Origin of the sequence: Pseudomonas sp. TREG-RG-20F-10-E-6-01 (assembly GCF_022662455.1) — a bacterium.
GTDB lineage: Bacteria > Pseudomonadota > Gammaproteobacteria > Pseudomonadales > Pseudomonadaceae > Aquipseudomonas.
Genome location: NZ_JAKNQP010000001.1, coordinates 854,618 through 1,085,303 on the forward strand (window position 1 = coordinate 854,618; position 230,686 = coordinate 1,085,303).

The 230,686-nt window shown below is 61.1% G+C and carries 207 protein-coding genes, 1 other RNA gene, 2 pseudogenes and 1 riboswitch (2 of these 211 cut by a window edge); of the genes and pseudogenes, 92 read left to right on the forward strand and 118 right to left on the reverse strand.

What is annotated here, in order from left to right:
- The 3 genes from L8K08_RS04085 to L8K08_RS04095 form a co-directional block, all read right to left on the reverse strand.
- A protein-coding gene (locus tag L8K08_RS04085) for a hypothetical protein (protein WP_242194468.1) crosses the window boundary here: on the reverse strand, positions 1-458 show its 5' portion. It extends 787 nt beyond the left edge of the window; 458 of the gene's 1,245 nt are visible here — the first part of the coding sequence; the start codon lies at positions 456-458; the stop codon falls past the left edge of the window.
- A gap of 31 nt (positions 459-489) precedes the next feature.
- Positions 490-3,009, reverse strand: a complete 2,520-nt coding sequence (locus L8K08_RS04090; RefSeq protein WP_242194470.1) for a CS1-pili formation C-terminal domain-containing protein — start codon at positions 3,007-3,009, stop codon at positions 490-492.
- A 120-nt stretch (positions 3,010-3,129) separates the two neighbouring features.
- A complete protein-coding gene (locus L8K08_RS04095; RefSeq protein WP_106579440.1) occupies positions 3,130-3,621 on the reverse strand; it encodes a CS1 type fimbrial major subunit in 492 nt (163 codons plus the stop codon).
- Between the two features lie 475 nt (positions 3,622-4,096).
- On the opposite strand from L8K08_RS04095, the gene L8K08_RS04100 reads away from it, so the two are divergent.
- On the forward strand, positions 4,097-4,669 hold the full coding sequence (locus L8K08_RS04100) for a PadR family transcriptional regulator (RefSeq protein ID WP_145161452.1): 573 nt from the start codon (positions 4,097-4,099) through the stop codon (positions 4,667-4,669).
- Positions 4,666-5,433, forward strand: a complete 768-nt coding sequence (locus tag L8K08_RS04105) for a siderophore-interacting protein (protein WP_242194474.1) — start codon at positions 4,666-4,668, stop codon at positions 5,431-5,433. The genes L8K08_RS04100 and L8K08_RS04105 overlap by 4 nt, the downstream gene beginning before the upstream one ends.
- Positions 5,434-5,479: 46 nt before the next feature.
- On the opposite strand, the gene L8K08_RS04110 is transcribed toward L8K08_RS04105, so the two are convergent.
- Together L8K08_RS04110 and L8K08_RS04115 are read right to left on the reverse strand one after the other, a co-directional pair.
- Complete coding sequence (locus L8K08_RS04110) at positions 5,480-6,106, reverse strand: Pr6Pr family membrane protein (protein ID WP_145161446.1); 627 nt, start codon at positions 6,104-6,106, stop codon at positions 5,480-5,482.
- 4 nt (positions 6,107-6,110) lie between these two features.
- On the reverse strand, positions 6,111-6,344 hold the full coding sequence (locus L8K08_RS04115) for a VF530 family protein (RefSeq protein WP_048720273.1): 234 nt from the start codon (positions 6,342-6,344) through the stop codon (positions 6,111-6,113).
- A gap of 213 nt (positions 6,345-6,557) precedes the next feature.
- On the opposite strand from L8K08_RS04115, the gene L8K08_RS04120 reads away from it, so the two are divergent.
- Positions 6,558-8,576 carry a TonB-dependent receptor gene (locus L8K08_RS04120; protein WP_242194477.1) on the forward strand — a complete coding sequence of 673 codons (2,019 nt, stop codon included), beginning with the start codon at positions 6,558-6,560 and terminating at the stop codon, positions 8,574-8,576.
- A 563-nt stretch (positions 8,577-9,139) separates the two neighbouring features.
- Positions 9,140-11,557 carry a glucose/quinate/shikimate family membrane-bound PQQ-dependent dehydrogenase gene (locus L8K08_RS04125; RefSeq protein ID WP_242194479.1) on the forward strand — a complete coding sequence of 806 codons (2,418 nt, stop codon included), beginning with the start codon at positions 9,140-9,142 and terminating at the stop codon, positions 11,555-11,557.
- Between the two features lie 189 nt (positions 11,558-11,746).
- On the opposite strand, the gene L8K08_RS04130 is transcribed toward L8K08_RS04125, so the two are convergent.
- The 9 genes from L8K08_RS04130 to L8K08_RS04170 form a co-directional block, all read right to left on the reverse strand.
- Complete coding sequence (locus tag L8K08_RS04130; protein WP_242194481.1) at positions 11,747-14,083, reverse strand: EAL domain-containing protein; 2,337 nt, start codon at positions 14,081-14,083, stop codon at positions 11,747-11,749.
- 255 nt (positions 14,084-14,338) lie between these two features.
- Positions 14,339-15,511, reverse strand: coding sequence for a PotD/PotF family extracellular solute-binding protein (locus tag L8K08_RS04135; RefSeq protein WP_145161435.1), 1,173 nt, complete (start codon positions 15,509-15,511; stop codon positions 14,339-14,341).
- On the reverse strand, positions 15,508-16,482 hold the full coding sequence (locus L8K08_RS04140; RefSeq protein WP_242194483.1) for a GTP-binding protein: 975 nt from the start codon (positions 16,480-16,482) through the stop codon (positions 15,508-15,510). Before L8K08_RS04140 ends, L8K08_RS04135 begins: the two co-directional genes overlap by 4 nt.
- Entirely contained in the window at positions 16,479-16,775 is a 297-nt protein-coding gene (locus tag L8K08_RS04145) for a hypothetical protein (RefSeq protein ID WP_145161429.1), read from the reverse strand. Before L8K08_RS04145 ends, L8K08_RS04140 begins: the two co-directional genes overlap by 4 nt.
- Positions 16,776-16,788: 13 nt before the next feature.
- The gene (locus L8K08_RS04150; RefSeq protein ID WP_242194485.1) at positions 16,789-17,538 is read right to left on the reverse strand and encodes an SDR family NAD(P)-dependent oxidoreductase; all 750 of its coding nucleotides are present in this window, start codon (positions 17,536-17,538) and stop codon (positions 16,789-16,791) included.
- 137 nt (positions 17,539-17,675) lie between these two features.
- The gene (locus tag L8K08_RS04155; protein WP_145161424.1) at positions 17,676-18,437 is read right to left on the reverse strand and encodes an SDR family NAD(P)-dependent oxidoreductase; all 762 of its coding nucleotides are present in this window, start codon (positions 18,435-18,437) and stop codon (positions 17,676-17,678) included.
- Between the two features lie 10 nt (positions 18,438-18,447).
- Positions 18,448-19,788, reverse strand: a complete 1,341-nt coding sequence (locus L8K08_RS04160) for an MFS transporter (protein WP_242194487.1) — start codon at positions 19,786-19,788, stop codon at positions 18,448-18,450.
- Positions 19,789-19,818: 30 nt separating this feature from the next.
- On the reverse strand, positions 19,819-20,697 hold the full coding sequence (locus L8K08_RS04165) for a polysaccharide deacetylase (protein WP_053254585.1): 879 nt from the start codon (positions 20,695-20,697) through the stop codon (positions 19,819-19,821).
- Positions 20,698-20,708: 11 nt separating this feature from the next.
- Positions 20,709-22,040 carry an amidase gene (locus L8K08_RS04170; protein ID WP_242194490.1) on the reverse strand — a complete coding sequence of 444 codons (1,332 nt, stop codon included), beginning with the start codon at positions 22,038-22,040 and terminating at the stop codon, positions 20,709-20,711.
- A gap of 348 nt (positions 22,041-22,388) precedes the next feature.
- On the opposite strand from L8K08_RS04170, the gene L8K08_RS04175 reads away from it, so the two are divergent.
- The 6 genes from L8K08_RS04175 to cmoB all read left to right on the forward strand — a co-directional run bounded on the left by L8K08_RS04175 (position 22,389) and on the right by cmoB (position 28,947).
- Positions 22,389-23,378 carry a GntR family transcriptional regulator gene (locus L8K08_RS04175; protein ID WP_145161414.1) on the forward strand — a complete coding sequence of 330 codons (990 nt, stop codon included), beginning with the start codon at positions 22,389-22,391 and terminating at the stop codon, positions 23,376-23,378.
- Between the two features lie 161 nt (positions 23,379-23,539).
- A complete protein-coding gene (lon, locus tag L8K08_RS04180) occupies positions 23,540-25,963 on the forward strand; it encodes an endopeptidase La (RefSeq protein WP_242194493.1) in 2,424 nt (807 codons plus the stop codon).
- Between the two features lie 203 nt (positions 25,964-26,166).
- Positions 26,167-26,556 (forward strand): protease inhibitor I42 family protein, encoded by a 390-nt coding sequence (locus L8K08_RS04185; protein WP_106579457.1) that lies wholly within the window; start codon positions 26,167-26,169, stop codon positions 26,554-26,556.
- A 1-nt stretch (position 26,557) separates the two neighbouring features.
- Positions 26,558-27,214, forward strand: a complete 657-nt coding sequence (locus L8K08_RS04190) for a lysoplasmalogenase (RefSeq protein ID WP_242194496.1) — start codon at positions 26,558-26,560, stop codon at positions 27,212-27,214.
- A gap of 36 nt (positions 27,215-27,250) precedes the next feature.
- On the forward strand, positions 27,251-27,994 hold the full coding sequence (gene cmoA / locus L8K08_RS04195) for a carboxy-S-adenosyl-L-methionine synthase CmoA (RefSeq protein WP_242194499.1): 744 nt from the start codon (positions 27,251-27,253) through the stop codon (positions 27,992-27,994).
- Positions 27,991-28,947 carry a tRNA 5-methoxyuridine(34)/uridine 5-oxyacetic acid(34) synthase CmoB gene (gene cmoB, locus L8K08_RS04200; RefSeq protein WP_242194502.1) on the forward strand — a complete coding sequence of 319 codons (957 nt, stop codon included), beginning with the start codon at positions 27,991-27,993 and terminating at the stop codon, positions 28,945-28,947. Before cmoA ends, cmoB begins: the two co-directional genes overlap by 4 nt.
- Positions 28,948-29,086: 139 nt before the next feature.
- Here cmoB and tadA read toward each other — a convergent pair whose 3' ends face one another.
- From tadA to lptF, 10 genes are all read right to left on the reverse strand, one after another.
- Positions 29,087-29,584, reverse strand: a complete 498-nt coding sequence (gene tadA / locus L8K08_RS04205) for a tRNA adenosine(34) deaminase TadA (protein ID WP_242194505.1) — start codon at positions 29,582-29,584, stop codon at positions 29,087-29,089.
- Positions 29,584-30,960 (reverse strand): multicopper oxidase family protein, encoded by a 1,377-nt coding sequence (locus tag L8K08_RS04210; protein ID WP_242194507.1) that lies wholly within the window; start codon positions 30,958-30,960, stop codon positions 29,584-29,586. The genes tadA and L8K08_RS04210 overlap by 1 nt, the downstream gene beginning before the upstream one ends.
- A 271-nt stretch (positions 30,961-31,231) precedes the next feature.
- Positions 31,232-31,978 carry a pyridoxine 5'-phosphate synthase gene (gene pdxJ / locus L8K08_RS04215; protein WP_242194509.1) on the reverse strand — a complete coding sequence of 249 codons (747 nt, stop codon included), beginning with the start codon at positions 31,976-31,978 and terminating at the stop codon, positions 31,232-31,234.
- A 51-nt stretch (positions 31,979-32,029) separates the two neighbouring features.
- The gene (recO, locus tag L8K08_RS04220) at positions 32,030-32,713 is read right to left on the reverse strand and encodes a DNA repair protein RecO (protein ID WP_242194512.1); all 684 of its coding nucleotides are present in this window, start codon (positions 32,711-32,713) and stop codon (positions 32,030-32,032) included.
- 163 nt (positions 32,714-32,876) lie between these two features.
- On the reverse strand, positions 32,877-33,779 hold the full coding sequence (gene era, locus L8K08_RS04225) for a GTPase Era (protein WP_003234112.1): 903 nt from the start codon (positions 33,777-33,779) through the stop codon (positions 32,877-32,879).
- Positions 33,772-34,461 (reverse strand): ribonuclease III, encoded by a 690-nt coding sequence (gene rnc, locus L8K08_RS04230; RefSeq protein ID WP_094951369.1) that lies wholly within the window; start codon positions 34,459-34,461, stop codon positions 33,772-33,774. The genes era and rnc overlap by 8 nt, the downstream gene beginning before the upstream one ends.
- A gap of 152 nt (positions 34,462-34,613) precedes the next feature.
- Entirely contained in the window at positions 34,614-35,468 is an 855-nt protein-coding gene (gene lepB, locus L8K08_RS04235; protein WP_106579465.1) for a signal peptidase I, read from the reverse strand.
- A gap of 5 nt (positions 35,469-35,473) precedes the next feature.
- Positions 35,474-37,273, reverse strand: coding sequence for a translation elongation factor 4 (gene lepA / locus L8K08_RS04240; protein ID WP_003210439.1), 1,800 nt, complete (start codon positions 37,271-37,273; stop codon positions 35,474-35,476).
- A gap of 151 nt (positions 37,274-37,424) precedes the next feature.
- The gene (gene lptG, locus L8K08_RS04245; RefSeq protein WP_106579467.1) at positions 37,425-38,504 is read right to left on the reverse strand and encodes an LPS export ABC transporter permease LptG; all 1,080 of its coding nucleotides are present in this window, start codon (positions 38,502-38,504) and stop codon (positions 37,425-37,427) included.
- Positions 38,497-39,615, reverse strand: coding sequence for an LPS export ABC transporter permease LptF (lptF, locus tag L8K08_RS04250; RefSeq protein WP_145161384.1), 1,119 nt, complete (start codon positions 39,613-39,615; stop codon positions 38,497-38,499). Before lptF ends, lptG begins: the two co-directional genes overlap by 8 nt.
- 282 nt (positions 39,616-39,897) lie before the next feature.
- Here lptF and L8K08_RS04255 point away from each other — a divergent pair, with 282 nt between their 5' ends.
- The 5 genes from L8K08_RS04255 to rlmF all read left to right on the forward strand — a co-directional run bounded on the left by L8K08_RS04255 (position 39,898) and on the right by rlmF (position 46,578).
- A complete protein-coding gene (locus L8K08_RS04255) occupies positions 39,898-41,388 on the forward strand; it encodes a leucyl aminopeptidase (protein WP_145161381.1) in 1,491 nt (496 codons plus the stop codon).
- A 51-nt stretch (positions 41,389-41,439) separates the two neighbouring features.
- The gene (locus tag L8K08_RS04260) at positions 41,440-41,868 is read left to right on the forward strand and encodes a DNA polymerase III subunit chi (protein WP_242194515.1); all 429 of its coding nucleotides are present in this window, start codon (positions 41,440-41,442) and stop codon (positions 41,866-41,868) included.
- A gap of 7 nt (positions 41,869-41,875) precedes the next feature.
- Entirely contained in the window at positions 41,876-42,262 is a 387-nt protein-coding gene (locus tag L8K08_RS04265; RefSeq protein WP_242195060.1) for a DNA polymerase III subunit chi, read from the forward strand.
- A gap of 212 nt (positions 42,263-42,474) precedes the next feature.
- A complete protein-coding gene (locus L8K08_RS04270; protein WP_145161373.1) occupies positions 42,475-45,321 on the forward strand; it encodes a valine--tRNA ligase in 2,847 nt (948 codons plus the stop codon).
- A 237-nt stretch (positions 45,322-45,558) separates the two neighbouring features.
- Entirely contained in the window at positions 45,559-46,578 is a 1,020-nt protein-coding gene (rlmF, locus tag L8K08_RS04275) for a 23S rRNA (adenine(1618)-N(6))-methyltransferase RlmF (protein ID WP_169368288.1), read from the forward strand.
- Positions 46,579-46,694: 116 nt separating this feature from the next.
- On the opposite strand, the gene L8K08_RS04280 is transcribed toward rlmF, so the two are convergent.
- Entirely contained in the window at positions 46,695-46,976 is a 282-nt protein-coding gene (locus L8K08_RS04280; protein WP_003188840.1) for an HU family DNA-binding protein, read from the reverse strand.
- Between the two features lie 394 nt (positions 46,977-47,370).
- Between L8K08_RS04280 and yejK the strand changes: the two genes are divergently transcribed.
- Together yejK and L8K08_RS04290 are read left to right on the forward strand one after the other, a co-directional pair.
- Positions 47,371-48,375 (forward strand): nucleoid-associated protein YejK, encoded by a 1,005-nt coding sequence (gene yejK / locus L8K08_RS04285; RefSeq protein WP_106579474.1) that lies wholly within the window; start codon positions 47,371-47,373, stop codon positions 48,373-48,375.
- Complete coding sequence (locus L8K08_RS04290) at positions 48,375-48,725, forward strand: glutaredoxin family protein (RefSeq protein ID WP_242194518.1); 351 nt, start codon at positions 48,375-48,377, stop codon at positions 48,723-48,725. The genes yejK and L8K08_RS04290 overlap by 1 nt, the downstream gene beginning before the upstream one ends.
- Positions 48,726-48,864: 139 nt before the next feature.
- Here the strand turns inward: L8K08_RS04290 and L8K08_RS04295 are convergent, their stop codons facing one another.
- The 6 genes from L8K08_RS04295 to L8K08_RS04320 all read right to left on the reverse strand — a co-directional run bounded on the left by L8K08_RS04295 (position 48,865) and on the right by L8K08_RS04320 (position 55,151).
- On the reverse strand, positions 48,865-51,105 hold the full coding sequence (locus tag L8K08_RS04295) for a TonB-dependent receptor (protein ID WP_242194522.1): 2,241 nt from the start codon (positions 51,103-51,105) through the stop codon (positions 48,865-48,867).
- Positions 51,106-51,390: 285 nt separating this feature from the next.
- Positions 51,391-52,368, reverse strand: coding sequence for a FecR family protein (locus L8K08_RS04300; protein WP_242194524.1), 978 nt, complete (start codon positions 52,366-52,368; stop codon positions 51,391-51,393).
- A complete protein-coding gene (locus tag L8K08_RS04305; RefSeq protein ID WP_242194526.1) occupies positions 52,365-52,943 on the reverse strand; it encodes an RNA polymerase sigma factor in 579 nt (192 codons plus the stop codon). The genes L8K08_RS04300 and L8K08_RS04305 overlap by 4 nt, the downstream gene beginning before the upstream one ends.
- 7 nt (positions 52,944-52,950) lie before the next feature.
- Entirely contained in the window at positions 52,951-53,277 is a 327-nt protein-coding gene (locus L8K08_RS04310; RefSeq protein WP_242194527.1) for a DUF3325 domain-containing protein, read from the reverse strand.
- Positions 53,278-54,852, reverse strand: a complete 1,575-nt coding sequence (locus tag L8K08_RS04315; RefSeq protein ID WP_242194530.1) for a PepSY-associated TM helix domain-containing protein — start codon at positions 54,850-54,852, stop codon at positions 53,278-53,280.
- On the reverse strand, positions 54,849-55,151 hold the full coding sequence (locus L8K08_RS04320; RefSeq protein ID WP_145161357.1) for a DUF3649 domain-containing protein: 303 nt from the start codon (positions 55,149-55,151) through the stop codon (positions 54,849-54,851). Before L8K08_RS04320 ends, L8K08_RS04315 begins: the two co-directional genes overlap by 4 nt.
- A gap of 170 nt (positions 55,152-55,321) precedes the next feature.
- Between L8K08_RS04320 and L8K08_RS04325 the strand changes: the two genes are divergently transcribed.
- The 3 genes from L8K08_RS04325 (at position 55,322) to fecA (ending at position 59,174) form a co-directional block, all read left to right on the forward strand.
- On the forward strand, positions 55,322-55,810 hold the full coding sequence (locus L8K08_RS04325) for a sigma-70 family RNA polymerase sigma factor (RefSeq protein ID WP_242194532.1): 489 nt from the start codon (positions 55,322-55,324) through the stop codon (positions 55,808-55,810).
- The gene (locus tag L8K08_RS04330) at positions 55,807-56,748 is read left to right on the forward strand and encodes a FecR family protein (protein ID WP_242194534.1); all 942 of its coding nucleotides are present in this window, start codon (positions 55,807-55,809) and stop codon (positions 56,746-56,748) included. Before L8K08_RS04325 ends, L8K08_RS04330 begins: the two co-directional genes overlap by 4 nt.
- A gap of 89 nt (positions 56,749-56,837) precedes the next feature.
- Positions 56,838-59,174 carry a TonB-dependent Fe(3+) dicitrate receptor FecA gene (fecA, locus tag L8K08_RS04335; RefSeq protein WP_242194536.1) on the forward strand — a complete coding sequence of 779 codons (2,337 nt, stop codon included), beginning with the start codon at positions 56,838-56,840 and terminating at the stop codon, positions 59,172-59,174.
- Positions 59,175-59,941: 767 nt separating this feature from the next.
- Here fecA and L8K08_RS04340 read toward each other — a convergent pair.
- Complete coding sequence (locus tag L8K08_RS04340; protein WP_242194538.1) at positions 59,942-60,814, reverse strand: LysR family transcriptional regulator; 873 nt, start codon at positions 60,812-60,814, stop codon at positions 59,942-59,944.
- Positions 60,815-60,920: 106 nt separating this feature from the next.
- Between L8K08_RS04340 and L8K08_RS04345 the strand changes: the two genes are divergently transcribed.
- On the forward strand, positions 60,921-62,432 hold the full coding sequence (locus L8K08_RS04345; RefSeq protein ID WP_242194540.1) for an MFS transporter: 1,512 nt from the start codon (positions 60,921-60,923) through the stop codon (positions 62,430-62,432).
- 58 nt (positions 62,433-62,490) lie between these two features.
- Here the strand turns inward: L8K08_RS04345 and L8K08_RS04350 are convergent, their stop codons facing one another.
- Both L8K08_RS04350 and L8K08_RS04355 read right to left on the reverse strand, forming a co-directional pair.
- The gene (locus L8K08_RS04350; RefSeq protein ID WP_106579487.1) at positions 62,491-62,901 is read right to left on the reverse strand and encodes an HPF/RaiA family ribosome-associated protein; all 411 of its coding nucleotides are present in this window, start codon (positions 62,899-62,901) and stop codon (positions 62,491-62,493) included.
- 213 nt (positions 62,902-63,114) lie between these two features.
- Complete coding sequence (locus tag L8K08_RS04355) at positions 63,115-64,062, reverse strand: LysR substrate-binding domain-containing protein (RefSeq protein WP_145161345.1); 948 nt, start codon at positions 64,060-64,062, stop codon at positions 63,115-63,117.
- A gap of 137 nt (positions 64,063-64,199) precedes the next feature.
- On the opposite strand from L8K08_RS04355, the gene L8K08_RS04360 reads away from it, so the two are divergent.
- From L8K08_RS04360 to L8K08_RS04370, 3 genes are all read left to right on the forward strand, one after another.
- On the forward strand, positions 64,200-65,576 hold the full coding sequence (locus L8K08_RS04360; RefSeq protein ID WP_242194542.1) for an L-serine ammonia-lyase: 1,377 nt from the start codon (positions 64,200-64,202) through the stop codon (positions 65,574-65,576).
- Between the two features lie 62 nt (positions 65,577-65,638).
- The gene (locus L8K08_RS04365) at positions 65,639-66,925 is read left to right on the forward strand and encodes an HAAAP family serine/threonine permease (RefSeq protein WP_242194544.1); all 1,287 of its coding nucleotides are present in this window, start codon (positions 65,639-65,641) and stop codon (positions 66,923-66,925) included.
- 300 nt (positions 66,926-67,225) lie between these two features.
- Positions 67,226-67,540: a DUF3509 domain-containing protein gene (locus L8K08_RS04370; protein WP_242194545.1), complete on the forward strand. Its 315-nt coding sequence runs from the start codon at positions 67,226-67,228 to the stop codon at positions 67,538-67,540.
- Here the strand turns inward: L8K08_RS04370 and L8K08_RS04375 are convergent.
- Positions 67,537-68,025 (reverse strand): phosphate-starvation-inducible PsiE family protein, encoded by a 489-nt coding sequence (locus L8K08_RS04375; protein ID WP_106579492.1) that lies wholly within the window; start codon positions 68,023-68,025, stop codon positions 67,537-67,539. The genes L8K08_RS04370 and L8K08_RS04375 overlap by 4 nt on opposite strands.
- 302 nt (positions 68,026-68,327) lie before the next feature.
- Between L8K08_RS04375 and L8K08_RS04380 the strand changes: the two genes are divergently transcribed.
- Positions 68,328-68,588, forward strand: a complete 261-nt coding sequence (locus L8K08_RS04380) for a YebG family protein (RefSeq protein WP_016974596.1) — start codon at positions 68,328-68,330, stop codon at positions 68,586-68,588.
- A gap of 54 nt (positions 68,589-68,642) precedes the next feature.
- On the opposite strand, the gene L8K08_RS04385 is transcribed toward L8K08_RS04380, so the two are convergent.
- Entirely contained in the window at positions 68,643-69,662 is a 1,020-nt protein-coding gene (locus L8K08_RS04385) for a Glu/Leu/Phe/Val dehydrogenase dimerization domain-containing protein (protein WP_145161336.1), read from the reverse strand.
- A gap of 187 nt (positions 69,663-69,849) precedes the next feature.
- On the opposite strand from L8K08_RS04385, the gene L8K08_RS04390 reads away from it, so the two are divergent.
- Positions 69,850-70,653, forward strand: a complete 804-nt coding sequence (locus L8K08_RS04390; RefSeq protein WP_242194548.1) for a tetratricopeptide repeat protein — start codon at positions 69,850-69,852, stop codon at positions 70,651-70,653.
- Positions 70,654-70,887: 234 nt separating this feature from the next.
- Here the strand turns inward: L8K08_RS04390 and L8K08_RS04395 are convergent, their stop codons facing one another.
- The 4 genes from L8K08_RS04395 to hmgA all read right to left on the reverse strand — a co-directional run bounded on the left by L8K08_RS04395 (position 70,888) and on the right by hmgA (position 75,626).
- A complete protein-coding gene (locus tag L8K08_RS04395) occupies positions 70,888-72,258 on the reverse strand; it encodes an aromatic acid/H+ symport family MFS transporter (protein WP_242194550.1) in 1,371 nt (456 codons plus the stop codon).
- Positions 72,259-72,394: 136 nt separating this feature from the next.
- Positions 72,395-73,039, reverse strand: a complete 645-nt coding sequence (gene maiA / locus L8K08_RS04400; protein ID WP_242194552.1) for a maleylacetoacetate isomerase — start codon at positions 73,037-73,039, stop codon at positions 72,395-72,397.
- A gap of 13 nt (positions 73,040-73,052) precedes the next feature.
- The gene (fahA, locus tag L8K08_RS04405; protein ID WP_242194554.1) at positions 73,053-74,339 is read right to left on the reverse strand and encodes a fumarylacetoacetase; all 1,287 of its coding nucleotides are present in this window, start codon (positions 74,337-74,339) and stop codon (positions 73,053-73,055) included.
- Between the two features lie 3 nt (positions 74,340-74,342).
- Positions 74,343-75,626 (reverse strand): homogentisate 1,2-dioxygenase, encoded by a 1,284-nt coding sequence (gene hmgA, locus L8K08_RS04410; protein WP_242194556.1) that lies wholly within the window; start codon positions 75,624-75,626, stop codon positions 74,343-74,345.
- A 121-nt stretch (positions 75,627-75,747) separates the two neighbouring features.
- On the opposite strand from hmgA, the gene L8K08_RS04415 reads away from it, so the two are divergent.
- Positions 75,748-76,527, forward strand: coding sequence for an IclR family transcriptional regulator (locus L8K08_RS04415; protein WP_242194558.1), 780 nt, complete (start codon positions 75,748-75,750; stop codon positions 76,525-76,527).
- Between the two features lies 1 nt (position 76,528).
- Here L8K08_RS04415 and dacB read toward each other — a convergent pair whose 3' ends face one another.
- The 7 genes from dacB to L8K08_RS04450 all read right to left on the reverse strand — a co-directional run bounded on the left by dacB (position 76,529) and on the right by L8K08_RS04450 (position 84,230).
- Positions 76,529-77,980 carry a D-alanyl-D-alanine carboxypeptidase/D-alanyl-D-alanine-endopeptidase gene (dacB, locus tag L8K08_RS04420; protein ID WP_242194559.1) on the reverse strand — a complete coding sequence of 484 codons (1,452 nt, stop codon included), beginning with the start codon at positions 77,978-77,980 and terminating at the stop codon, positions 76,529-76,531.
- A gap of 213 nt (positions 77,981-78,193) precedes the next feature.
- Complete coding sequence (locus tag L8K08_RS04425; RefSeq protein WP_242194561.1) at positions 78,194-80,614, reverse strand: TonB-dependent receptor; 2,421 nt, start codon at positions 80,612-80,614, stop codon at positions 78,194-78,196.
- A gap of 109 nt (positions 80,615-80,723) precedes the next feature.
- On the reverse strand, positions 80,724-81,659 hold the full coding sequence (locus L8K08_RS04430) for a glutathione S-transferase family protein (protein WP_145161319.1): 936 nt from the start codon (positions 81,657-81,659) through the stop codon (positions 80,724-80,726).
- A gap of 76 nt (positions 81,660-81,735) precedes the next feature.
- A complete protein-coding gene (locus tag L8K08_RS04435; RefSeq protein ID WP_025855645.1) occupies positions 81,736-82,011 on the reverse strand; it encodes a GIY-YIG nuclease family protein in 276 nt (91 codons plus the stop codon).
- A 36-nt stretch (positions 82,012-82,047) separates the two neighbouring features.
- Positions 82,048-82,518 (reverse strand): nuclear transport factor 2 family protein, encoded by a 471-nt coding sequence (locus L8K08_RS04440; protein WP_242194563.1) that lies wholly within the window; start codon positions 82,516-82,518, stop codon positions 82,048-82,050.
- 91 nt (positions 82,519-82,609) lie between these two features.
- Positions 82,610-83,245, reverse strand: coding sequence for a response regulator transcription factor (locus L8K08_RS04445; protein ID WP_145161315.1), 636 nt, complete (start codon positions 83,243-83,245; stop codon positions 82,610-82,612).
- 205 nt (positions 83,246-83,450) lie between these two features.
- On the reverse strand, positions 83,451-84,230 hold the full coding sequence (locus L8K08_RS04450) for a response regulator (RefSeq protein ID WP_242194565.1): 780 nt from the start codon (positions 84,228-84,230) through the stop codon (positions 83,451-83,453).
- Positions 84,231-84,680: 450 nt separating this feature from the next.
- On the opposite strand from L8K08_RS04450, the gene L8K08_RS04455 reads away from it, so the two are divergent.
- From L8K08_RS04455 to L8K08_RS04490, 8 genes are all read left to right on the forward strand, one after another.
- On the forward strand, positions 84,681-85,310 hold the full coding sequence (locus L8K08_RS04455) for a DUF1120 domain-containing protein (protein ID WP_145161312.1): 630 nt from the start codon (positions 84,681-84,683) through the stop codon (positions 85,308-85,310).
- Between the two features lie 73 nt (positions 85,311-85,383).
- Entirely contained in the window at positions 85,384-86,007 is a 624-nt protein-coding gene (locus tag L8K08_RS04460; protein WP_242194567.1) for a DUF1120 domain-containing protein, read from the forward strand.
- Between the two features lie 140 nt (positions 86,008-86,147).
- Positions 86,148-86,774: a DUF1120 domain-containing protein gene (locus L8K08_RS04465; protein ID WP_242194570.1), complete on the forward strand. Its 627-nt coding sequence runs from the start codon at positions 86,148-86,150 to the stop codon at positions 86,772-86,774.
- A gap of 22 nt (positions 86,775-86,796) precedes the next feature.
- Positions 86,797-87,501, forward strand: coding sequence for a fimbria/pilus chaperone family protein (locus L8K08_RS04470; protein WP_242194572.1), 705 nt, complete (start codon positions 86,797-86,799; stop codon positions 87,499-87,501).
- A gap of 126 nt (positions 87,502-87,627) precedes the next feature.
- On the forward strand, positions 87,628-90,075 hold the full coding sequence (locus L8K08_RS04475; protein WP_242194576.1) for a fimbria/pilus outer membrane usher protein: 2,448 nt from the start codon (positions 87,628-87,630) through the stop codon (positions 90,073-90,075).
- Positions 90,076-90,083: 8 nt separating this feature from the next.
- Positions 90,084-91,205 (forward strand): DUF1120 domain-containing protein, encoded by a 1,122-nt coding sequence (locus L8K08_RS04480; protein ID WP_242194579.1) that lies wholly within the window; start codon positions 90,084-90,086, stop codon positions 91,203-91,205.
- Between the two features lie 17 nt (positions 91,206-91,222).
- Positions 91,223-91,867, forward strand: coding sequence for a DUF1120 domain-containing protein (locus tag L8K08_RS04485; RefSeq protein WP_242194581.1), 645 nt, complete (start codon positions 91,223-91,225; stop codon positions 91,865-91,867).
- 34 nt (positions 91,868-91,901) lie between these two features.
- Complete coding sequence (locus tag L8K08_RS04490) at positions 91,902-92,522, forward strand: DUF1120 domain-containing protein (protein WP_242194583.1); 621 nt, start codon at positions 91,902-91,904, stop codon at positions 92,520-92,522.
- 83 nt (positions 92,523-92,605) lie between these two features.
- Here L8K08_RS04490 and L8K08_RS04495 read toward each other — a convergent pair whose 3' ends face one another.
- Entirely contained in the window at positions 92,606-93,871 is a 1,266-nt protein-coding gene (locus tag L8K08_RS04495; RefSeq protein WP_242194585.1) for a CynX/NimT family MFS transporter, read from the reverse strand.
- Entirely contained in the window at positions 93,861-94,520 is a 660-nt protein-coding gene (locus tag L8K08_RS04500; protein ID WP_242194587.1) for a FadR/GntR family transcriptional regulator, read from the reverse strand. The genes L8K08_RS04495 and L8K08_RS04500 overlap by 11 nt, the downstream gene beginning before the upstream one ends.
- A 159-nt stretch (positions 94,521-94,679) precedes the next feature.
- On the opposite strand from L8K08_RS04500, the gene L8K08_RS04505 reads away from it, so the two are divergent.
- The gene (locus L8K08_RS04505) at positions 94,680-94,991 is read left to right on the forward strand and encodes a type II toxin-antitoxin system MqsR family toxin (RefSeq protein ID WP_145161294.1); all 312 of its coding nucleotides are present in this window, start codon (positions 94,680-94,682) and stop codon (positions 94,989-94,991) included.
- Positions 94,988-95,476 (forward strand): type II toxin-antitoxin system MqsA family antitoxin, encoded by a 489-nt coding sequence (locus L8K08_RS04510; protein WP_242194589.1) that lies wholly within the window; start codon positions 94,988-94,990, stop codon positions 95,474-95,476. The genes L8K08_RS04505 and L8K08_RS04510 overlap by 4 nt, the downstream gene beginning before the upstream one ends.
- A 52-nt stretch (positions 95,477-95,528) precedes the next feature.
- Here L8K08_RS04510 and L8K08_RS04515 read toward each other — a convergent pair whose 3' ends face one another.
- The 4 genes from L8K08_RS04515 to L8K08_RS04530 form a co-directional block, all read right to left on the reverse strand.
- A complete protein-coding gene (locus L8K08_RS04515) occupies positions 95,529-96,293 on the reverse strand; it encodes an amino acid ABC transporter ATP-binding protein (RefSeq protein WP_003171943.1) in 765 nt (254 codons plus the stop codon).
- A gap of 11 nt (positions 96,294-96,304) precedes the next feature.
- On the reverse strand, positions 96,305-97,402 hold the full coding sequence (locus tag L8K08_RS04520) for an amino acid ABC transporter permease (RefSeq protein WP_145161290.1): 1,098 nt from the start codon (positions 97,400-97,402) through the stop codon (positions 96,305-96,307).
- A gap of 10 nt (positions 97,403-97,412) precedes the next feature.
- Entirely contained in the window at positions 97,413-98,594 is a 1,182-nt protein-coding gene (locus tag L8K08_RS04525; RefSeq protein WP_145161289.1) for an amino acid ABC transporter permease, read from the reverse strand.
- Positions 98,595-98,666: 72 nt separating this feature from the next.
- A complete protein-coding gene (locus L8K08_RS04530; RefSeq protein ID WP_106579519.1) occupies positions 98,667-99,698 on the reverse strand; it encodes an amino acid ABC transporter substrate-binding protein in 1,032 nt (343 codons plus the stop codon).
- 347 nt (positions 99,699-100,045) lie between these two features.
- Between L8K08_RS04530 and L8K08_RS04535 the strand changes: the two genes are divergently transcribed.
- Together L8K08_RS04535 and rhlB are read left to right on the forward strand one after the other, a co-directional pair.
- Positions 100,046-100,702, forward strand: a complete 657-nt coding sequence (locus L8K08_RS04535) for an alpha/beta hydrolase (protein WP_145161287.1) — start codon at positions 100,046-100,048, stop codon at positions 100,700-100,702.
- A 96-nt stretch (positions 100,703-100,798) separates the two neighbouring features.
- Entirely contained in the window at positions 100,799-102,268 is a 1,470-nt protein-coding gene (gene rhlB, locus L8K08_RS04540; RefSeq protein ID WP_242194590.1) for an ATP-dependent RNA helicase RhlB, read from the forward strand.
- A 168-nt stretch (positions 102,269-102,436) separates the two neighbouring features.
- Here rhlB and moaE read toward each other — a convergent pair whose 3' ends face one another.
- From moaE to L8K08_RS04570, 6 genes are all read right to left on the reverse strand, one after another.
- A complete protein-coding gene (gene moaE / locus L8K08_RS04545) occupies positions 102,437-102,886 on the reverse strand; it encodes a molybdopterin synthase catalytic subunit MoaE (RefSeq protein ID WP_242194592.1) in 450 nt (149 codons plus the stop codon).
- A gap of 2 nt (positions 102,887-102,888) precedes the next feature.
- Positions 102,889-103,131, reverse strand: coding sequence for a molybdopterin converting factor subunit 1 (gene moaD / locus L8K08_RS04550; RefSeq protein ID WP_242194594.1), 243 nt, complete (start codon positions 103,129-103,131; stop codon positions 102,889-102,891).
- Entirely contained in the window at positions 103,128-103,601 is a 474-nt protein-coding gene (gene moaC, locus L8K08_RS04555) for a cyclic pyranopterin monophosphate synthase MoaC (protein ID WP_056858942.1), read from the reverse strand. Before moaC ends, moaD begins: the two co-directional genes overlap by 4 nt.
- 116 nt (positions 103,602-103,717) lie before the next feature.
- Complete coding sequence (locus L8K08_RS04560; protein ID WP_242194596.1) at positions 103,718-107,449, reverse strand: autotransporter serine protease; 3,732 nt, start codon at positions 107,447-107,449, stop codon at positions 103,718-103,720.
- A 314-nt stretch (positions 107,450-107,763) separates the two neighbouring features.
- Positions 107,764-109,158, reverse strand: coding sequence for a PhoH family protein (locus L8K08_RS04565; protein WP_053254513.1), 1,395 nt, complete (start codon positions 109,156-109,158; stop codon positions 107,764-107,766).
- Positions 109,159-109,506: 348 nt separating this feature from the next.
- A complete protein-coding gene (locus tag L8K08_RS04570) occupies positions 109,507-110,631 on the reverse strand; it encodes a polysaccharide deacetylase family protein (RefSeq protein WP_242194598.1) in 1,125 nt (374 codons plus the stop codon).
- Positions 110,632-111,102: 471 nt separating this feature from the next.
- On the opposite strand from L8K08_RS04570, the gene yaaA reads away from it, so the two are divergent.
- The 15 genes from yaaA (at position 111,103) to L8K08_RS04645 (ending at position 130,820) form a co-directional block, all read left to right on the forward strand.
- Positions 111,103-111,882, forward strand: a complete 780-nt coding sequence (gene yaaA / locus L8K08_RS04575; RefSeq protein WP_145161274.1) for a peroxide stress protein YaaA — start codon at positions 111,103-111,105, stop codon at positions 111,880-111,882.
- 901 nt (positions 111,883-112,783) lie between these two features.
- Positions 112,784-114,100, forward strand: coding sequence for a nucleotide sugar dehydrogenase (locus L8K08_RS04580; RefSeq protein WP_106579580.1), 1,317 nt, complete (start codon positions 112,784-112,786; stop codon positions 114,098-114,100).
- An 83-nt stretch (positions 114,101-114,183) separates the two neighbouring features.
- Complete coding sequence (gene alg8 / locus L8K08_RS04585; RefSeq protein ID WP_178119688.1) at positions 114,184-115,665, forward strand: mannuronan synthase; 1,482 nt, start codon at positions 114,184-114,186, stop codon at positions 115,663-115,665.
- A gap of 36 nt (positions 115,666-115,701) precedes the next feature.
- Positions 115,702-116,868 carry an alginate biosynthesis protein Alg44 gene (locus L8K08_RS04590; RefSeq protein ID WP_145161270.1) on the forward strand — a complete coding sequence of 389 codons (1,167 nt, stop codon included), beginning with the start codon at positions 115,702-115,704 and terminating at the stop codon, positions 116,866-116,868.
- A gap of 92 nt (positions 116,869-116,960) precedes the next feature.
- Positions 116,961-118,400, forward strand: a complete 1,440-nt coding sequence (gene algK, locus L8K08_RS04595; protein ID WP_242194601.1) for an alginate biosynthesis TPR repeat lipoprotein AlgK — start codon at positions 116,961-116,963, stop codon at positions 118,398-118,400.
- Entirely contained in the window at positions 118,397-119,884 is a 1,488-nt protein-coding gene (locus L8K08_RS04600; RefSeq protein ID WP_145161268.1) for an alginate export family protein, read from the forward strand. The genes algK and L8K08_RS04600 overlap by 4 nt, the downstream gene beginning before the upstream one ends.
- Positions 119,884-121,458 carry a mannuronan 5-epimerase AlgG gene (algG, locus tag L8K08_RS04605; protein WP_242194603.1) on the forward strand — a complete coding sequence of 525 codons (1,575 nt, stop codon included), beginning with the start codon at positions 119,884-119,886 and terminating at the stop codon, positions 121,456-121,458. Before L8K08_RS04600 ends, algG begins: the two co-directional genes overlap by 1 nt.
- 11 nt (positions 121,459-121,469) lie before the next feature.
- Positions 121,470-122,918 (forward strand): alginate O-acetyltransferase, encoded by a 1,449-nt coding sequence (locus tag L8K08_RS04610; protein WP_242195063.1) that lies wholly within the window; start codon positions 121,470-121,472, stop codon positions 122,916-122,918.
- Between the two features lie 8 nt (positions 122,919-122,926).
- Positions 122,927-124,036, forward strand: coding sequence for a mannuronate-specific alginate lyase (locus tag L8K08_RS04615; RefSeq protein WP_242194605.1), 1,110 nt, complete (start codon positions 122,927-122,929; stop codon positions 124,034-124,036).
- A gap of 153 nt (positions 124,037-124,189) precedes the next feature.
- Positions 124,190-125,722 carry an MBOAT family protein gene (locus L8K08_RS04620; protein ID WP_242194607.1) on the forward strand — a complete coding sequence of 511 codons (1,533 nt, stop codon included), beginning with the start codon at positions 124,190-124,192 and terminating at the stop codon, positions 125,720-125,722.
- Between the two features lie 12 nt (positions 125,723-125,734).
- On the forward strand, positions 125,735-126,919 hold the full coding sequence (locus tag L8K08_RS04625; protein WP_242194608.1) for an alginate O-acetyltransferase: 1,185 nt from the start codon (positions 125,735-125,737) through the stop codon (positions 126,917-126,919).
- A gap of 16 nt (positions 126,920-126,935) precedes the next feature.
- Positions 126,936-127,592, forward strand: a complete 657-nt coding sequence (locus L8K08_RS04630; RefSeq protein ID WP_053254501.1) for an alginate O-acetyltransferase AlgF — start codon at positions 126,936-126,938, stop codon at positions 127,590-127,592.
- Positions 127,593-127,800: 208 nt separating this feature from the next.
- Entirely contained in the window at positions 127,801-129,252 is a 1,452-nt protein-coding gene (locus tag L8K08_RS04635) for a mannose-1-phosphate guanylyltransferase/mannose-6-phosphate isomerase (protein WP_119738428.1), read from the forward strand.
- Positions 129,253-129,528: 276 nt separating this feature from the next.
- On the forward strand, positions 129,529-129,993 hold the full coding sequence (locus L8K08_RS04640; RefSeq protein ID WP_106579538.1) for a multidrug transporter: 465 nt from the start codon (positions 129,529-129,531) through the stop codon (positions 129,991-129,993).
- A gap of 14 nt (positions 129,994-130,007) precedes the next feature.
- A complete protein-coding gene (locus tag L8K08_RS04645) occupies positions 130,008-130,820 on the forward strand; it encodes an SDR family oxidoreductase (protein WP_242194610.1) in 813 nt (270 codons plus the stop codon).
- Here the strand turns inward: L8K08_RS04645 and L8K08_RS04650 are convergent.
- Positions 130,817-131,674, reverse strand: a complete 858-nt coding sequence (locus L8K08_RS04650) for a LysR family transcriptional regulator (protein WP_145161257.1) — start codon at positions 131,672-131,674, stop codon at positions 130,817-130,819. The two genes, L8K08_RS04645 and L8K08_RS04650, sit on opposite strands and share 4 nt — an antisense overlap.
- 111 nt (positions 131,675-131,785) lie before the next feature.
- Between L8K08_RS04650 and L8K08_RS04655 the strand changes: the two genes are divergently transcribed.
- Together L8K08_RS04655 and L8K08_RS04660 are read left to right on the forward strand one after the other, a co-directional pair.
- Positions 131,786-132,973, forward strand: coding sequence for an MFS transporter (locus L8K08_RS04655; protein WP_242194613.1), 1,188 nt, complete (start codon positions 131,786-131,788; stop codon positions 132,971-132,973).
- Positions 132,966-133,367 carry a DUF4440 domain-containing protein gene (locus tag L8K08_RS04660; RefSeq protein ID WP_242194614.1) on the forward strand — a complete coding sequence of 134 codons (402 nt, stop codon included), beginning with the start codon at positions 132,966-132,968 and terminating at the stop codon, positions 133,365-133,367. The genes L8K08_RS04655 and L8K08_RS04660 overlap by 8 nt, the downstream gene beginning before the upstream one ends.
- A gap of 118 nt (positions 133,368-133,485) precedes the next feature.
- On the opposite strand, the gene L8K08_RS04665 is transcribed toward L8K08_RS04660, so the two are convergent.
- Genes L8K08_RS04665 through L8K08_RS04680 form a run of 4 tightly spaced genes read right to left on the reverse strand, consistent with a single transcriptional unit; the run spans position 133,486 to position 138,246 of the window.
- Entirely contained in the window at positions 133,486-134,346 is an 861-nt protein-coding gene (locus L8K08_RS04665; protein ID WP_145161251.1) for an HlyD family secretion protein, read from the reverse strand.
- 10 nt (positions 134,347-134,356) lie between these two features.
- Positions 134,357-134,557 carry a DUF1656 domain-containing protein gene (locus L8K08_RS04670; RefSeq protein ID WP_119738415.1) on the reverse strand — a complete coding sequence of 67 codons (201 nt, stop codon included), beginning with the start codon at positions 134,555-134,557 and terminating at the stop codon, positions 134,357-134,359.
- Positions 134,547-136,724, reverse strand: coding sequence for an FUSC family protein (locus L8K08_RS04675; protein WP_242194616.1), 2,178 nt, complete (start codon positions 136,722-136,724; stop codon positions 134,547-134,549). Before L8K08_RS04675 ends, L8K08_RS04670 begins: the two co-directional genes overlap by 11 nt.
- Before the next feature lie 10 nt (positions 136,725-136,734).
- A complete protein-coding gene (locus tag L8K08_RS04680) occupies positions 136,735-138,246 on the reverse strand; it encodes an efflux transporter outer membrane subunit (protein WP_242194618.1) in 1,512 nt (503 codons plus the stop codon).
- Positions 138,247-138,428: 182 nt separating this feature from the next.
- Here L8K08_RS04680 and L8K08_RS04685 point away from each other — a divergent pair, with 182 nt between their 5' ends.
- The 5 genes and pseudogenes from L8K08_RS04685 to L8K08_RS04705 form a co-directional block, all read left to right on the forward strand.
- A complete protein-coding gene (locus L8K08_RS04685; RefSeq protein ID WP_122719937.1) occupies positions 138,429-139,397 on the forward strand; it encodes a LysR family transcriptional regulator in 969 nt (322 codons plus the stop codon).
- 1,036 nt (positions 139,398-140,433) lie between these two features.
- Positions 140,434-141,408, forward strand: coding sequence for a D-glycerate dehydrogenase (locus tag L8K08_RS04690; protein ID WP_242194620.1), 975 nt, complete (start codon positions 140,434-140,436; stop codon positions 141,406-141,408).
- 131 nt (positions 141,409-141,539) lie between these two features.
- Positions 141,540-142,442, forward strand: a complete 903-nt coding sequence (locus L8K08_RS04695; RefSeq protein ID WP_145166225.1) for a chemotaxis protein — start codon at positions 141,540-141,542, stop codon at positions 142,440-142,442.
- 3 nt (positions 142,443-142,445) lie between these two features.
- Positions 142,446-142,928, forward strand: coding sequence for a GNAT family N-acetyltransferase (locus L8K08_RS04700; protein WP_145166226.1), 483 nt, complete (start codon positions 142,446-142,448; stop codon positions 142,926-142,928).
- Positions 142,929-142,966: 38 nt separating this feature from the next.
- A pseudogene (locus tag L8K08_RS04705) lies at positions 142,967-143,059 on the forward strand (YkgJ family cysteine cluster protein); the annotation flags it as partial.
- A 90-nt stretch (positions 143,060-143,149) separates the two neighbouring features.
- On the opposite strand, the gene L8K08_RS04710 reads toward L8K08_RS04705, so the two are convergent.
- The 4 genes and pseudogenes from L8K08_RS04710 to L8K08_RS04725 all read right to left on the reverse strand — a co-directional run bounded on the left by L8K08_RS04710 (position 143,150) and on the right by L8K08_RS04725 (position 146,032).
- Entirely contained in the window at positions 143,150-144,313 is a 1,164-nt protein-coding gene (locus tag L8K08_RS04710; protein WP_242194630.1) for a transporter substrate-binding domain-containing protein, read from the reverse strand.
- A 159-nt stretch (positions 144,314-144,472) separates the two neighbouring features.
- Positions 144,473-144,657 (reverse strand): annotated as a pseudogene (locus tag L8K08_RS04715) (hypothetical protein); the annotation flags it as partial.
- A gap of 185 nt (positions 144,658-144,842) precedes the next feature.
- Positions 144,843-145,634, reverse strand: a complete 792-nt coding sequence (locus L8K08_RS04720) for a transporter substrate-binding domain-containing protein (RefSeq protein ID WP_145166228.1) — start codon at positions 145,632-145,634, stop codon at positions 144,843-144,845.
- A 164-nt stretch (positions 145,635-145,798) separates the two neighbouring features.
- Positions 145,799-146,032, reverse strand: a complete 234-nt coding sequence (locus tag L8K08_RS04725) for a hypothetical protein (RefSeq protein ID WP_242194632.1) — start codon at positions 146,030-146,032, stop codon at positions 145,799-145,801.
- A 219-nt stretch (positions 146,033-146,251) separates the two neighbouring features.
- On the opposite strand from L8K08_RS04725, the gene L8K08_RS04730 reads away from it, so the two are divergent.
- The 7 genes from L8K08_RS04730 (at position 146,252) to L8K08_RS04760 (ending at position 158,200) form a co-directional block, all read left to right on the forward strand.
- Positions 146,252-147,418: an efflux RND transporter periplasmic adaptor subunit gene (locus L8K08_RS04730; RefSeq protein WP_145166229.1), complete on the forward strand. Its 1,167-nt coding sequence runs from the start codon at positions 146,252-146,254 to the stop codon at positions 147,416-147,418.
- Positions 147,415-150,510, forward strand: coding sequence for a multidrug efflux RND transporter permease subunit (locus L8K08_RS04735; protein WP_106579554.1), 3,096 nt, complete (start codon positions 147,415-147,417; stop codon positions 150,508-150,510). Before L8K08_RS04730 ends, L8K08_RS04735 begins: the two co-directional genes overlap by 4 nt.
- Before the next feature lie 10 nt (positions 150,511-150,520).
- Positions 150,521-151,198, forward strand: coding sequence for a heavy metal response regulator transcription factor (locus L8K08_RS04740; protein ID WP_053254480.1), 678 nt, complete (start codon positions 150,521-150,523; stop codon positions 151,196-151,198).
- On the forward strand, positions 151,188-152,552 hold the full coding sequence (locus L8K08_RS04745) for a heavy metal sensor histidine kinase (RefSeq protein ID WP_242194634.1): 1,365 nt from the start codon (positions 151,188-151,190) through the stop codon (positions 152,550-152,552). The genes L8K08_RS04740 and L8K08_RS04745 overlap by 11 nt, the downstream gene beginning before the upstream one ends.
- A 1,190-nt stretch (positions 152,553-153,742) precedes the next feature.
- Positions 153,743-155,065 carry an OprD family porin gene (locus L8K08_RS04750; protein WP_242194637.1) on the forward strand — a complete coding sequence of 441 codons (1,323 nt, stop codon included), beginning with the start codon at positions 153,743-153,745 and terminating at the stop codon, positions 155,063-155,065.
- A gap of 87 nt (positions 155,066-155,152) precedes the next feature.
- On the forward strand, positions 155,153-156,646 hold the full coding sequence (locus L8K08_RS04755; protein WP_242194640.1) for a sensor domain-containing diguanylate cyclase: 1,494 nt from the start codon (positions 155,153-155,155) through the stop codon (positions 156,644-156,646).
- A gap of 60 nt (positions 156,647-156,706) precedes the next feature.
- The gene (locus L8K08_RS04760; protein ID WP_242194643.1) at positions 156,707-158,200 is read left to right on the forward strand and encodes a sensor domain-containing diguanylate cyclase; all 1,494 of its coding nucleotides are present in this window, start codon (positions 156,707-156,709) and stop codon (positions 158,198-158,200) included.
- A gap of 145 nt (positions 158,201-158,345) precedes the next feature.
- Here L8K08_RS04760 and L8K08_RS04765 read toward each other — a convergent pair whose 3' ends face one another.
- The 19 genes from L8K08_RS04765 to rsmI all read right to left on the reverse strand — a co-directional run bounded on the left by L8K08_RS04765 (position 158,346) and on the right by rsmI (position 179,124).
- Positions 158,346-159,344, reverse strand: coding sequence for a hypothetical protein (locus L8K08_RS04765; protein ID WP_242194646.1), 999 nt, complete (start codon positions 159,342-159,344; stop codon positions 158,346-158,348).
- 260 nt (positions 159,345-159,604) lie between these two features.
- On the reverse strand, positions 159,605-160,516 hold the full coding sequence (gene lpxC, locus L8K08_RS04770) for a UDP-3-O-acyl-N-acetylglucosamine deacetylase (RefSeq protein ID WP_003216227.1): 912 nt from the start codon (positions 160,514-160,516) through the stop codon (positions 159,605-159,607).
- Positions 160,517-160,628: 112 nt separating this feature from the next.
- A complete protein-coding gene (gene ftsZ / locus L8K08_RS04775) occupies positions 160,629-161,834 on the reverse strand; it encodes a cell division protein FtsZ (protein ID WP_017138180.1) in 1,206 nt (401 codons plus the stop codon).
- A gap of 66 nt (positions 161,835-161,900) precedes the next feature.
- Positions 161,901-163,166, reverse strand: a complete 1,266-nt coding sequence (gene ftsA / locus L8K08_RS04780; protein ID WP_017138181.1) for a cell division protein FtsA — start codon at positions 163,164-163,166, stop codon at positions 161,901-161,903.
- Between the two features lie 15 nt (positions 163,167-163,181).
- Entirely contained in the window at positions 163,182-164,051 is an 870-nt protein-coding gene (locus L8K08_RS04785; protein ID WP_106579561.1) for a cell division protein FtsQ/DivIB, read from the reverse strand.
- A gap of 4 nt (positions 164,052-164,055) precedes the next feature.
- Positions 164,056-165,012, reverse strand: a complete 957-nt coding sequence (locus L8K08_RS04790) for a D-alanine--D-alanine ligase (RefSeq protein ID WP_145166181.1) — start codon at positions 165,010-165,012, stop codon at positions 164,056-164,058.
- Complete coding sequence (gene murC, locus L8K08_RS04795; RefSeq protein WP_242194648.1) at positions 165,009-166,454, reverse strand: UDP-N-acetylmuramate--L-alanine ligase; 1,446 nt, start codon at positions 166,452-166,454, stop codon at positions 165,009-165,011. The genes L8K08_RS04790 and murC overlap by 4 nt, the downstream gene beginning before the upstream one ends.
- Entirely contained in the window at positions 166,447-167,517 is a 1,071-nt protein-coding gene (gene murG, locus L8K08_RS04800; protein ID WP_145166179.1) for an undecaprenyldiphospho-muramoylpentapeptide beta-N-acetylglucosaminyltransferase, read from the reverse strand. The genes murC and murG overlap by 8 nt, the downstream gene beginning before the upstream one ends.
- Entirely contained in the window at positions 167,507-168,724 is a 1,218-nt protein-coding gene (gene ftsW / locus L8K08_RS04805; RefSeq protein WP_106579565.1) for a putative lipid II flippase FtsW, read from the reverse strand. The genes murG and ftsW overlap by 11 nt, the downstream gene beginning before the upstream one ends.
- Positions 168,721-170,067: a UDP-N-acetylmuramoyl-L-alanine--D-glutamate ligase gene (gene murD, locus L8K08_RS04810; RefSeq protein WP_242194650.1), complete on the reverse strand. Its 1,347-nt coding sequence runs from the start codon at positions 170,065-170,067 to the stop codon at positions 168,721-168,723. The genes ftsW and murD overlap by 4 nt, the downstream gene beginning before the upstream one ends.
- Before the next feature lie 6 nt (positions 170,068-170,073).
- Positions 170,074-171,156, reverse strand: coding sequence for a phospho-N-acetylmuramoyl-pentapeptide-transferase (gene mraY / locus L8K08_RS04815; RefSeq protein WP_003171875.1), 1,083 nt, complete (start codon positions 171,154-171,156; stop codon positions 170,074-170,076).
- A complete protein-coding gene (gene murF / locus L8K08_RS04820) occupies positions 171,156-172,526 on the reverse strand; it encodes a UDP-N-acetylmuramoyl-tripeptide--D-alanyl-D-alanine ligase (protein WP_145166177.1) in 1,371 nt (456 codons plus the stop codon). Before murF ends, mraY begins: the two co-directional genes overlap by 1 nt.
- Complete coding sequence (locus L8K08_RS04825; protein ID WP_242194652.1) at positions 172,519-173,982, reverse strand: UDP-N-acetylmuramoyl-L-alanyl-D-glutamate--2,6-diaminopimelate ligase; 1,464 nt, start codon at positions 173,980-173,982, stop codon at positions 172,519-172,521. Before L8K08_RS04825 ends, murF begins: the two co-directional genes overlap by 8 nt.
- The gene (locus tag L8K08_RS04830; RefSeq protein WP_164487968.1) at positions 173,982-175,724 is read right to left on the reverse strand and encodes a penicillin-binding protein 2; all 1,743 of its coding nucleotides are present in this window, start codon (positions 175,722-175,724) and stop codon (positions 173,982-173,984) included. Before L8K08_RS04830 ends, L8K08_RS04825 begins: the two co-directional genes overlap by 1 nt.
- Positions 175,724-176,017 (reverse strand): cell division protein FtsL, encoded by a 294-nt coding sequence (gene ftsL, locus L8K08_RS04835; RefSeq protein WP_016974244.1) that lies wholly within the window; start codon positions 176,015-176,017, stop codon positions 175,724-175,726. The genes L8K08_RS04830 and ftsL overlap by 1 nt, the downstream gene beginning before the upstream one ends.
- The gene (rsmH, locus tag L8K08_RS04840; RefSeq protein WP_085983643.1) at positions 176,014-176,955 is read right to left on the reverse strand and encodes a 16S rRNA (cytosine(1402)-N(4))-methyltransferase RsmH; all 942 of its coding nucleotides are present in this window, start codon (positions 176,953-176,955) and stop codon (positions 176,014-176,016) included. Before rsmH ends, ftsL begins: the two co-directional genes overlap by 4 nt.
- Positions 176,956-176,957: 2 nt before the next feature.
- On the reverse strand, positions 176,958-177,413 hold the full coding sequence (mraZ, locus tag L8K08_RS04845; protein WP_003171868.1) for a division/cell wall cluster transcriptional repressor MraZ: 456 nt from the start codon (positions 177,411-177,413) through the stop codon (positions 176,958-176,960).
- A 355-nt stretch (positions 177,414-177,768) separates the two neighbouring features.
- Positions 177,769-178,122: RNase P RNA component class A (gene rnpB / locus L8K08_RS04850), an RNA gene on the reverse strand.
- Between the two features lie 96 nt (positions 178,123-178,218).
- Positions 178,219-179,124 carry a 16S rRNA (cytidine(1402)-2'-O)-methyltransferase gene (rsmI, locus tag L8K08_RS04855; RefSeq protein WP_242194654.1) on the reverse strand — a complete coding sequence of 302 codons (906 nt, stop codon included), beginning with the start codon at positions 179,122-179,124 and terminating at the stop codon, positions 178,219-178,221.
- 165 nt (positions 179,125-179,289) lie between these two features.
- On the opposite strand from rsmI, the gene L8K08_RS04860 reads away from it, so the two are divergent.
- From L8K08_RS04860 to L8K08_RS04875, 4 genes are all read left to right on the forward strand, one after another.
- Entirely contained in the window at positions 179,290-181,101 is a 1,812-nt protein-coding gene (locus tag L8K08_RS04860; RefSeq protein WP_242194656.1) for a penicillin-binding protein activator, read from the forward strand.
- Positions 181,101-181,472, forward strand: coding sequence for a YraN family protein (locus L8K08_RS04865; protein ID WP_145166209.1), 372 nt, complete (start codon positions 181,101-181,103; stop codon positions 181,470-181,472). The genes L8K08_RS04860 and L8K08_RS04865 overlap by 1 nt, the downstream gene beginning before the upstream one ends.
- Positions 181,473-181,564: 92 nt before the next feature.
- Complete coding sequence (locus L8K08_RS04870; RefSeq protein ID WP_003216190.1) at positions 181,565-182,158, forward strand: phosphoheptose isomerase; 594 nt, start codon at positions 181,565-181,567, stop codon at positions 182,156-182,158.
- The gene (locus L8K08_RS04875) at positions 182,155-182,736 is read left to right on the forward strand and encodes a BON domain-containing protein (RefSeq protein ID WP_106579572.1); all 582 of its coding nucleotides are present in this window, start codon (positions 182,155-182,157) and stop codon (positions 182,734-182,736) included. Before L8K08_RS04870 ends, L8K08_RS04875 begins: the two co-directional genes overlap by 4 nt.
- Before the next feature lie 68 nt (positions 182,737-182,804).
- Here the strand turns inward: L8K08_RS04875 and L8K08_RS04880 are convergent, their stop codons facing one another.
- The 7 genes from L8K08_RS04880 to L8K08_RS04910 form a co-directional block, all read right to left on the reverse strand.
- Positions 182,805-183,590, reverse strand: a complete 786-nt coding sequence (locus L8K08_RS04880) for an OmpA family protein (RefSeq protein WP_242194658.1) — start codon at positions 183,588-183,590, stop codon at positions 182,805-182,807.
- Positions 183,591-183,812: 222 nt separating this feature from the next.
- Positions 183,813-184,454 carry an MBL fold metallo-hydrolase gene (locus tag L8K08_RS04885; RefSeq protein ID WP_242194660.1) on the reverse strand — a complete coding sequence of 214 codons (642 nt, stop codon included), beginning with the start codon at positions 184,452-184,454 and terminating at the stop codon, positions 183,813-183,815.
- Positions 184,455-184,509: 55 nt separating this feature from the next.
- Entirely contained in the window at positions 184,510-187,239 is a 2,730-nt protein-coding gene (locus tag L8K08_RS04890; protein WP_242194664.1) for a LuxR C-terminal-related transcriptional regulator, read from the reverse strand.
- 284 nt (positions 187,240-187,523) lie between these two features.
- Positions 187,524-188,888, reverse strand: a complete 1,365-nt coding sequence (locus tag L8K08_RS04895; protein WP_242194667.1) for a DUF1329 domain-containing protein — start codon at positions 188,886-188,888, stop codon at positions 187,524-187,526.
- Between the two features lie 43 nt (positions 188,889-188,931).
- A complete protein-coding gene (locus L8K08_RS04900; protein ID WP_106579576.1) occupies positions 188,932-190,791 on the reverse strand; it encodes a DUF1302 domain-containing protein in 1,860 nt (619 codons plus the stop codon).
- Positions 190,792-191,124: 333 nt separating this feature from the next.
- A complete protein-coding gene (locus L8K08_RS04905) occupies positions 191,125-192,807 on the reverse strand; it encodes a fatty acid--CoA ligase (protein WP_242194669.1) in 1,683 nt (560 codons plus the stop codon).
- Positions 192,808-193,967: 1,160 nt separating this feature from the next.
- Positions 193,968-194,600, reverse strand: a complete 633-nt coding sequence (locus L8K08_RS04910; protein ID WP_145165138.1) for a LysE family transporter — start codon at positions 194,598-194,600, stop codon at positions 193,968-193,970.
- An 84-nt stretch (positions 194,601-194,684) separates the two neighbouring features.
- Between L8K08_RS04910 and L8K08_RS04915 the strand changes: the two genes are divergently transcribed.
- From L8K08_RS04915 to L8K08_RS04925, 3 genes are all read left to right on the forward strand, one after another.
- Positions 194,685-195,650 (forward strand): 2-hydroxyacid dehydrogenase, encoded by a 966-nt coding sequence (locus L8K08_RS04915; RefSeq protein ID WP_242194670.1) that lies wholly within the window; start codon positions 194,685-194,687, stop codon positions 195,648-195,650.
- 30 nt (positions 195,651-195,680) lie between these two features.
- A complete protein-coding gene (locus tag L8K08_RS04920) occupies positions 195,681-196,679 on the forward strand; it encodes a class I SAM-dependent methyltransferase (protein WP_242194672.1) in 999 nt (332 codons plus the stop codon).
- Positions 196,680-196,730: 51 nt separating this feature from the next.
- Positions 196,731-196,850: riboswitch (yybP-ykoY riboswitch) on the forward strand.
- Positions 196,851-196,939: 89 nt separating this feature from the next.
- Positions 196,940-197,524: a TMEM165/GDT1 family protein gene (locus tag L8K08_RS04925; protein ID WP_016974259.1), complete on the forward strand. Its 585-nt coding sequence runs from the start codon at positions 196,940-196,942 to the stop codon at positions 197,522-197,524.
- A 121-nt stretch (positions 197,525-197,645) separates the two neighbouring features.
- On the opposite strand, the gene L8K08_RS04930 is transcribed toward L8K08_RS04925, so the two are convergent.
- A complete protein-coding gene (locus L8K08_RS04930) occupies positions 197,646-198,464 on the reverse strand; it encodes a M48 family metallopeptidase (RefSeq protein WP_145165144.1) in 819 nt (272 codons plus the stop codon).
- Positions 198,465-198,692: 228 nt separating this feature from the next.
- Between L8K08_RS04930 and L8K08_RS04935 the strand changes: the two genes are divergently transcribed.
- Positions 198,693-200,831 (forward strand): methyl-accepting chemotaxis protein, encoded by a 2,139-nt coding sequence (locus L8K08_RS04935; RefSeq protein ID WP_242194675.1) that lies wholly within the window; start codon positions 198,693-198,695, stop codon positions 200,829-200,831.
- A 116-nt stretch (positions 200,832-200,947) separates the two neighbouring features.
- On the opposite strand, the gene L8K08_RS04940 is transcribed toward L8K08_RS04935, so the two are convergent.
- Genes L8K08_RS04940 through L8K08_RS04950 form a run of 3 tightly spaced genes read right to left on the reverse strand, consistent with a single transcriptional unit; the run spans position 200,948 to position 202,059 of the window.
- Entirely contained in the window at positions 200,948-201,568 is a 621-nt protein-coding gene (locus L8K08_RS04940; protein ID WP_242194677.1) for an SOS response-associated peptidase, read from the reverse strand.
- A gap of 36 nt (positions 201,569-201,604) precedes the next feature.
- A complete protein-coding gene (locus tag L8K08_RS04945) occupies positions 201,605-201,865 on the reverse strand; it encodes a DUF2007 domain-containing protein (RefSeq protein WP_106578701.1) in 261 nt (86 codons plus the stop codon).
- An 11-nt stretch (positions 201,866-201,876) separates the two neighbouring features.
- Complete coding sequence (locus tag L8K08_RS04950) at positions 201,877-202,059, reverse strand: CPXCG motif-containing cysteine-rich protein (RefSeq protein WP_145165150.1); 183 nt, start codon at positions 202,057-202,059, stop codon at positions 201,877-201,879.
- A 131-nt stretch (positions 202,060-202,190) separates the two neighbouring features.
- Between L8K08_RS04950 and L8K08_RS04955 the strand changes: the two genes are divergently transcribed.
- Positions 202,191-203,354, forward strand: a complete 1,164-nt coding sequence (locus L8K08_RS04955) for a 1-acyl-sn-glycerol-3-phosphate acyltransferase (RefSeq protein ID WP_178119739.1) — start codon at positions 202,191-202,193, stop codon at positions 203,352-203,354.
- A gap of 121 nt (positions 203,355-203,475) precedes the next feature.
- Here L8K08_RS04955 and L8K08_RS04960 read toward each other — a convergent pair whose 3' ends face one another.
- Positions 203,476-203,733: a hypothetical protein gene (locus L8K08_RS04960; RefSeq protein ID WP_242194679.1), complete on the reverse strand. Its 258-nt coding sequence runs from the start codon at positions 203,731-203,733 to the stop codon at positions 203,476-203,478.
- 183 nt (positions 203,734-203,916) lie between these two features.
- Between L8K08_RS04960 and L8K08_RS04965 the strand changes: the two genes are divergently transcribed.
- Positions 203,917-204,126 carry a hypothetical protein gene (locus tag L8K08_RS04965; RefSeq protein WP_106578697.1) on the forward strand — a complete coding sequence of 70 codons (210 nt, stop codon included), beginning with the start codon at positions 203,917-203,919 and terminating at the stop codon, positions 204,124-204,126.
- Positions 204,127-204,183: 57 nt separating this feature from the next.
- On the opposite strand, the gene L8K08_RS04970 is transcribed toward L8K08_RS04965, so the two are convergent.
- Positions 204,184-204,768, reverse strand: a complete 585-nt coding sequence (locus tag L8K08_RS04970) for a YajG family lipoprotein (RefSeq protein WP_064450736.1) — start codon at positions 204,766-204,768, stop codon at positions 204,184-204,186.
- A gap of 182 nt (positions 204,769-204,950) precedes the next feature.
- On the opposite strand from L8K08_RS04970, the gene L8K08_RS04975 reads away from it, so the two are divergent.
- Positions 204,951-205,184 carry a hypothetical protein gene (locus L8K08_RS04975; RefSeq protein ID WP_145165156.1) on the forward strand — a complete coding sequence of 78 codons (234 nt, stop codon included), beginning with the start codon at positions 204,951-204,953 and terminating at the stop codon, positions 205,182-205,184.
- Between the two features lie 724 nt (positions 205,185-205,908).
- Positions 205,909-207,417, forward strand: a complete 1,509-nt coding sequence (mqo, locus tag L8K08_RS04980) for a malate dehydrogenase (quinone) (RefSeq protein ID WP_106578695.1) — start codon at positions 205,909-205,911, stop codon at positions 207,415-207,417.
- Between the two features lie 69 nt (positions 207,418-207,486).
- Here the strand turns inward: mqo and L8K08_RS04985 are convergent, their stop codons facing one another.
- The 4 genes from L8K08_RS04985 to L8K08_RS05000 form a co-directional block, all read right to left on the reverse strand.
- Positions 207,487-207,774, reverse strand: coding sequence for a PA4642 family protein (locus L8K08_RS04985; protein ID WP_145165158.1), 288 nt, complete (start codon positions 207,772-207,774; stop codon positions 207,487-207,489).
- A gap of 266 nt (positions 207,775-208,040) precedes the next feature.
- On the reverse strand, positions 208,041-208,526 hold the full coding sequence (locus L8K08_RS04990; protein WP_242194681.1) for a hypothetical protein: 486 nt from the start codon (positions 208,524-208,526) through the stop codon (positions 208,041-208,043).
- A 35-nt stretch (positions 208,527-208,561) separates the two neighbouring features.
- On the reverse strand, positions 208,562-209,029 hold the full coding sequence (locus tag L8K08_RS04995) for a WbuC family cupin fold metalloprotein (protein WP_242194683.1): 468 nt from the start codon (positions 209,027-209,029) through the stop codon (positions 208,562-208,564).
- Between the two features lie 3 nt (positions 209,030-209,032).
- Complete coding sequence (locus tag L8K08_RS05000) at positions 209,033-209,590, reverse strand: hypoxanthine-guanine phosphoribosyltransferase (RefSeq protein ID WP_025856323.1); 558 nt, start codon at positions 209,588-209,590, stop codon at positions 209,033-209,035.
- Positions 209,591-209,754: 164 nt separating this feature from the next.
- On the opposite strand from L8K08_RS05000, the gene upp reads away from it, so the two are divergent.
- Together upp and L8K08_RS05010 are read left to right on the forward strand one after the other, a co-directional pair.
- The gene (gene upp / locus L8K08_RS05005) at positions 209,755-210,393 is read left to right on the forward strand and encodes a uracil phosphoribosyltransferase (RefSeq protein ID WP_017138223.1); all 639 of its coding nucleotides are present in this window, start codon (positions 209,755-209,757) and stop codon (positions 210,391-210,393) included.
- Positions 210,394-210,395: 2 nt separating this feature from the next.
- Complete coding sequence (locus tag L8K08_RS05010) at positions 210,396-211,670, forward strand: uracil-xanthine permease family protein (RefSeq protein ID WP_106578691.1); 1,275 nt, start codon at positions 210,396-210,398, stop codon at positions 211,668-211,670.
- A gap of 128 nt (positions 211,671-211,798) precedes the next feature.
- On the opposite strand, the gene hisC is transcribed toward L8K08_RS05010, so the two are convergent.
- The 10 genes from hisC to L8K08_RS05060 all read right to left on the reverse strand — a co-directional run bounded on the left by hisC (position 211,799) and on the right by L8K08_RS05060 (position 219,880).
- On the reverse strand, positions 211,799-212,851 hold the full coding sequence (gene hisC / locus L8K08_RS05015) for a histidinol-phosphate transaminase (protein WP_242194686.1): 1,053 nt from the start codon (positions 212,849-212,851) through the stop codon (positions 211,799-211,801).
- 3 nt (positions 212,852-212,854) lie between these two features.
- Positions 212,855-214,180: a histidinol dehydrogenase gene (hisD, locus tag L8K08_RS05020; protein WP_145165169.1), complete on the reverse strand. Its 1,326-nt coding sequence runs from the start codon at positions 214,178-214,180 to the stop codon at positions 212,855-212,857.
- A gap of 127 nt (positions 214,181-214,307) precedes the next feature.
- Entirely contained in the window at positions 214,308-214,943 is a 636-nt protein-coding gene (gene hisG / locus L8K08_RS05025) for an ATP phosphoribosyltransferase (protein ID WP_003188599.1), read from the reverse strand.
- A 256-nt stretch (positions 214,944-215,199) separates the two neighbouring features.
- Positions 215,200-216,465 (reverse strand): UDP-N-acetylglucosamine 1-carboxyvinyltransferase, encoded by a 1,266-nt coding sequence (gene murA, locus L8K08_RS05030; RefSeq protein ID WP_106578687.1) that lies wholly within the window; start codon positions 216,463-216,465, stop codon positions 215,200-215,202.
- Positions 216,466-216,488: 23 nt separating this feature from the next.
- A complete protein-coding gene (locus L8K08_RS05035; RefSeq protein ID WP_008434291.1) occupies positions 216,489-216,728 on the reverse strand; it encodes a BolA family protein in 240 nt (79 codons plus the stop codon).
- A 114-nt stretch (positions 216,729-216,842) separates the two neighbouring features.
- Positions 216,843-217,148, reverse strand: coding sequence for an STAS domain-containing protein (locus tag L8K08_RS05040; protein ID WP_106578686.1), 306 nt, complete (start codon positions 217,146-217,148; stop codon positions 216,843-216,845).
- Positions 217,145-217,795, reverse strand: a complete 651-nt coding sequence (locus L8K08_RS05045) for an ABC transporter substrate-binding protein (protein WP_119736621.1) — start codon at positions 217,793-217,795, stop codon at positions 217,145-217,147. The genes L8K08_RS05040 and L8K08_RS05045 overlap by 4 nt, the downstream gene beginning before the upstream one ends.
- An 11-nt stretch (positions 217,796-217,806) precedes the next feature.
- The gene (mlaD, locus tag L8K08_RS05050; RefSeq protein WP_005784855.1) at positions 217,807-218,274 is read right to left on the reverse strand and encodes an outer membrane lipid asymmetry maintenance protein MlaD; all 468 of its coding nucleotides are present in this window, start codon (positions 218,272-218,274) and stop codon (positions 217,807-217,809) included.
- Positions 218,274-219,071, reverse strand: coding sequence for a lipid asymmetry maintenance ABC transporter permease subunit MlaE (gene mlaE, locus L8K08_RS05055; protein WP_106578684.1), 798 nt, complete (start codon positions 219,069-219,071; stop codon positions 218,274-218,276). The genes mlaD and mlaE overlap by 1 nt, the downstream gene beginning before the upstream one ends.
- Complete coding sequence (locus tag L8K08_RS05060) at positions 219,071-219,880, reverse strand: ATP-binding cassette domain-containing protein (RefSeq protein ID WP_003171811.1); 810 nt, start codon at positions 219,878-219,880, stop codon at positions 219,071-219,073. Before L8K08_RS05060 ends, mlaE begins: the two co-directional genes overlap by 1 nt.
- 319 nt (positions 219,881-220,199) lie before the next feature.
- Between L8K08_RS05060 and L8K08_RS05065 the strand changes: the two genes are divergently transcribed.
- The 10 genes from L8K08_RS05065 to L8K08_RS05110 all read left to right on the forward strand — a co-directional run bounded on the left by L8K08_RS05065 (position 220,200) and on the right by L8K08_RS05110 (position 227,248).
- On the forward strand, positions 220,200-221,174 hold the full coding sequence (locus L8K08_RS05065) for a KpsF/GutQ family sugar-phosphate isomerase (protein ID WP_106578683.1): 975 nt from the start codon (positions 220,200-220,202) through the stop codon (positions 221,172-221,174).
- On the forward strand, positions 221,175-221,699 hold the full coding sequence (locus L8K08_RS05070) for an HAD family hydrolase (RefSeq protein ID WP_145165171.1): 525 nt from the start codon (positions 221,175-221,177) through the stop codon (positions 221,697-221,699).
- A gap of 8 nt (positions 221,700-221,707) precedes the next feature.
- Positions 221,708-222,280: an LPS export ABC transporter periplasmic protein LptC gene (lptC, locus tag L8K08_RS05075; RefSeq protein WP_242194688.1), complete on the forward strand. Its 573-nt coding sequence runs from the start codon at positions 221,708-221,710 to the stop codon at positions 222,278-222,280.
- Positions 222,267-222,842, forward strand: a complete 576-nt coding sequence (gene lptA / locus L8K08_RS05080) for a lipopolysaccharide transport periplasmic protein LptA (protein WP_145165175.1) — start codon at positions 222,267-222,269, stop codon at positions 222,840-222,842. Before lptC ends, lptA begins: the two co-directional genes overlap by 14 nt.
- Positions 222,842-223,567: an LPS export ABC transporter ATP-binding protein gene (lptB, locus tag L8K08_RS05085; RefSeq protein ID WP_016974288.1), complete on the forward strand. Its 726-nt coding sequence runs from the start codon at positions 222,842-222,844 to the stop codon at positions 223,565-223,567. Before lptA ends, lptB begins: the two co-directional genes overlap by 1 nt.
- 184 nt (positions 223,568-223,751) lie before the next feature.
- Positions 223,752-225,245 (forward strand): RNA polymerase factor sigma-54, encoded by a 1,494-nt coding sequence (locus L8K08_RS05090; protein ID WP_145165177.1) that lies wholly within the window; start codon positions 223,752-223,754, stop codon positions 225,243-225,245.
- A 74-nt stretch (positions 225,246-225,319) separates the two neighbouring features.
- Positions 225,320-225,625 carry a ribosome-associated translation inhibitor RaiA gene (gene raiA, locus L8K08_RS05095; protein WP_106578678.1) on the forward strand — a complete coding sequence of 102 codons (306 nt, stop codon included), beginning with the start codon at positions 225,320-225,322 and terminating at the stop codon, positions 225,623-225,625.
- Between the two features lie 9 nt (positions 225,626-225,634).
- The gene (gene ptsN, locus L8K08_RS05100) at positions 225,635-226,099 is read left to right on the forward strand and encodes a PTS IIA-like nitrogen regulatory protein PtsN (protein WP_242194690.1); all 465 of its coding nucleotides are present in this window, start codon (positions 225,635-225,637) and stop codon (positions 226,097-226,099) included.
- A 2-nt stretch (positions 226,100-226,101) separates the two neighbouring features.
- A complete protein-coding gene (gene rapZ / locus L8K08_RS05105) occupies positions 226,102-226,959 on the forward strand; it encodes an RNase adapter RapZ (protein ID WP_145165179.1) in 858 nt (285 codons plus the stop codon).
- Between the two features lie 16 nt (positions 226,960-226,975).
- Positions 226,976-227,248, forward strand: a complete 273-nt coding sequence (locus L8K08_RS05110) for an HPr family phosphocarrier protein (RefSeq protein ID WP_049709983.1) — start codon at positions 226,976-226,978, stop codon at positions 227,246-227,248.
- 102 nt (positions 227,249-227,350) lie between these two features.
- Here L8K08_RS05110 and L8K08_RS05115 read toward each other — a convergent pair whose 3' ends face one another.
- The 4 genes in view from L8K08_RS05115 to L8K08_RS05130 are tightly spaced (at most 32 nt apart) and all read right to left on the reverse strand, a layout consistent with a single transcriptional unit that may run on beyond the window.
- Positions 227,351-228,244: a ZIP family metal transporter gene (locus tag L8K08_RS05115; protein ID WP_145165181.1), complete on the reverse strand. Its 894-nt coding sequence runs from the start codon at positions 228,242-228,244 to the stop codon at positions 227,351-227,353.
- Positions 228,245-228,276: 32 nt separating this feature from the next.
- Positions 228,277-228,888 carry a superoxide dismutase gene (locus tag L8K08_RS05120; protein ID WP_242194692.1) on the reverse strand — a complete coding sequence of 204 codons (612 nt, stop codon included), beginning with the start codon at positions 228,886-228,888 and terminating at the stop codon, positions 228,277-228,279.
- A 1-nt stretch (position 228,889) separates the two neighbouring features.
- Positions 228,890-229,333 carry a hypothetical protein gene (locus L8K08_RS05125; protein ID WP_119736611.1) on the reverse strand — a complete coding sequence of 148 codons (444 nt, stop codon included), beginning with the start codon at positions 229,331-229,333 and terminating at the stop codon, positions 228,890-228,892.
- Positions 229,334-229,360: 27 nt separating this feature from the next.
- Positions 229,361-230,686, reverse strand: partial view of a class II fumarate hydratase gene (locus L8K08_RS05130; protein WP_242194695.1) — the 3' portion only. It continues 51 nt past the right edge of the window; 1,326 of the gene's 1,377 nt are visible here — the last part of the coding sequence; its start codon lies beyond the right edge, outside the window; the stop codon is at positions 229,361-229,363.

A 230,686-nucleotide genomic window follows, 5' to 3' on the forward strand; every position in this document is an offset into this window, starting at 1 on the left:
CACTGAGGCATGCCTGTCGTCGCCCAGCCACTGACTCCCGGTGGGTAGGTGACATCCCAGCGCGCGCCCACACCGGCAATACGCATCTGGACCGTCTCGGTTTCACCGGTCGCCTGGTGGGTGACCTGCAGGTCTCGCCAGGCCGAGGGCACTTTGAAATAAGCGCCTTTGCGCGGCTCGGCATAAGCCAGGACGGGCCCGCTTGACGCCGCCGAGAAGGGCCTGCGAATGGTGAAAATATTCATCTCCTTGCACCGCGCGGGAATATGCCCGGGGCAAATCCCGCTTTCCGGCGTGGTGTTCTCGAATTTGTTGACCATCGGGTTGCCCGGGTCGGGACGGAACACGGCGGTAATTTCCTCGACAAACGCCTGCGCCGGTGTGCTGAACAAACCCATGATCAGGGCCAGCGCACGGCACGACCCCAAGGCGCTTCTGGTTGCAGCGACTGACTTCATACATTCTCCGGTTCAAAAGTGCGGGCAGCCATCAGCCGGCGGTTTCCACGTTGAAGTTGGCTTCGGCCAGCGTGTCGGGGGTGCAACGCAGGTCGCCGATCATCAGCACATCGTTTTCATTCGGGGCGTTGGCCGGGTCGAGGCGGAACTGGCAAAGCAACTGGTTCTGGTAGCGCACTTGCAGGGTGGGTGAGCTGGCGCTCATTTCCATCGAGAAGAACCCGTCCACCTCGCTGACCCCACGGCTGGCGTGGTTGATCACGTGATGCCCCTTGAGCGGCCGACCCTGGGCATCGAGCAGACGCCCCAGCACCGACACGGTTTTCAGCACGGTGACCTTGCGGTAGTCCACCCCGCCCTTGTTCAAGTGATACGTAGTGCGCGCCGGCTGGATGTTGGCGGCGGGCGGGTGATTGCCGTCGAAATCGAAGTTGACGCTGCTGCTTTTGTAGGCGGCCAGCGGCACAAAATTGCGACCGGGGCGCAAGACCGCGCCACCGCCACTGAAGTCATCGGCGCGCAGGGTGATGGCCTCGAGGTCAGTCTCGACATCGATGATCATGCCCGCGCCCGTGCCGTGGTACTGGCTGGTGAGCAACGCCTTGTCGGCGCCGGCCACGAACGTGCTGTTGAGGTTCAGGCCGCCAGTGAATTTGTTGTTGAACGAGCTGCGCTGCAGGAAGCCGTCGCCGCTGACCGTGTCGGTACTGAAGCTGGCCGTGCCCGACAGGCCAACGCCATAAGTGTCGGTGATGGCAGTGGCCGAAACGCTTTGCAGCAGGTGGTCGGTGAGGTCCTGGCGAAAGGTGACCGAGGCATTGTTGTCACGGCCGCCATCACGCGCCGTGCGAGTGCCGACACTGCCGGACACTTGGCGGCCGTCGGTGCCCAGCGCCAGGCTCAAGGTGACGTCGATGCCACGGTTGCGCTGATCGTCAGTGCCGTTGGTGCCCGGCCGGTCGAACGCCGAGAAGCGCCAGTTGGCGTCGCTGCCCATCAAGGTGCTGCGCCGGTTCCAGCCCAGGTCCAGGCCGGCGCCCACGACATTGCCCTGGCTGTGGGACAGGCGCACGTTCCAGGAGTTGAGCGCATCGACACGGTGGTTGACCGACAACGCGGTGTTGCTGGTTTCGCCGACGAAGGTATTGCGCCGCAACCGCGTGCCGTCGGGCAGCGTGTCATAGGTGTCGCGGGTGTCGAGCCAGCTGCGGTTGTGGCTGAACACCAGGTTGGTGGTGCCCAGCGTATAAAGCGCCTGCAGGTCCATCCCGGTGCCGTGTTCCTGGGTCTCATACACGTTGGCGTAGACGCTGGTGTTGTTGGCGACGGTCCAGTCCACCGAACCGCCGTATTGCAATTGCTCACGCACTTCACGTGCCGACAACCCGAGAATCACCCGCGGGTGCAACAGGTAGTTGACGGAAGCGCCGGTGGTGATGGCGCCGGAGGCCTGGTCGTCCCAGTTGCTGAATAATTTGGTTTCCCTGCCGGCAAACACGTTGTAGCGCCAGCGGTCGTCGGCGTTGCGCCAGTTGCTCGGTTTGTACACCAGCTCCTGAGAGGTACTGACCGTCATGCCGTCTTCCACCAGGCGCACTTCCACCTCATAGATACCGCCGGGCAGTGGGCGGGTGTCGAGCGTCTGCAGGCCGGCCGCCACTGACTGGCTATTGAGCAGCAAGCCATTGCGGTAGATCTCCACGGACGCCTGACGGTTGGCCGTGACGTAGATCGGATAGACGCTGGCCTTGGCGTTGTTGATCGCCAACGTGTCGGAGCTGCCGTACATCACGCCCAGGGCCGTGTCGGGGCTGGCGCCAAAACTGCGCAGCTGTCGGGTCAGGCCATCGGAGTTGGGCGTGAAATGGCCCAGGCGCAGAAAACGCCCTTCGAGCTCGCGCTGGGTATACAGCTCGTGGATCGCGTGGCGCAGGTGCTCTTCGTCGCCGCTCTGGCGGGCCAGCTGCAGGTTGAACACCTGGCTCCAATTGCCCAGGCTGGCGCTCGCCTGCAAACCGTAACGCCCGCCCAGGTCTTCGTCCTGGCCGCCGTTGAGGTTCAGTTGATTGTTGACGATCAAGCCACGGCTGCCGCCTTCCGGCTGCGCGTAGTAGCGCGGGGCGTCATCGGCGCGTTCGACGTTTTGCGTGATGATCGAAAGCTGCGAGCTCTCGAGGCTGTAGTGGGTAGACAGCATCTGCGCAGGGCACGCCTGGCTGCACGCGCCCAGCGCCACACCCTTTTCAAGGATGGCCTGCCAGGTGTCGCGGGTCGCCAGTGGGACTTTGCTGTCGCCCACGTCGGTAAATTCGAGCAGGGTTACGCGGTCATCCCGGGACAACACGATTAACGCCTCGCCGAGTAACTGCTGGTCAAGGTCGACCCGCACGGCCAGCGGTACATCGAAGAAGTGATCACTGAACCCGGTGGGCAAGCCTTGGGCCTGAGCGATCAGACTGCCAGGATTTTCAACACCGGAATTCGGCGCCGCCAGGGCACCCATACAAAAAAAAAGCGCAAGCGCCGCCGCGATGGGAGTCATCGGGAACATGAACACATACTCTGAATGCCAAATGACAAGAATGAAAATCAGGCCGGCGGCCCCTGAACAACCGGCCGGCCTGCTGACGCGATGCCCACGAGCGCGAGGCTCAAGGGGCACTCATTGACGTCAAAGAGCTGGCAGCACCGCGTCAAATACCAGCGGCATAACGCTGGTGTAATTGCCACGCTGATTCGCCGAAGGTTTGGCGGCGTCGATACGCAGTACGGCGCCCAGGCCCGGTGTGGAATCAGCTTCGTTGACAACTTCCTGAGGCGTGCCGCTGAGCACTACACCGTTCAAGGTGGCGGTCAGCGGAATGTTTTGCGTGGCATCACCGTTGAACAGCACTGCCGGGCCGCCGTCGATATAGGCGTGAATAGACCCGTTGGTGTTGCGCATGTCGTAGACCGCGGACAACGACGCCAACTCACCATTGGCCAGGTTATACGACATGGCCTCGTCACGGCCCCAGTTAGGGTCGCGCGGCTGCACGTGGAACACGGTGGTCGGGATGCTCGCCTTGATATTGACAGTGTGATTGGCCTCACCGGCCGCGAACGCCATGGAGGACAGCGCCATGGCAGCCAAAGGGGCAGCAATTGCGAACTTCTTGAACATAGTCGACACCTGTTATTTGCATTGAGTTATATCGCTGAACGTTGAACACAAGACACTGCACAACGTGCGAAGGGCATTACGCGCTCATCAATGTTTGAAAAGCACGGTAATGATCAAGCAATTCAAATAACCAGGATGCCCGCTATTTCTTATAGAGCTGTGGCTTTAATTAGTAAGGCTTGAGGGAAAAAGATGGCACATTGCCAAAACTTTTAATTGATCTGTAAGAACAGGACTACACATCTATATTCGAAACTTTGCTGTGGAATAAAGTCCGTCAGAACAGTACCACAACAGTAACTTTCCGGATAAACATCGGCGCAAAAAAGTTGAGCATTAACTCCAAATAATTCACACATTTGAATGCTGTCTTGAAGAGACCAAACGGCTGTTCACCGACCGTTGGTCGCCTCGGCCTTTCGCCGGATAAAGATATATCTTAAGTTCTATCTTAACCCAAACGGAGAAAGCGAAAATGAGAGAGCATCCCCACCAACGCAACCACGGTGATGGCCGTGATGGTTTTGAAAAACGCCCCGGCCGTGAACGCGGCGGCCGTGGTCCACGCGTGTTTGCCCCCGGCGACCTGAAATTACTGCTGCTGGCGTTGATCGGCGAACAGCCGTGCCACGGCTACGACCTTATCCGCCAGATCGAAGGCCTGTTCGACGGCGCCTACAGCCCCAGCCCCGGCGTGATCTACCCGACCCTGACCTTTCTGGAAGAAAGCGAACTGGTAACCGGCGATACCGAAGGCGGAAAAAAACGCTACACAATCACCGACGCCGGTCGTCTTTCCTTAAGTGAGCAGGCGATTGCCCTGGAAGGCGTGCGCATGCGCATCGACGTCAGCAAACGCTCGCTGCGTGGCCATGATCGCCCGCCCGAAATCCATGAGGCGGTGCACAACCTGCGCCATGCCTTGCAGCTGCACCACGGGCGCTGGAGCCCGGAAGAAATCGCGCGTGTCGCGGCCCTGCTCAACAGCACCGCCCAAGCCATTGTCGACGGCCCGGCCGTTCAACCAGTCCATGGGAAAGCTCAATGAATACGCAAGCCATCCACCGCGTCACCCACGAGATCAAGCGCCGCCGCCTGGAAGTGTTGCGCGTGACCGACATCACCCCGCGCATGCGCCGCATCACCCTGGGTGGGCCCGAGCTGGCAGGTTTTATCAGCCTGGGCAGCGACGACCACATCAAGCTGCTGTTCCCGCAGAACGCCGCCGAACAGGCCGCGCTGGAAAGCCCGAACTTCAGCATCAAGGGCGAGGGCCCACAACCGGCCATGCGCGACTACACGCCACGGCGTTTCGACCTGAACACCGGTGAACTGGACATCGACTTCGTGCTGCACGGCGATGGCCCTGCCTCCACCTGGGCCGAGCAGGTGCAGGTCGGCCAGCACCTGTATATCGGTGGGCCACGCGGTTCGATGATCGTGCCGGATATGTTCGACAGTTACCTGCTGATCGGCGATGAAACCGCCCTGCCCGCCATTGGCCGGCGCCTGGAAGAATTACCGGCGGGTCGCAAGGTGCTGGCGGTGATTGAAATCGCCAATGCCGCAGAACAGCAGACGCTGAACAGTGCCGCGGATGTGCAGGTGATCTGGGTGATACGCGGCCAGGACGACCTGCTTGAAACCGTTCGCACACTGACGCTGCCGAGCGGCTTGCTGTACAGCTTCGTGGCGACAGAAACCAAGCTGTCGCGCCAAGTGCGCCGCGTGCTGCTGGACACCCATCAGGTCAATGAAGCGTTCCTCAAGGCTGTGGGTTACTGGCGTGCAGAAGGCAGCGAAGAAGAGTAAGCCGATCGAAGTCGACAATGTGGCAGCGGGCTCGCCGCTGCCACATTTAGTTTCGCGGTGGCTTTAAGCACTTATCCAGGCCCACCACTGCCAACGCAATCCCGATAAACCCCGCCAGAATTCCCCCGGCATTCACAAACACTTGTGGATAACCAAGCGTGTCCACATCAATGAACGGGTACTGATACTGCCCGAGCAAATGCCCGCGCAGCAGTACATAGCCGAAGTACACCAACGGGTAGATCACCCAGGCGCCGATGTGGTTGAAACGCAACGTGCCCTTGGGCACACACCGCCACCAATAAATCACAAACAGCACCGGCATGACGTCGTGCAGCAATTCATCGGCGACGAACTGAAAGCCCGTGGGGCTCCACAAATGCCGCAACAGCAGGTTGTACGCCAGGCTCACCACGACGATGCTCGCAGCGATCGCGCTACTGACCCTGGGCGCCAGGAAAAACCGCTTGGCGGCTGAATCCCGACTGATCAGCGCGTAGCTGAGCACCACCACCACCAGGGTGTTGGTCAGCACCGTGAAGAAACTGAAAAAGTTGATCAACCCGCCCAGCAGGCTGGCGCCCGCCGTCCAGCGCGAATCGAAAATCAGGTATTGCTGAATCGCCAACCCTGCCCAGCCGGCCAGTGCCGCAGCCGCGATGAAACGCTTCATGGGCTCAGTCCAGTGGGCGTTTGGTACGCATCAGCTTCACGTACAACCCTTCGACTTTTTCCCGCGCCCATGGGGTTTTGCGCAGGAACGTCAGGCTCGACTTGATGCTCGGATCGCTCTTGAAGCAGCGCACATCAATGCGTTCGGCCAGGCCTGCCCATTCGTAGTGTTCCACCAGGGTGGTGAGGACGTGTTGCAGGGTCACACCGTGGAGCGGGTCGTTGCTTGTCGCGGTCATGCCGGGCCTTTTGCAATAAGAGGAAACACAGCCGCGCACCTTAGCCGACGGGGCGTACAGGTGGAAGCACTGCATTGAATATAGACCCTGAAGAAAAGTTCCCCTTTTCAGCGAAAAAAGAGATGTTATATTGTAACTATAAATATCAAAAGTAACTGACCCGATACCGTTTCAGCCTTCTCTTTTTTGTGCCGTTTTGCCAAGGAATGTTCGATGTCCCTCTCTTCTCTCTGGCGCTTGACCCCGCTTGCCGCCGCTCTGCTGATCTGCTCCGAAGCCCACGCCCTGGAACTGCAACCCCAAGTCATCACCGGCAATCCACTGGGCAGCGAACAGCTCGCCTCACCGACCACCGTGCTGGAAGGTGATGCCCTGACCCTGCAACAAAAAGGCAGCCTCGGCGAAACCCTGAACAAGCAGCCGGGCGTGTCCTCGTCCTACTTCGGTCCGGGTGCCAGCCGACCGATCATTCGTGGCCAGGATGGCGACCGCATTCGCCTCCTGCGCAACGGCGTGGGCGCGTTGGATGCATCGTCGCTGTCTTACGACCATGCCGTGCCGCTGGACCCGGTCAACATCGAGCGCATTGAAATCGTACGCGGCCCGGCCGCCTTGCTGTACGGCGGCAGCGCCATTGGCGGCGTGGTCAACACCTTCGACAACCGCATCCCCACCGAAGCCATCGAAGGCATCCACGGTGCCGGTGAATTGCGCTACGGCGGCGCCGACACCACCCGCAGCAGCGCCGGCAAACTGGAGGCCGGCAACGGCACCTTCGCCTTGCACCTGGACGCGAACGCGCGGGAATTCAACGACCTGAAAATCCCCGGTTTTGCGCGCAGCCGCCACGCCCCGGACACCGAAGATGGCCCCGGCAAAAACGGCCGCCTGGGCAACAGCGACGGGCGCCAGGACGGTGGCGCGGTGGGCGGCTCCTACACCTGGGACGACGGTTACGCCGGCCTGTCCTACAGCAACTACGATGCAAACTACGGCTCACCTGCCGAGCAGGACGTGCGCATCCGCATGAAGCAGGATCACTACGCCTTTGCCTCCGAGATCCGCAACCTGCAGGGCCCGTTCACCTCGGTAAAACTCGACGCGGGCTACACCGACTACCAACACCGCGAAATCGAAAGCGGCGAAACCGGCACGGTGTTCAAGAACAAGGGTTACGAGGCGCGCGTAGAAGCTCGCCATCAGCCGATTGGCCCATTCGATGGCGTGGTCGGCGCGCAGGTGACCCGCAACGAATTCTCGGCCCTTGGCGAAGAAGCCTTCGTGCCGCAGACCGACACCAACGCCGGCGCCCTGTTTATCCTCGAAGAAATGCAGGCCACCGAGCGCCTCAAGCTCAGCCTCGGCGCTCGCCTGGAACACACCAGCGTCGACCCGGACGCCAAGGGCAATGCGCGCTTCGCCAATGCCGACAAAACCAATGACTTCACCGCCGGCAGCCTTTCGTCCGGCGCGGTGTACAGCCTCACGCCGGTCTGGTCCCTGGCCGCGACCTTGGGCTACACCGAGCGCGCGCCGACCTTCTACGAGCTGTACGCCAACGGTGCCCACGTCGCCACCGGCACTTATGAGTTGGGCGATGCCAACCTGAAGAAAGAAAAAGCCGTGTCCAGCGACTTGGCGCTGCGTTTCGACAATGGCACCCACAAGGGCAGCTTCGGGGTGTTCTACAGCCGCTTCTCCAATTACATCGGGTTGTTGGGCACCGGTCGTACGCTGAACGATGACGGCGAAGAGGACGCGGGCGGCATCCCTGAGTACAGGTACTCGGGCGTGCGTGCACGTTTCGCCGGCTTCGAAGCCCAGGATCACTGGAAACTCGGCGAAGGTGCCTACGGCAAGTTTGCGCTGGAGCTGTCGGGCGATTACACCCGCGCGACCAACCTGGACACCGGCGAAGCCTTGCCGCGCATCGCACCGCTGCGCGTAAACAGCGGTTTGCTGTGGGAACTGGACCGCTGGCAGGCGCGGATCGACGTCGAGCATGCGGCGGGCCAGGGGCGTGTGCCGAGTAACGAGCGCGGCACCGATGGCTACACCACCCTGGGCGCGAGTGCGGGTTATCACTTCAACGTTGGCGCCAGCCAGTGGCTGGCGTTCGTCAATGGCGAAAACCTGACCAACCAGACCGTGCGGTATGCCAGCTCGATCCTGCGCGATATCGCGCCGGCGCCGGGGCGCAGTGTGCAATTGGGTGTACGTACCACCTTCTAACGCCCGCCTTTGGAATCAGTTTTTTGTAGCAAAAGTACTTCCTGTGGCGAGCGGGCTTGCCCCGCGTTGGGCCGCGAAGCGGCCCTGAAATCAGTCAATGAGCTGTACCTGATACACCGCATTTCTCATTGATCAGGGCCGCTTCGCGCCCCAACGCGGGGCAAGCCCGCTCGCCACGACAAACCAACTGACCACCACACCCTCAATCCACCTTGGGAATCGGGTTTCCACAGACATTTTTGCAGCGACGTTCTGTCACTGTTACCAGAACTGAAATGATGCATCTCTCGATTTAGTCTTTCTCAATACGAGCAGGCGCTTTATCCTTGCCGCAACAAACTGAAACGTTTCATGCCTGCGGTCGATCCCACCTTGCCAAACTTACCCCTCTTCAGAGACAGCGCTGTCTTCTACCGACCTGCGCACGGGAATAAATCGCCCGCCTGTGGATAACCCTCTTATCCCCAGAAAAACCGAATTAACGCTGAACCAAGCCCGCGCCGAATCGTCATCTACAGTGAAGCACGGGGTTACATAATTCCAACGTCACGGAGAAACACACTATGAGCACTGATGGTGCTTCAAGCTCAAGCCGCCTGCTGCCCAGGTTGCTGGGGATCTTGCTGCTGATCATGGGGCTGGCCTTGCTGGCCGGCGGCGTCAAGCTGAGCATGCTCGGCGGGTCGCTGTACTACCTGCTGGCCGGTATTGGCATCGCCCTCACCGGCGTTTTGCTCCTGGCCACCCGCCGCGCCGCGCTGGGTCTGTACGCACTGGTGCTGTTCGCCAGCACCGTGTGGGCACTGTGGGAAGTCGGCCTGGATTGGTGGCAGCTGGTGCCGCGCCTGGCCCTGCTGTTCGCCTTGGGCATCGTCTTGCTGCTGCCGTGGTTTCGCCGTCCGTTATTGCGCGGCCAGCCTGCGCCGCTGGGCACTGGCGCGCTGAGCGTGGCCGTGGTGCTGGCGGGCGCTGCCGCCCTGGCCAGCCAATTCACCAACCCGGGTGAAATGGTCAAGACCGGTCAGCTCGACCGCGACGCCGTGCCTGGCATGGCCAGCGCTGCACCGGCCCAGGCCGATGGCGACTGGAACTCCTACGGTCGTTCGGCCTTCGGTGATCGTTACTCGCCACTGGCGCAGATCACTCCGGAAAACGCCCACAAGCTGGTGCCTGCCTGGACCTTCCGCACCGGCGACATTCCTGGCCCAGGCGATCCCGGTGAAACCACCGCGGAAAACACCCCGCTGAAAGTCAACGGCATGCTCTACGTGTGCACGCCGCACAGCCAGGTAATTGCCCTGGACCCGGACACCGGCAAGGAAATCTGGCGTTTCGACCCGAAGATCAGCACCGAAGGTGCGGCGAACTTCAAAGGTTGGGCGCACATGACCTGCCGTGGCGTGTCGTATCACGATGACGCGGTGTACGCCTCCGAGCAGAGCCCTACCGGCAGTGCCAGCACCGCTCCGGTCAGCACCGTCTGCCCGAAACGCATTTTTGTACCGACTGCCGACACCCGTCTGATCGCCCTGGATGCCGACACCGGCAAAATGTGTGAAGACTTCGGTGACAAAGGCCAGGTCGACCTGCGTGCCAATATCGGCAGCTTCGCCCCAGGCGGTTACTACTCCACCTCGCCACCGGCCGTGACCAAGAACCTGGTCGTGATCGGCGGTCACGTGACCGACAACGTTTCCACCGACGAGCCTAGCGGCGTGATCCGCGCGTTCGACGTGCACACCGGCAAGCTGGTGTGGAACTGGGACAGCGGCAACCCGGACGACACCACCCCGTTGGCCGAGGGCAAGACCTACACCCGCAACTCGCCGAACATGTGGTCCATGTTCAGCGTCGATGAAAAACTCGGCATGCTCTACCTGCCGATGGGCAACCAGATGCCTGACCAATACGGCGGCGACCGTACCGAAGATTCGGAAAAATACAGCGCCGGCCTGACTGCTCTGGACATCGACAGCGGCCACGTGAAGTGGACCTTCCAGTTCACTCACCACGACCTGTGGGACATGGACGTGGGCGGCCAGCCTAGCCTGATCGACATCAAGACCGCACAGGGCGTCAAGCAAGCGGTGATGGCGTCGACCAAGCAAGGCAGCATCTACGTGCTGGACCGCACCAACGGTCAGCCTGTGGTGCCGATCAACGAAATCCCTGTACCGCAAGGCGCAGTGGCCGGTGATCACACCTCCCCGACCCAACCCAAATCCGACCTGAACTTCATGCCGCCGCCGTTGAAAGAACGCGACATGTGGGGCGTGACACCGTTTGACCAGATGCTGTGCCGGATCGATTTCAAATCCATGCGCTACGACGGCCCGTTCACCCCGCCATCGCTGCAAGGTTCGATCGTTTACCCAGGTAACTTCGGCGTGTTCGACTGGGGCGGCATTTCCGTCGACCCGGTTCGCCAGATTGCCTTCGTGAACCCGAGCTACATGGCGTTCAAATCGAAACTGATCCCGGCGGCCGACATTGCCAAGCAAGGTCCGCGCGTCAGCGAAACCGAAGGCGTACAGCCAAACAAAGGCGCGCCGTACGGCGTGATCCTCGAAGCGCTGCTGTCGCCTCTGGGCCTGCCGTGCCAGGCACCGGCGTGGGGTTATGTGGCGGCGGTCGACCTGACCAACCACCAGACCATCTGGATGCACAAGAACGGCACCGTGCGCGACAGCTCGCCGGTTCCGGTCCCGCTGACCATGGGCGTGCCTAGCCTGGGCGGGACATTCACCACCGCCGGTGGCGTGTCCTTCCTCAGCGGCACCCTCGACCAGTACCTGCGTGCCTATGACGTGAAAAACGGCAAGCAGCTGTGGGAAGGCCGCCTGCCAGCAGGCGCGCAAACCACACCGATGACCTACACCGGCAAGGACGGCAAGCAGTACGTGCTGGTCATGGCTGGCGGTCACGGCTCGCTGGGCACCAAGCAGGGTGACTATGTGATGGCGTTCAAACTGCCGGACTAAGTGTTAACCGGCGGTAAAACAAAGGCGGCTACCTGATGGGTAGCCGCCTTTTTTGTGCCCGTGTTCACTCAATGTGGGAGCTGGCTTGCCTGAGAGGGCGGTGCAACAGAAACAGATTCTTTGACGGCCACACGGCCATCGCGAGCAAGCCCGCTCCCACAGGGTTTAGGGGTGTTCAGGCGAGAGGGTTTACAGGGCAACCCGCGCGCGGCGCATCCACATCTCAAACGCCATGGCGTTCAACGGCCGGCTGATCAGGTGACCCTGCGCCGTGTCGCACTTCCATTGCCTGAGCAACTTCAGGCTGGGCTCGAACTCCACACCCTCAGCCACCACCTTGAGCCCCAGGTTGTGGCTCATTTCGATGGTCGAACGCACAATCACGCCGTCTCCGCTGGCGCTGTCGAGGTTGCGGATGAACGACTGGTCGATCTTCAATTCCTGTACCGGCAAACGCTGCAACTGCGCCAGGGATGAATAGCCGGTGCCGAAGTCGTCCACCGACAGGCTGATGCCACAGCCGCGCAATTGCTCCAGCACGCTGAGCGCCTGTTGCGGGTTGTGCATGATCGCGCTCTCGGTGATCTCGAAGGTCAGTTGCTGCGCCGCGACAGCGTATTGCATCAGCAAGGCGGTGACGCGAATGGCCAGGTCGTCATCGGCCAGGTCGTCCACCGAAATGTTGACCGACAGTTGAATGTGCAAACCGCGCCCTGCCCACTCGGCGATCTGCCGGATCGCTTCCTCGATCACCCACAGCGTCATGCTGCGCATGCTGCCGGTGCGTTCGGCCAAGGGAATGAATTCGGCGGGCGACACCTGGCCCAGCGTCGGATGCTGCCAGCGCAGCAAGGCTTCCGCCTGGCGTACGTGACCATGCATGAGGTCGAGTTTGGGCTGGTAGCACAGGAACAATTCGCCTTCGACGACCGCGCGGCGCAGGTCGCGGATCAACGTGATCTGGCGCTGGTGCGCGAGGTCACGGTCTTGTTGATAGATCTGCAGGTGCCCGGGCAGGCTCGCCGCATCATGCCGGGCAATGGCGGCGCGGCTGATCAGTTCTTCGACCTGCTGGCCGTCGGCCGGGTAGGCGGCAATGCCGATGCTGACTTCATGCCGCACTTCGTCGTTGCCGATGCGCTGGGGCTCGGTGAGCAGCCCATACAGGCGGTCGGCGCGGGCTACCGCGCGGTCGATCTCGGTGTTTTCCAGCAACAGCAAAAACTCGCTGCCGGCGATACGCGCAGCGGTGTCACTGGCCAACAGGCACATGGACAGGCACCGGCTGGCTTCACGCAACATTTCTTCGACGCCCTGTGGCCCGAAGCCTTCGTTGATCACCCGGTAGTTTTCGATCCCCAGGTACAGCAACACCACCGGGCGCTGCGCACTGATCGCACTGCCCAGGCGTTCCATGGCCAACGCGCGATTGGGCAAGCCGGTGAGCGGATCATGCAACGCGTTATGGGCCAGCTGCCGCTCGCGCACGGCGATGCCGCTTTGCATTGCATTAAAGGCCCGGGCCAGCAAGCCGAATTCATCGTGGCTGCGCACCCGCACCGGGGTTCGATAATCACCGGCACCAATCCGCTCGGCCGCCTCCACCAGGGCGTTGAGCGGGCGTGACACGCGGCGCGCCAGCAACAACGCGGCGGCCAGCGACACCAACAACACCGCCAGGGCGATCCCGAGGAACTGCCGGTCCAGCGGCGCAAAAGACTCAAGCGCATGGTCCAGCGGGCTTTGCAGCAACACGCGCACCTCATCACCCTCGCCGGTGTTGGCCAGCGGCAGCACCTGGCTGAGCACGCGTTGCCCGTAGAACAGGTTGATCTGCGCATCAGGGTTGAGTTGCGCCTGGTGCAGCGTATCGATGATGGTGGCCCGGTAGGCCTCAGGCTGGGTGCTGAACAACTCGCCGACCTGGCCGTTCTGCACGCTGAGGAACGACACTTCAAGGTTGCTCATGGAACGCAGTTCGTTGGCGAACTGCCTGTCCATGGGGAAGCCCATCACCACGCGGGCAATGGGCTGCGGGTCGAGGACGACATCCTGCACAAGCAGATAGGGCTGGCTGTCCATCGCGACGATAAGCATCTGCAAGCCGCTGCGTCGCGCATGCCGCAAGGCCTCGTCGTACGGGAAGGGCTGGCCGTGCGTCAGTACCGGCAAGGTACTGACCATCACCTTGCCATCCAGGCCCAACACAAACACTTCACTGGAACGCAGGCCGGTGCCATGCCGTCGCAGCGCGGCCATTACCGTTTCGGGGTTGCCCTCGGCCACCGCCTGTTTGAAGGGGCCGTCGGCGGTGAGCCAATCCAACCCGTATTGCAGCCGACGCCCGCGCAGGTCGAGCAAACGTTCGAACACTTGGCTGCCGGTGCTGAGCTGAACCTGGGCCTGTTTCTCCACGGCGCGGGTGGTGGCGGCCTTGACGGCGAAGTAGGTCGCAGCCACCACCACCAGCAGCAATAGCGCCAACACCCCGGCAATGCGGGTCTGAAATGTGTGGCGCCACTTCATTGCCGTGGCCTCTGGCAGCACGCGCCTCTCTGTGCCGATCCGTCCCTTTGTCATACGCATTCCTGGCGGCTGCTGACCTGGCGTCAAAAAAACATTCGTTTTTAACGAATGGTTGGTTCAACCAGATTAGCTGGGGGCTGGGATATGTACACCCAATAGGGACGGGGATGTGTCTGTCAGTTTATTGGCGGCAAACGCTTGGCTCGGAGGGCTGTTGGGGCATAGCCCCAAGCTGGGTGACGGGGACGTACGCAATCACACGCGCGCGCGCATGAAATCCCCCCACCGCCGCACCAGGTAATTGTGCTCATCCATCACCGAGTTCCACACCGCAATGTGGCCCATGCGCTGCTCATAGGAGCCACCATCACGCACCTCGCCGACGTCGATCAACGGCAAGCCATCACTGCCGAGCAGCTCTTCACGGGCGGGCTTGCCGGCATACCAGTAATCCCACTCGGCGCTGCTCAAATGATCGCGGGTGCGCGCCGGGTTACCGATGTAATAGCCCTGACGCGCCATCACCGCCCCCGGCCAGCCGGATAACCACCAATTCAGATAAGCATAAGCCGCATCCAGCACCGGCCCCTGGGCATGGCGCGACAGCGACAACCCACCAAACCATCCGCGGTACCCTTCACGGGGCACCGCCAGCCGATATTTCACGCCTGCCCGGTGCAAGCGCATCAGGGTCGGTGACCACAGACTCTGGATATCGATGCTGGGGCTCAGCATCAACTGCGCGGCTTCTTCATCATCCGACCAGAACGCCGCAAAGTGCCCCTCCTTCTGCTTGCGCACCAGAATGTCAGCCAGTACATCGATCTCTTCGATGCTCATATTGCCGATGTCCTTGAACTGCGCCAGCCCCGCGCCCTGCACCGCCAACGCGGCATCCAGCGCGCCAATCGCGGCATCGCTTTGCAGCGCAGTGCGCGCGCTCCAGGCCGGGTCGAGCAGCCAGCCCCAGCTTTCATTGCCGTGGCTGAAGCCTTCGGGCAAACGCTCCGGGCGGTAGGCAAAACTGTCGGCGTTATGGGTCAACGGCAGCATGCTGATGCGCTCGGTGACGCTGCTGCCAAGGCTGCCGTCGTGCTGCACGAACAGGCGCTCACTGGGCACGCTGCCGCCACCCAACCGGTCGTTGGCCGATAAGCGACCACGCTTGGGCAAATCATTGATCTCGTGCCACAAGGCGATGCGCCGTGTGTCGATGGGCTGGATCGCCCGCGCCGGCCAGACGAAATCAACGTTGTGAAACCATTGGTCGTAGAGGTCGTAGCTGTCGGGCTGCATCACGGCGATGCGCTGGGCCTGCGCCACGTCGTGCACCTGATAGACCAGGCGAATACCCAGCTCTTTTTCGGCGCGAACGCGCAAGCACTCCAGCAGGGTCACGGACGTACCGAGCACACGTAATGTGATCATGCTGCGAAGCGCCGTGAGAACACCTCGAAGGAGCGCCGCAGCAGCGCCGGGTCGAGGCCGCGCAGGATAAACACCAGACGCGACTGGCGGTCGGTGCCGGGCCACGCGGGCAAATGCACCGGGGCATGCAGGCAGTGCTGCACGCCATGAATGACGATGGGGGCCGAGCTTGCGTTCACGTTGAGCAGTCCTTTGACGCGAAGGATTCGTTCGCCGTGGCATCTTAACAGCATCGACAACCAGACCCCGAAGCCGACCCAGTCCAGCGGTTGGTCGAAGCTCAGGCAGCACACTTGCACGGCGCCGTGGGTGGCGGTGGTGGTCTGATGCAGTTGCCAGCGGCTGACTTCAACGGCCGGTTCGGCGCTGCGCAAGCCTTCGCCAAGCAGCAACTGATCGCCGCTGTGAACCTCATGGGTGTCGAGAATCGGCGTCCCCGCATTGAGTGCCCGCAAGTGCGCGCGCAGCGCTTCACAGTCGCCGACCAAGTCGGTCTTGCTCAGCAGCAAGCGGTCGGCCGCCGCAACCTGGGCCAGCCATTCCGGGTGCAGGCGCTCTTGCAACGTGGCGTGACTGGCATCGACCAGCGTGATCACCAGGCCGATATGAAAACGCCCGCGCAGTTGCACATCGTTGTTCAGCGTGGCCAGGATCGGCGCCGGATCGGCCAGCCCGGTGGTCTCCAGGATCACCCGCTTGAACGCCGGAATTTCACCGCGCTCGCGCCGTTGCAACAGGGCGAGCAACGCCTCCTTGAGCTCGCCGCGAATCGAACAGCACACGCAACCGCTGGGCAGCAGCACGGTGTCCGGCGCAACTTCTTCCACCAGCAGATGATCGATGCCGACATCGCCGAACTCATTGATCAGCAACGCCGTGTCACCCAGGCTTTCACCTTGCAGCAGGCGCTTGAGCAAGGTGGTCTTGCCGCTGCCGAGGAAACCGGTGATGACGTTGAGGGCAATGCTCATGATGACTCCAGGTGATCAAGCAAGCGGGGGTCCAGCGGATCCAGCGGGCGGCCGAGCATGTTTTCAGCCGCTTGCCAGAGTTGATCCAGGCCACTGGCCAATGCCTGCTTGCCGGTGGCGCCCAACAACAGGTAGGACGCGCCCTGAAAGTCTTCGACCTTGAGCCGGAACACCGCCAGCACCTGGTTGATCGCGGCGATCCGGCGCAGGCGTTCGCGGCGCCGGGGCAGTTCATCGCCCAAGGGGTCGCTCCAGTGCAGGTCTTCGCCGAGTAATCCGCAGAGTCCGCACATGGTTACACCTCACTCATGGCATGACATCGCCGGAGTTCGGGCCCAGCGTCTGGCCGACAAACAGGTTGCCACCCGGCTCACTGGCCAGCAGCACAGCGGTGGGCGCGACTTCATCGGCCAGGCCGAAACGGCCCAGGGGCAATTCGGCGGCCTTGGCGCGCTTCCAGTCGTCGCTGATGCCGCCCACCAGCGGCGTTTCGATAGGGCCCGGCGCGATAGCGTTGACCAGCACATTGTCCTTGGCCACTTCCAGCGCCAGCGATTTGGTGAAGCCGATCACGCCAGCCTTGGCGGCGGCGTAATGGGTCAGCTCGGCGCCGCCCTTGATGCCCAATTGCGAGGCCACATTGATGATGCGCCCCCAACGTTGCGCCAGCATGTGCGGCAAAGCGCGCTGGCTGGCGACGAACACGCTGGTGAGGTCGACGCGCAACATGTCGTTCCACATGTCGATGGAGAGGTCGACGCAGCGCGCCTGGGTGAGCATGCCGGCATTGTTGACCAGAATGTCGATGCCGCCGAAGTGCTCGACGCAGCGGTCGACACTGGCCTGGGCGCCTTCGACAGTGCCGACGTCAGCCAGGCATTCGAACACTTCGGCGCCGAGGTTGCGGCAGGTGATGGCGGTTTCGGCAAGGCTGGCAGCATTGCGGTCAGCCAGCAGCAGCCGCGCGCCCTCGGCGGCGTAGGCGCGGGCAATGGCGGCACCGATGCCGCTGCCGGCGCCGGTGATGACGGCGCGGCGGTTATTCAGTTGAGGCATACAAAATCTCCTAAAACAAACACGGTCCCTGTGGGAGCTGGCTTGCCTGCGAAAGCGGTGGATCAGTCAGTACATGTGGGGCTGAAACTCCGCTATCGCAGGCAAGCCAGCTCCCACATTTTTTGCACCGCGTACAGTCAGTCAGGCCAGCGCACAGTCAAGCCGCCGTCGATGACGATGCTCTGCCCGGTCAGATAACTGGATGCCTCACTGGTCAAAAACTGCACCAACGAGGCCACCTCATCCGCCCGCCCTACCCGGCCCAGCGGAATCGCCCGCGCCGCCTTCGCCAACCCTTCAGGCCCCAGCGAATTCTTCGCATCCAGCGACTGCGGCGTCTCGATCAAGCCCGGAATCACCGCGTTGCAACGGATGCCCAAGGGCGCCAACTCCACCGCCAGCGACCGGCACAACCCCGGCACGCCGGCCTTGGCCGCCGCGTAATGGCTGTGCTCCTGCCAGCCATACACGCCGCCGGCAATCGACGAAATCGCTACCAGCGCGCCGCCCTCGCCCATATGCCGGGTGGCCGCGCGGAAGGTGCGCATCACCCCCGTCAGGTCGACATTGAGCATCTCGTTCCACAACGCATCGGTCATGTCCAACAACGGTGCGCGACGCAGCAAACCGGCATTGGCCACTGCGTAATCCAGGCGGCCGAAATGCTGCACGGCCTGCGCGGCCAGCGCGTCCACCGAGGCGGTGTCGCCCACGTCCAGCGGTAGCATCAGGCACTCACCACCGGCTTCTTCCACCAGCGCCACGGTGGTATGCGGGTCGTGCGGATCGGCCGGGTAATACCCGCCCACCACCGCCACGCCATTGCGCGCATAGGCCACGGCCAGGGCTTGGCCGATGCCGCTGGCGGCACCGGTAATCAGGGCAACTTTACGGCTCATCTCACACTCCTCACTGAACGGTTTCCGGGCGCACATGGCGAGCGGCAAACATCAGCGCACCGGACAAAAAGCATGGCAGCGCGCCGAACCACAGCGCGGCGGTCTGCCAGTCGCTGCCGGCGGACAACACTTGGGTGGCGCCAAAACCGGCCACCACCGCCCCAATCGGGCCCATGGCATGAATGATCGCGCCACCGGTGGCGCGGATGCTGGTGGGGAAACTCTCGCTGATAAAAAACAGCGCCGCCGAGTACGGCCCGATCAGGAAGAACAGGCCCAGGCTGTAGAGCCCCACCACCATCGCCATATTGCTTGGCCCAAACAGCATCCCGGCAAACGCCAGGCCGCCGAGCATCCAGCCCAGACCGATGACATTGCGACGGCCGATTTTGTCGCCCATCCAGCCATGAGTCAGGTAACCGCAGTACCCCACCAGGTTCGATAGCACGAGGATGATCAGCGAATTCTCGAACGAGATATGGTGCACGCTGACGATCACCGAAGTCCCCAGCACGCTGAACACCTGGATGGCCGCCCAGTTGAGCAACAGCGCGGCGCCGATCACCAGCGTGGCGCGGCGGGCCGGGCCACGGAAGGCGGCTTTGAGGCCGGCCTTGCTGTGTTCGTCATAGTCCACGCCGTAGGTCACGGCGACGTTCTGCGCCTCTTTCACCGCGCCACTTTTACGCAGTTCGCTGATGCGCTGGTGAATCTGGAACTGCGGGCTCTCCTTGAGCTTGCGCGCCATGATCGCAATCACGATGGCCGGGATCGCGGCAAAGATGAAGCAACCCTGCCAGCCGATGATCGGCAACAGCAGCGCGGTCAACCCGGCGGCGATCAACGCACCGACCGGCCAGCCGCCCTGCACCAGGCTGTAGATAAACCCGCGCCGCTTGGTCAGGCGCGGGTCTTCAGAGGCGCCATACAGCTCGCTCAGATACGTGGCGTTGACGGTTTCCTCGGCATAGCCCAGGCCACCCAACGAGCGGATCAGAATCAGCGGCGACTTGCCCCACGCCCCGCCAATCGCGGTGAGTGCCGAGCACAGCGCGGAGCCGGCCACGGTAAAAATAATGCCTTTGCGCCGCCCCAACTTATCCACGACCGGGCCAATGGCAAAGGCAACCACTGCCGTGCCCACCGCCACCCAGGTCGCGATTTCAGCTTGCTCCACTTCTCCCCAGCCAAAGTGCCGGCCGATCTCCGGCAGCAAGGTGCCAAAGAGGATGAAGTCATACACCGCAAACACCCAGGCGAAAAACGCGATCCAAGTGGCGAAGCGCACTTCCTGGGACGTCAGTTGCCGGGGTTTCCAGCCAGTCAGGTCAAGCTTGTTGTAGATGGACATAAATCGCGCCTCGGGGGTGTGGGCTAAGGGTCAGGAACGCGGTTGGCGGCGAATAAAGTCATCGGCGATTTCGTCGAAAGTGACGAAGCGCACACCGGCATGGCTCTGGATGTGTTCGATCAGGCGCTCAAGCATCAGCAGCACTTGCGGGCGACCGGACACGTCGGGGTGAATGGTCATGGTGAACACTGCGTGTTCGTGTTCGCGGTAAACCCAGTCGAACTGGTCGCGCCACATTTCTTCCAGGTGGCGCGGGTTGACGAAGCCGTGGCTGTTGGGGGCTTTTTTGATGAACATCATTGGCGGCAGGTCGTCGAGGTACCAGTTGGCCGGGATCTCCACCAGGTCGGTTTCTTCGCCGCGCACCAGCGGTTTCATCCAGGTGTCGGGGTGCTGGCTGTAGTCGATCTTGGTCCAGCTGTCACCCTTGCGCACGTAGTAGGGGTGGAAGTCGTTGTGCATAAGGCTGTGGTCATACTTGATACCTTTTTTCAGCAGCAGCTCGTTGGTGACCTTGCTGAATTCCCACCACGGCGCGACGTAGCCGGTCGGGCGTTTGCCGGTGACCTGGGTGATCAGCTCGATGGATTTATCCAGGACGATTTCTTCCTGTTCGGCCGTCATCGCAATCGGGTTTTCATGGCTGTAGCCGTGCACGCCGATTTCGTGACCGGCGTCGGCCACCGCCTTCATCTGCTCGGGGAAGGTTTCCATCGAGTGGCCGGGAATAAACCAGGTGGTGCGCAGGCCATAGCGTTCGAACAATTTGAGCAAGCGCGGCGCGCCGATTTCACCGGCGAACAGGCCGCGCGAGATGTCGTCCGGCGAGTCTTCACCGCCGTAGGAACCGAGCCAGCCGGCGACGGCGTCAACGTCGACGCCAAATGCACAGAGAATGTCTTTAGCCATGATGTGTCTCCTTAAATAGTCATTACGGATTCGACGGACAACGCCACGCGCAACAGGCGTGCGTCTTCCCCCGACGGGGCGCTGAGCAGCAGCCCGGTGGGCAGGCCCAGGGCATCGCGGCCGCTGGGCAGGCTGACGCCTGGCATGTCGAGCAGACTGCCGGGCATGGTCAGGCGCAGGGTGGCGAGGTTGGTTTTCACGAACAGCTCGTCGTCGGCTTCCAGCGGGGCCAACGGGGGTGCGACATGGGCAACGGTCGGGGTAATCAGCACGGCGCCGTCGAGCTCGTCGACCAGTTGGCACTGCAGGCGACGGCGTGCGTCGATCAGGTGCAGCAACTGACTGGCGGGCAATGAACGTGCAGCTTCCAGGCGGCGGCGTACGCGCGGGTCGAGCAGGTCGGCGTCGCGGCTGTCGAGCAAGGCCTCGTGCAGCGCGAAGGCTTCGAATGAGCCGAGCCAGCCGTCCTGCTTGATCAGGTTGAGCGCGGCCTGGAAGGTGGCAGACGGGCGCACCTCGATCAGCGCGCCTGCGGCCTTGATGAGGTCCATGGCGCGCAGCAGGTTATTGCGTACGGCCGGTTCGATGTCTTCCAGCGCGCCTTGCTCGAGCACAAAGCGTTGCCCCTTGAGGCTGCGGGCAACATGGGTTTGCGCGCGGCCATTGAGCAGGTCGTCGATCACCAGGGCATCGCGCACGCTGCGGGTCAGCGGGCCGAGGCTGTCGAGGGTGTGCGCCAGCGGGAATACCCCGTCGCGGCTGTAGCGTCGACTGCTGCTGCGGTAGCCCACCACGCCATTGAGCGCGGCCGGAATGCGGATGGAGCCGGCGGTGTCGGTGCCCATGGCGATTGGCACAATGCCGCCGGCCACGGCGACGGCCGAACCGGATGACGAGCCACCGGGAATACGCGGTTGATCGCTGCCGTTCGGGTTATACGGCGTGCCGAAATGCGGGTTCAGGCCCAAGCCGGAATAGGCCAGTTCGCTGAGGTTGGTCTTGCCGAGACTGACCATCCCGGCGCGGCACAACAGGCCCACGCTCGGCGCATCGAGCAACGCCGCTGGCGCCTCGCGACGGTAAGCGGCGCCGGCGGTCGTGATGCTGCCGGCGACATCAAACAGGTCCTTCCAGGCCAGCGGCACACCATCGAACACGCTCAACGGTTGCCCGGCACGCCAACGGGCTGCGGCGGCTTCGGCTTCGCGACGGGCGCGCTCGGCCGTCAGGGAAATAAACACGGTGGGCGCCATGCTCGCGTGCAGCAGCGCCTGTTCGAGGACTTGCACCGGGTCGCTGCGACCGCTGGCGAACGCTTCGGCCATTGATGTGGCGTCTGACATCAAGATGCACCTCATAAAACGTACATATTAATAAAATGTACATTTTACAAAGGCAGCTTTCGTGCCAGTCTTTGCTGCCGCCATTTTTGCACGAGCGCGTTTCTGCCCTTGAGCTACGGGCTAGATGGTTTTGTAGGAAACAAAAAGATTGGCAAAGGTGTGGGCACGGGCCTTGAATGAAATAATGTATCTTTTATTAATAAGTACATTTTGGTGCAGAAAAGTAACAGGGTGACGGCCAAGGCCCCAAAAAAGTGCCAGCAGCGTGGCGCAGAGTGACAGGGTAACTATGAGAGAATCCCCGACCACTTTCCTACAAGCCCTTCAACTCTTTACCTAGAGAAGCAGATGAAAGCAGTGTCCGCCTCGGCCTCCCGTTACGCGATGATTCACACGCTATTGCGTGATGCGATCGTCAACGGCACCGCCCGCCATGGGCTGGTCTTGCTGGAAGCGCCGCTGGCCGAGTTGTTCGGCACCAGCCGCGTGCCGGTGCGCAAGGCGCTGGACCTGCTGCACGACGAAGGCCTGATCTGCCGCTTCAATGGCCGCGGGTACCTGATCAACCCCGAAGGCCTGGCCATGGAGCCGCTGCGCCTGCCCTTGAGCCCTGCGCACCTGGGCCTCAACGGCGATGACGAGTTGGTAGACACCCGCCCGCTCGGCGAGCGGATCGTCGAGGAAATCGGCGCGGCGTTGTCCACCTGCATTGCTTTCGGCCATTACCGCCTGGATGAGCAAGCCGCCGCCGACCATTACGGCGTCAGCCGCGCCGTGGTGCGTGAAGCACTGATGCGCTTGCGCGACCGTGGCCTGGTGGAAAAAGAGCCCTACTCCCAATGGCTGGCCGGGCCGCTGACCGCGCGCGAGGTGACCGAAGACTACGAACTGCGGGCCTGCCTGGAACCCGAAGCCCTGCGCCAGAGCGCGCCGAACCTCGACCGCGACATGCTCGAAGCCATGTTGCAGCGCGTGCTGGCGGCTCAAGAAAGCCCACAGTGCAGCCTGCAAGCCATTGAGCAGATCGAAGAGGACTTGCACCAGCGCTGCCTCGCCGGCCTGCAAAACCGCAAGATCGCCGCGCTGATTCGCCAGGGCCAGAGCCCGATGATCATCAGCCGGATTTTCTACCGTTTACTGGGGATCGGCGCCGATCCCGCCATGCTCGCCGAACACCGCTTGATTCTGGAACTGCTGCTGCACGGTGCATATGACGCCGCGGCGCTGAATTTGCGTGAGCATTTGCAGCGAGCACGCCAGCGGATGCTGCAACGCTTGAAGGTGTTGTCGGTGCTGCCGGAACAGCCATTGCCGGCTTATCTCCATAAAATCAGCTGACGGCGCTCGGTACACAATGTGAGAGCTGGCTTTGCCTGCTCCCACAGGGGAAGGCGGCACTCCTGAATATATTATGCAATTTGTTGCTAACTGCGCCCCGCCATTGAAACCACCGCTGCCCCGCCCCATCTAAGCTGCATACTTCCTTATGCAGGTGCCCCATGAGCGACCAGCAAGAATTCCCGGACATCGACCTGAACGATTACGCCGACCCCGAAAACGCTGAACACCAAGCTTCGTCCAACACCGGCCTGGCCCTGCCTGGGCAAAACCTGCCGGACAAGGTCTACATCATCCCGATCCACAATCGGCCGTTCTTCCCGGCGCAAGTGCTGCCGGTCATCGTCAACGAAGAACCGTGGGCCGAGACCCTGGAGCTGGTGAGCAAATCCGACCACCACTCCCTTGCGCTGTTTTTCATGGACACCCCGCCAGAAGACCCGCGCCATTTCGATACCTCCAGCCTGCCGCTGTACGGCACGCTGGTGAAGGTGCACCACGCCAGTCGCGAAAACGGCAAGCTGCAATTCGTCGCCCAGGGCCTGACCCGCGTGCGCATCAAAACCTGGCTCAAGCATCACCGCCCGCCGTACCTGGTGGAAGTCGAATACCCGCACCAGCCGACCGAGCCGACCGACGAGGTCAAGGCCTACGGCATGGCGCTGATCAATGCGATCAAGGAACTGCTGCCGCTCAACCCGCTGTACAGCGAAGAGTTGAAGAACTACCTCAACCGCTTCAGCCCCAACGACCCGTCGCCGCTCACCGACTTCGCCGCCGCGTTGACCTCGGCCACCGGCAACGAGCTGCAGGAAGTGCTGGACTGTGTGCCCATGCTCAAGCGCATGGAAAAAGTCCTGCCGATGCTGCGCAAGGAAGTTGAAGTCGCGCGCCTGCAAAAGGAAATCTCCGCCGAGGTGAACCGCAAGATCGGCGAGCACCAGCGCGAGTTCTTCCTCAAGGAACAGCTCAAGGTCATCCAGCAGGAGCTGGGCCTGACCAAGGACGACCGCAGCGCGGATGTCGAGCAGTTCGAACAACGCCTGATGGGCAAAGTACTGCCGACCCAGGCGCAAAAACGCATCAGCGAAGAAATGAACAAACTGTCGATCCTGGAAACGGGTTCGCCGGAATACGCCGTTACGCGCAACTACCTGGACTGGGCCACCTCGGTGCCGTGGGGCGTGTACGGCGAAGACAAGCTCGACCTGAAACACGCCCGCAAGGTGCTGGACAAGCACCATGCGGGCCTGGATGACATCAAGAGCCGCATCCTCGAGTTTCTCGCGGTGGGCGCCTATAAAGGTGAAGTCGCCGGTTCCATCGTGCTGCTGGTCGGCCCGCCGGGCGTGGGCAAGACCAGCGTGGGTAAATCCATCGCCGAGTCCCTGGGCCGGCCGTTCTATCGCTTCAGTGTCGGCGGCATGCGCGACGAGGCCGAGATCAAAGGCCATCGCCGTACCTACATCGGCGCCCTGCCGGGCAAGCTGGTGCAGGCGCTCAAAGATGTGGAGGTGATGAACCCGGTGATCATGCTCGATGAGATCGACAAGATGGGCCAGAGCTTCCAGGGCGACCCGGCGTCGGCCTTGCTGGAAACCCTCGACCCGGAACAGAACGTCGAATTCCTCGATCACTACCTGGACCTGCGCCTGGACCTGTCCAAGGTGTTGTTCGTCTGCACGGCGAACACGCTTGATTCGATCCCGGGCCCATTGCTGGACCGGATGGAAGTGATTCGCCTGTCGGGCTATATCACCGAAGAAAAGGTTGCCATCGCCAAGCGCCACCTGTGGCCAAAACAGTTGGAAAAGGCCGGGGTGTCGAAAAACACCCTGACCATCAGCGACGGCGCCCTGCGCGCGCTGATCGACGGCTACGCACGCGAAGCCGGGGTGCGCCAGTTGGAAAAACAGCTGGGCAAACTGGTGCGCAAGGCCGTGGTCAAGCTGCTGGACGAGCCGGACTCGGTGATCAAGATCGGCAACAAGGATTTGGAAAGCTCCTTGGGCATGCCGGTGTTTCGCAATGAGCAAGTGCTGTCCGGTACCGGCGTGATCACAGGCCTGGCCTGGACCAGCATGGGCGGCGCGACCCTGCCGATCGAGGCGACGCGCATCCACACGCTCAATCGTGGCTTCAAGCTCACCGGGCAACTGGGTGAGGTGATGAAAGAGTCCGCCGAGATTGCCTACAGCTACATCAGCTCCAACCTCAAGTCGTTTGGCGGCGATCCGAAGTTCTTCGACGAAGCCTTCGTGCACTTGCACGTGCCGGAAGGTGCTACGCCCAAAGATGGCCCAAGCGCCGGCGTGACCATGGCCAGTGCGTTGCTGTCGCTGGCGCGCAACCAGCCACCGAAAAAAGGCGTGGCGATGACCGGCGAGCTGACGCTGACCGGGCATGTACTGCCGATTGGCGGGGTGCGTGAGAAAGTGATTGCGGCGCGGCGCCAGAAGATTCACGAGTTGATCCTGCCGGAGCCCAACCGTGGCAGCTTTGAAGAGCTGCCGGAGTACCTGAAAGAAGGCATGACGGTGCACTTTGCCAAGCGCTTTGCCGATGTGGCGAAGGTGTTGTTCTGACCATTGTGTAGTGCCTGAACTGGCCTCATCGGGGCAAGCCCCCTCCCACCATTTGACTGCACTCCAAAGGATGTACTCGGTCAACTGTAGGAGGGGGGCTTGCCCCCGATCAGGCCAGCCCTGCCAACACAAAAGCCCGCCTTGTCACACCTTGTCTCATCTTCGGTTATGCTCGCCCTTCGTCGTCAAACAACGGAGCCCCCATGACCGCTGCCCGCCTGCTTCTCCCCTTGAGCCTTGCCCTGCTGGCCGCCTGCGCCAGTGCCCCCAAGCAAAACGTCACCGTGGAAAACCAGAGCGCCTGCCCGCTCCAGCTTAAAACCGGGCAAAACCTGATCCTCACCTTGCCGAGCAACCCCACCACCGGCTATCGCTGGGCCATCCAGGATTCCGCCGGTGGCGTGCTGCGTGCACTCAGCCCTGAGGTTTACAGCAGCACCGAGTCCGGTGTGATCGGCGGTGGCGGCCAATCCACTTGGCGTTTCCAGGCCTTCGCGGCCGGCCAGGGCCGTTTGCGCCTGACCTCCCAGCAACCTTGGGAACCGGAAGCCGAGCCTGCCGAAACCTTCGACTGCGCCATCACGGTGAACTGATATGCCTTGGCTGATTCTTGCGTTGATGGGCGCCGGCACCTTTGTCTACGGTTTGAGCACCCACGCGGCGTTATTGTGCCTGCTGGTCAAACCGTTACCGGTGCTGGCGTTGCTGGGCTGGCTGCATGACGCGCCGCCCACCGACTATCGACGCTGGATCAGCCTGGGGCTGATTTTTTCCCTGGTGGGCGACGTGTTGCTCGCGTGGCCAGGCGACCTGTTTATCTTCGGGCTGGGCGCCTTCCTGTTTGCGCATTTGGCGTATCTGAAAGCCTATTTCAGCGATTGCCGGCGCCTGGCGTTGTTGCCGCTGATATTGGCACTGGGCGTGGGCGCGATTCTGCTGAGCATTCTGATTGCCCATGGCCTGGGCGAGTTGCTGATTCCGGTGGTGGTGTATGCGCTGGTGATCAGCGCCATGCTCTGGCGTGCGTTGGCGCGACTGGGCAGTGAGGTGCCCAAGCGCTCGGCCCTGCTGGCGGCGGCGGGCGCGGTGTCGTTTGTGTTTTCCGACACGCTGATTGGTATCAATCGGTTCGTGGTCGCCTTTGAGGCGGCGCCGTATTTATTGATCAGCACGTATTGGCTGGGTCAGTGGGGCATCACCGCCTCGGCTTTCCATCAGACTACCCGCGCACACGAGGGCCAATTTGGCTAAAATGCCGGCCTTTCCCCCCTCGTCGCCGGAACAACCGTGAGCAAAGAACCCGATCGCCTATTCGCCCAGCCCCTGCCCCAGGTGCCGGACTTCGCCTTTAACGAGGACGTGGTGCGGGTGTTCCCGGACATGATCAAGCGCTCGGTGCCCGGTTACCCGACCATCGTCGAGAACCTCGGCGTACTGGCCGCGCAGTTTGCGCAACCCAACAGCGTGCTCTACGACCTGGGCTCGTCCCTCGGCGCGGTCACCCAGGCGCTGCGCCGCCATGTGCGCACCGACGGATGCAGGGTAATCGCCGTGGATAACTCGGCGGCGATGGTCGAGCGCTGCCGCGAATACCTCAATGGCCAGGACTCGATGTTCCAGGAGTTGCTGCCGGTTGAGGTGATCGAGGGCGATATCCTCGCGCTGCAATTCCAACCGGCCTCGGTGGTGGCGCTGAATTTCACCCTGCAATTTATCGCCCCCGATCAACGCCTGGCGTTGCTCGCGCGCATCCGCCAGTCGCTGCTGCCGGGCGGCGCGTTGATCCTCTCGGAAAAGCTGCGGTTCAACGACCCCGAAGAGCACGCATTGCTCACCGACCTGCACATCGCGTTCAAACGCGCCAACGGCTACAGCGAACTGGAAATCGCCCAGAAGCGCAGCGCCATCGAAAACGTCATGAAGCCCGACAGCCTCGAAGAACACCGCGAACGCCTGTTGGCGGCCGGGTTCTCGAAAGTCGTGCCGTGGTTCCAGTGTCTTAACTTTGCCTCGTTGATTGCCTTGCCATGATTGATCTCTCTCCCCTCGCCCGCCACCTGGTCGGTACTCCGTTGGCCGTATGGGCCCAAGGCCTGCAAGCGCAACTCGACAGCAAGATGGAAAAGGGTCATGGCGACCTGGAGCGTTGGCAGAGTGCGCTGGATGCGCTGCCGCAGATCCAGCCCAGCGAAGTCGATTTGCTCAATGGCCTGACCCTTGATACCGATTGCGACGACGCCACCCGCGCACAGATGCGCACCGCGCTGATGGGCCTGAGCCCGTGGCGCAAAGGCCCGTTCAACCTGTTTGGCGTGCATGTGGACACCGAATGGCGTTCGGACTGGAAGTGGTCGCGGGTTGCCCCGCACCTGAATTTGAACGGCAAGCGCATCCTCGACGTGGGTTGCGGCAACGGCTACTACATGTGGCGCATGCTCGGCGCGGGTGCCGACAGCGTGATTGGCGTGGACCCGAACTGGCTGTTTTTCTGCCAGTTCCAGGCGGTGCAGCGCTACCTGAACGAGCCGAAGGCCTGGCACTTGCCGTTCCCGTTTGAAGACCTGCCGCCGAACCTGGAAGGCTTCGACACGGTGTTTTCCATGGGCGTGTTCTATCACCGCCGTTCGCCGATCGAGCACTTGCTGGCACTGAAAGACTGCCTGGTCAAAGGCGGCGAGTTGGTGCTGGAAACGCTGGTGGTCGAAGGCGATCAGCAGCAAGTGCTAGTGCCGGAAGACCGCTATGCGCAGATGCGTAATGTGTGGTTCCTGCCCTCGGTGCCGGCCTTGATGCTGTGGCTACGGCGCGCCGGGTTCAGCGACGTGCGCTGCGTGGATGTGAGCGTGACCACGGTCGAGGAACAGCGCGGCACGGAGTGGATGAAGTACCAGTCGCTGAGCGACTTCCTGGACCCGGATGATCACAGCAAGACCCTTGAAGGGCTGCCGGCGCCGATGCGCGCGGTGATCATCGCCAAGAAATAACCTGCAATCTCCCTGAATAAATGGAGATCAAACTGTGGGAGCTGGCTTGCCTGCGATAGCGATCTGTCAGTCAATTGATCAGTGACTGATGTACCGCTATCGCAGGCAAGCCAGCTCCCACATTGGTTTTCAGTGTTCTTTAGAGTGTGGGCTTGGCTCTTCTGGCCTTGAAGAACTCACTCAACACTGTCCCGCATTCCTCAGCCAACACCCCGCCTTCAAACAGCACCCGATGGTTGAGAAACCCTTGGGTAAAAAACTGCCCCTGGCTTTGCACGATCCCCGCCTTGGGCTCCAGCGCGCCGTACACCACCCGCGCGATGCGCGAATGCACAATCAGGCCCGCGCACATGCTGCACGGTTCCAGCGTCACATACAGCGTGCTGCCGACCAGGCGGTAGTTGCTGATCGCCTGCGCGGCGGCGCGGATGGCGACCATTTCGGCATGGGCGCTGGGGTCATTGCCGCTGATCGGGCAATTGAAACCCCGACCGATGATTTCACCGTCCTGCACCAGCACGGCGCCCACGGGCACTTCGCCAAGGGCGGCGCCTTGGGCGGCGAGGGCCAGGGCTTCGCGCATGAAGTCCTGGTCGCGGCTGCGGTCGATAATCGCCGTGGGGCGAAGCTGGCGCATCACGCCACCTCGATGGCGGCCATCAGGCCGGTTTCCATGTGATCGATCACGTGGCAATGGAACATCCACACCCCCGGGTTATCCGCCACCAACGCCACGCGCGCGCGCTCGTTCTTGCCCAGCAAGTAAGTGTCGGTGAAGTACGGGATCACCTTGTGGCGGTTCGAGGCGATTACCTTGAAACTCATGCCATGCAGGTGGATAGGGTGCTGGTACTGGGTCATGTTCTTCAATTCGAAAATGTAGCTCTTGCCCTTCTCAAGCTTGGCAATCGGGCGATCGGCACAGGTCTTGTCGGTGATGTCCCAGGCCTTGCCGTTGATTTGCCACAGGCTCGGCGGTTTGCCGTCATCGACCGACACGGTACCGACCCACTCGAAATTGAAGTTGAGTTTCTCGGCATTCGCCAGGTCCGGCTCGGCGATCGGGTTGGCGGGCAGCGCCGGTGGCCATTCGGTGGGCGCATCGGTATTGGCGACGGAGCGAAAAGTGCCCAGGCGCACCGGACCGTTGCGGATGGAGAGCTCTTCACCGGCAGGCGGCGCCTTGATCGCCAGACAAATACGCATGCCCGGGCCCAGCCAGTATTCCTTGCCCAATGGGCGCGGCTCGACGGGGTTGCCGTCCAGCGCGTAGATCTGCGCGTCGACGTCGGGAATGTTGATGCGATAGGTCAGCGTGTTGTCGAGGTTCAGCAAGCGCACGCGGGTGATTTGCCCGGCCGGCAAATCGATCACCGCCTGGGACACGCCATTGATCGTCGACAACCGCCCGGCCGTGCCGCCACGCGCGGCTTCACGGGGTACGCTGAAGGCCACGAAGGCGCCCTCTTCGTCCACGTGCCAGCTTTTCAGGCTCAGGGTGCGCTCGTGTTTGAAACCGGTGGGCTCGCGCTCTTCGATGATCAGCGGGCCCACCAGGCCACGGCCGAGTTCTTCGCTGCTGTTCACGTGCGGGTGATACCAGTAGCTGCCGGCGTCCGGCACGCGGAATTTGTAATCGAAGTATTCGCCGGGCAATACCGGCAACTGCGAGACGTAAGGGACGCCGTCCATTTCCAGCGGCAGGCGGATGCCGTGCCAATGAATGGTGGTGGCGACCGGCAAGTGGTTGATAAAGCGCACCCGCAGCCACTCACCCTGGCGCACACGCAACTCGGTGCCCGGCGCCGAGTGGCCAAATGCCCAGGCTTCGGTTTTGTGGCCCGGCACCAGTTCCACGTCCAGCGGTGCGGCGATCAGTTCGTAGTCGTGCCCGGCTTCGGCCTCGGCAACTTTCCCCAGCCAGTAGCGATAGCCGCCACCGGCACCGACGCCCACTACGGCCAGGCCTGCGAGACCACCCAGGATTTGTCGACGGGAAAAGGATCGGGACACAACAACCTCACGTATCTGCCACAGGCCAGAGGCCCGCAAAGGGCAGATACGATACACCTGACCCGGCTAAACAGTAAGGCTTCGCATTGCCGCATGGTTGAATTCAATGGGTTTGGCTGGGTAACTACACCTCTGGATACACCGAAAATCATTGTGGGAGGGGGCTTGCCCCCGATTGCAGTGGGTCAGCTACAGATAGGCTGACTGACACACCGCTACCGGGGGCAAGCCCCCTCCCACATTTTGATCTTCAGTGATTTTTAGACTGTGCTCACTTGGAGCTGGCAGCCGCCAGGATCAGGGCTTTCATCTCGGCCACTGCGCCTTTGAAACCGACGAACAGCGCGTGCGCCACCAGCGCGTGGCCGATGTTGAGTTCGTTGATGCCCTTGATCGCAGCCACGGCTTCGACGTTGTGGTAGTGCAAACCATGGCCGGCGTTGACGATCAGGCCTTCACTGAGGCCGCACTGTACGCCGTCGATAATGCGCTGCAGTTCGTCAGCGACTTCGGTGGGCGTGGTGGCATCGGCATAGCGGCCAGTGTGCAGTTCGATGGCCGGCGCGCCGACACGGCGCGAGGCTTCAATCTGACGCTCGTCGGCGTCGATGAACAGCGAGACTTCGCTGCCGATCTTCGACAGACGCTCGACCGCAGCCTTGATTCGCGCTTCCTGGCCCGCGACGTCGAGGCCGCCTTCGGTGGTGAGCTCCTGGCGCGTTTCCGGCACCAGGCAGATGTGCGCCGGGCGAATGCGTTCGGCGAACGCCATCATTTCTTCGGTGACGCCCATTTCGAAGTTCATGCGGGTTTGCAGCACGTCCTTGAGCAGCAACACGTCGCGCTCCTGAATGTGGCGGCGGTCTTCGCGCAGGTGCACGGTGATGCCGTCGGCGCCCGCTTCTTCGGCGTCCAGCGCGGCCTTGACCGGATCAGGGTAACGGGTGCCCCGGGCCTGGCGCAGGGTAGCGACGTGGTCGATGTTGACGCCAAGAAGAATGCGATTGCTGGTGCTCACGGAAGCGCTCCTGAAAAGGGAAAGAAACGCCGCACAGCATACACGGGGTTGTCAGGGCTTTCGAAACAACTCGCGACTGACCAGCGGCCGCCCGCCCAAGTGCACGGCGAGCGCCTGGCGCATCAAGCGCTTGGCCGCGGACAAGGCGCCCGGGGCAGTCCAGTCGGCTTCGCTCATGGCCAGCAACTCGGTGCCCTGGAACAGGCCGGGTTGCAGCAGGTAAACGCGTTCCAGGCCGGCGTCGACTTGCAGGCGGTACATGCCGTCTGCGGCGATGGGGTCGCCGTGCAGGTCGTTGCTCAGTTCAAAGCCGTAGCCCAGGTCGTCGAGCAGTCGCCATTCAAAGGCGCGCAGCAGCGGTTCCAGCGGGCGGCCTTCGGCCAGTGCAATGAGCGTCGCGGCGTAGTGATCGAAGACCGCAGGGTGCGGGTCTTCGGCGGGCAGCAGGCGGATCAGCAGCTCGTTGAGGTACAGGCCGCTGAACAGGGCTTCACCGTTGAGCCAGGCGGAATTGCCGACGCTTTCCAGGCGGCCGACGTTTTTCAGCTCGCCCTTGCCACGAAACTCCACGTCCAGGGCCACGAACGGCCGGGCCAGCGTGCCGGCCTTGCCTCGGGCGCTGCGCAAGACCGCACGCAGGCGGCCTTGGGGCGTGAGGAAGTCCACCAGGGCGCTGGTCTCGCGGTAAGCGCGGCTGTGCAGGACGTAGGCGAGTTGGCTGGTGGGTTGGGACATGGATGCTCACTGCTGGAATGCATTTTTGAAAACTGCACAAACCTAACGTGGGAGGGGGCTGGCCCCCGATGGCAGTGTGTCAGTCACTTATCTGTTAACTGACCCACCGCTATCGGGGGCGAGCCCCCTTCCACATTTTCAGCCCTGTGGTGTATTCAAGACCCTACAGGTCGCCGTAGCCCAGGGAGCGCAGTGCGCGCTCGTCATCGGACCAACCACCCTTAACCTTCACCCACAGATTGAGCATGATCTTGGAATCAAACAGCAATTCCATGTCCTTGCGCGCTTCGGTGCCGATGCGCTTGATGCGCTCGCCCTTGTCGCCAATGATGATTTTCTTCTGGCCGTCACGCTCGACGAGGATCAGCGCATGAATATGCAGGGTTTTGCCCTGCTGCTTGAACTCTTCGATTTCGACGGTGATCTGGTAAGGCAGCTCGGCGCCCATCTGGCGCATGATTTTCTCGCGCACCAGTTCAGCGGCGAGGAAGCGGCTGCTGCGGTCAGTGATCTGATCTTCCGGGAAGAAGTGCTCGTTCTCGGGCAAGTAACCCGCGATCACGCGCTCCAGGGCCTCAAGGTTGTGACCGTGCTGGGCCGAGATCGGCATGATCTGGGCGTTCGGCAGTTGCTCCTGCAGCCAGGTCAGGTGCGGCATCAGCTCGGCTTTGTCTTCGATGCGATCGGTCTTGTTCAGCGCGACGATCAACGGGCCGGTGACGTACTGCACGCGCTCAAGAACCATCTGGTCTTCGTCGGTCCACTTGGTGCGGTCAACCACGAAGATCACCACGTCGACGTCTTTCAACGCCGCCGAAGCGGTTTTGTTCATGTAGCGGTTAAGTGCCTTCTCGCCACCTTTGTGCATGCCCGGGGTGTCGACGTAGACGGCTTGGACGCTGCCTTCGGTCTTGATGCCCAGCATGTTGTGGCGGGTGGTCTGCGGCTTGCGCGAGGTGATCGCGAGCTTCTGGCCCAGGATGTGGTTCAGCAGCGTGGACTTGCCCACGTTCGGGCGGCCGACGATGGCAACATAGCCACAGCGTGTTGCGGTTGAATCAGTCATGGCCATTCTCCACGCCCAGGGCAATCAGTGCTGCAGCGGCCGCTACCTGTTCGGCAATACGACGGCTCACACCCTGACCTCGGCTTTTTTCATTCAATAAGGTGATTTCACATTCCACGAAGAACACGCGGCAATGCGGCTCACCCTGGATATCCACCACTTCGTAGCGTGGCAGTTCACAACCGCGCGACTGCAGGAATTCCTGCAGGCGGGTCTTGGGATCTTTGTTGGTGTCGACCAGCGTCAGGCTCTCGATCTCCGAAGCCAGCCAGGCCACCACGCGCTCCTTGGCCGTCTCCATGCCTGCATCCAGGTAGATCGCACCGATCAACGCTTCGAGGGCATCAGCCAGGATCGACTCACGACGAAAGCCACCGCTTTTCAGTTCACCGGACCCCAGGCGCAAGTATTCGCCCAGGCCGAAACCGCGGGCCAGCACGGCCAGGGTCTCGCCTTTCACCAGCCGTGCACGCAGGCGTGACAGCTGGCCTTCGCGCGCTTGCGGGAAACGCTCGAACAGCGCCTCACCGGCGGCAAAGTTGAGGATGGCGTCACCGAGAAATTCCAGGCGTTCGTTATTACGCCCTGCAAAACTGCGGTGTGTGAGGGCAAGGACCATCAATTCCTGGTCCTTGAAGGTGTAGCCGAGCTGACGCTCGAGACGACTTAGAGAAACGGTCACGGTTTATCCATATCTAGTTGGTGGCACCGGCGGCCATCGACGATTGACGCAGTGTTCAAATTCAAATCCTGGTTGGTGCCGCATGAGGCCGGACGACGCATTGTCCGAACCCCAGAAAAGCATTCGGCGCTGTGTTCACAGCGCCGCCTGTATTACTTGATCAGCCCGACCCGCGAGAAGTTCGGCAGGTGGCTGAGTTTGGGTTCCGGCCAACTCATCCAGACCGCAAAGGCCTTGCCGACGATGTTCTCGTCGGGAACCATGCCCAGCAGGTCCTTGGGAATATTGGGGTCATCCCAGTAACGGCTGTCGTTGGAGTTGTCGCGGTTGTCGCCCATCATGAAGTAGTGCCCGGCAGGCACTTTCCACTCGCCATCAGGCATCGCACGGTAGCGGCTCATTTCCTTACGGATTTCGTGCTCTACCGCGCCGAGTTTTTCCTGATACAGCTCGGCGCTGCCCAAGGTGTTCGGTTCGGCGCCGATCAGTTTCTCGGCCACCGACTCACCATTGATGAACAGACGCTTGTCGCTGGTGTAGCGAATCACGTCGCCCGGCAGCCCGACTACGCGCTTGATGTAGTTGACGTTCGGGTCGCTTGGGTAGCGAAACACCATCACATCGCCGCGCTGCGGGTCACCGACCGGAATGACTTTCTTGTCGAGCACCGGCAGGCGGATCCCGTAGGAAAACTTGTTCACCAGGATGAAGTCGCCCACGTCCAGGGTCGGTTTCATCGACCCCGAAGGGATCTGAAACGGCTCCACCAGGAACGAACGCAGCACCAGCACGATGAACAACACCGGGAAGAACGACTTGCCGTATTCAACCAGCAGAGGCTCTTTGTTCAGCTTCTCGACCACCACCGCATCGGGCTGGCTGACGCTGCCCTGATAGGAAGCGATAGCCGCCCGCCGACGCGGGGCGAAGAACACCAGATCGAGCAACGCCAGGAGACCGCAAACGGCAACGGCGATGACCAGCAACAGCGGGAAATTTAGTGACATAGGACCTAACTATCCAACCTGAGCACCGCAAGGAAGGCTTCTTGTGGAATTTCCACGTTGCCCACTTGCTTCATGCGTTTTTTACCGGCCTTTTGCTTCTCAAGCAGCTTGCGCTTACGGCTTACGTCACCGCCGTAGCATTTGGCCAGTACGTTCTTTCTGAGAGCCTTGACGGAGGTCCGTGCAATGATCTGCCCGCCAATGGCGGCCTGGATCGCGACGTCGAACATCTGACGCGGAATCAGTTCTTTCATCTTTTCGGTCAACTGCCGACCTTTGTAGTGCGCGTTGTCCTTGTGCACGATCAGCGCCAGTGCATCTACCTTGTCGCCGTTGATCAGCACATCCAGTTTCACCAGATTAGCCGATTGGTAACGATCGAAATGGTAATCCAGCGAAGCATAGCCGCGGCTGGTGGATTTGAGACGGTCGAAGAAGTCCAGGACCACTTCGTTCATCGGCAGATCGTAGGTCACTTGCACCTGGGTACCGAGGAACAACATGTCGTGTTGTACGCCACGTTTTTCGATACACAGGGTAATGACGTTGCCCAGGTGTTCCTGCGGCACAAGAATATTAGCCCGCACGATCGGCTCGCGCATGTCCTCGATGGAGGACAGATCCGGAAGCTTGGACGGGTTGTCGACGTAAATCGTTTCACCGGTTTTCAGCGCCAGCTCAAAAATAACCGTTGGCGCGGTGGTGATCAGGTCCAGGTCGTATTCGCGCTCAAGGCGCTCCTGGATGATCTCCATGTGCAGCATGCCCAGGAACCCGCAGCGGAAGCCGAAGCCCAGCGCGTCGGAGCTTTCCGGGGTGTACTGCAACGACGAGTCGTTGAGGGTCAGCTTCTGCAAGGCTTCGCGGAAGTCTTCGAAGTCGTCGGAGCTGACCGGGAACAGGCCGGCGTAAACCTGCGGCTGGATGCGTTTGAAACCCGGCAGCACGTCTACATCAGGGGTGGAGCTCAAGGTCAGGGTGTCACCGACCGGTGCACCGTGAATGTCCTTGATGCCGGCAATGATGAAGCCCACTTCACCGGCTTTCAGGTCGGTGGTGGCGGTGTGTTTCGGGTTGAACACGCCGACGCTGTCCACCAGGTGGATCTTGCCGGTGGACTTGACCAGGATCTTGTCGCCCTTCTTCACACGGCCGTGGCGTACGCGTACCAGGGAAACAACGCCCAGGTAGTTGTCGAACCAGGAGTCGATGATCAACGCTTGCAGCGGATCTTCGTAGTTGCCGGTAGGTGCGGGAATGGTCTTGACCAGGCGCTCGAGCACTTCGTCGACGCCCAGGCCGGTCTTGGCGCTGCACTCGACGGCGTCGGTGGCGTCAATGCCGATGATCTTCTCGATCTCTTCTTTGACACGGTCCGGATCGGCCTGAGGCAGGTCGATCTTGTTCAGTACGGGCATGACCTCAAGGCCTTGCTCGATGGCGGTGTAGCAGTTGGCCACGGACTGGGCTTCGACGCCCTGGCCCGCGTCCACGACCAGCAACGCACCTTCACAGGCCGCCAGGGAACGGCTGACTTCATAGGTGAAGTCAACGTGGCCCGGGGTGTCAATGAAGTTGAGCTGGTACTTGATACCGTCTTTGGCGGTGTAGTACAGGGTAACGCTGTGCGCCTTGATGGTGATCCCGCGCTCGCGCTCGAGGTCCATGGAGTCCAGTACCTGGGCCTCCATTTCACGCTCGGCAAGGCCGCCGCACATCTGGATGAATCGATCGGCCAGCGTCGACTTACCATGGTCAATGTGGGCGATGATGGAGAAATTGCGGATATGACTCAAATCACTCACGGATCAACACTCAAAAAGGCTGCAGGCAGATTGCCCGCTGAAAAATAGCCGGGAATTGTACCTGATGCTCAGGCCAGACGTCATCTTTGCTGACCAGAACAAAAATGCCCCGATCTCTCGAACGGGGCATTTTTTGTTCATAAGCGCAGTATCAACCCGCGCGGCGCAACAGCCAGAACCCGGCCAGGGCGCAGATAGCTGTCGGCACCAGCACCGCAAACAGCGGCGAGAAACCGAACACCAGGCTCGACGGACCGAGCAAGTCCTGGGCGATACGGAAGGTAAAGCCCACCAGTACGCCGGTGAACACCCGCTGACCGAGGGTCACGGAACGCAACGGGCCGAAGATGAACGAGATCGCCATCAATACCAGCGCGGCGGTGACCACCGGCTGCAGCACCTTGACCCAGAACGCCAGCCAGTAGCGGCCATTATTCAGGCCCTGATCCTTGAGGTAGTGGATATAGCTCCACAAACCGGTAATCGGCAGGCTCTCCGGGATCATCACCACCGTGTTGAGCAGTTCCGGCTTCAGGGCGATATCCCATTGCTCGCTCGGCACATTGATCACTTCGGTGCTGGCCTTGGTGCCCTGCCCGACATTGCGGAAGTACGTAGTGGTGACGTCACTGAGCGTCCATTTCTCGGCATCGTATTGCGCGCGCCTGGCGAAACTGGAGGTCAGCATGTGCCGTTCCTTGTCGAACGTATAACGCGTCACACCCACCAACAAACCGCCCGGCTGCACGGCGTTGATGTGGATGAACTCATCACCCTGACGGTGCCACAGGCCGTGCTTGGCGCTTTGCGCATCCCCCGAGCCCTGGGCCAGGGCGCGATTGGCCTGAGCGGTGGCCTCGGCCGGTGGCGCCACGTACTCGCCGATCAGCACGCTGCACGCCATCAGCAGGAGCATGGGTTTCATTACCGCCCAGACAATGCGCCCGATGGATACACCGGCGGCGCGCATGATGGTCAGTTCGCTGCTGCTTGCCAGGCTGCCCAGCCCGATCAGGCAACCGATCAGCGCGGCCATCGGCATCATGTCGTAGAGCCGGCGCGGTGCGGTCAGCGCCACGTAACTCAACACATCCATGACGGTGTAGGTGTCGGTGACGTTGCCCACTTCGTCAATAAAGGCGAACAACGAGGCCAGGCCGAGAATAATGCCCAATACCGCCAGAATGGCGATCAGTACGCTGCTACCAATGTAGCGATCGAGCTTAGCCACGAGCCAACTCCTTCAGGCCACGACGGCTCTTCATTTTCAAACGGATAGGTTCCCAGTAGAGCAGCCCCAGGCCGATCAACAGGAAGATCCCGTGCACGCCCCACAGGCCGAGGACCGGCGACAACTTGCCTTTCTCCATGGAACCACGGGCGGAAATCAGCAGGGTCAGGTAGGCCATGTACAACAAAATTGCCGGCAACAGCTTGAGGAAGCGACCCTGACGCGGGTTGACGCGCGACAGCGGCACGGCCATCAACGTCACGATAAATACAAGCAGCGGCAGCGACAGCCGCCATTGCAGCTCGGCGACGGAGCGCAGTTCCTTATTGTTGAACAGCGACGATGTCGGCAGCGCATCGCGGTCAGTGACCTCTTCGCTGATGTCCGGCTTGGCCAGCATTACGCCATAAGTGTCGTACTTGATCGCCCGATAATCGGCGAGGCCAGGGCTGCCGTCGTAACGGTAGCCATTTTCCAGGATCAGGTAACGGCTGCCATCAGGACGCACTTCCTGGCGACCACTGTTGGCCACCAGAATCGAGATGCCACGGTCTTTCTGGTTCTGCCCGAGATTTTTCTGCGAAATAAACACGCCGCCCAGGTTGGCACGGTCATCCGTCATGGTCTCGGTGTAAGTCACCCGCGTGCCATCGTTCAGCGCTTGAAAGCGCCCAGGCTCAAGGGTGTCGAACTCAGTCATCGCATCCTGCTTGTTCAGCAGCAGCTGGAACTGCATGGCGCCCTGAGGCGCCAGGCTCATGCTCAACCATGCCACCACCAGGGCAACGCCGGTGGCCGGCACCATGGTCATGGCCAGCAGACGCTGCTGGCTCATGCCGGTGGCCGACAGCACGGTCATTTCACTTTCGAGGTACAGCCGGCCATAGGCCAGCAAAATGCCGAGAAACAGGCCAAGTGGCAGGATCAGTTGCAAAAAGCCTGGCAGGCGAAAGCCCATGATCAGGAACAGCGAGCCCGGATCCAGAGCGCCCGAAGCGGCCTGAGCCAGGAATTTGACGAAACGACCACTCATGGTGATGACCAGCAATACCGCACTCACGGCACTCAGGGTCAACAGGACTTCGCGGGACAGATAACGGAAGACGATCAAACCAGACACTCCAGGGTTGTCAGGCTAAGGCGGCCAAACAAGCAAGCATACCGAGTCGACCCGTTTGCACGGGCCGGCTAAAAAGATGGCGCATTATCCTGTGATTGACCGCGCCTGTCACGGTGCTTGCTCATACGCGTGCACAAAGCACGCGGCAAGGGTTGTCAGGCTCCGCCGGCGAGGTTCAAACTGCGGCCTTTGTCGCTGGCGGTTTACAGAGCTGCCACGCTTTAAAGCCTGGGTACAGACTCAGGCTCACAGACCTTTATAAGGGACCCGAAAATGGAATTGGTTGTAAAAAGCGTTAGCCCCGAAACGTTGAAAACCGCCACCCTCGTGGTCGCTGTCGGCGAAGGCCGCAAGCTCGGCGTCGCCGCCAAGCAACTGGATGAACTCAGCGGTGGTGCCATCAGCGCCGTGCTCAAGCGCGGCGACCTGGCCGGCAAAGTCGGCCAAAGCCTGCTGCTGCAGAGCCTGCCCAACCTTAAAGCCGACCGCGTATTGCTGGTGGGCGTGGGCAAGGACGCCGAACTGGGCGACCGTCCGTTCCGCAAGATCATCAGCGGCATTCTCAACACCCTCAAGGGCCTGGGCGGCAGCGATGCAGCACTGGCCCTGGATGAAATCGTCGTAAAAGGCCGTGACAGCTACGGCAAGACCCGCCTGCTGGCCGAAAGCCTGGTGGATGGCACTTACGTCTTCGACCAGTTCAAGAGCCAGAAAGCCGAACCGCGCGCCCTGAAAAAAATCACCCTGCTGACCATCAAGGCCGCCCAGGCTGAAGTCGAGCGCGCCGTGACCCACGCCCAGGCCATCGCCGCCGGCATGTCGTTCACCCGCGACCTGGGCAACCTGCCGCCGAACATCTGCCACCCGACTTACCTGGGCGAACAGGCCAAGGCGCTGGGCAAAGAATTCAAGGGCCTGAAGGTTGAGGTGCTGGACGAGAAAAAAATCAAGGACCTGGGCATGGGCTCCTTCTATGCCGTGGGCCAGGGCAGCGACCAGCCGCCACGCCTGATCGTGATGCAATACAACGGCGGCAAGAAGTCCGAGAAGCCTTACGCGCTGGTCGGCAAAGGCATCACCTTCGACACCGGCGGCATCAGCCTCAAGCCGGGCGCAGGCATGGATGAGATGAAGTACGACATGGGCGGCGCCGCCAGCGTGTTCGGCACTCTGCGTGCCGTGCTGGAACTCAAGCTGCCGATCAACCTGGTGTGCATCCTGGCGTGTGCCGAGAACATGCCGAGCGGCGGCGCGACCCGTCCGGGCGATATCGTCACTACCCTGAGCGGCCAGACCGTCGAAATCCTCAACACCGACGCCGAAGGCCGTCTGGTGCTGTGCGATGCGCTGACCTACGCCGAACGCTTCAAGCCACAGGCCGTGATCGACATCGCCACCCTGACCGGTGCCTGTGTGGTTGCCCTGGGCGCCCACACGTCGGGCCTGCTGGGCAACAACGACGAGTTGATCGAGCAACTGCTCAGCGCCGGCAAGGCTGCCGACGACCGCGCCTGGCAACTGCCGCTGTTCGATGAATATCAAGAGCAGCTGGACAGCCCGTTCGCCGACATCGCCAATATCGGCGGCCCGAAAGCCGGCACCATTACCGCAGCCTGCTTCCTGTCGCGCTTTGCCAAGAACCTCAACTGGGCTCACCTGGACATCGCCGGCACGGCCTGGACCAGCGGCGGCAAGGACAAGGGCGCCACTGGCCGTCCGGTGCCACTGCTGACCCAGTACCTGCTGGATCGCGCCAAAGCCTGAAACTGAAGATTCCGGGGCGGCCCTCTTGCCGCCCTGGTCTCAGGAACCGCAATGACCCAAGTCGACTTCTATATATTGCCCAGCGCCGATCCTTCCGCGCGCCTGGACTTTGCCTGCAAGCTCACCGAAAAAGCCTGGCGCATGGGCCACCGCATCTACCTGCATTGCAGCGATGCTGCCCAACGTGACGACCTCGACGCTCGCTTATGGCGCTTCAAGGGCGAAAGCTTCGTGCCGCACGGCCCTGCCGAGTCCGAACCCGAAGGCCTGGTTGTGCTGGGTCTGGGTGACAGCTGCGGCGATCACAACGACCTGTTGGTCAACCTGGACCTGAAAGTACCCGCCTTCGCCAAGGCATTTGCCCGTGTGGCAGAAGTGGTGGTGGAAGATCCGGCTATTCGTCAGGCCGCGCGGGAGAGTTTCCGTTTCTACCGCGAACAGGGCTATTCTCTGCAGGATCACCGGCTACAACGACTTTGAGTACATGATGGACACGCCAAACCCTATAAAAAAAGACGACCACCTGCTGGACGACCTCGAGTCGATCCGTCAGTTGCTCGGTGATGATGGCTTGCAACCGCCGCTGCTGACCGAAACGGTCGACGCCGAGGTACAGATTCCGCTGCTGTTCGACATGGTCAGTGGCAAGCCTGTTGCACCCGAGCCTGTCGCTGCCGCTCCCGTGGCAGAAGCCCAACCCGCCGCAGAAAAAGCGCCCGACGCCCTGCTGCTGCATCTGGACAACGAGTTGCGCGCCGCTGCGCAGTTAATCATGCAGGATGTGATCGACGACTTTGCTCCGCATATCGAAGCCGAAATCAAACGGCGAATGGATGCGCGCATGGAGCGGTTGCTCAGCCAATATCAGTCCTGAGCCACACCTGGATCTACTGTGGGAGGGGGCTTGCCCCCGATAGCGCTGGGTCAGTCAGCTTATCAGTCACTGACCTACTGCCATCGGGGGCAAGCCCCCTCCCACATTTGCACTGCGTACGTCTCTAGCCTGTCTTCGCCTCGCCCTGCGCCCTATCCCCCGTTATACTTGCCGGCTTTCCTGAATTAATGCCAACTAGGGTCCCGCCGCGCATGGATAAGACCTACCAGCCGCACGCTATTGAAACTTCCTGGTACGAGACCTGGGAGTCCGAGAATTATTTCGCTCCGCAAGGCGCGGGTGATGCCTACACCATCATGATTCCGCCACCGAACGTCACTGGCAGCCTGCACATGGGCCATGGCTTCAACAATGCGATCATGGATGCGTTGATCCGTTTCCGCCGCATGCAGGGCCGCAACACCCTGTGGCAACCGGGCACCGACCACGCCGGTATCGCCACCCAGATGCTGGTGGAACGCCAACTCGAAGCCACCGGCCAGAACCGTCATGACCTGGGTCGCGAGAAATTCCTGGAGAAGATCTGGGAATGGAAAGACCAGTCCGGCGGCAACATCAGCCGTCAGATCCGTCGCCTGGGCTCGTCCGTAGACTGGAGCCGTGAGCGCTTCACCATGGACGACGGCCTGTCGGAAGCCGTGAAAGAAGCCTTCGTGCGCCTGCACGAAGACGGCCTGATCTACCGCGGCAAGCGTCTGGTCAACTGGGATACCAAGCTGCACACGGCGATTTCCGACCTCGAAGTGGAAAACCACGACGAGAAGGGCTTCCTGTGGAACCTCAAGTACCCGCTGGCCGACGGCGCCAAGACCGCTGAGGGCAACGACTACCTGATCGTCGCCACGACGCGTCCGGAAACCATGCTCGGCGATGCCGCCGTGGCCGTTAACCCGAACGATGAACGCTACCAGGCGCTGATCGGCAAGTTCGTTGAGCTGCCGTTGGTTGGCCGTCGTATTCCGATCATCGCTGACGACTACTGCGACCCTGAATTCGGCACCGGCTGCGTGAAAATCACCCCGGCTCACGATTTCAACGACTACGAAGTCGGCAAGCGCCACAATCTGCCGCTGCTGAACATCTTCGACAAGAACGCCGCCGTGCTGCCGGCGTGCCAGGTGTTCAACCTCGACGGTACGCTGAACGAGAGCATCGACGGCAAGATCCCGGCCGAATACGCCGGCCTCGACCGTTTTGAAGCGCGCAAGCAGATCGTGGCGGCGTTCGACGCTGCCGGTTTGCTGGTGAGCGTTGACGACCACGCACTGAAAGTGCCGAAAGGCGACCGCTCCGGCACCGTCATCGAGCCGTGGCTGACCGACCAGTGGTACGTGTCCACCAAGCCGTTGGCTGAACCTGCGATTGCCGCCGTGGAAGACGGCCGCATCCAGTTCGTGCCTAAACAGTACGAAAATATGTACTTCTCGTGGATGCGTGACATTCAGGATTGGTGCATCAGCCGTCAGCTGTGGTGGGGCCACCGGATTCCGGCCTGGTACGACGAGTCGGGCAAAGTCTACGTTGGCCGCGATGAAGCCGAAGTACGCGCCAAGCACAACCTCGGCCCGGACGTGGCGCTGCAACAGGACAACGACGTACTGGACACCTGGTTCAGCTCGGGCCTGTGGACATTCTCCACGCTCGGCTGGCCGCAACAGACTGAGTTCCTGAAAAAATTCCACTCCACCGACGTGCTGGTCACCGGCTTCGACATCATTTTCTTCTGGGTTGCCCGGATGATCATGCTCACCATGCATTTGGTGAAGAACGAAGACGGCACGCCGCAAGTGCCGTTCAAGACCGTGTACGTGCACGGTCTGGTGCGTGATGGCCAGGGCCAGAAGATGTCCAAGTCCAAGGGCAACGTCCTGGACCCGCTGGACATCATCGACGGCATCGACCTGGAAACCCTGGTGCAAAAACGCACCTCGGGCCTGATGCAGCCGAAACTGGCGAAGAAGATCGAGAAGCAAACCCGCGACGAGTTCGCCGACGGCATTGCCAGCTATGGCACTGACGCCCTGCGCTTCACCTTCTGCTCGCTGGCGTCCACCGGCCGCGACATCAAGTTCGACATGGGCCGCGTCGAAGGCTATCGCAACTTCTGCAACAAGATCTGGAACGCCGCGCGTTACGTGCTGGATAAAGGCGAAGACTGCGGCCAGAACGGCGAAGCCTATGAGCTGAGCCTGGCTGATCGCTGGATCATCTCGCAGCTGCAGCGCACTGAAGCCGAAGTGACCCGCCAACTCGACCAGTTCCGTTTCGACCTGGCCGCGCAAGCCTTGTACGAGTTCATCTGGAACCAGTATTGCGACTGGTACCTGGAACTGTCCAAGCCTGTGCTGTGGGACGAAAACGCGCCGGTCGAACGTCAGCGTGGCACCCGCCGCACCCTGGTGCGCGTGCTGGAAGTGGCCCTGCGCCTGGCGCACCCGTTCATGCCGTTCATCACCGAAGAAATCTGGCAGCGCCTCGCGCCGCTGGCCGGTATCGAAGGCAAGACCATCATGCTGCAGCCTTGGCCGGTGGCCAACGAAGCGCGCATTGATGAAGCAGCCGAAAGCGATATCGAATGGCTCAAGACCTTGATGCTCGGCACGCGCAACATCCGCGCCGAAATGAACATCGGGCCGGGCAAGCCATTGGCGGTGTTCGTGAAGAATGCCAGCGCCGAAGATCAGCGTCGCCTCACCGAGAACGACGCCCTGCTCAAGAAGCTGGCAAAACTGGAGTCGATCACCGTGTTGGCTGACGGCGCCGAAGCACCGCTGTCCGCGACTGCGTTGGTCGGCGACATGGAAGTGCTGGTGCCGATGGCTGGCCTGATCGACAAGGGCGCGGAACTGGCCCGTCTCGACAAGGAAATTGCCCGCCTGCAAGGCGAAGTGCAGCGAGTGGGCGGCAAGCTGTCCAACGCGGCGTTCGTCGACAAGGCGCCGGCTGAAGTGATCGACAAAGAACGCGCCAAGCTGGCCGAGGCTGAACAGGCCTTGGGCAAGCTGGCGGAGCAACATGCGCGGATTTCCAGCCTGTAAGGTGAACCCCGTGTAAGAAAGAGGCCTTCGGGCCTCTTTTTTTTGCCCTGGAATTTTCCAATCCTTGCTGGCAATCCAGTCAATGTGGCAGGGGGCTTGCCCCCGATGGCGGTGTATCAGTCTGCATATTTTTGCCCCTCACACCGCAATCGGGGGCAAGCCACCTCCCACATTTGCCCGAGAGGGTCTCAGGATGTGTGACAATGCCCACCACTTTGAGCCAACACCAGAATCAACATGACCGCCCCCAGCACACCTAAACCTCCGCGCAAGAAGCCTAAATCCGCCGCCCCGGCCAAGCCCGTGGCACCGCGCAAAGAGGCAACCCTGCACCCGCGCAACCGCCACACAGGCCGTTACGACTTCCCGGCGCTGATCAAGACCACGCCGGAACTGGCGCAATTTGTGATCATCAACCCGTATGGCAAAGAGAGCATCGACTTTGCCAGCCCGGACGCAGTGCGGGTGTTCAACCGGGCGCTGTTGAAGGCGTTCTATGGCATCCAGCATTGGGATATTCCGGCGGACTACCTGTGCCCGCCGGTGCCGGGGCGTGCCGATTACGTGCATTTTCTTGCCGACCTGCTGGCCAGCGTCAACGACGGCAAGATCCCGCGCGGTTCAATCGTCAAGGTGCTGGACATCGGCATGGGCGCCAACTGCGTCTACCCGCTGATTGGCTACATGGAGTACCGCTGGAACTTCCTCGGCTCGGAGGTCGACCCTATCGCGGTGTCCGCCGCCAAGGCCATCGTACAGTCCAACGACCTGAGCAAAGTTATCCAACTGCGTCAGCAACCCAACCCCAAGCAGATCCTGCTGGGCTTGCTGGAGCCGGGCGAACGCTTTGACCTGACCATGTGCAACCCGCCGTTCCATGCGTCCATGGAAGAGGCCACCAAGGGCAGCGAGCGTAAGTGGCGCGCTCTGGGCAAGGCCGATCCCAAGCGCAAGTTGCCGGTCCTGAACTTTGGTGGCCAGTCGGCGGAGCTGTGGTGTGAGGGCGGTGAAGCGCGCTTCGTCACGCAGCTTATCGCCGAAAGTGCGCACTTTGCCCACAAGGTGTTGTGGTTCAGCACCCTGGTGTCAAAAGCGTCGAACTTGCCCGCGATCCAGACAGCCCTCAAAAAAGCCGGCGTACTTGAGAGCCAAGTGGTGGAAATGTCCCAGGGTCAGAAGCAAAGCCGCTTCGTGGCCTGGACCTTCCAGACCAAGAACGAGCAGCAGATCTGGCGTCAGCGCTGGGTGCGCGACTGAAACGGTGGCGAGGGCGTTTGCTCCCTCGCCACGGTTGAGCCGCCACTGCAGTCAAATCGCAGGCAACAAAAAACCGTGCCCGGATTGCTCCGGAGCACGGTTTTTTTTGCTGCGTCTTACTTGTTAACAGCGTCGGTCAGGCCTTTGGCCACAACCAGCTTGATAACTTTCTTGGCAGCGATTTCGATGGCAGCGCCAGTCGAAGGGTTACGGCCAGTACGGGCTGGACGCTCAGTCACTTTCAGTTTGCCAACGCCTGGCAGAGTGATTTCGCCGCCGTTTTCCAGCTGATCAGCAACAACTTGGCTCAGTTGGTCCAGCAGAGCGCGCACGGTAGTTTTCGGTGCGTCTACTGCTTCAGCCAGGTCAGCGATCAGTTGGTCTTTAGTAATAGCCATTGTGGTGTTCCTTCCCTATCAAATTCATATGGATTGCAGAGTGCAGTGTCAGCCGTCGAGCCTGACCGTCAAGGCCTGGCACCCCCGGCCATAACCACGGGATCGGGGTTATAGATGCTTGAAACGGGGATTGGTTCGACCTGACAGATGCTGAATGCACGCTTAACGCCGAGTCTTGGCGTAAGACGGGGCAAAACTAGCACAGAGACGGGGAAATATCCGCCTCAACATACCCATTTGGTCAGCTTTATCGCTCTAAACCGCGAAAAAAAGGCATATAGCCCGTGGGAGGTCGCCCAAAACAGTCTTCCAAGCGCGTCATGGCCAATGGGTGCGGTACACTGGCGACTTTTTGGGGAGGCTTTCCGCTCCCCTTCAACCAGCCGAGAAGCCTATGCCGATCCGTCACTGCATCGTCCACCTGATCGACAAAAAACCCGACGGCACACCCGCAGTTCTACATGCCCGCGATTCGGAGCTTGCCGAGTCGGCCGCCATCGAGAACATGCTTGCCGACCTCAACGAGAGCTACAACGCCAAACAAGGCAAGGCCTGGGGTTTCTTCCACGCCGAGTCCGGCGCGCACCCGTTCAGCGGCTGGTTGAAGGAATATTTCGACGGCAGTCAGGATTTCACCCGCTTCAGCCGCACGGCGGTCGAGCACCTGCAAAAGCTGATGGAGGAGTCCAACCTGTCCACCGGCGGCCACGTGTTGTTTGCCCACTACCAGCAAGGCATGACCGACTACCTGGCGATCGCCCTGCTGCACCACAGCGAAGGCGTGGCAGTGACCGATGAGCTGGACGTGACGCCCTCGCGCCATCTGGACCTGGGCCAACTGCACCTGGCGGCGCGGATCAACGTGTCCGAGTGGCAGAACAACAAGCAATCCAAGCAGTACATCTCGTTTATCAAAGGCAAGAACGGCAAGAAGGTCTCGGAATACTTCCGCGACTTTATCGGCTGCCAGGAAGGCGTCGACGGCCCGGGTGAAACCCGTACCCTGCTCAAGGCGTTCAGCGACTTTGTCGAGAGCGAAGACCTGCCCGACGAATCTGCCCGCGAAAAGACCAAAACCCTGGTGGACTACGCCAGCAGCCAGGCCAAACTCGGCGAGCCCATGGGCCTGGAAGAGTTGTCGGGGTTGATCGATGAAGACCGGCCAAAAGCGTTCTACGACCATATCCGCAACAAGGATTACGGCCTGTCGCCGGAAATCCCGGCCGACAAACGCACCCTCAACCAGTTCCGCCGCTTCACCGGTCGCGCCGAAGGCTTGTCCATCAGTTTTGAAGCGCACCTGTTGGGCGACAAGATCGAATACGACGAAGCCGCTGGCACTTTGATCATCAAAGGCCTGCCGACCCAACTGACTGACCAGCTCAAGCGCCGCAACTGATGCTCGGCGGGGTCTTCAAGAAAGTCCTGTTGGTGTTGCTGGTCGTGGTGGTGATCCAGAACTGGGGCAAGATCGAGCGGCTGTTCAACCCCTCGCAGGTGGTTTCGGAGCAAGTACGCACATCGGCGCGCGTGGTGCTCTATGCCACCGAGTGGTGTGGCTACTGCAAGCAGATCCGACGTTTTCTGGACCAGAAAGGCATTCCGTACCAGGCGCTGGACATTGAGAAGGATGCCAAGGCGCGCAAAGCCTATGAGGCATTGGGCGGCGGCGGGATTCCGTTTGTGGACGTGAACGGCACGCTGATTCGCGAGTTCAACCCGGATGCGATCATGGCCGCGTTGAAATAGCTAATCTGCAAAACACTGCAGAACTAATGTGGGAGCGGGCTTGCTCGCGAAAGCGCAGTGTCAGTTGCTACAGGCATTGACTGATCCACCGCCTTCGCGAGTAAGCCCGCTCCCACATTTTGCTCTGCGCCAGCCTTAGTTAGAAGTTGGCTTCCAGCGACACCATCGCCGTGCGCTCTTCCCCCACGTTGTAATACGCCGTACTCGGCGCCAGGCCATTCACCGGTGCCGAGTTGAACGCCACGGTGCGCGCCGAGCTCAGGTATTGCTTGTCGAACACGTTAAGCATCGAGAAGCGCAACGCTGCCGATTTGATGACTTTCTTGTCCACCGGCAAGTAAATACCGGCGTTCAGGTCGAACACCGTGCGGCCTTCGATTTTTTCCTTGTTGGTCAGATCGCCATAGAAGCTGCCGACGTACTTGCCCGCGATGTTGCCGTAGAAGCGCGCGTCGTCATACCCGAACACCAGGTTGAACATGTTTTCCGGCACGTTGGCCAGTTGCTTGCCCGCCGTCGGCAACAGCACATTCTTGCTGAGCAAATCGTCTTGCTGCTCGGACTTTGTGTAGGTGTACGAGGCGTAGTAGTTGAAGTGATGCGGCAACAAACCGCTCCACTCCAGTTCCAGGCCTTTGTTATCAACGCTGCCGACGTTGAGCACCATGTAGTCGCCGGCAGAATCGGTGGTCGACACCTGGCGATCCTTGAAGCTGATGTAGAACAGGGTCGCGCTCAACGCCATGTCGTCTTCGGTGTAGCGCCAGCCCAGCTCCTGGTTCCAGCTCAACTCAGACTTCAGGCTGACCGAGTCGCCCTTGTTGTACAGCACATAGTTGGGCGGCGTGCGCATGTTGCGGGTGACGTTGTAGAAGGTCTGGTTGCTTTCGTCGACCTGGTACTTGGCGCTGAAACTCGGCAGGAACTGGTGATAACGGGTGTTACGTTTTTCTGGCTTGTCGTACAGGCTGCCCAGGTTGTTGCCGTCACGCTCGACGTATTGGTACGCCACGCCGCCGACAAAACTCAGGTCCGGCGTGGCCTGCCAGCTGTCCTGCACCCAGAGTTTCTGCGACGGGGTAACGGTGTAGTAGTGGCGGCCCTGGACAGTCGCGCCGTTCTTGTCGACGACCTGCCCGCCGCTGTTGTAATCGCCCCACACATTATCGGGCGCGCCTTCGCCGTTGATGCCGATAAACGGCTGGGTCTGGCGCTGGCGCGCGCGTTCATACCAGTAGCCATAGTCCAGGCTGTGTTCTTCGTTGATGTCCCATTTCATTTTCGCGGTGACCCCAGGGCGCCAGGTTTCGGTCCACGATGGCCGGTAATAGTTGGCCGATTGCAGGTTGCTCAGGTTGTAGTTGCCGGCTTTATCAGACTTCGGCCCCAGGTTGGATGCGGTCTGGCCGCTGAAGCTGCCACCGTTGGCCCAGTAGTAATAGGGCGTGACCGTCAGCGCCAGGTTGTCCTGCAACTGCCAGCGCTGGGTGAGCGTGGCGTTGACGCTTTCGAACGGGTTGCGATTGAGCTTGTAGGACGACGACAGCAAACCCGACTTGTACACCGCCGTTTCCGAGTAGTCCTTGCGGCGCCCATCGGTCTCGAACTGCGACTTGCTCAGGGTGTTGTAGTTGTAATTTTCCTGGTTGTTGTATTTCACCGTGGCCAGGGTGGAGTTGCCGTTGCCGTCTTCAAACAGGCTGCTCCACTCGACTTTGTCACTGCGCAGCGTGCCTTTGCCGCGCCACTTGTCACCCTCAAGGTGAGAGGCCGACACCCAGCTCTTGAGGCCACCAAAATCGCCCGTGTTCACCCGCACGAACGTCTTGCGCAGGTCATTGGCACCGACGATCTGTTTGGCGAACAGCCCGGACTCTTTGGTCGGGCGAATCGTGATCATGCCGATGTTGCCGCCACTGGAGCCGATGTGCGGGCCGTCCGCCTCGGAGGAGCCCTGGGTGGCAAACACTTCGGCGAGGTTTTCCGGGTCGCCGAGTTGGTTTGAATACACGCTGTAGTTGCCCGAGTCGTTGATCGGCACGCCGTCGACAGACACCCCGACCTGGTCCGAACTCATGCCCCGCATGGTGAAGTTGGTGCCGCTGGTGCCGCTGGCGTCGTCGCTGGATACGTTGATACCCGGCGTGTATTTAAGCTTGTCGATGGCGTTGGCGGTCGCGGACATTTCGTCCATGGCTTCCTTGGTTACCGTCGACCGCGCCTTGGCACTTTCTTCGCGAATCATGTGCCCATTGCCCAGGGTTTGTTTGCCGGCAACATTCACCGAACCGACATCCTGAGTGGTGTCTGCCAAAACCAGCGGCGCAAAGCTACCTAGGCCCGATGCTAAAAGCAGGGCAGAGAGTGTGTTGATCTTCACGAGTAGATCCCTTACGTGCATCTATCTGTTGTTATGGAGGGAGGTACTGGCTGTCAAAACCGGGTGAACGGCGACGCCAATCTTCCTGACCACCTGCTCAGGAATCCGGGGATCATCCTTGGCCCGTGTAACGGTTTGGTGACAGGTTTTGGCAATTGGGATGAAGGTTAAATGAACGCTCTACAGGCACCGGGATACCTGGCCTACAGCGCCATGTAAAAAACCGGCAAGGGGAAATTTTTGAAAGAATCGCCACGCTGAAAGTGACGATCGAAGCATTCGTGTCTAGCGCAATACAATCATGCGACCCAGCACAGCGTGTTGTTCAAAACCCAGAACGGCCTGCAAGGCACTCAAAACTGCCAAGGGATCCTTGCTTGGAAAACTGCCACTGACGCGCTTGGCGCCCATCTCGTCGTTGATCAGCAGGATCCGGCCCGGGTAGTAACGGCCAAGGTCCCTGACTACATCCGCCAACGGCACCTTGTAGTAGTTGAGCCAGCCATCGCGCCATGCCAGACGTGATTCGCTGTCGACCGCGTGCAGAGTATCGGCCACACCGTCGGCGTAGGCCACTTGCTGGCCTGCCGTAAGAATTTGCTGTTGGCCCTGGCCTGACGGCGTGACACCCACGCGGCCGGACAGCACCGTCACCTGAGCGCCGGCCGGTTGCAGGCGCACTTCAAACTGCGTACCGAGCACTCGCGCTTCGCCACTGCCAGCCGCCACCACAAAGGGCTGGCCGGTGTGGGTCACGCTGAAAAAACCCGCCCCGCGGCGCAACTGAATGTGGCGCTCGCCGTGGCTGAAGTCCACGGCAATGGCGCTGTCGGCATCCAGCGTGACTTGGGATTGATCGGCCAGGGTCACGGTCTGCACTTGCCCCGGCGCCGTCACGTAATCAGCACCGAAGTCATCGACCCAGCGCGACGGCTGCCAGCCGGCGCCCATCGACACCATCACCAGCAGGCACGCGGCCACGGCCAGGGCGCCGGACCAGCGCACCGCACGCGAGCGCTTCGAGGTGTTCATCGCGTTGAGGTAGCCCTGCAAGGCCAAGGCGTCTTCGTCCGCCAGTTTGCGTGCCGGCACCTCGCTCAATTCCCACAACACCTGGGCCTGAGCATAGGCCTCGACGTGCGCGGGATCGGCACGCAACCAACGGCTGAACGTGGCCTGGTCACCGCTGCTGGGCTGGTCATGCAACAAGCTCAACCATTCGAGTGCGGCCTGCTCCTGGGCAGGCGTGGGGGTGACGTTCACGGTGCTTTCCCTGGCGTGCGTGGGGACGAGGGTTCGCGGAGGCTGGCTTTGCAGGCTTCGAGGGCACGCATCATATGTTTTTCCACGGCACTTTGGGACAGCCCCATGGCCTGGGCAATTTGCGCATATTTGCGGCCGTGGATGCGGTTGAGCAGGAAAATCTGCCGAGTGCGCTCCGGCAGGCTGCGCAGGGCGGCTTCGACATGGCGCAGGTCATTGCCTGCTTCAAACGCCGCCTGGGGCTCGGAACCCTGGTTGTCCTGCTGCTCCGGCAACCAGCCCTCACTGCTGCGCACCCGGGCGCCTTCGCTGCGCAAGTGATCAATGGCGATGTTGCCGGCGCAGCGCAACAAGTAGGTGCTGAGTTCTTCGACCTGCACCAGCGGCCGCCGCCAGAAGCGCAGGAACAGGTCCTGCACCAGGTCGGCCGCCGTCGCCCGGCAGCCTACGCGTCGGCTGACCAGCGCTTCCATCTGCGAGCGCTGCGACAAAAACACCTGCAGGAAATGCGCACGCCCACCGGCCGCATCGGCGTGCTGGCTGTCCTGGGATTCGGGTGGGGTGCTGATCATCATGGGAAGCTCAGAGTAAGGCGAACGCCGCAACAGGACTGGCCAGCAGGCCGACGCCCGCCAGAATCAAGGCCAGCCTTGGCCGATACGGCAACAGCAACACCAGCAGCAGTGCGCTGAGCATCAATACGGCGCACCACTCCACCAACCCCTGCGCCCAATTCGAGGCCGCCACGGCCGGCCACATCGACAGCACCAGCAGCAGCCAACCGGCCACACGCAACGTGAGGCGTCGCGGTGGTGAGGGTTTGCTGTGCAGCAGTTCACCGTGATGGCGGTCGGTGGACAGGCACAGCGCGGTAAACCCGGCGTAGCACATCAACAGGGCGAGCAGCATTCAGTTCGCCTCCTGCTTGAGCTTCAATGCGCGTGCGCGTTCGGCCTTGGGCTGCGGCGCCGCGCGGCGCTGCATCTTCCAGGCCGCCCAGGTCAGGAACAGGCCGCTGGCCAGGCACGTCAGGTCAAAACCGGCCATGGCCCAATCACCGCTGGCCAGTGACACGCCCAAGTGCTGCGAGGTGGTCAATGCGTTGAGCAGTGGAATGGCCACAAACAGCAAGGCGCCGAGGCTCAGTTGCTCAACCCAGCCCTGGCAGCCTCGACGCAGCACGGCATGCAACAGGCTCAGGCCCCAGGCAATGAAGAAGGCCTGCACTTCCCAGTCGGACCGCTCGGCGAAGCTCACCGGCAACAACCGGTTGGCCCAGAAAAACGCCGCGATGGCGATCATCAGCCCGGCCATACTGGCCATGTTCAGCACTTCAACCAGCCGCAATTCAAACGGCATCACAGCGGTTTTGGCGTGCTTGAGCTGACGCTTGCCGAGCCAAATCACAAGGCCCGTGCCGATCATCGCCGTGCCCGCCAGGCCGCAGATAAAGTACAACCACCGCAGCACCGGGCCGGCGAAATGGCCCATGTGCAAGCCGTAGAAACTGCCGCCAATCGCCGCCGGCAACGACTGTTCACCGCTGACCCGCAACAACTCGCCGGTGGTGCCGTTGAACGACACACTGCTGCCGAAATCGTGCACCACGCGGTCGGCACCTGCGCGGACCACATTGACCGAGGCGTTCACATCGCCAGGGTTGTTGACCACCAGACGGCCAACATGCCCACCCGCCCATTGCTGGCGCGCTTGCTCGTACATCGGCCCTAACGGCAGCAATGCACCCGGCTGGCCGAGCGCCGGCGCGTTATTGGTATTGGGGAACACGTCGTTGAAAAACGCACGGCTGTCGTCGCCGTAGGAAGCCACGATCGGCGCGGGCATCACCATGCTCATGAAGATCACCAGACTGCTGTAGGTGATCATCAAGTGAAACGGCAGCACCAGCACGCCCACCGCGTTATGCCCGTCGAGCCAGGAGCGCTGGCCTTTGCGTGGGCGGAAGGTGAAGAAGTCCTTGAAGATTTTCTTGTGGGTGATGATGCCGGTGATCAGTGCCACAAACATCACCATCGCGGCGATGGTCGACAGCCAGCGCCCCCACGGGTAAGGCATCTGCAGCTGAAAGTGGAAGCGATAGAAGAACTCGCCGCCCATACTTTCACGCGCCTGCACGGGCTGGCGGGTGACGGGATCGAGGACTTTCTGGATGAAGTTGCCGCGTTTGCCGGGGTCGACTTTGTCTTGCCACATCACCGACAGGCCAGGATCGCGGCTGTCCGGCAGGGTGATAAACCAGCGCGCGGCGTTGGGCGCCTGTTGCTGCAGATAGGTTTGGGCGGCGGCGAGGCTACGCGCGTCATCCAACGGATAAGCCTGCACTTCGGGCTGCATCCAGTGGGTAATTTCGTCCTTGAAATAGGACAAGGTCCCTGTCAGGAAAATCGCAAACAGCAGCCAGCCAAAGATCAGTCCAGCCCAGGTGTGCAACCAGGCCATCGCCTGGCGAAAGCCCTCTTTCATGTGCGCGTCATCCACAAACCGATGCCCGCCAGCGTGGCAAACATCGCACTCGGCAGCATCACGCCAAACCAGGCTCGCCCTGCCGTACGGCAGGCAAAACACCAGATTACCGCCAACAGGTAGAACACAAACGAACTCATCATCCCGGTGATCACCGCGTCGGCCCGGGACACGGGCATCCACAACGCCAGGCAGACGGCCGCCAGGGACGCCATCAGGTATCCGCCGACCACGGCAGCCAGCACGCGCGAGGTTACGGCGAGGCGATAGGCAACGGGAAGTGAGGGTTTGCTTTTCATACGGGAGGCGCCAGGGTCATCAGCGCGCAATATTAATGATAAATATTCTCATAAGCAAAAGAGAACGGATGAATCACCGGTCCTGGCGGATTGCCGAACCCCGTCACGCGCCCTACAATGCGAACAATTCTTGTTCTCTAAAGCATGCCGATGCTTATGGAGTGATCGCGTTGCAGCCGTCCACCCCCGTTGAAGTTCTGTACAACGACCATTACCACTGGCTCACCGGCTGGTTGCGACGCAAGCTCGGCTGCCCGGAGAGCGCGGCCGACCTGGCCCAGGACACCTTCATCCGTGTGCTCACCGCGCGGGAAGCGCCAACGCTGATCGAACCCCGCGCGTTCCTCACCACCGTGGCCAAGCGCGTGCTGTTCAACTTCTACCGTCGTCAGGACCTGGAACGCGCCTACCTCGACGCACTGGCGCAAATGCCCGAACACGTGGCGCCGTCGGAAGAAGAACGCGCAATCATCCTGCAGACCTTGCTGGAGCTCGACCAACTGCTCGACGGCCTGCCCGTTCAGGTCAAACGCGCCTTCCTGCTGGCCCAGCTCGACGGCCTGACCTACGCGCAAATCGGCGCCGAGCTGGGTATTTCCATCGCCACCGTCAAACGCCATTTGAATAAAGCCGCCATGCGCTGCTACTTCGCCCTATGAACTTCTCCACGCAAGTCGCCGAACAAGCCGTGCACTGGCTGATGGAAATGCAGCAAGGCGCACTCAACCCACGCCAGCAAGCGGCCTGGGAGCAATGGCTGGACGCCCACAGCGAACATCAGCGCGCGTGGGACCATATCCAGCGCGTCAACCAACGCCTGCGCGGCATGCCCTCGCCCTTGGCGCACGCTGCCTTGAACGCGCCCAAATCCAGCAGCCGGCGCCAGGCCCTCAAGCTACTGCTGATTCTCGGCGCCGGTTCGGCCGCGGCCTGGAGCCTGCGCCAGCAACATATTCTGCCGCCGCTGAGCGCCGACTACCGCAGCCCCGTGGGCCAACGACGCAAGGTGCAGCTGGCCGATGGCAGCCAGTTGCAGCTCAACACCGGCAGCGCAGTGGATGTGCACTTTGACGGCAGCCAACGGTTGGTGCGCTTGCTCGAAGGCGAGATTTTGCTGACCGCCCGCCCCGGCGATACGCCGCTGCACGTGCTGACCGGCCAAGGCCTGCTCAGCAGCCAGGCGGCGCGGCTGAACGTGCGTCAGTTCAACGACCACACGCAACTGGCAGTTTTCGATGGCCATGTCGAGGTAATGCCCAACCACTACAGCGGCCTGCCGCTGACCGTCGAGGCCTCGCGCCAAGTCAATTTCACCCGCAAAGGCTGGGACACCCCGCGCCCGACCGACGCCAACAGCGGCGCCTGGGCCGATGGCATGCTGGTGGCCGCCCACATGCGCCTGGGCGATTTCCTCGCCGAGTTGGGCCGCTATCGCCGAGGCCAGGTCAATTGCGACCCGCAAGTGGCCAACCTGCTGCTTTCCGGCAGTTACCCGCTGGACGACAGCGAACGCATTCTCGACCTGTTGGAAGTCAGCCTGCCGGTGAAAGTGCGGCGTTTTACCCGCTACTGGGTGACCGTTGAGGCACGCGCGTAAATTATTTTAAAAAATATGAGCCGTTTTCCACACCTCGCGTGACAGAGAAGGAAAGCCACCTTGATCCTACCTTCTCAGGACCGCCCTTCATGCCCCAGCAACCGACGCTTCTTGCCCGCACCTTGCGCCAACTCCTACTGGGCGCCAGCCTGAGTCTTACCGCGCTGCCCTCTGTAATGGCCGCCGATGCCAAGCCGTACCACATCGCCCCAGCGACCCTGGAAGCCGCGCTGAACCAATTTGGTCGCGAGGCTGGCGTGCTGATTTCGTTCGGTTCCGAGGTCACAGCGGGTATGCAGAGTCGGGGTTTGTCGGGCAACTACAGCGCCGACGAAGGCTTGCAAAAACTCCTGGAAGGCACCGGCCTGCAAGCCTGCGCCGAGGGCGATAACGCCTACAGCCTGCAACCGGCCAGCGCCCCGGCCACTCTCCAATTGCAAACGTCAAACGTGGTCGGCGACTGGCTCGGCGACGCGGCGCAAACCAACGTGTTCGAACACCCCGGCGCGCGTGATGTGATCCGCCGCGACGAGTTCGAGCGCCAGGGCGCGACCCAGGCGCGTGACGTGCTCAACCGCATTCCCGGCGTCAACGCCCCGGAAAACAACGGCACCGGCAGCCACGACATGGCGCTGAACTTCGGCATTCGTGGGCTCAACCCACGCCTCGCCTCGCGTTCCACCGTCTTGATGGATGGCATCCCGGTGCCCTTCGCGCCGTATGGCCAACCGCAGCTGTCCTTCGCCCCGATCAGCATGGGCAACATGGACGCCGTGGACGTGGTACGCGGCGGCGGCGCGGTGCGTTACGGGCCGCAAAACGTCGGTGGCATCGTCAACTTCGTGACCCGCGCAATCCCGGATGCCCCTACCGTCAAAGGCGGCTTGCAGACCGAGACCAGCCCGTCCTCCAGCCATGATGGCTTCAAGACCACCGGCAACCTGCTGGCTGGCGGCACGGCCGATAACGGCCTGGGCGGCGCCATTTTGTATTCCGGCACCCGTGGCGGCGACTGGCGCGAAAACAGCAACACGCGCATTGACGACTTGATCCTCAAAGGCAAATACCAGTTGGACGACGCCAACAGCTTCAACGCCATGGCGCAGTACTACGAAGGCCAGGCCGATATGCCCGGTGGCTTGAACGTAAAGGACTACAAGGCTGATCCGTATCAGTCCACCCGCCCCTACGACAAATTCTGGGGTCGCCGTACGATGTTCAACGCCGGTTACCGCTACCAGGAAGACCGCCGCGAATTCACCGCCAACACCTTCTTCACTACCACATTGCGTAATGGCTACCTGGATCAGGGCAACTTCCTCTCGCTGTCGCCGCGCGAGTATTGGGTACGCGGCCTCGAAACCCGCTTCGCCCAAGGCTTCGACCTTGGCCCCACCAGCCACGAAGTGGGCGTCGGCTACCGCTACATCAACGAAGCCGGGCACGAGTTGCGCTACCGCACGCCGATCAGCGCCAACCAGCAACTGCCCGACACCAACAGCCGCAACGACCGCGACACGCGTGGCGCCACCGAGGCCAACGCGTTTTTCGTCGATGACCGCATCGATATCGGCAAGTGGACCATCACCCCAGGCATCCGCTACGAGATGATCGAGTCCCAGCAGAGCAACAACCTGACCAACGTCAAATACAAGGGCGACTACAACACCGCGCTGCCGGCGTTGAACGTGCTTTACCACCTGACCGAAGACTGGAATCTTTACGCCAACACCGAAGGCTCGTTCGGCAGCGTGCAGTACAGCCAGATGCCCAACCGCGTGACCAGCGGCGAAGTGAAGCCGGAAAAAGCCCGCACCTGGGAACTCGGCACGCGGTATGACAACGGCACCCTGCGTGCGGAAATCGGCGCGTTCCTGATCAACTTCGACAACCAGTACGAAAGCAACCAGACCAACGATTCGGTGATCGCCCGCGGCGAAACGCGCCATCAAGGCATCGAGTCGAGCCTCAACTACGCCCTTGACGGGCTGAGCCCGGCGCTGGCCGGTTTTGATGTGTACGCCACCTACGCCTACGTCGACGCGACCATCCGCGAAGACGGCCCGAACAAGGGTAATCGCGTGCCCTTCTCCTCCAAGCACAAAGGCACCGTGGGCGTCGGTTACACCGAAGGCCGCTGGAAGCTCAACCTGGACAGCAGCTACCAGAGCAGCCAGTTCGCCGACAACGCCAACACCCAGGCGGAAAGTGCCGACGGCAGTACCGGACGCATCCCAGGCTACATGCTGTTCAGCAGCCGCGCGGCGTATGACTTCGGCCCACAGCTGTCGGATTTGAACGTGGCAGTCGGTGTGAAAAATATCCTCAACAAGCAGTACTACACCCGCTCGTTCGACGATAACAACAAAGGCAAATACGTCGGTGAGCCGCGCACGGTGTATGTGCAGACGTCCATCGCGTTCTGATTGCCTGAGTCATAAAAGCTCCAGCCAAGAACTGGGGTCTTACAAACGATGCAAAACCCTGTGGGAGCTGTCGAGCCCCGGCGAGGCTGCGAAGGCGGCGGCACAGGCGCTATCCAAGGTGCCTGGCCCAACGCTTTCGCAACCTCGCTAAAGCTCGACAGCTCCCACAGGGGATCGGCTTTGTCGGTCAATTCTCGGCTCGCAAAAGCATCGCGACGATGCACAATCTCACCCGCAATAGAGATCAACTGTGGGAGCTGTCGAGCCCCGGCGAGGCTGCGAAGGCGGCGGCACAGGCGCTGTCCAAGTTGCCTGCCCCACCGCTTTCGCAGCCTCGCTAAAGCTCGACAGCTCCCACAGGGGATCGGCTTTTTTCGGTCAGATCGCGGCTCGCAAAAGCATCGCAACGATGCATAAATCTCACCCGCAATAGAGATCAACTGTGGGAGCTGTCGAGCCCCGGCGAGGCTGCGAAGGCGGCGGCACAGGCGCTATCCAAGGTGCCTGGCCCAACGCTTTCGCAGCCTCGCTAAAGCTCGACAGCTCCTACAAGGGATCGGGTTTGTCAGTCAGATCACGGTTCGCAAAAGCATCGCAACGATGCATAAATCTCACCCGCAATAGAGGTCAACTGTGGGAGCTGTCGAGCCCCGGCGAGGCTGCGAAGGCGGCGGCACAGGCGCTGTCCAAGTTGCCTGACCTGCCGCTTTCGCAGCCTCGCTGGGGCTCGACAGCTCCCACAGGGTGATCGGGTTTGTTGGTCAGGGTCAGCTACCCGCCAGGCAACTTGGGGTGCCGGCGACCAAGGCATCGATTGCGCAGCGTGTCTTGGCCGGCATGTGTGCGGCCGTGGGCCAAATCACATGGATCGGCGCAGGCTGGTCGCGGTAGCTCGGCAGTACCGCTTCCAGTTGGCCGCGCAGCACATAGTGCGCAATCAACCAGCTCGGCAACCACGCCAGGCCCACGCCCGCAATGGCGGCATCGGCCACGGCCTGGAGGTCGTCCAGCACCAAAGGCGAGGTCATCACCGAGCGATACGAATTGTTGCAACGGTAGGCAATGCCTCGGTGGCTGGCGAGGTCATCAATACACTCAATTGGCCCGACACGTTGCACGTACGCAGGTGACGCGGCCAACCCCACGGACTGCTCGCCCAAACGGCGTGCGCTCAGGCGGTCGGTGTCCGGCAGCGGGCCAATGCGCACGGCCACATCGAAGCCTTCCTGTGCCAGGTCTATCAGCCGGTCAGAGAAGGAGATCTCGATCTCCAATTGCGGATAACGGTCCATCAAGCCCCACAAAGCAGGCGCCGCGTAGTGGTGACCGAACGCCAGCGGCAGGCTCGCCTTTAACCGCCCGCGCGGCTGCTGCCGGCCACTCTCCAACACCGACTCGGCGGCCTCCAACTCGGCCAGTGCGCGCAAGCAATGCTCGTAGTACGCCTGCCCGTCCTCGGTCAGACGCTGGCGGCGAGTGGAGCGCTGCAACAGGCAGGTGCCCAGGCGAGCTTCCAGTCGCGCCAAACCTTTACCCACCGCAGAGCGCGTGAGGTTGAGCCGCTCGGCGGCCTCGGTCAGGTTGCCGCTTTCAACGATCTGCAAAAAGAGTTCAACGCCATCAAAACGCGGGTTGGCCATGATTCTATTGTCGCTCTTGATTCCCTTATCAAAGGAAAAATTATCACGAATAAGGAAATCTGTTCCCGCGAGAATAGCGTTTCCACTCAACCGTAAGGAACACCCCATGCCGCCCGCCGCCGCTGTATCGGCCGTCAGCGCCCCGCGCACCGCCAGAGATAGCCTTGCCCTCACCGCCGTCTGCCTCGTCGCCCTGATGTTCGGCCTGGAAATCTCCAGCGTGCCGGTCATCCTCCCGACCCTGGAACAGCAGCTGGGCACAGGTTTTCAGGATGCCCAATGGATCATGAATGCTTACACCCTGGCCTGCACCAGCGTGTTGATGGCAGCCGGTACACTGGCTGATCGCTTTGGCCGGCGGCGCATGCTGGTGCTGTGCTTGTGGCTGTTTGGCTTGGCCTCGCTGGCATGTGGCCTGGCGAACGATGCGCCTACGCTGATCGCAGCGCGTTTTGTTCAGGGCGTGGGCGCGGGCGCGATGATGATCTGCCAGTTCGCGATTCTTTCGCACCAGTTCCGTGAACCAACGACGCGGGCGCGTGCCTTCGCGATTTGGGGCGTGATCGCGGGCGTGGGCCTTGGCTTCGGGCCGATGGTGGGGGCGTTGATTCTGGCAGTCGCGGACTGGCGCTGGGTGTTCCTGGTCCATGCGCCGCTGACCTTGTTGACCTTGGTACTGCTGCGCATCAGCGTGCAGGAGTCGCGCGACCCGGCCGGCCATCGTCTGGATATCGCGGGCATGCTGACCCTGACACTGTCGGTGTTCGCCCTGGTCTACTTCATCACTCAGGGCAGCGAGCACGGCTTCGGCTCAGCGGCCATGCTGCTCTGGGCAGGCTTGTCGCTGATGGCGCTGCTGCTGTTCATCGCTGTCGAGCGCCGCAGCACTCACCCGATGTTCGATTTCTCGGTGTTTCGTATTCAGCGCTTCAACGGCGCCTTGATGGGTTCGATTGGCATGAACTTCAGCTTCTGGCCGTTCATGATCTACCTGCCGCTCTACTTCCAGGCGGGCCTGGGCTACGACACCATGACCACCGGCGGCGCCCTGCTCGCCTACACCTTGCCCACCTTGCTGGTGCCGCCGCTGGCTGAACGCCTGGCCCTGCGCTATGGCGCCGACCGCATCATTCCGTTGGGCCTGGGCCTGATGGGTGCAGGTTTTATGGGGATGGCGGCGGCCAATGGCGCCGAACACCCGAGCGTCGTACTCGTGCTTTTCAGCTGCGTGACGGCTGGCGTGGGGCTGGCACTGACCAACTCACCAACCAGCAACACCACCACCGGCTCCGTCTCGGCCGACCGCGCGGGTATGGCCTCGGGCATTGACCTGAGTGCGCGGCTGATCACGCTGGCACTCAACATCGCACTGATGGGACTGGTGCTGTTGCTCGGCATCGGTCATCACCTCTCTGGCCTGTTGCCCGATATCACGGCCCTGGATTGGCCGGCGATCAGCCAGAACATCGCCGCAGGCAAGTTGGACACGCCGATGCTCGCACCCGCAGATGCCCAGGCGGCCCTACGCCATGGCGCCGGTTGGGCGATGCTTTTTGCCGGCTTTGGTGCTTGTGGGTTGGCGCTGTTGAGCAGGTATTTCTTTCGACGCGGCAGCTAAACGAAAACGGGCCTGCAGATGCAGGCCCGTTTGATTGGATTGAAAAAACACTCAGCTATCAGCCGTTAAGCGCAGCCTGTTCGTTTTCCAGAAATTCCTCTTCGAGTTCGGCCTCATCGGCCTTGGTATCAGGCAGAGCTTGCCCGGCGGCGCGTGGTTTGCCGCGTAATTTTCCGTACAGATGCTCCAGCGCGTGCTCAAGCTTGGTGGCTGCGCCATCGATTGCCTGTTCCAGGGTGTCGGCCTTGTGCAATACCGACAGTGGTTGATGGCCCTTTGGCCGTGCTTCCAGGCGGCAACTCAAATCGTGGGGACCGGGCTTGTCGCCATTTTCGTCTTTGAGGTAGACCTCGACGCGGGTCAGGTCTTCTTCGTAACGTTCGAGCGTGCTCTCAATGGTAGTACGTACCCACTCCTCCAGTCGGATGCTGCTTTCAATATGGTTATCGCTATTGACTTGGATTTGCATAGTTCTTCCCTTATTTCAGCTAGCTCGCAGGAGGTCACAAACTGCAACACCGGGGTGGTGAAACCATGACCTCTTGTTTACACAATTGAGCACTCAGAAGAACAATTCAACCCCTTTGCAAAGATAAATTCTATATTACGAATTAAGCCTGACGACGAGCAAAAACGCTGTTAGGGTGGGGAGTTAGTTACATCTTCTTACGCTTAGCCAACCTTACAATTGCCCCTCTCCCAACGGGTGCAATCCGCGAAAAATCCCCGCTTCTTCCACCAGCCAGTCATGCACCGCGCGTACGCCCGGATGGCTCAGCGCGCCCGGCGCATACAGCAGCACGTAGCGTTTGTGGTTCGGCACCGCGAGGCCGAACGGCACAATCAAGGTGCCACGTTCCAGCTCGTCGTTGAGCAAGGTGCGCCGCGCAATCGCCACGCCCATGCCGGCAATGGCGGCCTCGATGGTCAGGTGATTGCGGTTGAAGGTATGCCCGCGCCGTACGTCGGCGTGGTGGTAGCCGATGGCATTCAGGTAAAACTCCCACTCAGCGTATTCATAACTCCCACGCCAGGCGGTGATGTCGTGCAACAGCGGAAAATGCACCAGGTCGGCCGGGCCATGCAACGGCGGACGCCCGCGCAACAAGCTGGGTGCGCACACCGGGAAAATCTGCTCATCGAGCAAGGCTGTGGATAACAGCCCGGGATAGCTGCCGTCGTTCAAGTCGATGGCCAAGTCGAAATCGCCCTCATGCAGGGCGACGCTGCTGTCTTCCGCGACCAAGCGCAGCTGAATATCCGGAAACCGTTGCTGCAGACGCGGCAAACGCGGGGTCAGCCACTTACCGAGAAACGACGGAATGGAGCGCAAGCGCAAGGTGCCGCTGATCATTCCCGCGTCCAGCCGCTGCAACTCGGCATCGATGCTGCCGTAGGCCTCGCCCACCGTCGCCGCCAGCCGCTGCCCTTCGGCGCTCAGTTCTACGCCGCGCGCGCGTCGATGAAACAGGCGAAACCCCAAACGCTCCTCCAGCTGGCGGATTTGCTGACTCACCGCCCCCGGCGTGATGTGCAGTTCTTCGGCGCAGCGGGTGAATGACAAATGCCGCGCGGCACAGGAAAAAACGTGCAGCCAGACATACGTCTGGCCATGAAGAGGCCGGGTCATAGGGTTTAGTCCTGCTAAAGGGTGTCTTAGGATAATTCGTTGGTCACTGCCGTTCCAGAGGCTCAGTATCGCGCCAATTCCGCTCGTCCTACAAAACATGGCAGCGATTCCTACTCCATTACTTGTAAGGCTTTAGCATGGCTATCAGCGTTTTCGATCTATTCAAGGTGGGCATCGGCCCTTCCAGCTCCCATACCGTGGGCCCGATGCGGGCGGCGGCGACCTTTGCCCAGGCCCTCACCGACCAACAATTGCTGATCGAAACGCGCCGTGTCGAGGTGCGCCTGTATGGTTCGCTGTCCGCCACCGGTGTCGGCCACGCCACGGACCGCGCCTGCGTAATGGGCCTGATGGGCGAATGGCCGGACAAGGTCGACCCGACGTCGATCAACGCGCGTATCCAACAGTTGCGCGAAAGCGGCCAACTGCTGCTCGCAGGCACGCAGGAAATTGCCTTCAACTGGCACACCGACCTCCTGCTGCTGGAGGAAAGCCTGCCCTACCACCCCAACGCCATGTCACTGCACGCCTATGGCGACAACGGCCTACTGAGCGAACAGACCTATTACTCGGTCGGCGGTGGTTTCATCATCGAAGCGGCCGAAGCCGCTTCCGGCATTGCGCCGACCAGCAATGTTGAATTGCCCTACGACTTTTCCAGTGCCGTCGAACTGCTGGCCTTGTGCAACAAGCACGGTCTGCGGGTTTCCGAGCTGATGATGGCCAACGAACGCGCGTGGCGCAGCGATGAAGACATCCGCAGCGGCCTGCTGCACATCTGGTCGGTCATGCGCGAATGCGTGGAGCAAGGCCTGCGCGATGAAGGCATCTTGCCGGGTGGCCTGGACGTGCCACGCCGCGCGGCGAAATTGCACCGCAGCCTGCTGGAAATCGGCAAGCCGAATGTCATCACTTCAACATTGTCGGCGATGGAATGGGTCAACCTGTTTGCCCTCGCCGTCAACGAAGAAAACGCCGCCGGCGGACGCATGGTCACTGCGCCAACCAATGGCGCGGCGGGGATCATCCCGGCGGTGCTGCATTACTACATGAAGTTCAACGCCGACGCGTCTGATGACGATGTAGTCAATTTCTTCCTGGCTGCCGCCGCCGTCGGCATCCTCTGCAAGAAAAACGCCTCGATCTCCGGTGCCGAAGTCGGCTGCCAGGGCGAAGTGGGTTCCGCCTGCGCAATGGCCGCTGCAGGCCTGGCCGATATCCTCGGCGCCACCCCGGAGCAGCTGGAAAACGCCGCCGAAATCGGCCTGGAACACAACCTCGGCCTGACCTGCGACCCGGTCGGCGGCCTGGTGCAAGTGCCGTGCATCGAGCGCAATGCCATCGCCGCGGTCAAGGCGATCAACGCCACGCAAATGGCCCTGCGCGGTGACGGCAAACACTTCATTTCCCTCGACCGGGTGATCCGCACCATGCGCGACACCGGCGCCGACATGCATGACAAATACAAAGAAACTTCACGGGGCGGCCTGGCGGTCAGCTGGGTGGAGTGCTGACCGGAGCACTGCAACCCGTCCTGAACGTGAGCCCGCGCAAAAATAATAACGAGGCAATATCGATGACCGATGTACGTACACCTGCTGCTGAAAACCCTGTGTCAGAAAAAACCGTGACCACCGGCTGGACCAAACACGACACCACCTGGATGCTCGGCCTCTACGGCACGGCCATCGGCGCGGGCACCTTGTTTCTGCCGATCAATGCAGGCGTCGGCGGCTTCTGGCCGCTGATCGTGCTGGCGCTGCTGGCTTTTCCGATGACCTTCTTCGCTCACCGTGGGCTGACGCGCTTTGTGCTGTCAGGCAAATCCGGCGACATCACTGACGTGGTCGAAGAACACTTCGGCGTCGGTGCCGGCAAGCTGATCACCTTGCTGTACTTCTTCGCCATCTTCCCGATTTTGCTGGTGTACAGCGTGGCGCTGACCAACACCCTGAGCAGCTTCATGGAACACCAACTGCACATGGCCCCGCCGCCTCGGGCGATCCTCTCGCTGGTGCTGATCCTCGGCCTGATGGCCATTGTGCGCTGCGGCCAAGGCGTGATCGTCAAGGCCATGAGCGTGCTGGTGTACCCCTTCGTCGCTGCCCTGCTGTTGCTGGCCGTGAGCCTGATCCCCAACTGGAACGGCGCGTTTTTCGCCTCCGCCAGCGAAGGCATGCCGCTGCCGGTTTTCTTCAAAACGCTGTGGCTGGCAATCCCGGTGATGGTGTTTTCCTTCAACCACTCGCCGATCATCTCCGCGTTCGCCGTCGACCAAAAGCGCGTGTACGGCGCCCAGGCCGAGCGCAAGAGCAGCGGCATCCTCGCCACTGCGCACGGCATGATGGTGCTGACCGTAATGTTCTTCTGCTTCAGTTGCGTGTTGGCCCTGTCGCCGGCTGACCTGGCGGCTGCCAAGGCGCAGAACATTTCGATCCTGTCGTACCTGGCCAACCACTTCCAGACCCCGGTAATCGCCTACGCCGCGCCGTTGATCGCGTTGGTGGCTATTACCAAATCTTTCCTGGGCCATTACATCGGTGCCAGCGAAGGTTTCCAGGGCTTGATCGTCAAATCCCTGCGCGGGCGTGACCGTGCGATGTCGTCCAAAGGGCTGGACCGCTGCACCGCGCTGTTCATGGTGCTCACCTGCTGGGCCGTGGCCACGTTCAACCCGAGCATTTTAGGCATGATCGAAACCCTGGGTGGGCCAATCATCGCGTGCCTGCTGTTCCTGATGCCGATGTACGCGATCCGACGCGTGCCGTCTCTGCGCCAGTATTCGGGCCAGCTGTCGAATGTGTTTGTGGTGGTGATCGGTCTGATTGCGCTGTCTGCGATCGTTTTCTCGGTATTGCCCTGAAATAGCCCACTGACCTCAAGCACAGCACAAAGCAAATGTGGAAGCGGGCTTGCCCGCGAATGCAGTCTTTCAGCCGAGTATCTATTGGCTGATACACCGCTTTCGCGAGCAAGCCCGCTCGCACATTCAGACTTCACTGGCGCGAAGATCGCTGTACGGCACGCCCCTTGCTGTACAGCTCTTGAGGAAAACGGACCTTGTGAAAACCTCAGCGACGGAGTGGCCGGTAGTCAGGCAACGCGAACTAATCCAGACGCCGGTCGTCAATGACTGCATGTTCTTATCAGGCGGTAACGCACCATGGACAATCCTTTTCAGATCATCACCGACACCTTTACGCCCAAATACCGCGTCAACCTGAGCATCCAACGGCTGGATGGCAGCATCATGCTCACCCTCTCGAACGAGGATGGCGTGGTCGCCAAACGCATGATCAGCGCCGAACAGCGCAACGACCCGCAACGGCTCAAACGGCTGGTGCAAAGCATTCAGTTCGGCATCGCCATCGAGCAGGGCCACAGCGCCATGGAGATTCTGACGGTGATGACGGACGGCGACCATAAAGTGCTGCAGCAACCGCCCGCTCGCGCCCTGCCCTTCAGCGTCGGGCTTTAAAGCTCGCCCTTCTCGGTTTCCAGGCTCGCCTCGCCTTTGCGACGCGGGCCTTCAACCTTCACCGAAGGAAATGCCGACGAGGCGTAGCGCACCACCAGGATCGAGAACGCCAGCAGCAGAATCCCGCCGCACAGGTAGATGATGCCGATGTCCGGCGGGTTGTGGTGGGAGACGTTGGAGATCAGCAGGCGCGTCAGTGCGGTGATTGCCACGTAGATCAGAAAGCGCACCGGCATGTGGTTGGTCTTGAAATAAATCCCGACCATCGCACCCAATTCCAGGTAGATGAACAGCAGCAAAATGTCATCGATCTTGATGTGCCCGGTTTCCAGCATCCCCAGAAATTCCATCACCGCCGCCCACGCGGTCACCGCACCAATGGCGAACAGCGCCAGGTAGTGGAATGTCTCGACAAACAAATTACCCAACGACTCAGCCAGCCCATGGACGTTCTGGCGCAGTTTTTCGGCCCAGTTGATTTTCACGATGATGCTTCCTTAGGTCGGCTCGACCGGATAATGCGGGTTGGACGTGACGGTTGTTCTGCATGCAGAAAAAAGGCCAGACACTGGAAGTTGAGATGGTGGCCGCGTGACATGAGGCACAAGGTCGTCACAGGTAAGTCGCTAACCTCAAATCCGTGCGCCTTCCTGCAGTGCTCAATGCCTATTTCCCGACTACATTAAAAAACTGCTACCCAAACCCCGTGGTTTGGCTTACCCTTTTAGCTGTATATAAATACAGTAGTCGCAAAAGACAACTATCGTGAAGGCATGTGAGGTGGTGAATGGCCGTCGAAGTGGTATACCGCAGCAGCCGAGATCTGGAGCGTTTGTTCATGGATAAAGCCGAAGCTGACCGTCATGACAAAATGCTTGAACTCGCTGAGTTGCTGGCAGAAGTGTTGCAAAAAGCCGTGCCGTCCCTGAGCGAGCAGCAGGTGGAAGAAGCCGGGATCTACATGGCGAAGAACCGCGATGTATTTGCCAAGGCGTTCAAGAGCCAACCGGACGCATTGTCCGAGTTGCTGAACCCAACGGCAGAATAAAGCCCGAATTGAACAGGCCCTGAATCATTGATTCAGGGCCTTTTTAATGCCCGATTATGGGTACAGCAAGCGTTCGGCCAGCTCATCTGCCACCCGGGCAGGCGAGCGTTTTTCGGCTTGGGCGTGGGCGAAGATTTCCGTCAGGCGCGTGCCGATGTTCGCCAGGTGCGCGGTGATGCCCGGCAACTCGGCGCCACTATGTTTGAGGGCGACGTAGATCAGGCCGCCGGAATTGATCACGTAGTCCGGCGCGTAAAGGATGCCGCGCCCTTCCAACTGGTCGGCGATGTCCAAGGTGGTCAGCTGCGCGCTGGCCGAACCCGCCACGGCGGCGCAGCGAAGCTGGCCGACGCTGTGTCGATTGAACACGGCGCCGACGCCACAAGGCGCAAGAATGTCGCACGGCGTGCTGAGCAAGGCGTCATTGGCGATGGGGTGCGCGCCGAGCTGCTCCATCGCCAGTTGCACCTTGCCGTTATCGATATCGCTGACCAGCAGTTCGGCGCCAGCCGCGTGCAGTTGCTCGGCCAGGGCGTAACCGACATTGCCCAGGCCCTGGACGGCCACGCGCAAACCTTCCAGGTTGTCGCTGCCCAGCCGGGCCATGGCGGCGGCGCGGATGCCGGTGAACACGCCCATGGCCGCATGCGGCGCCGGGTCGCCCGCGGCAGTGGTGCTGGTGACGAAGCGGGTGTGCTGGGCGATGCAATCCATGTCCGCCACCGAGGTGCCGCTGTCGATGGAGGTGATGAAGCGGCCGTCGAGCTTTTCGATGCAACGGCCAAACGCTTCAAACAACGCTGCGCGGCTTTCCACGTGTACGGGGCGGATGATGACCGCCGTGCCGCCGCCCACCGGCAAACCGGCCAGGGCGGCCTTGTAGCTCATGCCTTGGGCCAGGCGCGCGGCATCGGCCACGGCACTTTCATCGTCGGGGTAAGACAGGTAGCGACAACCGCCCAAGGCAGGGCCCAGGCGGCTGTTGTGAATGGCTATGATCGCCTTCAGCCCGGTCACCGGATCGACGCTCAGGTGCAGCGATTCAAGGCGGGTGCTGTGCATGAGAGCAAACATCGTCAAGCTCCCGAATCACTTCTGGTAGAGGCCCAAGTATAGGCTGACGGTAGGAAACTGCCGAAGTGCGCTGGAATAAGCCGGCTCAATTCACAGACCCCGCGACATAAGCAGGCCGGATATTTCTTAAGTCACTGGACGAAAATTCGCAGCAAGGCTAAAACGGGGGCATCCGCCGGAGAACGCAATGAATCCCCGCACAGCCTTTTTCGCCTGCCTGGACCGTTCACCCCCAGCGCTGTTTGAAGCCGCGCTGTGGATTGCTGCCGAACACGACCCGGCCGTACAGCCGTTGCTGATCCTGCAAGCGCTGACCCTGCTGCAACAACAGGTCAGCGTGGGCATGCCCTTGTTGCCGGCGGATGAACTCGGCCAGCCGCTGCTGCGGCGCATGAATGACTTGGGGTTCGCTCAGGATGACTTCACCCCACTGCGCCCCGCCGCGGCCCTTCTCGACAAGGTACTGCAGCGTAAACGCGGGCAGCCGTTGGCGATGGGCTTGATCGCACTGGAGATGGCCCGGCGCCTGGACATTCCGATGGTCGGTGTGAATTTTCCGGGGCATTTCCTGCTGCGCGTGCCCGGCGCCGATCACCTGCTGGACCCATGCGGCGGGCGGCGTCTGTACCCCAATGATTGCCGTGAGTTGCTGCACCGCCAGTACGGCCCAAATCTCAAGCTACAGGCCGACCACTTGCTCACCGCCGAGCCGCGCTCGATCCTGCAACGGTTGTCACGCAACCTGCGCCAACTGCATCTCTCCAACGACAACCCGCTGGCCGCGTTGATCGACGCCGAGCGCGTGCTGGAATTGGGCAATGCCAGTGCCGCCGATTACCTGGCCCGGGCCAGCCTGTACCAGCGCCTGGATTGCCCCAGCGCCGAACGCTTCGACCTGGAGCACGCGTTGTTGCTCAGTGACGACCCGATCCAGCGCCTGCGCCTGACCGAGCGGCTGGGGCACTTGCCGCCCAATTCAGTGGTGCATTGAACGGGTTATTCCGGTTCGTATGGCTTGTCGTGGCGAGCGGGCTTGCCCCGCGTTGGGCTGCGCAGCAGCCCCAATCCCCAATCCCCAATACAGTCACCGCATCTCTTCAGAAAAACCGCGGTGGCAGGTTTTTGGGGCCGCTTCGCAGCCCAACGCGGGGCAAGCCCGCTCGCCACGCCAAGCCCGCTCGCAACAACACGCCAGCTCGCTACAAAGTCTGCCAAGCCAACAAGATCAGTGCTTGGCCGGTGCTTTGAGAATATCGCTGTGGAGTGGCCCCTTCGCCGCAGCTGATCCAGGCGAACGCACCTGAATGATCAACAACGCCGCAATCACCGCCGGAATCGCGCAGAAGAAGAAAATCTGCTGCACCGGAATATGCATGGCCAACAGCATGCTGCCAAACAGCGGCCCCAGGATTGACCCAAATCGCCCCACGCCCAATGCCCAGCCGGTGCCCGTGGCGCGCACGTGTGCCGGGTAGAAATTGCTGGCGAAGGCATTGAGGGTCAGTTGCCCACCGATGATGCAGAACCCGGCCGCAAACACACAGGCCACCAGATAGCGCGGGTTATCGTGATTCAGGCCGAGCAGGATGGTGCACACCGCAGCAGCGGCCAGCACGCCGGACAACAGCCGCACTTTGCTCTTCAAGCGATCGGCAAACCAGGCCATGCCGATGGCGCCCAAGGTGCCGGCAAACAGGAACATCGAGGTCACCAGATTGGCTTGCTTCAATTGCAGGCCGCTTTCCAGCAACAACGACGGCAGCCAACTGATCATGAAATACAGCAGGATCAGGCTGACGAAAAAGGTTGCCCAGATCAGCACGGTCGGGCGCGCGTAACCGTTGCGAAACAGCTCCAACACCGTCAGTTTGCTGCCCTGCTCCTGAAGGTTCTGCGCTTCACTCGCCAGCGGCGGTTGCCACCCCGGCAGCATGCGCGCGGTGACTTTACGCAAGCGCGCATACGGCGGTGCATCGCGTAACAGGCGCGGCAGGGATTCCGGCAACAGCCACATCAGGAAAGGAAACAGCAGCAACGGCGTCACGCCGCCCGCCAGGAACACCGCCTGCCAGCCGTAGCCTTCGATAAACCCGGCGGCGACAAAACCACCGGCTGCGCCGCCAAACGAAAAGCCACACGCGGCCAGCGTCACCATCAAGGTGCGCATCCGCGGGGGTGAGTAGTCCGACATCAGCGCCATGGCACTCGGCATCGCGCCGCCCATGCCGATGCCGCAGATAAACCGCGCGGCCATCAACGTGGTCAGGGAATTGGCAAACACCATCAGCACCGTGAGACTGGCGTAGATCAGCACACAGCCGAGCAGGATGCGGCGCACGCCGAAGCGGTCGGCCAATGGCGTCACCAACAGCGAGCCGAGCGTCAGGCCCAGCAGGTTGGCGCTGAACACCGGGCCGAACGCGGCTTTTTCCAGGCCCCAATCCTTGGCCAATGCCGGCACCACATAGCCCAGCACCTGGGCATCGTAGCCATCGGTGACCAGCAGCAACGCCAGCAACACGAGGATCAACCACTGATAGCGCGACACCGGACGGGCGTCGAGTGCCGCACGAAAGCTGGCAATCTGATTGTGCATCGCAAGGTACCTATTATTTTTATAAGGGTAACGCTGATCAACTGTGGGACCTGGCTTGCCTGCGATGACAGCCTGTCATGTGCGCCATCACTGGCTGACACTGCGCTATCGCGGGCAAGCCCGCTCCCACATTGATTTAGGGTGTGTCCGGGGTGTCGGGTTGGTTAGCCGGGTGTGCCTGCACAAATGCCGGATGCTGCGCCGCCAACGCCGCCACGCGCGCAATGCGCGGGTACGCCGCCAGCGGCACTTTGAAACGCTCCGCCGCATACAACTGCGGAATCAAAAACGCATCCGCCATCCCCGGCTGCTCGCCAAAGCAAAAGCCTTTATCGCCAATCAGCTGCTCCACCGCGCCCAGGCCCTGGCTGATCCAATGCCCGATCCACTCCAGCAATTGCGCCTCATCGTGCCCCCACTTGCGCAACAGGTTCTGGGTACTGGAGTTGTGCAGCGGGTGAATATCGCAGCCGATGATGGACGCCACTGCGCGCTCATGGGCGCGCGTGGCCAGGTCTTTGGAAAGCAGCGGCGCCTGTGGATAACGTTCCTCCAGGTACTCGATGATTGCCGGTGACTGAATCAACAGATCACCTTCGTCCGTACGCAACGCCGGCACGCGGCCCTGCGGGTTGATCGCCAGGTAGTCCGGCTGGCGATTGGCACCGCCCGGCGGCACCAGCAAGTTGACCGGCACTGCGGTGACGTCCAGCCCCTTGAGCGCCAGGGCGATACGCACGCGGTATGACGAAGTGGAGCGGTAGTAAGTGTAGAGTTCCATCGCCCTGCCCTCTTTAACGCGCCGCGACGACGGTGCCACGGCATTCGCCGAACCCGATGGAGGCAAACCCTTCGCGGCGGCACCGCGCGCGCAGGATGATTTCGTCGCCGTCTTCGAGAAACTTACGGACCTCGCCCGAGGCCAGTTCAATCGGCTTTTTACCGCCTTCGGTAATCTCCAGCAGGCTGCCGAACTGCCCCGGCTGCGGGCCAGACAAGGTGCCCGAACCAAACAGATCACCGGCCTGCAATTGGCAACCGTTAACGCTGTGGTGCGCAACCATCTGCGCCACGGTCCAGTACATGTGCTGGGTGTTGCTCAGGGTCAGGCGATGGGCCGGCAGGTTTTGCTTGCGCATCGCGGCGGTAGTCAGCAGCACTTCCAACTCAATGTCGAAACCGCCTGCGGCCTGGTCACGCTTATCCAGCAGGTACGGCAGCGGTTGCGGATCGCCCTCGGGGCGTGCCGGCTGGGCTTTGCGGAACGGCTCCAATGCTTCGGCCGTCACCACCCAGGGCGAAATGCTGGTGATGAAACTTTTCGACAGGAACGGGCCCAGTGGCTGGTATTCCCAGGCCTGGATGTCGCGCGCCGACCAGTCATTGAGCAGGCAGAAACCGGCGATATGCTCGGCCGCATCGCCAATCGCGATCGCGTCGCCCATGGCATTGCCCTGGCCGATCCAGATGCCCAACTCCAGTTCGTAATCCAGGCGCGCGCAAGGGCCAAATGTTGGCTCGGTCTGGCCGGCCGGCAACGTCTGGCCTTTAGGGCGGCGCACCTCAGTGCCGGACGGGCGAATGGTCGAGGCACGGCCGTGATAACCGATCGGTACGTATTTGTAGTTGGGCAGCAGAGGATTGTCGGGACGGAACAGCTTGCCGACGTTCTGCGCGTGTTCGATGCCGACGTAGAAGTCGGTGTAGTCATTGATTTTTGCCGGCAAGTGCATCTGGCAATCAGCGGCCAAGTGCAGCACTTGCGCCTCACGGGTTTGCAGTTTGCTGCCTTCGGCAAGCAGTTCCAGCAGGCGTTCGCGCAAGGCCAAACGCGGGCCACGGCCAAGCTCGAAAAACGCATTCAACTGGCCGCCGACAGTCGCCTCCACCGCGCGGCGGGCTTCGCCGTCAAACTCATCCAGGGCCGCGTGCAGGTCGAGAATGCAGTCGCCAATCGCCACGCCGCTGCGCGGTGCCGAGCCGTTGATACTGAACACGCCCAGCGGCAGGTTCTGCAGGGGAAAGTCCTGGTGACCGTTGGCGGAGGCCACCCAGCTGCGGGCTAGCGTTGGTTGAGTCATGGGTTATCTCCGATTCGGGTTGAAGGTGGCAGGCAGTGAGGCCCAGCACGCGTCGTAAGCGGGTTGCAGTTGCGGGCATTCGAGGGCGAACTGCGTGGGGCGCAGCACTTGGCTGGTCTCGAACATGAAGGCCATGGTGTTATCGATCTTGTGCGGCGCCAGCTCGACATTGATCGCCCTGGTGCAGGTTTCACCGTCCGGGCCGTGGGCACTCATGCAGCTGTGCAGCGAGGCGCCGCCGGGCAGGAAGCCTTCGGCCTTGGCGTCGTAGGCGCCCTGGATCAGGCCCATGTATTCGTTCATCAGGTTGCGGTGGAACCACGGCGGCCGGAAGGTATTCTCGGCCACCATCCAGCGCGGCGGGAAGATGACGAAGTCGAGGTTGGCCAGGCCGTGCACGCTGGTGGGCGAGGTCAATACGGTGAAAATCGACGGGTCAGGGTGATCGAAACTCACCGTGCCGATAGTGTTGAACCGGCGCAGGTCGTATTTGTACGGCACGTTATTACCGTGCCAGGCGACCACGTTGAGCGGTGAGTGATCGAGTTCGCAGGCCCACAGTTCGCCGAGAAATTTCTGCACCAGCGTTGTCGGCTTTTTGAGGTCTTCATAGTGGGCAACCGGCGCGAGGAAGTCACGCGGGTTGGCCAGACCGTTGCTGCCGATCGGGCCAAGGTCCGGCAGGCGCAGCGGCGCGCCGTGGTTTTCTGCGATGTAGCCGCGTGCTTGGGCATCCAGCAGTTCGACGCGAAATTTCAGGCCACGCGGCAGTACGACAATTTCCAGCGGCTCCACGTCCAGCACGCCCAATTCGGTGGCGATGCGCAGGCGGCCCTGCTCGGGGACGATCAACAGTTCACCGTCGGCGTTGAAGAACACGCGCTCCATCGAGCGATTGGCGCGGTAGGTGTAGATGCTGATGCCAGACGGCTGTTGCGACCCGGCGTTGGCAACCATGCCCACCAGGCCGTCAATGAAATCGGTGGGCTCACTCGGAATATCCAGAGGGTTCCAGCGCAAGCGGTTGGGCGTCACTGCGCCCAACGGCCCACCGGCCAGTTGCCGCTCAAGCTTGACGAACGCCGGGTGATTGGCCGACGGCTGAATGCGGTACAGCCAGGTGCGACGGGCTTCGATGCGCGCCATGGTAAAGGCTGTGCCGGAGAACAGTTCGGTGTACAGGCCGTACGGGGCTTTTTGCGGGGAGTTCTGGCCGACGGGCAGCGCGCCAGGCAGGGCTTCACTGGCGAATTGATTGCCAAAGCCCGATTGGTATTCGAGGTTCATGGATCATCCTCTGAGCGGAAGTTGTTTTTATCGTAATCCAGTTACGCATAACGTAATTTGATCACTGTCGACCGTCAAGCTATAAAGACGCCCATTCCCCCTCTCGGATTCTCGCTCCTCCATGGAAAAGCCCCGCGACACCGGTAAACAGAAAGTCCGCTCGGCCGAAGTGGGCACCGATATCCTCAAGGCCCTCGCCGAACTGTCGCCGGCCACGTCGCTGTCGCGCCTGGCCGAGCATGTGCAGATGCCGGCGAGCAAGGTCCACCGCTATTTACAGGCGTTGATCGCCTCAGGCTTTGCTGAACAGAACACCGCCACCAACCATTACGGCCTGGGTCGCGAGGCGTTGCGCGTGGGGCTGGCCGCGCTGGGCAGCATGGATGTGCTGAAAGTCGGCGCCCTGCCCCTGGCGGAACTGCGCGATGAATTGAATGAAACCTGCTTTCTGGCGGTGTGGGGCAACCAGGGCGCGACCGTGGTGCACATCGAGCCGGCAGTGCGCGCGATCACGGTGGTGACGCAGCTGGGTTCGGTGTTGCCGCTGCTCAGCTCGTCCACCGGGCTGGTGTTCAGCGCTTATCTGCCGTCGCGGGAAACCGTGGAATTGCGCGAGCGCGAGATTCAGGCCGGTGTCGCCCATGCCTTGGCGGACGATCAGGCTTACGCCACCGCCTGCGAGCAGATCCGCAGCCGTGGCCTGCACTTTGTGCACGGCTTGCTGATGCCCGGCGTCGACGCGTTGTCGGCGCCGGTATTCAACGCGGTCGGCCAGGTGGCGGCCGTGATGACCGTGGTCGGCCCGACCTCACTGTTCCACGCCGATGAAGATGGCCCGGCGGCGCAACGCTTGCTGGCGGCGACCCGGGCCGTGAGTTGGCGGATGGGCTATCAGCCCTGAATCAATCGTCCCAGCGTGACAGGGCCACGGCCACGCGGTTCTCCAGCGCCTTGACCTGCGCGCCGGCCACCACGTAGTTATTGCTCAACATCGAGAACACCAACGTGCGCCCATGGGCGTCGGTGATGTAGCCGCTCAATGACGAGACGCCGCCCATGGAGCCGGTTTTGGCATGCAGGTTGTTTTCAGCCGGCGTGCCGCGCAAGCGATAGCTCAGGCTGCCGCCGGTCATGCGGTCAGTGTTGCCGGCAATCGGCAGCGCGTTGTACCAGGCGTTGAACCACGGCTGTTTGCGCGCGGCCAGCAGCAGGTCGGTGAGGGTTTGCGACGACACCAGGTTCTGCCGCGACAGCCCGGAGCCGTCGACTTGATGCAGCGCCGCGGTATCCAGGCCCTGACGCTTAAGGAAACCGGCGACTGCCACCACACCCGCCGCCGCCGTGCCGCTATTTGCGGTCTGACGGCCCATGGCCTTGAGCAAGGCTTCGGACATGTTGTTGTTCGAGAGTTTGAGCAGCGGCGTGATCAATTCCTGCAACGGCGCCGATTGATGCTCGGCCAGCACGGCCACGCCGGCAGGAGTTGCAGCCCCCACCATTCGACGCCCAAGCACGGTAATGCCCTGCTGTTTGAGAGCCTGTTCAAACAGATTGGCCACCAGTTGCGTCGGCTCCCACACGCTGATCAGTTGCGGGCTCTGCCTGCCCGGCGCCACCGCACCGCTGAGTTGCAACAGGTTGGTGCCATGGCGGCGGTTGATCCCGTAGGTGTTGCCCGGCCCACTGACCGCGCGGTTGCTCAATTGCAGGTAATCGGTGGGCGGAAAGATCTCGACGCTCACTGGCTGGCCGACACGCGCTGGGGCCTTGGCCGTGACCAGCACGCTGCCCGCATCAAAATCCGCATTGGGTGACACGGTCAGCGCCGAAATCTGCGCGCCATAGTAGGTGGTTTCATCATCGTGGGACCAATCGACACCGAGCCGCTCGGCGTCAAACCAGGTGTCGTCGAACACGATGTCGCCCTGCACTTGGCGCACGCCCTGGCTGGCCAGTTGCGCTGCCAGGGCCTGGTAGTCGGCGAACTGAATCGTCGGGTCGCCGAGGCCACGCAGGTACAACTTGCCCGTCAGGCGATCGCCCTGGCGTATGCCGTTGCTCAGCAGTTGCGTGGAGAACCGGTATTGCGGGCCCAGCACGTCCATCGCCGCTGCCGTGGTCAGCAGCTTGAGATTGGACGCGGGGACCAGACGCGTGCGCGGATTGTGCTGATAAAGCGTGGCGCCACTGCGCGCGTCACGCACCGTCAGCGAAACCGTGGCGCCGTGCAGCGTCGGGTCGGCCAGCAGTTGATCAAGGGAGTTGGAAGTCTGCGAAACACTCGCGCAGCCGCCCAGTAAAAAGCTCAAGCCAACCAGCATCGCGCTGGTGTGTATCCATCTGCCCAAGTGCATCAGTAGCGTTTTCCCGCGAAGTCTTCAGTGGCGGCAACGCTACCAGCTCAATGCCGTTGTGGCGAGCGGGCTTGCCCCGCGTTGGGCTGCGAAGCGGCCCCTGGTAAGGCCACCGCGTTTTTCCAGGCACACCGCGGTGCTTGGTTTTGGGGCTGCTTCGCAGCCCAACGCGGGGCAAGCCCGCTCGCCACCACAGCAAGCCCGTCTGACAGATTAAAACTCAAGCGTACTGGACACTGACACCTGCCGCGCATCGCCCAGCGACACAAACACCCGGCTCGCGGCCGAGGTGTAGTACGTGCGGTCGAACAGGTTCTTCACATTGAGCTGGAACTTGACCTTCTGGCCTTCGATCTTGGTGTCATAGGTGGCAAACGCGTCGGCGACGGTGTAGCCCGGCAGGTTGAAATCGTTGGCGGCATCGCCTGCGCGCTCGCCCACATAACGGGCGCCTGCGCCCAACCGCAGTTGGTCGCCACCGAAAATAGTGCCGAAATCATAGACCGCCGACAGCGAGCCCGTGTGCTTGGCCACGTTTTGCAGGCGGTTGCCCTCAAGCGTCGGGTCTTTGTCCTTGGTGTCGAGCGCATCGGTGTAGGCGTAGCTGCCGATCACGCTCCATTGGTCGGTCAACTGGCCGGTGGCGTCCAGCTCCAGGCCACGGGAGCGCACCTGGCCGGCAATGCTGTAAACGGTGTTTGCCCCTGATCCCACTGAGACCAGCACGTTGCGCTTATCGATATTGAACAACGCCGCGCTGGCGGTAATACGCCCCGGGATGTCGAGCTTGGCGCCCAGCTCCCACGACTTGGACTCCTCAGGCGTGAGGTCGCCGGTCAAGGTGCTGCCATCGGCCAGGGCGGCGATGGTGGAGTTGGGTTTGAACGACTCGGTGTAGCTGCCGTAGAACGACAACTCATCCGTGTAGCGGTACACCAGGCCGGCGCGCGGCACCCACGCCTGGCCATTGCCGTTGGTGTTGGCCGTGAACGGCACCCCCTTGCCGGCGTACTGGTCATACATCTGATAGCGCACACCGCCCACCAGGATCCACTGATCGGTCAGGTGAATGGCGTCCTGGAAAAACAGTGAGTCGCTGCGCAGCAGATCCGTCTGGGCGCTGTCCTTGGCACTGACGGTGGTGCCTTGCACGTCCTTGCCATAAACCGGATCGAGGTAGCTGAAGGCGCTGCGTTGCGCCTGGCGGATCAAGTCGGCGCGGTAGATCTTGCGGTACTCATCGTCCAGGCCGAACACCAGGTCATGCTGCATGCCACCGACGTTGACGCTGCCTTCCAGGCTCATCGTGGCAAAACGATCGGTGGTCAGCGCCCCCCGTGTGCCGTCCATGCTGCGGGTCAGGGTGCCGTTGGAATTGACCGAAACCGTGCGCACCTGGCTGGCATCATAGGTCTCGCGGTTCCAGCTGTAGCCCAAGTGCGCCTTCCAGTCGTCGTTCAAGTCGTGGTCGACTTCCAGGCGATACAGGTCGGAGCGGCCTTCCATGTTGTTGAACGGCTCATCCAGGCGCCGGGTCGCGGGGATGTTCAGCGGGTGATTGGTCTTGGGGTCGATGGCGGTGCCACGGTCGAACGGCGAGAGGAATTCGCGGTGCTCGTAGGCGAAGACCACTTTGGTGGTGTCGCCGTACCAGGCCAGGGACGGCGCCACCAGCGTCTCGCGGTGGGTGCCGAAATTGCGCCAGTAACCTTCGTCTTCATGGTCGACGATCAGCCGGTACGCCAGGCCGCTGTCGCCAATCGGGCCGGTGGTATCGAGGTTACCGCCACTGCCGTTCTTGCCGTCGCCGAAGGTCGAGCCACGTGCGGTCAGGGAGGTGGATTGGGTCAGTTCCGGCTTTTTGCTGACGATATTGACCACGCCACCCGGGTCCTGAATACCGTACAACAATGACGACGGGCCCTTGAGCACTTCAACGCGCTCGGCAGTGGAGTTCAACGCTCGCCCCTGCACCACGGGCATGCCGTCTTGCATGATCGAGCCATTACGGTTATCGCCAAACCCGCGCAGCATCACCGCATCCTGGGTACTGGCCAAGGTGTTGGCCTGGGTGATGCCGCTGATATTGGCGAGGGCGTCATCCAGGTTACGCGGGGTCTGGTCGCGCAGCACTTGGGCGGGCACCACGTTGACGGTTTGCGGGGTTTCCAGCAACAGGCCATGGGAGCGCATCACCGAGCTGGTGGGCGGCGGCTGGTAACTGGTGCTGTCCTGGGCCTGGCCGGCACCGCTGATGGTGGTGGCGCCGAGGTTGACCGCGCCGTCGGTGGGCACAGGTTCAAGGGCCAAGGTGTGGGCGTCGATCTGGCGGAAGGTAAAGCCTGAATGGCCGAGCAGGCGTTGCAGGGCCTGGGTCGCGCTCATTTGCCCGCTGACGGCAGGGGCGCTGAGACCGTAGGGCGCTTCATCGGTATAGATCACGCTGATCCCGGTGACGCGGCTGAAATCACTCAGGGCCTGGGGCAGCGGCTTGGCTGCCAGCGCAAAGTTGAACTGGGCGCTTTGCTGCTCCTGCGCCTGCGCCACGGCCAGGGGCAGCAACGCCAGCCCCGACACCGCCAGTACCGAGGCTCCCAGCCACTGTTTTACCCAACCGCCCGCCGTCGATTTCATGCTGTGAGAACCCGTGTAGAAAACGCTGTTAATGCGAATAGATCGCAGTTTCAAGCACTACACGGATGGGCGGTGGATTTACCTCACATTGTTTTGAAAATAATTTTATTTACTGCGCCTGAATGCGGAACCCCAACCGTGGGAAATGCACATGCACGGTGCCGCCGCGTTCATCGGTACGCCGCAGGATCAACTCCTCACGCCCGGCGAACAGCAACTCGCCGGCCACCAGATCGGTGCCGTAGTCGGTGGCGCAAATGCTCACCTGCTGGCCCGGCTTGAAGCCGTTCAAGTCCTCGAACAGTTCATCCGGCAAGGCCGCAGGCGTCGCGTTACGCGCCACTTCCAAGGCCTGTTCGGCGCTCATCTCACTGGCAGTGCCATGGCCGAAGCTCAACACACGGTCCAGCCAGGCAGCGACAGCGGGATAGGCATCCACCAAAGGCGCCGTCACCGACGAGCCTTTGAGGAACCACAACGGATGCGCCAGGGCAAAGTCGGCAATCGACGGCTCGCCAAACAGGAAGTCACCTGCCTGGTGCTGCAATTGCTGATCGATGCGGCTGATGATCGTCGGCCATTGGTGCTTGGCCCGGTCCAATTGCACGCGGGTGGCAGTGCCGCCGCTGAACAGTTTGGCGCGGTCCGCCACCAGCACGTCAAGCATCTGCGGCGGCACCTTGGCGAACTTGACGGCCAGGGATTCGGGCTGGAACACCAGCGCCACGGCATGCGAGAACACCAACGAATCGGCCCACGCGGCGAAGCTTTGCGTGACCAGCTCCAGGCCTTGGGGAAACAGCGCCGGCGCGGACTTTTCCTGCTCCAGGCGGTGGGCGATCAAGGCGGTGTCGCAGTAGATATCGGCGCCGACTTGCAGCACCGGCGTCTTGCGGTAACCGCCGGTGAGGGCCGTGAGGTCAGGCTTGGGCATCACCGGCGAGATAAACACCGAGCGCCAGGACAAGCCCTTGAAGCCCAGCATCAGGCGGGCTTTTTCAGCAAAGGGGGATTGCGGGTAGTGGTGCAGGATCAACTCAGACATGCCAGGCTCCGCTCAAGTAAGTGAGCCGCTAGCTTAGCCTGCAACGCCCCACGTGCGGGCGATGGGAACCCATCAGTCAAATCAATGAACCGCTCGCCGCCAGGCACTCCTTGGCGCTCTTCTTGAGCTTTTTGATCAGCCGCTCCTGGCGCAGCGCCTCGCCCTTGCTCGCGCATTGCTCGGTGTACACCAATGCCACCGCGGGGCTGGACAAAAAGAACCGCGCGCCCTTGCCGCTTTGGTGAGAAGCAAAGCGGCGCACCGGGTCATTGCTGATGCCGCAATACAGCGAGCCATTGGCCGCGCGCACCAGGTAGACAAACCAGGGTTTGGGTTCAGGAAGATCAGTCACAGGTCGTTTCGGCAAACCAGAGGAGCGCCAATCTTATCAACGACCGGCCTGAAATGCCTTCAGGCCTTTAAGCGCCTGGGCGCGCACAGCGTTTTTCAACGCAGGCGACCAACCCAGCAACAACCCCTTGAGGCCCAGGGCCTGGCGCGACCAGCGCCACAGGTCGAAGTGATCGTGGTGCTCGCAGATCTTGCCATCGCGAAACACAAACCGCGCGCCGATATCGTTGACCACCGTGTTGCCGGTGGCGCTGAACAGGTACGTCGCCACCCAATGCGCGCTGCCGGTGGCCTCATCGCTGCGCACGTGGTCGAAGGTCAGGGAAAAATCCTTGGCGCGGGTGGTGAGCATGCGCCACATGTCACCTGCGTCACGGCCACGCAGCTCGCCGAACGCGGGGTCGCTGAACACCACATCGTCGGTGTAGCAGGCGGCCATGGCTTCGGCATCCAGGCGCTGGAAGGCACTGTAGAACTCGGTGATCAGGGCGTTGTGGGCATCACTCATGGGCAGGCTCCGCAGGCATCGAAAAGGTAGGCGCACGATAAGCCGCCAGCGCCGGTAAGGCTACCGACATTCGCCGCGCAAATGACCACGCTTACGGCACCATGCCACTGCTGCGGGCGTAGGCGAACAAATCCACGTCGGTGGAGATGCACAACCGGCTCATGGCCGTGCTTTTTTGCTTGCTGATGGTCGAGATGCTGCGATTGACCCGGGCGGCGATCTGGCTGACGGTCATACCGCTGGCGAGCATGCGCACCACTTCACGCTCTTTGCCGGACAACTGCGGCACGGCTTGCTGGTCGCCGGTGCCAGCTTCCACCAACTGCACCCGCAGGCTTTCGCTGACAAAGGTATGGCCTTCGCTCACGGCCTTGATGGCCTGCGGCAACTCCCTGGCTGAGGCACTCTTGGCCACGATGGCCCGCGCGCCTTGTGCGAAGGAAGCGCGCAGCGTGGCGATGTTGGCGAACATGGTCACCAGAATCACTGGCAATCGCGGGTATTGGCGTTGCATCAGGCTCAACAGGCCGTACCCATCAGCCTGCTGATTGCCCGGCATGGCAAAGTCGGTCACCAGCAGGTCACAAGGCGTGCTGTCGAGCACCGCCAGCAGTTGATCGGGGCCGTCGGCCTCGCCGACCACCTTGCACTTTCCACTGGCCTCGATCACGACTTTTTGGCCGATACGCACAATCGGATGATCGTCAGCAATTATTACGCGAAGCATGAGACCCACCATGATGGCAACTTGACCTACGCAAAATAGCGCCGGATGTGGCCGGCAACAACCGCCAAGAAAACCAGCCAGGGCAGCCCGTGCAGCATTCGTGGCTGTCGAGAGTTATACCTACAAAACAAACAGAGCAGGCCGTCAGAAAGAAGCTACAGCTCAGGGCGAAATCTTCCTTCACCCCCGATGAAAGCCTGCGTCGTCAAAGCGCTGACAAGTACGCCAGGTAACGCACCAGGTCCTGGCGCAACCGGATCAAGTCGCGGGCATGCGTGGCCACGCCGTCGCCACTTACCCGCGTCATCAGTTGCAGGCCGCGTTTTTCCAGCGAGGTGACGCCCAGAAAGGCCACGCTGCCAATCAACCGGTGCAGGTGTTGAACGGTTTCGGCGCCATCGAGGCGCATCACCGCGCCCGACAGCGCGCGCAGGTCTTGGCGAGCTTCATGGATCAGGCTGCCAAGCATGCTGTCCACCACTTCGCTGCGGCCAAACATTTGCACCAGCGTCGTACGGGTTGGCCAGCCTTTTTGCCCGACCAATGCCTGTGCCTTTGTGCCCTGCTCGAATGCGCCCACGTGGGCTTGGTCCAGCCAATAGACCAAGACGTGGTGCAGCTGCAAAAAAGTCAGCGGTTTGATCAGCCACGCGTCCATGCCGGCTTCCAGGCACAGGCGGACTTCGTCAGGGCCCAGATTTGAGGTCAGGCCGATGATGGGCAGTCGCGTCGACAGCGCCTCACGTTCGCGGCGGCGGATTTCGCGCGTCATGGCATAGCCGTCCATGAGCGGCATCTGGCAGTCGGTCAGAATCAGATCAAAGTGCTGCACGTCCAGGGCGGCCAGCGCGGCTCGCCCATCCCTGCACGCTTGGTGGCCCAGGCCGAGGCGATCAAGGGTTCCGCTCATCAGCAGGCAGTAGGCTGGATGGTCGTCAACAACCAGCACCTTGAGCCGTTGCCAACAGGCAGGCGCGGTGGTCAACGCCCGCGGCTCATCCCCACCCCTGCTGCCTGGGGGAATGCCTGATGACATGACTACCTCAACTTACCGTATCGACGGACGATGATGGCACGCCATGCGTGCAGGAAACGGCCGCGCTCTGGCCGATCGGGCGCGGCATTCTGAACCATCTTTTTGATTTTTTTATGACGGCTCAGCGGCGCAAAACGTATTCGAATGACTGCGCCTGGACGATACAAAAACTACGAAACTTCACAATTCCTACGTAAACAAAAGCCGGTTCTGACATAAGCGAATGCGCCTTTGCGCTATCCGCCTACTCTCGTATTTGTTGTATTTCCCCGCCTCGCCCCCCTCTATAAATTCGCCGCACCCCAACAAGGGGCGCGGCCTGTCCTCCCAACGGTCGCAACACACATGGCTGTTTGCCCTGAGGCACAGTCAGCAATCCTTGCACCGGAACCTCACGACATGAATAAGTCCCTAGCAGCACTCGCCCTCTTTTTAGTGGCCGCTCATCAAGGCCCGGCTGTTGCCGCAAGCTCGGTGGAGTTGATCGTCAAAGGGCTGATCACCCCGAGTGCCTGCACGCCAACCTTGTCCGCCAACGGCATCGTCGATCACGGCAAGATTTCCGCCAAGGACCTCAATCAAGGCACCCCCACTGATCTGCCAGCCGTGACCTTGCAGATGCGTGTGAACTGCGATGCACAGACCTTGTTTGGCTTGAACGGCAACGACAACCGAGCGTCCTCAGCCGTCGTTGCGACGGGCTATGGGCTGGGCTTGATCGATAACACGCAGAAAATCGGCACCTACCACCTTGAGCTGGTGAACCCGGTTGCGGACAACGTCGGCGTCATACCCCTGGAGTCCAACAACGGCGGGCAAACCTGGAGCGCGATTGATGGTGAATATTGGTACAGCGGCAACCTGGCCGGTTTCGGCGGTGTTTCCGGTGGCCTGTATGTCCCCGTGCCTATTCAGGACCTGATCACTGACTTGGCCGTCATGACCCAGATCGTGCCTGCGCAAGACCTGAACCTTAGCAATGAAGTGCCCCTCGACGGCTCCGCCACGATCGAAGTGAAGTACCTGTAAACAAGGCTCGCTGACCCGATGCCATGACGCATCGGATCAGCCTCGCGCGCATCGCCCTACTTGGAGGTTTTACATGAACCATCGCACCCTCGCCCCAGTGTTCACGGCGCTGATGGCCGTCATTCCCCAGGCATTTGCCTCCAGCGCCACTGACCTTAGGATCACCGGCCTGATCACGCCCAGCGCCTGCTTGCCCAACCTGTCCAGTGGTGGCGTCGTCGATCATGGCAGGTTGACGGTGAAGGACCTCGATCCCCAACTGCCTACCCGCCTGGAGACCGTCAACCTGCAATTGGAGGTCACCTGCGAGGCAGAAACCCTGTTCACCCTGACCACCGTCGACAACCGCTCCGGCACATCGGCCATCCACCCGGCGAGCCATGGCCTGGGCAGGGTCAATGACGACCAGATGCTGGGCAGTGTGGCGTTCAGCGTACTGGATGCGGTCGCCGACAACATGCCGGTGCGCACCCTCTTATCCAGCAACGACGGTGCCGACTGGCGTCCTTCGACGTACCTGGGCCATGCCGGGCTGACCGCTTTCGCCGCCGCCGACAACCTCAACGCCCCGATCGCCGTGAAGGTGTTGACCGCCCGACTCAGCGCCTTCACCACCCTGGTAAAAGGCACCGACCTGAACCTGGTGGATGAAATGCCCATCGATGGTCATGCCACGCTGCAAGTGAAGTACTGGTAAGCCCGACCTTGCGTGGGCGGCGTGATTGCCCCCACCAGCAGGATGACGTTACCCACGAAGTGGCCATCGATGGCGATGCCACCGTTGAAGTGCTGTACCTGTAACTGGCGCCACCCACCCCCCACTGTGATAACGACGCAATGAACCCATCGACCATCACCCGGGCGCTCACGCTGTTCGCCTTGCACCTGACGCCGGCCTTCGCCGCCTCAACCGTGGACCTGAGCGTTACCGGCCGGATCACACCCCAGGCGTGCACCGTGTCGCTGTCCGACAGCGGCCTGATCGATTACGGCAAGATCCCGGCGCGCACCTTGAGACCGAGTGAATTCACGTCACTGCCCAGCCGGCAAATGGGCCTGAGCATCAACTGTGAAGGGCCGACGCTGTTTGCACTGGTGGGTATCGACAATCAGCCGGACTCCTCTGTGAAGCCCGACGTTCTGTACGGCTTGGGCATGAACGTTCATGCGCCGAGCGAACGCCTGGGGTCGGTGGGTTTGTCATTGCGCGGGCCGGTGGGCGACGGCGGCGCCCTGCAGGTGATCAGCTCCGCGGACGGCGGGAGCACCTGGCACCCCGAGCCCAATGCACATCCCAGGCACGCCATGGGTTTTGCCCACCTCGACACGCTGGTGCCCATCCCTATCAGGCAACTGGTCGCCAGCCTGCGGGTGGACACCGCCATCAGCCCGGCCAATAGCCTGACGCTGAAGCAAGAAGTGCCTTTGCAAGGTTCGATCACCCTGGACCTCAAGTACCTGTAACCCTTAGTGAATGAGTCCTCAGATGACGATGCATGTTTCCTGCATACGCGCCGGTTGTGCCGGCCTCGCTTTATGGTGCTCTGCCGCAGCGCTGGCCGACGGTATGGTGCCGGACACCTCGGTGGTCATCGTGCACGAGGCGGACGGCGAAGCGGCCGTGTCCGTGACCAATACCGACAGCAAACTGGCCCTGTTGCACGTGACCCTCGAAGACATCCCCGAAGACCAGGCCACCTTGCTGTTCGTCACTCCGCCGCTGTCGCGGGTGGAGCCCGGCAAGCGTCAGCTGGTGCGGTTCATCCTGCAAGCGGACGAGCCGTTGCAGACCCAACGGCTCAAACGGGTGGTGTTCGAAGGCATGCCCCAGCAACGTATCGGCACCGAGGCCGCGCGCGCCCAAGTGGGCGTCACGGTGCGCCAGAACCTGCCGGTGATCCTGCATCCCAAGGGGCTGGCACCCAACCGTGAGCCGTGGCTGGGCCTGACCTGGCACCTGGACGGCGACCGGCTCAGCGTGCGCAACCCCACACCGTACGTGGTGCGCCTTGCGCAGGCGGTGCGGCTGTTACCCGGCAACGGCTCGACCTTGCTACCGCGCACGTATGTGCTGCCGGGAGAAACCCTGACGGTCGCGGCCCAAGGTACGGGGGCGACGTCAGTGCGCCTGCAGCCGGCCACGGTGTATGGCTTTGCTGTCGCGCCCTACGAGGCGCCCATCACGCCTTGATCCCACCGCGTCGACCTGCGGCGACGCCTCTATAAAACGAAGTGACCTCCTGCGAAGGTCACCGGGAAGACCACCTGGCGCGTCCGAAACCCTCGCCTCGGGCTTCCATCAAACGAGTGTAATTGTGTGAACACAGTCATGAATTACCGTGACGGCGAAGCCCTGTCCGGCGTTATGCCGCGCCCGTCACTCGTGCAACTGGGCGGCATCGCATGGGCGCTCAGCCATCTGCTGCTGGCCGAACAGGCCTGGGCAGACGACGCGCCGTCAACCGGTTCGTTCGACCACCAGACCCTGCACCAGCGTGGCATCGACCCGCAACTGGCCAGCCTGCTGCTGGACACGCCGCGCTTTACCCGCGGCCGCCACGCCGTCAACCTGGAGGTCAACGGCCAACGGCGCGGTCGGGTCGACATCAGCTTCGATGACCACGGCGCATTGTGCTTTGACGCCGCCTTGTTGCAAGCCGGTCAGTTGGTCGCGCCGCCACGCCGCGTTGACGCCTGCCACGCCTTTGTCGAGCACTACCCCCAGACGGTGATCGAATCCGACCCGGCCAGCCTGGCTCTGTCGCTGGTAGTGCCCACGCAGGCGTTGCGCGTTGCGCCACAGGACGTTTCCGGCTACAGCACCGGCGGTTTCGCAGCCTTGCTCAATTACGATGTGACCGGCCTGCACAACGAGTTCGGCGACAGCAGCAGCCGGTTCGGCTCGGCCAACACCGAAGTCGGCTTTAACGCCGGCGACTGGATCGTGCGCAGCCGCCAGGTACAGACCTGGCAGGACGGCGTCTCGCGCAGCAATCACCTGGACGCCTACGCCCAACGGACCTTTGCCCGCCAGCAGGCGGTATTGCAGGCCGGGCAGATCAACCTCTACAACCCGGTGCTGGCGGGAGCCCCGATCACTGGCGTGCAAGTGCTCACCGAGCAGGCGCTGCAAGACCAGGATCAGGGCGCGACGATCGATGGCATCGCCAACGGCCCGGCCCAGGTGGAGGTGCGGCAAAACGGTGCGTTGGTTCACTCCACAGTGGTCCCCGCGGGGCCGTTTTCCCTGAGCCATGTGCCGCGCCTGAACGGGCGCTCCGATGTGGAAGTGACGGTCAAGGAAGCCTCCGGCGAAGAACGGCGCTTCAGCGTGCCGGCGGCGATGCTGGGCCTGGGTCTGCCTGCACCGGGTTACGCCGTGGCCGCAGGCACGGTGCGCAACATCGGCGACAGCAATGGCGCCGAACCCTGGGTGGTCAGCGCCGGGTGGACGGCTGCAGTTCACCCACTGATCACCCTGGGCAGCGGCCTGCTGGCGGCCGAAGACTATCGCTCGGCCGGGGCCAACCTGGGTGTGCTGCCCTGGCAGAACAGCCAGTTGCAAGGGGCTGTGGTGGTCGCCGAGGCAACTCGCCAGGCGCAAGCGCGCGGCGTGCAGGTGGACCTCTCGTGGTCTCAGCAAGTGGGTGAACGCTGGGCCATCAGCGCCGCCAATGCCTGGCGCAGCGAGGGCTATCGCGACCTCACCGAATCGACCTACGCCGCCCATACCCGCGAGCAGCAGCGCTCACGCTACCGCGACCAGCAAAGCGCCACGGTCTCCTGGGCGCATCCATGGCTGGGAGCATTCAGCCTCGGCGTGTCGCGCGCCGCCTCGTTTGCCGGCGACAGCAGCAGCCGGGCACTGGCGTCGTGGGGCACGCAAGTGGGCGGCGTATCGCTGTCCGCCACCGCCGAATGGCAGATGGGCGGCCGCCGTTACAACGATGACAGCCTGTACCTGAACCTCAGCCTGCCCCTGGGCGAGAACCGTCGAGGCCGCACCTGGGTGCGTAACTCCGGGGACGAGCACCGCATCGGTATCGGCGTCAACGAACCGCTCAACGACCAACTGGCCTATCGGGTGGGCGTTGAACATGACAGCCGCGACCGTGAGGTCGAGTCATCCCTCGGGGTTTCCGCCCTGCCGTTCTACAGCCAGCTGGACTTCAACTACAGCCGCTCCAGCGACGCGCGTTCCAGCTACCAGGGCGGCGCGCGCGGCGGTGTGGTGGTGCATGGCGACGGCGTGACCTTGTCGCCCTACCCGGTGCGCGACACGTTTGCGCTGCTGTCGGTGGGCCAGATGTCCGGCGTCAAAGTCAGTACGCCAAGCGGCCCGGTGTGGACCGACTGGCAAGGCCAGGCCGTGGTGCCGCAGATCAGCGCCTATGGCCGTAGCCCGGTGGAAGTGCAGACGCGCTCGTTGCCGCGCAATGCCGACATCAGCAATGGCCTGGCCGTGGTGTCGGCAGGGCGCGGCGCCGTCGACCGGCTTGAGTTCGGCGTCGCCCTCACACGTCGGGCCTTGCTGACCCTTGACCGGCCGGTGCCGCGTGGCGCGACGGTCACCACCGACGGCGGCGAGTTCGTCACGCTGGTGCAAGAGGGCAACCAAGTATTCCTGCCCAATGTGCTCGACCCTCGCCCGCTATGGATCAAGGGCCCTGGGCAGCCGCGTTGCGCCCTGCGTTTTGAGCTGCCGCAAAAGGCCGACCCCGACGTGTATTTCGAAACCGCCACCGCCCGCTGCCTGACTCTGTGAGGACTCTCGTGAAACGTCATTACTGCCTCGCCGCCCTGCTACTGACGGGCACCGCCCAGGCCCAGAACGATTGCCGACTGGACGTGAGTGAGTCGCTGCTGGATTTTGGCTCGATTCGTCGCACCATTGACCCGGCACACGGCCCTGAACGACTGCTGGGTGAACGGCGCCTGAGCATGACCCTGGACTGCCCGCAGACCAGCGACCTGAGCGTGTTCTACCGCGGCCTGGCCGCCAGCGCCGAGCGTTTGCGCTTCACCCAGGGCGGCAGCTACCGCGTGCACGTACACGGTGGCCTGCTGGACGGCCGCGCTGTAGCGCTGGGTTTGCTGGCGGCCAGCGGCCAGCCGCCGATTGCCAGCGCCCAGTCCCTGGACTGGCGCCCCGAGCATGGCATCGTACCGATGCTCAACGGCCTGCCCGCGCATGGCCGCAGTTTCTCCCTGCAACTGGCAGTCAGTGCCTATGCCGAGGAGCGCGCGACGCCTGTGCGCGATGCCGTCACCTGGGACACCACCGGGCGGATCGAGGCTACCGGCTCCGGGCGCTCGCGGGCGCTGCGCCTGCAAGCGCACTTTGCGCTGGCGGCCTGCACGCCCGGGCTGTCCAACGGGGGGACGGTGAGCTTTGGCAAGCTGTCGATCAACGACTTGAGCCACGATCAGGACACACGCCTGCCGGCCCGGCCGCTGACGCTCACGGTGGCCTGTGACGGGCCGACCCCGTTTGCCCTGGTCATGAAGGACAACCGCGACGGCTCCGCCACCGGCGGCCTGGATGAAACCGCCTATGGCTTGGGCGTGGATACACGCGGGCAGAAAATCGGGCGCTACTACCTGACGGTCGACCCTGCCCAGGTCAGCGCCGACAACTTCTCCCAGGTGTATCGCACCGACTCCACCACGGGCGGCTCGGCCTGGAGCATTGCCAACAGCAGTCCCATCGACGTTGGCGCGCGCAGCCTTCTGGGGTTTACCGCGGCGGCCGGCAGCACCCAGGGCCCCGAGGCCCTGCAAAACCTGAGCGCTTTACTGAGCCTGCAGGCATTTATTGCACCACTCGACAGCCTGGACCTGAGCACTGAGGTTCGGCTCGACGGTTCGGCCACGCTCGAAATCACCTACCTGTAAGCGCTCCCGGAGCCCTCATGATCCTTCGATATCTGATTCTCGCGCCCTTTATCTTCTTCAACCCGCTGAGCCTCGCCGCTTCCAGCGTAGAGCTGAGGGTCGATGGGCTGATTACGCCGATGGCCTGCACGCCAACCCTGTCAGCCGCAGGGTTGGTCGACTTCGGCAAAATCTCCCAGCAAGACCTTAACCTTACAACCGGCACACGGCTGCCACTCAAGTCCCTGAACCTGACCGTCACGTGCAACGGCGCCGCCCGCTACGCCTTGCGCATGCGCGACAACCGCGACGGCACGGCGCACGTCAACAGCGAGATTTACTACGGGTTAGGCCTGGACGGCAGCGGCAACAAGGTCGGTGTGTACTCGGTCAAGTTCGACCCCAAGCAGACCGTGGCCGATGCCGTGCCGCACATCTACGGCACCGAGTCCACCACCGGCGGCGTGGCCTGGCGCACCTCAAACCGCAATCCAATCGACATCGGCGCCAAAAGCCTGCTGGGTTTTACCGATCTGGAAGGCAGCACCGCGGGCCCCTCCGGCATCCAGACCCTGAACAGCACACTGACCCTGGAAGCAGTGATCAACGCCAAGCAGAACCTGGACTTGAGCACCGACATTCCCATGGATGGCTCCGCCACCCTGGAAGTGACTTATCTGTAACACCACCTTTTCCAACCCTAGGAGTACCCGCTAAATGAACAAGCTTTTCCCTGTCTTGACCACTGCGCTATTACTGGCCACTTCCACAGGCGCTTCGGCGGCATCCACTGCCGAGCTGACCGTCAAGGGCCTGATCACGCCCAGCGCGTGCACGCCGAGCCTGTCCAATGGTGGGGTGATCGACCACGGCAAGATTTCCGCCAAGGACCTGAACCCGGCCAAATACACCATCATCGGCAACCATACGCTGAGCCTGACCGTCACCTGTGAGGCCGCAACGGCGTTCGCCCTGTATGGCGTGGATAACCGCGTCGGCTCAACCGACAACCCCAGCGACTACGGCCTGGGCTTGATCAATGGCGATCAGAAGCTTGGGCATTACGTTTTGATGCTGAGTAACCCGCTCGCCGACAATGTGCCGGTGCAGACCATTGGCTCCACTGACCAGGGAAGTTCGTGGAACAAGGAAAGGTTTCTCGATCCGGGCCTGTACATGTCCATCGCCGCCATGAACGACGCCAGCCAACCGCTGCCGACCAAAGACCTGGTCGCCGACCTGGAGGTGCAAACCCTCATCAACCGCACCGACGGGATGGACCTGAGTAACGAAGTGCTCATCGACGGTTCGGCCACCCTGGAAATGCGGTACCTGTAACGCCTGAAAAGCGCAGGGCTTGGGGTGGCGCCCAAGCTTGCCTGGCACGGGAGCAGGTTTACTGCTCCTCACTTGCCATCTTGCTATACCTTCTCGCTGCGCACGCCCACGTACACCGCACGGCCCGCGCCCAACCCGGCGACGATGGCGCCCACGCCGATCACGGCAAAGATCCAGCCTACGGCTGTCCAGCCGCCCGTCCAGTCATGCACCAGCCCGACCGCGAACGGCCCGAGGGATGCCAGGGTGTAGCCAAATCCCTGGGCCATGCTCGACAGGTTGGCCGCGACATGTGAGTCGCGCGAGCGCAGCACGATCAAGGTCAACGCCAGGCTGAAAGTGCCTCCCTGGCCGAGGCCCAACAGGATCGCCCAGCCCCACAGGCCATCAAGGGGCGCGTACAGGCAGCCGAACAAGCCGCCGAGGGTCAACAGCATCACCATCACAATCGCCAGCCGCTGGTCCTTGCCGCGCGTGGCCAGCCAAGGTGCGGCGAGGGAACTGGCCAACTGCACGATGACCGAGCCGGACAGCACCAGGCCCGCCTGGGTCGCGCTAAGGCCGCGGCCGATCAGAATCGATGGCAACCAACCGAACACGATATAGGCCAGCGACGATTGCAGGCCCATGTACACCGTTACCTGCCAGGCCAGCGGATCACGCAGCAGCCCCTTCACGCGATACGCAACTTGATGGGCACCATGTTTTTGCCCGACCTGTGGCAACCAGAACGCCGCCGCCACCAGCGCTGGCAGAATCCAGAAGCCCAGGCCGATGCTCCAGCTGTCACCGAAATGCTTGCTCAGCGGCACCGTCGATCCGGCAGCCAATGCGGCGCCCAGGCACAGCGCCATGGTGTACACGCCGGTCATGGTGCCGGCCTGTTTGGCGAAATCACGCTTGACGATGCCCGGCAGCAGCACGCCGATGATGCCGATACTTGCACCGGCAATCAGGCTACCGGCGAACAGCCCGACCTCGCCGAAGGCACTGCGCAAAATGATCCCGGCAGCCAACGTCAACAGAATCCCAAGCACCACGCGCTCAGCACCGAAGCGCCGCGCCAGGATCGGCGCCATCGGTGCGAACAGGCCCAGGCACAGCACCGGCAAGGTGGTCAGCAAACCCGCCTTGGCTGCCGACAACCCCAGGCTCTGGGAGACTTCAGCCAGCAGCGGCGACATGCTCGACAATGCCGGGCGCAGGTTCAGTGCCACCAGAATCAGGCCCAGCAGTAACAGCCACGGCCGCGCGACGACCGGCGGGGTGTGCTGCACCACGTCATCATCGGCTTCGGCGTCGATTAATAATTCTTCGAGTTCAGTCGGGCGTTTGGTTTCAAGGTTCATTGATCAACTGCCGGCAGAGGGATTTGGCGCGTTCCGGATCTTGCTGTTCCACGGCGTCGAGCAAGGCGATATGCAGGTCAAACACGGCCTGACGACGCGGTGAGATGTTCAGGGTCTGGCGTAACTGGGCGGCGACGATGGCAGAGAAGTACTGGTACAGCTCGCTCAATGCCGGGTTGTGCGCCGCGTCCACCAAGTGTTTGTGGAACACCAGGTCGGCGCTGATATAAGCCTCCAGGTCGCCGTGGTACAGCTCGGCGCTGGCCTTGAGGGCGTCGCGCAACACACTCAGATCGGTCTCGGTACGGCGCAACGCCGCGAGCCCGATGGCCTCCACTTCGAGAATCTGCCGGGTCTCCTGCGCCTGCTCCAGGGTGCAATGGGACAACGCCCGCATTGCGCCCAGCGGGTCGGTCATCGAGCGCAAATAACTGCCGTCGCCCTGGCGAATTTCGATCAAGCCGCAAAACGCCAATACACGCATGGCCTCGCGCACGGTATTGCGGCTGATGCCCAGCTCGGCGGACAGCTCAGGCTCGGTGGGCAGGCGCTCGCCGATGGCCCATTTGCCTTCAGTGATGCGTCGACGCAGTTGCTCCAGGGCTTGGTCAACCAGGGAACGTTTGATCAGAGGGGCGATGTCTGTCATGGATTTTGCGCTTTCGTCCAATCATAGGATGAATTTTCCTACAGCCTATTCAGACTTGCCTACAAAGGCAACGCACTAGGGTTCGTAAGCGGCAAAAAGAACTGAATTTTCGATTAGTAAAATTACCCATATAGGGTAATTATTGGACTCAGGTGTCTTATGGAAAAGTACACACCTCATTACGATCTGGCGGTGATAAAGGCGGATGTGAGGCGGCTTGGTGCCAAGGCTTTCACACGGGCGGCAAAGAGAACCGCAGAGGCTCTCGACCTTGATCTCACTGAGATGCAAGCGATCGTTTTCAAACTGCACAACAGGATGTTGTACAAATCGATGACCACCTATGCCGATCACCGCGTCTGGCATGACGTCTACCACATCCATTCACATGGTCTGGAGATTTACATCAAGGTCACTTACTGCTCCGGCAGTAACCCACCGGTGATCTCCTTCAAAGGGATGAACCCATGAACACCCAACATTGCTATATCTGTGGCGCCCCCGACGCCATGACACGCTTTGAAGGCCGCAGCGAAACCCTGTGCGTAAAAGGTATGGAGCGGCGCATTGATGATCTCTCGGGCTGGGAATGCCAGGTGTGCGAAGACGGCATGTATGACCCCGATAGTTGCGAACGCCATGCCAAGGCCGGTGATGATCTGCTCCACGCCGCCCGGCGCATGATGGGCGCCGAATTGAAGCGTATCCGCCGCAAGCTGCACCTCACGCAAAAACAAACCGTAGCCGTGCTTTCCGGTGGCGGGCACAACGCACTCTCACGCTACGAACGCGGCGAAATTACGCCGCCAAAACCGTTGATGGTGCTGATGCGCCTGCTGGATCGTTACCCCCACTTGCTCACCGACGCCACCGAACTGGCCGAAGGCGCAGACCTGCGCAACGCCTTCACTTACAGCCTCAACAACGAAACGCGGGAAGCCCTCAAGGCCTCCTAGACAGGCAAAAATAAACCCGGCACCAGGCCGGGTTTATCGTTTCAAGCATCGATCAATGCAGAATCTGGCTCAAGAACAACTTGGTCCGATCATTCTGCGGGTTGTCGAAGAAGTCATTCGGCGCCGCCTGTTCGACGATCTCGCCCTTGTCCATGAAGATCACGCGATTGGCCACGGTGCGCGCAAAACCCATTTCGTGGGTCACGCACAACATGGTCATGCCGTCTTCGGCCAGGCCGATCATGGTGTCCAGTACCTCTTTCACCATTTCCGGATCGAGTGCCGAGGTCGGCTCATCGAACAGCATGATTTTCGGCTTCATGCACAGCGCACGGGCAATCGCCACGCGCTGTTGCTGGCCGCCGGACAGTTGCCCCGGAAACTTGTGGGCCTGCTCCGGAATGCGCACGCGCTCCAGGTAGTGCATGGCAATTTCTTCAGCCTTGCGCTTGGGCATCTTGCGCACCCACATCGGCGCCAGCGTGCAGTTCTGCAGGATGGTCAGGTGCGGGAACAGGTTGAAGTGCTGGAACACCATGCCGACTTCGCGGCGGATCGCTTCGATCTGCTTGAGGTCGTTGGTCAGCTCCACGCCATCGACCACGATGCGGCCTTGCTGATGCTCTTCCAGACGGTTGAGGCAGCGGATGGTGGTGGACTTGCCCGAACCCGACGGGCCGCACAGCACGATACGCTCGCCCTGCTTGACGTTGAGGTTGATGTCTTTCAACACATGGAACTGGCCGTACCATTTGTTGACGCCCTGCATCTGGATAATGCCTTCAGGGCTCACAGGCTGTTTGATCGCTTCGCTCATAACAACAACTCCTAACGCTTGTGGCCTGTGTCGAGCTTGTGTTCCAAATGAATGGAATAGCGCGACATACCAAAACAGAAAATCCAGAACACCAGGGCGGCGAACACGTAGCCTTCAGTAGCCATGCCCAACCATTTCGGGTCGGCGGCGGCTTGCTTGACGCTGTTGAGCAGGTCGAACAAGCCGATGATGATCACAAGGCTGGTGTCCTTGAACAGCGCAATAAACGTGTTGACGATACCGGGAATCACCAGCTTCAAGGCCTGCGGCAAAATCACCAGGCCCATGCTGCGCCAGTAACCCAGGCCCATCGCCGCAGCGGCTTCGTACTGCCCCTTGGGAATCGCCTGCAAACCACCCCGCACCACTTCCGCCACGTAGGCCGACTGGAACAGGATCACGCCGATCAGCGCTCGCAGCAGTTTGTCGATGCCCATGCCTTCGGGCAGGAACAGCGGCAGCATCACCGAGGACATGAACAGCACGGTGATCAACGGCACGCCGCGCCAGAACTCGATGAAGGTCACGCAGACCACTCGAATCGCCGGCATGTTCGAACGCCGCCCCAAAGCCAGCACAATGCCCAGCGGCAAGGCGCCGGCAATACCGACCGTGGCGATGACCAGGGTCAGCATCAGGCCGCCCCACTGGCTGGTGGCTACGTTGGTCAGGCCGAAGACGCCGCCGTGCAGCAGGAAGTACGCAATGATCGGGTACAGCACCAGAAAGCTCAGGCCGTAGACCGCCTTGCGTTGAAAACGCGAGATGAACAACGGCGCCACGCCTACGATGGCCAGCCACACGGTCAGGTCCACGCGCCAGCGCAGGTCGCCGGGGTAGTAGCCGTACATGAACTGCCCGAAGCGCTGTTGGATAAACACCCAGCAGGCGCCCTCTTTGGTGCAGTCGGCGCGCGTGGTCCCGACCCAGTTCGCGTCAAGAATGGCCCAGTGCAGGATCGGCGGCACGATCAGGTAGATCAGGTAAAACGCCAACAAGGTCAGCAAGGTGTTCAGCCAGCTGGAAAACAGGTTGGCGCGCATCCATGCCATCGGCCCGAAGACTTTGTTCGGCGGCGGCATATCAGGTTTGAAAGTATGCGAAGTCATGTGCGTTTCCTCACCGCTCGATCAGCGCAATGCGCTTGTTGTACCAGTTCATCAGCAGGGAAATGCTGATGCTGATCGCCAGGTACACGCTCATGGTGATGGCAATAACCTCGATGGCCTGGCCGGTCTGGTTGAGCACCGTACCGGCAAACAGCGACACCATTTCCGGGTAGCCGATACCGGCGGCCAACGACGAGTTCTTCGCCAGGTTCAGGTATTGGCTGGTCAGCGGCGGAATGATCACCCGCAGGGCTTGCGGGATGATGACCTTGCGCAGCGTCGGCCCAGGGCGCAGGCCCAGGGAGCGCGCGGCTTCGGTCTGGCCGTGGCTGACGGACTTGATGCCCGAACGCACGATCTCGGCAATAAACGCGGCCGTGTAGACGGTAAGCGCCAGGGTCAATGCCAGCAGTTCGGGGATCAGTACCCAGCCGCCCACGAAGTTGAAGCCTTGCAGCTTGGGCATTTCCCAGTGCAGTGGCGCGCCGAAGATCAGGGCGCACAGCGTCGGGATCAGAATGAACAACGCCAGACCCGCCCAGAACTTATGGAAGGGAACGCCGGTGGCTTCAAAGCGCTTGTTGGCCCAGCGAGCCATCAGCACGATAGCCACAATGGCGACGACGACACTGACCACAAACGGCCAGAAACCGTCGGCGGCAATCGCTGCCGGCATGTTCAGGCCACGGCTGCTGACAAAGAACGTGTCACCAAAGTTATGGCTGTTGCGCGGCCCCGGCATGGTCAGGAACACCGCGAAGTACCAGAACAGGATCTGCAGCAGCGGTGGGATGTTGCGGAATACTTCCACATACACCGTCGCCAGTTTGTTGATCATCCAGTTGGGCGACAAACGCGCCACGCCGATGATAAAGCCGAGCAGGGTCGCCAGGACCACACCGATCACGGTCACCAGCAAGGTGTTGAGCAGGCCGATCACAAAGACGCGGGCATAGCTGTCCGATTCGGTGTAGTCGATCAAGTGCTGAGCGATGCCGAAGCCGGCACTGCGCTCAAGAAAGTCGAACCCCGAGGTAATGCCCCGGTGTTGAAGGTTGGTCTGCGTATTGTTGAAGAGGTACCAGCCCAGCGCGACGACCGCCACAATCGTGATGATCTGGAAGAGCCACGCACGCACTTTAGGGTCGCTGAAGCTGAGCTTCTGCTTGGGTGCGCCGATTTGATTTTGCATGAAGTGCCCCGCAAATAATGGAACAGAACATCACCCGGTGGTTGGCCCACCGGGTGATAGAACCATCAACGATCAGCGCACAGGGGGTGCGTATTGAATGCCACCGTTGGTCCACAGTGCGTTCAAGCCACGGTCGATTTCCAGTGGTGTGCTTTTGCCGAGGTTTTTCTCGAACACTTCACCGTAGTTACCGACCTGCTTGACGATCTGTACAACCCAATCTTTCTTCACTTTCAGGTCTTTGCCGTATTCGCCGTCAGCACCCAGCAGACGGGCAACGTCCGGATTCTTGGTGGACTTGGCTTCAGCTTCGACGTTTTTCGAGGTGATACCGGCTTCTTCAGCGTTGAGCATGGCGTAGCCAACCCAGCGCACGATGGCCAGCCACTCGTCGTCGCCGTTACGCACGACCGGACCCAGTGGTTCTTTGGAAATGGTTTCCGGCAGCACCACGTAGTCTTTCGGCGAGGCCAGCTTGCTGCGCTGTGCGTAGAGCTGGGACTTGTCGGAGGTCAGCACGTCGCAACGACCGGATTCCAGCGACTTGGCGCTTTCATCGGAAGTGTCGAAGGTGATCGGGGTGTATTTGAGGTTGTTGGCGCGGAAGTAGTCGGACACGTTCAGCTCAGTGGTGGTACCGGCCTGGATGCAGATGGTTGCACCGTCCAGTTCCTTGGCACTTTTCACGCCGAGCTTGTTGTTAACCAGGAAGCCAACACCGTCGTAGTAGGTGATGAAGCCCGGGAATTTCAGGCCCATGCCGGCATCGCGAGAGCTGGTCATGGTGGTGTTGCGCGACAGGATGTCGACTTCGCCGGATTGAAGCGCGGTGAAACGCTCCTTGGCGTTCAACTGGCTGAATTTGACCTTGGTCGCATCACCGAAAACGGCAGCTGCCACAGCGCGGCACACGTCAGCGTCGATCCCCAGGATCTTGCCGCTGGCATCCGGCACCGAGAAACCCGGCAGGCCGTCACTCACGCCACATTGCACGAAGCCTTTCTTCTGCACAGCGTCCAGGGTTGCGCCGGCTTGGGCGAAACCACTGACACCCAATACGGCGGCCGCGCACACGATGGCCAGGGTGGATTTCAATACCTTCATTCAAACCTCCAGTTTTGCTCTTGTTGTGTCGGAGCTCGAACCTCAGCGCACCCTTATGAGGCGATATCGACCCGTGTTGGCTTTTTTTAGGGTCAAGCGGCATGAAGTTGTCGCAGTAATTCCAGTTGCTATCCCACAAGCGGCAGTCACTGATAGTGTTACCGTCGTGAGTTAGTCCTGACATCGACCTACACGTAGCAAGGCCCGTACCAGAGTGATGGCTGAGTCGTTTCAGCCCATGGTCAATAGGAAAAGATTCAACCTTGCGACATTCTCTTAACAGATCAACCCATCACGCACCGTTCCGACGCACCCAATCGGAGCGCACGCACATTAATGGAGCAGACATGACCGAACCCTTGATTCTTCAGCCCGCCAAGCCCGCAGACGCCTGCGTAATCTGGTTGCATGGCCTGGGTGCCGATCGCTACGACTTCCTGCCGGTGGCCGAGGCGCTGCAGGAAACATTGTTGACCACGCGCTTTGTGTTGCCTCAGGCACCGACGCGTGCGGTGACCATCAATGGCGGCTACGAGATGCCCAGCTGGTACGACATCAAGGCCATGAGCCCGGCCCGTTCGATCAGCCTGCAAGAGCTGGAAGCATCCACCACCATGGTCACGGACCTGATCGAGGAGCAGAAGAGAACCGGAATAGACGCCTCGCGTATTTTCCTCGCCGGTTTTTCCCAGGGTGGCGCCGTGGTATTCCACACCGCCTTCCTTAGATGGCAGGGCCCGCTGGGCGGCGTCATTGCCCTCTCCACCTACGCCCCCACCTTCGGCGATGAGCTGCAATTGTCCGCCAGCCAACAACGCATTCCCGCGCTGTGCCTGCACGGCCAGTACGATGATGTGGTGCAGAACGCTATGGGCCGTAGCGCCTATGAGCATTTGAAGAGCCGTGGTGTCACCGTGACATGGCAGGAATACCCAATGGGGCACGAAGTGTTACCCCAGGAGATACACGACATCGGAACCTGGCTGACCGCTCGCCTGGGCTGAAAACCGCACATTATGTAGCCGTGTGACCAACGCACTACGCCGCGCCCGATTCTTGCATTACACTGGCCGGCGTACATTCCTTAACCAATTAATGAGATGACCGTGCTCAAAGCACTTAAGAAGATGTTCGGAAAAAGCGAGGCTGAGCCGCTCGCGCCTGTTCCCAGTGCTCCTGTCCCCTCATCCGGCAGCCGCAATGACGGTAAACAGCCAGACCGGACCGCACCTGTTGCCTCACCGAAGAAGCCCCCGGTGATCGCGCCTGAACCGGCAAAATCCGCCGAGGCCGAGCCTGCACCTGCGCCCAAGGCACCCCGCCGCGAACGCGCGCCCAAAACGCCCGTGATCCCGTGGAAACTTGAAGACTTCGTCGTCGAGCCGCAGGAAGGCAAAACCCGCTTCCACGATTTCAAACTGGCTCCGGAACTGATGCACGCCATCCAGGACCTGGGTTTCCCGTACTGCACGCCGATCCAGGCCCAAGTGCTGGGTTTCACCCTCGCCGGCAAAGACGCCATCGGCCGCGCGCAGACCGGCACCGGCAAGACCGCCGCGTTCCTGATCTCGATCATCACCCAGCTGCTGCAGACGCCGCCGCCCAAAGAGCGCTACATGGGTGAACCGCGCGCACTCATCATCGCGCCGACCCGCGAGCTGGTGGTACAGATCGCCAAGGACGCCGCCGACCTGACCAAGTACACCGGCCTCAACGTCATGACGTTCGTGGGCGGCATGGACTTCGACAAGCAGCTCAAGCACCTCGAAGCCCGCCATTGCGACATCCTGGTTGCCACCCCGGGCCGCCTGCTCGACTTCAACCAGCGTGGCGATGTGCACCTGGACATGGTCGAAGTGATGGTGCTGGACGAAGCCGACCGCATGCTCGACATGGGCTTCATCCCGCAAGTGCGTCAGATCATTCGTCAGACCCCGCCGAAAAACGAGCGCCAGACGCTGCTGTTCTCCGCGACCTTCACCGAAGACGTGATGAACCTCGCCAAGCAGTGGACCACCGATCCGTCCATCGTCGAGATCGAGGCGCTGAACGTTGCCAGCGAAAACGTCGAACAGCACATCTACGCCGTGGCCGGCGCCGACAAGTACAAACTGCTTTACAACCTGATCAATGACAACGGTTGGGAGCGCGTGATGGTGTTTGCCAACCGCAAGGACGAAGTGCGCCGCATCGAAGAACGCCTGGTACGCGATGGCGTCAACGCCGCGCAACTGTCGGGCGACGTGCCGCAGCACAAGCGCATCAAGACCCTGGAAGGCTTTCGCGAAGGCAAGATTCGCGTGCTGGTGGCCACCGACGTGGCCGGGCGCGGGATTCACATCGACGGCATCAGCCATGTGATCAACTTCACCCTGCCGGAAGTGCCGGACGACTACGTGCACCGTATCGGCCGTACCGGGCGTGCCGGCGCTGCGGGTGTGTCGATCAGTTTTGCGGGCGAGGATGACTCGTATCAGCTGCCTTCGATCGAGACGTTGCTGGGCCGCAAGATCAGCTGCGAGACGCCGCCGACGCATTTGCTGCGCGCTGTAGAACGCAAACGCCCATAAGCCGAATGCGATAAAAAATGTGGGAGCGGGCAATGTGGGAGCTGGCTTGCCTGCGATGCAGACACCTCGGTGAGTCAGTCACACCGCGGTGATGCTTTCGCAGGCAAGCCAGCTCCCACACAAGCCCGCTCCCACATTCAGATCTCCCTACACCTTTATGTCACGTGTTTACTTCCAGCGATCCGCCGCCGCGTGATCGCTGCCCCGCCCTTCCACCCAGCGCGGCCCTTCGGGCGTGTTTTCCTTCTTCCAGAACGGCGCTCGGGTCTTCAGGTAGTCCATCACAAACGCACAGGCATCAAACGCGGCCTGGCGATGCGCGCTGGCGGCTGCCACGAACACAATCGGCTCGCCCGGCTCAAGCGCGCCAATCCGGTGCAATATCTCAAGTTTGAGCAACGGCCAGCGCTGTTCGGCTTCGACCGCGATCTTGGCCAAGGCTTTTTCGGTCATGCCCGGATAGTGCTCAAGGAACATCCCCGACACCTCGCGACCGTCATTGAAGTCGCGCACATAGCCGACAAAACTCACCACCGCGCCCACGCCGACATTGGCTGCGTGCATCGCATTGACTTCCAAGCCCGGATCAAACGGCTCGGCCTGTACGCGAATGGCCATGCTCAGCCTCCGGTCACGGGCGGGAAAAACGCCACTTCGTCACCCTCGACGAGCGGCTCATCCAGCGAACACAGCTCTTCGTTACGCGCACACATCAGGCTGGACTCATTGAGCACGGCAAACGCCGGGTCATTGGCCAACGCGAGGCGCACGGCATCGACGGTGGCGAAATCGCCCTCCATCTCCAGCGAATCAAAGCCCACCACCTCGGCGTAGCGGGCAAAAAACAATACGTTGATGCTCATGCCTGGTCCGCCTTGAAATGCCCGCTTTTGCCGCCAAGCTTTTCCAGCAGGCGAATACTTTCGATGGTCATGCCGCGGTCCACTGCCTTGCACATGTCGTAGATCGTCAGCGCCGCGACGCTGGCGGCGGTCAGCGCCTCCATCTCTACGCCGGTCTGGCCGCTGAGCTTGCAGCGCGCAAGGATATGCACGGCGTCCACGCCGTCGGCGCGCAGCTCAACCTTTACACCGGTCAGCATCAGCGGGTGGCACAGCGGAATCAGATCACTGGTTTTTTTCGCCGCCTGGATCCCGGCAATACGGGCCACGGCAAACACGTCGCCCTTGGGGTGGGCGCCGTCGACAATCATTTTCAGGGTGTCGGGCAGCATGCGCACCCGCGCTTCGGCCACGGCCTCGCGGAACGTCACGGCTTTGTCGGTGACGTCGACCATATGGGCGCGACCTTGGGAATCGAGATGAGTCAGCACAGGGATACTCCTGATCAGGAGCGGCAATTGTAAACCCGTGAGTCAAATTTGCGCAGGGCTGTTTATCCCATGAATAAAGGGGCGCAGTGCGCCCCTCTATGCATGACAACACCAGGTTAGAAGCGGAAGGTGAATCCGGCATTGATCCCGTTGTTGTTACCGCGGTTGGACAGCAAACCGCTGTAGTTCAAGGACACCAGCGTGTCCTTGGTCAAGGCCACTTCCGCGCTGGCCTTGATCACCGCGCCATCACGCGCCACGGGCACGCTGTTGACGGCGAAGGCGGCGTCGCTGCCGGCAAACTTCAGCGAGGCGTCACGATCGGTATCGCCAAACTGATGCTCCCAACCCAGCTCGCCGCGCAAGGTGACGGCCGAGGTCGAGCTGACCGACAGTTGGGTATGCGCGCGCAGGCCCAGGGTGGACAGCGTGGCGTCCTGGCTTTGCTTGCTGGCATGCAAAGCGGCGGCGCCGCCCTTCTCCTTGAACGAATCACTCTGGTCGTTCAGGTACGTCAGGTTGGCGAAGGGTTCGAACAGGTTCCATTGGGTGTAGCCGATCTCGGCAAACACCTGGTCGGTCCGCGCGTTGTAGTCGGCCTTGTCGTAGTCCGACTGGTTGGCGTAAGCCACGCGGCGCGAAGTGTCCAGACGATGCCAGGTGGTGGCGCCGCCCAAGCGCAACGCTATCGCGTCGAAGCGTTTGCCGCCGTACACCGACAGGTGATAGTTGTCGCTGTCCGCCGAAGCCGACTCGCCATTGAGGTGGCTCTGGGTGTAGCCGGTAGCAGCGCCCACACGCCAGCCGTCGCCGACCTCGGTGTCCAGCCCAAGCAGCACGCCGCTGGTGGACGAAGAGTAGCCACTGGCATTGTTGTCGCCGCTGACGTTATTGCGACCGCCCAGCAGTTGCACCCAGCCGCCGTTGTCGCGGGCGTCGATATGCGCGCTGGAGTCGAGTGACTGAGCCTGTTGCAGACGGCCGTTGACCGCCTCACGAAGGTAGCGGCTGTCAGCCATGCGCGCTGCCGCCACATCCGAGTGCAGTTGCCCCGACAGTTGCTTGAACGCGGCCTGCGCCTGGGCGGCCGAGTCTGAAGCGAGCAGGCTTTCATACACTGGGCTACCCGCCCCCAATGCCTCGGCCGCCGTCGCCACGGCGCGCTCGTTACGGGTTTGCGCAACGCTGGCAAAGGTCGTCTGGTTGCGTTCTACGGCCAGGGTCAGCGCGTTAGGCTGGTAATTCAGCTGAGTCCCGATGAACAGATAATTAGGCGAGATCGCCGCAAACTGTCCGTTGATACCCTGGGTGGCGGTGAGGATGTTGAACGGCTGGCCCAACAGGCTACGCGCCTCGGTGGCGGACAACAGGTTAGGGCTGTTCTCCAAAGACACGGTCACCACACCGCCATTGAGGGTGGCGACGCCGCTGCTCTGGATCTGGTCGCTTCGCCCGTTGGGGCCGACTTCGACCGCATACACCGAGCCCGGGTTGAAGGTTACGTCGCCCGTGTGCAGCGTGCCAATCGAGTGACCCGGTGCCACACGGCCACCGCTGTTGACGGTCAAGGCACCCACCGTGCCGTTGCCGGCCAGTGTGCCGCCCAGCGTGGTCATCACGCCGTTATCGGCGTTGACTGTGCCCACGGCGCTACCATCCACCGTCACGGCCGAGGTCAACGCGCCGTCCACCGACAGCTTGCCGCCGCGCACCCAAGTGCTGCCGGAGTAGGTGTTCTGGCCTTCCAGCACCAGTTCGCCGTCGCCGGACTTGGCCAGACTGCCGACATAGGTATTGCCGGTGAGCAAGTCTTTGCCGCGTGCCAGCGTTGCCTGTTCGCGCGCATGGCCGATTTCGTATTCAAACTGATCATCGTCAGAGGCATTCGCCGGCAAACCGTTGAGCCAACCCTTTTGTTGCTGGGTGGCCGTCCAGGTCGCCTGCTCGGTGGCGTCTTCCACACGGCGGGCACGAATGGCTTCATCGGAAATCGGGTTGGCCCAGATATCGCGAGTACCGGTGGGCAATGCCACCGCCACCGAACCCAGGAACTGCCCCGGCCCTTGCATGGCCTTTTGCAGGTTGGGCAAGCCCCAACCGCTGACGACGCCCGGTACTTGCGGGGTGCCTGGCGCGGCATCGTGCACCGGCTGCAGATTGTCGTAGGTGCGGCCACCCGTGAGGTCACCCACCGGGGTGTCCGGGCCGTCCGGCGCTTGCAGGCTGGAGGTGGTCAGCAGCACATCCCGGGCCTGGCTGGCGGTCATGTAGGGAAAGCGCTGAATCACCAACGCCAAGGCCCCGGACACGCTCGGCGCAGCGGCCGAGGTGCCGTTGGCATTCGGGATGATTTCCCCTTCCGGCCCGGTGGACGGAATCCCCGAGACGCCCATCACGCACCACCACTTAGAGGTGCCGCAGCGGTTGTAGACCTGCGCGCTGGTCTCGTCGTAACCGGTGATCGAGAGGAATTTGCCTTCGATGTCCGGCTTGAAAAACGGCAGGTTGGCGTTGGTGTCCGGGTTGGCGCCGTGGCTGTCGTTACCTGCCGAGATGATCTGGATAAAGGTGTTTTGCCGCGCCGCGTCGGCCATGGCGTCCATCCAGGTTTTCTGCCCGGCGTGGGCCTTGTCCCAGAACGGGCGATAGGCCGCCTTCATGTCGCGCAAGTTGTCCGCCGCACTGTCGCCGACATTGCCGAAGTGGTTTTCAACGTCGTTGCGCGAGTTTTGCCCCCAGCTCTGGTTGACGATCGACACATTCTTCGCGGCCAGCGCGTTGTAGCTGGCCATGAACGCGTTGTAGTCCAGATCGTTGGAGCCCTGGAAGCGGTTGTCGTCGGTGCCGCCGGTATTGGCGACAAAAATGTTCGTGTCAAACGCGATGCCATGCATGCCGGTGCCATTGCGGCTGGCGCCGAGTACACCGGACATTTCCGTACCGTGGCCGTCGTTGATGGTCGGGTCATACTCACCGGAAATACTGAAGTGCTCGCCTTTTTGAAACTCGCCGTCCGGGGTGTCGTGGAGATAGCGCGGGTGCGTGGCGTAGTACTCGCCGGTGGACGTCACCGCCTGCACGCGATCCTGGCCCTGGGCATTCTTGCCCTGGAACTCGAAGTGCTCGGTGAGAATGCCCGAGTCCAGCACGCCCACATTCACGCCTTTGCCGGTCATGCCCAAGGCGTAGGCGTAGTACGCGTTGGTGCGGTCCAGGCCGGAGTTGACCTGGGCTTCGGGGGTTTTCCAGGTTTGCGCGTTGGCGTCCCAGTCACGGGTAGCGGCGGCCCAGGACTGGCCGGCGTTCAGTTGCGCGTTGAGGTTGCTGCTGACGCCCGGCTCTACGTAGGTGTAGGGCTTGGCAGCCGGCAGGTTGGCGAGGATGGCCTTGGAAAAATCGAGAATATTGGTGGTGTAACGTCCGCTGTTGCTGAAGAGCCGGCTGCGGTAGTAATCCAACCGCGAGGCGTAATCCAGCGGGCGCTTGGTGTCGCCGAGCATGGCGCCGATGGTCAGGTTTTCGGGTTGCAGCTCGTAGTTTTGCTTGAGGGCTGAATCAAACTTGCCGGACTGTGCGGCGAAGTCCTTGGCGGCCAGATCGACGATGTCTGCGTAAGCAAAGCGCAGGTTTTTGTAGACATCGGTGTTGGGGCCAAACGATGCCACGGCTTTCCTGAAGGCCGATTCCAACACCTGGGCGGTGTAAGGGTTGCTGTCATCTGCCCAGGCCGTTGGCCCCTGGCCCAGCCACAAGGCCAGGCCGAGTGCGATGGGCGTGAGAGGTATCGACCTGAAACCTGAGGCGCGTTTACGTTGAGACAAAGTGGAGCCATTACCTGCTACTTCCATGTTCCTTTCCCTTTGGATATGTGCGTCGTCAATGAGCGATGTATCGGGCTTTTTGTAATAGGCAGGGTAACGCAGAAAACCCACACGGGTCTTCAAAACGTCGTCGAATCAATGAGGTGGATTTCCGACGGGGGTCACGCAGTGTTCTTATGGTTTTTGCGGCGAGAAAAAATGTAACAAAATAATTACAAAGTCCACAAGCACCCACGGCGCTAAATCGCAGTCAAATATCGCACATAACAAAAACCCCGGATTTCGCGAGAAATCCGGGGTGGTTCGTGGCATTTAGCCACCAACTACGACAGGGTGATGTTTTACAGGTGGGACTCGGCGTACTCGGCCAGGATCGAACGAGGCACCCCTTGCAGCGCGATATGCACGCCGTTCGGGAAGTCCTTGAAGCGTTCCGTCAGGTAAGTCAGCCCGGAGCTGGTCGCGGACAGGTAAGGGGTGTCGATCTGTGCCAGGTTGCCCAGGCACACCACTTTGGAACCGGCGCCGGCACGGGTGATGATGGTTTTCATCTGGTGCGGCGTAAGGTTCTGGCATTCATCGATCAAAATCAGGCTTTGCTGGAAGCTGCGACCTCGGATGTAGTTGAGGGATTTGAACTGCAACGGCACTTTGCTGAGGATGTAATCGACGCTGCCATGGGTGTTTTCGTCATCCATGTGCAAGGCTTCGAGGTTGTCGGTGATCGCGCCCAGCCACGGCTCCATTTTTTCTGCTTCGGTGCCGGGCAGGAAGCCAATTTCCTGGTCCAGGCCCTGCACACTGCGGGTGGCGATGATGCGGCGATAGCGCTTGGTCACCATGGTCTGCTCGATGGCGGCAGCCAGGGCGAGGATGGTTTTCCCCGAACCTGCGGCGCCGGTCAGGTTGACCAGGTGGATATCCGGGTCGAGCAGCGCATACAGCGCCAGGCTCTGGTAGATGTCACGCGGTTTCAGGCCCCAGGCTTCCTGGTGCAACAGGGGCTCCTGATGCAGGTCGAGGATCAGCAGTTTGTCGACCTGGATTTCTTTGATCCAGCCCACAAACCCCTGTTCGTCGATGATGAATTCATTGATGTGCACGGCCGGCAGGTTATCGGTCAGCTGTACCTGGTGCCAGGTGCGGCCGTGGTCCTGACGGGTTTCTACCTTGCTGACGCGGTCCCAGAACGAGCCGGTCATGGTGTGATAACCGCGCGACAGCATCGACACGTCGTCGACGAGCTGGTCGGTACTGTAGTCCTCGGCAGCGATCCCACACGCTCGTGCCTTGAGGCGCATATTGATGTCTTTGGTCACCAGCACCAGGCGCAAGTCCTTGTCACGCGCGTGCAGGTCGATCAATTGGTTGATGATTTTATTGTCGTTCAGGTTTTCCGGCAGCAGGCTGTTGGGCTCGCTGCGCTTGTTCATCAGAATCGACAACAAGCCCTTGGGCCCGCTTTTGCCACGCTGGATCGGCACGCCGACTTCAACGTCCTCAGGCGAGGCTTCGCCCAGGGTTTTGTCGATCAGGCGAATGGCCTGGCGACATTCAGCGGCAACGCTGTGGTGGCCACTTTTGAGTTTGTCGAGCTCCTCAAGCACGATCATGGGAATGGCGACGTGGTGTTCTTCGAAGTTGAGCAGTGCGTTTGGATCGTGAATCAATACGTTGGTATCAAGCACATAAAGGATTGGCTGGTCGGAAGAAGGGTTACGTCCATGATCATCCATACTCGGTCACCTTTGTGGGAGCCAGTCGACGCAATACCACAACAGTGCTGCGCCTCGATTCGACCACCGACTGCACCGCAGTGACGTCAAGTGCAGTGCCCACATGAGGAGTCTTGGAAGACGCCACCTGTGTTGCAGGTTTCGGCGATCTGACTTCGTAATACCGCAAAAACGATGACAGGAAAAAGCACTTTGACGCTTTTTTGAAGTTTATTTTTCAGGATGACGAATAGCACTAGCCGAGTGCCAGCCACCCCGTTAAAGTCGGAAGTCCGCCTGCATCGAAATGTCGCACAAAATCACCCCGAAAATGCCTCATCCCCAACAGGGCCGGGCACTTGCGCTTTTTCAGCGAAACGCCTCCCGGCAGTCCTGCCAACCCAGCCCACTTTGCGCCGTTGCCTGCAGCAACATCGGCAATGCAACCCGTGCCTTATCCTGGGTGTCATGAAACACAATCATGCCTTTGCGCCACAGCAACATCAATGTCAGCACCCGCTGCGCGGACTCGTCAGCCTTGAGTTTGCCCGGCTCGTCCTGGGAATCGATGTCCCACAACGCCACCTGTAAACCTTGCGCCTGGAAGAAGCCCTGGCTGTCGGCGCGACGCTGGCCATAGGGCGGGCGAAACAGCGGCACGTAGTTTTCCGGCATCAGGTTCTGCGCCAGCGCGGCACTGCGGGTGATCGAGCTTTGCCAGTCGACCCAATGGCTGTGGGACCGGTACTGCCAACCCTGAGTGCCTACGCACTGGCCTTGGTACAGCGCCTGCACATCGGCGGCGGAACTGCGCTCCACGCGGGTTTGCAGGCTGCTGCCGAGGGCGAAGAAGGTGGCGTTCATCTTTTGCTTGCGCAGGTAGTCGGTGAGCCAGTCAGTATTGCCGCTGACCGGCGCAGGGCCGCCGTCGAAGGTCAGCAGGAACAGGCGGTCGTTGAGTTCATCGCCATTGCGTTCGTGGTCGCCGAAACGCAGGACTTCACTGCTGATTTGTGGGAACAGCGCGGCTTTGCGCAGCAGTTCGTCGAGGTAGCGTTCGTGGAAATTGTGACTGGGGTTGGCCCAGCCTATATAGAAGGAGTTGTCGCTGACCTGGAATTTGCCGGCTTGCTCGCGCAGGTCGTCCATGCTTTCGACCAGGTAGCAGAATGAGGCGTCTTCTTCGCAGCTTTGTTGGGCGAAGGTGTAGTTTTCCAGCAGGCGCTGCCAGAGCTGGCGGCGCAGGTCGTCGATGGCGGCCAGGTTGATGATCTTCAGGCCCAGGCGTTGTTTGAGCGCGGCTTCGTCCTGGGCTTCGCTGGCGATTAAGCTGTGGGCGAACATCAGGATTTCGGCGCGTGAGGCAACATCGAACAGCGCGGGGCTGCTGAGTTTTTCGGGCCAGGTGGTGCGGTCCAGGCTGGCTACGTCAACCGGCGCCGCCTGGGCGCCCAGGCACAGCAAACAAGCTGACAGTAAAAACGCAATTCGCACACGGGGTCTCCCTTTCCAGAGTTGTCGGGCACTATAGCCGATCGTCCGGGCTGGGTTATTGGGTTGGTGGGGATATCCGTTATTTGAGTGATGGCTGAGATGGAAGCTGAACTCAATCAAATGTGGGGGCTGGCTTGCTCGCGAAGGCGGTGGGTCAGTGACACATGAGCTGACTGAACCACCGCCTTCGCGGGCAAGCCCGCTCCCACATTTGGATCTCTGTGCATCAGTCAGAGGTGTGTAGATCTGCTGGCCGAGGTGCCGAGTGGTGGGGCACAGACCTTTTGGTTAATTTTGGCTGGGCCGGCATTCCGGGCGTTTGCCAACAGTGACCCGCTGTAAGAGCGCAACCGCCAGCCGCCGTTACCGCAGCAACGGATACACACCCACAGCAGCCCTCTATCACCATCATAGGTGGAGTCAAACCCCGCGACCCCCTAGAATCCCCCCACGATTACAGGAGCCAACTTCATGCTGATGGTGATTTCCCCCGCCAAAACCCTCGACTTCGAGTCCAAGCCGGTCACCCCGCGCTTCACCCAGCCGCAATACCTGGACCACTCCCAGGCGCTGATCGAACAACTGCGTGAACTGAGCCCTGCCCAAATCAGCGACCTGATGCACGTCTCCGACAAGATCGGCGGCCTCAACGCCGCGCGCTTCGGCAGCTGGACCCCAGCCTTCACGCCGGAAAACGCCAAGCAGGCCCTGCTGGCCTTCAAGGGCGACGTCTACACCGGCCTCAACGCCGAAACCTTCAGCGACGCCGACTTCAGCTACGCCCAGGACCACCTGCGCATGCTCTCGGGCCTGTATGGCCTGCTGCGCCCGCTGGACCTGATGATGCCGTACCGCCTCGAGATGGGCACCAAACTGGCCAACGCCCGCGGCAAGGACCTCTACGCCTTCTGGGGCACCCGCATCAGCGAGTGGCTCAACGAAGCCCTTGCCGAACAAGGCGATGACGTGCTGCTCAACCTCGCCTCTAACGAGTACTTCTCGGCGGTCAAGCGCACGGCCCTGAACGCGCGGATCATCAACACCGAGTTCAAGGACCTGAAAAACGGCCAGTACAAGATCATCAGCTTCTATGCCAAAAAAGCCCGGGGCCTGATGAGCCGCTTTGTGATCCAAGAGCGCATCAACGATCCGGCCAAGCTCAAGCAGTTCGATCTGCAGGGCTATCGCTTCAATGCAGAGCAGTCCAAGCCGGACAACCTGGTGTTCCTGCGCGATCACGCACCGGAATAAGGCCGTACCCGGTCTAAAAAACACTGAAATCCAACTGTGGGAGCGGGCTTGCTCGCGAAGGCGGTGTTTGAGTCAGAACATCTGTTACTGACAGACCGCCTTCGCGAGCAAGCCCGCTCCCACATTTTTTGTGCGCATTTGAGGCTGACGATCGTCATTAATCTGGCGCCAAAAAACATCCTGTCGCATTCCTAACGAATCTTTCACTCGACATTTCTGAATTTTTTTCGTAGTGGCACCACTTTTTTAAAACACTAGTGGCACAAAACTATCCCTTCGCGCCAACTACCTGTAACTACTGGCCCAAATAGCAAGTGCTATCAATATAGTACCAGTGCCATCTTTTCTAATATTTCAAGAAATTTCCGAAAACAGGATGAGTGGCCAGGAACTTCACCCTAAAGCACCGCTCATACCACCGGTAACGAAATTCTCTGTTGCTGTAAGAGATGACTTACATGGCGACCAACGGAAGTAGCAAAGTTGTCACATTTAACTTTGACTCAGGGGTCATATTACAAACCGATTAGTTGAGAGCGGCGATAAGGATGCATTGCCACCCACTATAAGGCCAAGGCTCAGCTTCCCTTAATGGGTCAGTGAGATAACCCAAGGCATTGATATTTAAAGGCTTAAAGCCTCTATCAAGGCTCTGCGGCACTGGCGCCAGGCCCTTCTCCCAGAAAGGCCGGCTGCATTACAGGGCAAGCACCAATAACAAGGCCACGTTTCGCACAACTTGAGTGCAATAGTTAGTCACTCGTTATTCAACATGCCTGCACGCGGCAAGTCGGCGTCTATTCGCCCAACTTTCGCGGCATCAGTGACGCTTGCAAACATGAACTCCGGCCATCTAATTGGCATGATTAATATCGTCTTCAATGACAAAGAGGTAAATGCGATGCGCATCAGCATATTTGGTTTGGGTTACGTTGGCGCAGTGTGTGCCGGTTGCCTGTCTGCCCGTGGCCACGAAGTGGTCGGCGTGGACATCTCCAAGGAAAAGATTGACCTGATCAATGCGGGCAAATCGCCAATCGTTGAACCGGGTCTGGGCGAACTGCTGAGCCAGGGTATCGAGACCGGGCGGCTGCGCGGCACGACCAATTTCGCCGAGGCCATCCGCGATACCGACTTGTCGATGATCTGCGTGGGCACGCCCAGCAAGAAAAACGGCGACCTGGAACTCAACTACATCGAATCGGTATGCCGCGAGATCGGTTTTGTCCTGCGTGACAAAACCACCCGCCACACCATCGTGGTACGCAGCACCGTATTGCCGGGCACCGTGGCCAATGTGGTGATCCCGATCCTCGAAGACTGCTCCGGCAAGAAGGCCGGCGTCGACTTCGGTGTCGCGGTCAACCCGGAATTCCTGCGTGAATCCACCGCCATCGCCGACTACGACCTGCCACCGATGACCGTCATCGGCGAGTTCGACAAAGCCTCCGGCGATGTCCTGCAGTCGCTGTACGAAGAACTCGACGCGCCGATCATCCGCAAGGACATCGCCGTTGCCGAAATGATCAAGTACACCTGCAACGTGTGGCACGCCACCAAAGTCACCTTCGCCAACGAAATCGGCAACATCGCCAAAGCGGTCGGCGTCGATGGTCGCGAAGTGATGGAAGTGGTCTGCCAGGACAAAACCCTCAACCTGTCCCAGTACTACATGCGCCCAGGCTTCGCCTTCGGCGGTTCGTGCCTGCCCAAAGACGTGCGCGCCCTGACCTACCGCGCAGGCTCCCTGGACGTGGAAGCGCCGCTGCTCAACTCGCTGATGCGCAGCAACGAATCCCAAGTACAGAACGCCTTCGACATCGTCGAAAGCCACGACAAGCGCAAGGTCGCCCTGCTGGGCCTGAGCTTCAAGGCCGGCACCGATGACCTGCGTGAAAGCCCGCTGGTAGAACTGGCGGAAATGCTGATCGGCAAGGGCTACGACCTGAGCATCTACGACAGCAACGTCGAATACGCCCGTGTTCACGGTGCGAACAAAGACTACATCGAAGGCAAGATCCCGCACGTGTCGTCCCTGCTCAACTCGGACTTTGACGCGGTGATTAACAACTCCGACGTGATCATCCTCGGCAACCGTGACGAGAAATTCCGTGCCCTGGCGCATAACGCACCACACGGCAAGCAAGTGGTCGACCTGGTGGGCTTCATGTCCAAGGCCACCAGCGTGAGCGGCCGCACCGAAGGCATTTGCTGGTAACAGCAACAGCAAGTTCCGGGCTGCAAGCGTACCAATCCCCAGCGCTTGCAGCCTGGAGCCTTCTTCACCTTCGGATGACGCTTATGTCCAAGTTAAAACACGTACTGCTCCAATCCGCCGGCTGGCTGTTGTTTTTGAGCCTGCTGATGGGACTCGCCCTGCTGTTACCGGCGAGTACGTTCGACTCCGAGTCGAAGAATTTTATTTTCCTGATTGGCGCCGTCGGCATCTGGCGCTACTCGATGGGTGCTACGCATTTCTTTCGCGGCATGCTGTTCCTGTACGTGGTCTACCCACACCTGCGCCGCAAAGTGCGCAAGCTGGGCAAAGCCGCCGACCCATCCCATGTATTCCTGATGGTCACAAGCTTTCGTATCGACGCGCTGACCACCGCCCAGGTGTACAGCTCGGTGATTCGCGAGGCCATCGAATGCGGCTTCCCGACCACCGTGGTCTGCTCGTTGGTGGAAATGAGCGATGAGCTGCTGGTGAAAAGCCTGTGGGAACGCATGAACCCGCCGGACCATGTGAAGCTTGATTTTGTGCGCATCGCCGGCACCGGCAAGCGCGACGGTCTGGCCTTTGGCTTTCGCGCCATCTCCCGCCACCTGCCGGATGACCGTGCCGTGGTTGCGGTGATCGATGGCGACACCGTGCTCGCCGAAGGTGTGGTTCGCAAGACCGTGCCGTGGTTCCAGCTGTTCGGCAATGTCGGCGGCCTGACCACCAACGAGTTCTGCGAAGTACGCGGCGGCTACATCATGAGCGAATGGCACAAGCTGCGCTTCGCCCAACGCCACATCAACATGTGCTCCATGGCCCTGTCCAAGCGCGTGCTGACCATGACCGGGCGCATGTCGGTGTTCCGTGCCAGCGTGGTCACCGACCCGGGCTTTATCGCCGACGTGGAAAGCGACTCGCTGCAACACTGGCGCCTGGGCCGCTTCAAGTTTTTGACCGGCGATGACAAGTCCAGCTGGTTCAGCCTGATGCGCCTGGGCTACGACACGTTCTACGTGCCGGACGCTGCGATCAACACCGTGGAACACCCGCCGGAAAAGAGCTTCATCAAAGCCAGCCGCAAACTGATGTTCCGCTGGTACGGCAACAACCTGCGCCAGAACTCCCGTGCCCTGGGCCTGGGCGTACGCCGGCTCGGCCTGTTCACCAGCGTGGTGCTGTTCGACCAGCGTGTGTCGATGTGGACCTCCCTGCTCGGCCTGACCGTGGCAATCATCGCCACCTTCAAATACGGCGGCGCATTCATCCTCGCGTACCTGCTGTGGATCGGCATCACCCGCCTGATTCTGACCCTGCTGCTGTCGTGCTCCGGCCACAAGATCGGCCCGGCCTACCCGGTGATTCTCTATTACAACCAGATCATGGGCGCGCTGGTGAAGATCTACGTGTTCTTCCGCCTTGATCAACAGTCCTGGACCCGCCAGGACACCAAACTGACCCGCGATTTGGCCAGCTTTCAACGTTGGTTCAACACCTGGTCGTCTCGGACCATGACCTTCTCCGCCGGCAGCATTTTCGTCGCCGTGTTGCTGATGATGGTCTGACCCTGCCAAGCCTGAATTAACTAGGAACTACACACCATGAATAGCCAAGTAAACGCCAACGTTGTCCACGAATCCGAAGCCCAGCGCCAACATGCCCGGGTGAAAATCCCGGCCAAGCTGCGCTTCTTCAACACCGACCGCACCCAGACCGAAGCACGGGTGATCGACCTGTCCGCCGGCGGCCTGGCGTTCACCGCTACCCAGCCTTTGACCGTCGGTGAAGTGCACAAGGGCCGCCTGCAATTTGTCATCGATAACCTCGGCCTGGCGATGGACGTAGAGCTGCAGATTCGCTCCTACGACCGCCAGACCGGCCGCACCGGTTGCCAGTTCCAGAACCTGGACGCCCAGGATATTTCCACCCTGCGCCACCTGATCACCTCGCACTTGTCCGGCGACATCGTGACCATGGGCGACGTGCTGGCGACCCTGCAGCGCGACAACTTCACCAAGGCGCGCAAGGTCAAGGACGGCGGCAGCAACATGAGCGCCGCGGGCCGCCTGCGCGCCGTGGTGTTCAGCGCAGGTATCTTCATCGTCGGCCTGGCAGCGTTCGGTTTCGTCCTCAAATCCATTTACGGCATGTACTTCGTCAGCCACGCTCAGGCTGGCCTCGTCAGCGTGCCAGGCATGAACGTGACCATGCCGCGCGACGGCACCGTGCAAAGCCTGCTCAAAGGTGACGCGGTTGCCGCCAAAGGCGCGCCACTGGCGACCTTCAGCACCAGCATGCTCGATGTGCTCAAGGGCCATCTGGACGAAGACCAACTGCAACCGGCCAAGGTCGAAGAGCTGTTCGGCAAGCAAATGACTGGCACCCTGACCTCGCCTTGCGATTGCGTGGTGGCCCAGCAACTGGTCGCCGACGGTCAGTACGCCAGCAAAGGCGATGTGATCTTCCAACTGGTGCCACGCGGCAGCCTGGCCAATGTGGAAGCGCGCTTCACCTACCGCCAGTTCGCCGACGTTCGCCCAGGCACACCAGTAAGCTTCCAGGTTGCCGACGAAGAACAGATCCGCACCGGCACCATCGTCAGCAGCACCAGCCTGAACAGCGCCGACTTGTCTTCCGACATCCGCGTGCAGATCAAGCCGGATGCGCCGCTGGACAGCACCTACGCCGGTCGCCCGGTCGAAGTGACCAGCGACCGTGGCCCATCGCTGAACTGGCTGATCGACAAAGCCATGGCTCACGGTCTGTAAGCGAGGACATGCCTGTGAACCCTATTTCAAAAACAGCATTGACCCATGTGGGAGCCGGGCTTGCCCGCGATGCAGGCGACTCGGTTTTTCAGATGCACCGAGGTGACGCCATCGCAGGCAAGCCAGCTCCCACACAGAGCCGATTTCACTCAGCCTCTGCGTTCTGCGCGCTGGCATTGGCGGTGAGCCTGGCCGGTTGCGCCGGCCTGCCCGACCAGCGCTTGGCCAACGAAGCCTTGAAACGTGGCGACACCGTCACCGCCCAGCAGAACTATCAGCAGCTGGCAGACCTGGGTTACAGCGAGGCCCAAGTGGGCCTGGCCGATATCCAGGTGACCACCCGCGACCCCGAGCAAATCCGCCAGGCCGAAGCCATCTACCGCGCGGCCGCCGATACCTCGCCACGCGCCCAGGCCCGCCTGGGTCGCCTGCTGGTCGCCAAGCCCGGTGCCACCGAGGCCGAGCAACACGAGGCCGAAGGCCTGCTGAAAAAAGCCTTTGCCAATGGCGAAGGCAATACCCTGATTCCGCTGGCGATGCTGTACCTGCAGTACCCGCACAGTTTCCCCAACGTGAATGCCCAACAGCAGATCAGCAAATGGCAAGCCGCGGGTTACCCGGAAGCAGGTCTGGCCCAAGTGCTGCTGTATCGCACCCAGGACACCTACGACCAGCATCTGGATGACGTGGAGCGCATCTGCAAAGCCGCGCTGAACACCACCGACATCTGCTATGTCGAGCTGGCCACGGTCTACCAGAAAAAAGCCGAGCCGGAAAAACAGGTCGAACTGCTCAAGCAGATGGAAGCCGGCTACAGCCGTGGCACCGTCACCGCGCAGCGTGTCGACAGCGTGGCCCGCGTGTTGGGCGATGCGACTTTGGGCAAGACCGACGAAAAAACCGCGCAGGCCCTGCTGGAAAAAATCGCCCCCGGCTACCCGGCGTCCTGGGTCAGCCTGGCGCAACTGCTCTACGACTTCCCCGAACTGGGCGACGTCGATCAGATGATGAAGTACCTGGACAACGGCCGCGCCGCCGACCAGCCGCGCGCCGAGCTGTTGCTGGGTAAGCTCTATTACGAAGGCAAGTGGGTCCCGGCAGATGCCAAGGCCGCCGAAGCGCATTTCGAAAAAGCCGTGGGCAAGGAAGTGGCCGCCGATTACTACCTCGGCCAGATCTACCGCCGTGGCTACCTGGGCAAGGTCTATTCGCAAAAAGCCCTCGACCATTTGCTGACCGCTGCGCGCAACGGCCAGAACAGCGCCGACTTCGCCATCGCGCAATTGTTTTCCCAAGGCAAGGGCACCAAGCCCGACCCATTGAACGCCTACGTCTTCAGCCAGTTGGCTAAAGCCCAGGACACGCCAGAGGCCAATGACTTGGCCACGCAGCTCGAAGCCCCGCTCACGCCAGAGCAACGCGCCGAAGGCCAACGCCTGGTGCAACAGGAACTGGCCGCGCGCGGCACCCTGGCCCAGAGCACGCTGCAACTGCACGCCCTGCAAGAAGAAGACGGCGAGGAATCCCTATGAAGCTCAACCCATTCGTCAAGGCCGGCATCGGCCTGACCTTCGCCCTGCTGTGGTCGTGCCCGACCCTGGCCGCGCTGACCGAAGCCAAGAACTTCGGCCTGGAAGTCAAAGCCACCGCGCAATCGGAAGATGACCGCGACCTCGGCACGCAGAAAGGCGGCGACGTCAACGGCATCGGCCTTGACCTGCGCCCTTGGATCTACGGCGAAAGCGGCGCGTGGAGCGCCTACGCCATGGGCCAGGCGGTCGTGTCGAGCGACATCATCGAGACCGACACGCTGCAACAGTCCTCCGATGACACGACCGAGCAATCGAGCAACGACGATCGCAAGGCCAAGAAGAACTACCTGGCCCTGCGCGAGTTCTGGGTCGGCTACAGCGGCTTTACGCCCTACCCTGGCGAGATCCTCAAGTTCGGTCGCCAGCGCCTGCGCAATGACGACGGCCAATGGCGCGATACCAACATCGAAGCGCTGAACTGGACCTTCGACACCACGTTGCTCAAGGCCAACGTCGGCGCTGCCGAACGCTTCAGCGAATACCGCACCGACCTCAAGGAACTGTCGCCCAAGGACAAGGACCGCCAGCACTTCTACGCTGACGCCGCCTACCAGTGGACGCCGGGGCAGTGGATCGGCCTGCGCGGTCACCACACCCATGACGACGGCAAGCTCGACTACGCCGAACCGGGCGTGGCCACCGACCCGTTGGACAAACGCGAGAATGGCGACCTGACCTGGCTCGGCATCGAAGCCAACAGCGACGCCTATAACTGGCGCAACACCAACACCGTCAACTACTGGGCCAGCGTCACCGGCATGAAAGGCGACCGCGACACGGTCAACGCCCTGAACAAAGACGGCACCCGCCCAACCGAAGCCAAGCGCAGCGATGACGTGAGTGGCTGGGCCACCGACCTGGGTGTGCGCCTGCGTCTGGACCCGCAATGGCAAGTCGGCGCGGCCTACTCCCGCGCGAGTGCCAACTACGAGCAGAACGGCCTGCAAAGCAACCGTTCGAACTGGACCGGCACCCAGTCCCGCGTGCACCGCTTCGGCGAGGCGTTTCGTGGCGAGATGAACAACATGCAGTCCATGAGCCTGTTCGGTTCCTGGCAGCTGCGCGAGGACTATGACGCCAGCCTGGTCTATCACAAATTCTGGCGCGTGGACGGTAACAAGCCGGTGGGCAGCAACGGCATCGATGCCGTGCAGAACAACACCGATGACGTGACCGGCGCGATCCTGTCCAGCACTTCCCTGCCGCTTGAAGACGGCAAGAAAGACCTGGGCCAGGAGATGGACCTGGTGGTCACCAAGTACTTCAAGAAAGGCCTGCTGCCGGCCGCGCTCAGTCAGTCGATCGACGAACCGTCGGCGCTGGTGCGCTTGCGTGCCGGCGTGTTCAAGCCGGGTGACGCCTATGGCAGCCAGGTCGACTCGTACATGCATCGCGCCTTTGTCGACGTGATCTGGAAGTTCTGATGGGAGCCTGCGCAATGATTCCTCAAAAATTGCTGGTTGCCGCGATGCTGATGGCCAGTGCCACAGCCTTCGCCGACACCCCGCAGCAGGGCAAGGCGCCGACTATCGCCAAAGAACTGCAACAGGCCAAGACCTACACCATCTCCAGCCCGCCGACCGCGCCGCTGGAAATGGCCAAGCCTGCCCTGCCGGACCTGTCGGGCTACACCGCCGCGGCGATGGAAAAGAAGATCGTCAGAAGCAAGCCCGGCAAAATCAGCATCCGCCGCATGATGCAGGAAGACGCGCTCAAGGACTTTATCGGCGGCGATAACAAGATGGCCGAATGGGTGGTGCGCCAGCACGGCATTCCCCAGGCGATCTTTGTCGACGACGGCTACCTGAACCTCAAGGACCTGCTCGGCAAAGTGCCCAAGCAGTACTTCAGCGAAACCTCGCCGGGCGTGTTTTTGGCCAAGCTGCCAATCGTGGTCGGGCGCAAGGGCATTCTGGAAATCGACAAGAAGACCCAGGAGCTGCGCCTGTCGCAGCAAGCCGGTTCGTTCCTGATCAACGACGGCCAGCTGTTTGTGCGTGACACCAAGATCACCGGTTGGAATGAAAAGACCAATGGCCCGGCGCTGTTTCAGTCGCCCAAGGAGTTCCGCCCGTTCCTGCTGGCTTGGGGCGGCACCGAGACTTACGTCGCCAACAGCAAGATGGCCAGCTTCGGCTACGCCAACAGTAAGTCGTACGGGGTGAGTATTTCCCAGTACACGCCGAACATGGCCAAGGTGCTCAAGCGCCCTGAGCCGACCGGCTGGATCGTCGATTCCGAGTTCTCGGACATGTGGTACGGCTTCTACTGCTACGAAACCACCGGCTTTGTGCTCAAGGGCAATACCTACAAAGACAACATCGTCTACGGCATTGACCCGCACGACCGTTCCCACGGCCTGATCATTGCGGACAACACCGTCTACGGCACCAAGAAGAAGCACGGCATCATCATTTCCCGGGAAGTGAACGACAGCTTCATCTTCAACAACCGCAGCTACGACAACAAGCTGTCGGGCCTGGTGATCGACCGTAACAGCGTGAACAACCTGATCGCCGACAATGAGATCTACCGCAACCACACCGACGGCATCACGCTCTATGAGAGCGCTGACAACCTGCTGTGGGGCAACAAGGTGATCAGCAACCGTCGCCACGGCATTCGCATCCGTAACAGCGTGAACATCCGCCTGTACGAGAACACCTCGATGGCCAACGGGCTGACCGGCGTGTACGGCCACATCAAGGATTTGACCGACACCGACCGTGACATCGCCCTCGACCCGTTCGACGCCAAGGTCTCGCTGATCGTGGTCGGCGGTGAACTGGCGGGTAACGGCAGCGGGCCGCTGTCCATTGACTCGCCCTTGAGTGTCGAGCTGTACCGCGTGTCGATGCTGGCGCCGACCAAATCCAGCGGCATCAGCTTCAACGGCGTGCTGGGTGATCGGCAGGAAGAAATTCTCGACCTGTTGGTGCGCCAACAGAAAGCCGTGCTGATCGACCCTGTCGAACGCCAGACCGAAATGCAGGACTGAGGATGACCCTTATGCACCCACACATGATCAAACTGCTGAGCCTCTCGGGTCTGACCCTCGGCCTGCTGGCGGCCAGCCAAGGCGTACGCGCCGATGACATCAAGGCGCCGACCTTTACCGCCGAACCGTGCTGCAGCCTGTGCCCCGCGGCCCATGATGCGAAGAACTACACCACGCGCTATCAGCAGAACTTCACCACCCTGGTACAAGCCCAGGGCGACTGGCTGTTCCGTACCCAGGAAGACCTGCGCACCGAATTTGACACCAGCCCCGCCGGCTACAAACGCATGCAACAGCTGCACGATGCGTTCAAGGCCAAGGGTGTGGAATTGGTGGTGGTCTACCAGCCGACCCGTGGCCTGGTGAACCGCAACAAGCTCAACCCCGAAGAGAAAGCCAAGTTCGATTTCGACAAGGCACTGGGCAACTACAAAACCATGCTCGGCCGTTTCGCCAAGATGGGCTACGTGGTGCCGGACTTGTCGCCGCTGACCAACGAGCAACTGCCGGATGAACTGCCGGCCCACGATTTCTACTTCCGCGGCGACCAACACTGGACGCCCTACGGTGCCCAGCGCACCGCGAAAATCGTCGGTGCCAAAGTGCGTGCGATGCCTGAGTTTGCGGATATTCCCAAGCGCGAATTCGAAACCAAGCGCTCCGGGCGCATGGGCAAGACCGGCACCCTGCACAACATGGCCGGGCAACTGTGCGGCACCAGCTACGCGATCCAGTACATGGACCAGTTCACCACCGAGCCCAAAGGCGAAGCCGGTGACGGCGACCTGTTCGGCGATTCGGGCAACCCGCAGATCACCCTGGTCGGCACCAGCCACAGCGGCAAGAACTACAACTTCGCCGGCTTCCTCGAGCAGGAAATCGGCGCCGACATCCTCAACGTCGCTTTCCCCGGCGGTGGCCTCGAAGGCTCGATGATCCAGTACCTGGGCAGCGATGAATTCCAGAAAACCCCGCCGAAAATTCTGATCTGGGAATTCTCGCCGCTGTACCGCCTCGACCAGGAGACCATCTACCGCCAGATGATGTCGCTGCTCGACAACGGCTGTGAAGGCAAGACCGCGCAGATGAGCGCCAGCACCACGCTCAAACCCGGCAAGAACGAATTGCTGGTCAACAGTTCGAACAAAGACCTGCGTAACAGCAGTCACCAGGTCGACATCCGCTTCGCCGACCCGTCGGTGAAAACCCTGCAAGCCACCCTCTGGTACATGAACGGGCGCCACGAGGACATCAAGATCGAGAAACCCGAAACATCCGATACAGACGGGCGTTTCGCCTTTGAACTGCGCACCGATGAAGACTGGGCCTCGCAGAACTTGCTGGCCGTGGAAGTGCAGGGTCCCGAAGCGGGCACTGCTGCGCAGAAAGTCGAAGCGAAAATTTGCACACGCAACGTGTTCCCGGCGAGTGGTCAACAGACCGCCCAGCTCGGGAAGTGAGGTTACTTATGCAGAAATTATTGATTCCAACGCTGCTGGGCCTGGCGATGTTCGCAGGTGTAGTCAACGCCGCCGCGCCACTGCGCCCGCCCCAGGGCTATTTCGCCCCGGTGGAAGCGTTCAAGACCGGCGACTTCAAGAATGACTGCGACGCCATGCCGGCGCCGTACACCGGCTCGCTGCAATTTCGCAGCAAGTACGAAGGTTCGGACAAAGCCCGTTCCACCCTGAATGTGCAATCCGAAAAAGCCTTTCGCGACAGCACGGCCGACATCACCAAGCTGGAAAAAGACACCAGCAAGCGCGTGATGCAGTTCATGCGCGACGGTCGTCCGCAGCAGCTCGAATGCACGCTCAACTGGCTGACCAGCTGGGCCAAGGCGGATGCGTTGATGTCCAAGGACTTCAACCACACCGGCAAGTCCATGCGCAAATGGGCGCTGGGCAGCATGGCATCGGCCTATGTGCGCCTGAAGTTCTCCGACTCCCACCCGTTGGCCAACCACCAGCAGGAGTCGCAGGTGATCGAAGCCTGGTTCAACAAACTGGCCGATCAGGTGGTGAGCGATTGGGACAACCTGCCGCTGGAAAAAACCAACAACCACTCCTACTGGGCCGCCTGGTCGGTGATGGCAACCTCCGTCGCCACCAACCGCCGCGACCTGTTTGATTGGGCCGTGAAGGAATACAAGGTCGGCGCCAACCAGGTCGACGACCAGGGCTTTTTGCCCAACGAATTGAAGCGCCAGCAGCGGGCTCTGTCGTACCACAACTACGCATTGCCGCCGCTGTCGATGATCGCCAGCTTTGCCCTGGTCAACGGCGTGGATCTGCGCCAGGAAAACAACGGCGCGCTCAAACGCCTGGGCGACAAAGTGCTGGCCGGGGTCAAAGACCCGGAGATCTTCGAGAAGAAGAACGGCAAAGAGCAGGACATGAAGGACCTCAAGGAAGACATGAAATTTGCCTGGCTTGAACCCTTCTGCACCCTCTACACCTGCGCCGCGGATGTGCTCGAACGCAAGCATGGCATGCAGCCGTTCAAGACCTTCCGGCTCGGCGGTGACCTGACCAAGGTTTACGACCCGACGCATGAAAAGGGCAACAAAGGAATCTGACGCAACGCGGTTGGAAAGGTGGGAGGGGCAAGCCCCCTCCCACAGTTTGAGCCGGTTTCATCAGTAGGAATGTTGTACGGCCTCCCCCGAAATCGTGGGGGGGTTTGGGGGGGCTCTGGCCCTTGACTGTCTGTTAAACATGGAGAGATCGGGATGGTTTTCTCGTCCAATGTGTTCCTGTTTCTGTTCTTGCCGATCTTTCTCGGCTTGTACTACTTGAGCGGGCAACGCTATCGCAACCTGCTGCTGCTGATTGCCAGCTACGTGTTCTACGCCTGGTGGCGAGTGGACTTCCTGGCGCTGTTTGCCGCTGTAACGCTGTGGAATTACTGGATCGGCCTCAAGGTCGGTGCAGCAGGCGTGCGCACCAAGCCGGCCCAGCGCTGGCTGCTGTTGGGCGTGGCGGTCGACCTGTGCATCCTCGGCTACTTCAAGTACGCCAACTTCGGTGTCGACAGCATCAACGTGATGATGAAGTCGGTGGGTCTGGAGCCGTTCATCCTCACCCACGTGTTGTTGCCGATCGGCATCTCGTTCTACATCTTCGAGTCCATCAGCTACATCATCGACGTGTACCGCGGCGACACCCCGGCCACCCGCAACCTCATCGACTTTGCGGCGTTCGTGGCGATCTTCCCGCACCTGATTGCCGGCCCGGTGTTGCGCTTTCGCGACCTGGCCGACCAGTTCAACAACCGCACGCACACCCTCGACAAGTTCTCCGAGGGCTGCACGCGGTTCATGCAGGGTTTCATCAAGAAGGTCTTTATCGCTGACACCCTGGCGGTGGTCGCCGACCATTGCTTCGCCCTGCAAAACCCCACCACGGGCGACGCCTGGCTGGGTGCGCTGGCGTACACCGCGCAGCTGTACTTCGACTTCTCCGGCTACAGCGACATGGCCATGGGCTTGGGCTTGATGATGGGTTTTCGCTTCATGGAAAACTTCAAGCAGCCGTACATCAGCCAGTCGATCACCGAGTTCTGGCGTCGCTGGCACATCAGCCTGTCCACTTGGCTGCGTGACTACCTGTACATCACCCTGGGCGGCAACCGTAAAGGCACGCTGATCACCTACCGCAACCTGTTCCTGACCATGCTGCTCGGTGGCCTGTGGCACGGCGCGAACATCACCTACATCGTGTGGGGTGCCTGGCACGGCATGTGGCTGGCGATTGAAAAGGCCATCGGCCTCAACACCGCGCCGCGCAGCTTCAACGTGGTGCGCTGGGCCTTCACCTTCCTGCTGGTGGTGATGGGCTGGGTGATCTTCCGCTCAGAGAACCTGCACGTCGCCGGCCGTATGTACGGCGCAATGTTCAGCTTTGGCGAATGGTCGCTGTCGGAACTCAACCGCGCCAGCCTCACCGGCCTGCAAGTGGCAACCCTGGTGGTGGCGTACGCAACGCTGGCGTTCTTCGGCCTGCGCGATTTCTACAACAACCGTCCTGCCGAGAAAGCCAAGCCGGCCGACCCGAGCCTGATCAAGGCCGTGCCGGGCGACAACCCGGGCGGCATCCACCAGCCAGGTTTCACCGTCGGCCAGGACGCCGCCGTGCAGCCGGCCTACTGGACCGCTGACTGGCCACGCTACGCCATGCGCGGCGCTGTACTGCTGCTGTTCGTGGCGTCAATCCTGAAACTGTCGGCGCAGAGTTTCTCGCCGTTCCTTTACTTCCAATTCTGAGGGGAGCCGACCATGACCCGTTCATTCCGCGTCCTCTACATCGCGCTGTTCCTGCTGGTGCTGCTGGCCCTGGGCGCCTGGTCGATGCGCAGCTTCTTCGGCTTCAGCACCAACGCCGACGCGACCGTGCTCAACGGTCGCTGGACCAAGGCCGTCGAAACGCACTACGACGACCAGTTCCCGATCAAGCGCATCGGCACCAACCTGTGGGCCGCGCTGGACTACAAGCTGTTCAACGAAGGCCGCCCTGGCGTGGTGCTGGGCCGTGATCACTGGTTGTACAGCGACGAGGAGTTCAACCCCATCGTCAACGAAGACCAGAACCTTGAGGGCAACTACGCGCTGGTCGAAGGCGTGCGCCAAAAGCTCAAGGCTCAGGGCATTCAATTGGTCATGGCGATTGTGCCGGCCAAGGTGCGCCTGTACCCGGAACACCTGGGCGAAGTGAAACCGGCGAGCATCCACGCCAACCTGTATCAGGACTTCCACGCCCGTGTCGCCGCCGACAAGATCATCGCGCCCGACCTGCTAGGCCCGCTGCAACAGGCCAAGCTGGGCGGCACGCAAGTGTTCCTGCGCACCGACACCCACTGGACCCCGGACGGCGCTGAAATTGCCGCCAAGCAACTGGCCAAGGTGATCAGCGAAAAGGCCCCGCTCAGCAGTGAGCCGCAGCGCTTTGTCACCGAAGCGGAAAAAACCGAGCCGCACAAAGGCGACCTGCGTCTGTTCCTGCCGCTGGACCCGCTGTTCGAAAACCTGATGCCGCCCAAAGAGCCGCTGCAAAAACGCGTCACGCACCTGGCTGAAAACAAAGGCGACGACGGCCTGTTCAGCGACAGCGAAACCCCAGTGGCACTGGTCGGCACCAGCTACAGCGCCAACCCCAACTGGAACTTCGTCGGCGCCCTCAAGCAAGCCTTGCACAGCGACGTCATCAACTACTCCGAAGACGGCCACGGCCCGATTCTGCCGATGCTCAGCTACCTCAAAAGCGACGACTTCAAGAACAGCCCGCCACAGGTGCTGATCTGGGAGTTCCCTGAACGTTATCTGCCCGTCAACAACGAAATCGGTGATGCCGACCCGCAGTGGGTTGCGCAGCTTAAACAAGCCGGTTCGCGCCAACAGAACATGGCACTGAACACCCCAGCTAAAACCCAAAAATCCGAGACGCCCGACCGGGCGCAAAACTGAAAGAGAGGTAACTCACATGACTTTCACTACTACTCCGCGTCGTCTCGCCAAGACCCTGGCCATTGCTGCCGGCTTGAGCTTCGTATCGATGTCCGCCTTCGCCGGGGGCGACGCCGCCCTTTACGGCCCAACTGCGCCGAAAGGCTCAAGCTTTGTACGTGTGTACAACGCCAGCAACCAGGAAGTCAGCGCCACCGTCGGCGCCACCAACCTGAGCGACGTTGCGCCACTGGCCAGCAGTGACTTCAGCTTCATGCCGGGCGGCGACTACAGCGCCAAGGTCGGCAGCCAGACCGTGCCGGTCAAACTCGCCGCCGACCACTACTACACCCTGGTCAACAGCGGCAGCGGCCAGCCCCAACTGATCGAAGAACCGCCGTTCAAGAACAAGCAGAAATCCCTGGTGCGCGTGCAGAACCTCAGCGACAAGGCCCTGACCCTGAAAACCGCCGACGGCAAGACCGACGTGGTCAAGTCGGTGGCCGCCAAAGGCCGTGGCGAGCGTGAAATCAACCCGGTGAAGGTGAGCCTGGCCCTGTATGACGGCGACAAAAAGGTCGGCGACGTGAAGCCAGTGGCCCTGGAGCGCGGTGAAGCGGCGGTGCTGTATGTGACCGGTTCCGGTTCGAGCATTTCGCCAGTCTGGGTAAAACGCCCGGTATCGACCCGCTGATTAGATTCTTGAACTGACCCATGCCCCCTGTGGGAGCCGGGCTTGCCCGCGATGGCATCACTGCGGTGTAACTAAAACACCGAGTCGTCTGCATCGCAGGCAAGCCAGCTCCCACAAGGACCAGGGTGTCAGTTCAGACCGAGACAAAAACAAGAGTGAAACGACAAACCTTCGTAGCTCTGACCCAAATTGATTCAAGGAGAAACACATGATCCCAGTAATCCTTTCCGGTGGTAGCGGCTCACGTCTTTGGCCGCTTTCCCGTAAACAGTTCCCGAAACAATTCCTGGCCCTGACCGGCGAGCACACGCTGTTCCAGCAAACCCTGGAGCGTCTGGTGTTCGAAGGCATGGACTCACCGATCGTGGTCTGCAACAAAGACCACCGTTTCATCGTCAACGAGCAACTGAGCACGCGTAAGCTCGAATGCCAGCGCATCCTGATGGAGCCGTTCGGTCGCAACACTGCGCCGGCTGTGGCCCTGACGGCGATGATGCTGGTCAATGAAGGCCGCGACGAGCTGATGCTGGTGCTGCCCGCCGACCACGTGATCGACGACCAGAAAGCCCTGCAACGCGCCCTGGCCCTGGCCACCGTGGCGGCCGAGCGTGGCGAGATGGTGCTGTTCGGCGTACCGGCCACCCGTCCGGAAACCGGTTATGGCTACATCAAGTCCACCAACGATTCACTGCTGCCCGAAGGCGTAAGCCGCGTTGAACAGTTCGTCGAAAAACCCAATGAAAAACGCGCGGTCGAGTTCGTCAAAAGCGGCGGTTACTTCTGGAACAGCGGCATGTTCCTGTTCCGCGCCAGCCGCTTCCTCGAAGAGCTGAAAAAACACGATCCGGACATCTACGACACCTGCCTGTTGACCCTGGAACGCAGCGAGCAGACCGCCGACACCGTGACCTTCGACGAAGCCACCTTCGCCTGCTGCCCGGACAACTCCATCGACTACGCCGTGATGGAAAAAACCCAGCGTGCCTGCGTGGTACCGCTGAGCGCCGGCTGGAGCGACGTGGGTTGCTGGGCCTCGCTGTGGGCGGTCAACGATAAAGACATACACGGTAACGTCAGCAAAGGCGACGTGGTGATCCAGGACAGCCGCAACTGCATGATTCACGGCAACGGCAAGCTGGTGTCGGTGATCGGCCTGGACAACATCGTGGTGGTGGAAACCAAGGACGCGATGATGATTGCCCACAAGGACAAGGTCCAGGGCGTCAAGCAGATGGTCAGCACCCTCAACGACCAGGGCCGCAGCGAAACCCAGAACCACTGCGAAGTCTATCGTCCGTGGGGCTCTTACGACTCGGTGGACATGGGCGGCCGCTTCCAGGTCAAGCACATCTCGGTCAAGCCGGGCGCGTGCCTGTCCCTGCAAATGCACCACCACCGCGCCGAGCACTGGATCGTGGTCAGCGGCACGGCCGAAGTCACCTGTGACGAGAACGTGTTCCTGCTCTGCGAGAACCAGTCCACCTACATCCCGATCGCCTCGGTGCACCGCCTGCGCAACCCGGGCAAGATCCCGTTGGAAATCATCGAAGTGCAATCGGGCAGCTACCTGGGCGAAGACGATATCGAGCGCTTCGAAGATATCTACGGACGCTCCACCCCGGTTGAACGTGGCGTGTCGGTGAAAACTATCGCGCAGTAATACAGTCGTAGAAAGAAGCCCTCACCCAGCCCATTGCGTCCCCTATCCGCAGTGGGTTGGGTGGGGGCTTTTTTTGTGGGGTTTTGGGGTGTTGCTGAAGGCCTCTTCGCAGGCAAGCCAGCTCCCACAGTTAACTGCATTCCAACGGATGTACGCGGTTAACTGTGGGAGCTGGCTTGCCTGCGATGGCGGCGGCCCAATCAACACTTATCTCAAGCTCGCCAATCCCACCTACGCTTAAGTTAGGATGCTCGTTCCCTATTCGAGGTGGTCTCCATGTTCTTCGGCGTTCTCCTGATCATCACCTGGCTGATCCTGCTGCTACGCTACCCGGCCAAGGCGTTGCCGGTGTCGCTCGCGGCCGCTGTCGGCCTGGGCTGCGTGGCGATTTGGGTGGTGTGGCTGGACAGCCGCGAAGCCTCGCAACTGTCGCGCCTGGAACTGCGCATCAGCTATGCGCCGCAGGAATGCCCGCCAGACCGGCCGCTGAAACTGGTCCTGAGCAACGGCAACGACGTACCGCTGACCGAACTGCGCTGGCGCGTTGCAGCGTATGCACCGGGCGACTCCGTCAACCTGGCCGACAATGTCTACGCCGCTCCACGCTATCGCGGCCCCGGCGAGTTGCAGGCCGGCGCCACCTGGGACGACTGCCTGCCCACACCACCACTGCGCCCCGGCTACCGCCCGCAAACCCTGGAATTTCGCGCCGAGCACCTGCAAGGCAGTTTCTCGGACTGACAAAGGATTGATTCATGCCCAATGTACTGATCACCGGCTGCTCCAGCGGCATCGGCCGCGCCCTGGCCGATGCCTTCAAAACCGCAGGCCATGAAGTGTGGGCCAGCGCCCGCCAGCCTGATGATGTGAGCGCCCTGGCTGCCGCCGGTTTCAAGGCCGTGCAACTGGACGTCAACGACGCCATGGCGCTCAAGGCGCTCGCCGAACAGATCGGCGGGCTGGACGTGCTGATCAACAATGCCGGCTACGGCGCCATGGGCCCGCTGCTCGACGGCGGCACCGAGGCCATGCAACGCCAGTTCGAAACCAATGTGTTTTCCATCGTCGGCGTGACCCAGGCGTTGTTTCCCGCCCTGCGTCGAGCCAAAGGCCTGGTGGTGAACATCGGTAGCGTCTCCGGCGTATTGGTGACACCGTTTGCCGGCGCCTACTGCGCCTCGAAGGCGGCGGTGCACGCGTTGAGCGACGCACTGCGCATGGAGCTGGCGCCATTTGGTGTGCGCGTGATGGAAGTGCAGCCGGGCGCTATCGACACGCATTTTGCGAAAAACGCCGGCGCCCAGGCCGAGCTGTTGATCAACGAAAAGTCACCATGGTGGCCGTTGCGCGAAGGCATTCGTGCGCGCTCCCAGGCCTCGCAGAACAACCCGACCTCAGCCGAGCAATTCGCGGCGCAGGTATTAAAGGCCGTGCAACAGCCAACGCCGCCACGGCTGCTGCGCGCGGGCAATGGCTGCCGGGCGCTGCCACTGGTGGCGGCCTTGGTGCCCAAGGCCCTGTTGGAAAAAGTCTTGAAGAAGCGCTTCGGCCTGTCGGGCTCGCTTTAGCCTTTCATGAAATCAATAAACGCCCGCACCTTGAGCGGCAAATGCCGGGTGTCCGGGTACATCGCGTAGATCCCCTGTGGCGCAAAACGATGGTCCGCCAACAAGCGCACCAAGCGCCCCGCCGCCAGGTCATCCTGCACCAACCATTGCGGCAGCACCGCCACGCCGAGGCCGCGCACGGCAAACGCCTGAAGCACGGCCGCACTGTCGGCCACCAGCGCAGTCGGGCCGGCACGGTATTGATGCTCGCCGCCGGCCGGGTCGGTCAGGCTCAGTTCGGTCAAACGGCCATGGCCCAGCTTGGGCACCTGCTCCAACGCATCCAGCGTTTGAACCTCGGCAAACTCGGGCGCTGCCACTGCAAACACCTCAAAGGTCGACAACTGCACCGCACGGTGATTGGAGTCGAGCAGACGTCCCAGTCGAATCGCCACATCAAAGCGTTCCGAGATCAAATCGGCGTGGGTCGAGGAGGTGGATAGGTGAATGTTCAGGTCCGGGTGCAAGCGCCGAAAGGCCTCGATTGCAGGGGCAACCACCGCCAGCGCGTATTCGACTGTGGTGGTGATGCGCAACGTGCCTTTGAGCTGGGCATGTTCGGAGCGCGCCTCTTCCACCGCCAGGCGCGCTTCTTCAAGCATGCGTGTGCAGCGCAGGTAAAAACGCTCGCCGGCATCGGTCAGCGCCAGTTGGCGGGTGTTGCGCGTCAGCAGGGTCACGCCCAGCTCTGCTTCCAGGCGCTTGAGGTTGAAGCTGACCACGGCGCGGGTCTGGCCCAGCAAATCGGCCGCAGCGGTAAGCGAACCGGCTTCTACCACAGCCTTGAAGGTGTCGAATCGGTCCAGGCTGACCATCGGCCACGCCCTCCTTTGTCAAAATATTTTTGACAAACTAACAGGCAAACCGGCGTAGCCCAAACCCTGCTGGCGGCCTACCCTGCGCGCTTCATTCGCAGGATCGCGTCCATGACCTACCGCTCGAAAGTCGCCTGGATCTTTTTATTCGGCTTTGCCCTGGACCTGGTGAACATGTTTGTCGCCACGGTCGCCTACCCGGACATCGCCCGCGAGCTGCACGCCTCGGTCACACAATTGGCCTGGATCAGCAATGCCTACATGCTTGGGTTGACCGTGATCATTCCCCTGAGCGTGTGGCTGGCGGCACTGATGGGCGAGCGAACGCTGATCGCGGCGAGCCTGCTGTTATTCGCGGGGGCTTCGCTGATGGTCGGCCAGGCGAGTTCTATCGAAACCCTGATTGGCTGGCGGGCGCTGCAAGGCTTGGGCGGCGGACTGCTGATTCCCGTGGGCCAGGCCATGGCCTACCGGTATTTTCCAGCGGCAGAACGCAGCCAGTTGACGGCGCGGGTGATGTCGGTGGCGCTGCTGGTGCCGGCGCTGTCGCCGGCCCTGGGCGGGTTGATCGTCGACAGCCTGTCGTGGCGCTGGATCTTCTATGCCAACCTGCCGCTGGCGTTGCTCACGTTGCTGCTGGCACTGCTGTGGATAAAACCTGACGCGCCTGCCACGGTGCGCCCGGCCCTGGACGTGGGCAGCATCTTCAAGCAGATCCGTAGCCCGATGCTGCGCGTGGCGATATTGGTCTATCTGTTCATCCCCGGCGTCTTTATCGGTACCAGCCTGATCGCCATCCTTTACCTGCGCGGCCTCGGCTACGACGCCACGCAGACCGGCGCGCTGATGCTGCCGTGGGCACTGGCCTCGGCACTGGCGATTTTCCTGAGCAAAAAACTGTTTAACCGCTGCGGCCCCAAACCCTTGCTGCTGGCGGGCATGGCGTTGCAATGCAGCGGCATCCTGTTGCTCAACCAACCCGCCTGGGTGATTGCGGCCTATGCCTTGATGGGCCTGGGTGGCAGCTTGTGCAGCAGCACCGCGCAGACGCTGGCGTTTCTCGACATACCCGCTCAACGCATGGGCGATGCCAGCGCGCTGTGGAATATCAATCGGCAAGTGAGCTTTTGCCTCGGCGCGGCGGCACTCAGTGCGTTGTTGTCGGCCTTGGATTCCTTCGCCATAACCTTCACGATAGCGGCAGCCCTGACACTGCTGCCCCTTTTTGCAGTGCTGCGCCTGGACGCTTCCAGAGTACGGACACTGCTTCACCCAGCCAACGAGCCCAGCCATGATTGATTACAGCGATTTTTTTGAGGAAGTGATCCAGACCCACGTCGAGATCGAGCAATGGTTTGCCGGCGTTGCGCCTGAAGGCACACTGGAAACCTTGCTGGCGCGCTTCTCACCCGAGTTCAGCATGGTCGCACCCGCCACCGGCACGCGGGTAAATGCGGCCGGGGTGAAAGCACTGTTCACGCGCCTTGGCGGTATGCGCCCGGGCTTGAAAATCACCTTGAGCGAGATGACCGGGATCGACCGCCATGCACGCGGCGCCACGGTGACTTACCGCGAACATCAGGTTGATGACAGCGGCACGCAGACTGATCGACGCGCCACCGTGGTGTTCGAGAAGCAGGCCAGTGGCACCTTGCTGTGGCGCCATCTGCACGAAACCTTTATCAAGGCTTAACACCGTCCAAACTGTGGGAGCTGGCTTGCCTGCGATAGCGGTGGGTCAGCCATACATACTTCAACTGACTGTCCGCCATCGCAGGCAAGCCAGCTCCCACACAAGCCAGTTGCCACAGTTAGTGTTGTGTTGGGTTGACGATCACCGTGCAAGTAATGCCCGCCGCCAACAGCACGCCTTCAGGCACTTCATCAATGTGAATGCGCACCGGCACGCGCTGGGCCAGGCGCACCCAGTTGAAGGTCGGGTTCACATCGGCGATCAGTTCGCGGCTCTCGGGGTTGTCGCGGTCGTAGATGCCGCGCGAGATGCTTTCCACATGGCCCTTAAGCGTCTCGCCACTCATCAATTGCATATCGGCCTCGTCACCGACTTTGACGTGGGGCAGCTTGGTTTCTTCAAAGAAGCCATACACCCAGAACGAATTCATATCGACCACGGCCATCTTCGCCTCGCCGATGCGCGCGTAGTCGCCCCGGTGCACATTAAGGTTGGTGACGTAGCCGTCCACCGCCGCCACCACTTGAGTGCGTTTCAAATTCAGCTCAGCCGCTTCCAACTGCGCCAGCGCGTGTTGGTAATCGGCCAGGGCCGAGTCGGCGATGTTGCTCGCGTCGTCGCGGTTTTCCTTGGAGATCACCAGGGCGTCGAGGTCGGCGCGGCGGTGAGCGTTGACCTTGCGCATCTCCCAGGTGGCCTTGCGCGAAGCCACCAGCGATTGCGCCTGCTTGACCGCGATGCGGTAGTGCTCGGGGTCGATCTGCATCAGCAGGTCGCCCTTTTTCACCAACTGGTTGTCACGCACCGGTACGTCTACCACTTCGCCGGTGACGTCGGCCGCCACGTTGATGATGTCGGCGCGCACGCGGCCATCGCGGGTCCACGGCGTCTCCATGTAGTGCACCCACAGCGTGCGGCCAATCCAGATCGCCAAAGCCAGTACCAGCAAGGTCGCGAGCAGGCTGAAAAACTTTTTCATCGGGGCATTCTCAACGGTAGACGGTCAGCGCCAGGGCGCCGAACAAGCAAACGAACAGGCTCAGGCGCAGCAACGCCGGGTGCCAGAAAAAACGGTACAGGTCGAACCCGGCCAGGAAGCGGTCCAAGGCCCAGGCCAACCCTGCGGCGATAAAAAACATCAGGGTCATGGTCGGCATGTAAACGCCGTGGAATGCGATTTCACGAGGCATTCGGGGATCCTTTGAGGGCGGCCAGGGGCGATTGCGGGTCCAGCAACGACGTGCGGATAAAGTGCAGGTAGCTTTTCACCCGGCGCAACGCCGAGGTGTCGAAGTGCGGGGCGAAGGGTTCATCGGTGGCCTGCACACGGCTGATCGCATGGTCGACGGCAATCAACCCGCGCTCCAGGTTGCTGGCGCTCGGTTGCAGGAACAGCCGCACCAGCGAGCGGCCCATCACGCGGATCGCCTGGCGCCAGGGTTGCGACTCGGCATACGCCGGGTGCACCGGCAATATCGCCTGCTCCTTGCGCAACTCGATGATCGCGTGGCCGACTTCCAGCACCACGAACATCCAGCGCAGCAAGTCGCGTTGCACGTGCGGCTGGCCGACGGCGAGGCCGTAAGCCTGGTGCAGCAGGTCGCGGGTGCGGCTTTCAAAACTCGACGCCAGGCCCTTGAGCTTGCCGCTGATCGCGTACACCACCTGCTCGCGCAGGTCCTGCTCCAGACGGCGCCACAACCAGCGGCTGTTCGGCGGCAGGATAATCGCGCCAGCCGCCGCGCACACCAGCATGCCAATGACCATGGCGATGTAGTCATTGATAAAGCTGTAAGGGTTGTAGACCGTCAGGTTGTCCGGCACCGAGCCGGTGCTGAAAAAGATCAGCAAGCCCACGCCGACGCCGGCGTATCGCGGGCGGGAGGCGAGGAACGAGCCAAAGATAATCACCGGCGCAAGCATCACGCACAGCAGTGGGAAGCCGTCGATCCACGGGAACACAAAGAACATTTCGACAAAGCCCACCAACGCGCCGATCAAAGTGCCGCAAGCCATCTGGAAGGCCATACGTTTCGGGTTGGGCGTGGCGGCGGACAGGCCGACGGTGGCGGCGGCGATCAGGGTCATGGTCGCGCCGCTGGGCCAGGCGGTGGCCACCCAGTAACTGCCCAGCACGATCAGGATAAAGGACGCGCGAATCCCCGAAGCGGCGCAGGCCAGCCAGTTGGTTTTCGGCGTGTAGGCTTCGCTCCACTGCTCGCGCTCATGGCTGTGATCGGCCAGTGATGCGTGGGTCTGCGCGTAGTTGTGCAGGTCATCGACAAAGCGGTATAGCAGCTCGTAGGCAGTATGAAAATCCAGCTGCTCGGCTTCACTCGGATTGCCTTGCTGAAAATTCGCACGCAGGCGGCGCACTTTGGCGGGCAGTCCATCCTTGTAGGCGCTCAATTGATTGACCAGGCGCGCCGCGTCGGGGCTGGTGAGCGCACGGCCGGAGAAACCGTCAAGGACTTCGGCCAGGTCTTGCAGGCCCGGCTTGATTGCCGCGGCGACGTGGTCGGCTGCATCCGTGCGCAGCCGCTCAAGCAACTGGTGCAAGGCGTTGAAGCGCGTGGTGATGCTCATGAATTCGCTGTTGAGGCGACTCAGCCGGCCATTGCGCCGCCGCATGTGCGGGTCTTCAAATACGGTGACGCTGCGCAGCCCTTCCAGGCCTACGGCCTCGGCGATAAAGCGCACATTGCTGGCCTCGAACTCTTCACGCTGGCTGCGCCCGCGCAGGCCATCGGTGACAAACAGCGCGAACACGCCAAAGCGCTGGTACAAGGCGTTGCGCATCGCGGCGCTGCTGGTTTGCGGCAGGATCGCGGCGCTGACCAACGTCGAGCACAGTATCCCCAAAGAGATTTCCAGCACCCGCCACACCGCCGCCATAAAGGCCCCGTCCGGGTGGGCCAGCGCGGGCAAACCCACCATCGCCGCGGTGTAGCCCGCCAGCACAAACCCATAGGCGCGAAAGTTGCGATTACGCGTCGCACCGGCCGTGCAAATGCCCACCCAGATCGCCAACGCGCCGAGGAACAATTCGGTGTTCTGCGCAAACAAGGCGATCAACAAGACCATCACCGCCGACCCCGTCAGGGTGCCGAGGAAGCGGTAAAAGCTCTTGGCGAAGACCTGACCGCTCTGCGGTTGCATCACGATAAACACGGTGATCATCGCGGTGCGCGGTTGCGGCAGTTCCAGGCGCATCGCCAGCCACAGCGTGAGGAACGCGGCGATCAGCACCTTGAAGATATAGACCCAGGTCACGCCATCGCTGCGTGCCCAGTCGAAAAAACCACGGCGCCACTCCAGGGAGTGCAACCAGCGCAGCGGTGCAGGCAAGGGCGTCATCAAATCCTACTCAGTGATCAAACACGGCAAGCGCCGCCGGGGTCTTGCTCGGAAGGGTCTTGGTGTCTGGCGGCACATCGTTGCCGGCGCCGAGCCCGCCGCCCAGGGCGGTGACCAGTTCGGCGTGGGCACTCAGGCGTGCGGCTTGCACCTGTTGCTCGATTTGCTGCTGGTGGAACAGCAAGGTCTGGGCGTTCAGCACGTTGAGGTAATCGGTGAGGCCGCGCTGGTAGGCGATCATCGCGATGTCGTAGGTTTTCTGCGCAGAAGCCACGGACTGCGCAGCGAAGGACGCCTGCTTGTCCATCGATTCGCGGCGGATCAACTGGTCGCTGATGCCCTTGAGCGCGTTGACCAGCGTCTGGTTGTACTTGGCCACGGCCAGGTCATAACCGGCGCTGGCTTCGCCCAGTTGCCCACGCAAACGACCGCCGTCGAAGATCGGCAAGGTGATCGCCGGGCCGACGTTGTAGTTGAATTTCTTGCCCGCCAGAAACTCCAGCAGGCCGCCGCCGGTGGCCATGTAGCCGAGGCTGCCGACCAGGTCGACGTTGGGGTAGAAGCCGGCGTGCGCGACGTCGATGCCACGGGCTTGCGCGGCGACCTGCCACCGACCGGCGACCACGTCCGGGCGCTGGCCAAGCAATTGCGCCGGCAGGCTCGACGGCAATTTCAGCGGCGCGGCGAGGGACAAACTCGGGCGTTGCAGTTGTGCACCCTCGCCCGGACCTTTGCCCGCCAAAGCAGCCAGTTGGTTGCGGCTCAGGGCGATGTCCTCGTCGAGCGCGTCGAGCTGGCGATGGGTCTCCGGCAACGGCGTTTCGGCCTGGCTGACGTCGAAGTGCGTGCCGATCCCGGCGTTCAGGCGTTTATTGGCCAGGTCGAGAATCTGCTGCTGCTGGGCCAGGGTGGCGGCGACGATGTCGCGGTTGGCGTACTGCAAGGACAACTGGATGTAGGCGCGCACCACGTTGTTCTGCAATTCGAGCTGGGCCTGGCGCGCTTCGGCGGCGCTCATATGCGCCAGGTCGACAGCGCGTTCGCTGGCGTTGCTTTCGCGGCCCCACAGGTCGAGGGCATAGCTCAGGCCCAGAGACGAATTGTTGTCCCAGGTGGTTGTTCCGCTCAACTCGCCGGGGCCGTAGAACTGATCCTTCGGCCAGTTGTGGCGTTTGAGGGTGGTGTCACTGTTGATCTGCAACGACTCGGCCGACTCGGCGATGCCGGCCATGGCCCGCGCCTCACGCACCCGCGCGGCGGCCATGGCCAGGCTCGGGCTGTTTTGCGTGGCAAGTTGCACCCACTGATTGAGTTGCGGATCGCCATAGGCTTGCCACCATTGCGTGGTGGGCCAGTGGGCGTCGTGGGCGGCGCTCTGGATGGCTTCGTCGGTGGCCAGGTTATTGGCGTTGAGGGCCCGGCCTTGGGGGGCGATTCCTCCGGTTCCGATGCAGCCGCTGATTGCTAACGATAAGGCCCAAACACTGAGAGTCTTCAGCTCTCTGATGATGCGACGCGGCACGGCAAGCGTATTCCTGAGGTGGTGTTGCGCAAGAGGTGGCGCAATTCTAGGGGGCGCCATGGGGAACGATAAGCTGGCATTCCTGTGAATCTTTGTTACCGTTCAAGCGATAATCCGTTGGTAGGGATCACTGGACGGCGTAACTTTCTGTCACAATTTGCTATCTCCCCTGAGAACACTCCATGGACACTTTGCAAAACATGCGCGCTTTCAGTTGCGTGGCCGAAGCTGGCAGCTTCACCGCCGCCGCCGTGCAACTGGACACCACCACGGCCAACGTCTCGCGCGCGGTCTCCAACCTGGAAGCCCATCTGCAAACCCGCTTGCTCAACCGCACCACCCGCCGCATCGCACTGACCGAAGCCGGTAAACGCTATTTGCTGCGTTGCGAGCAGATCCTCGCCTACGTGGAAGAAGCCGAAGCCGAAGCCAGCGACGCGCACGCGCGGCCGGCCGGGCAGTTGAAAGTGCACACCATGACCGGGATCGGCCAGCATTTCGTGATTGACGCCATTGCCCGCTACCGCCGTACGCATCCCGACGTGACATTCGACCTGACCCTGGCCAACCGCGTGCCGGACTTGCTCGATGAGGGCTACGACGTGTCGATCGTGCTGGCCAGTGAATTGCCGGACTCGGGGTTTGTGTCCCAGCGGCTGGGCATTACCTACAGCATCGCGTGTGCGTCGCCGGATTACGTCAAGACCAAGGGCTGCGCACAACGGCCGCAGGATTTGCTCAACCATGCGTGCCTGCGGTTGGTGAGCCCGGTGATCCAGCTGGATAAATGGACCTTCAACGGGCCGGAAGGCCAGGAAAGTGTGGCGATCAATACGTCGCCGTTTCTGGTCAATTCGGCGGACGCGATGAAAACGGCGATCACCAGTGGCATGGGCGTGGGTTTGTTGCCGGTGTATGCGGCTATCGAGGGGTTGCGTAACGGCACGCTGGTGCGGGTGATGCCTAACTACCGCTCGCAAGAGCTGAACTTGTATGCCATCTACCCGTCGCGCCAGTACCTGGATGCGAAGATCAAGACGTGGGTTGAATATCTGCGCGGGTCGTTGCCCGAGATTCTGGCGGCGCATCAGGCGGAATTGGTGGCGTATGAGTTGAGTGGGAGCCTTAGCGGGGCGCGGTTGGCTAACTGACTGGGCTTTGGGGTTGGGCTTTGGGCTTTGGGCTTTGGGGGCATATCCGTTATTTGGGTGATGGCGGGTATGGGTTCCGCTCTTACAGCGGGTCACTTTTGAAAAGAGCCCAAAAGTAACCAAAAGGCTCTTGCCCCACCACTCGGCACCTCGCTTAGGCTCGGTGTGCCCTCACTCCGGCTTGAATCCGTGGGCCGCCGTGACGGGCCATCCATGGCCCAACACGGCTAACCCGGCGTCCTGCCGGGTTACCCACGGATTCAAGCCTGCGTTCGGCCAGCGTGGTTTAACGGGGCGCCTAAGATCAAAAGCAGATCAAGATCAAAAGCAGAGCACGGCGGCCTGGTAGCCGACCTGAGTGGTAGAAGCAAAACCGAGGCGGCCTGACAGCCGACCTGATTCTGGAACCTGAACTCAATCAAATGTGGGAGCTGGCTTGCCTGCGATGGCATCAACCTGGTGTACCTGATGGACCGAGGTGTCTTCATCGCAGGCAAGCCAGCTCCTACAGAAAAGCAAAGCAGTGCGGTGGTGGAGGTTGAACTCGGTCAACTTGTGGGAGCGGGCTTGCTCGCGAAGGCGGTGGGCCAGTGACACATGAGCTGACTGACCCACCGCATTCGCGGGCAAGCCCGCTCCCACATTTGGATATCTGTGCATCAGATAGAAGTGTGTTGCTGTGCTTTTGATCTGCTTTTGCTTCAACCACTCAGGTCGGCTTTCAGGCCGCCGTGCTTTGCTTTTGATTTTGATCTGACAGGCCCCGTCAACCACGCTGGCCGGAGTGAGGGAATGCCGAGCCTAGGCGAGGCACCGAGTGGTGGGGCAAAGACCTTTTGGTTACTTTTGGCTGGGCCGGCATTCCGGGCGTTTGCCAAAAGTGACCCGCTGTAAGAGCGGAACCCTAAGCCGCCGTTACCGCAGCAACGGATATGTACTCACTCACCCACCAAACAACACCAAAAAGCTCCCCCCAATCCCCCCCAAGAATGTTAGCGTGCTTGGCATTCTTCCGTAGTCGATGAGCCCGCCTGCAATGAAAAAGACCGTCCTCGCCTTCAGCCGTGTCACCCCGGAAATGATCGAACGCCTGCAACAGGATTTCGACGTCATCGTCCCCAATCCCAAGCTGGGCGACATCAACGCTCAATTCAACGAGGCCCTGCCCCACGCCCACGGTTTGATCGGCGTAGGCCGCAAGCTCGGCCGCGCACAGCTCGAAGGCGCAAGCAAACTGGAGGTGGTCTCCAGCGTGTCAGTAGGCTACGACAACTACGACGTGTCCTACTTCAACGAGCGCGGAATCATGCTCACCAACACCCCCGACGTACTCACCGAAAGCACCGCCGACCTGGCCTTCGCCCTGCTGATGAGCAGCGCACGCCGCGTGGCCGAACTGGACGCCTGGACCAAGGCCGGCCAGTGGAAAGCCAGCGTCGGCGCGCCACTGTTCGGTTGCGATGTACACGGCAAAACCCTCGGCATCGTCGGCATGGGCAACATCGGCGCCGCCGTGGCCCGGCGTGGACGCCTGGGCTTCAATATGCCGATCCTGTACAGCGGCAACAGCCGCAAGACCGCGCTGGAACAGGAATTGGGCGCCCAGTTCCGCAGCCTCGACCAATTGCTGGCCGAGTCGGACTTCGTCTGCCTGGTGGTGCCATTGAGCGACAAGACCCGCCACCTGATCAGCACCCGCGAGTTGGGCCTGATGAAATCCAGCGCGATCCTGATCAATATTTCCCGTGGCCCGGTGGTGGACGAGCCGGCGCTGATCGACGCCCTGCAAACCCAGAAGATTCGGGGTGCCGGCCTGGATGTGTATGAGCAGGAGCCGCTGGCCGAGTCGCCGCTGTTCCAACTGAGCAACGCCGTAACCCTGCCGCACATCGGCTCGGCCACCCACGAAACCCGCGAAGCCATGGCCAACCGCGCCCTGGACAACCTGCGCAGCGCCTTGCTGGGCCAGCGCCCACAGGACTTGGTGAACCCACAGGTCTGGAAGGGCTGACACATCTTACCTGTGGGAGCGGGCTTGCTCGCTCCCACACACGCCAGCCCTGCATAAATCCGGTTAAAGCCTGGCGCGCCCGAGTCGATAACCCTCTATAGATCGTCATTCCTGATCCACAGAAGGTTTTTATGTCCACCACCAAAGCCCGCGCAGATTCACTCTCGCTTCTGCTCTTTACCTTGCGCAGCGGCAAGCTGATGGCGATCAACCTGCTGAAAGTCAGCGAAATCATCCCCTGCCCGCCGCTGACCAAGCTGCCGGAGTCTCACCCTCACGTCAAAGGCATCGCCACGCTGCGCGGTGCGTCGCTGTCGGTGATCGACCTGAGCCGCGCGCTGGGCGAGATGCCCCTGCAAGACCCGAACGGCGGCTGCCTGATCGTCACTGACGTCAGCCGTTCCAAGCAGGGCTTGCATGTGCAGGCGGTGAGCAAGATCGTGCATTGCCTGACCACCGACATTCGTCCGCCGCCGTATGGCTCCGGTGGCAACCGCTCGTTTATCACCGGGGTTACCCAGGTCGAAGGCGGGCTGGTGCAGGTGCTGGATATCGAAAAGGTCATCCACGGCATCGCCCCGGCACCGGTTGAAGCGGCGCCCACCGACCTGACCATGGAAGAGGCCGAAGTACTCGGCAATGCGCGGATTCTGGTGGTGGACGACAGCCAGGTCGCCCTGCAGCAATCGGTGCACACCCTGCGCAATCTCGGTTTGACTTGCCACACCGCACGCAGCGCCAAGGAGGCCATCGACGTGCTGCTGGAGCTGCAAGGCACGGCCGAGCAGATCAACGTGGTGGTTTCGGATATCGAAATGTCCGAAATGGACGGTTACGCCCTCACCCGTACGCTGCGCGAAACCCCGGATTTCCAGGAGCTTTACGTGCTGCTGCACACTTCTTTGGACAGCGCGATGAACAGCGAAAAGGCCCGCCTGGCCGGTGCCGACGCGGTGCTGACCAAGTTCTCTTCGCCCGAACTGACCAAGTGCCTGGTGGTTGCCGCCCAGACCGTGGCGCAAAAGGGCTTGTAACCGGTGACGCAATACTTCCACCTGTTGCGCCGCGACCTGACCGGCAGCCTGCCCGCCCCGCAGTGGCCGGCCGATACTCGGCTGGGCCATTACCGTGATGAACTGGCCCCGGCGATTCATGCGGTGCTGCGCATGACCCAGGACCAGGGCGGCGGCCGTGTCGCCGGCCTGGAGCAATGGCGCCAGCAGTTCGTCACCGATGCCGAGTTCGACCCGACGCTGTGCCTGGTGGCCAGCAACGCCGAGGGCATCCTCGGCGTGGCCCAGTGCTGGACCAGCGCGTTTATCAAGAACCTCTCCGTGCATCCCTGCGCCCAGGGCCAGGGGCTGGGCCGCGCCTTGTTGCTGCACAGTTTTCAGGTGTTCAAGCAACGCGGCGAACCCTACGTCGACCTCAAGGTGCGCGAAAGCAACCTGCGCGCCCGACAACTGTATGAAAGCGCGGGCATGGTTTTTGTGCTGCGCGACCGGGTGCCCGAGGACTGACAGGCACTGGCTTCGCAAGAGCCAGAACAGTGCATAGAGGCACTACCGAGGCGTTTGTGGCGATCACCTTTGCCGCCTACGACGCCGGGCGCTGCCGGAATCTTGACGAAGACAGCCGCTGCAACATCTACTGGATGCCGGCGCCAGGATCGCCACCCAGGTGCCGGCCAACTACGCGTTTATTTCCTTGCGGGCATCTCAGGCCCGCAGCCTGCGAGGGCTTACAGGCTGGCGATACACTCGATTTCGATCCGCGCATTCAACAGCAGCTTGCCTGCCGCAAAGGTGGTTCGGGCAGGAAGCCGGCCTGCGGGGAAATAACTGGCGTACACCTCGTTCATTGCCGCGAAATCTTTGACATCGGCAAGAATCACCGTGCATTTGGCTACCCTGTCCATCGCCAAGGCTTTTGTCTTGAGCGTGCCACGCAAGTTTTCCAGGGCCTGGGCGGTTTCTGCGCGAATGCCTCCGCGCACCAGCTTGCCCTTTTCATCCAGGCCCAACACGCCGGCGAGATACAGGGTGTGCCCAACCTGCACCACCTCCGAGTAAGGAAAACCACCTTGCGCCGGTGTGTAAATCATCCGGGCCGCTGCGGATTCAGCCGGAGCCGGTGCCAGATAAGGCTGGGTAATGGCCGCGTATTTGCCACTGTCCTTCAAGCGCTGCAGCGCCGTGTTCAGCGCCGCGGTCAATTGCGGGTCGGTTTTGCGCACCGCTATGGCCGGGCCGCTGCCCAACAACTCGTCATTGATCACCGGCCCCGCGAAGGCAAACGCTTTGCCTTGAGGGGTGTTCAGCAACGCTTGGGTGATTTCAACCGTGTCTTGCAAGGTCGCGTCCAACTCACCGGCCTTCAAGGCCTTGATCAGCTCGGCATTGAGGTTGAATTGACGTACCTGCACGCCTTGAGGCGCCCACCGTGCCAGCGCAAAAGCGGCTCGACTGGTACCCGTCAGTACGCCCACGCGTTTGCCTCTGAGCGAACCGGGGGTTGGCAAAAGGCTGGAACCTGTGGGCGCGACCAATCGGCTTTCAAGGGCATAGAGCGGATGGGTGAAGTCGACTGTTTCGCGCCGTGGCGGCGTCGCGGTCATCGGCATGATGGCGTCAAAACGCCCGGCCTGGAGCGCGGCAAGGTTGGTTGCATAAGGCTGATCGACCCACACGCAGCGCGCGTTGAGCTCAGCACACAAGGCGTTGCCCAGCTCGATATCCAACCCGAGGAGTTCGCCTTGCTCATTGCGATATTCAAACGGCGGTACATCCGCCTCGACCCCGAAGCGAATTTCGCTCCACGGGTTTACGGGAGGGGGAGCCACCGCGCATCCGCTCCCGGCCAACATTATCAGCGCCAGAGCCAATATTCTTTTTGCCGTAGTCATAGACCTGTCCTGTTCAAAAGTGGCGTGAGACGTCCGTGCTCTATCACTCACGGCCCGAACGCACCCGACGTTCTAACAAGCACTGACTGGTCTTTAACTACGACACGCCTGTTTGTTTCATAGGAGAATTCCCAAATTCAGCCTAGACGCTTTTTGGCGTCAGCGCCGTTGGCCCCAGAACGCCTGCGCAAGCAGACGTAAATCTTGCGCCAGCGCCGCCACGTCGCCTGAGCTGCATTGGCTCTGCTGTGTGCCACGGCTTGCACCGCATCGCGGGCTACGCCTTGCAGGGTGTTGATCATGCGCTGGATTTCATTGGTCGATTGCTGGGTGCGCTGTGTCAGCGATCAATCGCGCGCGGGTCCGGCTTGGTGCGCACTGACTGATACTCCACCGTCGCCCCTTCCCGGGTCACCTGCGTGGCATAAGCGCGCTCGTAATTATTGGAGGAGTCGTCAGGTCGTCGACGCTAAGCGCGCCCATGGGGCGAACACTGATCCCGCTCATGTTCCGCGCAATTAATCAGCCATCACTGGTCGGAAGGCGGCTCGTTCAGATTGTAGGGCTGCACGATGCGCTGGTATTCACCGCTCTGGCGCAGTTGTTCAAGCGCACGGTTGAGGTCCTGGCGCAAGGCGGTGTCCGGTTTGCGCACCGCGATGGCCGCGCCGTCACCCAGCAGTTCGGCCGACACAACAGGACCCAGGAAGTCGAAATCCTGACCCTGCGCGGTGTCGAGCAGTGCCGTGCGGATTTCCACCGTGCCTTGCAGCGTCGCATCGATATGGCCGGCCACCAGGCTGCGCGTCAATTCGTCATTGAGCCAGAAACTCTTGATGATGACGCCCGCCGGCGCCCACTTGATTCGAGCAAAGGCTTCGCGGTTGCTCCCCAGCAGCACGCCGACCCGCTTGCCCCTGAGCGACTGCAGCGTCGGCATCAGGCCGGAGGTCTTGCGCCCTACCAGCCGGGTGGTGAACGGGTACAGCGTATCCGTGAAGTTCACCCATTGTCGGCGCCTGGAGGTGGGCGCCATGCCCATGATCGCGTCGAACCGTCGACCCTCAAGCGCAGGAAAACTCTCCATCAGCACCTGATCAACCCAGGTACAACGCACACCGAGTTGCTGGCACAACGCGTTTCCCAGGTCGATATTGAGCCCCACCAGTTGATCGTGCTGGTTGCGGCTTTGGAACGGCGGGAATTGCGCGGCGACTGCGAAACGGATCTCGCGTCGTGGTTCGTCAGCTGTCGCAGGTGTGCAGAAAACAGCGACCAGCAGGGATAAGGCAGGCGCAACACAGACACGTATCGAAACCACAAGGTGAGTCCTTTTCCGGAAAGTCCAGCCTCACCACGCCCCGGCGCCATCCACCTGGGCGAAGCAAATGCTGTGCAAGCTTTCAAGAAACGGTCGTGCACCTGCAATCAGAAACGTCAGCGAGCGATGTAAGGCAATGCCGACAAATACGTGACCGATTACTCTCAGCGTTTACCCATCGAACGACGAGTGCCCGGCGGTGCCATACCTGGCGACTTGGTATGGCCGTTTTTGGCGCCATTTTTGTACCAAGGCTGGGCCGCATTCTTGGCCCCGGCCAGTTCACCCGGCTTGAACGGAAACTTGAACGCCGGGATCTCGGCTTTTTCAACGCTTTCAGCGCTGGCCGGATCGACGAGGTCGGTCGCTTCAACAGGGGATTGTGTCGGGGAAGTCATGGAAGCTCCGGGGCATGCAGAAAATGAGGCGGCGGCCGGCTTGCGGGCCGCGCTGGCGCGCAGTATACCTGCGCGCCCCGGATCTTTAACCACCGCCTGTACGAATGGTCTGACTTTACTGACAGCGCTGTCAGTTAGCAGTCACCGTGCTGACCGGGTCGGCGGGCTATAAAGAAAGCATCTTAATTTTCCCACCCCTTTGCCCCGGCGCCTCACCCCATGCACATTCAACGAAAAACCGCCCTGACCGTGGGTGTCCTCGTGGTAGTGGCGATTGCAGCCTGGGCCGTGACCCGGCCCGCCAAGACCAAACTGGCGGCGCCGAGCGCAATCCCGGTGCGAGTGGTGAGCGTGGTGCAACAGGACATTCCCCGCTTTGTCAGCGGCATCGGCTCGGTGCTGTCGTTGCACAGCGTGGTGATCCGCCCGCAAATCGACGGCATCCTCACCAAGTTGCTGGTCAAGGAAGGCCAACTGGTCAAAACCGGCGACCTGCTCGCCACCATCGATGACCGCTCGATCCGCGCGAGCCTCGACCAGGCCAAGGCGCAACTGGGGGAAAGCCAGGCGCAACTGCAAGTCGCGCTGGTCAACCTCAAGCGCTACAAGGAATTGAGCATCGACGACGGCGTGTCAAAACAGACCTACGACCAGCAACAAGCCTTGGTCAACCAGCTCAAAGCCACGGCGCAAGGCAACCAGGCTGCCATCGACTCCGCTCAGGTACAGCTTTCCTACACCCAGATTCGCTCTCCGGTGACAGGTCGCGTCGGCATTCGCACGGTGGATGAAGGCAACTTCCTGCGCATGAGCGATACCCAGGGCTTGTTCTCCGTGACGCAAATCGACCCGATTGCGGTGGAGTTCTCACTGCCGCAACAAATGCTGCCGACCCTGCAAGGCCTGATCGCATCGCCGACTCAAGCCAGCGTCGATGCCTACATGGGCGCCGACACCGACGGCCAGACCGGCGACTTGCTCGGTGAAGGCCACCTGAGCCTGATCGACAACCAGATCAGCTCCACCACCGGCACGCTGCGCGCCAAGGCCGAGTTCAAGAATGCTTCGCAGCGCCTGTGGCCGGGGCAACTGGTGACCATCAAGATCCAGACCGCCCTCGACAAGAACGCCCTGGTGGTACCGCCGACCGTGGTGCAGCGCGGCCTGGATGCGCATTTCGTGTACCGGGTCAACGGTGACAAGGTCGAGATTGTGCCGGTGCAAATCGCCTATCAGGACAGCGACGTGAACATCATCAAGGGCGTGCAGGCCGGGGATGTATTGGTCAGCGACGGCCAGTCGCGGCTCAAGGCCGGCGCCCAGGTCGAGGTGCTCAAAGAGCCGCCACAAGCCATCCAGACGGTAGACGCCAAGGTGCAGCCATGAGCGGCAGCCGTTCGCCGTCGGCCTGGTGCGTCGACCACCCGGTCGCCACCCTGCTGCTGACCTTCGCCTTGGTGCTGCTGGGGTTAATTGCCTTCCCGCGCTTGGCCGTCGCCCCACTGCCAGAAGCGGAATTTCCGACGATCCAGGTCACCGCGCAGTTGCCCGGCGCCAGCCCGGACACCATGGCGTCGTCGGTGGCCACCCCGCTGGAGGTGCAATTCAGCGCCATCCCCGGCATGACGCAAATGACCTCCAGCAGCGCCTTGGGCTCCAGCCTGCTGACGCTGCAATTCACCCTGAACAAAAGCATCGATACCGCTGCGCAGGAAGTGCAAGCGGCGATCAACACCGCCTCCGGCAAGCTGCCCAGCGATATGCCAAGCCTGCCGACCTGGAAGAAGGTCAACCCGGCGGACAGCCCCGTGCTGATCCTCAGCGTCAGTTCCGACAGCATGCCCAGCACCGAACTCAGCGATTACGTAGAGACCTTGCTGGCCCGCCAGATCAGCCAGATCGACGGCGTCGGCCAGATCAACATCACCGGCCAGCAACGCCCGGCAATTCGCGTACAGGCTTCGCCCGACAAACTCGCGGCGATTGGCCTGACCCTCGCCGACGTGCGTCTGGCCATTCAGCAATCGAGTTTGAACCTGGCCAAGGGCGCGATTTACGGTGAGAACAGCGTGTCGACCCTGTCGACCAACGACCAGCTGTTTCACCCGGATGAATACGGCCAGTTGATTGTTTCCTACAAGAACGGCGCACCGGTTCAACTGCGTGATATCGCCAAAGTCATCAACGGTTCGGAAAACGCCTACGTACAGGCCTGGTCGGGCGACACGCCCGGCGTGAACCTGGTGATTTCGCGCCAGCCCGGCGCCAACATTGTCGAAACCGTGGACCGCATTCAAGCCGAGCTGCCGCGCCTGGAAGGCATGTTGCCGGCCTCGGTGCAGGTCAGCGTGTTGACCGACCGCACCAAGACGATTCGCGCCTCGTTGCATGAAGTGGAAGTGACGTTGCTGATTGCCATCTTGCTGGTGGTGGCGGTGATGGCGCTGTTCCTGCGTCAATTGTCGGCGACGATGATTGTGTCCAGCGTGCTCGGCGTGTCGCTGATCGCCAGTTTTGCGCTGATGTATGTACTGGGTTTCAGCCTGAACAACCTCACGCTGGTGGCGATCGTAATCGCCGTGGGCTTTGTGGTGGACGACGCCATCGTGGTGGTGGAGAACATTCACCGCCACCTGGAGGCGGGCCTCGATAAACGCGAAGCGGCGATCAAGGGTTCCGGCGAGATTGGCTTTACGGTGGTGTCGATCAGCTTCTCGCTGGTGGCGGCGTTTATTCCGCTGCTGTTCATGGGCGGCGTGGTCGGACGGCTGTTCAAGGAGTTTGCGCTGACGGCCACCTCGACCATCCTGATTTCGGTGGTGGTGTCGCTGACGCTGGCGCCGACGCTGGCCGCGCTGTTCATGCGCGCGCCCACCCATCACGCCCACGACAAGCCCGGTTTCAGCGAACGCCTGCTGGCCGGATACGCGCGCAACCTGCGTCGCGCGTTGGCCCATCAACGCACGATGGCGGCGATCTTCATGGTGACCCTGGCCCTGGCCGTGGTCGGCTACATCTTTATCCCCAAGGGTTTCTTCCCGGTGCAGGACACAGGTTTCGTGCTCGGCACCAGCGAGGCCGCGGCCGACGTGTCGTACCCGGACATGGTCGCCAAGCACAAAGCCCTGGCCGAGATCGTCAAGGCCGACCCGGCGGTGGAAGCGTTTTCCCACTCGGTGGGCGTGACCGGCAGCAACCAGACCATCGCCAACGGCCGCTTCTGGATCGCCTTGAAAGACCGCGGTGACCGCGATGTGTCCGCCAGCCAGTTCATCGACCGCATCCGCCCCAAACTGGCCAAGGTGCCGGGCATCGTGCTGTACCTGCGCGCCGGCCAGGACATCAACTTAAGCTCCGGCCCGAGCCGCGCCCAGTACCAATACGTGCTCAAGAGCAACGACGGCCCGACGCTGAACACCTGGACCCAGCGCCTGACTGAAAAGCTGCGCGCCAACCCGGCCTTTCGCGACCTGTCCAACGACCTGCAGCTGGGCGGCAGCATCACCCACATCAGCATCGACCGCCAGGCCGCCGCGCGCTTCGGCCTGACCGCCACCGATGTCGACCAGGCGCTGTATGACGCCTTCGGTCAGCGCCAGATCAACGAGTTCCAGACCGAAATCAACCAGTACCAGGTGGTGCTGGAACTCGACACCCAGCAACGCGGCAAGGCCGAGAGCCTGAACTACTTCTACCTGCGCTCGCCGCTGACCAACGAGATGGTGCCTCTGTCGGCGCTGGCCAAGGTCGACCCGCCCACCGTGGGGCCCTTGTCGATCAGCCATGACGGCATGTTCCCGGCCGCCAACCTGTCGTTCAACCTGGCGCCTGGCGTGGCGTTGGGCGATGCGGTGATCATGCTTAACCAGGCCAAGAACGAAATCGGCATGCCGTCCACCATGATCGGCACATTCCAGGGCGCGGCCCAGGCGTTCCAGAGTTCGCTGGCCAGCCAGCCCTGGCTGATCCTCGCGGCGCTGGTGGCGGTCTACATTATTCTGGGTGTGTTGTACGAGAGTTTCGTGCACCCGCTGACGATCATCTCGACCTTGCCTTCAGCGGGCTTGGGCGCGCTGATCATGCTGTGGCTGCTGGGCCAGGACTTTTCGATCATGGCCCTGATCGGCCTGGTGTTGTTGATCGGCATCGTCAAGAAAAACGGCATCCTGATGATCGACTTTGCCCTGGACGCCCAGCGCGTGCGCGGGCTGCCGCCCGAGGAGGCGATTTATGAAGCCTGCGTCACGCGGTTCCGGCCGATCATCATGACCACCCTCGCCGCCCTGCTCGGCGCGGTGCCGCTGATGCTCGGCTCCGGCCCGGGCGCGGAGTTGCGCCAGCCGCTGGGGATTGCGGTGGTCGGCGGCTTGCTGGTGAGCCAGGCGCTGACGCTGTTCACCACGCCGGTCATATACTTGTACCTTGAGAAGTTTTTCCACAGGCCCAAACCAGCGCTGGCGCTGGCGACCACACACTGAAGGCGGGGTCATGCGCGTCCTGATTATTGAAGATGAAGAAAAAACCGCGGACTACTTGCACCGCGGCCTGACGGAACAAGGCTACACCGTCGATGTGGCGCGTGAAGGTGTCGAGGGCTTGCACCTGGCGCTGGAAAACGATTACGCGGTGATCGTGCTCGACGTGATGCTGCCCGGCCTCGACGGCTTCGGCGTGTTGCGCGCGCTGCGGGCGCGCAAGCAAACACCGGTGATCATGCTCACCGCACGCGAGCGCGTGGAAGACCGCATTCGCGGCTTGCGCGAAGGCGCCGACGATTACTTGGGCAAGCCGTTTTCGTTCCTCGAACTGGTGGCGCGCCTGCAGGCGCTGACCCGCCGCAGCGGCGGGCATGAGCCGGTGCAGGTCACCGTCGCTGACTTGTGGATCGATTTGATCAGCCGCAAGGCCAGCCGCAACGGCCTGCGCCTGGACTTGACCGCCAAGGAGTTCTCGCTGCTCAGCGTATTGGCGCGGCGCCAGGGTGAAATCCTCTCGAAAACGGCAATTGCCGAGATGGTCTGGGACATCAATTTCGACAGCGATGCCAACGTCGTCGAAGTGGCGATCAAGCGCCTGCGCGCCAAGCTCGACGGGCCGTTCGAGCACAAACTGCTGCACACCATTCGCGGCATGGGGTATGTGCTGGAGAACCGCAGTGTCGGCTAACTCCATCGCCCTGCGCCTGAGCGGCATGTTCACGCTGGTGGCGCTGCTGATCTTCGTGTTGATCGGTGGCGCGCTGTACCAGCAAGTGGACCGCGGCCTTGGGTTGTTGCCGGGCGCCGAGCTGGATGCGCGCTACAGCGTGCTCGAATCCTCGGTGAACCGCTTTGGCACGCCGGACCATTGGGCGAAAATCACCGCCAAACTGAAATTGCTCGGTGAGGAAGACAAGCGCATTCGCTTCTGGGTGGTGAGCAGCGATCCGAACTACGAGTACGGCAACCCGGATGCGCAGATCCGCGCGTTCGCCGCAGGGCCGACCGGTAAGCGCGACTTGCGCCTGCCGGGGCGCGAGTACCCGTTCAAGGTGTTGGTGAGCCAGTTCGCGGCGAAAGAACAGCGCCCGCCGCTGCGCTTTATGATCGCCATCGACACTGAAAACTTCCGCGCGACTCAGCACCAGTTGCTGGTGGCGTTGATCGGCCTGGCGTTTGTCGGCGTGGTGCTGGCGGCGCTGTTGGGGTTCTGGGTGTCGCGCATCGGCCTCAAGCCGTTGGGCAAACTCTCGGATGAAGCGCAGAAGCTTGCGCCGCCCAAGCTCTCGGGGCGCTTGCAACTGTCGCCGTTGCCGCCGGAGTTGAGCCAGTTCGTCAACTCGTTCAACTCCACCCTGGATCGGGTTGAGCAGGCCTACTCGCGCCTGGAGTCATTCAATGCCGACGTGGCGCATGAACTGCGTTCGCCGCTGACCAACCTGATCGGCCAGACCCAGGTAGCGCTGACACGCGGGCGTTCGGCCGAGCATTATTTCGAGGTGCTGCAATCCAACCTTGAGGAGTTGGAGCGCCTGCGTTCGATCATCAATGACATGTTGTTCCTGGCCAGTGCTGATCAGGGCAGCAAGGCCACCAAGCTGATCGAAAGTTCACTGGCGGACGAAGTGGCCACGACCCTCGATTACCTGGACTTCATCCTCGAAGACGCCCAAGTCCAAGTGCGGGTACGCGGTGACGCCTTGGTGCAAATCGAGAAAGCGCACCTGCGCCGTGCGTTGATTAACCTGCTGAGCAACGCAGTGCAGCACACCGCACCGGGGCAGGTTATCGAGGTGAACATTGAGGTAGAGGAGCATCAGGTGGCGATTGGGGTGACCAACCCGGGGGCTGAGATTGCCAGTGAGCATTTGCCCCGGCTGTTCGAGCGGTTTTATCGGGTGGATGCGTCACGCAGCAACAGCGGGGCGAATCATGGGTTGGGGTTGGCGATTGTGAAGGCGATCGCTTTGATGCACGGCGGGGATGTGTTTGTGCGCAGTGAGGGTGGGGGAAATACGTTTGGCATAACCCTGCCGGTGTAGGGGGTGGTTTGCTGGGGGTATATCCGTTATTTGGGTGATGGCCGCTTTGGGGTTCCGCCCTTACGGCGGGTCACTTTTGAAAAGAGCCCAAAAGTAACCAAAAGGCTCTTGCCCCACCACTCGGCACCTCGCTTAGGCTCGGTGTGCCCTCACTCCGGCTTGAATCCGTGGGCCGCCGTGACGGGCCATCCATGGCCCAACACGGCTAACCCGGCGTCCTGCCGGGTTACCCACGGATTCAAGCCTGCGTGAGGCCAGCGTGGTTTAACGGGGCGCCTAAGATCAAGATCAAGATCTACAGCACGGCGGCCTAGTAGCCGACCTGAGTGGTAGAAGCAAAACCGAGGCGGCCTGACAGCCGACCTGATTTTGGAAGCTGAACTCAATCAAATGTGGGAGCTGGCTTGCCTGCGATGGCATCAACCCGGTGTACCTGATGGACCGCGGTGCCTGCATCGCAGGCAAGCCAGCTCCCACAGAAAAGCACAGCAGTGCGGTGCTGGCGACTGCACTCGCTCCCACATTTGGAGCTCTGTGCATCAGATAGAAATGTGTTGCTGTGCTTTTGATCCGCTTTTGCTTCTACCACTCAGGTCGGCTACCAGGCCGCCGTGCTTTTGCTTTTGATCTTGCTTGTGATCTGACAGGCCCCGTCAACCACGCTGGCCGAACGCAGGCTTGAATCCGTGGGTAACCCGGCAGGACGCCGGGTTAGCCGCGTTGGGCCATGGATGGCCCGTCGCGGCGGCCCACGGATTCAAGCCGGAGTGAGGGAACACCGAGCCTAAGCGAGGTGCCGAGTGGTGGGGCAAAGACCTTTTGGTTACTTTTGGGGCGTTTGCCAAAAGTGACCCGCTGTAAGAGCGGAACCGCCAGCCGCCGTGACCGCAGCAACGGATATGTACTCACTCCCCCTACAACCCCCCCGCGACTGTTGCAATTTGGGCAACAGTCATTATCTTGTTACACTCTGTACCGCACCGCTCACCTGCGCTAATTTGACGCACCGTTGAGCGCGACGGCAACCACAGCTTCCCGCTCACCCAAATTTCCCTCGACTTATTTCCAGGGCTCTACACTGGGAATCTGTTCAAAGCCGCTGACTTCAGCGGCTTTTTTTTGCGGTAAAAAAAGGCCAGGCACACCCCCACGACATTGGCCGCTTACGATTGACCAAAGGAGCTCCACCGGTGAAGAACTCGCTGACGTTCACCCCGCTATTCCTAGCGATTGCAACAACGATCGCCCCCCTGGCCCAAGCGGCAGACACCACCCCCGCCGACGGTTTCGTCGACGGCGCAAGCCTCAAGATCAACACCCGCAATTACTACATGAACCGCGACCGTCGCGACATCCACACCGATGACAGCAAGGAATGGGGCCAAGGCTTCATCGGCACCTTCGAATCCGGCTACACCCAAGGCACGGTCGGCTTCGGCCTGGACCTTAACGCCATGCTCGGCCTCAAGCTCGACGGCGGTGGCGGCACCGACGGCTCCAGCATCCTGCCGTATGGCAGCGGCGACGGCAAAGCGCCCGGCTCGTTCTCCACCGCAGGCGGCACCTTGAAAATGCGCGCCTTCGACACCGAGCTGAAAGCCGGCGACCTGTTCCTCAACAACCCGGTAATCGCCGGCGGCATGACCCGCATGCTGCCGCAGGATTTCCGCGGCGTAAGCCTGACCAACCACAGCGTCGACGGCTGGCTGCTTGAAGGCGGCCAGGCCAGCTTCACCAAGCTCTACAACCAGAGCGGTCACCGGCGCATCGGCACCAGCTACGGTGCACTGCCGGACCACGTCGACAGCCAGCACCTGAACTGGGCCGGTGTGTCGTTCAGCGCCATCCCGGGCGTCACCAGCAACCTGTACGCTTCCGAACTCAAGGACGTGTGGCACCAGTACTACTACGACCTGGATTACACCTACGCGCTGAACGACCTGGTCAGCCTCAACCCCGGCCTGCACTACTACCACACCCAAGACACCGGCCGCTCGCTGCTGGGCAGCATCGACAACAACACCTACAGCCTGCATTTCACCGTGGGCGTGGGCAACCACAGCCTCACCGCCGCCTACCAGCGGGTCAACGGCAACACGCCGTTCGACTACATCAGCCAGGGCGACAGCGTCTACCTGGACAACTCCCAGCAATACTCGGACTTCAACGGCCCCAACGAGCGCTCGTGGAAACTCAAGTACGCCTATGATTTCGCAGGCCTGGGCATGCCAGGGCTGACGTCTGCCGTTTCCTACATCAGCGGCAAGACCGACCTGACCAAGGTCGACCCCAACAGCCGTGGCTACAGCGCCTGGTACAGCGCCGATGGCAAGGACGCCAAACACTGGGAGCGCGACATCGATTTGAAGTACGTGGTGCAAGGCGGCAAAGCCAAGGACCTGGCCGTGCGCCTGCAATGGGCGACCAACCGCGGCGGAAATGGCTACGCGGCAGTGGATCGGGATGTGGACGAATACCGGGTGATCGTGGACTACCCGATCAACGTGTTCTAACCCGCCAATCTTTCTTTTTTAGCCCATGCCCTAATTTTCATCGCGTAGAACTAAACTGCCAGTATCTTATCTGTTGAAGTCTGCGCGATGAGTCAACTCCGCCCTCCTTCTTTACCTGCACGCTCGGAGCTTTTGCTGATTCTGGGCAGTAGCCTGACCGTCACCCTGATTGTGATTATCGTCGCGGCGCTGCTGAACCGCGAACACGCCAGCACCGTCCAGGCCGCCCAGCGCGCGACCACCAACATCACCCAACTGATCAATGCTGACGTGCTGCGTAACGTCGAGCTCTATGACCTGGCGCTGGAGGGTCTGATCAAGGCCACCACCCGCAAGGACCTGGCGCAGGCGTCACCGGACATACGGCACATGGTGCAGTTTGACCAGTCCACCGCAGCGCCCTTCAAAGGCGAAGTGCTGTTGCTGGATGCCAACGGTGCAGTGATTGCCGACTCCTCGACGCTGTGGCCAACGCCACGCAATTTCGCTAACCGCGATTACTTCCAGGCGCATCGACAGAATGCCCAGGCCGGCCTGTTTATCAGCCGCCCATTCAGGATTCGCTGCAATTGCGATCAAGTCTGGCGCATCGCATTCAGTCGCCGCGTCACGGGGCCGGACGGTGAGTTTGCCGGTGTCGCGGTGGCAACGATGCGCCTGGCGTATTTCGATCAATTGTTCAACCGCCTCACCATCGGCAATGGCAGCTCGGTGAACCTGCTGAACAACCAGGGGATTCTTCTCGCCCAGCAGCCGTTGCTGGAGCGCGACATGATCGACAAGGACCTCAGCGATCGGCCCAACTTCAAACGCATACTGCGCGAAGGCGAAGGCAGCTTTCGGGCGATCTCGGCCATCACTGGCACCGAGCGTTTGTACACCTTCACCAATGTCGGTGAATTACCGCTGATTGTGGTGGTGGCGCTGGCCAGCGAAGACGTGTTCGCCCCGTGGAAACGCGCCGCGCTGCTCACCAGCGGCGCCACCGGCGTGCTCTGCATTGGCCTGTTATGGCTGACCTGGATGCTGCGCCGCGAACTGCGCCGTCGCTATCGCGCCGAGCAAGTGCTGTCGGAGCTGGCCGCCACCGATGACCTGACCGGCCTGGCCAACCGTCGCACCCTGGACCAGCGCCTGCGCCTGGAATGGGACCGCGCGCAGCGCTCCACCGAGCCGCTGACGCTGTTGATGATCGATGTGGACCACTTCAAGGCTTTCAACGACCGCCACGGCCACCACGGCGGTGATGAGGCACTGCGCACGGTCGCCCAGGTGATCGCCAACAACATCCGTCGTCCCGCCGACCTGGCCGCGCGGTATGGCGGGGAAGAGTTTGCGGTGGTGCTGCCGGACACCGACGCCAAGGGCGCCTGGGTGATCGCCGAGCATATCCGCAGCGGCGTCGAGCACCTGCCGCGCGTCGCCGGCGCTGAACAGCCGATCACCGTGAGTATCGGCATGAGTACCTGGGATAAACGCAGTCACCTGTCACTCGAGACGCTGCTGTTGCACGCGGATCAGGCACTGTATGAGGCCAAGCACAGTGGGCGAAACCGGATTGTGGAGGCCACCGGGCCCTGACCTGCTGCAACGCCGTACACGGACTACGCTAATGGCATCTTCGACGCAAAAGTACGCCCGATGAGCCCGAGCCTTTCTCGCTCTACACGTCGCCCGGAACGCCTGCTGATCCTTGGCAGTGTCCTCACGGCCCTGCTGATCGTGGCGATCGTGGCGGTGCTGCTGATTCGCGAACACGCCAATACCCTGCAGACCGCCACGCGCACCGCGAACAACATCACCCAACTGATTGACGCCGATGTACTGCGCAACGTCGAGCTCTATGACATGGCCCTCAAGGGCCTGATCGCCGCCACCGAGCGCAACGACCTGCAAAGCGTCTCCGCCGATATCCGCCATCTGGTGCAGTTCGACCGCTCCGCGGCCGCGCCCTACAAGGGCGAGATCCTGCTGCTGGACGCCGGTGGCGAGGTGATCGCCGACTCGTCCTTGCTCACGCCCAAGTCCGGCAACTTCGCTGATCGCGATTATTTCCAGGTGCAGCGCAAAGACCCCGACATCGGGCTGTACATCAGCCGCCCGTTCATGGCGCGCTGCGTGTGCGACGACCAATGGCGCATTGCGTTCAGCCGCCGCGTTTCCGGGCCGGACGGGCGCTTTCAGGGGGTGGCGGTGGCCTCCATGCGCTTTTCTTATTTTCACCAGCTGTTCAGCAGCCTGAATATCGGCAGCAACAGCACCATCAACCTGATCAACCAGCAGGGCATTCTGCTGGCGCAGCATCCCATGCTCAAACTGGACATGATCGACAAGGACCTGAGCCAGCGGCCAAACGTCACGCGCATGCTCAAGGAGCGCGATGGCAGCTTTCGCGGCGTTTCCAGTGTTGACCACCGAGAGCGGCTCTACAGCTTTTCCACGGTCGGCAATTTGCCGCTGATCGTCGTGGTGGCACTGTCCACCGATGAAGTATTCGCCCAATGGAAACGCGCAGCCTTGCTGATCAGCCTGGCGACGGGCGTGCTGTGCATCGGTCTGCTGTGGCTGAGTTGGATGCTCAGCAACGAGCTGCGCCGCCGCCACCGCGCCGAGCAAGTGCTGTCAGAACTGGCAGCCACCGATGCGCTGACCGGCCTGGCAAACCGTCGCATCCTCGATCAGCGCCTGCGCCTGGAATGGGACCGCGCGCAACGCTCGACCGAACCGCTGACGCTGCTGATGATCGACGTGGATCACTTCAAGGCCTTCAACGACCGCCATGGTCACCACGGCGGTGACGAGGCTCTGCGCACGGTGGCCAGGGTCATTGAAGACAACATCCGCCGCCCGGCTGACCTGGCGGCGCGTTATGGCGGGGAGGAGTTTGCCGTGGTGCTGCCGCACACCGACGCCAAGGGCGCCTGGGTGATCGCCGAGCATATCCGCAGCAGCGTCGAGCACTTGCCACGGTTTGCCGGCGCCGAACGGCCGATTACGGTGAGTATCGGCATGAGTACCTGGGACAAACGCAGCCGCGTATCGCTGGAGGCATTGTTGCTGAGCGCGGATCAGGCGCTGTATGAGGCCAAACACAGCGGGCGCAACCGCATCGTGGATGCCGCAGCCCTTCCCTGAAAAGCCTGCTACCTGGGCTAATCGGTCAATCAATGCGGTTGGAGCAAGGCCGCTCGCCGCACCGTCAGCGTGGGTTTGGATCCCGACGCTGACGGTGCCTCCTGCTGATGACAGTGAGTCAGTACATTTTTCACAGAGGCAGCCTTTACAGCGTGTAGCTGCCACCTCCTGACACCGAGACTCTCGGGTCAGCGCCCACTTGCGCTGTAACACTCAATGGAAACTGCGGTGGCAATAGAGACACGCTTAAACCGAAGGAGCCATCGACCGAAACGCCCGATGTTGCGGAAAACTCGTGTTTTGGCGGGGACTTGCTGGTCAGGTCGGTACTGAAAGTAACTTTGTGTTGAAGGGTAAATGACGGTGACACGCCTGCTCCGCCATTGGCGCCCACCTGCCCTGCTCGAATATTCGCGTTAATACTTGTCCGGAGGAAAAAGGTATAACTATTGGCGATGGATAATGTGTTGTCGGCGTTTTGCGTGATAGTCGGTTTACCAGTGGGAGACAGTGTGAATTGAAGACCCGCCCCGCCGACGTTTATATGTTGCCCAGTCATATGCGTAACACTTTGGTTCACGCCACCGCCCACACTAACGCCAGAACTGGCAAGGCTGCCCTCAAGACCGCCATTCACACTCAGTGATTGCTGACTGACAATTGAAGGCTTCAAATTAGCGTGAAAGTTGAATTCACCACTTGGATGAACAGTGGCGCTGAATTCCGGTGCGCCAAACGTAAATCGCTGTGAAAGGCTGCCCCCCACATTAAAACCCACGCCCGTGCCTAAAATATTGGGAATGCCGGCCCTCAGACTGCCGCCGACTTCCAGCTGCATCTTGGGTGCGAAGCTGACGGTGAGGCCGCCGCTGTCATTGGGCCGTAAGCTGATGACGGGATCAAACCGTGCCGTTGCGCTCACGCCCGCGCTCGGGCCGCCAGCTATCGGGGTGACCCTGGCGGCGATGGTGGCATAGGTTCGCGGAAAAAAAGACACCGTGGGGATCGGCTGAAACTTCGCTTCACCGCCGAACACATTCGCGGTATAGGGCGCGGCAAAAGAGCGCTCGGGCGGGTTATTGTTGACGTTTTGTTGCTGAGGGTCAGGGCTGCGATATACAGCGGCTGGAGCGATAGCGTTCATGATCGGTATTCCTTCAACAGTAGTAGGTATGTATTCACTGATCTCGCGTTAATTCAAAACTCGTTTAGCTATTGGTACTTTATTCAACGGCCTCACGAAGACTGTGTGGTACACGAAAAAGTATCAGTTCCTACAAAAATACCGTCGAAAGTTGCAACACGTTTCACGACAATGTCATTACCGCGCAACTTGCTATTTTTTAAGCATAAAAAAAGGCCACCCGAAGGTGGCCTTTCAAAACTAAAGAAGAGAGTTGTTACTTACACCGCCGCAACGGGACGCATGTAAGAGATCGGTGCGGTGCTGGCATCTTCGAAGGTCACGACTTCCCAAGCATCTGTCTGTGCAATCAACTTGCGCAGCAACTGGTTGTTAAGGGCGTGGCCCGACTTGAAGCCTTTGAACTCGCCTATCAGGCTATTGCCCAGCAGGTAGAGGTCACCGATTGCATCGAGGATCTTGTGCTTCACGAATTCGTCTTCATAGCGAAGGCCGTCTTCGTTCAGTACACCATCCGCGTCGACCACGATGGCGTTTTCAACGCTGCCGCCGAGTGCGAGGTTGTGCTTGCGCAGGTACTCGATGTCACTCATGAAACCAAAGGTACGGGCGCGGCTGACTTCTTTTACGAACGAAGTGCTGGAAAAATCCACGCTTGCACTTTGTGTGCGGTCACGGAATACCGGGTGATCGAAATCGATCTCAAAGCTCACTTTAAAGCCTTCGAACGGGACGAAGGTGGCGCGCTTGTCGCCGTCTTCTACTGTCACTTCCCGCAGAATGCGTATGAACTTCTTGGCTGCGTCCTGTTCTTCCAGGCCGGCAGATTGAATCAAGAATACGAAGGGTCCAGCGCTGCCATCCATGATAGGGACTTCGGACGCGGAGAGCTCGACGTAGGCGTTATCGATGCCCAGGCCAGCCATGGCCGAGAGCAAGTGCTCCACCGTGTCCACTTTGACGTCACCGTTGACCAGTGTGGTCGACATAGTGGTTTCGCCAACGTTTTCCGCGCGAGCAGGAATCTGCACCACAGGGTCCAGGTCGGCACGAACAAACACGATGCCGGTGTCGACAGGTGCGGGCTTGAGGGTCAGGTATACCTTCTCCCCGGAGTGCAGACCTACACCTGTGGCACGGATAATATTCTTCAGGGTGCGTTGTTTAATCATGGCTTGGACCGCTTCAGCGCAAATTGCGAACTGGTATCAACAAAGGCTGGCGATAATAACAGACCAGACCTTTGCTGAACACCAATCACCTTCATAGCCCTGATACATTCCATTAATCGGCCTGACGACGCAGGAATGCCGGGATGTCCAGGTAGTCCAGATCATCTTGCGGATTCGGGCTACGGGACGCCGCAGCACCGGCCTGAGCCTGGTTGCGCATCACGGTCGGACGGTCCAGATCACGGTAGTTCACCGACGGCAGTTCCTGGCGCGCAGGCGCTGGAGCGGCAGCTTGCTGGCTGGCGTGACTGTTGTGGCCGGTGTGAACGGTATTGTCGATGACCTTTACAGGCTTCTCGATTTTTGCGCCCAGGCCGGTAGCAACCACGGTCACGTGCAGTTCATCACGCATGTCCGGATCGATAACGGTACCGACTTTGACCATCGCGTGCTCGGAAGCGAAGGCTTCGATGATGCTACCCACGTCGGAGTACTCACCCAGGGACAGGTCAGGACCGGCGGTGATGTTCACCAGGATGCCACGTGCGCCTTGCAGGTTCACGTCTTCGAGCAATGGGTTGCGGATCGCCGCTTCAGTGGCTTCACGTGCACGGTTCGGACCGCTGGCGCAGCCAGTGCCCATCATCGCCATGCCCATTTCGCTCATCACGGTACGTACGTCGGCAAAGTCGACGTTGATCATGCCTGGGCGCTTGATGATGTCGGAGATACCGCGAACGGCACCGGCCAGAACATCGTCAGCCTTGGCAAATGCGGACAGCAGGCTTGCGTCCTTGCCCAGGATGGTCAGCAGCTTCTCGTTGGGAATGGTGATCAACGAGTCAACGCTTTCAGACAGCAGACGGATACCTTCGTCGGCGATCTGCATGCGCTTGCGACCTTCGAACGGGAACGGACGCGTTACGACAGCAACGGTCAGAATCCCCATTTCCTTGGCCACTTCGGCAATGATCGGGGCCGCACCGGTACCGGTACCGCCGCCCATGCCGGTGGTGATGAACACCATGTTGGTGCCTTGCAGCACTTCAGCAATACGCTCGCGGTCTTCCAGCGCGGCTTGACGGCCGACTTCCGGGTTGGCGCCAGCGCCGAGGCCTTTGGTCACAGCTGTGCCCAATTGCAGGATGGTCCGCGCGCCGATGCTTTTCAACGCCTGGGCATCAGTGTTGGCGCAGATGAATTCAACGCCTTCAATGTTGCTCTTGACCATGTGGTTGACAGCGTTGCCGCCGCCACCGCCGACACCGATTACTTTGATAACCGGGCTTGCGGGGATGTTGTCTACGAGTTCGAACATGTTCCCTCTCCTTTCGTTTTCTCTAGTTTTTTCGCCTACTGCTTATTACGGTGTTGCGGTAAATCTTTAGAAATTGCCTTTCACCCAAGCCTGCAAGCGCTCGAACAACGGCGCTTTGGCTTCGTCGTCGCCACCGCGGTAGCTGTCACGGATGCTCGGGCCCGACAGGGAAATGCCGTCGGTCTGCTTTTGCAGCCCGTACAACAGCAAGCCCACACCGGTGGAATAAATCGGATTGCGCACTACGTCGCCCAGGCCTTTGACGCCATGGGGCACGCCCAGGCGGACGGGCATGTGGAAGATTTCTTCAGCCAGTTCGACCGCGCCTTCCATCTTCGAGGTGCCACCGGTCAGCACGATGCCGGCCGGGATCAAATCTTCGTAACCGCTGCGGCGCAGCTCAGCCTGGATCAGGGTGAACAGCTCGTCGTAGCGTGGCTCGACCACTTCGGCCAGGGCCTGGCGCGACAGCTCACGCGGTGGGCGGTCGCCGACACTTGGCACCTTGATGGTTTCACCGGCACCGGCCAGTTTGGCCAGGGCGCAGGCATAGCGAATCTTGATTTCTTCGGCGTACTGGGTCGGTGTACGCAGCGCCATGGCGATGTCGTTGGTGACCTGGTCGCCAGCAATCGGGATCACGGCGGTGTGACGGATCGCACCCTCGGTGAAGATCGCGATGTCGGTGGTGCCGCCGCCGATGTCGACCAGGCACACGCCCAGCTCTTTTTCGTCGTCGGTCAATACCGAGTAGGCCGACGCCAACTGCTCAAGAATGATGTCGTCGATTTCCAGACCGCAGCGGCGCACGCATTTTTCAATGTTCTGTGCAGCGTTGACGGCACAGGTCACCACGTGAACCTTGGCTTCCAGACGTACGCCCGACATGCCCAGCGGCTCGCGCACGCCTTCCTGGTTGTCGATCACGTAGTCCTGCGGCAGGGTGTGCAGCACGCGCTGGTCAGCCGGGATCGCCACGGCCTGGGCCGCGTCGAGTACACGCTCAAGGTCCGCCGAGCTGACTTCACGGTCGCGGATGGCCACGATGCCGTGGGAATTCAGGCTGCGGATATGGTTGCCGGCCACGCCGACAAACGCCGAGTGAATCCGGCAGCCGGCCATCAACTGCGCTTCTTCAATGGCGCGCTGGATCGATTGCACGGTGGACTCGATGTTCACCACCACGCCCTTCTTCAGGCCCCGGGACGGATGCGTGCCGATACCGACGATTTCGATAACACCGTCTTCCCCGACCTCGCCGACCAGCGCCACCACCTTGGAGGTGCCGATATCGAGACCGACGATCATTTTTCCGCTTTGCACGTTTGCCATGGGTCCTGCCTCTTCTTAATTCTTCGCGACAGCGGGTTTGGCTGTCGTCGGCGCAGCTGGTTCACGCCAGCCGACGGCCAGGCCGTTGGCGTAACGCAGGTCGACGCTCGCAATGTTCGTAATCTGTTCTTTCAAGGTCTTGTCATAGATGGCAATAAAGCGGCGCATCTTTTCCACCAAGCGGTCGCGTCCCAGCAACAACTCGATGCCCGGGCCGGAACTGCCTGCCCCGGTGGTCAAAAACCAGCTGCCCCGCTCACGCAATTCCAGGCGTGCGATGGAGAAGCCCAGTGGCCGCAGCATCTGGCTCAAGGCCTGGTACTGCTGCATCACTTGCTGTTGCGCCCGCTGCGGCCCGAACAGCTGCGGCAGGTGCTCATAGTTGGCCAGCTCACGCGGGGTGAACGCCTGGCCCTGGTTGTTCAACAGCGCTTCATCGCCCCAACGGGCCACGGGCAGTTGTTCTTCCAGGCGGATCGTCACCTGGTCCGGCCACACGCGGCGCACTTCGGCATGGGCGATCCACGGCATCTGCTCCAGCTCCGAGCGCATACCGGCCAGGTCGATGGTAAAGAAGCTCGCCGCCAGGTACGGGCCGATGCGCTGCTGTACCGCTTGCTGGCTGATGTAGCTCAAGTCGCCCTGCACACTGATCTTGGTGATCGGCCGGTCGGCATACGGCAACAGGCGCTGCGCACCCTCATATGTGCCGAAGCCCAACGCCACCAGCAGCACCGGCCAGAACAGCGCCTTGAGGAAACCAAAGTTGGCTTTCGGCAGGCGCGCCGACATCGGCTCTTTAGCCACCATCCGGCTGGCACCCCGTGGCACCGGCTTGCGGCCGGGTGCTGGTGGGGGCTGATGACGAAGCGATGCGCCGTTCATGTGTTTAGCCTCTTGGCTCAATGCTGTCAGCGAGGATCGCCAGCACCAACTGCTGGAAATCCAGACCGGCTGCACGGGCTGCCATAGGTACCAGGCTGTGATCGGTCATACCCGGCGCAGTGTTGACTTCAAGGAACCAGAAATTCCCCTGGTCATCCTGCATCACGTCTGCCCGCGCCCAACCGGCGATACCCAGCGCCTCACAGGCTTTCGCCGTGAGGTCCATCAATTCCTGTTCCTTGGTTGCGTCAAGGCCACACGGGATCCGGTACTGAGTATCGGAAGCCACGTACTTGGCGTCGTAATCGTAAAAGGTGTGGGGCGTGCCCAATGCGATAGGCGGCAATACCTGGCCACGCAGGGTGGCGATGGTGTACTCGGGACCTTGGATCCACTGTTCCACCAACACTTGCGAATCGTAGGTACTTGCCGCCTTCCATGCGTCGATCAATTCGGCGGCCGAGTTCACTTTGGCCATGCCGATACTGGAGCCTTCATGGGCTGGTTTGACGATCAAAGGCAGGCCCAGTTCCTTGGCTGCAGAAATACAATCGTCTTCGCTGCACAGCACGCTGTGACGTGGGGTTGGAATACCCAGGCTGTGCCACACCTGCTTGGTGCGCAACTTGTCCATCGCCAGTGCCGAGGCAAGAATGCCGCTGCCGGTGTAAGGGATGCCAGCGCACTCGAGCAAGCCTTGCATGCTGCCGTCTTCACCGCCGCGGCCGTGCAGGATGATAAAGGCACGGTCGATTTTTTCGGCCTGCAGGCGGGCGAGGAAATCATCGCCCACGTCGATACCGAACGCATTCACGCCGGCGCTTTGCAGTGCCTCAAGCACGGCATTGCCGGACTTGAGCGAGACTTCACGCTCTGCACTCTTGCCGCCAAACAGCACCGCTACGCGTCCGAAGTCGGCAGGCGTGATCGTGGAAAACAGGGCGTCGTAGTTCGTGGTCATTTCGACTTCCCCTGCACGGCTGCAAACAAGGGGCTCGCGAGCAATTTAGGCGCGAGGCCACCGATATCACCGGCGCCCTGGCACAGCAGGATGTCGCCGGCACGCAGCAGCGGCTTGACGATGGGCGCCAGGTCCACACCGCGCTCGATGTAGATCGGGTCCAACTGGCCACGCTGGCGGATGCTGTTGCACAGCTTGCGGCTGTCGGCGCCCGGGATCGGCTCTTCACCGGCCGGGTAGACTTCCATCAGCAGCAGCACGTTGGCATCGGCCAATACATTGACGAAATCGTCGTACAGATCGCGGGTACGGCTGTAGCGGTGCGGCTGGTACACCATCACCAGGCGGCGCTCCGGCCAGCCACCGCGCACGGCTTTGATCACGGCGGCCACTTCGGTCGGGTGATGACCGTAGTCGTCGACCAGCATCACGTCGCCACCGTCTACCGGCAGTTGGCCGTAGACCTGGAAGCGACGACCAACACCGGCAAAACGCGACAGGCCTTCAACGATGGCTTCATCGCTGACGCCCTCGTCGGAGGCGATGCAGATGGTCGCCAGGGAGTTGAGCACGTTGTGGTTGCCCGGCATGTTCACCGAGACATCCAGCGGCTCGCGGTCAGGGCGCAGCACGGTGAAGAAGGTTTGCATGCCTTCCTGGCGCACATTGATCGCGCGCACGTCAGCGTCTTCGCTGAAGCCGTAGGTCACGGTCGGGCGCTTGACCTGCGGCAGGATTTCACGCACCACCGGATCGTCCAGGCACACCACCGCCAGACCGTAGAACGGCAGGTTGTGCAGGAACTCGACGAAGGTTTTCTTCAACTTGTTGAAGTCACCGTCGTAGGTTGCCATGTGGTCTTCGTCGATGTTGGTAACCACCGCGACCAGCGGCTGCAGGTGCAGGAAGCTCGCGTCACTTTCATCGGCTTCGGCGATCAGGTAGCGGCTGGTGCCGAGCTGGGCGTTGGTGCCGGCTGCATTCAAACGGCCACCGATCACGAACGTCGGGTCCAGGCCACCGGCGGCGAACACCGAAGCGATCAGGCTGGTGGTGGTGGTTTTGCCGTGCGTACCGGCAACGGCAATGCCGTGGCGGTAGCGCATCAGCTCGGCGAGCATCTCGGCGCGCGGCACCACCGGAATACGGCGCTCAAGGGCGGTGGCCACTTCCGGGTTGGAGGTGTTCACGGCACTGGAAACCACCAGTACATCAGCCTCGGCGGCGTTTTCGGCACGGTGGCCGATAAAGATCTGCGCACCGAACGACTTCAGGCGCTCGGTGACCGGCGACTCTTTCAAGTCAGAGCCGGACACCTGGTAGCCCAGGTTCAGAAGCACTTCGGCAATCCCGCACATGCCCACGCCGCCGATGCCGACGAAGTGGATGCGACGGATGCGGCGCATCTCGGGTTGTGGCATGGCTTTCTGATTCTCAACCATGGGCCACCTCCAGGCAGATGTCGACCACGGTGCGGGTTGCGTCAGGTTTGGCCAGGCGGCTTGCGGTGCTCGCCATGCTGTTGAGTCGTTCCGGTTGCATCAAAACCTCGGTCAGACGTGCGGCCAAATCGGCGGCGCCAGTCGTTCTTTGCGGCAGCAGGAAGGCAGCGCCCTCCCCGGCCAAATATTCGGCGTTGCGGGTCTGGTGATCGTCAATCGCGTGGGGCAAAGGCACCAGCAAGGACGGCAGACCGGCGGCGGCCAGTTCACTGACGGTCAGCGCACCAGCGCGACAAACCACCAGGTCGGCCCAGCCATAAGCGTGGGCCATGTCTTTGATGAAGGGCTGCACATTCGCCTCGACACCGGCCTCGCGGTAGCGGGCAGCGGTGATTTCATCGTGATTCTTGCCGGCCTGATGGAAGATCTCCGGGCGCAACTCCACGGGGAGTTGAGCCAACGCTTCGGGCAGCAATTTGTTCAGTGGCTCGGCACCCAGGCTTCCGCCGAGGATCAGCAGATGCGCCTTGCGCCCGGCCAGCGCCTCACGGGCAATGGCCATGAACAGTTCGGTGCGCACCGGGTTGCCGGTGGTGCGCAACTTGTCCGAGGCTGCAAAGGTTTTCGGGAACGCTTCACACACACGCGAGGCCAACGGCACCAGCAGGCGGTTCGCGGTACCGGCGACGGCGTTCTGCTCGTGCACGATCACCGGCACGCCAGCCAGCTTGGCGGCAACGCCGCCAGGGCCGGTCACATAACCGCCAAAACCCAGCACGCATACCGGCTTCACTGCACGCATGACTTTGCGTGCCTGCCACACCGCCTTGAGCAACACGAACGGCGCCTTGAGCAGGGACAACTTGCTCTTGCCGCGCAAGCCGGCGACGTTGATCAAATGCAGTGGCAAGCCGGCGTTCGGCACCAATTCATTTTCGATGCCGCGCGGCGTGCCGAGCCAATGCACGGTGTAGCCGCGGTTCTGGAACTCACGCGCGCACGCCAGGGCCGGGAACACGTGGCCCCCGGTGCCGCCCGCCATGATCAGCACGTTAGCGCCCATGGTTCGGCTCCTCGGCAAAATCGCTTTCGCTGAATTCCATCTCTTCGCTGCCCAAGTGGGTTCGACTCTCCCACTCGATGCGCAGCAGCAACCCCAGGCACGCGCAGCAAATCACCAACGAACTGCCGCCGTAACTGAGGAACGGCAAGGTCAGGCCCTTGGTCGGCAGCAGGCCGACGTTCACACCGATATTGATCAGGAACTGGCCGATCCACAGGAACGACAAGCCGTACGCCACATACGCGGCGAAATACTGTTTGGCCTTCTCGGCCCACAAGCCGATGTACATGCCGCGTACACACACGAACACGAACAGCGCGACGGTGCACAGCGAACCCACCACGCCAAGCTCTTCGGCAAGTACCGAGAACACGAAGTCGGTGTGCGCTTCGGGCAGGTAGAACTGCTTCTGCACGCTGTTGCCCAGGCCCACGCCCAGCCACTCGCCGCGGCCAAAGGCGATCAACGCCTGGGTCAGCTGGTAGCCGGAACCGAACTGGTCGGACCACGGGTCGGTAAAGGTAATCAGACGGGCCATCCGGTAGGGTTGCGCCTGCACCAGCACCGTCACGGCGGCCACGGCCAGCACCACCATCAAGGTGAAGCGGAACAGGCCGACGCCACCGAGGAACAGCATCGCGGCGGCCGCGCCCATCATCACGACGGTGGCACCGAAGTCGGGCTCCATCAGCAACAGGCCGGCCATTGGCAGCAGCACGATGAATGGCTTGAAGAAGCCCATCCAGCTTTCGCGCACTTCCTTCTGACGGCGTACCAGGTAACCGGCGAGGTAGATCACCACGAACACCTTGGCGATTTCCGACGGCTGCACGTTGAACGCACCGAAGCCGATCCAGCGCATCGAACCGTTCACCTCGCGGCCGATGCCGGGCAGGATCACCATGATCAGCAAGCCGAACGCACCGATCAGCATCATCCAGCCCAGACGCTGCCAGGTGGCAATCGGGATCATCATGGTGACGATGCACGCGCCAAGGCCGATCACCAGGTACACCAAGTGACGAATCATCATGTACAGGGTGTTGCCCGACTGCACGGCGGCCACTTCGGAGGACGCCGAGGTGATCATCACCAGGCCCAGGCCCAGCAGCGCCAGGCAACCGGCGAGCATCGGGAAATCAAGGTCGACGCCGCGCCCGGTAATGATCGGCGACGGGTACGGTTTGATGATATTTCTGAAATTCATGCCAAGGCCTCCACGGCGCGAGCGAACAGCTGGCCGCGCTCTTCGTAGTTCTTGAACATGTCGAAACTGGCGCACGCTGGCGACAGCAGCACGGCATCACCCGGCTGGGCCAAGGCTTTGCACTGAGCGATGGCGTCGTCCAGGGACGTCGCGCGCACTTGCGGCACGGCGTCACCGAGGGCAGCGGCGATCAAATCAGCATCACGGCCCATCAGCACCACGGCGCGGCAATGGGCAGCCACCGGACCTTTAAGGTCCTTGAAGTCGGCGCCTTTGCCATCGCCACCGGCGATCAGCACCAGCTTGCCTTCGATATCGTCGCCAAGGCCTTCGATGGCAGCCAAGGCGGCACCGACGTTGGTGGCCTTGGAATCGTTGTAATAGCTGACGCCGTTGAGGTCGCGGACCCACTGGCAGCGGTGCTCAAGCCCGGCGAATGTGCGCAGGCTTGCGAGCATGGCATCGAACGGCAGGCCAACAGCGTGACCGAGTGCCAGCGCCGCCAGGGCATTGGACTGGTTATGCGCGCCACGGATTTTCAGCTCGCGCACCGGCATCAGGTTCTGGAATTCGAAGGCCAGGTATTTCTCGCCGTTCTCTTCGCGGATGCCGAAGGCTTTGAAGTCGGGCTTGCCGAGGCCGAAGGTCCAGCACGGCAGGCCTTCGCCCATCAGCGGACGGCTCAGGGCGTCCTGGCGGTTGACCACCACTTGCCGGGCACCGCGGAAGATCCGGTGCTTGGCCAGGTGATAGGCCGGCAGGCCGCTGTAACGGTCCATGTGGTCTTCGCTGACGTTGAGCACCGTGGCTACTTCAGCGCCGAGGTCGTGGGTGGTTTCGAGCTGGAAGCTCGACAGTTCCATCACGTACAGCTCGACGTCGTCGCTGAGCAGGTCCAACGCCGGCGTGCCGAGGTTACCGCCCACGGCCACGCGCTTGCCGGCCGCAACCGCCATCTCGCCGACCAGGGTGGTCACGGTGCTTTTCGCGTTGGAGCCGCTGATGGCCACAATTGGCGCTTTCGCGTTACGCGCGAACAGGTCGATATCGCCGGAGAGCTTCACGCCACGTGCGGCAGCGGCTTGCAAAGCCGGTGTCGCCAGGGCCAGGCCGGGGCTCACGTAGAGCTCATCGGCGCGGCACAGAAACTCGACATCCAACTCGCCACAACGCACTTCCACGTGCGGGTAGTCACGGCGCAGCGTGACCAGCTCCGGTGGATTTTCCCGCGTATCGGCGACGGCAAACGACGTGCCCCGGTTCGCCAGGAAGCGAACCAGGGACATGCCGCTCTTGCCGAGGCCGACAACGATGCGGAAGTGGTCTGAAGCGATCAGGGACACTCGTTTCTACCTCAGTTTCAGGGTGGCAAGGCCGACCAGTACCAGAATCACGGTGATGATCCAGAAACGGACAATCACGCGTGGCTCGGGCCAGCCCTTGAGTTCAAAGTGGTGGTGAATCGGCGCCATGCGGAACACGCGGCGCCCGGTCAATTTGAAGGAAGCCACCTGGATGACCACCGACAGGGTTTCCATCACGAACACACCGCCCATGATGAACAGCACGATTTCCTGGCGAACGATCACCGCGATGGTGCCCAGGGCTGCGCCCAGCGCCAGTGCGCCGACGTCGCCCATGAAGACTTGTGCGGGATAGGTGTTGAACCACAAGAAGCCCAGGCCGGCGCCGATCAGCGCGCCGCAGAACACAATCAGTTCACCCGCGCCCGGTACGTACGGGATCAGCAGGTATTCAGCGAATTTCACGTTACCCGACAGGTAGCAGAAAATGCCGAGCGCACCGCCGACCATCACCGTCGGCATGATCGCCAGGCCGTCGAGGCCGTCGGTCAGGTTCACCGCGTTGCTGGAGCCGACGATCACAAAGTAGGTCAGCACCACGAAGCCGATACCCAGTGGAATGCTGGCGTCCTTGAGCATCGGAATGATCAGGGTGGTTTCCACCGCGCTTGGCGCAGTGGTGTACAGGAAGATCGCGGCGGCAAGACCGAATACCGACTGCCAGAAATACTTCCAGCGGCTTGGCAGCCCCTTGGAGTTTTTCTCGATCACTTTGCGGTAGTCATCGACCCAGCCGATGGCGCCGAACAACAGGGTCACCAGCAGCACCACCCACACGTAGCGGTTATGCAGGTCGGCCCAGAGCAAGGTACTGATGCCGATGGACGAGAGGATCAGCGCACCGCCCATGGTCGGGGTGCCGGATTTGGACAGGTGCGACTGCGGGCCGTCATTGCGAACCGATTGACCAATTTGCAGGTTCTGCAGGGTGCGGATCATCCACGGCCCCAGGAACAGCGACAGAGACAGCGCGGTCAGCACACCCAGAATCCCGCGCAGGGTCAGGTACTGAAAGACCGCGAAGCCTTTGTGGAACTGTTGCAGATACTCAGCCAGCAGCAGCAGCATTAATGTTTCTCCGTACTTGAGCCACACAAGGCCGCGACGACGTTTTCCATCACCGCGCTGCGCGATCCCTTGATCAAAATGGTTGTGTGTTTGTCTTGTTCAGCCACGCCCAGCGCCTGGATCAGCTCGGCCTGGGTTGCGAAATGCCGCGCGCCGAGGCCAAAGGCATCGACGGCGTGCGCCATGTTCGGGCCGACGGCGTAGAGCGCGTCGACTTTTCCGCTGGCGTAGGCACCGACTTCGCGGTGGCCTTGCTCTGCCCAGTCGCCCAATTCGCCGATATCACCCAGCACCAGAACCTTGCGCCCGGCAAAGCCCTTCAACAGGTCAACAGCGGCATTAATGGAGGACGGGTTGGCGTTGTAAGTGTCGTCGATCACGCGCATCCCGTTAGTCGCCAACTGCGCGACGGTGCGGCCCTTGACCGGCTGCACTGCGCCCAGGCCGGTAGCGATACCGAACAGCGACACACCCAGGGCATGCGCGGCGGCGGCGGCGGCCAAGGCGTTGGCAACGTTGTGGTTGCCGAGCAGATTCAATTGCACGTGCTCGTCGCCTTGCGGGGTGTGCAAGGTGAAGGACGGGCAGCCTCGGGCGTCAACGGTGATGTTGGAGGCGTGAAAATCAGCGGCGGCATTGGCCACGGCAAACGTCAGCACCTTGCGACCGGCGGCACGTACACGCCAGGTCTCGAAGGCCTTGTCGTCGAGGTTCAATACAGCGGTGCCGGATGCATCGAGGCCTTCAAGGATTTCGCCCTTGGCTTCGACGATTTTTTCCGGGCCACCGAACTCGCCAACATGGGCGGTGCCGGCGTTGTTGATAATCGCCACGTGAGGCTTGGTCAGCGCCACGGTGTAGGCGATTTCGCCGATGCGCGAAGCACCCAGCTCGATCACCGCCGCCGTGTGTTCCGGGGCCAGCTCGAGCAGGGTCAGCGGCGCGCCGAAATCATTATTCAAGTTGCCACGGGTGGCGAGCACCGGCCCGCGCGTGCGCAGGACACCGGCGAGCAATTCCTTGACCGTGGTTTTGCCGCTGGAGCCGGTGATGGCTGCAACCGGCTTATCAAAGGCGGCGCGGTTCAATGCACCCAACTGGCCCAAGGCCAAACGGGTATCTGCAACCAGCAATTGCGCCAAGGTGGAATCGGTCACTTCACGCTGCACCAATGCACCCACGGCACCTTTGGCAGCGACGTCGTTCAGGTAGTCGTGACCATCAAAACGCGGGCCGGCCAAGGCCACAAACAATTGCCCAGGCTTGATGTTACGGCTGTCGATACTGACGCCGTCGAAGCTGCAATCGCTCGACACTACGCGGGCCGACAGGGCCTGGGTCAGTTCGCTGAACGTCATCGCTTTAAGCATGGGCAACCTCCCAGGCGGTCAAGGCATGGTCGGCCTCGACGAGATCGGAGAAGGCATGGCGCTCGCCGTTGATTTCCTGGTAGTCCTCGTGGCCTTTGCCAGCCAGCACTACCACGTCGTCAGCGCTGGCGCTGGCGATCAATTGGGCAATGGCGGCGCCGCGACCGGCCACGAAAGTAGCCTTGGACGCGTCTTTAAAGCCAACACGGATGTCGTCGAAAATCTGGCTTGGGTCTTCGCTGCGCGGGTTGTCGTCGGTGACGAGCACGCCATCGGCGAGACGCTCGACGATCTCGGCCATCAACGGACGTTTGCCGCGGTCACGGTCACCGCCGCAGCCGAACAGGCACAGCAACTTGCCATTGGCATGCGGGCGCAGGGCTTCGAGGACTTTTTCCAACGCGTCCGGGGTGTGGGCGTAATCGACCACTACCAGCGGCTGCGAACCGCCGCCCAAACGCTGCATGCGGCCGGCCGGGCCTTCGAGCTTGGGCAGCACGCGCAGGATTTCATCGAGTGCGTAATCCAGGCCAAGCAGCGCGCCGATGGCAGCCAGCACGTTGCTCAGGTTGAAACGGCCGAGCAAGGTGCTGCGCAAGTGGTGCTCGCCCTGCGGCGTGACCAGCGTGGCGAGCACGCCTTCATCATTGAATTGGGCTTCGCGGCAATACAGGTAGGCGCTGGAATCTTCCAGGCTGTAGGTGATCAAGCGCGATTCGCTGTCCTCGGCAGCCAGCTGGCGGCCAAAAGCGTCATCGAGATTCACCACACGGCATTTCAGATCATTCCAGGCGAACAGCTTGGCCTTGGCGGCGGCGTACGCCTCCATGGTGCCGTGGTAATCAAGGTGATCGCGGGACAGGTTGGTCATCACCGCCACGTCGAAGGCCAGCGCAGTAACACGGCCCTGGTCCAGACCGTGTGAGGAGACTTCCATGGCAACTGCCTTGGCACCGGCCTTTTTCAGGTCAGCCAGGGTCGCTTGCACGGCAATCGGGTTTGGCGTGGTGTGCAGGCCGCTTTGCAGCGCGCCATAAAAACCGGTGCCCAACGTGCCGACAATGCCGCAGTGCTGACCCAGCAGGTCAAGCGCCTGGGCGACCAACTGGGTCACGCTGGTCTTGCCGTTGGTGCCGGTCACGCCGATCAGGTTCAGTTGACGGCTTGGGTCGCCATAAAAGCGCCCGGCGATGTCCGAGAGCTGCGCAGCCAGGCCTTTGACCGGAATCAATGGCACGTCGGTGATCGGCAGCACGGTGGCACCGTCCACTTCGTACGCCACGGCTGCCGCACCACGTTGCAGGGCATCGGCGATGTGCGCACGACCATCGAACTTGCCACCAGGCACGGCCAGGAACAGGTCACCGGCGCGTACGTTACGGCTGTCCAGGCTCAATTCGCGGATCAGCAGATCGCGTCCGGCGTGGGCAAAAATCTTGTTCAAGCTAAGAGACATCAGCCGCGCCCTCCATTGGCTTTGGCAGCAGCGGCCGGTGGACCGGCGTTCGCTTGTTGAGTCGGCGGCAGGTTGTCCGGCGTAATGTTCATCAGGCGCAGGGTGCCGGACATCACTTTGCTGAACACCGGTGCCGATACCAGGCCACCGAAGTAGCCGGCCTTGCTTGGCTCATCGATCACAACAACGATGGCGTAGCGCGGATCACTCATCGGGCCGAAGCCGGCGAACAGCGAGCGGTACGAGTTCTCGGCGTAGCCTTTGGTGCCGACCGACGTTTTACGTGCGGTACCGGACTTGCCTGCCACGTGATACGCCGGCACCTGGGCACGGAACACGCCACGCGGCGCTTCGATCACTTGTTGCAGCATGCCTTGCATGGTCTTGGCGACGTTTTCCGGGATCACCTGGGTGGCTTTCGGTGCTTCGTCGACGTGGATCAGGCTCAGTGGAACCATGCGGCCATTGTTGGCCAATACAGAGAATGCGTGAGCCAGCTGGATCGCGGTCACCGACAGGCCGTAGCCATAGGAAAGCGTGGCCGTCTCGGCCTTTTTCCAGTCGCGGTAGTTCGGCAGGTTGCCCACGCGCTCGCCTGGGAAGTCCAGACCGGTGGGTTGGCCCAAGCCGATTTTCTGCGCCAGGTGATAGATGGTTTCGCCGCCGATATCGAAGGCAACTTTACTCATGCCGACGTTACTGGAGTTGATCAGAATACCTGTCAAATCCAGCACCGGACCTTCAGTGCGGGACACGTCACGAATGGTGTATTTGCCCAGCTGCAAGGTGCCTGGGTAAACCTCAACTTTGTCGCTCGGTTTCCAGCGCCCGGTTTCCAGGGCAGCACTCATGGAGATGGCTTTCATGGTCGAACCCGGCTCGAACACGTCGATCATTGCGCGGTTACGCATCATCGCCGGTTGCAGGTTGCGACGGTTGTTCGGGTTGTAGGTCGGCTGGTTGACCATGGCGAGGATCTCGCCGGTCTTCACGTCCATGATCACCAGGCTGCCGGCCTTGGCGCCGTTCTCGATGATCGCGTTACGCAGCTCGCGGTTGGCCAGGTATTGCAGGCGCAGGTCAATCGACAACGCCAAGGGCTTACCGGCCTTGGCGTTTTTGGTGACCTGGACATCCTTGATCAGTCTGCCGCGTCGATCCTTGATGACCTGCCGTTTGCCGGGAACCCCGGCCAGCCATTCGTCGTAGGCCAGTTCCACACCTTCACGGCCGTGGTCATCGATGTCGGTAAAGCCAACCATGTGCGCGGTGGTTTCACCGGCCGGGTAGAAACGACGAAACTCCTCGATGCCATAGACACCGGGGACTTTAAGGTCGAGCACCTGTTGGCCCTGTTCAGGGGTCAGGCCGCGAACCAGGTAGATGAATTCTTTATTGGCCTGGGCTTCCAGGCGCTCGGACAAGGCTTTTGGGTCCTGGCCCAGGGCGGCGGCCAGTTCCGGCCACTTGTCCTTGGCAACCTGCAATTCCTTGGCGTTGGCCCACAGGGTGGTTACCGGAGTACTGACGGCCAGAGGCTCGCCATTACGGTCGGTGATCAGACCGCGGTGCGCAGGAATCGGGATATGCCGCAGGCTCCGAGCGTCGCCCTGGCCGATCAGGAAGTCACGGTCAACCACTTGCAGGTCGATGATCCGCCAGGCAATCGCGCCCACCATCAAGGCTAGCAAACCCAGCATCAGGCGGAAGCGCCAAGGGTAGAGTGCGCCTTCAAGTTTCATCATGGCGCCACCATCCGAACTTCGGCCGCGCCCGGAATGTGCATCTTCAACTGCTCGGTCGCCAGCACTTCGATGCGGCTATGGGCGGTCCAGGTGCTTTGCTCGAGGATCAACCGGCCCCACTCCGCCTGCGCTTTATCACGCACGCTCAATTCCCCGTACAGGGTATTGAGCAATTGGCGGTTGTAGTGGGCGCTGTAGGACACCGCAATCGCGGACACCAGCACGCCGATAAACAGCAGCAACATAAAGAAGCTGCCGCCCGGAAGGGGCTTGGCGAAAAGCTTGCTCACCGCAACTTCTCCGCAACGCGCATGACGGCGCTACGGGAACGTGGGTTGGCCTTGAGTTCGGCTTCGGAAGCGAACTGCGCTTTGCCATGGATTTTGATTTTCGGCACAAAGGCTTCGAAACGCACCGGCAGGTTGCGCGGCAGGTTATCGGACTCGCCCTTGACCAGACGACGCATGAACAGTTTGACGATGCGGTCTTCCAGGGAGTGGAAGCTGATCACCACCAGGCGACCGCCCACTTCCAGGGCTTCCAGTGCGGCTTCGAGGCCGGCTTCCAGATCGCCCAATTCGTTGTTGACGTGAATGCGCAGGCCCTGGAACGCACGGGTCGCCGGGTTCTTGCCCTTTTCCCAGGCAGGGTTGGCGACTTTCAGCACTTCGGCCAGGTCAGCGGTGCGTTCGAACGGCTGGATTTCACGGCGTTCGACCACGGCACGGGCCATGCGGCCGGCGAAGCGTTCTTCACCGTATTCCTTGAACACGCGGGCAATTTCTTCCACCGGCGCGGTGGCGATGAACTGCGCGGCACTGACACCACGGGTAGGGTCCATGCGCATGTCGAGCGGGCCGTCGTTCATGAAACTGAAGCCACGTTCCGGGTCATCGAGCTGCGGCGAAGACACGCCCAGATCGAGCAAAACCCCGGCCACCTTGCCTGCCATGCCACGCTCGGCGACTTCGGCACCCAGCTCGGCAAAGCTGCGCTGTACAACGACAAAGCGGCCGTCTTCGGCCGCTAGCGCTTGCCCGGTGGCAATCGCTTGAGGGTCTTTGTCGAACCCGAGGAGCTTACCGTCGGACCCGAGCTGGCTGAGTATCAACCGACTGTGCCCGCCCCGGCCGAAGGTGCCATCCAAATAGCAGCCATCCGCGCGTACGGCGAGAGCCTCAACGGCTTCGTCAAGCAGTACGGTGATGTGGTTAAAGCCGCTATCAATAGTCACAGGATCAAATCACGCAGTTCATCAGGCATCGCGCCCGGTTGTTGAATAGCAGCCAGGTCCGCTGCAGAAACAGCATCCCAGGCATCTTCGTCCCACAATTGGAACTTGTTCAGTTGGCCCACCAGCATTGCGCGCTTATCCAGCTTGGCGTACTCGCGCAAACGCGGCGGCACCAGAAAACGCCCACTGCCATCGAGTTCGAGGTCGACGGCATTACCAATCAGCAAACGCTGCAGGCGGCGGTTTTCTTCACGCAATGAAGGCAGAGCGCGCAACTTGGTTTCGATCAACTCCCACTCATCGAGCGGGTAAACACACAAACAAGGGTCAACGGCATCAATCGTGATGATTAACTGGCCTGAACTTCGCGAAATGAGCTCGTCACGATACCGGCTCGGCATGGCGAGACGGCCTTTTGCATCGAGACTGATAGCGTTAGCTCCGCGAAACACAGATGCGTTTCTCCAAATTTTAGCGTTTTACGTTCAAAAAACCCACTTTGTGCCACTTTCCGCCACTTGCGCACACTATAGGAATGCGCCCACCACACCGTCAAGGCGCGGATTCAAGGAAAAGCCTTACAGAACGGAGATTTAGGAGTGTAAAAGGAGGAGAAACGCGAGTTCGGCGATGTTTTTGACTCAACAACCGCAAATAGCTCATGGAGCTATGGCTTAAAGTTAAAGTGATTTATTAAGAGTAAGATTTTTTTGGTATTACGAAGATGCATCTGCCAATGATTTGGCAGGGAGGGATTCTTGCGTTACTACCGGGTTTCTGCACGAGATTCGCACAGAAGGAAAAAAGGTGGAGAGTCGATCTGTAAGCCGGGTTCTGTCTTGAACAGTCATTCGTCTACGATGGCCATCACTGGACATCTTTAGCAACCTACCCGGTCCCAGCGCGGGCCACGCCTTGGGACCCTATTTGGTCTTGCTCCAAGTGGGGTTTACCTAGCCACGAACTGTTGCCAGTCGTGCGGTGCGCTCTTACCGCACCTTTTCACCCTTACCGGCACCGAAGTGCTTAGGCGGTTATTTTCTGTGGCACTTTCCGTAGGCTCACGCCTCCCAGGCATTACCTGGCACTTCGCCCTATGGAGCCCGGACTTTCCTCCCCCCCCTAATTTTCATAGAAGGCAGCGACTGTCCAATCGACTCTCCGCCGCGCAGGTTAACGGCACGGCGGGCTGAGGACAAGTATTAAAAGTGCAGCAATGCCATCACGTTCGGACGGAATGCCGGTTCGCCCCCGGAACTATTCGGCTTTCTGTTTATCCAGCGCAACCTGATACAGCACATTCTTGCGCACGCCGGTAATTTCAGCGGCCAGCGCCGCAGCCCGCTTGAGGGGCATTTCCTTGAGCAGCAGATCGAGTACGCGCATGGCCTCGCTGCCCACAGCATCCTCATCCTCCGGCGCTGCCCAACCGGCCACCAGCACCACACACTCGCCACGCTGTTGATTGCTGTCGCCTTCGACGAAGGCACGCAACGCTTCCAACGGCAGGCCCTTGAGGGTTTCGAACGTCTTGGTCAGCTCACGCGCCAATAGCGCGAGGCGCTCGCCGCCAAACACCAGTTCCATGTCTTGCAGGCATTCAAGGATGCGGTGCGGGGCTTCATAGAAGATCAACGTACGCGGTTCTTCCTTGAGCGCCTGAAGACGCGCGCGGCGCCCAACGGTCTTGGCTGGCAGGAAGCCCTCAAAGATAAAACGATCCGACGGCAACCCGGCAGCCGATAATGCAGCAATCAGCGCGCACGCTCCCGGAACAGGCACTACATTGATACCAGCGGCTCGCGCCTGGCGGACCAAGTGGTAGCCGGGATCGGAAATCAGCGGCGTACCGGCATCGGAGATCAGCGCCACATCGTCACCGGCCAGCAGGCGCGTGATAAAACGACTGCCTTCTTCGCGTTCGTTATGTTCGTGGCAGGCAGCCAGGGGCGTGCTGATACCAAAATGCTGCATCAACCGCTGGGAATGCCGCGTGTCTTCCGCCGCGATCAATTTTACTTCGCGCAACACTTTCAGCGCCCGGGCACTGATGTCGTCCAGGTTGCCAATGGGCGTCGCCACGACAAAAAGCGAGCCTGCAGTGGAATTCAAAGGACCTGGAGCAGTCAAAACGCACACCTCGATGGTTGGGAAAAGTCGCATTGTAGCGCGTAGGCGCCTCGATAATATGCCCTCAAGGTCGGCCGTCGATGGCTGTTGGCAGCATTTGCACGACCTAAATCGACGGTTTCACGCCAGTAACATCGCGCCTGGGCCAGTGCTTGGGTACACTTCCACGCTAATTTGATCGGTATCAGGAACACTTACATGATCGCTTGCCTGCGGCTGCTCTCCGCCCTCTGCCTCGCTGCCTTATTGGCTGCCTGTGCCAGCTCGCCCTCGTCCAGCCTTGGCGACCTCCCCCGGACCCCGGATGCCAGTATCGAGCAACTGCTCGAACAGGCTACCTCCGCCAACACGCCAGAAAAGGCCGCGATGCTGCGCCTGAGTGCGGCTGACCTGGCCTACCACCAGAACAACCCTGGGCGTTCGTCGCAGATTCTCGCGCAGGTGCCCCTGGATGTCCTGAAGCCGGCCGCGCAAGTTTTTGCCAGTACCCTGGCCGCCGAACTGGCCATGGCGCGCAATCAACCCAAGGCTGCATTGGCAGCCCTGAACCATCCCAGCCTGCAAAGCCTGAAGGAGCTGCCGACAGACCAGCAGATCCGCACCGGTACCGTGCATGCCCGCGCCTATGAAGCCGATGGCCAGACCCTGGCCGCCCCGCGTGAGCGTGTCGCCATGGCTCCGCTGCTGACGGGCGACGCTGCCAACAGCAACCACGAAGCCATCTGGGCGCTGATTGCCGCGCTGCCGGCTGACCAGTTGCAAGCTAGCGGCAACCCGACGCTTGATGGCTGGATCAGTCTGGCCAAAGCCGTCAAAGGTGCTGGCACTCTGGAGCAACAACAAGCCGCGATCGACACCTGGCGCGCACAGAACCCTGGACACCCGGCCGCAGTGCAACTGCCGACGCCGCTGACCAAGCTCAAGGAACTGGCCAGCCAGCCGCTGAACAAGATCGCCCTGCTACTGCCGCAGGACGGTCCGCTGGCTGCGGTCGGCAAGGCGCTGCGCGAGGGCTTCATGGCGGCTCACTACCAGGCCGAACAAGCCGGGCAGAAACCGCCGGTCATCGAGTTCTATGACAGCTCGCGCCTGACCTCTCTCGACGACTTCTATGCCAAGGCCCAGGCCGCCGGCGTACAACTAGTCGTCGGCCCGCTGGAAAAACCGCTGGTCAAACAACTCGCTGCTCGCCCGCAACTGCCGATCACGACGCTGGCGCTGAACTACAGCGAACTGAATGAAAACCCGCCGCAACTGTTCCAGTTCGGCCTGGCCGCTGAAGACGAAGCCCGCGAAGTCTCGCGCCGTGCCCGCGCCGACGGCCTGCACCGCGCCGCCGCCATGGTGCCGCGTGGCGAATGGGGTGAGCGTGTCTACAAAGCCTTCCGCCAGGATTGGGAAGCCAATGGCGGCACCGTCGTCGGCGTCGAGTACGTTGACCAGCCGGTCGCCCTCGCCCAGCAGATTGCCGACCTGTTCCAGCTGCGCAAAAGCGAAGGTCGCGCCAAGAGCCTGCAAAGCGCCGTTGGCACTGACGTAGCGGCACAACCGTCGCGCCGCCAGGACATCGAGTTCATCTTCCTGGCTGTGACGCCGCAATTGGCCCAGCAGATCAAGCCAACCCTGAACTTCCAGTACGCCGGCGACGTGCCTGTGTATGCGACGTCCCACGTGTTCAGCGCCAGCGGCGACAAGAACCAGTACCTGGACATGACCAACGTCATGTTCTGTGAAACCCCTTGGCTGCTCAACACCACCGACCCGCTGCGCAACCAGGTTGCCGCGCAATGGCCACAAGCCAATGGCAGTCTGGGCCGCCTGTACGCGATGGGCGCGGACGCCTACCGTCTGGCTCCGCGCCTGGGCCAGCTCAAGGCGCTGCCGGATACGCGCGTTGACGGTTTCTCCGGCAGCTTGGGCATCAGCGCCAACCAGCGCGTTGACCGCCAGATGCCGTGGGCGAAATTCGTTGGCGGCGACATCCAGCGCCTGCCGGACACCTCGCGCTGATGCCCGAGCGGTCCAGCGCACAAAGCGGCAAGGATGCCGAACTTCAAGCCCTCCAGTATCTGCAACAACAGGGTCTGCGCCTTCTGGCGCAGAACTGGTTGTGTAAACGCGGTGAGCTTGATCTGGTCATGCTTGACGGCGATACAGTAGTATTCGTCGAAGTCCGCTACAGAAAACACGCACAATGGGGTGGCGCGCTCGCCAGTATCGACGGGCGCAAGCGTCAGAAGCTGATACTCGCCGCGCAGTTTTTCCTGCAAAAAGAGCATCGCTGGGCTGACTCCCCCTGCCGTTTCGATGTGGTTGCCATAGAAAGCACACCATCTGGCCCCGCTGATCTGAATTGGCTTAAAAATGCCTTCGACAGCTGATTCACCGGACATCTTCACCACACACTTTTGCTCTTTGCTTTGCGGGCTGCACATTCCTGTGCCAAACAGCCGCGCTACTTAAGGTCACACAGATGGACATGCAATCCCGAATTCGCCAGCTTTTCCAGGCCAGCATCGACACCAAGCAACAGGCGATGGACGTACTTGCACCGCACATCGAGCAAGCCAGTCAGGTCATGGTCAATGCCTTGCTCAACGAGGGCAAAATGCTTTCGTGCGGCAACGGCGGTTCGGCCGGTGATGCCCAGCACTTTTCCTCCGAGCTGCTCAACCGCTTCGAGCGCGAGCGCCCGAGCCTGCCGGCCATTGCCTTGACCACCGACACGTCGACGATCACCTCGATCGCCAACGACTACAGCTACAACGAAATCTTCTCCAAACAGATTCGCGCCCTGGGCCAACCCGGCGACGTGCTGCTGGCGATCTCCACCAGCGGCAACTCGGCGAACATTATTCAAGCGATCCAGGCCGCACATGATCGCGAAATGATTGTCGTAGCATTGACCGGCCGTGACGGCGGCGGCATGGCCTCGCTGCTGTTGCCGGAGGACGTTGAAATTCGCGTCCCGGCCAATGTCACTGCACGCATTCAAGAAGTCCACCTGCTGGCGATCCACTGCCTGTGCGATCTGATCGACAGCCAACTGTTCGGGAGTGAAGAATGACCGTTAACCGCCTCAGCCTTTTGGCCATCACGCTGTGCCTTGCCATCAGCGGCTGCAGCACGGCAATCACCGCGACACGTGACACACCGATTCAGGATGACCGGGGCACGCGTACTTTCGGCAGCACAATCGACGACTCGCTCATCGAAACCAAGGTCAAGGTGAACGTCGCCAAGGCCGCTACAGACTTGGGCAATGGCGCCTCGCGCATTGTGGTAACCAGCTTCAACGGCGTGGTACTACTGGCCGGCCAGACGCCGCGTGCGGAGCTCAAGGCCCAGGCAGAACAAGCCGCCTCGTCGGTTCAGCGGGTCAAGAAGGTCCACAATGAACTGCAGGTCATGGATCCTATTACCCTGCTGGCCATCAGTAACGATGCGTTGCTGACCACCAAAATCAAGGCGCAGATGCTAACCGACAGCGCCGTCCCGGGCTCGCGCATCAAAGTCGTCACCGATAACGGCATCGTTTACCTGATGGGCCTGCTGACCCAGGCGGAAGCCACCCGCGCGTCCAACCTGGTTCAGGGTGTGTCCGGCGTACAGAAGATCGTAAAAGTGTTCGAATACATCGACTGATGTCATTCGCAGCCACTAAAAAGGGCGCCGTGCATTGACTGCACGGCGCCCTTTTTAGTGGCCTGCGTTTATTGGTACTGCTGGTACGGGTTGCCCTGGAACTGGTTGTTCTGCTGCGGCGCCTGTTGCTGCTGTTGCTGTTGCTGACCCGGCTGGCCGTATTGCTGACCAGGGATCGGGCCGAGGTTGACCTCTACGCGACGGTTCTGGGCACGGCCATTCACGTCGGCGTTGCTGGCAATCGGATTATCCGGGCCGGCACCGCGTGCACTCAGGTTGGTCGGGCTCACGCCTTGGGAGGTCAGGTAGTTGGCTACGCTCTGCGCACGACGCTGAGACAGGTCCATGTTCAACTGGCGGCTGCCGGTACTGTCGGTGTAGCCAACAATCTGGATGGTGTTCTGGTTGAACTGCTTCAGCGAGTTCGCCAGGTTGTTCAGCGGCGTATAGAAGCTGCTGGCGATCGCGTCCGAGTTGGTGGCAAAGGTAATGTTACCCGGCATGATCAGCTTGATCTGGTCGCCCTGGCGCTGCACTTCAACACCGGTGTTGGCCATGCTTTCACGCAGTTTCTTTTCCTGCTGGTCGGCGTAATAACCGTAACCGGCGGCGCCGATACCGGCGATAGCACCACCGATCAGTGCACCTTTGCCACGGTTGTTATGGTCGATGGCAGCACCGGCCAATGCGCCAGCCAGCGCGCCCAGGCCGCCGTACTTGGCGGTTTTGCTGATACCGCCTTGCGAACCATCATTTGCCTGCCCCTGGCTGCCGTCGTAAGGATTAGGCGAGGCGCAGCCGGACAACAGGGCTACGGCGGTGGCAACAACAAGAAGACGACGCGGAGTAAACATGAAGGGAGCTCCTACTTTTGCATTCTGTGGTGCAAAGGACATTGGCAATGGACCTGTGCCGGGTTTTGAACGCGACAAACGGTAAAAATTCCGTGGCCATCGCCCCTGCTGTGACAAAGGCGGGCCAGCATCACCGCTAAGCAAACCGTAGCAGACCCAGGCTGAACGCAAGCTGCGACGACGATTCTTTGTATAGAACAGCCCCAGCCCCGTGGTTATTCCCTACGCCCGCACAAACGGATTTTCACGCATCTCATCGCCCAACCGGGTGTCCGGCCCGTCCCCGGTAACCACCGTCGCGCCCTCATCCAGGGTGTACAAACGCTGCTTGATCGAACGCACGATGGTCGCCTGGTCCCCGCCCCACAGGTCGGTCCGCCCCACGCCGCGCTTGAACAATGTGTCGCCGGCAATCAACAACTTGGCATCGGCAAACCAGAAGCTCATCGAACCCGGTGTATGCCCTGGCGTGTGCAAGGCCACGCCGCAACCGCAGGCCAACGCCTCATCATCTTCCAGCCAGCGATCCGGTGACGGCACCGGCGTATAAGGCACGCGAAACATCTGGCATTGCATTTCCAGGTTATCCCACAGGAATTTATCGTCCTTGTGCAGATGCAAGGTGGCGCCGGTTTTCTCTTTCAATTGGCCGGAGGCCAGGAAGTGATCGAGGTGCGCATGGGTATGGATGATGCTCACCACCTTGAGGCCCAACGCCTCAAGGCGAGCCAGGATCAGCTCGTGATTGCCGCCGGGGTCGACCACGATGGCGTTTTTGGTGATCGAGTCACCGATGATGGTGCAGTTGCACTGCAACGGGCCGACGGGGAAGGTTTCGCGAATCAGGGCTGGTAGCTGAGACATCAGAGCGAACTCGATCATTTGTAAGTCAGCGATTTTGGCACAAATGCGTTGCCCCCTACCCCAACAACCCCATCTCCTGCGCCCGCGCTACCGCCTGGGTTCGGCGCTCCACGCCCAGCTTGCTGTTGATATGGCTGGCGTGGGTTTTCACCGTGTGCAGGGAGATAAACAACTGGTTGCTGATCTCCTGGTTTGAGCAGCCTTGGGCGATCAGTTGCAGCACTGCCAGCTCGCGGGTGCTGAGGGTTTCATGGGTGGGCAAGGCCTCGGCGGCGGCAACTACCGGCAGCAGCGCCAACAGGTTTTGGTTCAATAACGCATGCGGGGTCTTGCCGAGTTGTTCGCGCATCCAGTCAGGGTAACGCTCCAGCAGCCGCTGGAACGGTTGCAGTGCGCCACCAACCCCCGCCTCAAGCGCCTGGGCCACGATCGGCCGCGCCTTGGCTTCCTGGCCGCACTCCAGCAATACATGCGCCTGTTGGGTCAGGGCCATCAGGGCAATCATCTGGCGCCCGCTGTTATGCGCCTGCTGTGCCAGCTCTTCGAGGCGCTGCAGGGCCGCAGCCGGTTGATGGCGGATCGCATCGAGTGCGGCCTGCTGCAGCCCGATGTGTTGCGCCAGGTGTGGATGAAACTCCGGTGCGGCGGCGGCGTGCTCACCGTTATAGGTCTGCCCCAGGCGGGTCAGCCAGGCGTCGGCAAGGTCGGTGCGGCCTTGGGCCAGCCATAATTCGCATTTGATCAGGGTGATCATCGCCAGGTAATAGATCGGCGGTACGTCCCAGATATGCATCAGGCGCTCGGCTTCAGCGAGTTCGGCGAAGGCCTTGGCGAAATCACCGCGCCGTCCTTCGAAATTGGCGATCACACAATGCCCGATGAGTACGCTGATTTCGCGGCAGGCGCGCGCTTCGCTCAGGCCGGCACGCAAACGGGCAAGGCCAGCGTCAGACTGATAACGCACCAGCAGCAGATAACCTTCGTACAGCGATAACCGCGCGCGTACGGCGTACAGCCGTTGGGGCGCAAGGCCCTGCAGGCGTTGCAGCCCCTGGCGCACTTCGTCCAGAGAACGCAGAATTTCGCCACGCGCCTGCAACACGCGCGCACGGTCGTAATGGGCCAGGGCCTCGAACAGCGGGTTGCCGACGCGCTGCGCGAGCTCCAGGGATTCGCGATTCAGGCCACGCGCGCGCCACAGGTCGGCATCGACAATGGCCAGGTTGGACAGGGTCGACAGGCACATCAGGCGCTGGCCATAGCGTTTGTGCGGCAGGCTTTCCAACGCCTCGCTGCAGTAACGCTGGGTCAACTCACGATCACCTCGCCCGCGGGCGATGATCCCGCTCAGCGCTAGCCATTGGGCCAGCATCGACTTTTGCGCAGTGGCCGACGGCGCCGGCAGGAAGCGACTGAGGTAGCCTGACAATTCTTCCGCCGCATCCAACTGGCACGCCAACCCCAGCGCCCAACTGTAGAGCACGATCAAGCGCGGCGTGCTGATCAGCAGGCTGTCGGGCAAGTCCATCTTCCAGCGCAGCAGCATGCCCACATTCTGCTCGGCCAGCAGTTGCTCCTCTGACAGGTTCTGCACCAGGTTTGCCGCCACATCGAGGTGCCCGGCGCGCAACGCCTGCTCCACGGCTTCGTCGATAAAACCCTGGGCGTTGAACCAACGACAGGCCCGCAAGTGCAGGCTGGCAATCGGCAAGGTGGCATTGCTCGCGCGGCGCGTGCGCAGCAAATCGGAAAACAAATGGTGGTAACGGTACCAGTGGCCCTGTTCATCCAGCGGCACCAGAAACACCTGATGGGCCTGCAGATAGCGCAGGATTTCCGCGCTGTCATGGGCCTCGCGCACGGCGTCGCACAGCTCGCTGCAGAAACGATCCTGAGGCGCGGTGTCGTACAGGAACGCCTGCACTTCAACCGGCAGGCAGTCGATGACCTCTTCGAGCAGGTAATCGCGAATCAGCCCTTCGCCACCGTGCAAGCTGTGCGGCAACGCGCTCTCATTGCCCGCTTCGGCGATGGCCAACAGCCAGAAACGCAGGCCGGCGACCCACCCTTCACTGCGCCGGATCAAGTTGTCCAGCGCCTCGCCACGCAACGAGCTGCTGTGCCGAGCCAGCACGGCCAGCGACTCGTCGTGGGTCAGGCGCAGGTCTTGTTCATGCAGCTCCAGCAGGTGCCGGGACAGCCGCAGGCGCGCCAGGTGCCAGTCGGGACGTTGGCGGCTGGTGACCATGACCACCAGCCCATCGGGTAAATGATTCAGGAAAAACTGCAGGCAGCGATCCAGCACCGGGCCCTGGGCCAGATGGTAGTCATCCAGTACCAGCAACAAGGGCGCGCGCGTGGACAAGTGCAACGTCAGCTCATCGAGCAGGCCGTCGAGCCATTCTTCAAAGGCAAAGGGTTGGTGACGCTGGCGCATTTTCAGCAGGCCCAGGGATTGGGCGCCGAGTTGCGGGAAGTACTGTTGCAAACCGTCGAGCAGGCGCTCGAGGAAACGGCCCGGGTCGTTATCGCGTGGGCTCAGGCCCAGCCACAGGCTTTGCCAATGCGCCGGCAACCCCTGCCAGAACTCCACCGCCAGCGAACTCTTGCCGAACCCCGCCGGAGCGCTGACCAGTAGCAGTCGCCCCTCCAGACCAGCACTCAGCCGCTCGCACAGGCGCGGGCGCAGCACATAGCCGTCAGGCAAAGGTGGCCTGTAGAAGCGCGCTTCCAGCGTCGGAATTACTGCGCTTGCAGGCCCTTGGATTCGGGACAGATCAGTCATCGCCGGGCTCTTGTAGAAGGCTGTTGTCGGCATTGCAGATGTCCGCAGACTAGCGGTAAAAGCGGCGGGTTTGTAGATCTTTGCAACATTTACCTGAAAAAGAACTACGACAAAAAATGTGGGAGCTGCCTAGTGCAAGGCTGGCTTGTGTGGGACTGGCTTGCCTGCGATAGCATCAACTCGGTGTAACTGATAGACCGAGGCGCCTGCATCGCGGGCAAGCCCGACTCCCACACAAGCCAGCTTTACACAAGCCAGCTCCCACATTGTCGAGTGAGTGTTGCTTAGCGCACACCATCCTGGCGCAGGGCCGCCGGGGTGAAGTCGCTGGTGGTGGCGGTGAAGCCGAAGTCATACGCCTGCTTCTCTTCGTTCTTCATGCCCAGGGCCAGGTAGCGGCCGGACTGCAGGTCGTAGAGGGTTTCGAGGGCATACCACGGCACTTGTTTGTCGTAGTAGTTCTCGGCGTGAGCTTCAGCCACGCGCCACAGTTGGCCACGGCCGTCGTAGTGGTCGATCACCGCGGCTTGCCAGGTGTCTTCGTCGATGAAGAAGTCACGCTTGGCGTAGATGTGGCGCTGGCCTTCCTTCAAGGTTGCGACCACGTGCCAGACGCGGCGCAGCTCATAACGTGCCAGGTCCTGGTTGATGTGGCCGGCCTTGATGATGTCGACGTACTTGAGCTTCGGATCGTCGATCTTGTAGCTGTTGGAGGCAATGTACATTTCTTTTTTGCCTTCCAGCTTCCAGTCGTAGCGGTCCGGTGCGCCGTTGTACATGTCGAGGTTGTCGGAGGTACGCAGACCATCGGCAGCGGTGCCCGGCCCGTCATAGGACACTTGCGGCGCCCGGCGAACACGGCGTTGGCCGGCGTTGTAGACCCACGCCGAACGCGGCTCCTTCACCTGGTCGAGAGTTTCGTGCACCAGCAGCACACCACCGGCCAGACGTGCCGGCGCGGTCACTTGCTGCTTGAAGTAGAACAGCACGTTGCCCGGGTTTTTCGGGTCGTAGTCCTTCATCTTGTCGCGGAACACAAACTGATCGCGAAAATACACCAGGCTGAACGAGCCGTTGGTTTGCGGCGTGGCCTGAGTGACCAGACGCGTCACGCTGCCGCCGCGATAGCGGGTGATGTGGTTCCAGATCACTTCCACGCCGCTTTTCGGGATCGGAAACGGCACCGCGGTTTCGAAATTTTCCAGGCCGTTGCCGCCAGACACGAGGTTGGTGTTGGTGGCGTTCTTCTTGATGGCCGCGAACACATCAGCCGGCACGGTGGCGCCGCGATGGGTCGGGTAAACCGGCATCTTGAAGGTGTCCGGGTAACGCTTGAACATCGCGTACTGCCCCGGCGCCAGCTTGTCTTTGTACTGCTCGACGTTCTGCGCAGTGATCGTGAATTGCGGCTGCTCGCTGGCATACGGGTTGGCGAGGAAGCCACGGGCATCCACGGCGCCGGCATTGGTGGGCAGCGGCGACCATTTGGGGATGGTGCCGGCCGCGTTGCCCGCCATTTCGGCGCCCATCGGGGTCAGGGTCGTGCCCAGCTTGGCGGCTTCATCGGCCGAGACTGCCGCCATGACGCTACCCGCCATGATCGACAGCCCAAGCACACCCACGTGCAACAGACTTTTAGTTATTTTCATGTTCTGGCTCTTCCTGAAATGCATGCATCTGAAAAAGAAAGTCTTAGAAGTTCACGCCGGCGCTCAAGGCGATAAAGTCGCGATCGTCCACCGTGGTGAACCGCCCACCAAAGAAGTTGGTGTAGTTCAGGCCGACGGTGTAGGTGTTCTGGTACTCGGCATCGACGCCCAGGCTGACGGCCTTGCGACCCTCTTCAAAGTTGCCGCCAGGGCCTGGCGAATACCCTTTGACGTCATGAGACCAGGCCACGTTGGGCTTGAGGTTCACACCGGCAAACACATCCGGGTATTCCCAGATCGCCCGGGCGCGATAACCCCAGGACGTCGCGGTGGTGTAGCCGTCGTTGTTGCAGTTGGTGTTCAAGCCGGATGCATTCGGCAGGCCCGCACCTTGGGCGGTCGAATTGTTCAGCGCGTTGCAGAAACCACCCGGCAGCGTGCCAGGGCCGAACACTGGATCACGGCCATAACGCGCAGTGTTTTTGCTTTCCAAGCCGCCCACATGGGTTACGCCGATTTCGCCCACGGTGGTCAGGCGGGTCGCGCCCATCACCTGGTCGAAGAAGTGCGTGAAGGTGGTCTGGAACTGGGTCACTTCCTTGCGGTTGTAGCCGTGCAGGTCCTGGCCCGGTGTGCCCTTGAGCACCGATGCATTTTCATAGCCCCGAATCGGCGTAACGCCCGCATACAGAATATCGGTGGTGCTCAGTTGTACCGGCGCGTTTGGCCGGTAGCTCAATTCACCACTCCAGGCGGTGCCGGTAGGCAGCGTGGTGGAGAAGCTCAGGCCGTAGAGGCGGATATCTTCCGGGTACTCGACAAAGTACTGGGAACTGCCGGCCACGATCAACGGACGCAAAGCCGCCAGTTGCCCCAGCGGACGGGTGTAGGCCGAGTTAGGCGCACCTGTCGCGCTGAAGATCGGCGCACGGCTGTGGTAGTTCATGAAGTACGCGCCGAATTCGGTGTCCAGCGGTTCGAAGTTGTAGTGCATGGCCACGCCGAACTGGCCGCTGTCCCGTGCATCACGGTCACCGCCACGTTTTACCAGCACGCCCTCATTGTTAACGTCCACACCCAGAGCATTCAATGTCGGCAAGGCCGCGCCAGGGATGGTGGAGCGCTTGTTCAAGACCCGCAGGTTATTGCTGCAACCGTCGGCAATCACGTCTGGCTGGGAGAAAAACGTGCCGCAGTTATCCACCACGGTCTGGTCCCACTCCAACTGGTAGAACGCCTCTGCGGAGAGGTTGTCGGTGAGGGTCTGGGACACGTAAAACATATTGACCGGAATCAAGCCTTCCTTGATCTCGGCGCCCGGACGACGGAATGCAGACACGTCGATCGGGTTGATCGAGTTGATACCGCCACCAATGAACGTACTTTCGCCCCAGCTCACTACCTGCTTGCCGAAGCGCACGCTGCCTGGCTCATCGGCAACGGTGTAGTTGTGATAAATGAACGCATCGAGAATCTGCCCGCCCGAGGACTTGGCGCCCTCTTTGCGGTTGTTGTTGCTGACGTTCTTGAAGTCCAGGTCTTCGTTTTGCAGCGCGAAGTCGTACCAGTACTTGCCACGTACAAAGATGCCGGTGTCGCCGTATTTCAATTCAAGGTCATGGATACCCTTGAAGATCTTCGAGAAGGAATCACCCTTGTTGAAGTTCAGGTGGCCGTCATCGGAGGTCTGTGAAAGCCCCTTGCCGCCGTTGTTGACACCAATCAGGTCTTTATTGCGACCCGCAGTCGACCAGCTCGCCCCCACCGACAGGGATGAGTCAAAGCTGCCTTCGATTTCACCGATGTTGAAACTGACGCCGAATGCGGGCCCGGCGAGCGTAGAAGCGAGACTGACGGCCAGGGGCAGTCTTGCCCGGCGCCAGAACTGGTTTACTGAGGTCATCGACGCTACTCCATGTGCATTATTGTTATGGCAGTGAGTTCTTTCTTCTGGATGCGTGTAACGGCCGGAATACAACGATTCCAATGCCGAACGGCAACCGAGCCCCCATGGCCCGAAGCGCAACATCCTTGAAAAACTCTGAGATGGACTATAGCCAGCAGGGGGTACCGCTTGATCCCTCTAAAGTGTGATTTGCATCACCAACCCGTCTGCCACAGTCCTTTCGCCACGCCGACGAAGGCCGGCGCGGCAAGGATGGCTGAAAATTGGCAAATCACAAGTGAAGGCTTGAGATAGAGCATTGCCGCGCCCGATCGGGCGCGGCGAGGGGCATCAGAGGGTGGACAGGAACGTGCTGTTATTGGCCTGCCATTCAATGATGTCGATACGGATACGTTTTTTGTCGAGCTTGCCGACACTGGTCTTGGGAATTTCCGTAACAACGGCAATCTGGCTTGGAATCGCCCACTTGCTCAAATGGCCCAGTTCGACAAAAGGCTTGAGGTGTTCCTTGAGCTCGCGAGCACCTATCACATGGCCATCACGGACCACCAGCAACGCAAACGGGCGCTCGCCCCACTGCGGGTCGGCGATGCCCACCACCGCTACTTCGCGTACCGCCGGGTGACGGCTGACCAGGTCTTCGAGGGCCAGGGAGGAGATCCACTCGCCGCCGGTCTTGATCACATCCTTGATGCGGTCGCGAATGTCGATCACGCCAAATGCGTCCAGCGTGGCCACATCGCCGGTGTGCATCCAACCGCCCTCCCACAGCTCGGCGCCCTTTTGCGGCTCGTTGTAATAGCCCTCGGTCAGCCACGGTGCGCGCAGCACCAGCTCACCCTGGGACTCGCCGTCAGCGGGCAAGAAGTTGCCTTCGCTGTCGACAATCGCCGCTTCCACCAACGGCCCGGGCACGCCGGCCTTGATGCGGTAGGTGGTGCGCTCGTCCTCGGTGCCGGCCATCAGTTCTTCGTTGAGGTGGGCACACGACACCAGCGGCCCGGTCTCGGACATGCCGTACGCGGCAGTCAGTTGAATACCGCGCGCCTTGGCGGCTTCATACAGCGTGCGATTAAGCGCGCTGCCGCCGATGACGATTTTCCAGCCGCCAAAATCCACGCCTTGCGCCGCCTTGGCGTTGAGCACCATTTGCAGGATGGTCGGCACGCAGTGGGAGAAGGTGACCTTTTCCTTGCGCCACAACTCCACCAGGTATTCCGGGTCGTAGCGGCCTGGATAGACCTGCTTCAAACCGAGCATGGTTGCCACGTACGGCAAGCCCCAGGCGTGCACGTGGAACATCGGCGTGATCGGCATGTACACGTCGTTGGTGCCCAGCAGGCGCACGCTGTCGACGCTGCCCATGATCGTCGCAACGCCCATGGTGTGCAGCACCAGTTGGCGGTGGGTGAAGTACACGCCTTTGGGGTTGCCGGTGGTGCCGGTGGTGTAGAAGGTGGTGGCGACGGAGTTTTCGTCGAAGTCCTGGAAGTCGTACGTGGGGCTGGCGGCCGCCAGCAGGGTTTCGTACTCGCCGACCAGGTTGGGGAGCTCGGCGGTCTTTTCGTCGCCGTCGGTGAGCAGCAGCGTTTTGTCGACCGTGGTCAGGTGGCCGGCGATGGCCTGGTAAAGCCCCACGAACTCGCTGTTGACCAGCACGAAGCGGTCCTCGGCGTGGTTCATGGTGTAGAGAATCTGTTCGGGCGACAGGCGCACATTGATGGTGTGGATTACTGCGCCGATCATCGGGATGGCGAACATGCATTCGAGGTAACGGTGGCTGTCCCAGTCCATCACGGCGACGGTGTCACCGGCCTTGACCCCGGCCTCGGTCAGCACGTTGGCCAGGCGCGCGACGCGCTCGATGAGGGTGGGGTAGGTGTAACGCAGTTTGTCGCGGTAGATGATTTCCCGGGTTTTTTCGTAGCGGGTCCCGGACATCAGCAGGCGTTTGATCAACAGTGGGTATTGGTAAGCGCCTTCGGCGGGTGGGATAACACGGGTCTGCAACATACGAATCCCTTATCTGACTGCACGGTGTTGGCTTGAAGACCTGCACTTTAGAGAGCTTATGTGTCAGCTAAATCAGCCAAAGGAATGATTTGCAGAGGCCGATGAATGCTAGCTTTGAGCCATCATCCAGGTGCTGCCGGCTGGGGGCATATCCGTTATTTGGGTGATGGCGGGTATGGGTTCCGCTCTTACAGCGGGTCACTTTTGAAAAGAGCCCAAAAGTAACCAAAAGGCTCTTGCCCCACCACTCGGCACCTCGCTTAGGCTCGGTGTGCCCTCACTCCGGCTTGAATCCGTGGGCCGCCGTGACGGGCCATCCATGGCCCAACACGGCTAACCCGGCGTCCTGCCGGGTTACCCACGGATTCAAGCCTGCGTTCGGCCAGCGTGGTTTAACGGGGCGCCTAAGATCAAGATCAAAATCAAAATCTACAGCACGGCGGCCTAGTAGCCGACCTGAGTGGTTAGATCAAAAGCGAAAGCGAGGCGGCCTGACAGCCGACCTGATTCTGGAACCTGAACTCAATCAAATGTGGGAGCTGGCTTGCCTGCGATGGCATCAACTGGTTATGCCTGACACACCGAGGTGTCTGCATCGCAGGCAAGCCAGCTCCCACAGAAAAGCAAAGCGGTGCAGTCGTGGAGGTTGAACTCGGTCAAATTGTGGGAGCGGGCTTGCTCGCGAAGGCGGTGTGTCAGTGACACATGAGCTGACTGAACCACCGCTTTCGCGAGCAAGCCCGCTCCCACATTTGGATTTCTGTGCATCAGATAGAAGTGTGTTGCTGTGCTGTTGCCCTGCTTTTGCTTCAACCACTCAGGTCGGCTACCAGGCCGCCGTGCTTTTGCTTTTGATCTTGCTTGTGATCTGACAGGCCCCGTCAACCACGCTGGCCGAACGCAGGCTTGAATCCGTGGGTAACCCGGCAGGACGCCGGGTTAGCCGCGTTGGGCCATGGATGGCCCGTCGCGGCGGCCCACGGATTCAAGCCGGAGTGAGGGCACACCGAGCCCAGGCGAGGTGCCGAGTGGTGGGGCAAAGACCTTTTGGTTACTTTTGGGGCGTTTGCCAAAAGTGACCCGCTGTAAGAGCGGAACCCTAAGCGGCCGTTACCGCAGCAACGGATATGTCCCCCCCTCCCACAGCACAAACCAAACCCTCACTTCATACTCGTAAACGCAAGCTTCACACCAATCGCAATCAAAACCGCCCCCATGGTCCGATCAAACCAATGCCCCATCCGCGCAAATCCCGCGCGTACCCGCTGCTGACTGAACAACATAGCCACCAGGCAAAACCACAACGCCGTCGCCACCGCCAGGTACACACCGTATCCAGCCTGGATCGCCAGCGGCGTGTGCGGATTGATCACCACCGTAAACAGCGACAGAAAAAACAGCGTGGCCTTGGGGTTCAAACCATTGGTCACAAACCCCGCAGTAAACGCCGCGCGCGGAGTGCGCTCACCCACTTCAGGCTGCAACTCACCCTCGGCAACCGGCTTGGCCGGCTGCGCGCGCAACGCTTTGAAACCGATGTACAACAAGTACGCCGCCGCCGCCCACTTCAGCGCGTTAAACAGCACGATGGACTGCGACACGATCAAACCAATCCCCAGCAGCGAGTAGCCCACGTGCAGGAAAATCGCCGAGCCCACCCCCAGCGCGGTCCAGGTGCCGGCGCGACGCCCATGGGTCACACTCTCGCGCACCACAACAGCGAAATCCGGGCCGGGGCTGGCCACCGCCAACAAGTGAATCAAGGCTACGGTCAAAAACTCGGCGGCGTACATGCTCACTCCATTAAGTAACTGATTATTTCATCTGATAGGCTCGGCAGATTACGCCTTCGAACCCTGTCGCAAAAGGTACAGTTGATGACGAACAATCGCCGCGCCGTCTTCCTTGATCACCCGTCCCTGGACCTTGGGGACCTGGACCTCAGCGAATTGCGCAACAGCTTCAGCGACCTGCAACTTTACGCGCACACCACGCCGCAGAATGTGGTCGAACGCCTGCAAGGCGTTCAAGTGGTCATCAGCAACAAGATCGCGCTGAATACCGAAACGCTGCAAGCCTGCCCCGAACTCAAGCTGATCCTGGTCTCGGCCACCGGCACCAACAACGTCGACCTCGCCGCGGCCCGCGCCCATGGCATTACGGTGAGCAACTGCCAGGGCTACGGCACGCCGTCGGTGGCGCAGCACACGATCATGCTGCTGCTGAATCTGGCGACACGCCTGAACGACTACCAACGCGACGTCAGCGCGGGCAAATGGCAACAAGCCAAGCAGTTCTGCCTGCTGGACTACCCGATTGTCGAGCTGGAGGGCAAAACCCTCGGCCTGCTCGGCCATGGCGAACTGGGCAGCGCCGTCGCGCGCCTGGCCGAAGCCTTCGGCATGCGCGTGGTGCTCGGCGCGATTCCGGGCCGCCCTGCCCGCGCCGACCGCGTGCCCCTGGATGAACTGCTCGCGCAAGTCGACGCGCTGACCCTGCACTGCCCGCTCAATGAACACACCCGCGACTTTATCGGCGCCCGCGAATTGGCACTGCTCAAGCCCGGCGCGTTTATCGTCAACACCGCGCGCGGTGGCTTGATCAACGAACAAGCCCTGGCGGACGCGTTGCGCAGCGGCCATCTGGGCGGTGCGGCCACCGATGTGCTGAGCGTGGAGCCACCGGTAAACGGCAACCCGCTGCTGGCCGGCGATATTCCTCGCCTGATCGTGACGCCCCACAACGCCTGGGGCAGTCGCGAAGCGCGACAGCGCATCGTTGGCCAACTGGCGGAAAACGCCCGCGGCTTTTTCAACGGCACCCCGCTGCGCGTCGTCAGTTGATAAACTGCGCCCCTTTTCAAGGAGCAGACCATGGATCCGCGCAGTGAAGTACTGCTTCGTCAGGCCGAACTTTTTCAAGGCAACCTGCTGCTGGTAGGTTTGCCCGCCGACGATTTGCTCGGCCGCCTGCCCAATGCCCACGGCTGGAGTTGGCATGCCGGCGACCAGGCGGCGCTCGATGCGCGCTTCCCCGAGCGCAGCCATTTCGGCGTGAACGCGCCCGAGCGCAATTTTGATGCGGCGGTGATTTTCCTGCCCAAGTCCAAGGACCTCACCGACTACCTGCTCAACGCCGTGGCCGCCCGCCTGCCCGGCGCCGAGCTGTTTCTGGTCGGCGAGAAAAAAGGCGGTATCGAAAGCGCCGCCAAGCAGATGATTCCGTTCGGCAAGCCCCGCAAGCTCGACAACGCGCGACACTGCCAGCTGTGGCAGGTCACCGTGGCCAATGCCCCGCAATCGGTCGAACTGGAAAGCCTGGCGCAGGTGTTTGAGGTGCCGCTGGCCGAAGGACCGCTCAAGGTTGTGAGCCTGCCGGGCGTGTTCAGCCACGGTCGCCTGGATCGCGGCACCGAGCTGTTGCTTGCACACCTGGACAAGCTGCCCAGCGGGCACTTGCTCGACTTTGGCTGCGGCGCGGGCGTGCTGGGCGCTGCGGTCAAGCGTCGCTACCCGCACAACACGGTGACAATGCTTGACGTGGATGCGTTCGCCGCCGCCAGCAGCCGCCTGACCTTGGCGGCCAATGGCCTGGAAGCCGAGGTGTTGACCGGTGACGGCATCGACGCCGCGCCGATGGGTTTAAACGCGATTTTGAGCAACCCGCCGTTCCATGTCGGCGTGCACACTGACTATTTCGCCACGGAAAACTTGCTGCGAAAAGCGGCGAAACACCTCGCAAAAGGCGGCGAACTGCGCTTGGTGGCCAACAGTTTCCTCAAGTACCAACCGCTGATCGAAGAGCACTTGGGCGTGTGTGCAATCAAGGCCGAAGGCAATGGTTTTCGCATTTATCGTGCCAAACGCGGCTGATGGCTTTTTGAAAAAGAAGGCTTGCCGAATGGGTTTTGCCTAGGCAGAATCCGCTCCGTCCTAGGGGAGTAGTCTCCCACGAGCGCCATGCTCGTCCGGCATACGTCAACATACTTGGTCAGCAGACCATGGCGTATGCGACCCAGGAGTCCGCACAGACGGACCGGGGTTTGACAAGACCTATGACACGCACACCTTACCCGGGGCGGGAAGGCTGTACGTGTCATAGCCGTGTCGACCCGCCCCTGGAAACTTACCTGATGCTGGATTCATTACTCGTTCCTACCGCAATCGTTGCCCTGGCCGAAATCGGCGACAAGACGCAACTGCTCGCGCTCATCCTTGCTGCTCGCTTCCGCAAGCCCTGGCCCATCATCGCCGGCATCGTCGCCGCGACCCTGGCCAACCATGCGGCCGCCGGTGCCGTGGGGGCCTGGTTCGGCAGCTTCTTCTCGGATGCGGTGTTGCACTGGATCCTCGCGGCGAGCTTCTGCGCCACGGCGCTGTGGACCCTGGTGCCGGACAAACTTGACGACGACGAAGCCAGTACCACGCGCAAATTCGGGCCGTTCCTGACCACGCTGATTGCGTTCTTCCTCGCCGAAATCGGTGACAAGACGCAGATCGCCACGGTGATGCTGGCCGCGCAATACCCTGAGCTGTGGCTGGTGATTATCGGCACCACCCTGGGCATGCTGATTGCCAACGTGCCGGTGGTTCTGGCGGGGAATTTTGCCGCGGAGAAACTGCCATTGACCTTGATTCGTCGACTGGCGGCTACGGCGTTCTTCGTTCTGGCGGTGGTGGCGGTGTACAAGGCCATGCAAAGCAGCGGCTGGATCTAGACCTGTAAACCCAACCCAATGTGGGAGCTGGCTTGCCTGCGATAGCATCAACTCGGTATTTCTGAATGACCGAGCCGCCTGCATCGCAGGCAAGCCAGCTCCCACATGGGTCCGCGTTAACTCAGGATTTTTTGGCCTGCTGGTAAAGCGGCATTACTTTCGGAATCGCCGCCTGCAACGAGGCGATTCGGCTGTCGGAGGCCGGGTGCGTGCTCATGAACTCAGGCGGTGCACCTTCCGAAGCCTTGGCCATCTTGTTCCACAACGTGATGGCCGCGTTCGGGTTGTAGCCGGCCCGGGCCGAGAGCTCCAGGCCGATCAGGTCGGCTTCGTTTTCATTGGCGCGGCTGTTGGGCAAGGTCATTCCGTAGTTGGCCACCGTATCGGCCAGCGCCAGGCTGTCCTGGCCCAGACCGAACAAGGCACCGGCGCCCTGCTTGGCCATCTCGATGCCGTAGGCCTTGGACATGGCTTCACGGCCGTGTTCGCGCAAGGCGTGAGCGATTTCATGGCCCATCACCGCGGCCAGTTCGTCATCGGTGAGCTTGAGGTTGTCGATCAACGCGCTGTACACGAAGATCTTGCCACCAGGCCCGCAGTTGGCGTTCATCTCATCGCTTTTGATCAAGTTCACTTCCCATTTCCACTGCGCCGCATCCGGGCGAAAGGTCGGCGCCTGGGCGATCAGTCGATTGGCAATGGCCTGCACGCGCTTGGCGTTGGCACTGGTTTTATCGAGCATGCCCTTGCCGCTCGCCTCACCCAGCGTCTGCTGGTAGGACTGGGCATACATCTGGTCGACTTCCTGGCTCGACAACATGCTGAACATGTACTGCTTGCGCTCTACCCCGACGGCGCCGCCGCTGGTGGTGTTTACCGACTGGCAACCCGCCAGCAGCATCGCCGCAACCAAACCACTTACCGCCAATGACTTCTTCATGAACACGCTCCCTGAAAACATGGCGCGTATCCTAGGCGCTCATGTGTATCGGCGCCAGATACAACAGACGTGTAACCGCTAACTTTCAGATACATCCCACATGCCCACAGCGGCGGCCACCAGTCCATTTGCGACATTCGGCACTATTTCGCCCGCCAAGCCTTAAGCCTCCCGAGCCCGTGGCCGATACACATAGGCAGCCCACCTGCCCTTGCGCCCGGAGCGTTCATGAAATTCAAGTCGATTCAGTTTTCTGTCGCAGCACTGACCGGCGCCATTGTGCTGAGTGTGGTCGCTGTCCTGGTGCTTTACGCGGTGTTCGCCGGCGCGCGCACCCAGGAACTGGTGCAGCAACGCACCCAGGCGCAGTTCGAGCAGATCATCGAGCAACGGCTCACCGCCCTGGCGCAAACCCAGGCCACGTTGATCCAGCGTGAATTGGAAGCGCCATTGGTGACCGCCAAAGGCCTGGCCACAGCCAACGCCCTGCTCGGCATGAAAGACGCCAAGGGCGAACCGGCCTTGCAGGTGGGCCGCGAACAACTGATCAACCTGCTGCACGAAACCGTGGTGCGCAACCCGAAAATCCTCGGCGCCTATATCGGCTGGGAGCCCAATGCGATCGACCACAATGACGCCGCCTACGTGAACACGCCGATCGTCGGCATGGCCGCCGACGGGCGCTTCCTGCCGTGGTGGTACCGCAACGCCGATGGCAGCCTGGGCCTGGATAAACTCGCCGACGTCAACGACCAGAACATCCTCGCCACTGGCGTGCGCGCCAGTGAGTACTACCTGTGCTCCAAAGAAAGCAAGAAGCCCTGCGCCATCGACCCTGCGCCTTACAAGGTCGGCAATGCGATGGTAATGCTGGCCTCGTTTATCGAACCGATCATGATCGACGGCACCTTCCAGGGCATCGTCGGCGCCGACCTGTCGGTGAACTTCATCCAGGACATGCTCACCCGCGCCGACCAGAACCTCTACAACGGCGCTGGCGAAATGGCGCTGATTTCCAACAATGGTCGCCTGGTGGCCTACACCAAGGACGCGAGCAAGCTGGGCGAAAAAGCCACTGACTTGCTCGACAGCAACGAGCTGGCCAATCTTGTCCAGTTGAAAGTCGGCGAAGTGCGCTACGACATCGACAAGGAACACGGGCACATCGAGCTGTTCCTGCCCTTCAACATCGGCCAGGCCGAAGCACGCTGGACGTTGATGCTGCAACTGCCACTGAGCGCGGTGATGGCCGATTCGCAAAAACTGCAAAGCGACCTGCAAGCCCAGCGCAAGACCGACACCTTCGGCATGGCCATGGTGGGCCTGTTGATTGCCGGCCTCGGCTTGCTGGTGATCTGGCTGGTGGGCCACGGCATCGCCCGCCCACTCAAGCAAATGGTGGCCATGCTCAATGACATCGCTCAGGGCGAAGGCGACCTGACGCGCCGCCTGACCAGTGACCGCGCCGATGAACTGGGCGCGATTGCCACTGGCTTCAATACCTTCCTGATCAAGTTGCAAGGCATGATCACCCAGGTGGTGAGTTCGGTGCAGAAGGTCAGCGATTCGTCGGAGCACACCGCCGACATCGCCATTCGCACCAACCAGGGCGTGCACAAACAGATGGTCGAGATCGACCAGGTGGCCACCGCTGTGCATGAGATGACGGCCACCGCCCAGGACGTGGCGCGCAACGCCACCCAGGCCGCGCAAGCCGCCAGCCACGCTGACCAGGCCGCAAGCCAGGGCATGCGCATCGTGCGCGACACCTCTACGTCTATCGGCGCATTGGCGCAGGAAATCGGTAAAGCGGTGGGCGTGGTGCAAACCCTGGCCAAGGACAGTGAGAACATCAACGCGATCCTCACAGCCATTCGCGGGATTGCCGAGCAGACCAACCTGCTGGCCCTCAACGCCGCCATCGAGGCAGCGCGGGCCGGCGAGCAAGGCCGTGGTTTCGCGGTGGTGGCCGATGAAGTGCGCAACCTGGCGCAGAAGACGCAGAAGGCCACCGAAGAAATCCAGACCATGATCCAGCAGTTGCAACAAGGCACGCGCGATGTGGTGAAGGTGATGGAAGACAGCCAGAACCGCACCGATGAAAGCGTGCAGCATGCGGCGAAGGCGGCCGAGGCGCTGGAGACAATTACTCAGGCGGTGTCGGTGATCAACGACATGAACACCCAGATCGCCAGCGCCGCCGAGGAGCAGAGCGCGGTGGCCGAGGACATCAATCGCAATGTGATCAATATCGGCCAGGTGGCCAATGAAGTGGCGAGCGGCGCGGATGAATCGAGCGCAGCCAGTGCGGAGTTGACCAAGCTGGCGGAGCAGCAGCGGCGCTTGATCAATCAGTTCAAGGTTTAGGGATTTGTGGCGGGTTTGAGGCCGCCATCGCAGGCAAGCCAGCTCCCACATTTGGATGGGTGAATACCGTCAAATGTGGGAGCTGGCTTGCCTGCGAAGGGGCCAGTGGCTCCAACTCAACCCGGGGTCAGGCACTCCGGCCCATTCAGCTTCGGATCATTGACCATATTGGCCAACACCCGCTCGCGCAACGCAGCCGGCTCACTGGCCAGCAAACCCTGCAACACAGGCAACGGCGTTTGTGGATCCAGCCACGCCTCCTGCCCCGCCGCATCCAGAATCAACGGCCGCCGCTGACTCTGCGCCGCCTGGGTCACCACCGCGGTGCTCAGCCACACCTGCTCCTGCACCGGATACGCTTCCCAGATCGCCGCAAAAAACAGCGTCGAGCCCTCGCCCGGCGTCAGCCAGTACGGGCGCTTGCGCTGGGTGCCGCGCCATTCGTAAAACCCGTTGGCGGGCAGCAGGCAGCGGCGCTGGCGGAAGGCTTCGCGGAACATCGGCTGTTCGGCCAGGGTTTCGGCGCGGGCGTGGGCGGGGGTGCGGGAAAGGTCAGTCAGCCAGGGCGGCGTCAGGCCCCAGCGCGCACGCGCCAGGGTGCGCTTGCCTTCGCTCAAGCGCTGAATCAGCACCGAATCATTCGGGGAGATGTTCCACTGCGCCTGCTGGTCGGCAGGGAATCCCGGCAAGGCAGCAAACGTAGGGTTCCAGCGAAACAGGGCATAACGTCCACACATGGGGCAACACGACTCTTGGGTAAACCGACCGACAGCCTAACAGACCAATACGTCGGGAAAGCTGTCGGGTTCGTCGCCAGGCAGCGGTTGCGCGCCGATGTAGGCCGTAATCAGCTCACGGGCGTAAACGGCCTGGTCGTTGTCTACCTCCAGGCCCAGCAGGCCGAAAATCGGCAATTCGCCGGTACCACCGAGTAAGTGGCGCCCCACCAGGTGCGCCTCGATGCCCTCGCTGGCGAGCATTTGTTGCAGCAACTCGCCTTCCATCAGGTTTTCCGGTTCATAGATTCGCTGCATGGGCGTACCCGTTACTCGTTTTCGCTGCGGACCGTGAGCATCCATTCGTCACCGTGTACCTGCAGATCAAAGATTATCGGCCGGCAACACACCGGGCAGTCTTCAATGTATGACTGATCGCCGCCGGAAAGATCCAGCACGGCCTCAGCCGGCTCACCACAATAAGGACAATCGTACGACTCGGTTTCCAGCATCGCGGTCTCCCAGGTGACTTGTGCGTATAATCGCCGGTCTATTTACAGGGCTATTCACGGCAGAGCCAATATAGCGGCCGCACCCTGATATTTCCTTTACTTACACTAGCCGTTTCTAACAAGAGAGCATGATGGGCGAATTCGATACCATCCGACCTTACAACGACAGCGAAGTCCCGGCAGTGCTGGCGCGTCTGTTCAGTGACAAGGCCTTTCTGGACATCCTGACCCACTTCCGTTTCCCGCGCTTTGCCGGCGCCCTGGGCTGGCTGCTCAAGCCGATGATCGCCCGCAAGCTGCGCCGCGAGTTCGCCGGTGTCACCACCGTGGCCACGCTGCAGGACAAAGTCGAATATTACGTCGACCACACCATTGACCGCGCAACCGACGGCGTTACCTATACCGGCGTCGAGCAGCTCAAGTCAGGCACCGCCTACCTGTTTCTGGCCAACCACCGCGACATCGTGATGGACCCCGCCTTCGTCAACTACGCCGTGTACCACGCCGGCCTGCCGACGCCGCGCATTGCCATTGGCGACAACCTGCTGCAAAAGCCGTTTGTCAGCGACCTGATGCGCCTGAACAAGAGCTTCATCGTGCACCGCTCGATCACCGGGCGAAAGGAAAAGATGGCGGCGTATAACCTGCTGTCGGCCTACATCAACCATTCGATCCGCAACGACTGTCAGTCGATCTGGATCGCCCAGGCCGAAGGCCGCGCCAAGGATGGCGATGATCGCACCGAATCGGCGATCCTCAAGATGTTTCACGTCAGCCGCAAGGATGAGCCGTTTGCCGAGGTGATCCAGTCGCTGAACCTGACGCCGGTGTCGATCAGCTACGAATACGACCCCTGCGACACGGCCAAGGCCCGTGAACTGTATATCCGCGCCACCACCGGCACCTACAGCAAGGCGCCGGGCGAGGATGATGTGAGCATCGCTCTGGGCATCACCGGCTACAAGGGCCGTGTGCATGTGAACTTTGCGCCGCCGATCACCGAGCGTTTCGAGGACACCAAGCTGCTGGCGGTGGAAATGGACCGGCAGATTCTCGGCGGCTATCGCCTGTTCCCGGTGCATTACCTGGCGTACGCGCAGTGGAGCGACGCCGACCCGCAATTGCAGGTGCCGACGGCGGCCGAGGTGTTCCCGGCCGATGAGCTGGCCAAGGCGCAAGCGGAGTGGGAGCGGCGCTTGAGTGAGTGCCCGGCCGAGCATCGCCCGTACCTGGTGGTGCAGTACGCGACGCCAGTGAGGAATCAATATCGGGTTAAAGCCGGGATTCCACTGTAAACACCGAAGCAAAATGTGGGAGCGGGCTTGCTCGCGAAAGCGGTGGTTCAGTCAAGGATGTATCGACCCAGCCCCTGCATTCGCGGGCAAGCCCGCCCCCACATTTGTTTTGTGGTGTTTTTTAGAGGTGAGTACTGAGCCAGGACGTGGCCAGCGCCAGCCCAAGGCAGGCAAACCCGACGCGGTAAGCCAGACGATGCGCCCGTTCGGTGCGCACATCCAGAAACAACATCGGCTGGTCAATCGCGCGATCTTCGCTTTGCGCGGTCAGATCGGCCAGTGCGCGCTGCTCGCGCAAACGGGTAATGAACAGCAGCGCTGCGCCTGGGCAGGCCACCAGTAGAGCCACAACATTGATCAGCATTGCAGGCAGCGCCATCGCAAACCTCAGTCGTACAGTGTGCTGGTATCAATTCAGATACAAACCTGAGTGATATCGGCCTCCTGCCGCTGAAACGTTCCGTCCCCCAAGTACGATTAATGTATCCATTAATTTACAGCGTCACCTGAACGTCACCTTAACAAGCCACTCTGTTGCCCTTCGAACACCCGGGAGCTTGTCATGCTGCATGCGCAAAACCAGGATCGGCTGTATTTGATCGCCCCAAACGATGAGCAAGAGGCGCTGGTTGGCGCACTGGCCTTCAATGTCCAGGATCGCCACTGGCTGGTGTATTGCGCGCTGGGCGGGCACCAGCACGCCGACCTGCCGGAGCTGGACCTGCTCACCGGTGTGAGTGTGCTGGACTTTTATGTCGAAACCGCGGCATGAAAGCGACAGGCGTAAAAAAACCGGGCTCATCGCTGAGCCCGGTTTTTTTATGCAGGGTTACTGCGCGCTGAGCAGCTGGCCGATGCTTGGGTCTTTGAACAGGCGAGTCAGGGCGTCGCTGAGGACGTCGCTGACCAGCTTGGTGTTGGTCTCCTGATTGGGCGACATGCCGAAACGCTGATTCAGCGATGCGCCGTAGCGGCCACTGTAGCGACGGGTGCCAGCACTGACGTCGGACTTGAACGTCGCGCCAATGGAAGCTTCAGTCACGTACAAGCCTTCTTTGGGCGACTGGTATTTCAGTTCGGCCAGGGTGATGGTCAGCTGAGGCGCGCCCGGCGAGTTGGCAGGTGTGAAGCCCAACAGGCGCACGGCGGCTTCGGCCTGGGCCTGCAGCTTGGGCAGCACGTCTTGACCGGTGACCGAAATAAGCGCGGTCTCAGGGTACAGCCCGCCACGCGAACCCAGCGTCGGCGACGGACGACCGTCCACCACACGCACCGATACCGGCTGACCGTGACCGACAGGCGCCAGCTGCGCGGTGACTTTAGGTTGCGGGCTGAGTTGTTGCGGGCTGTTGGCGCAGCCAACCAGGGTCAAACTGGTCACAGTGATCAAACCGAACAACAGGCGTTGCAACATACTCATTTCTCCAGGACTAGATGCAAACAGGGCGCCAGTATAACGGTGCATGCGCGCCACTCACCAGCCATCCTGAACGGCAGCTGAAGGCATGCTCAAATTACAATTTCGCATAAATCCGTCATTCCAATGTCATGCCACACTGGCAACCTTCAAGCATGTAACGCAACAGGTACAAAGCCATGCGCCTTCTCAAGTCATTGTTCATGCAACACGCCCGTCATCGCCACTATGCGCTGCTTGATGCGCACGGCCATTGCCTGGCGTTCAAGCAGTGCAGCCTGCCGCCTGTCGGCGAAGGTTGGGTGGAAGTGTCGGAGACTCACCTGGGCTGGATGCACCGCCCGCTGCCGGCAAGCGCGCGGGTCAGCCCGAAGGTTACGCACGCACAACCGCGGCATGCGTTGGCCTCCTGACCAAGACACGAATAAAAGTCATAAAACACGCCCATTTCCCCGGCGTTCTTCGCTACAATCTCCCCCCGATTATAAGGACGTCTCCTGATCGGGCCTCGCAGCATCGTTAATGCCTCGGTATTAACCCAACAATCGCCCACAGAGAGCCGCCCACACAGATCGAGTGAAGCTGGCGCGCTTGCTGTTTTCTTTGCAACCCACCCGCCTTACCGAATCTGCCAGAGCTGCCATTGCGCTCGGCCACTTGAGTTGTTTGCCCGTTTTGCCGCGTGTCGGCAGAGGTTTGCGGGCCAGGTGCCAGGCTGGGGCAGCCCTTTTTTGAGGTTCACGTCTTCAAAAGAGCGTGAAAAAACGGGTTTTCACAACTTCACAAGAGTGTGGCGAGCAAATGAATAGTTTGGCGTTTGTACAAGCACCATCAGCGTCTGGAACAGCCCAACCACACAGGACCGAGCACTCCTCAAACACCGGAGCTTGAGCCTGTCCGCTACGGATTGGTTGCACAAATCGCACGCTTTGACCATAAGTCGAATTGCCACAGGCGCCTATGAATGCGTTCATAGGCAGATTAGCCCGGCAGGAAGCGTGTGCTGAAGTTGCAAAGAATTGCGAATCGGACATGGCGATCCTGGCCATGGGTAACCTGGGGCAACACGTGAACCGCCCCGTCACTCCTGGCAGCCATGCCGTCAATTTGGTGCTGCAGATTTTGGAGACGCGTTAAATGGCGCATAACGAAGCAGTCGACGTAGTACTGGTAGGGGCCGGCATCATGAGTGCCACCCTGGCCGTACTGCTCAAAGAGCTCGACCCCGGCCTCAAGCTGGAAGTCGTTGAGCTGATGGATTCGGGTGCCGCGGAAAGTTCCAACCCGTGGAACAACGCCGGTACCGGTCACGCCGGGCTATGTGAGCTGAACTACACGCCGCAGGCCGCCGATGGCTCCATCGACATCAAGAAAGCCGTGCACATCAACACCCAGTTCGAGGTGTCGAAGCAGTTCTGGGCGTACCTGACCAAAAAAGGCACCTTTGGCTCGTCCAAATCCTTTATCAGCCCGGTGCCGCACCTGAGCTTCGTGCAGGGCGACAAGGGCGTGTCCTTCCTCAAGAAGCGCTTTGAAACCCTCAGCCAGCACCACGCGTTTTCGGACATGCACTACACCGAAGACCGCAGCGAGATGGCCGAGTGGATGCCGCTGATGATGCCGGGCCGCCCGCTCGACGAAAAAATCGCTGCCACCCGCGTGATGAATGGCACCGACGTCAACTTCGGCGCCCTGACCAATCAATTGCTGTCGCACCTGACCAGCGCACCGGATGCGCAGGTCAAGTACTGCAAGCGCGTCACTGGCCTCAAGCGCAACGGCGCGGGCTGGACCGTGAGCATCAAGGACGTCAACAGCGGCAACAGCCGTGAAGTCGACGCCAAGTTCGTGTTCCTCGGCGCCGGTGGCGCGGCCCTGCCGCTGCTGCAAGCCTCGGGCATCGAAGAAAGCAAAGGCTTCGGCGGCTTCCCGGTCAGCGGCCAGTGGCTGCGTTGCGACAACCCGGAGGTGGTCAAGCACCACCAGGCCAAGGTCTACAGCCAGGCCGCCGTGGGTTCGCCGCCGATGTCCGTGCCGCACCTGGACACCCGTGTGGTCGATGGCAAGAAATCCCTGCTGTTCGGGCCATACGCCGGTTTTACCACCAAGTTCCTCAAGCACGGCTCGTTCCTGGACCTGCCAATGTCGATTCGCGCCGGCAACATCGGCCCGATGCTGGCCGTGGCTCGCGACAACATGGACCTGACCAAGTACCTGGTCAGCGAAGTGCGCCAATCCATGGAGCAACGCCTGGAATCCCTGCGCCGCTTCTACCCTGAGGCGAAAGCCGAAGACTGGCGCCTGGAAGTCGCCGGCCAGCGGGTGCAGATCATCAAGAAAGACCCGAAAAAAGGCGGGGTGCTGCAATTTGGCACCGAGCTGGTTGCGGCCAAAGACGGCTCGTTGGCCGCCCTGCTGGGCGCGTCTCCAGGTGCTTCGGTGACCGTATCGATCATGCTGGAACTGATCGAGCGCTGCTTCCCGCAAAAGGCTGCGGGCGAGTGGGCGGCCAAACTGCACGAGATCTTCCCGGCGCGCGAAAAAGTCCTGGAGACCGATGCCGAGCTGTATCGCAAGATCAATACGCAGAACAACATCAGCCTGGAACTGGTTGAGCAAAGCAACGAAGCCGAAAGCTACGCATAAGGCTTTGACGCAATAAAAAACGCCCCGCTCTCGGCATGAGAACGGGGCGTTTTTTTAGGTCTCGGGCACTCAGCTGCGAGCAGCGTTGATCAACTCGATGTACTCATCGGCGTTGCGCTGATCCTTGATCAGGTCAACGAAGGTCTGGCCATGCTCGTCCTTGCCATCCAGATCCAGGCCGGCTTCCTTGAAAAAGCCCAGGAACCGCGCGAAGTCGTCGATACGCAAGCCGCGGTAGGCTTTGATCAGTTTGTGCAGGGACGGTGAAGTCGCGTCAACCGGCTCGAAGTCCAGGAACAACTTGATCTGGTCGTCGCCAATCTCGTCACCAATCACCTGTTTCTTATCTTTACGCATTACCGACTCCAGCCTGCAGACATTACACGGGAAACGCAGTTTACCTGCGGCACACACGCTTCGGAAGCGACCAAGAACCTATGTGGGGGCTGGCTTGCCTGCGATGGCGGTGCATCAGTGACAGTTGGGCCCACTGACCCGCCACCATCGCAGCATAAAAGGCCGCCACATCCCCTGTGGTGAGCGGGCTTGCCCCGCTCACCACAAAAGCTCGCCTGCTACAGATTTTGTGTTCGCCAGCAGTTGTGTAGATACCTGCGGCCTCACTATTTAGCGCGGACGGCGCCGGTGTGCAGGTCCGCCCAAATGTGCCCGTTGGCATAGCTGAGGAACTGCACATACACCGTGTCGTTGCGCAGCAGGTCAACGATCACGCGGTACTGGGCCACCGGGTAAGACAAGGTCAGGGTCTTACTGCTCTCATCGAACACCGGCTTTTTCAGGCTTTTGCTTTCGGCATCAAAATTGAGCACCACCTGGGCGATGGTCGCGCCTTTGTTCAAGGGTTTGCCCTTGAGGCGAATCATCAGCGGCGACGTCACCGGGATCGGCTGCTGGGTCGATTGACGCTGATTGCCGACCACCACCGCATACTCGGTGATTTGCAGCAGCTGCTTCTGGTCGGGCGTGGCGGCACGCAAGGTGAGGTCGTCGGGCGGCAGGAACTGGCTGTGCATCGGCGCAGGCGCCGCAGCCAGCGGCAAGCTGAGAGTCAACGCCAAGGCGGCGCAGGTGCGTTTCAACAGGCTCATGGGCCGCTCCAAGAGAGATGGCCGAGCACTGTAGCTCAATCGAACTGGGCGAGCATCCAGCGTCGATACTCGGCAACGCCGGCATCGCCTTCGTGTGGCGCCCAGTCAGCCAACTCGCCCTCGCCTACGGGTCGATACGGCCCGGCCTTGCATTCAAACAACACGCTGTCGGGCTCCAGCACCACCAAGCCGTGAAATACACCGGGCGGCAGGTCGACACCGGCACACTCGCCGCCCGCCTGCAGGACGCGCTTGGCGATCACCTCACCGGTTTCGCTGAAAACCAGCAGGCCCAGGGTGCCCTTGAGCACCATCAGGGTCTCTGCCTTGTCCGCACTCAGGTGCCGATGCGGCGGCACATAGGTGTCGGGTTGCATGCCAACGGCCAGGCGATGGCAAGGCTCTTCCATCTGATGAAAGTTATGATGGTGCCGGCCACGGGGGCTGGCAGCCGCTTTCTCGGCCAGTTCGGTGAACAGTGTTTGATCAAGAAAGCGGACCATGGCTTACATCCCTTTGACGGCGAAGATCCCATTGGCATTACGCCAGTAGCCTTTGTAGTCCATGCCGTAACCGAAAATGTAGCGGTCGATGCATGGCAGACCGACGTAATCGGCTTTCAGGTCCGGACGTGCCTTGCGGTCATGGTCTTTGTCGATCAGCACGGCGGTGTGCACTTTGCGCGCGCCGGCGTGTTTGCAGAAGTCGATGATCGCGCCCAGGGTATGCCCTTCATCAAGGATGTCGTCGATGATCAGCACGTCGCGGTCGATGAACGAGACTTCCGGCTTGGCTTTCCAGAACAGGTCACCGCCGCTGGTTTCGTTGCGATAACGGGTGGCGTGCAGGTAGGAGGCTTCCAGCGGGAATTGCAGGTGAGTCAGCAATTTGCCGGCGAAGATCAGGCCACCGTTCATCACGCAGAAGACCACCGGGTTGGTGTCAGCCATTTCGCGGGTGATGTGCGCGCCGACCTTGGCGATCGCCTCTTCGACTTGCGCTTCGGTGTACAGGCAGTCAGCCTCGCGCATGATTTGACGGATATGCTCGAGATCAGCGGACATGGCGCTCTCCAAGGGGGTGCTGTGGCAAGAAAAGCGGGCAAAGGTACGCATGTGAGGCGCAACGTTCAAGCCTTAATGGACTAACGTACTAGATGTCTATAGGACAACACCCTCGGATAGATTAATCTAGGCCGGTTTTTTTGCCCGCCGCCGGAGCTTTTCCCATGCCCACTCGCGAGATCCGCCACCCGCTGATCAGACACAAACTCGGCCTTATGCGCCGTGCCGACATTAGCACGAAGAACTTCCGTGAGCTTGCTCAGGAAGTCGGAGCGCTGCTCACTTACGAAGCAACCAAAGATTTGCCCCTGGAAACCTACGAGATTCCTGGTTGGGCCGGCCCCGTCCAGGTCGAGAAAATCGCCGGTAAGAAAATCACCGTGGTGCCGATCCTGCGCGCCGGTATCGGCATGCTTGAAGGCGTCCTCAGCCTGATCCCGGGCGCCAAAGTCAGCGCCGTTGGCGTGGCCCGCAATGAGGAAACCTTGCAGGCCCACACCTACCTGGAAAAACTCGTTCCGGAAATCAACGAGCGCCTGGCGATGATCATCGACCCGATGCTCGCCACCGGCAGTTCCATGGTCGCCACCATCGACCTGCTGAAAAAAGCTGGCTGCAAAGACATCCGCGCCATGGTGCTGGTGGCTGCGCCCGAAGGCATTGCTGCCGTTGAGAAGGCCCACCCGGACGTGCAGATCTACACCGCGTCCATCGATGAGCGCTTGAACGAACACGGCTACATCATTCCAGGCCTGGGCGATGCCGGTGACAAGATCTTCGGCACCAAGCAGAAGGACGCGTGAGCATGCAGGATGATTTCAACGACCCGCTTTGGCGCCAGATCCTGTCTGGCGCACAGATGCTCTTCGTAGCATTTGGCGCGTTGGTGTTGATGCCGCTGATCACAGGTCTTGATCCAAACGTCGCACTGTTTACCGCTGGCCTGGGCACGTTGCTGTTCCAGGTGGTGACAGGGCGGCAGGTGCCGGTATTCCTGGCATCGAGTTTTGCGTTTATCACCCCGATCATTCTCGCCAAGGGCCAGTTCGGCCTCGCGGCGACCATGGGTGGGGTGATGGCGGCCGGTTTCGTTTATACCTTCCTCGGCCTGGCGGTGAAGGTCAAAGGCACCGGTTTTATCGACCGGCTGCTGCCGCCCGTGGTCATCGGCCCGGTGATCATTTCCATCGGCCTGGCCATGGCGCCGATTGCCGCCAACATGGCGATGGGCAAAGCCGGGGATGGCAGCGAGCTGATCCATTACCAGACGGCGATGCTGATCTCGATGCCAGCGCTGCTGACCACGTTGATCGTGGCGGTGTTCGGCAAAGGCATATTCCGCCTGGTGCCGATCATTTCCGGTGTGCTGGTGGGCTTTGCCATGTCGTTCTACTTTGGTGTGGTCGACACGGCGAAGATCGCCGCTGCACCCTGGTTCGCCCTGCCCCACTTCACCGCGCCGGAGTTCAACTGGCAGGCGATTCTGTTCATCGTCCCGGTGGCCCTGGCCCCGGCGATCGAGCATATCGGCGGTGTGATCGCGGTGGGCAGCGTGACCGGTCGCGACTACCTGAAGAAACCTGGCCTGCATCGCACGCTGTTGGGTGACGGCATTGCCACCACGGCCGCCGGCCTGTTTGGCGGCCCGCCGAACACCACCTACGCCGAAGTGACCGGCGCGGTGATGCTGACCAAGAACTACAACCCGAAAATCATGACCTGGGCGGCGGTATTTGCCATCAGCCTGGCGTTTATCGGCAAGTTCGGCGCACTGCTGCAGAGCATCCCGGTGCCGGTGATGGGCGGCATTCTGTGCCTGCTGTTCGGCTCGATTGCGGCGGTGGGCATGAACACGCTGATCCGCCACAAGATCGACCTCGGCGAGGCGCGCAATCTGGTGATTGTGTCGGTGACCCTGGTGTTCGGGATTGGCGGTGTGCTGGTCGGCACCGGCACCGGTCCGGATGATTTCGGCCTCAAGGGCATTGCCCTGTGCGCGGTGGTAGCGATTGGTTTGAACCTGCTGCTGCCGGGCAATGATGGCTGGAAGAACAAGAAGCCGGATGAGCCGCTGATCTAACTGCCAACGCAAAACGAATGTGGGAGCGGGCTTGCTCGCGAATGCAGTGTGTCATTGAGCACATCAGTGACTGAACCACTGCATTCGCGAGCAAGCCCGCTCCCACATTTTTTGAGCTTCAGTGTGGCTTAGAGCTCGCCGAGCCCATCAATCAGCGCCTGGTTCTGCTCCGGCGTGCCAATACTGATCCGCAGGAACTGGGCAATCCGCTCCTGTTTGAAGTGCCGCACAATCACCCCTTGCTCACGCAACTTGGCTGCCAGGCCGGCAGCGTCGTGCCGTGGGTGACGAGCAAAGATGAAGTTGGCCGCCGATGGCAACACTTCAAAGCCCTTGGCTTGCAACTGCGCGACCACCTTGTCGCGGCTGTCGATCACCTGCTTGCAGGTTTTCTCGAAATATTCACGGTCGTCGAACGCCGCCGCCGCGCCGACAATCGCCAGGCGATCCAGCGGGTAGGAGTTGAAGCTGTTCTTGACCCGCTCCAGCGCCTCGATCAGGTCCGGGTGGCCCACGGCCAGGCCCACACGCAAACCGGCCAATGAGCGCGACTTGGACAGGGTCTGAGTCACCAGCAGGTTCGGGTAACGGTCCACCAGGCTGATAGCGGTTTCGCCGCCAAAGTCGATATAGGCTTCATCGACGACCACTACCGAATCCGGGCTGGCCTTGACGATTTGCTCCACCGCGTCCAGCGCCAGCACGCAGCCGGTAGGCGCGTTCGGGTTGGGGAAGATGATCCCGCCGTTGGGCTTGGCGTAGTCGGCCACACGAATCTGGAACTGCTCGTCCAGCGGCACCGGGTCGGACTTGATGCCATACAGGCCGCAGTAAACCGGATAGAAGCTGTAGCTGATGTCCGGAAACAGCAGCGGCAAATCGTGCTGGAACAGGCCGTGGAAGATGTGCGCCAGGACTTCATCGGAACCGTTGCCGAGAAAGACCTTGCCGGCGTCGATCCCGTAATACCTGGCCACCGCCTGCTTGAGCAGGTCGCTGTTGGGGTCCGGGTACAGGCGCAAGTTGTCGTTCAACTCGGCCTGCATCGCCGCGAGCGCCTTGGGCGATGGGCCGTAGGGGTTCTCGTTGGTGTTGAGCTTGACCAGCTTGGTCAGCTTGGGTTGCTCGCCGGGCACGTACGGCACCAGGTTCTTGACGAAGGGGCTCCAGAATTTGCTCATGTCTCAGTTCCCCTTCTTGTCTTCAAGGATGCGATATTCGGCGCTGCGAGCGTGCGCGCTCAGCGATTCACCACGGGCCAGCACCGAGGCGGTCTTGCCCAGCTCGGAAGCGCCTTGTGGCGAGCAGAAGATGATCGAGGAGCGCTTCTGGAAGTCATACACGCCGAGCGGCGACGAGAAACGCGCGGTGCCGGAGGTCGGCAGCACGTGGTTCGGGCCGGCGCAGTAGTCGCCCAGGGCTTCACTGGTGTGGCGGCCCATGAAGATCGCGCCAGCGTGGCGAATCGACGGCAGCCAGGCTTGTGGGTCGGCCACGGACAACTCCAGGTGCTCCGGCGCGATGCGGTTGGCCACCTCAATGGCCTGCGCCATGTCGCGTACCAGGATCAGCGCGCCACGGCCATTGATCGACTTCTCGATGATCTCGGCGCGTTCCATGGTGGGCAGCAGCTTGTCGATGCTGGCGGCGACCTTGTCGAGGAACTCGGCATCGGGGCTGACCAGGATCGCCTGGGCGTCCTCGTCATGCTCGGCCTGGGAGAACAGGTCCATGGCGATCCAGTCCGGGTCGGTCTGGCCGTCACACACCACCAGGATTTCCGAAGGGCCGGCAATCATGTCGATACCGACCTGGCCGAACACGTGCCGCTTGGCGGTGGCGACATAGATGTTGCCTGGGCCGACCACTTTGTCGACCTTCGGCACGCTTTCGGTGCCATAGGCCAGCGCCGCGACAGCTTGAGCGCCGCCGATGGTGAACACGCGGTCAACCCCGGCGATGCACGCGGCAGCCAACACCAGCTCGTTGATTTCGCCGCGCGGCGTCGGCACGACCATGACCACTTCGGTCACGCCCGCCACTTTGGCCGGGATAGCGTTCATCAACACCGACGACGGATACGAGGCTTTACCGCCTGGCACGTACAACCCAGCGCGGTCCAGCGGCGTGACCTTCTGGCCCAGCACAGTGCCGTCGGCCTCGGTGTAGCTCCAGGAATCCTGTTTCTGTTTTTCGTGGTAGCTGCGTACGCGTGCCGCTGCGACTTCCAGGGCTTCACGCTGCGGCGCGGTGATGCGCGTCAGCGCCAGCTCAAGGCGTTCGCGCGGCAGGATCAGATCGGACATCGACGCGACGTCGAGGCCGTCGAACTGGCGGGTGAAGTCCACCAGCGCCGCATCACCGCGCTCGCGCACCGCCTTGATGATGTCGAGCACCCGCTGGTTGACCGAGTCGTCGGACACGCTTTCCCAGCTCAGCAGATGATCCAGATGATGGGCGAAATCCGGGTCGGCAGCGTTGAGTCGGGCAATTGCAGTGGACGTGGTCATAGCGAGGGCCTCAATAGAATTGGCAAAAACTCAGGCGCCCTAAACTAGCAGTCGTTTCCGCTTGGGCACCTGAGAATTCTGGCTATGAGGCGGATAGACGGGCGCGACCTACGGCCGCGCAGGTGAGTCAACCGCGGTGTCGAGACTCCACTGCCTTGCGCAGGGTGTCGATCAACGCCTGGATTCGGGCGTGTTGCATTTTCATCGAAGCTTTGTTGACGATCAATCGGGAGCTGATGTCGGCAATGAAATCCTGAGGCTCAAGACCGTTGGCACGCAGCGTGTTGCCGGTGTCGACCACGTCGATGATCTTGTCGGCCAGGCCGATCAGCGGTGCCAGCTCCATCGAGCCGTAAAGCTTGATGATGTCGACCTGGCGACCTTGCTCGGCATAGTAACGCTTGGCGACGTTGACGAACTTGGTCGCCACGCGCAGGCGGCCTTTGGGCTCGACGTCACCGACACGGCCGGCGGTCATCAGCTTGCACAGGGCGATACGCAGATCCAGCGGCTCGTACAGGCCCTGGCCGCCGTATTCCATCAACACGTCTTTACCCGCGACACCGAGGTCGGCCGCGCCATGTTCAACGTAAGTCGGCACGTCAGTGGCACGCACGATCAGCAGGCGAACGTCGTCCTGGGTCGTGGGGATGATCAGCTTGCGGCTCTTGTCCGGATTCTCGGTCGGCACGATGCCCGCTTCAGCCAGAAGCGGCAAAGTGTCGTCAAGGATGCGGCCCTTGGACAGTGCGATGGTCAACATGGGAAACGTCAGTCCTTCATCAGGCTATTGCTGTCCAGTCGCAAACGGCGCCAGACACAGATCGAGGCCATTACAGCCTCGATTTGAAACAAGTTCAGCAGGGACACGCTCAGTTAACAGCAAAACACCATCCCGTGGCGAGCGGGCTTGCCCAGCGCTGGACTGCATAGCGTCCCGTTTTGGGGGTCGCTACGCGGGCGGTGCGACGACTCGACAAGCCCGCTCGCCACAGTGACGGTGTTTACAGCTACTGGACCTAGCCCGGTACGCGGCGGATCTTGGCGCCGAGCATCTGCAGTTTTTCTTCGATGCACTCGTAACCACGGTCTATGTGGTAGATGCGGTCGATCAAAGTGTCGCCGTCAGCGCACAGCGCCGAGATGACCAGGCTGGCCGACGCACGCAGGTCGGTGGCCATCACTGGCGCGCCCTTGAGCTTGTCGATACCGGTGACGATGGCCGTGTTGCCTTCGACCTGGATCTTGGCGCCCATGCGGTGCAGTTCATACACGTGCATGAAGCGGTTTTCGAAGATGGTTTCGATCACGGCACCGGTGCCTTCGGCAATCGCGTTCAAGGAAATGAACTGCGCTTGCATGTCGGTCGGGAACGCCGGGTAAGGAGCGGTCCGCACGTTGACGGCTTTAGGCCGCTTGCCGTGCATGTTCAGTTCGATCCAGTCGGCACCGGTGGTGATTTCAGCACCGGCTTCCTTGAGTTTTTCCAGGACGGCTTCAAGGATGGTCGGATCGGTGTCCTTGACCTTGACGCGGCCACCCGTAACGGCAGCCGCCACCAGGTAGGTGCCGGTCTCGATTCGGTCCGGCATCACTTTGTAAGTGGCCGAGTGCAGACGCTTAACACCGTCGATGGTGATGGTGTCAGTGCCGGCGCCGGTGATGTTGGCACCCATGGCGATCAGGAAGTTGGCCAGGTCGACGACTTCCGGCTCGCGCGCGGCGTTTTGCAGGACGCTGCGGCCGTTGGCCAGAGCGGCGGCCATCATGATGTTCTCGGTACCGGTCACGCTGACGGTATCAAAGAAGAAGTTGGCACCACGCAGGCCACCTTCCGGTGCCTTGGCCTTGATGTAGCCGCCTTCGACGTCGATGGTTGCGCCCATGGCTTCAAGGCCACGGATGTGCAGGTCGACCGGACGCGAACCAATGGCGCAACCACCAGGCAGTGCCACTTCGGCCTCACCGAAACGGGCAACCATCGGGCCCAGCACCAGGATCGACGCGCGCATGGTTTTCACCAGCTCGTACGGAGCGATCAGGGTCTTGATGGTGCGCGGGTCGATTTCGACGGACAGTTTTTCGTCGATCACAGGCTCAATGCCCATGCGACCGAACAGTTCGATCATGGTGGTGATGTCGTGCAAGTGCGGCAGGTTGGCCACAGTTACCGGGCCATCGCACAGCAGGGTCGCTGCCAGAATCGGCAAGGCGGAGTTTTTCGCACCGGAAATGCGGATCTCGCCATCAAGGCGGGCACCGCCGGTAATAATCAATTTATCCATAAGAATCTCGACGCCTTGGGGGCTCAGGTGCGCTCGGCCCAGGCCGCGCGGCTGAAAAATTTCATAGTGACCGCGTGGATGCTGCCATCGGTGATCCACGGGTTTAAATGGGCATAGATCTGCTGTTGACGCTTGACCGGGCTCAGTGCCGCCAGTTCATCGCTAATCACGTTCAGCTGGAAATTGCAGCCTTCGCCTTCAACTTCTACGTTCGTTTCGGGCAGCTTTCCTTCAAGGAAGCTTTTAACTTCTAGGGCCTGCATGCTCAACCTCTATCGGCGCCCAGTGCGCACGGGTCGCACATCATACAAAAAAGCCCCGCGCCTGCGAACCCCGCATAGCAGGACTCTGACGGGGGGCTTCCTTGATATTGGCTATTAAGGATGCGCCAGAAGCTCGGTCAGACCGGAAACCTCGGCAATTTCGCGCATATCCTCAGGCAACGCACGGATGCTGACCGGTTTTTTGACCGCCTCGGCATCCCGCATGAAGCACAGCAACAATGACAAACCGACGCTGCTGGACTTGGTCACTGCCGAGCAATCCAGCACCAGCGCAGGCGCGTTGCTGCTGTTGATCAGCGCCTGGCCCTGCTTGCGCAGGTCAGGCCCGGAGCGGTAATCAAGCACGCCGCTCAGGAATAATTCGCCGGCGTCACCAAGCCGAACAGCCGACTCGGTCATTGCGCAGGCTTCCCGGCAGCTTGTTTGTCGGTTTCTTCCTTGGCCTTGGCGACTTCACCGGCCCAACCATTGATGGTCTTGTCCAGGTCGTTGCCATTGCGCTGCATGGCGTCAGCGAACTGATCGCGGAACAGCTTGCCAATGTTGATGCCATTGATGATCACGTTGCGCAGTTTCCACTCGCCTTTGACCTTCTCCAGCGTGTACTGCACAGGGTAGACGGCGCCGTTGGTGCCCTTGACGGTCATGTTGACGCTGGTGCGATCACCTGACTCATCCCCGGCCGGAGCAACGGTGATCCCCTGGTTGTTGTATTCCAGCAGGGCATTACCGTAGAACTGGAACAGGCCCTTTTTGAAGTTTTCCTGGAAGGTCTGCATCTGCGCAGGCGTTGCCTTGCGCGAATACTTGACCGTCATGATGCTGCGGGAAATGCCTTCGGCATCAACCACTGGCCCAACAATGGTGTTGAGCGCATCGTAGAACTTGCTTGGGTCTTGCTTGTACTGCTCTTTGTTGGCGGTCAGGTCAGCCAACATTTTGTTGGTCGTGTCCTGCACCAGATCGTGCGCAGAACCCGCCGCGTTGGCCATCAGGGGCAGCGCTGCAAGCAGCACCAGCAGGCCACGTCGCAAGGTAGAGATCATGAACAGATTCCTCATTTGGCGTCTTTATTGACCGTATTGAGCAGGAATTTACCGATCAAGTCTTCAAGCACCAGCGACGACTGTGTGTCGTGGATTGTCGAACCATCCTTGAGCAGGGCTGTTTCCCCGCCCACGCTGACGCCGATGTACTTCTCGCCCAGCAGACCCGCAGTGAGAATAGATGCAGTGGAGTCAGTCGGCAGATTATCTACCTTCTTGTCTACCTGCATGGTCACTCGCCCGGTGAAGCTGTCGCGATCCAGATCGATTGCCGTGACCTTGCCGATGGTTACACCGGCCATGGTCACTTTAGCTCTGACAGTCAAACCGGCGATATTGTCGAAGTAAGCGTAAAGTTTATAAGTATCGGCGGTCGGGCTGGCCGAAAGGCCACTGACTCGCAGGGCCAGCAAGAGTAAAGCCAGGATGCCAGCCAGCAAGAAAAGGCCGACACCGATTTCCACAGTGCGGTTTTGCATCAGAAATCTCCAAACATCAAGGCGGTCAAAATGAAGTCAAGGCCCAGTACCGCCAGCGAGGCGTACACAACGGTCTTGGTGGTGGCGCGACTGATCCCTTCTGAAGTGGGCTCACAGTCATAGCCTTGGAATACGGCGATCCACGTCACTACAAAGGCGAAAACAATGCTTTTGATGATGCCATTGAGCACGTCGCCGCTGAAGGTCACGCTGTTTTGCATGTTGCCCCAGTACGAGCCGTCATAGACGCCCAACCAGTCAACCGCCACCCACGAACCGCCCCAGATGCCCACCACGCTGAAAATCATCGCCAGCAGTGGCAGGGAAATGAAGCCGGCCCACAGGCGCGGGGCAACAATGTACTTGAGTGGGTCCACGCCGATCATTTCCAGGCTGGACAACTGCTCGGTGGACTTCATGTTGCCGATCTCGGCAGTCAGCGCAGAACCTGCGCGCCCGGCAAACAGCAAGGCGGTGACCACCGGGCCCAGCTCACGCAACAGCGTCAGGGCGACCATCTGCCCTACTGCCTGCTCCGAGCCGTAGCTGGAGAGGATATTGAACCCCTGCAACGCCAGCACCATGCCGATGAAAATCCCGGAAACCACGATGATGACCAGGGACATCACGCCTACTGAGTGCAGTTGCTTTAGCAGCAGGCCAAAGCCGCCACCGATGCCGCCGCGACCGAGCAACGCGTGAAACAGGAAAATCGTCGAACGCCCAAGCACTTCGACCATGTCGATGCCCGAGCGACCGAAAAGGCGAACCTTTTCGATGAGAGATGTCTTGCGCATCAGCGCTTCCCCAGAAGATCTGAGCGGTAGTCCGCTGCCGGAAAATGAAAAGGCACCGGGCCATCGGGATCGCCGGTCATGAATTGGCGAATGCGCGGGTTGTCAGCGTTCATCAGCTCTTCAGGCGTGCCCTGCCCCAACACCTGGCCATCGCCTACCACATAGAGGTAGTCGGCGATGCTCGCGGTTTCAGCCAGGTCGTGGGACACCACGATACTGGTGATGCCGAGCGCATCGTTGAGCAGGCGGATAAGCCGCACCAGCACCCCCATGGCAATGGGGTCCTGACCGACGAAGGGCTCGTCATACATGAGGATCTGCGGATCGAGAGCAATGGCACGCGCCAACGCGACACGGCGCTTCATGCCGCCGGACAATTCGTCAGGCATCAGGTCGATGGCACCGCGAAGGCCCACGGCCTGCAGTTTCAGCAACACGATGTCACGAATCATTTCATCGGACAGCTGGGTATGCACCCGCAGCGGAAACGCCACGTTTTCGAAAACATCGAGGTCGGTGAACAAGGCACCGCTCTGGAACAGCACGCCCATATGCTTGCGGGCATCGAACAGATCGCTGCGCGACAGTGTCGGCAGGTTCTGGCCGTTGACCCACACTTCGCCGGCGCTAGGGCGCAATTGCATGCCCATCAGGCGCAACAGGGTGGTCTTGCCGCAACCGGAAGGCCCCATGATGCCCGTGACTTTACCGCGGGGAATGCGAATATCGACGTTATTGAAGATGCTGCGCGTCCCGCGCTTGAAGGTAAGGCCCTTCAGCTCGACCGCGTAGGCGTTATCGGCACTCATCTAATCTCCTTGGGATGCAGCCTTTCACTCAGACACCATGTTTGCGACATTCGTTTGCAATGGGTGCGCAATAGTTTGCAACAGGTGCGCATTCATTAGTCACATGGGTTGGGCGGACCGAACTGGCGGCGAACTATATCACTGGTGGTACAGAGCCCCCAAGGCCGGAACAGCGCTCGTTCAGATTCGGGACAGGCAAAAAACCTTGCTGGGCATGATTCTCGTGCACTAGCAGAATAAACCCTGACGAACTTGCGTGAGGGAATTGATCATTACCGCTATAATCGCCGACTTTTCGTCAGGCTATACGATTTCAGACATGAGCCAATCCAGCGACCTTATTCAATCCGCACAACGCACCATCCGCCTCGAGCTAGAAGCCGTAGAGGGCTTGCTGGCCCATATCGACGCGGATTTCGTACGTGCCTGCGAGATGATTCTGGCCAGCAAAGGCCGCGTTGTCGTGGTTGGCATGGGCAAGTCAGGCCACGTTGGTAACAAGATTGCCGCCACGTTGGCCAGCACCGGAACCACGGCTTTTTTCGTACACCCGGCCGAAGCCAGCCACGGCGACATGGGCATGATCACCAAGGATGACATCATCCTGGCCTTGTCGAACTCCGGCACCACCAACGAAATCGTGACCCTGCTGCCGCTGATCAAGCGCCTGGGCATCAAGATGGTCAGCATTACCGGCAACCCGGATTCGACGCTGGCCAAGGCCGCGGAAGTGAACTTGAATGTTCACGTAGCCCACGAAGCCTGCCCGCTGAACCTGGCGCCGACTTCCTCGACCACCGCCGCACTGGTCATGGGCGATGCCTTGGCCGTGGCGCTCTTGGAAGCTCGCGGTTTTACAGCTGAAGATTTCGCGTTTTCGCATCCAGGCGGCGCTCTCGGCCGTCGCCTGCTGCTGAAAGTGGAAAATGTCATGCATTCGGGGGATGAACTGCCCCACGTCCAGCGCGGCACCCTTTTAAAGGACGCGCTGATGGAAATGACCCTCAAGCGCCTGGGCATGACTGTCATTCTGGAGTCCGACGGGCGTCTGGCCGGCGTTTTCACTGACGGTGACCTGCGCCGCACGCTGGACCGCAATCTCGACATTCAAACGGCTACGATCGATGAAGTCATGACCCCTCACGGCAAGACCGCACGCCCGGAAATGCTCGCGGCCGAAGCGTTGAAGATCATGGAAGACCACAAGATTCTTGCGCTGGTAGTCGTCGACGGCGACGATCACCCGGTTGGCGCCCTGAACATGCACGACTTGCTGCGTGCGGGAGTGATGTAAATGACCAGCGACCTGCTGCAACGCGGTAAAAACATCAAACTGGCAATTTTCGACGTCGATGGCGTGCTGACCGACGGCCGCCTGTACTTCCTCGAAGATGGCAGTGAATTCAAGACGTTCAACACCCTCGATGGCCAAGGCATCAAAATGTTGATGGCCGCGGGCGTGCAAACTGCGATTATCAGCGGTCGAAAAACACCGGTTGTGGAACGCCGTGCACAAAACCTGGGTATTCCTCACCTGTATCAGGGCCGTGAGGATAAACTGGTGGTTCTGGACGAGCTTCTTGGCCAACTCAACCTAAGCTATGAGCAGGTCGCCTACTTGGGCGATGACCTGCCTGACCTCCCGGTTATCCGCCGCGTAGGCCTGGGTATGGCCGTCGCCAACGCGGCGACTTTTGTTCGCGAGCACGCCCATGGCATCACCACAGCCCGTGGCGGCGAAGGTGCCGCCCGCGAGTTCTGCGAATTGATCCTGCGTGCCCAGGGCAGCCTTGAAGCGGCACACGCCGCCTACTTATAGAGCGTTTTATGCTGAGCAAAAAGATTCGCAATTTCCTGCTGTTCGGGGTCATCGCCGCACTGTTTCTGGCGGTAGGCTACTGGAATATCAGCCCCGAACGCTTTCTCGACAGGTCTGGCGCGCAGGTTGACGAAGGCGCTATCGACTATTACGCCATCAATGCCTACAGCGTGCAGTTCCTGCCGGATGGCAAGCTTCAGTACGAGATGAACTCGGACAAAGTCGAGCACTTGAAGTCGTCCGAAGTCACGTTGCTGACCAACCCGGACATGAACCTGTACCGCGGCACTGAGTTCCCTTGGCATGTCACCAGCAAGCATGGCGAGGTCAACCCGGACGGCACTCAAGTAGAACTGATCGACTCGGTACGTGTTGCACGTACTGACGATAAGAACCGCGACACTATTATTACCAGCAGTCGCATGACCGTTTTCCCACAACAGCAATATGCGCAGACCGAGCAAGACGTTAGAATCGACGGCGCTGGCGGTGTATCGACTGGCAAGGGAATGAAAGCGTATTTGAAAGAAAGCAGGATACACCTGCTATCGAACGTAAGAGGACAGTATGAGGCTCGTTAAAACCCTCCCTATTTTGCTCGGTCTGGGCGCAGCACTGGGAAGCGTGAGCGCCTGGGCTCTGCCGAACGATAGCCAGCAACCGATCCACATTCAGGCTGACGATGCGCAGCTGGATGACAAGCAAGGCGTTGCAACCTATACCGGTGCCGTGATCATCACCCAAGGTTCGATGAAAATTACCGGCAACACGGTGACGCTCACGCGTACGCCTGCGGGTGACATCGACGTGGTGACTTCGGTGGGTAACCTGGCCTATTTCGAACAGAAGCAGGCTGCTGCAGACCCTGCTCCGATGAAGGGCTACGGCAAGACCATCCAGTATCACGCCCAGCAAAACCGTATCATCCTGATCGATCAGGCCAGGGTTGTGAGCAGCGATGGCAACACCACGGACGGTGAGAAAATCACCTATGACACCGTGAAGCAGATCGCTCAGGCGGGTCGCGCCACTGGCGCGAAGATCGGCACGCCGAAGCCGCGTATCGACATGGTTATCCAGCCCAAGCAGAAAGACGCTGCCGCTCAGCCTGCGCCTAAACCCGCTGCGAAGAAGGCGAACTAATGGCAACCCTCAAAGCCCAGCATCTGGCCAAGGCTTACAAAAGCCGTCAGGTCGTGCGCGACGTCAGCCTGTCGATCGACAGCGGCCAGATCGTCGGCCTGCTCGGCCCTAACGGTGCCGGCAAAACCACGTGTTTCTATATGATCGTCGGGCTGGTCCAGGCGGATCAGGGCCGTGTATTGATCGACGACCTCGACGTGAGCCACCAGCCGATGCACGGCCGCGCACGCGCAGGTATCGGCTATCTCCCACAGGAGGCGTCGATCTTTCGCAAACTGTCGGTGTCGGACAACATCATGGCGATCCTCGAGACCCGCAAGGAACTCGACCGTGACGGCCGCCGCAAGGAGCTGGAAAGCCTGCTTCAGGAATTCCACATCAACCACATTCGCGACAACCTCGGCATGAGCCTGTCCGGTGGTGAGCGCCGTCGCGTGGAAATCGCACGTGCACTGGCAACCGCACCGAAGTTCATCCTGCTGGACGAACCGTTTGCCGGCGTTGACCCGATCTCGGTCGGCGACATCAAACAGATCATCCACCACCTCAAAGCCAAGGGCATCGGCGTGTTGATCACTGACCACAACGTCCGTGAAACCCTCGATATCTGTGAAACGGCTTATATCGTCAACGATGGCCAGCTGATCGCCGAAGGCGATTCAGCCACAATCCTGGCTAACGAACTGGTCAAGGAAGTGTATCTGGGCCACGAGTTCCGCCTGTAAGCACCGTGGTGTCACGGCTATTCGCCAAGGCGCGCGGGAGTCAATAAAAACCTCTTTTTTTTATTGTTACCGCGCTCTAGGCAAAGCCCCCGACATCAGGCATATAATTTGCTTATGTTTGGCGCTCACGCGCCCTGTCGTGGATGGCGCATTGCGCCGGCGAATAAGGTGTTAAGCCCCTGCCATGAAACCATCGCTAGTCCTGAGAATGGGCCAGCAGCTGACGATGACACCTCAGCTGCAACAGGCCATCCGCCTGCTCCAATTGTCGACCCTGGACCTGCAACAGGAAATCCAGGAGGCCCTGGAGTCCAATCCGATGCTCGAACGCCAGGAAGAAGGCGACGACTTCGATAATGCAGACCCGCTGGCCGACAACATCGAGCAAAAACCCAACTCCGACGTGCAGGAACCCTCCTATCAGGAAACCGCCCCAACGGTGGATAACCTTGAGGAAGGAGAATGGAACGAACGCATCCCCAACGACCTTCCCGTGGATACCGCGTGGGAAGACGTTTACCAGACCAGCGCCAGCAGCCTGCCCAGCAATGACGATGACGAATGGGATTTCACCACCCGCACGTCCGCTGGCGAAAGCCTGCAAAGCCATTTGTTGTGGCAACTTAACCTCGCGCCGATGTCCGACACCGATCGCCTGATCGCTGTCACTCTGATCGACTGCATCAATAACCAGGGCTACCTGGACGAAACCCTTGATGAAATCCTCGAGGCCTTCGACCCGGAGCTGGACATCGAGCTGGACGAAATCGAAGCCGTCCTTCACCGCATCCAGCAGTTTGAGCCCGCCGGCATAGGCGCTCGCACCCTCAGCGAGTGCCTGTTGCTGCAATTGCGTCAACTGCCCGCCAAGACGCTTTGGCTCGCCGAGGCCCAGCGCCTGGTCACCGACTACATCGACCTGCTGGGCAGCCGCGACTACAGCCAACTGATGCGCCGCATGAAGCTCAAGGAAGACGACCTGCGCCAGGTCATCGAGCTGGTACAGAGCCTCAATCCGCGCCCCGGCTCGCAAATCGAGTCCAGCGAAGCCGAATACGTCGTTCCCGACGTGATCGTGCGCAAGGACAACGAGCGCTGGCTGGTGGAGCTTAACCAGGAATCGGTGCCACGCTTGCGCGTCAACCCGCAATACGCAGGCTTTGTGCGCCGCGCCGACACCAGTGCCGACAACACCTTCATGCGCAACCAGTTGCAGGAAGCGCGCTGGTTCATCAAGAGCCTGCAAAGCCGCAATGAAACCCTGATGAAAGTGGCCACCCAGATCGTCGAGCACCAGCGCGGCTTCCTGGAATATGGCGACGAGGCAATGAAACCGTTGGTGCTGCATGACATCGCCGAGGCGGTGGGCATGCACGAATCAACGATCTCCAGGGTGACCACGCAGAAGTTCATGCATACCCCACGGGGTATTTATGAGTTGAAATACTTTTTCTCCAGCCATGTCAGCACCTCTGAAGGCGGCGAATGCTCGTCCACGGCGATCCGCGCGATCATCAAAAAACTGGTTGCTGCGGAAAATCAGAAAAAGCCGTTGAGTGACAGCAAGATCGCTGGTTTACTGGAGGCACAAGGCATTCAGGTCGCCCGTCGAACCGTCGCCAAGTACCGCGAGTCCCTCGGGATCGCGCCTTCCAGCGAGCGTAAGCGTTTGATGTGACGGGCGGGCCATAGCGTTCCAGTGGCAGGCGTTTTGCCTGCCGCTTTATGCACTGGCAACGAAGGAGAAGCTGTATGCAAGTCAACATCAGTGGACACCAACTGGAAGTTACCAAGCCCCTGCGTGAGTACACCGAGAGCAAGCTGAACAAGCTTGCGGGGCATTTTGACAAGATCACCAACGTGCAGGTCATCATGGAGGTCGACAAGCTCAAGCAAAAAATCGAGGCCACCCTGCACGTACCGAATGCGAAGCTCGTCGCCAATGCGGAGCATGAAGACATGTACGCAGCGATTGACTCGCTCTACGACAAGCTGGACCGCCAACTCATAAAGCATAAGGAAAAGTATCTGCACCTGATGCAAGGTACAGGTCGTTAACTCTCCCCCATGATCCAACTTGAAACCATCCTGACCCCCGGCCGTTCACTCGTGAACGCGCCGGGCGGCAGCAAGAAGAAAGCCCTCGAACACATCGCCAACCTGATCAGCCGTGAAGTGCCTGAGCTGGATGAGCAAGTTGTGTTCAAGGCCCTGATTGACCGTGAAAAGCTGGGTTCGACCGGTTTTGGTAACGGCATCGCCATTCCTCACTGCCGCCTTGAAGGCTGTACTTCTCCCGTAAGTGCACTTTTACATCTGCAAGAAAAAATCGATTTTGATGCCATCGACGGCGCCCCGGTCGACCTGCTGTTCGTTCTGTTGGTCCCGCAAGCCGCTACCGATGCACACCTGGAACTGCTCCGGCAGATCGCCAGCATGCTCGACCGCAAGGAAATACGCGACAAACTGCGCAGTGCCAGCAGCAACGAGGCGCTCTATCAGGTTGTCCTGGATGAACAAAACAGGCAGTAATCATGCGTTTGATCATCGTCAGCGGCCGTTCCGGCTCGGGTAAAAGCACCGCACTCAATGTCCTTGAAGACAATGGCTTCTATTGCATCGACAACCTGCCCGCCGGCCTGCTGCCGGAGCTGGCCGAGCGTGCGCTGATTCACACTGAGTTGGCGCAGCCGCTGGTTGCCGTTTCAATTGATGCACGTAATCTCCCCAGCCACCTCTCGCGATTTCCTGAATTGCTCGAAGAAGTGCGGGCCAAGCACATCCATTGCGACGTGCTGTACCTGGATGCCGACGAAGAGACGCTGCTCAAGCGCTTCTCTGAAACCCGTCGACGTCACCCTCTGAGCAGCCCTCACCGCTCGCTGGCCGAGGCCATTGAGGACGAGACCACGCTGCTGGGGCCGATCATCGACCTCGCCGATCTCAAGATCAACACCACCGGCTTGAACTTGTATCAGCTGCGCGACGCCATCAAACTACGCCTGCTGAATCAACCAGAGCCTGGCACGGCATTTCTCGTCGAGTCGTTTGGCTTTAAACGAGGCATGCCGGTCGATGCCGACCTGGTGTTCGATGTTCGCTGCCTGCCCAACCCTTACTGGAAGCCGGAGCTGCGTGATCAGTCGGGGCTGGATCAGCCGGTGGCCGAGTACCTGGCTGCGCAACCGGATGTTGAAGAGATGTTCCAGGACATTTCCAGCTACCTGCTCAAATGGTTGCCACGTTTTGCCGCGAGTAATCGTGCCTATGTCACCATCGCCATCGGCTGCACCGGCGGCCATCACCGTTCTGTCTACCTGACTGAACGCCTTGGCCAGGTGCTGCAACAAACCCTCAAGAACGTCCAGGTTCGCCACCGCGACCTTAGCTGAAAGGAACACCTGTTCGATGCCCGCTCTGGAAATTGAAATCATCAACAAGCTGGGCCTGCACGCTCGCGCTTCCGCCAAATTCGTCGGTGTGGCCGGGCAGTTCCCTTGCCAGATCCGGGCCGGGCGCACTCCTGAATCCATGGTCGACGGCAAGAGCATCATGGCCATGATGATGCTGGCTGCCGGCAAGGGCACCAAGATTCACTTGAAGACTGAAGGCGAGCAAGAACAGGAAGCGATGGACGCGCTGGTAAAGCTGATCAATAACTTCTTTGACGAAGGCGAATAACCACGTCCAGGCATCGGCTTGCTGGCGGGACGCCCTCAAGCCTTGCCGTCACCGGGCGGACGCCACCGTTGCCAAGCCGGGCTTGTAATAATGGGCCGAGGTTTATCCCAGAGCAGTATCCATCACCATCATCAAGCAGAACCCGATGCACAGCCCCAGGCTGGCAAGCTTTTCGTGACCATTGCGGCGCGATTCGGGAATCACTTCGTGCGTCACCACCAGCAACATCGCCCCAGCCGCTAATGCGAGCCCCAGCGGTAACAAAATTTCTGCCAGGCTCACCAGCCAGGCACAGAGCACCGCAAATATCGGTTCGACCAACCCTGACGCAGCGCCGATCAGGAACGCTTTGATCCGCGACATCCCTGCCCCGGCCAAGACCAGCGCAATCACTAAACCTTCCGGAACATCCTGCAGGGCGATGCCCATGGCCAGGCTGTCGGCATCCGGCATGCCGCCACCCGCCGAGACACCTACGGCCATGCCCTCCGGAATGTTGTGGGCAATGATGGCAAACACGAACAACCAAATGCGCGGTGGAATCACCGGCTTGTCCGGCGTGCCCACCAGCATTTCCGGGCTGGCGCCGGAGACCTTGCGGTCAACCAGGTACAACCCGAACGCACCGAGCATGATGCCGAAGCTGATCAAACCACTGGCTCCCCAAGGCGATAGCCCAAGGCCTTCAGCGGCCGCAATACCTGGCACGATCAGCGAAAAGGCCGTCGCCGCCAACATCACACCGGCGCCAAATCCCAGCAGGGTATCGCTGAGCGCTACCGGCATCCGGCGAATCACCAGCACCGGGACTGCGCCCAGTGCCGTCCCAAGCGCGCAGATCGCCCCACCCTGCAAGGCGCGCAGGATCCGCGGTTCAAGATCCAGCCAGGCCAGCCCGTGGGCCACCAGCAATGCAGTACCTGCCAATAGCAGCAGCGAACCAAACGCATAACGAAACATTCGTCCGCTGCTGATCGCCAGTGTTTCAGTGCCCATAGTCGGCCTTAGATCTTGTTATTGGATGAATATCAGGCCACGGCGGCCTGGTAGCGTGCGGCGACTTCCGGCCAGTTGATGACGCTGTAGAAGGCGTTGATGTATTCCGGGCGGCGGTTCTGGTAGAGCAGGTAGTAAGCGTGCTCCCAGACGTCCAGACCGAGGATCGGCGTGTTGCCGTTCATCAGTGGGCTGTCCTGGTTGCCGCTGCTTTCGACCACCAGAGTTTTTTGCGGCGTGACGCTCAACCAGGCCCAGCCGCTGCCGAATCGGGTCAAGGCCGCCTTGGTGAAAGCGTCCTTGAAACTGTCGAAACCGCCCAGTTGCGTCTCGATCGCTGTGCCTAGCGCGCCCTCAGGTTTGCCACCGCCTTTGGGAGACATCACCGCCCAGAACAACGAATGGTTAGCGTGACCGCCACCTTGGTTAATCACCGCTGCGCGTAGTTTTTCCGGCAGTTGTTGGACGCTGGAGACCAGCTTTTCAACCGGCCAGCCCGCAAACTCGGTGCCCTCGACCGCCGCATTCAGATTGTTGATGTAGGTCTGGTGATGCTTGGTGTAGTGGATTTCCATGGTCTGCGCATCGATATGCGGCTCCAGGGCATCATAGGCGTAGGGCAAGGCAGGCAAGGTGTAGGACATATCAATGTGCTCCGTAATAGGGACTGTTGCGGGTCGACGCTTGCGGTTGCGCCGCAGTGCCACCCAGCAAGCGATGGGTCCGCGGGTACTCGCCGTGATCACTGATGAAGTTCAACAGTTCGACGTAGGTCTTGCTGCTCTGGCGCAGCGCCGCCTCGCGCAATTGCGGGCTCAGGCGCGGGTCCTGCATGGTCTGCAACAGGCGTTGATGGATAGCGCACAGGTATTCCGCACTTTCCTCAGGCTGGTTCAGGCGCAGGTGCAAGTCCGCCAGGTTGTGATGGGAGATGACGCAAGCCGCCACTGCTTCGTCGGCATCCGCCCAGCGCTCGAATAACACTTGAGCCAGGGCCAGGGCTTGCAAATAGGCCTCGCGAGCGTCAACCAATTCGCCCTGCATAAAACAGCGATTGGCTCGTTCGATCGTGCGTTTCCAGTGCTCCATGGTGAGCCTCCAAAGCAGAGTCGGTGATTACACGCCGCCGGCCGTGAGCTTTTCCGGATCCAGCAGGATCTCGAGTCGGCTACGTGACAAGTCGGTGTGCTCGAGGGCGACATCAATTACCGGACGGCCTTGCTGGTAGGCCTTCTTGGCAATTTCAGCGGCTTTTTGGTAACCAATGATCGGGTTGAGGGCCGTGACCAGAATCGGGTTGCGCGACAGCGCTTCCTTGAGCTTGGCCTCGTTGACTTTGAAGCTGGCGATGGCCTTGTCCGCCAGCAATCGGCTGGAATTAGCCAGCAGTTCGAGGCTGCTGAGCAGGTTTTGGGCAATGATCGGCAGCATCACGTTGAGTTCAAAGTTGCCGGACTGACCCGCAACAGTGATCACGGTGTCATTGCCGATGACTTGCGCAGCAACCATGGCAGTCGCTTCAGGGATCACCGGATTGACCTTGCCAGGCATGATCGAAGAGCCCGGCTGCAAGCCCTCCAGTTCGATTTCACCCAGGCCCGCGAGCGGTCCGGAGTTCATCCAGCGCAAATCGTTGGCAATTTTCATCAGCGAGACGGCGGTGGCTTTCAGCTGGCCGGAGACGGCCACAGCGGTGTCCTGGGAGCCAATCAACGCGAACAGGTTCTTGCCCGGTGTGAATTTCACGCCGGTCAGGGTGCTCAGTTGCTGGCTGAAACGCGCGGCGAATTCCGGGTGTGCGTTGATCCCGGTGCCGACCGCCGTGCCGCCCTGTGCCAGGGCTTGCAAGCTCGGCAGCAAGTCCTGCAAGTGACCGATATTGGCTTTGAGTTGTTGCGCCCAGCCGTTAAGCACTTGGCTCATACGCACCGGCATGGCGTCCATCAAGTGGGTGCGGCCGGTTTTGATGAACGGATGGACCTCCTCGGCCTTGTGTTCGATCACCTGCACCAGGTGCAGCAAGGCCGGCAGCGTTTGCTCGTGCAGCACCAATGCGGCGCTGACGTGAATGGTGGTCGGGATAATGTCGTTGCTGCTTTGGCCGCAGTTCACGTGGTCGTTGGGGTTGACCGCTTCGCCCAGCAAACGGCTGGCGAGGGTCGCAATCACTTCGTTGGCGTTCATGTTGGAGCTGGTGCCGGAACCGGTCTGGAAGATATCCACCGGAAAGTGCGGCATGTAATCACCTTCCAGCAAACCTTGAGCGGCGTCGACAATGGCTTTGCCTTGCGCTTCGCTGATCTGCTTGAGGTCGACGTTGACCTTGGCGGCGGCGGCCTTGGCCAAAATCAGCGCGCGAATGAATTGCGCCGGCATACGCTGGTTGCTGATTGGGAAGTTGTTCACCGCGCGCTGGGTTTGCGCGCCATACAGGGCCCCGGC

Bases quoted from the DNA above. Each gene is read 5' to 3' on its own strand.
- L8K08_RS04560 (WP_242194596.1), bottom strand. From the start codon at position 107,449: ATGGAAGTAGCAGGTAATGGCTCCACTTTGTCTCAACGTAAACGCGCC.
- fahA (WP_242194554.1), bottom strand. From the start codon at position 74,339: ATGACTCAACCAACGCTAGCCCGCAGCTGGGTGGCCTCCGCCAACGGT.
- L8K08_RS04955 (WP_178119739.1), top strand. From the start codon at position 202,191: ATGGGCGAATTCGATACCATCCGACCTTACAACGACAGCGAAGTCCCG.
- L8K08_RS04995 (WP_242194683.1), bottom strand. From the start codon at position 209,029: ATGGTCCGCTTTCTTGATCAAACACTGTTCACCGAACTGGCCGAGAAA.
- L8K08_RS04920 (WP_242194672.1), top strand. From the start codon at position 195,681: ATGGATCCGCGCAGTGAAGTACTGCTTCGTCAGGCCGAACTTTTTCAA.
- L8K08_RS04470 (WP_242194572.1), top strand. From the start codon at position 86,797: ATGACGATGCATGTTTCCTGCATACGCGCCGGTTGTGCCGGCCTCGCT.
- alg8 (WP_178119688.1), top strand. From the start codon at position 114,184: ATGTCCAAGTTAAAACACGTACTGCTCCAATCCGCCGGCTGGCTGTTG.
- L8K08_RS04755 (WP_242194640.1), top strand. From the start codon at position 155,153: ATGAGTCAACTCCGCCCTCCTTCTTTACCTGCACGCTCGGAGCTTTTG.
- L8K08_RS04115 (WP_048720273.1), bottom strand. From the start codon at position 6,344: ATGACCGCGACAAGCAACGACCCGCTCCACGGTGTGACCCTGCAACAC.
- L8K08_RS04710 (WP_242194630.1), bottom strand. From the start codon at position 144,313: ATGACTACGGCAAAAAGAATATTGGCTCTGGCGCTGATAATGTTGGCC.
- L8K08_RS04655 (WP_242194613.1), top strand. From the start codon at position 131,786: ATGACCTACCGCTCGAAAGTCGCCTGGATCTTTTTATTCGGCTTTGCC.
- L8K08_RS04305 (WP_242194526.1), bottom strand. From the start codon at position 52,943: ATGATGATCAGCACCCCACCCGAATCCCAGGACAGCCAGCACGCCGAT.
- L8K08_RS04965 (WP_106578697.1), top strand. From the start codon at position 203,917: ATGCTGCATGCGCAAAACCAGGATCGGCTGTATTTGATCGCCCCAAAC.
- L8K08_RS04740 (WP_053254480.1), top strand. From the start codon at position 150,521: ATGCGCGTCCTGATTATTGAAGATGAAGAAAAAACCGCGGACTACTTG.
- tadA (WP_242194505.1), bottom strand. From the start codon at position 29,584: ATGCGCCAGCTTCGCCCCACGGCGATTATCGACCGCAGCCGCGACCAG.
- L8K08_RS04445 (WP_145161315.1), bottom strand. From the start codon at position 83,245: ATGCTTCGCGTAATAATTGCTGACGATCATCCGATTGTGCGTATCGGC.
- L8K08_RS04940 (WP_242194677.1), bottom strand. From the start codon at position 201,568: ATGTGTGGACGTTATGCCCTGTTTCGCTGGAACCCTACGTTTGCTGCC.
- L8K08_RS04975 (WP_145165156.1), top strand. From the start codon at position 204,951: ATGCGCCTTCTCAAGTCATTGTTCATGCAACACGCCCGTCATCGCCAC.
- L8K08_RS04425 (WP_242194561.1), bottom strand. From the start codon at position 80,614: ATGAAATCGACGGCGGGCGGTTGGGTAAAACAGTGGCTGGGAGCCTCG.
- lptC (WP_242194688.1), top strand. From the start codon at position 221,708: ATGCTGAGCAAAAAGATTCGCAATTTCCTGCTGTTCGGGGTCATCGCC.
- upp (WP_017138223.1), top strand. From the start codon at position 209,755: ATGCCCACTCGCGAGATCCGCCACCCGCTGATCAGACACAAACTCGGC.
- L8K08_RS04525 (WP_145161289.1), bottom strand. From the start codon at position 98,594: ATGCAAAATCAAATCGGCGCACCCAAGCAGAAGCTCAGCTTCAGCGAC.
- L8K08_RS04670 (WP_119738415.1), bottom strand. From the start codon at position 134,557: ATGCCTCGTGAAATCGCATTCCACGGCGTTTACATGCCGACCATGACC.
- L8K08_RS04735 (WP_106579554.1), top strand. From the start codon at position 147,415: ATGAGCGGCAGCCGTTCGCCGTCGGCCTGGTGCGTCGACCACCCGGTC.
- L8K08_RS04785 (WP_106579561.1), bottom strand. From the start codon at position 164,051: ATGAACGGCGCATCGCTTCGTCATCAGCCCCCACCAGCACCCGGCCGC.
- L8K08_RS04270 (WP_145161373.1), top strand. From the start codon at position 42,475: ATGGATAAGACCTACCAGCCGCACGCTATTGAAACTTCCTGGTACGAG.
- L8K08_RS04370 (WP_242194545.1), top strand. From the start codon at position 67,226: ATGGACAATCCTTTTCAGATCATCACCGACACCTTTACGCCCAAATAC.
- L8K08_RS04330 (WP_242194534.1), top strand. From the start codon at position 55,807: ATGAACTTCTCCACGCAAGTCGCCGAACAAGCCGTGCACTGGCTGATG.
- L8K08_RS04900 (WP_106579576.1), bottom strand. From the start codon at position 190,791: ATGACCTCAGTAAACCAGTTCTGGCGCCGGGCAAGACTGCCCCTGGCC.
- cmoB (WP_242194502.1), top strand. From the start codon at position 27,991: ATGATTGATCTCTCTCCCCTCGCCCGCCACCTGGTCGGTACTCCGTTG.
- L8K08_RS04430 (WP_145161319.1), bottom strand. From the start codon at position 81,659: ATGTCTGAGTTGATCCTGCACCACTACCCGCAATCCCCCTTTGCTGAA.
- L8K08_RS04360 (WP_242194542.1), top strand. From the start codon at position 64,200: ATGGCTATCAGCGTTTTCGATCTATTCAAGGTGGGCATCGGCCCTTCC.
- L8K08_RS04395 (WP_242194550.1), bottom strand. From the start codon at position 72,258: ATGCACAATCAGATTGCCAGCTTTCGTGCGGCACTCGACGCCCGTCCG.
- hmgA (WP_242194556.1), bottom strand. From the start codon at position 75,626: ATGAACCTCGAATACCAATCGGGCTTTGGCAATCAATTCGCCAGTGAA.
- L8K08_RS04930 (WP_145165144.1), bottom strand. From the start codon at position 198,464: ATGAAGAAGTCATTGGCGGTAAGTGGTTTGGTTGCGGCGATGCTGCTG.
- L8K08_RS04725 (WP_242194632.1), bottom strand. From the start codon at position 146,032: ATGACTTCCCCGACACAATCCCCTGTTGAAGCGACCGACCTCGTCGAT.
- L8K08_RS04355 (WP_145161345.1), bottom strand. From the start codon at position 64,062: ATGACCCGGCCTCTTCATGGCCAGACGTATGTCTGGCTGCACGTTTTT.
- L8K08_RS04100 (WP_145161452.1), top strand. From the start codon at position 4,097: ATGAGAGAGCATCCCCACCAACGCAACCACGGTGATGGCCGTGATGGT.
- L8K08_RS05115 (WP_145165181.1), bottom strand. From the start codon at position 228,244: ATGGGCACTGAAACACTGGCGATCAGCAGCGGACGAATGTTTCGTTAT.
- L8K08_RS05070 (WP_145165171.1), top strand. From the start codon at position 221,175: ATGACCAGCGACCTGCTGCAACGCGGTAAAAACATCAAACTGGCAATT.
- L8K08_RS04130 (WP_242194481.1), bottom strand. From the start codon at position 14,083: ATGAAGTGGCGCCACACATTTCAGACCCGCATTGCCGGGGTGTTGGCG.
- L8K08_RS04880 (WP_242194658.1), bottom strand. From the start codon at position 183,590: ATGTTTACTCCGCGTCGTCTTCTTGTTGTTGCCACCGCCGTAGCCCTG.
- L8K08_RS04110 (WP_145161446.1), bottom strand. From the start codon at position 6,106: ATGAAGCGTTTCATCGCGGCTGCGGCACTGGCCGGCTGGGCAGGGTTG.
- murG (WP_145166179.1), bottom strand. From the start codon at position 167,517: ATGGGCGCTAACGTGCTGATCATGGCGGGCGGCACCGGGGGCCACGTG.
- dacB (WP_242194559.1), bottom strand. From the start codon at position 77,980: ATGCACTTGGGCAGATGGATACACACCAGCGCGATGCTGGTTGGCTTG.
- L8K08_RS04345 (WP_242194540.1), top strand. From the start codon at position 60,921: ATGCCGCCCGCCGCCGCTGTATCGGCCGTCAGCGCCCCGCGCACCGCC.
- rhlB (WP_242194590.1), top strand. From the start codon at position 100,799: ATGACCGTGCTCAAAGCACTTAAGAAGATGTTCGGAAAAAGCGAGGCT.
- L8K08_RS04260 (WP_242194515.1), top strand. From the start codon at position 41,440: ATGACCCAAGTCGACTTCTATATATTGCCCAGCGCCGATCCTTCCGCG.
- L8K08_RS04895 (WP_242194667.1), bottom strand. From the start codon at position 188,888: ATGAAAATAACTAAAAGTCTGTTGCACGTGGGTGTGCTTGGGCTGTCG.
- lon (WP_242194493.1), top strand. From the start codon at position 23,540: ATGAGCGACCAGCAAGAATTCCCGGACATCGACCTGAACGATTACGCC.
- L8K08_RS04385 (WP_145161336.1), bottom strand. From the start codon at position 69,662: ATGTTTGCTCTCATGCACAGCACCCGCCTTGAATCGCTGCACCTGAGC.
- L8K08_RS04660 (WP_242194614.1), top strand. From the start codon at position 132,966: ATGATTGATTACAGCGATTTTTTTGAGGAAGTGATCCAGACCCACGTC.
- L8K08_RS04685 (WP_122719937.1), top strand. From the start codon at position 138,429: ATGGACACTTTGCAAAACATGCGCGCTTTCAGTTGCGTGGCCGAAGCT.
- L8K08_RS04615 (WP_242194605.1), top strand. From the start codon at position 122,927: ATGCAGAAATTATTGATTCCAACGCTGCTGGGCCTGGCGATGTTCGCA.
- L8K08_RS04310 (WP_242194527.1), bottom strand. From the start codon at position 53,277: ATGCTGCTCGCCCTGTTGATGTGCTACGCCGGGTTTACCGCGCTGTGC.
- L8K08_RS04910 (WP_145165138.1), bottom strand. From the start codon at position 194,600: ATGTACGCCGCCGAGTTTTTGACCGTAGCCTTGATTCACTTGTTGGCG.
- L8K08_RS05010 (WP_106578691.1), top strand. From the start codon at position 210,396: ATGCAGGATGATTTCAACGACCCGCTTTGGCGCCAGATCCTGTCTGGC.
- L8K08_RS04860 (WP_242194656.1), top strand. From the start codon at position 179,290: ATGATCGCTTGCCTGCGGCTGCTCTCCGCCCTCTGCCTCGCTGCCTTA.
- L8K08_RS04390 (WP_242194548.1), top strand. From the start codon at position 69,850: ATGAATCCCCGCACAGCCTTTTTCGCCTGCCTGGACCGTTCACCCCCA.
- L8K08_RS04160 (WP_242194487.1), bottom strand. From the start codon at position 19,788: ATGTCCATCTACAACAAGCTTGACCTGACTGGCTGGAAACCCCGGCAA.
- moaD (WP_242194594.1), bottom strand. From the start codon at position 103,131: ATGAGCATCAACGTATTGTTTTTTGCCCGCTACGCCGAGGTGGTGGGC.
- L8K08_RS04695 (WP_145166225.1), top strand. From the start codon at position 141,540: ATGTCCACCACCAAAGCCCGCGCAGATTCACTCTCGCTTCTGCTCTTT.
- hisG (WP_003188599.1), bottom strand. From the start codon at position 214,943: ATGTTGACCATCGCACTGTCCAAGGGCCGCATCCTTGACGACACTTTG.
- L8K08_RS04690 (WP_242194620.1), top strand. From the start codon at position 140,434: ATGAAAAAGACCGTCCTCGCCTTCAGCCGTGTCACCCCGGAAATGATC.
- L8K08_RS04500 (WP_242194587.1), bottom strand. From the start codon at position 94,520: ATGACAGACATCGCCCCTCTGATCAAACGTTCCCTGGTTGACCAAGCC.
- L8K08_RS04265 (WP_242195060.1), top strand. From the start codon at position 41,876: ATGGACACGCCAAACCCTATAAAAAAAGACGACCACCTGCTGGACGAC.
- L8K08_RS04165 (WP_053254585.1), bottom strand. From the start codon at position 20,697: ATGGCTAAAGACATTCTCTGTGCATTTGGCGTCGACGTTGACGCCGTC.
- L8K08_RS04320 (WP_145161357.1), bottom strand. From the start codon at position 55,151: ATGAAAAGCAAACCCTCACTTCCCGTTGCCTATCGCCTCGCCGTAACC.
- L8K08_RS04150 (WP_242194485.1), bottom strand. From the start codon at position 17,538: ATGCCTCAACTGAATAACCGCCGCGCCGTCATCACCGGCGCCGGCAGC.
- L8K08_RS05000 (WP_025856323.1), bottom strand. From the start codon at position 209,590: ATGTCCGCTGATCTCGAGCATATCCGTCAAATCATGCGCGAGGCTGAC.
- L8K08_RS05040 (WP_106578686.1), bottom strand. From the start codon at position 217,148: ATGACCGAGTCGGCTGTTCGGCTTGGTGACGCCGGCGAATTATTCCTG.
- L8K08_RS04625 (WP_242194608.1), top strand. From the start codon at position 125,735: ATGACCCGTTCATTCCGCGTCCTCTACATCGCGCTGTTCCTGCTGGTG.
- L8K08_RS04885 (WP_242194660.1), bottom strand. From the start codon at position 184,454: ATGTCTCAGCTACCAGCCCTGATTCGCGAAACCTTCCCCGTCGGCCCG.
- L8K08_RS04630 (WP_053254501.1), top strand. From the start codon at position 126,936: ATGACTTTCACTACTACTCCGCGTCGTCTCGCCAAGACCCTGGCCATT.
- L8K08_RS04145 (WP_145161429.1), bottom strand. From the start codon at position 16,775: ATGTGCGGACTCTGCGGATTACTCGGCGAAGACCTGCACTGGAGCGAC.
- L8K08_RS04535 (WP_145161287.1), top strand. From the start codon at position 100,046: ATGACCGAACCCTTGATTCTTCAGCCCGCCAAGCCCGCAGACGCCTGC.
- L8K08_RS05060 (WP_003171811.1), bottom strand. From the start codon at position 219,880: ATGAGTGCCGATAACGCCTACGCGGTCGAGCTGAAGGGCCTTACCTTC.
- L8K08_RS04985 (WP_145165158.1), bottom strand. From the start codon at position 207,774: ATGCGTAAAGATAAGAAACAGGTGATTGGTGACGAGATTGGCGACGAC.
- ftsZ (WP_017138180.1), bottom strand. From the start codon at position 161,834: ATGTTCGAACTCGTAGACAACATCCCCGCAAGCCCGGTTATCAAAGTA.
- hisC (WP_242194686.1), bottom strand. From the start codon at position 212,851: ATGAGCAAATTCTGGAGCCCCTTCGTCAAGAACCTGGTGCCGTACGTG.
- L8K08_RS04635 (WP_119738428.1), top strand. From the start codon at position 127,801: ATGATCCCAGTAATCCTTTCCGGTGGTAGCGGCTCACGTCTTTGGCCG.
- ptsN (WP_242194690.1), top strand. From the start codon at position 225,635: ATGATCCAACTTGAAACCATCCTGACCCCCGGCCGTTCACTCGTGAAC.
- L8K08_RS04505 (WP_145161294.1), top strand. From the start codon at position 94,680: ATGGAAAAGTACACACCTCATTACGATCTGGCGGTGATAAAGGCGGAT.
- L8K08_RS04640 (WP_106579538.1), top strand. From the start codon at position 129,529: ATGTTCTTCGGCGTTCTCCTGATCATCACCTGGCTGATCCTGCTGCTA.
- mlaE (WP_106578684.1), bottom strand. From the start codon at position 219,071: ATGCGCAAGACATCTCTCATCGAAAAGGTTCGCCTTTTCGGTCGCTCG.
- L8K08_RS04960 (WP_242194679.1), bottom strand. From the start codon at position 203,733: ATGGCGCTGCCTGCAATGCTGATCAATGTTGTGGCTCTACTGGTGGCC.
- L8K08_RS04090 (WP_242194470.1), bottom strand. From the start codon at position 3,009: ATGTTCCCGATGACTCCCATCGCGGCGGCGCTTGCGCTTTTTTTTTGT.
- L8K08_RS04790 (WP_145166181.1), bottom strand. From the start codon at position 165,012: ATGACCACGAACTACGACGCCCTGTTTTCCACGATCACGCCTGCCGAC.
- L8K08_RS04925 (WP_016974259.1), top strand. From the start codon at position 196,940: ATGCTGGATTCATTACTCGTTCCTACCGCAATCGTTGCCCTGGCCGAA.
- murA (WP_106578687.1), bottom strand. From the start codon at position 216,465: ATGGATAAATTGATTATTACCGGCGGTGCCCGCCTTGATGGCGAGATC.
- mqo (WP_106578695.1), top strand. From the start codon at position 205,909: ATGGCGCATAACGAAGCAGTCGACGTAGTACTGGTAGGGGCCGGCATC.
- ftsA (WP_017138181.1), bottom strand. From the start codon at position 163,166: ATGGCAAACGTGCAAAGCGGAAAAATGATCGTCGGTCTCGATATCGGC.
- L8K08_RS04765 (WP_242194646.1), bottom strand. From the start codon at position 159,344: ATGAACGCTATCGCTCCAGCCGCTGTATATCGCAGCCCTGACCCTCAG.
- L8K08_RS04730 (WP_145166229.1), top strand. From the start codon at position 146,252: ATGCACATTCAACGAAAAACCGCCCTGACCGTGGGTGTCCTCGTGGTA.
- L8K08_RS04590 (WP_145161270.1), top strand. From the start codon at position 115,702: ATGAATAGCCAAGTAAACGCCAACGTTGTCCACGAATCCGAAGCCCAG.
- L8K08_RS05090 (WP_145165177.1), top strand. From the start codon at position 223,752: ATGAAACCATCGCTAGTCCTGAGAATGGGCCAGCAGCTGACGATGACA.
- L8K08_RS04485 (WP_242194581.1), top strand. From the start codon at position 91,223: ATGATCCTTCGATATCTGATTCTCGCGCCCTTTATCTTCTTCAACCCG.
- L8K08_RS04315 (WP_242194530.1), bottom strand. From the start codon at position 54,852: ATGAAAGAGGGCTTTCGCCAGGCGATGGCCTGGTTGCACACCTGGGCT.
- mlaD (WP_005784855.1), bottom strand. From the start codon at position 218,274: ATGCAAAACCGCACTGTGGAAATCGGTGTCGGCCTTTTCTTGCTGGCT.
- rapZ (WP_145165179.1), top strand. From the start codon at position 226,102: ATGCGTTTGATCATCGTCAGCGGCCGTTCCGGCTCGGGTAAAAGCACC.
- L8K08_RS04530 (WP_106579519.1), bottom strand. From the start codon at position 99,698: ATGAAGGTATTGAAATCCACCCTGGCCATCGTGTGCGCGGCCGCCGTA.
- L8K08_RS04600 (WP_145161268.1), top strand. From the start codon at position 118,397: ATGAAGCTCAACCCATTCGTCAAGGCCGGCATCGGCCTGACCTTCGCC.
- L8K08_RS04155 (WP_145161424.1), bottom strand. From the start codon at position 18,437: ATGAGCCGTAAAGTTGCCCTGATTACCGGTGCCGCCAGCGGCATCGGC.
- L8K08_RS04935 (WP_242194675.1), top strand. From the start codon at position 198,693: ATGAAATTCAAGTCGATTCAGTTTTCTGTCGCAGCACTGACCGGCGCC.
- L8K08_RS04675 (WP_242194616.1), bottom strand. From the start codon at position 136,724: ATGACGCCCTTGCCTGCACCGCTGCGCTGGTTGCACTCCCTGGAGTGG.
- L8K08_RS05110 (WP_049709983.1), top strand. From the start codon at position 226,976: ATGCCCGCTCTGGAAATTGAAATCATCAACAAGCTGGGCCTGCACGCT.
- L8K08_RS04170 (WP_242194490.1), bottom strand. From the start codon at position 22,040: ATGTCAGACGCCACATCAATGGCCGAAGCGTTCGCCAGCGGTCGCAGC.
- L8K08_RS04760 (WP_242194643.1), top strand. From the start codon at position 156,707: ATGAGCCCGAGCCTTTCTCGCTCTACACGTCGCCCGGAACGCCTGCTG.
- hisD (WP_145165169.1), bottom strand. From the start codon at position 214,180: ATGACCACGTCCACTGCAATTGCCCGACTCAACGCTGCCGACCCGGAT.
- L8K08_RS04120 (WP_242194477.1), top strand. From the start codon at position 6,558: ATGTCCCTCTCTTCTCTCTGGCGCTTGACCCCGCTTGCCGCCGCTCTG.
- L8K08_RS04970 (WP_064450736.1), bottom strand. From the start codon at position 204,768: ATGTTGCAACGCCTGTTGTTCGGTTTGATCACTGTGACCAGTTTGACC.
- algK (WP_242194601.1), top strand. From the start codon at position 116,961: ATGCACCGAGGTGACGCCATCGCAGGCAAGCCAGCTCCCACACAGAGC.
- L8K08_RS04520 (WP_145161290.1), bottom strand. From the start codon at position 97,402: ATGACTTCGCATACTTTCAAACCTGATATGCCGCCGCCGAACAAAGTC.
- L8K08_RS04380 (WP_016974596.1), top strand. From the start codon at position 68,328: ATGGCCGTCGAAGTGGTATACCGCAGCAGCCGAGATCTGGAGCGTTTG.
- moaE (WP_242194592.1), bottom strand. From the start codon at position 102,886: ATGGCCATTCGCGTACAGGCCGAGCCGTTTGATCCGGGCTTGGAAGTC.
- L8K08_RS04455 (WP_145161312.1), top strand. From the start codon at position 84,681: ATGAATAAGTCCCTAGCAGCACTCGCCCTCTTTTTAGTGGCCGCTCAT.
- recO (WP_242194512.1), bottom strand. From the start codon at position 32,713: ATGTCCCAACCCACCAGCCAACTCGCCTACGTCCTGCACAGCCGCGCT.
- era (WP_003234112.1), bottom strand. From the start codon at position 33,779: ATGACTGATTCAACCGCAACACGCTGTGGCTATGTTGCCATCGTCGGC.
- L8K08_RS05125 (WP_119736611.1), bottom strand. From the start codon at position 229,333: ATGGAGCACTGGAAACGCACGATCGAACGAGCCAATCGCTGTTTTATG.
- L8K08_RS04565 (WP_053254513.1), bottom strand. From the start codon at position 109,158: ATGGATGATCATGGACGTAACCCTTCTTCCGACCAGCCAATCCTTTAT.
- L8K08_RS04440 (WP_242194563.1), bottom strand. From the start codon at position 82,518: ATGAGTGATGCCCACAACGCCCTGATCACCGAGTTCTACAGTGCCTTC.
- L8K08_RS04890 (WP_242194664.1), bottom strand. From the start codon at position 187,239: ATGACTGATCTGTCCCGAATCCAAGGGCCTGCAAGCGCAGTAATTCCG.
- L8K08_RS05120 (WP_242194692.1), bottom strand. From the start codon at position 228,888: ATGTCCTACACCTTGCCTGCCTTGCCCTACGCCTATGATGCCCTGGAG.
- L8K08_RS04580 (WP_106579580.1), top strand. From the start codon at position 112,784: ATGCGCATCAGCATATTTGGTTTGGGTTACGTTGGCGCAGTGTGTGCC.
- yejK (WP_106579474.1), top strand. From the start codon at position 47,371: ATGCCGATCCGTCACTGCATCGTCCACCTGATCGACAAAAAACCCGAC.
- rlmF (WP_169368288.1), top strand. From the start codon at position 45,559: ATGACCGCCCCCAGCACACCTAAACCTCCGCGCAAGAAGCCTAAATCC.
- L8K08_RS04255 (WP_145161381.1), top strand. From the start codon at position 39,898: ATGGAATTGGTTGTAAAAAGCGTTAGCCCCGAAACGTTGAAAACCGCC.
- L8K08_RS04825 (WP_242194652.1), bottom strand. From the start codon at position 173,982: ATGTCTCTTAGCTTGAACAAGATTTTTGCCCACGCCGGACGCGATCTG.
- L8K08_RS04185 (WP_106579457.1), top strand. From the start codon at position 26,167: ATGACCGCTGCCCGCCTGCTTCTCCCCTTGAGCCTTGCCCTGCTGGCC.
- murC (WP_242194648.1), bottom strand. From the start codon at position 166,454: ATGGTTGAGAATCAGAAAGCCATGCCACAACCCGAGATGCGCCGCATC.
- L8K08_RS04460 (WP_242194567.1), top strand. From the start codon at position 85,384: ATGAACCATCGCACCCTCGCCCCAGTGTTCACGGCGCTGATGGCCGTC.
- L8K08_RS04190 (WP_242194496.1), top strand. From the start codon at position 26,558: ATGCCTTGGCTGATTCTTGCGTTGATGGGCGCCGGCACCTTTGTCTAC.
- L8K08_RS04990 (WP_242194681.1), bottom strand. From the start codon at position 208,526: ATGAGCCTGTTGAAACGCACCTGCGCCGCCTTGGCGTTGACTCTCAGC.
- L8K08_RS04875 (WP_106579572.1), top strand. From the start codon at position 182,155: ATGACCGTTAACCGCCTCAGCCTTTTGGCCATCACGCTGTGCCTTGCC.
- yaaA (WP_145161274.1), top strand. From the start codon at position 111,103: ATGCTGATGGTGATTTCCCCCGCCAAAACCCTCGACTTCGAGTCCAAG.
- L8K08_RS04665 (WP_145161251.1), bottom strand. From the start codon at position 134,346: ATGAAAAAGTTTTTCAGCCTGCTCGCGACCTTGCTGGTACTGGCTTTG.
- L8K08_RS04175 (WP_145161414.1), top strand. From the start codon at position 22,389: ATGAAAGCAGTGTCCGCCTCGGCCTCCCGTTACGCGATGATTCACACG.
- L8K08_RS04645 (WP_242194610.1), top strand. From the start codon at position 130,008: ATGCCCAATGTACTGATCACCGGCTGCTCCAGCGGCATCGGCCGCGCC.
- L8K08_RS04950 (WP_145165150.1), bottom strand. From the start codon at position 202,059: ATGCTGGAAACCGAGTCGTACGATTGTCCTTATTGTGGTGAGCCGGCT.
- L8K08_RS04415 (WP_242194558.1), top strand. From the start codon at position 75,748: ATGGAAAAGCCCCGCGACACCGGTAAACAGAAAGTCCGCTCGGCCGAA.
- fecA (WP_242194536.1), top strand. From the start codon at position 56,838: ATGCCCCAGCAACCGACGCTTCTTGCCCGCACCTTGCGCCAACTCCTA.
- L8K08_RS04095 (WP_106579440.1), bottom strand. From the start codon at position 3,621: ATGTTCAAGAAGTTCGCAATTGCTGCCCCTTTGGCTGCCATGGCGCTG.
- lepB (WP_106579465.1), bottom strand. From the start codon at position 35,468: ATGTCACTAAATTTCCCGCTGTTGCTGGTCATCGCCGTTGCCGTTTGC.
- L8K08_RS04620 (WP_242194607.1), top strand. From the start codon at position 124,190: ATGGTTTTCTCGTCCAATGTGTTCCTGTTTCTGTTCTTGCCGATCTTT.
- L8K08_RS04610 (WP_242195063.1), top strand. From the start codon at position 121,470: ATGCACCCACACATGATCAAACTGCTGAGCCTCTCGGGTCTGACCCTC.
- L8K08_RS04105 (WP_242194474.1), top strand. From the start codon at position 4,666: ATGAATACGCAAGCCATCCACCGCGTCACCCACGAGATCAAGCGCCGC.
- L8K08_RS04290 (WP_242194518.1), top strand. From the start codon at position 48,375: ATGCTCGGCGGGGTCTTCAAGAAAGTCCTGTTGGTGTTGCTGGTCGTG.
- L8K08_RS04915 (WP_242194670.1), top strand. From the start codon at position 194,685: ATGACGAACAATCGCCGCGCCGTCTTCCTTGATCACCCGTCCCTGGAC.
- algG (WP_242194603.1), top strand. From the start codon at position 119,884: ATGGGAGCCTGCGCAATGATTCCTCAAAAATTGCTGGTTGCCGCGATG.
- lptB (WP_016974288.1), top strand. From the start codon at position 222,842: ATGGCAACCCTCAAAGCCCAGCATCTGGCCAAGGCTTACAAAAGCCGT.
- L8K08_RS04465 (WP_242194570.1), top strand. From the start codon at position 86,148: ATGAACCCATCGACCATCACCCGGGCGCTCACGCTGTTCGCCTTGCAC.
- rsmI (WP_242194654.1), bottom strand. From the start codon at position 179,124: ATGCGACTTTTCCCAACCATCGAGGTGTGCGTTTTGACTGCTCCAGGT.
- L8K08_RS04135 (WP_145161435.1), bottom strand. From the start codon at position 15,511: ATGATCACATTACGTGTGCTCGGTACGTCCGTGACCCTGCTGGAGTGC.
- L8K08_RS04280 (WP_003188840.1), bottom strand. From the start codon at position 46,976: ATGGCTATTACTAAAGACCAACTGATCGCTGACCTGGCTGAAGCAGTA.
- raiA (WP_106578678.1), top strand. From the start codon at position 225,320: ATGCAAGTCAACATCAGTGGACACCAACTGGAAGTTACCAAGCCCCTG.
- L8K08_RS05035 (WP_008434291.1), bottom strand. From the start codon at position 216,728: ATGCAGGCCCTAGAAGTTAAAAGCTTCCTTGAAGGAAAGCTGCCCGAA.
- L8K08_RS04495 (WP_242194585.1), bottom strand. From the start codon at position 93,871: ATGAACCTTGAAACCAAACGCCCGACTGAACTCGAAGAATTATTAATC.
- mraY (WP_003171875.1), bottom strand. From the start codon at position 171,156: ATGCTGCTGCTGCTGGCTGAGTATCTGCAACAGTTCCACAAAGGCTTC.
- maiA (WP_242194552.1), bottom strand. From the start codon at position 73,039: ATGGAACTCTACACTTACTACCGCTCCACTTCGTCATACCGCGTGCGT.
- L8K08_RS04945 (WP_106578701.1), bottom strand. From the start codon at position 201,865: ATGCAGCGAATCTATGAACCGGAAAACCTGATGGAAGGCGAGTTGCTG.
- L8K08_RS04125 (WP_242194479.1), top strand. From the start codon at position 9,140: ATGAGCACTGATGGTGCTTCAAGCTCAAGCCGCCTGCTGCCCAGGTTG.
- L8K08_RS04510 (WP_242194589.1), top strand. From the start codon at position 94,988: ATGAACACCCAACATTGCTATATCTGTGGCGCCCCCGACGCCATGACA.
- lpxC (WP_003216227.1), bottom strand. From the start codon at position 160,516: ATGATTAAACAACGCACCCTGAAGAATATTATCCGTGCCACAGGTGTA.
- ftsW (WP_106579565.1), bottom strand. From the start codon at position 168,724: ATGAATTTCAGAAATATCATCAAACCGTACCCGTCGCCGATCATTACC.
- L8K08_RS04905 (WP_242194669.1), bottom strand. From the start codon at position 192,807: ATGTTGCAGACCCGTGTTATCCCACCCGCCGAAGGCGCTTACCAATAC.
- L8K08_RS04870 (WP_003216190.1), top strand. From the start codon at position 181,565: ATGGACATGCAATCCCGAATTCGCCAGCTTTTCCAGGCCAGCATCGAC.
- L8K08_RS04865 (WP_145166209.1), top strand. From the start codon at position 181,101: ATGCCCGAGCGGTCCAGCGCACAAAGCGGCAAGGATGCCGAACTTCAA.
- L8K08_RS05045 (WP_119736621.1), bottom strand. From the start codon at position 217,795: ATGATCTCTACCTTGCGACGTGGCCTGCTGGTGCTGCTTGCAGCGCTG.
- L8K08_RS04490 (WP_242194583.1), top strand. From the start codon at position 91,902: ATGAACAAGCTTTTCCCTGTCTTGACCACTGCGCTATTACTGGCCACT.
- L8K08_RS04365 (WP_242194544.1), top strand. From the start codon at position 65,639: ATGACCGATGTACGTACACCTGCTGCTGAAAACCCTGTGTCAGAAAAA.
- L8K08_RS04340 (WP_242194538.1), bottom strand. From the start codon at position 60,814: ATGGCCAACCCGCGTTTTGATGGCGTTGAACTCTTTTTGCAGATCGTT.
- L8K08_RS05065 (WP_106578683.1), top strand. From the start codon at position 220,200: ATGAGCCAATCCAGCGACCTTATTCAATCCGCACAACGCACCATCCGC.
- L8K08_RS04515 (WP_003171943.1), bottom strand. From the start codon at position 96,293: ATGAGCGAAGCGATCAAACAGCCTGTGAGCCCTGAAGGCATTATCCAG.
- L8K08_RS04650 (WP_145161257.1), bottom strand. From the start codon at position 131,674: ATGGTCAGCCTGGACCGATTCGACACCTTCAAGGCTGTGGTAGAAGCC.
- L8K08_RS04350 (WP_106579487.1), bottom strand. From the start codon at position 62,901: ATGCAAATCCAAGTCAATAGCGATAACCATATTGAAAGCAGCATCCGA.
- murF (WP_145166177.1), bottom strand. From the start codon at position 172,526: ATGCTTAAAGCGATGACGTTCAGCGAACTGACCCAGGCCCTGTCGGCC.
- L8K08_RS04830 (WP_164487968.1), bottom strand. From the start codon at position 175,724: ATGAAACTTGAAGGCGCACTCTACCCTTGGCGCTTCCGCCTGATGCTG.
- lptA (WP_145165175.1), top strand. From the start codon at position 222,267: ATGAGGCTCGTTAAAACCCTCCCTATTTTGCTCGGTCTGGGCGCAGCA.
- L8K08_RS04140 (WP_242194483.1), bottom strand. From the start codon at position 16,482: ATGAGCATTGCCCTCAACGTCATCACCGGTTTCCTCGGCAGCGGCAAG.